Here is a 230,686-nt window from a genome sequence, read left to right on the forward strand (position 1 = left end):
CTTCTCCTGTGTTTCCTAATCTTTTTTTTCTATTAACCACGCCACTTCCCTGAACAATTCTTTTACATGTTTAAAGGTCCTTCTATGAATCTTACATGGGCCAAATGTTTTCAGTCTCTCTAGATGAAGTCTTGTAGCATAACCTTTATGATTTTTAAACCCATAGTTTGGATATTTTTTGTCCATTTTTATCATTAAGCGATCTCTGAAGGTCTTGGCCAGAATAGATGCTGCGGAAATCTGAGGAATGATATCATCCCCTTTTTTTACACACAAAACTTTTGCTCCAATCAAATTGGGGGCATGTATTCCATCTATATATACAATGTCAGGTTTAATAGACAGTTTGGAAAAAGACCTTTCCATGGCTAGCAGCGATGCCCTTAAAATATTCAGGACATCTATTTCCTCTGGGGTTGCAAGACCAATGGCCCATGATATAGCTATTTTTTTTATTTGTGTCTCTAATAAATATCTTTTTTTTGGAGATATTTTTTTTGAATCTCTAAGACCTGGGAGAGTATAATTTTGCGGCAAGATAACACTTGCAGCTACAACGGGACCGGCCAAACATCCACGACCGGCCTCGTCTATGCCTGCAACTATTTGATGTTTTTTTTCATTCACCTATTATTAATAAATATCCCTTGATTTAATCCTGGCAGCTTTACCTTTTCTATCCCTTAGATAGTAAATTCTAGATTGACGCACCTTACCGCGATCAACCACCTCAATCCTTTCAATTGAAGGAGAATGAATTGGAAAAGTGCGCTCAACACCAATTCCAGAAGAAACCTTACGAACTGTGAAGGTCCTGTTAGTTCCACTACCCCTTACCCTTATAACAGTACCTTTAAACACCTGAATCCTCTCTTTTTCACCTTCAATTAACCTGATATGAACATTGACTGTGTCACCAGCTCTAAATTCTGGAATATCATATCTCATATGGTCTTGTTCAATTTTTTTGATGATATGGTCCATCTCCTTTTCTCCTTAAAAAATTTGTTTTTTCCAAGACAGATTTATCTATCCCATTTTTTTTTTTGAGTCAACCAATAGAGCTGACCTCCATAAAATTAATTATTTTAATCAATACAAAAGATTACTTTTTGGGAAAAAATAAGCCTGTTATCTACTAATCAAACCCCTTTTTCCTTTAACTGTAAGCAAAGTTAAGGGCAGATCTTTATAATATAATTGTAAGTACTTAAAATTGGTTGAAATAGTGACGCTCTTTCCAGATATAAGACCTTTTATCTCATCTATCTCATTAAAGACTAATTTGTTTTTCGCCTCATTTGCAAAGACTTTCCACAACCTATTATTCGGTATAAATAAGCCTTTTTTTAATTTTCCAACAAAAGATCCCTCAATATAAATCTCCTTGCAAAATAATTGTTTTTTAAAGAAGACCTTGTTCTCTTTTAAATAAAAAATACCTCCTGGGAATCTAAACAAGCTAAGGCCAGCTTGTTTAAGCATATTTTCTATTTTTTCCTTGTCTAATAATTTTAAATTATTATCTTGTTTCAGTTTATCTCCATGAGATTCATTATTTGAATTCTCTTTATAGAGACAGGCCACAAAAAAACTCTGGGAATAAAATTTGTGTCCCTTAATTGCTAAAGTCCCGGCCGATTTCTCAGCAAAATACTCAAAATCATCAATTTTATCAATAGCTTTTATTTTAAATCCTAGCTCATTTACTGCCCATTTTATCTGATCTTCATTTTCAGCCCTATTAGTAGTACATGTTGAATATACTAATTTTCCGCCAGGTTTGAGGAGGCGAAATGCCTTTGTTAAAAGTTCTCTTTGAAGTTTGATTAGTGGATCAATTTTTTTGCCATACCACAATCTCTTTACCTTGGGATTTTTATCTTGTGTGCCCCATCCACTACAAGGCACATCTAATAAAATGTAGGGAAACTTTATGTATTCAGGGAATTTTTCTCCAGGATAGCAAGTAAAACACACATTAAAAAGATTCAATCTCTCTATATTCTTTTTGAGGGTTAAGTATCTTTTTTTATTGGGTTCGTTTGCCACTACAATACCATTTTCTCCAACAAGCTCGCTTAAAATCGCACTTTTACCCCCTGGGCTAGCACAAAGGTCCAAGACAGTACTTCCTTTTGAAGGATTTAATATTAAAGGCGGAAGCATAGAAGCCAAATCTTGAATGTATATCTGACCAAAATTATTTAAAATGGAATTGCCCAATTTCTTATTATTAGAAACACAGAACCTGGCTTTCGGATAAAAGGAAACAGACTCGATATAAAAACCTTCTTTATTTAAAATTTCCTCTACTGTGGAGATATATCTATCTTCCACAGTTATCCTGAAGCCACTCATCTCATCATTTAACAATCTTAAATCATTGCAAATGTGACAACTCTTCACATTGTCTAAACTTTAGGGAAAGAAAATAGTCTCATTTCATTAGAATACATATATTGCAGGTTCTAGACATCTTAAAGTTTTTAAACATGTTCTTTGAGAAACTCTTCTACTTTTTCATATGCCTCGCTGTCCGTGTACTGCACTGGGGGGTGTTTAAAGAAGTAAGAACACGGACCTAAGAGAGGTCCACCTATATTCCTGTCCAGGGCTATTTTGGCACATCTAATCGCATCTATTACCACCCCTGCAGAATTTGGAGAATCTTCAACAGACAACCTGAGTTCAATATTCATTGGTACATCACCAAATAGTCTACCTTCCATGCGAATAAAACAGATTTTGTTGTCTTTTAGCCATGGTATATAGTCACTTGGACCGATGTGAATATTTTCATCATCAAGCCTTTTTGCCGCAACAGCCTGTACAGCCTCTGTTTTTGAGATTTTTTTGGATTGCAGCCTCTCCCTGTTTAGCATGTTTAAAAAGTCGGTATTTCCACCCATATTTAGTTGATAGGTTTTCTCCAATTTGACGCCTCTTTTTTTAAAGAGATCTGTGAGGGTCCTGTGAACAATAGTTGCACCTACTTGAGATTTTATATCATCTCCAAGGATGGGTATGTTTTTTTCTTTAAAACGGCCTGCCCATTTTTCATTGCTGGCAATAAACACTGGTATATTATTTATAAACGCCACTTTGGCTTCAAGGGCACATTCTGCATAAAATTTCGTTGCCTCTTCTGAACCAACAGGAAGGTAATTTAAAAACACATCTACATTTCTCTCTTTTAAGATTGAAACAATATCTTCTTTTTCCAATTCCTTTTCATCTGATAGTAAGAAGGTATACTTATCTTCATAATTTTTCATGTGCTCAGACAATCCGTCCAGGACCTTACCCATCTCAACCTTTACATCCTGTTTAGGAATTTCCTCAAAAAAAACCTTGGTGCAATTTGGCAGTTGAAATATTGCTTCGGATATATCTCTGCCAACTTTTCTTTTATCAATATCAAAAGCAGCTACCACTTTGATGTGCTCAGGTCTATATCCGTCCATCTCTTGGTGCATAAGACCAATGGCATCTGCTAATCTTTGTGCATCACTGTAATAATATATCCCCTGTATTAGAGAACAGGCACAATTTCCAAGTCCTGCAATAGCAATATTTATACACTTTTCACTCGCCATTTCCCATCCTCCAGTAGGTTTCATCTTAAAAAAACTTAAATGAGCACCCACCACATATTTTTATGATTGAAGTAACTGCGCAAGACTATAATAGGACTTAATTACTAAAGTCAATTGTTTGAATGGTATTTTTCAATCATATTTAATATACCCTTTTTCCAGCCAACTGGCCCTTCTCCATTTACTCTGATCAAACCAGGCAAGTCGATATTAGCAAATCCCCCTCCTTTTTTTTCAACTAGTAAAGGAATATCTACTTCTTTTAACAGAGGAAAATCATTTTCACTGTCACCACACCCAATTGTTATGACCTCTTCGTTGTACCATTTTCTATAAAGCCTTTTAAGTAAATTGACGCATATACCCTTGGATGCCTTTTTATCTATAATATGAAAAAATCTTCCACCAAAAGTACATTTGAGTCCGTATCTTGCAAGGTGCTTTTTTAAGTGAGGTATAAATTTTTCTTCTATTACTATGGTCTCGTCAAAATCCCTTTGTTTTGCATCTCTGGCATCATCCAAAAAAAGTCCTGTAAGCTCTGCAACCTCTTCAGCACTAAGATCACCAAATCCTGTAAAGGGTAAATTTGTATGAGATCTTATTTTTTGTAAAATAGCTCTTATTTCTTTATAACCTTTACCAATACAAATAAGTATATAATCTTTTGTTTTTTTTATCAAATACTGATTATCAATTATTTTTTCCACAGAAAAATTAAAATATTTATATGGGATATAAATCCCACCTCCATTTTCTACAATAAATGGATCTCTTATTCCTAGTTTGTCTCTTATTTTTTCCTGTTCTAATTTTGTCTTTGCTGAAGCAAATACAATTGGAATCTTGAGCTCTTTTATCCGGGGTATAATATTTAAAAGAGGGTCCATTGAAAAAGTAGTTAAATCCATTATTGTACCATCTATATCAGTAAATATTACGAGTTTTGGCATAACAATTATTTTATAATAAATTTATCTATGTTTTCTCCTATATTTTCCTTAAATTTTTCAAAATCAATTTCCCTTGGTGCTTTAATGAGCTTAGGTCTTGGGGGTTCTTCTCCAAGTTTTAATAGTCCTTGTTTTTGAAGCTCTTCTAATATTAAATTTTTGGTCTCTTCTGGACAGACATCGCTGTGATATATTGCCCCTAAAGATGCCAGCAGCATGTTGTTTATGTGTTCCTGTCCCTTATTTTCATGTAAATGGGGGTTTCTAGTCTCAATTTGTAGAATTTCAATGCCTTTAAAGCCGTTTTTATGGTTGCCTAAATGGGGAATATCTCCATATTCTTCAAATAATGATAAGAGTTCCTGTGGTTCGATTGCATATCCAGAAGCATAAGGGATAGATTCAGCCAGACTGAGTGCCATTGCATGTTCTCCTGCATTTCCTGTCTTTATTACATCTGTTTCAAATCCACTTACAAAGGATATAAGCGAATTTAAACACCTATTTGTTATTTCTGATACTCTACCCCATTTTTTAAAATAGAGTCCTTGTTCATGTATTTTTGGCTTATATCTCCAAAGTATTCTCACCATACATTGTTCATATTTGGCAATGCGAAGACCTGCTGCATATGCCCTTGCATATTCCAGGACAGTGCCTGGAAAATAATTATCTGCATCTATAAATCCCAAATAGTTTTTATTAAAAAATTTTGTTAGTAAAATACCAATTATCATTCCCTCGGCTTTGCCATCTCGGACTATGCCTTCCTCATCCAATAAATCATCATATCCTGCTTCCTGGAGGGCCCTGCATATAATTGGATCCTTTTGATGTATTATTACTGCTCGTCTTTTGGAAAACTCACAAAATTGTTGCAAAGTTTCTTTTTCAAGTTCGAATCTATTTATTGGACTTATGTCACTATTTGATACAATAATTTTTAAAGATTCGTGTGGTACCCCGCTTATGCAATTTTCAAATAACCTGAGTTTCTCATTTTTTGTTGGAATAACAATAGCCATCTGTTTCTCCATCTCATGAATAATAGCCTCACTGATTTTTAAAACACCCCTTGCTTCCTCTGCGTCTTGATCTTCTAGACCAGAATCAAGCTCAATAATTTTTTGAACGTCTCTTAAAAGCACAGCTCCCAGTCTTTCTGTATACCTAAATGTTTCTATTCTCATTATATTAATCCCCCTACTAAATTATAAATAAATTTATTTAAACATTAAAAGTATAATATATTTTGCATTAATAATATAAGTAGTCTATTTAAGTTTCCATAAAATGGTTAAAAACTCATCCCACTGTGTATCAAGGGCAAATAGAAGTTCATTATATTGCTGTTGATAATATTTCCAATCTGATAACGAATATATAATGGGATCAGGAAGCCAAATACTCAATCCATGGGCATTAGAAACGCTACCGCCGGTATTCTGAGAAAAAATAATAACGCTTGTTAAAGCATCTATTACATTAAGTGCACAATTTTTATATGTTGAAAGATTCGATTTTATTAAATAACATAAATGATAGAGGTCTACATAAGAGTCATCATACCTATTTATACCATATGAATATCCATCATCAAATCGCTGGACATTGTTTAATATGGCAGTTTTAAGAGAATTTTTAAGTATTCCATTAGTATCATTTTTTAAACCTTCTATTAAATTAACTGCAAGTTCATTTACTCTATCTTTTAAAACATCTATTTGCGATGTATCAATAGTTGAAAGTGTCGCCTCGTCTGATGAGTTATAATAATTAATATAAAGTTCTACTATTTTTTTAGATAGATCTCGACTATTAATTGTGTCAACATTTTCTATAAGATATTTTAATATATCTTCATAAGGCCATCCCTCAAATGGTTCAGTATTTTCAGAACCTACAACAAAATCACTACTATCTTTAATCTCATATACAATCTCTAGCATATTCATTAAGCATGCATCAAATCCTATGATATCAATTTTCTTGTTAATTTTTTCTTGTAACGATATCAGGGAGTTAGCCAGCTCTGGAATACTCATAGAAGTGCTATTAGATGTTTCATCCCAAAAAATGTTTCGCCTAATTATAGATTTTCTTTTAAAGCCCTTTCCATGATCCCACAAGATTACAAGATAATGATCAGCCATATATTTGTCTGTAGACCAACATAAAAAATCACTTAACGTATTGGGATCTGCCATATTTAGCTCTCCAAGATCACTTAATAATTCCAATTCATCAGGCTTTATAAAATATCTTTTTACAGTGTCTGACTTTGTATCTACTTGAACTATTATACTAACATCATTTGTGGAACCCACTCTACTTATATCATTTAAATCATCTCTGACCTCATGAGAAAGGCTATTATCTCCATCCATATATATTATAACACTCCATTTTGATTTCAAGATAAAATTAGGAATATATTTTTTATTAAAATTTCCACTATCATTGTGTGCATAGAAAATAATATAATATTGTCCGCAATATAAATCCAATAATTCTTCATATGAATGAGTTTGAGTCTCTAAAGTAAAATTACCATTGGCGTTTTTCGTATTAATCTGTGCTAATAAAACATCATTATCATCTATGCTCTCATCCGTGGAAATATATATATCCATATAATATTCACTATTTATATCATCATCCCTTAAAACTTCCCAAGTAAATTGTATAGATTGAGGATTTGATTTTGAAATAATATAAGGAGTTACATTATATTTTGAGATAGTAATAGTGGATGATATCTTATTATAGTCTCCACTACTATTTCCACCACTACCTCCACCACTACAAGAAAATGTAAAAAAAATAGTTATAAAAGAGGCTGTTTTAAAAAATGACCACCAAATTTTGATCATGGATTTATAAACTCCTATATTAGGAATAAGTTATTTCTTTTCAAAAAGCAAACACATAATACAGCAATCACCAATTCTCGGTGAGGGACAAATTAGATCATTTTAGATGTTTTATCTCCTTCTTTCAGATTCAAAAAACTACCCTCTATTAAAAATTTAAGAAAATTTGATATAAAATACCACTTCTCTTTGGTAAAATATCCTCTTATAATCTCTTTTTGGACGCACTACTCCCTCAAACTTATTTCCATAAATTCAAAAAATATTCTCTCAAAACACTTTTTACTATGGGGGAGAGTAAAAAAAGTTCAGATATTCCTCCCAACTCTCAAATACCAAAATCCGAAATGTCACCCGCAAATGATTCCAGTATTCCTTCCGTGAACTAAATTTCTCTCTACATTTCTGATATAATAGATCTGTTAATTCTAATATCTGATGTACAAAAAATGCTAATAGATTTAAAAGAAAAAAATTATTGATAAATTCTTCTTACCATGACCAAAATTATGTTCTAAGTGATAACCTTGATTCTTTAATGTATTAAACGTCTCATTCTCTATCTTCCATCTAGATCTTCCACCCCTTACTAAATGCTCTATATTATCTCTACTAAGGGATATATCTGTTATCCAACTATTGCGATAATTAATTTTCTCTTCTCCTATAATCTTATATTCAAAATAATTTACCAAAGTTGTATCAAAGCCATTTAATTGTACATCATTTATCCATTCATATACATGCTTACGTCCTTTCTTATCCTTATATTCCACTCTCGGAACATTCCCCATTCTCTTTTGTTTCGATACCCATTCTATCAACAACTTATGATCCTTCAGCTTGGCTACTAGAATATAACTCATATTTTTACTTTAAGCTCCCCAATAAATGGCTGCTTTGAATAAAGACTATCTCCCAACTCTTATAATCCCTAATTTCGGATGATCTCGTCTATCCTTTTGCCTGCATTTATCTCACAATCCTGCTTGTCTGTCCCAATCTGAATTCCTTACTGGCTCAGGTGCTAAAACTATTACCTCTCTAAGGAATTATTTAAACTTTAATACAATTTTTCCCTAAACCTTCAATATCGTCCTTTTTCCCATACTTTGCAAAAAATAAATATCATTTTTTTGTGTTACCCCTTAAATACTAACTCCACAAACTCACCAAAAATTGCGGAGGAGGAGCATGCACCCTATTTTCTCTGTATCAAATACCATTTATCAACCAATCCTTTTTCTAATAAAAATTTTCCAATTTGTTTATCTCCCACAACTTTGATTTCGTACCAACCACTTTTTACAATAAGCAAAGGTATTCCTCCAAATCCTTGATAAACAAAATATTTCCTTGACTCATCAAGCTTTCTTTTAACTTCTTCTAATGGCTCAATCTCTTTTATTTTCTTTGCTAAAATGAATTTTATTATGGTTCCAAAGGGATCTTTTATTAAATTAGGGTCCTTCAATATATGAGAAATCCTAATTATATCCCCCTTTGAGCTTCCTAAAAAGTGAATCCTCCATTCAATATTATTAAAGGTCTTTTGCTTGGCTAAGTTATATATCACGTCTAAACAGTGAATGCAATGTAAACTAACAAACAAATCAGCACGATAATCCGGTCTATTTTTTGCTTTAACATGGACCATTACGCTGGAACTCAGGTCAGGAGGTTTAATTGTAGTTATATCAAATTTTAAAAGATTTAAAGCAATAAAACTGGATATCCAGATACCCAATCCAAACAATATAAAATTCTTTTTATTTACATAAATAGAAAATAATGTAAGTATTAAAACAAGAGAAAAAGCAAATGCAATACACAAAATACAAAAAGTGTGCATTTTATATAAATAACCTATTAATACTCCATCAAAGGACAATGCAGATAAAATAGATAAATACAAAAGATTTTTAAATATAATTAGATTTTTTTTAATATAAATAAAAAATAATATAAATAAAGAGGCTAAAAAAATGATTCCAGCTATTTGAAATATATTCTTCCCACCAATTACGTATGTTTCTGCAACTTTACATGCATTAGTCGGGCAAATACTTTTACCATGCATGATAAAAATAATATCTGCCATTAAAATTATCATCCATAATAGACAAAATAAAAGAAAAGAATATATTACAAATTTTTTAGAAGCCATGTCCTTGTGTATCCTCCTTAATCAAAGGGTTCAAGTCTCTATAAAAACCAATTTCAATATTTATTTTATTTTCCATAAGAGATTTTCGTAAATATCTTTTTTAAAGTCATATATACAAATCCCAATAGGACTGCTACTGCAATAATTGATGCACCAGATGATAAGTTTAAACTAAAAGATAGTATCATACCCAAAATACAGGAAATCAAACTCAATAAAAAGGACATTAACATCATTGATTTCATGGTCTTTGCTGAATATGAAGATAAATATGGTGGTATAGACAAAAGTGCTATAACCAAGATAATACCTACAACTTGTATAAGTATAACTACTGCGATTGCGATAAGTATAATCATCATTAAATAAAGTAGAGACACATTAATTCCTCTAGTTGCTGCAAATTCATAATCAAATGATATGGCCTCAAATTTATGATAATTTAATAATACAATAAGCAGTGTCAAAATTGTGAGGAAAAACATAAATAAAATATTTTTATTAGATACAATTAATATGCTTCCAAATAAATAGCTCATTATATCGCCATGATATCCAGGGGTTAGGTCAAGCAGTATTATTCCAAAAGCCATACCGCCTGTCCATAGAAGACCAATAACACTGTCTGATTTTTCTCTCTGTTTATTTGTGAGAAGGGCCATAATTAAGGACATACCTAGGGTAAATATCAATAGAGTTGCCAGGATATTTTTATTTAAAAAAATTCCAAGTCCTATGCCTCCATAGGCAGCATGGGCTATTCCCCCAGCCATAAAGGTAAGCCTGTTAGAATAGACCAAGGTCCCAACAATTCCACATACAATACTTGTTAAAATAGAAATAATTAGTGCATTTTTTAGTAGTTCTATTGTTGCTAGGGACATAGTCACTCCTTTTTTGTGAGCACAGGCAATTCTCCTTCCATATAATAAGGAGCCACAGGACAAGAATGATTTAAATGTTCACCAATGATTAAAGAGAGCATCTCCTGATTAAAACCAACAACTGGAGACATAATCAACCTTTTGTTGACACATGCAATTTTATTTATTTTTGTCACGCTGAGGCTCAAATCATGGCTTACCATAACAAGGGTTATGTCTGAATTTAATTTTTCTAAAAAATCATAGAGGCAAAACTTTGCCTTGGGATCTATATTTGAAGTAGGTTCATCTAATATTAAAAGCTCTGGGTCTGATACAAGCGCCCTTGCAAGATAAACCCTTTGCAATTGTCCACCTGATAGATCTTTAATTGGATAATTTTTGTATTTTAACATATCAACTATATCCAGCACCTCTTCAGCCTTTTGTTTTTCTCTTTTAGAAAACCAAAAACCCCAGCTTTTTTTTGTAATCAACCCCATTAAAACCAGATCAATTACCTTTATTGGAAAATCCTCCTTAAATTGGGTCTGAGGAAGGTACCCAATTGGTCTGCCCTTTTTTTTAAAATTATATAAAATCTTTCCCTTATTTGGCTTAAGTAAGCCAAGTATCAATTTTAATAGAGTGGTCTTTCCTCCACCATTTGGACCAAAAATAGCTAAAAAATCTCCATGATGTATTGAAAGGTTAATATTTTCTAATGCCCAATCACCACCATAGGTATAATATACGTTTTTAAGTTCAACTATTACATTTTTATCCATCTATTTTGTCCCTCTGATTAAACTTTCAGATATCTTTATACCCACAGTCCTTAAATTATCTATCCAGTTATAGGCAAGTGGGTCTATTTCTTCTATCCTACCATTTATTTTTGATGCTATAATCTTTGCAATTCTCTTTGAAAATTGAGGTTGTACAAATACCACTTTTATTTGTTTCTTCCTTGCAAAAGAGATCAGAGATAATATCTCCCTAAAAGAAGGCTCTTTTCCCTCTAATTCAATTGGCACCTGTATTAGACCAAAATCCCTTGCAAAATATCCCCATGAAGGATGAAACACCAAAAAATATCTCGTCTTTACGTTGCTAAATAGAACTATTAAATCGCTCTCTAGCTTATCTATTTGTTTTATAAAGTCAAAATAATTGTGGAGATAATAATTTTTATTTTTCCTATCCTTTTGAATAAAAAAATCTCTAATTTCAAGTAAAATAAATCTAACATATGTTGGAGAGAGCCATATATGTGGATCTAAAAAATCTTTTGATGTGTATATTTTATTAAATTTAGTATCCTTATATCTATTAGCCATTGGTATTCTTTTTACATCTTTATAAAGTTCTATAATCTTTAAATTGGGATTCATATTTTTAATTTTTTTGGTCCATATTTTCTCAAAAGGAACTCCTATGTTAAAATAAACCTCAGACTTTTTTATATATATAATATCTTTTGGTTTTGGATCATATGTTGTTGGATTTGTTCCAGGAGGGATTAATACGTGTGCATTAACATATTCTCTTCCAATTTTATCAACAAAAAATTTAACAGGTAGTATACTTACAATGCAATTTATCTTTGCATAGCAAACATTAGAAATAAATACAAAAAAACAAAAAAAATAACATATTTTTTTCATAACACTATCCTTTACTTTTAAAAAATTTACCCTGATACAATTCATTTTTTTCCATAAAATCAAATATAGCATTAACATTTTTTTGTTTTTCCAGTGCCCACATTGGTGCCACTAATTCATTTTTATGTGGATCTCCTGTGATTCTTTGAATAACAAGTGAATCTGGCAAATAAGAAATAAAATGTGATACAATTTCTACATATTCTTCCCTTGTAAGAGGCCTATACTTCCCTTGCATATACATTTTTTCCAGGGGAGTATCCTTTATAATATAAAGTAAGTGAATCTTTATACCCTGTATATCCAGTTTAGCCAAAAATTTTGCAGTTTCCAGCATCTCATCCCTTGTCTCGTAGGGCAAACCCAAAATAACATGGACACATATATTGAGCCCTCGCTTTCTAGTTCGATTAACAGCATCCAGAAAGTCTTCTACACTATGGCCTCTATTTATTATCTCAAGGGTCTTATTTTGTGCAGATTGAAGACCATATTCCAGCCACACCAGATAGTTTTTACTGACATCTTTAAGATAATCTAACACCTCATCTTCTACACAATCAGGCCTGGTTCCAATACAAATTCCAACAATATCTTCTATGGATAGGGCTTCCATATATAATTTCTTTAATTTTTCAATAGGTCCATAGGTATTTGAGTAGGATTGGAAATAAGCCAAAAATTTTTTTGCCTTATATCTTTTTTTCAAATAACTCTTAGCCCGCTCAATTTGCTCAGATACAGACAATTTTTCCCCCAGCCCTGTGCCAGATCCCCTTTTGTTACAATAAATACATCCTCCATAGCCCTTAGTCCCATCCCTGTTTGGGCATGTCAAATTTGCATCTATAGTGATCTTTTGCACCCTGCATCCAAAAATATTTCGCAAATAGGTATTAAAGTCGTAAATTCTTTTTCGTGTCAATTTATATGTTCCCTAATTTTTTAAAATTCTTATAATTGTCAAAATCTGGACAAGTTCTCTTTAAATTATTATAAAAGTTTACTGTATCTGCTAAGGATTAAAAATAGACACAAAAGTTCAAAGGGTCAACCAATATGAGTTCAAGTTACGATGTAATAGTTGTTGGTGCTGGACATGCTGGTTGTGAAGCTGCACTGGCATCAGCCAGGATGGGGTGCTCTACTCTGCTCATCTCAATATATCTTGACACAGTTGCCCATATGCCCTGCTCACCTTCTATTGGTGGAATTGCCAAAGGGCACTTAGTGCGGGAGATAGATGCACTTGGCGGGGAAATGGCAAAGATTGCAGATAGAACCGCCCTTCAATTTAAAAGACTAAACACAAGAAAAGGTCCTGCAGTAAGAGGCACGAGAACCCAAAATGACAAGATAAGATATCGCACATATATGAAACATGTAGTGGAAAAGACAGAAAATCTAGAACTAAAACAGGCACGAGTTGAATCCCTTTTAATAGAAGATGGTAAGCTATGCGGAATTGTAGATGAAATTGGTGTAACCTACCTTGCAAAGGCAGTGGTTCTTGCAACAGGAACATTTTTACACGGCCTAATACACATTGGCCCAACTAAAATCCCAGCTGGAAGGGCTGGGGAATTTCCATCTATTAAACTTGCAGAGCAATTAAAGGATATTGGCTTTGAGCTTGGCAGGATGAAGACAGGGACTCCTGCAAGGATCCATAGGAGATCAATAGATTTTTCCTGTTTTGAAAAACAACTGGGAGATGAAAATCCCTATCCTTTTTCTCTGTTTACTGAAAAAATAGATTTTAATCCAGTTCCCTGTTATTTTGGCAAGACATCAAAAAAGTGTCACCAAATAATTAAAGATAATATTCATCTGTCTCCTCTATACAATGGCTCAATAAAAGGGGTGTCTGCAAGATATTGCCCTTCTTTAGAAGACAAGATAATGAAATTTCCCGACAAAGAGGCGCATAATATAATCTTAGAACCAGAAGGTTTAGATACAGAAGAGATCTATGCAAGTGGCACAGGAAATTCCCTTCCTTATGAAATTCAAGAAAAATTAATAAGATCTATTCCAGGTCTAGAAGAGGCTGAGATAATGCGGTGTGCCTATGCAATAGAATATGACTTTGTTCAACCTACCCAATTAAGACATACTTTAGAGACCAAACTAATAAAGGGTCTATTTTTAGCTGGCCAGATAAATGGCACATCAGGATATGAAGAGGCAGCTGCCCAGGGCCTGTTAGCAGGGATCAATGCAGCCCTTTATGTGCAGAAAAGACCACCATTTGTCTTAGACAGGTCCCAGGCATATATAGGAGTGCTTGTAGATGATCTGGTGTTAAAAGGGGTAAGTGAACCATATAGAATGTTGACTTCCAGGGCAGAATACAGGCTTATTTTAAGAGAAGACAACGCAGATTTAAGGTTGTTGGAATTTGGATATAAACTGGGATTGCATTCTAAAGATACTTATAAAGACCTTTTAGAGAGAAAAAAACAAATCCAGGATGAGATAAAGAGATTAAAGAGGCAGAGGGTATATCCTGTTCCTGAAATAAATGAGACCTTAAAATCTATTGGAACATCTCCAATAGCCAGTCCTACGCCTTTAGACAAAATATTAAAAAGGCCAGAGGTAGACTACTCTATAATTAACAAAATATCCCCTCCGCCTAAAAAGCTTCATCCACGGGTAATTGAGGAGGTAGAAATAGAGTGTAAATACGAGGGATATTTAAAAAGACAGGAATCCGAGATAAGAAAATTTAGAGAACTTGAATACATAAAAATCCCTGAAGGGATAAATTATTATGAAATTCCAGGTCTATCAAATGAAATTAAGGAAAAACTCACAAAATTCCAGCCAACAAATTTGTCGCAAGCATCCAGGATTTCAGGTATGACTCCAGCAGCCCTCTCCATCCTCAGAATATATCTAAAAAAACAATTAAATTAGAATAAGGAGGGATAGGATCATGGCAGAAATTTTTTTAGATGAATTTGACAACTTTGAGGTAGCCCTGAAAAAATTCAAGGCAAAGACCGAACAGGAAGGCATTTATTCTGAGTTAAAAAAGAGGTCTTTTTATGAAAAACCCAGTGAAAGAAGAAAGAGAAAGGCTCAAATGGCTCAAAAAAGACTTCTCAGAAGGATGAAAAGGCTTCAACAAAAGGGACTCATCTAGGAGATTTGAGATAAAAAAATTAAGGATCCTGCAATATCTTTTGCAGGATCCTGTTAAGGTATGATTACTCTTTTTTTGGCCGCCATTCAGTTACATTTTAAATTCCTATACCACTAAAACAAACCAGTTACACTACCAACTCACAATAACACAAACCAACATGCAGTTTTCGGAACTTTAGTTTGTTAAATACTATGGACAAAAAGACTTAAGCGAAATCACTAAAACAAGCATACAACAACTTAGTTTAATAGATGAATTTATAAAAGATAAACTGACTCTCCTTAAATCAAAAGAGAAAACAATAAAAAATAAGCTTTCAGAGCTTATTAAAGAAATTCATAAATTAGAAAAAACCGAAGAAAAAGTAGAGGAATAGAGTATTATTCGCCTGGCACCTTTCGCTGTTTCTTTTAAAACGTGTCCAACTTTTTTGGGAGCAAGATATTCCCCCTTTTCTTTTTTTTATTAATAAGTCTATATTAAGGTATATTTTTTGCTATAAGAAAAAAAATTTATAAAAATAACATAATTCATAGTAGGAGGATGCCATGAAAAAATTTTTAATGATTTTTTGGGGCGTGATATTTTCTTTGGGTTTATCTAATAATATTAACGCATTAACAATAAATTATAATGATTTTCAAGACTTATCCCAATTTACTTTAAATGGTGCCACTGGTTCAATTAGTAATCCTGTATATTTTAATGGGGCATATGTATTAAGACTTACTAATAATTATGATCAAAGAGGAAGTGCTTTTCTAACAAATTCAATTACCATTAGTAGCGATTATTCATTTAGTACATTTTTTTCATTTCAAATAACTCATAGTGCACGTAAGTATAGTTGGATAGAAAAAGGAGCTGATGGGTTAACTTTTACTATTCAAACTAATAGTGCCAATGTTGGAGGAGGTGGAGGCTCACTTGGATATGGAGGAATACAGAATAGCCTTGCAATTGAATATGATACATATTACAATTATTGGAAAGATCCTAATGGAAATCACATTGGAATTGATTTAAATGGTAATATTCAATCTAAAGCTACAAAAAATATATTTCCAGACTTTAACAACGGGCAAATATGGTACACATGGATAGATTACAACGGAACCACTGATACATTAGAAGTAAGAATCTCTCAAGAAAATACACGTCCTAATGATCCTGATTTGTCTTATTTAGTAGATCTTGGTACAATATTTGGTACAAATGTAGCGTATGTGGGTTTTACATCGGGCACAGGTGATAGTATGGGATGGCATGATATTAGGGAGTGGATTTTTGTAGATAATTATAGTCCTATAAATAATGTGCCTGAGCCATGTACATTACTATTAATAGGAAGTGGACTAATAGGGGTAATAGGCATTAGAAAAAGAATGAAAAATAATAATACTTCTCCCCTTAAGTTTTAAGGCTTAAGGGGAAATGAAAGATTTTTCATTTAAATATGAAATTTGTTTCATAATAAAAATAGATACACACATTTATAATTCTTGAAAAAATGAAATATTTTGAAGTGAAAAATATATATTACCTAAAATTTGCAACATAAAGCAATATTTTACTTGATAAGATGGTGAATTAATGGTATAAAGTGTTTCTAATACGAAGTATTAGGAGGCACTGATTTTATGCGTAGATTTCATGTTAAATTCACTGAAAAAAATCTTACAGGCAACGCAGGACTGGTATTGCTGGGCCTGTTTGCTGACAAACTGAAGCTTCCCAAGATGCTTGAGCAACACATTACTATTAAGCGGGGAGCTACCGCACAGTATAAGGTTTCCGACATTATCATGATTTTGATGATGGCAGTGTTAGCCGGGGCTAAGCATATGAGCCATGTATTTATCCTAAGATCTGATTTAGCATTGAGGTCGCTTTTTAAATGGGAAAGGTTTCCTGACTATACTACCATAAATCGGGTTTTTAAGTTGTTTAATCCCCGACATTGCAATGAACTCTCCGATGTAGAAACAAAAGTGCGCAAAAAGGTTTGGGGTAAAAAATGGTTTAGCCGCATCACTTTAGATTTGGACTCTACAGTGCGTGGGGTGTATGGGAAACAGGAAGGTGCCGAGAAGGGTTACAACCCCAAGAAGCCAGGACAAAGGGGATATCATTCGCTACTTTGCTTTATTGCTGAGACGCGGGAATGTCTTCACAACTGGTTTAGAGCCGGAGATGCTTATTCAGCCAATGGTTGTGTAGAGTTTATGCAAGAGTGCTTTGCCAAGCTTCCAAGGAGAGTCTGGAAAATTATTGTACGTGCAGATTCCGCCTTTTTTAATGGAGAACTTTTAGACTACTTAGAAGAGGCTCATGCTTTGTACTTAATCAAGGTTAAGATGCGAGGACTCACTCAGCTTTTAGAAGCTCAGAAATGGCACAAGGTTAAAAATAGACCTGGCTATGAGAAGACCGAATTCACATACAAATGTGAAAGGTGGAAGCACCCCCGCCGGTTTGTGGCCGTACGTCAAGTAATAGAGAGCAAATTTAGTTGCTTTTTTTTCAGCGTTACAAAGACTGAGTATGATTATTTTTGTTATGTAACAAATATGAACCTGAGTCCCTGGGACGTCCACAGGTATTATTGCCAACGGGGGGCCAGTGAAAACTGGATTGAGTGGTGTAAGGGACAGATGGCCTCTGGAAGCATTTTGACACAGGATTTTTGGGCCAACTCCGCCATATTCCAGACCTGTATTCTGGCTTACAATCTACTGGTTTGGATGATGTGGCTCAACGATGAAGATGGTTTTAGAGAAGAGCCCAACACAATCCGCATGTTTCTAATCCATGTTCCAGCTCGGCTGATGCATGCGGGACGACAATGGTTCCTTCGATTATCGAGGGATTATTTTTTCAAAGAACGTTGGATAAAGATAGAAAATTCCATCCGGTCATTACAATTTGCTTAATCTTTTTTTTGAGAGTATCCTCCAAAATAGGATTTTGCGTAAGTCCATGTGCAGTGGTGTGCCTTTACACACCCGTAAAGAGTGCCACTGACCGCAGCTTCTACCTGAAAAAGCCTTCCAAGTCACAATGAGGGAGACATATCCTTTAACATAACAGCTCCATATCTAGGTATCTCTGTCCAGAACAATCAGTTGCTTACGATTGAACTGTAATTGCAGATTTTAGGTATATTTATTTCCCACACAAGATCAGAAGGATTTTGGAGGAAAACTAATGATACTAAAAAAATAAGAAGGTCCCAGGCAAATAATGAAAAATTAATAGAGAACACTGAATTATTTTAAGATTTTTTTGTAAAAATAATATGCTCTTTTAAAAAACGTGAAATGGCGCCAGGCAAAAAATAAACGTTCCTTAAAAAATCTTTTAGACAGATCAAAAAATGGATGAAATTGAAAAGCGAAAAAGTGTCAAGCAAATAAAGAGTGAACAGTGAACAGAAAAATTTCCATCTCAGGTAAGAAGATCAAACAAAACTCCCCTTGCCATCTTTTCAAAGGTGTTTTAACAAAAAATTTATGGACAAAAAGTATATTCAAAATCCCCATGATACCTTTGTTAAGGAAGTCTTTTCTCATAAAGAACAGGCTGAAGATTTCTTAAAGAATTATCTGCCCCAAGATATTTGCAGATTAATTGATTTTGATTCCCTTACCATGGTCAAGGATTCCTTTGTAGATGAAGATTTAAAAGAACATTTTTCGGATCTTTTGTATGAAGTTCAGCTAAGCTCCAGGCCTGGTTTTATTTATTTGCTTTTTGAGCACAAAAGCACTCCCGAAAGATTTACTGGTCTACAACTTTTGCGTTATATGGTGAAGATCTGGGACCTTTATCTTAAACAGAGCCATGAGTCTATACTTCCAGTTATTATTCCTCTTGTGATTTATAATGGATATAGGAGATGGACGATAAAAACAAATTTTTCATATCTTTTTGGAGAGATAGAAAAGGAGCTAAATAAATATATACCTGAGTTTAATTACTTACTTTATGACTTGTCTACTCTATCAGATGAAGAGATCAAGGGGAGAGTGATATTAAAAGCCACTTTAATGGCACTAAAATATCTTACAACACCTGAACCAGGCAAACATCTAAAAGGAATTTTTAGTCTTTTTAAAGAACTTAGTGAGAGCAATACACCTCTTCAATATTTAGAAACACTTTTACGTTACATAGCGAGTGCTAGTGATAAAATAGAAGAAAAAGATATAACAGAAGCAATAAAACAAATAGGAAAGGAGGCTAATATTATGCCAACTCTTGCAGAAAAATGGATAGAACAAGGCCGAATAGAAGGACGGAAACAAGGAGAACAGCAAGGGATGATTAAAGGCATGGTCTTAGATGCTCAAGAAATGGTTCTTGAGGCCTTGATGGAGAGGTTTGGACTTATTAAACCAGATTTGTCTGTTAAAATTAAGGGAATAGTTAACAGAGAGGTTTTAAAAAGTCTGCTTAAACTCGCTATTAGAGTAGACTCCATACAGGAATTTGAGGAGAAATTAAAACAACTTAAATTATAAGAGCAAGGTTTTATAGAATGAACAGTGAACAGAATAAAATTTCCATTTCAAGCTAGAGGGGACGGCAGATATAGTCCACTTCCTATTACTAACAAAAAGGTGCCAGGTGAATAATCCAGCTACAACATCTATCAATGCTTGAGGATTGCCTCAGAAATCTTTAAGATATAAACTTTTAATATGCGAAAAGTACTTGAAGGGTTAATAATGTTCTCTTCTAAAATTCTGTTAAAAGGTCAGAAGCATGATTTTTTGTTCTCCATGGGAGGGGGCATATTCTTTATTTTTCTTGACCAAAATTCCTGAATCCTCACTTGCAATTTTAGTTTCAACTGAAAAATGGGCATCAAATGTGGTGAAGACCAAAAATGGAAAGTAAGGCTCATTGAAGAAGAATTTTTAAAAAGGATGTTTAAAGTAAGAGATTTATAATTTTTTTAAGGGAGATTATAATGGAACTAATACTTGATATCAAACAATTAGGACCTGTTAAGGATTCTCAGGTTATCTGGCGTCCTCTTACGGTATTTATTGGTCCCAATAATACTGGAAAGACTTATACTGCATATCTGATACATGGCATTTTGACCACCATTCCTTTTAATTTTGGTTTAGAGGAAAAAAAAAATAAAAGAATTGTTCTATAAGGGAAAAATAAGACTGAGCTTTGAAACTATAAAAAAGAAATGGATAAAAGCCTGGCAAAAACAAATCAAAGATTATTTAATTCCTACATTTTGGGAACAATATTTTGCTATAGAAAATTCAACGCCTATAATAAAAATAATAGGATTCCAGCCAGAAATATTAAAAGAAGTTAAAGTTAAAGAAAGCCTTGGAATTGGGTCCCCTTCCTTTGAAGTAGGAAGGTTTATTGTAGGAAAGCTTGAATATACGGCGTCTTTAGTCAAAGAGGAAGAATTTTTGTATATATCTATATTGGACCAAGAAAAATACTTTCTTGAAAATGAAATATCCAATCAAAATATAGAAGAAGAAATAAAATATATAAATTTTCAGGTTCCATTTTGTAGAGCTTTTGCCAAGCTTTTGGGACTTCCTTTACAACACCTTGTAATTCCAGCAGAAAGAACGGCATTCCTTTTTTATAAACAGTGGTTCGTCATAAAAGATAGAATAAGAGAAATTTTTAGAAAATTGCAAGTATCTAAAATACGGCAAAAAGAACCTTTAGGAATTGATAAAAATATTCTTGATATAGAGTTGGAAAGAATGCTTTCCTCTGTATTAGAAGACGTTAGCTTTCCTAAAATATTTGAAGATTTTCTCTCTTTTCTTTTATTAATAGAAAGGAAAAAAACAACCAAGGTATATGAAAAAGTAATTTCTCTATTAGAAAAAAAATTATTAAAAGGAAAAATTTTAATTCAAAATGAGAACTTCTGGTTTGATTATGGGCAAGGTAATGTAGAAATATCTGGTGCAAGCTCTGGTGTTAAGGCTTTGCTACCTCTGGAAAAATTTTTAAAAATATCCCAAAAGGGAGCCTTTTTAGTAATAGACGAACCAGAGATGCATCTCCATCCTGAAGCGCAGGTAATTCTGGCTATAGCCATTGCTATGGCTGTTAATCTTGGACTACGAGTTTTATTAACTACTCATAGTCCCTATATTCTTGATACCTTCAATTTCCTTGCCTGGGCACATCAAATCAGGGAAAAAATAAAGAAAATAGGTAATTCTTCATTAGAAGAAAAGTTTAAAAAAATTCTTGAGACATCTCCTTTTGACGTGCCTGAAGAAGCCTTAATAGATCCTGCTCACCTCTCAACTTATTTTTTCCAAAATGATGGTCGTATAGAAGATATCAAAAAAATTTCTCAAGAAACTTTAGAAGTGGATATTGATTGGACGACTTTTTCGCAAATTTCAGAATCCTTATGGGAAATATTGGAAATTCTTGGGGAACTAAAAGATGAAATTCTTGAAAAAGAGCAGTGATATAGGAATTTACCGTTTACTTCAATGTCTAATAAAAGAAAATAGCATTAAAGAAAGTGGTATCACTATTTCTTTTGAAGAAAGGGATCTTACAGATGAAGAAATATTATTAATAATTAATATAGACATTGATAAAAATCATTTAAAATGTTTAAAACAATTTGTTGCGTTAGATAAAGGTATAGCTATTCCAGATTTGCTCTTACTATATGCAATTTATAATAATGGAAATATATTGACCAAATTTTTTATAGTAGATTTAGGTCCACATAAAGAATCTGAATTAACAAAAAAGGAACAGGGAGCCTGTATTTTATTTGAGAAACTAGATATTCAAATTAAAAAATTTAAATTTTTCAATGTAATTAAAGGATCTTCTCACGGGAAGCATAAAAAATATAGAGCTATTAGACCAGGTGATTTATTAAAAGAAATTAGAAAACCTGGCTAATAAAAACTTTGAAAATTGTGGCCTATAGGTAATGTTCTGCTTCACGCTGAAGAAGGACATATAACAAAGGGAAACGTAAATACTAAAAAAGGATTGTTTTGAGAACCTGGCTAAGACGTTAGTTATTAATTTTTCAGCTGAGGGCAATAGATAGTAAAAGATTAAAAAATAAGTTGAGGTACTAAAATTGGGTCTCAATTATACCATTTACGCCCCTTAAGAGTATATTGGAGATAAAGAGGAGAACTAAATGAGTACTTTTATAACCAATAGTTCAGAAAAATCTCTAAAAAAGCGTTTAACCACCATAATTGAGCTCAGTGACGAGTTAAAATTTTTAGTGGGATTTTTTTATTTTTCTGGCATAGAAGAGTTTTACATTCCCATTAAAGAGCTTGAAGAGAAAAATTCTTTAAAAAAAGGCCACATAAAAATCTTAGTGGGATTAAATGTAGATAAATCTATCCATGGAATATATGAATATGCAAAGACTTCAAAATTGTTTTCAGTAGAAAGAGTAAAAAAGGAATTTTTCTATTCCATTAAAAAGGCCCTTACTTCTAAAGAAATAGACAATGAAGATTTTTATGAGCAGGCAAAATTTTTTATAAAATTACTTGAAGAGGAAAAATTGATTATAAAAAAGACCAAGGAACCAAACCATGCTAAATTATATCTTTTTAAGTTAAACAATAACCTACACAAAGTAATTCCCTCTCTTTTTATCACAGGTAGTAGCAATTTAACCAAGGCTGGACTTAAATCCCAGCAAGAATTTAATGTGGAAATTAAAGACTATGGCTTTAAAGAAGCAGAGGCCTATTTTGATCGATTATGGACACAGGCCATATCCTTTGAAAAAGGAGATGTTCAGGAAATAATACACTTAATTAAAGAGGAAACCATACTCAAAGAGATAACCCCTTATACTGCTTATGTGTATCTTTTGAAAACTTATGTGGATCTTCATCGTTCCCCTACCCCCCTTTATGAAATAAAAAGTTTAATGAAAGACAAAGGCTATTATCCTTATACATATCAATTGGAAGCAGTGTCCCAGGCACTGGCTACTTTATCTATCCATAATGGAGTTCTATTTGCTGATGTAGTAGGTCTTGGAAAAACAGTTATTGCCTGTCTTACTGCCAAAGCTCTTGGAAAAAGAGGATTGGTTTTATGTCCTCCCCATCTTGTAGGGGATGAAAATAAAGAATCAGGGTGGAAAAAATACTTAGAAGATTTTAAGCTTTATGAGTGGGAAGTCAGATCCATTGGGAAATTGGAGGATGCGCTGAAATTTGTCCGAAAAACAGATGATATTGAGGTTATTATAATAGATGAAGCCCATCGCTTTAGAAATGAAAACACAGCAGGTTATCACTATCTTAAAGAAATTTGTCGTGGTAAACAGGTTATTCTCCTTACAGCTACTCCATTTAACAATCGTCCAAGAGATATCTATTCTTTATTAAAACTTTTTACTATCCCTAAAAAATCAACTATTGTGCTTGATGAAGACCTTGAAAGTCGTTTTAGACAATATGAATCCCTTTTTAGTAAACTGGGATATATAAAAAACTATGGTTACTCCTCTGATCAGAAAAAAAGAAAAAGAGCTCAGCGTTATTACAAGGAGATTTTTTATGAAAACAAAATTGATTTAAATAAAGTGCAGAAAAGGACTCAGGAACTTGCCCATGAAATTAGAACTATTATTGAGCCCGTAGTTATAAGACGAAACAGGCTTGACCTAAAATACTATCCTGAAACAATCTCTCTTCCTCACATAAAAGACCCTGTAGAATGGTTCTTTGAATTAACTAAAGAACAATTAGAGTTTTATGATGAAGTAATAGAAATTTTTGCACCTTTTGAAGGAAATTCCTCAAAACAATTTACTGGCGCAATTTATTTCCCTGCAAGATATGAAAAAGGCCATTTACAACAATTTTCAGATCTGGATGATACCAAACTGAGTCCTGAAGAAAATTTTATTTTAGTGTATCAGAGAAATTTATATGATTTTATGAGAAGACTACTTGTAAAAAGATTTGAAAGCAGTTTTGGCGCTTTTAAAAAAAGTGTAACCCGTTTTAAAGAACTTCACATGGTTGCCTTTGAATTTGCTAAAAAGACCAATAAATTTATTTTAGATAGAAAACTTATGGAAGAATTAGTAACCGAGGATGAAGATCCTATTTTAGATCGCCTCAAAGAATACGAAGAAACACTCAAGAGTGAAAAGGTTAATTCCAGATTTTATAAGGTCTATGATATAGAAAAATTTAAAGACCGGGATTTGTTTTTTGAACATCTAAAAAGGGACATTAAGCTCTTTGAAAACCTGGATGCAAAGATAAATGAGCTTGGGCTGGACAAAAATGACCCAAAAGCAGATTGTTTAATTAGGGGCATAAAAAATTTTTTAAAGGAAAAGAGAAAAGTTGTAATTTTTACTGAATATGTGGACACTGCATATCACTTAAAACCTATTCTGGAAGCAAAATTTGGAAACCGTGTCCTCAGTGCATTTGGCAATTTAACCAAAAATACCATTTCTGCAATTTATAAAAATTTTGATGGACAATACTTAGAACAGGAAAACAAATATGATATCCTACTCACAACAGATAAGCTCTCAGAGGGTTTTAATCTCAATCGAGCAGGTGTTGTAATCAATTACGATATACCGTGGAATCCAGTTCGGGTCATCCAGAGAGTGGGCAGAATCAATCGTATAGGCAAAAAAATCTATGATGATATATACATAGTCAATTTCTTCCCAACAGAAACAGGTGCAGACATAGTAAGGTCAAAGGAGATTGCACAAAACAAAATGTTTATGATTCACAATGTGCTTGGTGAAGATGCAAAAATATTTGATCCTTCTGAAGAGCCTCAGGCCTCTGAGCTTTACCGCAGACTTAATAAATTTGTAGAAGATACAGAAGAAAGTTTTTATTCTAAAATAAAAAAAGAACTTGATACTATATTAGATACATATCCTGAAATTCAAAAAGAGTTGCAGGATATTCCCTGCAGGATAAAAGTGGCAAAACATGGCCAAGAGAATGAATTATTAGTTTTTATTAAAAAACAAGATGATATATTCGTAGCCCATCATCCATATAATGAAAAACTCCCACGTATCACAACCTTTGAAAAAGTATATGAAAATATTAAAACAGATCCTCATGCTCCACGAGTTGAATTAAGTGAAAACTTCTGGAAAAGTTATAATCTTATATTAGACAAACATTTTTCAAAAGATTATATAAAAACCGGTAGAAAATTGAGAAACAAAGCATATAATCTTCTGCAAAATATTTTAAAGATAGATGACAAAACTTTAGTTCCTCATAGAAGATTTATATCAGATTTAATAGAGGATTTAAGAAGTTTTAGTACCCTGTCTGAATACACAATTTCTAAAATTGTATCATGGGAGAAAAATTTAAATAATATTACTAAACTTGCTAATGAGATACAAGAACTTAAAACTGAATTAGGAGAAGACTTTCTTGATAAAGTGCAATCTATAACAAAATCAGAAGATGAAGAAATTATTATCGCTATAGAAAATTGTAAGATTAATTAGTTGACTTTTATTTGAAAAAGATAAAGCAGTTTTAAAATTTCCGAGAGAATTATAAAAAATGTTTTGATTTATTTTTTGAAATTAAATAATCTTGGCAACAAAAAATTATAAAGGAGTTTGATTTGTGAACTCAATCCTAGAAGATACAATAGAAAATCTAGTAAAAAATTTTAATCCAGAGACATTGCAGGAGATTTTTTATCTTAAGGCTGGAGACAGATGGGAACAAAATCCAGACTACCTTCCCCAATTTGAGGATGATTTTTTTGTTGAGATCAAAAAGGTTGGCGATTTAAGATTGTTGGATGATTCTTATGTTGGTGTTTATACCATTTTGATTGAAAAGGAGCTTACAGAAAGAACCAGCAAAAAAAGGCAATTTGAGCTTGGGAAAAGGATATTAGAAGAGAGTTTTGTAGATGCTGGTTTTTTTGTTTTTTATGATAAAGAGGGTAATTTCAGATTTTCTTTTATTTTTTCTAGTTATTCTGGTGTTAAACGAAAATATCCAGAAAAAGGATATACAAGATTTACCTACTATATTTCCAGAGAAAAACCATATCGAACCTTTAGAAAGGCTCTTTTTGAAGCTAAGTTTGACACTATTGAAGACATCAAATCTGCTTTCAGCACCCAACCTCTCACCAAAGAGTTTTATACTGAAATTCAAAACTGGTACGCCTGGGCATTAAAACATGCGTGGTTTCCAGAAGGAACTAATGAAGAAAATCTCATTAGGCTTCTCACCAGACTTATTTTTGTTTGGTTTTTAAAAGAGAGGAAAGAAAAGGAAAAACTGATTCCAGAGGAAATCTTTGATCCTGAAAAACTAAAAAACATTGTAAAAAATTTTGGTCAAGGTGACTATTATTACAATGTAATCCTTCAAAATCTTTTTTTTGCAACTCTTAATAAAGATTCCACGGAAAGAGCTTTTGCAAAAGATGAAGGTTACCTTAAAAACAGAACAAATTATGGAGTTAAAAATCTGTTTAGATATGAGAAATTTCTTTTAATACCTGACACAGAATTTATAAAAATTTTTGAAAAAGTGCCTTTTATAAATGGCGGTCTTTTTGAGTGCCTTGATAAAGATGATAGAGGCGAACAGGCAATAGACGGTTTTTCCAGAAGAGAAGAAATAAGGGCTAAGCTCCCTGATTTTTTGTTTTTTTCAGAAGAAAAACAAAAAGACTTATCCCATTTTTATAATGATAGAAAACAAAGAAAAGTCAGAGGACTTATAGATATTCTTAAAAATTACAATTTTACTGCAGATGAAAACAGTCCTATTGATGTGGAAGTATCTCTTGATCCTGAACTCTTAGGTCATATTTTTGAAAATCTACTTGCCTGCTATAATCCTGAAACTTCTTCCACTGCTCGTAAAGCCACTGGCTCTTATTATACTCCAAAAGAAATTGTAGATTTTATGGTAGAAGAATCCCTTGTTGAATGCCTGAAAACCAAAACAGGCATAGAGGAGCAAAAACTCAGAAATCTTTTTTCCTATGAAGAGAGAACAGATCTTTCTCTTCAGGAAAAAGAAAGACTTGTAAATGTGATAGCCAACCTGAAAATTATTGATCCTTCGGTGGGTTCTGGTGCCTTCCCTATGGGGGTGCTCCATAAATTGGTGCATGTATTAAGCAAGATTGATCCTAAAAACAAGCTCTGGCATGAGCTTCAGTATAAAAAGGCACTTCATGAAGTTGAAGAAATTTTAAAGATAAAAGACAAAGAGGAAAGAGAAAAACTTTTAAAAGAAATTAATGATAACTTTGACGATACAATTAATTATCCAGATTATGCAAGGAAACTTTATCTCATTGAAAATTCAATTTTTGGCGTAGATATTCAACCCATAGCAATTCAGATTTGCAAACTCAGATTTTTTCTGTCCTTGCTTATAGATCAAAAAATTAAACCTAAAGAGAAAAATTACGGTATTAAGCCCCTCCCCCATCTTGAGACAAAATTTGTAGCTGCAAATACTTTGATAGGATTAGAACAGCCAAGGACTATCGTTCATCCACCAAAAAAATCAGGAAAGTTCCTGAAAAAGAGAACATACACTGTTCCTGGACTTGAAGATAAGACCACTTTTCTTAAAAAAGAATTAAAAAAGCTATATAAAAGATTATTTCAAATAAAAACACGTACAGAAAAAATTAGACTTCAAAATAAAGCTAAGAAAATAAGATTGGAGTTAAAAGATCGTCTCCCTGAAATGGGTTTGCCTCATAAATCAGCTGGTAAAATAGCCTCATTTGACATCTTTGATCAAACTGCCACTGCTGATTGGTTTGACCCAGAGTGGATGTTTGGGGTGGAGGATGGATTTGATATTGTGATTGGAAATCCGCCGTATATTTCTACAAAAGGAATAGATAAAAAATTTAAAACAACTTTAGTACAATATTACAGTTTTGCAGATGATAGCTATAATCATTTTTATTTCAAAGGGATAGAATTATTGAAAGAAAAAGGAATACTTACATACATTACATCTAAAACTTTTTGGACAATTCAAACTAAAAGAAATTTGAGGGAATTATTACTTAAGAACAAAATTATCCTTATTTTTGATACTTCTAATCCTTTTGAATCATCAATGGTGGATACTTGTGTGATAATTGTACAAAAAGAAATACCTGGAGAAGAATACATAATTACTTTTTTAGATGGTAAAAAGGATTTAAAAAATCCAGAAAAATATAAAGTAAAACAAAAAGTTTTTAAAGAAGCTCCTAATTTAGTCTTTTTTGTACCAACTTCATATAACATGCAAATTTATAAAAAATTTGGAAAAAAAGTAAAAGAGCTGCTTGATAAGTGGTGGGATAAAATAAGCACTAGTAAAAATATTGAAAAGTATAAAAAAGAATTGGAAGAGTACCGGAAATCTTTGAAACCTGGAGATATTACATTACTTGGGCTTATTACTGAAGGCGGACAAGGATTAGCAACTGGGAATAATGGAAAGTATATAGGGGTATTAGAAGACACCAAATGGGCTGAAAAGGTAAGAAAAGAAAGACCAAAAAAATCGTGGCGTTTTATTCAAAACAAAAGACCTAAAGAGTTAAATCATTTAAAGAGCAAACAGGAAGTTAAATCCTTTTTAGACAGCTTATCAGAAAAAGAAATAAGGGAATTATTTGATACCCTTAAAGAAAAATATGGGAGAGATATTTTTGGACAGGGCTGGCTTTATAGAATTGTAAGTAAAGATGAAATTGCAAATGTAGATAAATTAACCGAGGATGAAAAGTTTAACGGAATAGAAGGAGAACGAACTTTTGTCCCTTATGACAAAGGAGACAAAGAAGGTAACCGCTGGTATGCTCCGACTCCTTATTATATAGATTGGAATAAAGAAAATGTGAAATTTTTAAAAGAAAATTCAGGCAAGAAAGGAATAGGTATGCCGGTGGTTAGAAATCAGCAATTTTATTTTCGGGAAGGATTTTGCTGGAATAATGTCTTATCGGATGAAAAAATTAAATGTAGACTAAAAGAAAAGTCTGTACATTCAACTGAAGCAATGACTTTTATTTCTACCTAAAATTTGCATCATAAGATAATGTTTAGCTTGACAATATAGTGAATTAATGGTATAAAGTGTTTCAAATAGGAAGTATGAAGGAGGCACTGATTCTATGCGTAGATTCCATGTTAAGTTCACTGAAAAAAATCTTACGGGCAACGCCGGACTGGTATTGCTGGGCCTGTTTGCTGACAAACTGAAGCTTCCCAAGATGCTTGAGCAACACATTACTATTAAGCGGGGAGCTACCGCACAGTATAAGGTTTCCGACATTATCATGATTTTGATGATGGCAGTGTTAGCCGGGGCTAAGCATATGAGCCATGTATTTATCCTAAAATCTGATTTAGCATTGAGGTCGCTTTTTAAATGGGAAAGGTTTCCTGACTATACTACCATAAATCGGGTTTTTAAGTTGTTTAATCCCCGACATTGCAATGAGCTCTCCGATGTAGAAACAAAAGTGCGCAAAAAGGTTTGGGGTAAAAAATGGTTTAGCCGCATCACTTTAGATTTGGACTCTACAGTGCGTGGGGTGTATGGGAAACAGGAAGGTGCCGAGAAGGGTTACAACCCCAAGAAGCCAGGACAAAGGGGATATCATCCGCTACTTTGCTTTATTGCTGAGACGCGGGAATGTCTTCACAACTGGTTTAGAGCCGGAGATGCTTATTCAGCCAATGGTTGTGTAGAGTTTATGCAAGAGTGCTTTGCCAAGCTTCCAAGGAGAGTCTGGAAAATTATTGTACGTGCAGATTCCGCCTTTTTTAATGGAGAACTTTTAGACTACTTAGAAGAGGCTCATGCTTTGTACTTAATCAAGGTTAAGATGCGAGGACTCACTCAGCTTTTAGAAACTCAGAAATGGCACAAGGTTAAAAATAGACCTGGCTATGAGAAGACCGAATTCACATACAAATGTGAAAGGTGGAAGCACCCCCGCCGGTTTGTGGCCGTACGTCAAGTAATAGAGAGCAAATTTAGTTGCTTTTTTTTCAGCGTTACAAAGACTGAGTATGATTATTTTTGTTATGTAACAAATATGAACCTGAGTCCCTGGGACGTCCACAGGTATTATTGCCAACGGGGGGCCAGTGAAAACTGGATTGAGTGGTGTAAGGGACAGATGGCCTCTGGAAGCATTTTGACACAGGATTTTTGGGCCAACTCCGCCATATTCCAGACCTGTATTCTGGCTTACAATCTACTGGTTTGGATGATGTGGCTCAACGATGAAGATGGTTTTAGAGAAGAGCCCAACACAATCCGCATGTTTCTAATCCATGTTCCAGCTCGGCTGATGCATGCGGGACGACAATGGTTCCTTCGATTATCGAGGGATTATTTTTTCAAAGAACGTTGGATAAAGATAGAAAATTCCATCCGGTCATTACAATTTGCTTAATCTTTTTTTGAGAGTATCCTCCAAAATAGGATTTTGCGTAAGTCCATGTGCAGTGGTGTGCCTTTACACACCCGTAAAGAGTGCCACTGACCGCAGCTTCTACCTGAAAAAGCCTTCCAAGTCACAATGAGGGAGACATATCCTTTAACATAACAGCTCCATATCTAGGTATCTCTGTCCAGAACAATCAGTTGCTTACGATTGAACTGTAATTGCAGATTTTAGGTTCTACTATTTCAAAAAAAGCAAGTAATAAATATTTAGTTTGTTTAATGAATTCTACATTTTTTGGAAAATATCGAATAGAATTTATAAATGTTTCTCATCATCTAACAACTGGTGACGCAAAAGAGTTTCCAATTATCATTCCTACAACAGAGCAATTAAAAGAATTTGAAGCAATATTTGATCGTGCTTACAACATCCAAAAACATAAATTTGAAGGAAAGATTACTGAGGAAGAAGCAGAAAAACAACTTGAACAAATCCAAAAAGAATTAGACGAAAAAGTAGAAAAAATGTATATGGGATAAATACAATAAGGAGGCAACACAATGAAGGAAGATTTTTATAAAAAGCGATTTTTTAAAGAAGAATTTCCAGAAGTTACTATTCCTGAAGAGTCACGAGCAGCTTCAAAAAGAGACAGAGATAGAATTTTATTTTCCAGAGCTTTTAGAAGATTAAGTTTTAAAACACAAGTAGTTGTTTCTTATGGAAAAGTTACTAATGACCACATCCGTAGCCGCCTTACCCATTCTCTTGAAGTAATGCAGATAGCTGAAGCTATGACAGATCATATTAATAAAACTCTGAAGATTGGAGTTGACAATTCGTGTGTAGCAGCGATTGCTTTAGGACACGATTTAGGACATTCTCCATATGGACATATTGGGGAACAATTTTTTTCTAAATTTTTATTTGGGAGAAAATTTAAAGAAAAATTTAAGAAAATTCGGCATTCTTTTCAAAGTTTAAAAGTATGTTGTTTTTTAGAAAAACATTATAAACCAGATTTTTATGGTTTGAATTTAACTATTTCGGTGTTAGACGGTATTTTAAAACATTTTAATCTAAGTGATTTAGAGCTAAAGTTATATAAGTTAATACCTAAAATTTGCATCATAAGATAATGTTTAGCTTGACAATATAGTGAATTAATGGTATAAAGTGTTTCAAATAGGAAGTATTAGGAGGCACTGATTCTATGCGTAGATTCCATGTTAAGTTCACTGAAAAAAATCTTACGGGCAACGCCGGACTGGTATTGCTGGGCCTGTTTGCTGACAAACTGAAGCTTCCCAAGATGCTTGAGCAACACATTACTATTAAGCGGGGAGCTACCGCACAGTATAAGGTTTCCGACATTATCATGATTTTGATGATGGCAGTGTTAGCTGGGGCTAAGCATATGAGCCATGTATTTATCCTAAGATCTGATTTAGCATTGAGGTCGCTTTTTAAATGGGAAAGGTTTCCTGACTATACTACCATAAATCGGGTTTTTAAGTTGTTTAATCCCCGACATTGCAATGAGCTCTCCGATGTAGAAACAAAAGTGCGCAAAAAGGTTTGGGGTAAAAAATGGTTTAGCCGCATCACTTTAGATTTGGACTCTACAGTGCGTGGGGTGTATGGGAAACAGGAAGGTGCCGAGAAGGGTTACAACCCCAAGAAGCCAGGACAAAGGGGATATCATCCGCTCCTTTGCTTTATTGCTGAGACGCGGGAATGTCTTCACAACTGGTTTAGAGCCGGAGATGCTTATTCAGCCAATGGTTGTGTAGAGTTTATGCAAGAGTGCTTTGCCAAGCTTCCAAGGAGAGTCTGGAAAATTATTGTACGTGCAGATTCCGCCTTTTTTAATGGAGAACTTTTAGACTACTTAGAAGAGGCTCATGCTTTGTACTTAATCAAGGTTAAGATGCGAGGACTCACTCAGCTTTTAGAAGCTCAGAAATGGCACAAGGTTAAAAATAGACCTGGCTATGAGAAGACCGAATTCACATACAAATGTGAAAGGTGGAAGCACCCCCGCCGGTTTGTGGCCGTACGTCAAGTAATAGAGAGCAAATTTAGTTGCTTTTTTTTCAGCGTTACAAAGACTGAGTATGATTATTTTTGTTATGTAACAAATATGAACCTGAGTCCCTGGGACGTCCACAGGTATTATTGCCAACGGGGGGCCAGTGAAAACTGGATTGAGTGGTGTAAGGGACAGATGGCCTCTGGAAGCATTTTGACACAGGATTTTTGGGCCAACTCCGCCATATTCCAGACCTGTATTCTGGCTTACAATCTACTGGTTTGGATGATGTGGCTCAACGATGAAGATGGTTTTAGAGAAGAGCCCAACACAATCCGCATGTTTCTAATCCATGTTCCAGCTCGGCTGATGCATGCGGGACGACAATGGTTCCTTCGATTATCGAGGGATTATTTTTTCAAAGAACGTTGGATAAAGATAGAAAATTCCATCCGGTCATTACAATTTGCTTAATCTTTTTTTGAGAGTATCCTCCAAAATAGGATTTTGCGTAAGTCCATGTGCAGTGGTGTGCCTTTACACACCCGTAAAGAGTGCCACTGACCGCAGCTTCTACCTGAAAAAGCCTTCCAAGTCACAATGAGGGAGACATATCCTTTAACATAACAGCTCCATATCTAGGTATCTCTGTCCAGAACAATCAGTTGCTTACGATTGAACTGTAATTGCAGATTTTAGGTAATATTTGATGCTTATATTATAGTTATCCGCACAATTTCATATAATATAATATGGGGTGCCCTTTAAAAATTTTTCTATCCAACTTTTAGCAAAACTTAGTTTTTTACATAACCTATTCCATGCTTCTGATATAACCTCCTTCATCTCTTTTATATCTTTTACAAAAACTAATGAAAGCACTCTTTTTATACTTTTCCAGATATACTCAATAGGATTTAACTCTGGTGAATAAGGGGGAAGATAGACTAGATAAATATCTAACTCAGATGCCTTCTCTCTTACTACTTTACTCTTATGGGATGAAAAATTATCTATTATTGCTACTATCGCTTTATATTTCTTATTTACTTCTCTTATCTTTTCTAAAAACTTAGCTATTGATAAGCCTTTTGAATCTTCTAAAAATGATTTTACACTTTCTCCTTTTATAGCATAAAAACCTATTGTGTTTGTCTTGAACTTTGTTGTATTTTTTATAATTCTTGTCTTCTCAAAACTCCATACCCTTACTGTATTGGCGGTGTTCTGCGGACTTGTTTCATCTATAAAACCTATTGCTATCTCCTCTTCTTTAAATCCTTTCTCCTTTAACAGAGAAAAAGTAAGTTGAAGTTGATTCTCTAATATCTTCTCTCCATCTTTTGGTTTCCTATAATCCATCGGATATGGTTTAGAAAAATGCATCTTAAGCTTATCTCTCAATATCCTTACTACATGGTCTTGGGAGTATTCTATATCAAAAGTATCTTTTATCAATGCCCTTACTTCTTTTGTAGTCCAATAAGCTCTCTTTTTAAGTAATTCCTTAAGCTTTTTTAAATCTTCCTCTGATAGCCTACTTGGCCTTCCTCCCCCTTTTCCTCTTCCTTTACCTTTTATCCCTTTATAACCCTCTTGGTTCCATTCCCTTATCCATAAGTATCCTGTCGATTGGGCTATCCCACAACCGCTACACGCCTTTTCAAAATCTATCCCTTCTCTTATAAGATTTAGAAAAATAAGTTTTACCAAAATATTGTCTTTCTTCTCACCCTTTAATTTTTCCTTTAGCTCTTCTGCATTTTTAACCTTAATACGTTCCCCTTTCATAAATATTCATTATATCAAATCGTTCCTATTATATCAAGTTCTGAAGGATACTATAATGTTTTTTGTAATAGACCTGTTAATTCTTGTGAAATTGAAAATATATTTAAAACTAATCAGCCCTTAACACCAGAAGGACTTATTGTAGCAATTGCAGATGAAATTGCTCAATTATGTCACGACATTGAAGATTTGCGTAGAATAGAAAGTTTTAATTATGTAAAAGATTTTTATAAACGATTGGTACAACTTTGTGAAGAATATTTGCCAAATATAGAATTATACCGCAAAAAACATGTATCTAATTTATATCAACGCATAAAAAGCCTCATTGAAAAATCAAAAGATATTAATCAAATTGAGCGACTTTATGTGAAACTACTTATAATTTTATCTTTTACTTTAATAGAAAAAATATTTCTTTTTGTAAATGATAAAAGTTTAGAAGATATTCCTGTTTATTTAGGAAAATTTACAAATTTACAAGAAGTAAGTGGATTAGATAATAATGCTAAAAAACTTGCTACTTTTTTTGAAGAATTATTTAAATATTATAACAAGTTATTGTTTGACTCTCCTAATGTGGCCAAGTGGGATATTAAAGGAAATGAATTAATTGAAGAACTCTGCGAAAAACTATTTTCAATTTTTAAAATTCAAAATAATGAAGAACCAAATCTTTCTATTTTTCCTAAAGAACAACAGGAAGATTTGTTAAAATCATATGAAGCTGGTAATTATTTAATAAATAATGAAGAGTTTAAAAAGTTTTTAAAACAAGAGGGGCTTTATCCTGATCAAAATTCTAATAAAAAAGATGAGAATATTATCAAAGATTTACCTATAAAGTTTATAATTTGGGACTATGTTGCAGGAATGACAGATAGTTATATTATAAGAGAATTTGAATCTATTACTTTTAAAAGGGTGGCTTTTGATTAGATCTAAGACTTACGGTTAAAATATAAAAGCAAACAAAATGCAAAGTAATAATTATCAAATTTGCAAGAAAACGAAAAAGTGCCAAACAAATAAAGAGTGAACAGTGATCAGTGAACAGTGAACAGAATAAAATTTCCCTCTCAAGTAAGAATATCAAACAAAACTCCCCTTGCCATCCTTATAAAAGGTGTTTTATAAAAAATGTATGGACAAAAGGTATATTCAAAATCCCCATGATGCATTTGTTAAGGAAGTCTTTTCTCATAAAGAGCAGGCTGAAGATTTCCTAAAAAATTATCTGCCTCATGATATTTGTAGATTAATTGATTTTGATTCCCTTAACATTGTCAAGGATTCCTTTGTAGATGAAGAATTAAAAGAACATTTTTCGGATCTTTTGTATGAAGTTCAGCTAAGTTCCAGGCCTGGTTTTATTTATTTGCTTTTTGAGCACAAAAGCACTCCACAAAGATTTACTGGTCTACAACTATTGCGTTACATGGTGAAGATCTGGGCCCTTTATCTTAAACAACACCATGAGCCTATTCTTCCTGTTATTATCCCTCTTGTAATTTATAATGGACATAGAAGATGGACGATAAAAACAAATTTTTCATATCTTTTTGGAGAAATAGAAACAGAGCTAAATAAATATATACCTGAATTTAATTACTTACTTTATGATCTGTCCACTCTATCAGATGAAGAGATCAAGGGAAGAGTAATATTAAAAGCCACTTTAATGGCATTAAAATATCTTACAACACCTGAACCTGGCAAACATCTAAAAGGAATTTTTAGTCTTTTTAAAGAGCTTGGTGAGAGCAATACACCTCTTCAATATCTAGAAACACTTTTACGTTACATAGCGAGTGCTAGTGATAAAATAGAAGAAAAAGACATAACAGAAGCAATAAAACAAATAGGAAAGGAGGCAGATATTATGCCAACTCTTGCAGAAAAATGGATAGAACAAGGCCGAATAGAAGGACGGAAACAAGGAGAACAGCAAGGGATGATTAAAGGCATGGTCTTAGATGCTCAAGAAATGGTTCTTGAGGCCTTGATGGAGAGGTTTGGACTTATTAAACCAGATTTGTCTGTTAAAATTAAGGGAATAGTTAACAGAGAGGTTTTAAAAAGTCTGCATAAACTGGCCATTAGAGTGGATTCTTTATCTGAATTTGAGGAAAAATTAAACCAACTTGACAAGTGTTAGGTTCTAAGTTCTAAATTTTTGATACGTTAAACGTTGAGTTTAGAATATTGAATGTTTTAATCGTTATTTGCATATCCAATTGATGAGTTAATGGGTATATGAGTGTATGTGTAAATGAGTAAATAGATGGATGGGTGGAGGCTTACCCAATTAACTCATTAACAAAAATAAAATGTACATTTTGAATGTCTCCTTTTCACTCTTGCCATCCTTATAAAAGGTGTTTTATTAAAAAATTATGGACAAAAAATACATCCAAAATCCACATGATGCCTTTGTTAAAGAAGTCTTTTCTCATAAGGAGCAGGCTGAAGATTTTTTAAGAAATTATCTACCTCAAGATATTTGCAAATTAATTGATTTTGATTCCCTTGCCCTTGTCAAAGATTCCTTTGTAGATGAAGAATTAAAAGAACATTTTTCTGATTTACTCTATGAAGTTCAGCTAAGCTCCAGGCCTGCTTTTATTTATTTGCTTTTTGAACACAAAAGCACTCCACAAAGATTTACTGGTCTACAACTATTGCGTTACATGGTGAAGATCTGGGATCTTTATCTTAAACAGAGCCATGAGCCGATTCTTCCTGTTATTATCCCTCTTGTAATTTATAATGGACATAGGAGATGGACGATAAAAACAAATTTTTCCTATCTTTTTGGAGAAATAGAAACAGAGCTAAATAAATATATACCTGAATTTAATTACTTACTTTATGATCTGTCCACTCTATCAGATGAAGAGATCAAGGGAAGAGTAATATTAAAAGCCACTTTAATGGCATTAAAATATCTTACAACACCTGAACCTGGCAAACATCTAAAAGGAATTTTTAGTCTTTTTAAAGACCTTGGTGAGAGCAATACACCTCTTCAATATCTAGAAACACTTCTCTCCTATATAGCCAGTGCTAGTGATAAAATAGAAGAAAAAGACATAACAGAAGCAATAAAACAAATAGGAAAGGAGGCAGATATTATGCCAACTCTTGCAGAAAAATGGATAGAACAAGGACGTATGGAAGGCATGATCCTGGATGCCCAGGAAATGGTCATGGAGGCTCTGATAGAGAGATTTGGACACCTTGACCCAAAATTGTCTGTTAAAATTAGAGGTATTGTCAACAGGGATGTTTTAAAGACCTTGCATAAACTGGCTATTAGAGTAGGCTCCATACAGGAATTTGAGGAGAAATTAAAACAACTTAAATTGTAAGAGCAAGGTGTTATAGGGTAATCAGTGAACAGTGAACAGAATAAAATTTCCCTCTCAAGTAAGAAGATTAAACAAAACTCCCCTTGCCATCTTTTCAAAGGTGTTTTATCAAAAAATTTATGGACAAAAAGTATATTCAAAATCCCCATGATGCCTTTGTAAAGGAAGTCTTTTCTCATAAAGAGCAGGCTGAAGATTTTTTGAAAAATTATCTGCCCCAAGATATTTGCAGATTAATTGATTTTGATTCCCTTAACATTGTCAAGGATTCCTTTGTAGATGAAGATTTAAAAGAACATTTTTCTGATTTACTCTATGAAGTTCAGCTAAGCTCCAGGCCTGGTTTTATTTATTTGCTTTTTGAGCACAAAAGCACTCCCGAAAGATTTACTGGTCTACAACTTCTGCGTTATATGGTGAAGATCTGGGACCTTTATCTTAAACAGAGCCATGAGTCTATACTTCCAGTTATTATTCCTCTTGTGATTTATAATGGATATAGGAGATGGACGATAAAAACAAATTTTTCATATCTTTTTGGAGAGATAGAAAAGGAGCTAAATAAATATATACCTGAGTTTAATTACTTACTTTATGACTTGTCTACTCTATCAGATGAAGAGATCAAGGGGAGAGTGATATTAAAAGCCACTTTAATGGCACTAAAATATCTTACAACACCTGAACCAGGCAAATATCTAAAAGGAATTTTTAGTCTTTTTAAAGAACTTGGTGAGAGTAATACACCTCTTCAATACTTAGAAACACTTTTACGTTACATAGCGAGTGCTAGTGATAAAATAGAAGAAAAAGACATAACAGAAGCAATAAAACAAATAGGAAAGGAGGCAGATATTATGCCAACTCTTGCAGAAAAATGGATAGAACAAGGACGTATAGAAGGCATGATCCTGGCCCAGGAAATGGTCATAGACGCATTGATAGAGAGATTTGGACTCCTTGACCCAAAATTGTCTGTTAAAATTAGAGGTATTGTTAACAGGGATGTTTTAAAGACCTTGCATAAACTGGCTATTAAAGTAGACTCCCTACAGGAATTTGAGGAGAAATTAAAACAACTTAAATTGTAAGAGCAAGGTGTTATAGAGTGAACAGAAAAATTTCCACCTCAGGTAAGAAGATCAAACAAAACTCCCCTTGCCATCTTTTCAAAGGTGTTTTAACAAAAAATTTATGGACAAAAAGTATATTCAAAATCCCCATGATACCTTTGTTAAGGAAGTCTTTTCTCATAAAGAACAGGCTGAAGATTTCTTAAAGAATTATCTGCCCCAAGATATTTGCAGATTAATTGATTTTGATTCCCTTACCATGGTCAAGGATTCCTTTGTAGATGAAGAATTAAAAGAACATTTTTCGGATCTTTTGTATGAAGTTCAGCTAAGCTCCAGGCCTGGTTTTATTTATTTGCTTTTTGAGCACAAAAGCACTCCCGAAAGATTTACTGGTCTACAACTTTTGCGTTATATGGTGAAGATCTGGGACCTTTATCTTAAACAGAGCCATGAGTCTATACTTCCAGTTATTATTCCTCTTGTGATTTATAATGGATATAGGAGATGGACGATAAAAACAAATTTTTCATATCTTTTTGGAGAGATAGAAAAGGAGCTAAATAAATATATACCTGAGTTTAATTACTTACTTTATGACTTGTCTACTCTATCAGATGAAGAGATCAAGGGGAGAGTGATATTAAAAGCCACTTTAATGGCACTAAAATATCTTACAACACCTGAACCAGGCAAATATCTAAAAGGAATTTTTAGTCTTTTTAAAGAACTTGGTGAGAGCAATACACCTCTTCAATATTTAGAAACACTTCTCTCCTATATAGCCAGTGCTAGTGATAAAATAGAAGAAAAAGATATAACAGAAGCAATAAGACAAATAGGAAAGGAGGCTAACATTATGCCAACTCTTGTAGAAAAATGGATAGAACAAGGACGAATAGAAGGGCGTATAGAAGGACAGAAGGAAGGACGCATGGAAGGTATGATTCTGGCCCAGGAAATGGTTATAGACGCACTGATAGAGAGATTTGGACTCCTTGACCCAAAATTGTCTGTTAAAATTAGTGGTATTGCGAACAGGGATATTTTAAAGACCCTCCATAAACTGGCTATTAGAGTACGCTCCATACAGGAATTTGAGGAAAAATTAAAACAACTTAAATTGTAAGAGCAAGGCATTATAGAGTGAACAGTGAACAGAAAAATTTCCACCTCAAGTTAGAGGGGACGGCAGATATTGTTCCAATCCTATAAGTTATTATTCGCCCCTTGCACTCCTGAAGAGATTGACAAAGCCTTTTGTTGACGATACCCGCCTGGTTAAAGTGGATTTTATAGAGACCTTTGATTACCTTTTGGGATTAAGAGTACACACAGTTGCCGTGAAGATCATACATGGAAAGTCAGGCTCATTGAAGAAGAGTTTTTAAAAAGGATGTTTGAAGTAAGAGATGTACAGAATAGGCGGATAAAACATGTCTATAAGTACAGAAGAATTAATGTCTATGATAGATTATTTACCAATAGATATAAAAACACAATTAGTTGAAAGGATTTTGACCAGTTTACAGCCTATCCAAAAAGATATAGATGCTTTCTGGGCAGAAGAAGCTGAAAAAAGGATTAATGAAATAAAAGAAAAAAAAGTTAAGTTAATAGAAGCTGAAGAAGTATTTAACGAGATAAAAAAAATCATTGGCCAATGAGAGTATTGGAATAAGTGCCAGACAAATAATGAATCCTATTTAGCAGTTGCAGAGCTGGCGAAAAATAAATTAGAAAGGGCAAGGAGTGTCTAAAGATTTAATTAAAGAGGTTAGCCATGATAGAAACAATTGAACTGAAGAATTTTAAAAATTTTTCAAAAATTAATTTGAATAAAATGAAACAAATTAATTTAGTTGTAGGGAAAAATAATGTGGGTAAAACAAATCTTCTGGAAGCTTTATTTATTGGAAGCAATCCCACTAACCTATCTTTATTTATCTCAACATTAACTAATAGATTAAAAGTATGAGAGTGTTTACATTTAGATAGAAATATAATATAAGTTATCCCAACCAAAATAATGGGAGGGAGAAAATGGTTGTATGCAAGCATTGTAATTCAACGCAAGTCGTCAAAAATGGTTTTGTTCGTAAAAAACAGCGGTATCTCTGCAAGAACTGTTCACGAACTTTTGTGATAGGAGATGCAAGGAGAAAAGAATCTCTGAAAGTAAAAAAAGCTCTTGCAGTTATTCTTTATTCTCTTGGTAAAGCATCATTTGGCTTTTTAGCTAAATTATTTGGAGTTTCTCGTTCATTGACTTACCGATGGATAAAAGAGGAAGCCGAATCACTTCCAGAACCAGTTATATCTAATGAGATAAAAGAAATAGAATTTGATGAGATGTGGCATTTTATCCAGTCAAAAAAAACAAAATATGGATTATCAAGGCGTTGGATCGTAGCAGAGGGCGAACTATTGCCTGGGTTATTGGCAATCGTGATGCTTCAACCTTCAGACGGTTATACAAAAAACTTGAACAATTGAAGGACTGTGTTTTTTATACAGATGATTGGGAAGCTTTTAAGAAGGTATTGCCGCGAGAGCGCCATATAATAGGAAAAAGAGGAACAGTAACAATAGAAAGAGATAATAGCAATACAAGACATCATCTTGGACGAATGACACGTAGGACGAAAGTTGTATCTAAAAAGGAAGAAATGGTTCATGCATCAATGAAATTATGGCATGCATTAACTGATCCTGAAATTTTTGCCCAATATCAGCAAAGATTTTTATCTATCTTTAGGTGAACACTCTCAAACCTTTCTCCTGCTATTATTGAAGAAAAGTTTATTCCTCGCCAGGATCCTCCTTCGGAGAAGGTTTCTATTTTAAGTATATTAATATCTCCAAATCATCTCATAAATATTACTAACATTTTAAGTAAATTACTCAAAAAAGGACTTAGAAATCAGATTTTATCTGTTTTTAAAAAGATATTTAATCAAAAAATAGAAAATATATTTTTTGAATCTGCACCTTCAGTGATATATATAGAAACTGAGAATAAGGTTTTACCACTTTCTTTTTATGGGGAAGGAACGTTAAGAGTTTTTTATATATGGATGCTTGCATTGGATTTGTATTATAAATCTTCTTTATCTGAAAATTTATCACGGGTTATTTTAATTGACGAAATAGAAAATGGATTGCATTATTCCGCTAAATCCTTGTTATGGGATCTAATTTTCAAAATTGCTGAAGAATTTAATATTCAATTTTTCATTACTACTCATGATGAAGAGTTTTTTTGTTCGTTATTTGAACTAAAAGATGTAGAAAAATATAAAGAACTTTTTCAGCTTATTAGATTAAGAAAAGACCAAACAGCAGCTTATTACGATTTTGAAATGTTAAAACTCATAGCAAAAGAGCGAAAAGAAGCTTTGAAAGAAATATGGGAAATTAGAGGCTAAAGATGAAAATTGAAAAAGAATATGTGATTTTTGTTGAAGGTGTGGATGATAAAGCTTTTTTTGAAAAACTTTTGGAAAATGTATTCAATATTCAAATTATTGATGTAAAAGGAAAATCCAATTTTAAAACGATACTAAAAATAGCAAGTCAGGAAGATGAGTTTAAAAAAGTAAAAAAAAATTCTCATTATAAGCGATGCTGATGAATCTTACAAAACAACTTATCAATCTTTATCTCAAATGCTCAAAGAAATTTTTAATGACCTGCCAGGAGATATTCTACATGGATATAGAGGAAAATATGGAATTTTAATTTTACCGCCATCAGAAGAGCAGGGTTCTTTAGAGGACTTATTATTCAGATTAATAGAATCTGATATTCAAAAAGAAATTGTAGAATTTGTGGAAAAAATGGAAAGAATTTGGAAAAAATACAAGAAAAAGAAATTTAAAAAGGCAAAATATAAAATTCATTGTTACATAGGTTTTCAGTGCAATGATAAACTTTATTTAAAACTTTCATCAGCTATAAAAAATTGTGGGGCTTTTAATATTGGTTTTACAAATTTTTTAGATTTAAAAACAGAAATTATGACATTTTTTGAATTATAAATACGAAATGCCTTTTATAAACTTGACCCACCTAGGCGACAAGTAGCTTCAACTTAAAAAACAGAAAATGCAAAATCTCCTTAAAATCTCCCCACATGACGAGGCACTTTATAGGGAAATAATGCTTTCCCTTGGATATCCAAAAAATAAAGTAAATTTTTTAGAACTTGCTTTGATTTTGCCTTATTCAGAAATAAAAGATTTGAAAAATGAAAAAATTATAGAAAAGGCCCTTTTATACAGGGCAGGTTTAAAGGATGTCTCCGCCGTATTTTTCTTTCAGCTCATCGGGCACAACAAAGTCTTCAAACCCTGTATCCACAAGTATATTTTTATCACCACCCTTGAGATAAAATATCATAATGGGAATCCAAATGCGCTCTCCATAAAACTTTAGATAAGTCATCATTCCCTGATCAGTTTCCTTTGCCCCTACGACCAAGGGATAAATTGTAGAGGTAGTCATGACATCTCTCTTTGGCTCTGTTCAGACATTTTAGAGATCTGAGCCTTTAAAAATTACAATTAACATTTCTCATTATAGGGAGTGCTACAATGCGTCTCAATTATTGACATGAATTCCCCTCTATTATAGAAAAAGCATAATCAAGTTTTGAACAAATATTTCAATTATGAAGTTTTTAAAAGGAAAATCTTTATCTCAAAGAATAACGATTCTATTTCTGATAATTTTGCTCATGATTCTTCCATTAGCTTATCTTTCCAATTATTTTTTAGTTAACTATTATTCCAAAAAGATTTTAAAGGCTGATGGAATAATTCGTTCAAAGTATATTTTAAATTGTCTTTCTAACAAAGTTAATTACCTATTAAAAATAGCAAAAGACTGGGGCAAGTGGGATGATACTTATAATTTTTTGAAAACAAAAAATCCAGAATATATAAAATCTAACTTTGGAGGGCCAACTTTAGAAGATCTAAAACTGAACTTCTTCTTATTTTTTGATAAATCAAATAACTTCTTTTTTGGAAGGGGATACGACAAAGAGAAGGGTTTAGAATACACTTTAGAGGAAATTCCTCCACAATTAAAATCTTTCTTTAAGCGAGTTTTATCTTCTGGGAAAAAAACAGGTTATTTTAGATTAAATAAAGTTGTTTATTTGTATGCCCTTTACCCTGTTTTGATGTCCAGTGGACAAGGTCCAGCTGTTGGAAAAGTCCTTGTTGCAAAGCAATTTTCTATTAGTAATATAGCCAGAAGCTTTCCAGAAATGAAATTTTTTCTCTCCTTTAAAAAGCCTGGAGAAAAAGCTTTGAAGTCAAAGGTTTTTACCACACCTTTAGGTAATGTTTCTGTTTATGTAAAAAAACTCAGCGGGAAGGTCCTATTAGATCTGGTATTTTCAAATGAATCCTTTTTTGTTTTAAATTGCTCTTTTACATCTCTTATCCTTAAACTCACAACTTTTGCTATTTATGCTACTACTTTTATTAACATTTTAGGAGCAGCAGTTTTTCTAATTCTTATCTATCTAACTATAAAGTCTATATGGGTAAAAAAGATAGAAGAGCTTTCTTCTGTTATATCAAAAATTGATCTACAGAAGAATTCTAAGATAACCCTTCCTGAAGTTGAAGATAAAGAACTTATAGTCTTAAATAATGTTATAACCAGGCTTTTTGAAGAATTAAAGTACGAAAGAGACCTGTTTTTTAACTTATTTAACATCGTAAATGCTGGTATAATCATTCATAACTTTAACAAGTACCATCTGGTAAATGATTACTTTTTAAAATTAACAGGATATTCAAAAGAAGAAATTTATAGCATGATGATTGATGATGTCTTCCATCCTGAAGAAAAAGAAAAATTGAAAAAAATAAGGATTGAGTTTGAAAAGGGGAAGAAAAAAGCCTCAACTTATGAGTCAAAATTTTTGACCAAAGAAGGAGACATTCGTTATGTGATTATAAGGTCGATAAATTTAGATTACAGAGGCCAAAAAATGAGATTGGCTTCAATAACAGATATAACTCATTTAAAAGAGGCAGAATCAAAGATAAAAAAACTGGCTTATTTTGATGAGTTAACAGGGCTTTATAACAAAAACTATCTTATTGAACTGTTGAACGAGTTTTCTACAAAACCTGATTTGCCAAATAAAGTTGCTTTGATATTGCTTGATCTGAAAAGCTTTTCTTTGTTGAATTTTTATTGGGGACATGAATTTGGTAATGCAATATTAAAAGAGGTTGGAGGCATTATAAAGTCCCTTTTGAGAAAAGAAGATTTTGCTTTTAGACTGGAGATAGACAAATTTGGAATTTTTATATGTGAAGATTTATCTTTAAAGGAATATTTTAAAATCTCTTCTAGGTTTAAACAAGGACTTACTCAAAAGATAAAAGTAAAAGGGAGGGTGGTGGAGTTGGGATGTCATGTTGGTGGGTCAATATATCCTGATGTTACAGACAAAATTTCCAAGCTTTTGGAACACAGTGAAATGGCTTTAAGTGTAGCAAAAAGAGAAAAGCTTGATGAATGTGTGGTATTTGATAAAACAATAGAAGAAAAGATAAAGAAAAGAGTAAGTTTGGAGGAGCTTCTTAAGTCTGCGATTGAAAAAGAAGAGTTTTCTGTTAACTATCAGCCTGTATTCAGAGTGGATGATCTTAAATTAGTTCAATTTGAAGCACTTATCAGGTGGTATTGCTCTAAATTAAACAAATTTATACCTCCTTCTGAGTTTATCCCGATAGCAGAAGATAGTGGACTTATAATAAACATTACGAGATTTGTTATCAAAAAGGTGTGTGAACAGATAAGTCTTTGGAATAGCATAACAGGTCGAGATGATTTTAAAGTGGCTGTAAATATATCTGCACTTGATTTTAAAAGCCCGGATTTTTTGAATTCTTTAAAAGAAGCTGTTATTTTTCATAAGATAAAGCCTCATCAGTTAGAATTAGAAATTACTGAAAGGATTTTGATGGAAAACAACGAATTTTCTTTAAAGATGCTTCAGGATATAAAGTTTATGGGCTTTTCTATTGCTATTGATGATTTTGGAACAGGATATTCTTCTCTAGCATATTTATCTCAATTTCCAATTGATGTGCTTAAAATTGATCTTTCCTTTGTGCAAAAAATTGGCAAATCAAGACAGGATGAGATCATTATAGAAACCATCATAAATCTTGGACACAGTCTGAACCTAAAAGTTCTTGCAGAAGGAGTTGAGACAGAAGAACAGTTAGAGTTTCTAAAAGCCAAAGGGTGTGATTATATTCAGGGATATTATTTAGGAAAACCCATGTCTCCTTCAGAAATAACAGAAGATTACTTTGTAAAAAACAATGGGCTAAAACTCCATCTTTGAGATCCGTTTGAAAATTGAACTATTTCCTAAAACCTGGACTCCAAAGTACTCGAATTTAATTCACATTATATAATCGCTACTGCAGGCCTTCCTTATCTTTCACAAATCCCCCTCTGCTCTTATCCTATCCCTCTGCGAAAAAAAAGCGAAAAGGTGCCAGGCAGATAAAGAATGAACCGTGATCAGTGAACAGTGAACAAAAAAATTTTCAACTCAAGTAAGAAGATCAAACAAAACTCCCCTTGCCATCTTTTCAAAGGTGTTTTATCAAAAAATTTATGGACAAAAAGTATTTTCGAGAGTGTTCACCTAAAGATAGATAAAAATCTTTGCTGATATTGGGCAAAAATTTCAGGATCAGTTAATGCATGCCATAATTTCATTGATGCATGAACCATTTCTTCCTTTTTAGATACAACTTTCGTCCTACGTGTCATTCGTCCAAGATGATGTCTTGTATTGCTATTATCTCTTTCTATTGTCACTGTTCCTCTTTTTCCTATTATATGGCGCTCTCGCGGCAATACCTTCTTAAAAGCTTCCCAATCATCTGTATAAAAAACACAGTCCTTCAATTGTTCAAGTTTTTTGTATAACCGTCTGAAGGTTGAAGCATCACGATTGCCAATAACCCAGGCAATAGTTCGCCCTCTGCTACGATCCAACGCCTTGATAATCCATATTTTGTTTTTTTTGACTGGATAAAATGCCACATCTCATCAAATTCTATTTCTTTTATCTCATTAGATATAACTGGTTCTGGAAGTGATTCGGCTTCCTCTTTTATCCATCGGTAAGTCAATGAACGAGAAACTCCAAATAATTTAGCTAAAAAGCCAAATGATGCTTTACCAAGAGAATAAAGAATAACTGCAAGAGCTTTTTTTACTTTCAGAGATTCTTTTCTCCTTGCATCTCCTATCACAAAAGTTCGTGAACAGTTCTTGCAGAGATACCGCTGTTTTTTACGAACAAAACCATTTTTGACGACTTGCGTTGAATTACAATGCTTGCATACAACCATTTTCTCCCTCCCATTATTTTGGTTGGGATAACTTATATTATATTTCTATCTAAATGTAAACACTCTCGTATTTTCAAAATCCCCATGATGCATTTGTTAAGGAAGTCTTTTCTCATAAAGAGCAGGCTGAACGAGCGAAAATGCCAGGCAGATAAAGAGTGAACAGTATATAAGCGGAAATGTGCCAGAAGAATAATACTCTTCTTTGAAAATTATGGGGTTTGAAGTATGATGTATTCGGATATAAAGCGAAAAAGTGCCAGGCAAATAAAGAGTGAGCAGTGATCAGTGAACAGAAAAATTTCCCTCTCAAGTAAGAAGATCAAACAAAACTCCCCTTGCCATCTTTTCAAAGGTGTTTTATCAAAAAATTTATGGACAAAAGGTATATTCAAAATCCCCATGATGCATTTGTTAAGGAAGTCTTTTCTCATAAAGAGCAGGCTGAAGATTTTTTAAGAAATTATCTACCTCAAGATATTTGCAGATTAATTGATTTTGATTCCCTTAGTCTTGTCAAGGATTCCTTTGTAGATGAAGAATTAAAAGAACATTTTTCTGATCTTTTGTATGAAGTCCAGCTAAGCTCCAGACCTGGTTTTATTTATTTGCTTTTTGAGCACAAAAGCACTCCACAAAGATTTACTGGTCTACAACTTTTGCGTTATATGGTGAAGATCTGGGACCTTTATCTTAAACAACACCATGAGCCTATCCTTCCAGTTATTATTCCTCTTGTGATTTATAATGGACATAGGAGATGGATGATTAAAACAAATTTTTCCTATCTTTTTGGAGAAATAGAAACAGAGCTAAATAAATATATACCTGAATTTAATTATTTACTTTATGACTTGTCTACTCTATCAGATGAAGAGATCAAGGGGAGAGTGATATTAAAAGCCACTTTAATGGCACTAAAATATCTTACAACACCTGAACCAGGGAAACATCTAAAGCGAATTTTTAGTCTTTTTAAAGACCTTGGTGAGAGCAATACACCTCTTCAATATTTAGAAACACTTCTCTCCTATATAGCCAGTGCTAGTGATAAAATAGAAGAAAAAGATATAACAGAAGCAATAAAGCAAATAAAAAAGGAGGCAGACATTATGCCAACACTTGCAGAAAAATGGATAGAACAAGGCCGTATCGAAGGGCTATTAGAGGGGCAGAAACAAGGAGAAGAGCAAGGGATGATTAAAGGCATGGTCTTAGATGCTCAAGAAATGGTTCTCGAGGCCTTGATAGAGAGATTTGGACTCCTTGAACCAGAATTGTCTGTTAAAATTAGAAGTATTGCGGACAGGGATGTTTTAAAGACTCTGCATAAACTGGCTATTAGAGTAGACTCCATACAGGAATTTGAGGAAAAATTAAAACAACTTAAATTGTAAGAGCAGGTATTATAGAGTGAACAGTGAACAGAAAAATTTCCACCTCAAGTTAGAGGGGACGGCAGATATGGTTCCATTCCTATAAGTTATTATTCGCCCCTTGCACTCCTGAAGAGATTGACAAAGCCTTCTGTTGACGATACCCGCCTGGTTAAAGTGGATTTTATAGAGACCTTTGATTACCTTTTGGGATTAAGAGTACACACAGGGGATCAGATACGTGGGGTACGAATAATTACTGAAATCAGGAGAATAAGTATGGCAAAAAAAGTTATGGATTTTGAAGGCGAAGATACCTTAGATGCGGGCAAAGAATTGGAGAAAGGTAAAAATATTTATCCAACAGATGTAAAAGTTAATAAAGATACATATTCAGTTTATGAGTTAAAAAGACAATATGAACAAAGAAAAACTCTAATTTTAGATCCAGAATTTCAAAGAGAGGATGTATGGACTAAAAAGCAAAAGTCAGAACTAATAGAATCTATTATAATGGGTATACCTCTCCCTGTAATGTATTTTGCTGAAGATAAAGAAGGGAATTTACATGTAGTTGATGGTAAACAGAGGATTACAGCTTTATTTGAGTATTTAAATAATACATTTTCAATAACTTCTGCACCTATCCTTTTATTTTTAAAAGGCAAAAAATTTAAAGATCTGGAGCCACAATACCAGGCAAGATTGGAAGATTATCAAATTACTATATATGTGATAAAACCACAAACTCCAGAAAGGGTTAGACTTGATATATTTGATAGAATAAATAGAGGAGGTACAGTTTTAAATAAGCAGGAAATGAGAAATGCTTTATATCAGGGAAAATCAACCATCCTATTAAAAGAATTAGCAGAAGTGGAATATTTTAAAAAAGCTACTGGTTATTCTATTAGTTCAAAAAGAATGAAAGATAGATATTTAATTCTTCGGTTTATTTCTTTTTATTTATGGAAAAAAGGAAAAATCAATTACGAATATAAGAGCGATATTGACGATTTTTTAAAGGAAGTGATGGAACAAATAAACGAAATGCAAAATAATAAAATTGAAGAAATAAAAAAAATATTTATTCAAGCAATGAAAAATTCCTACGAAATTTTAGGGGAAAATGCTTTTAGGATACCCAGCAGTGGCAGAAAAAGACCAATAAATATGGCATTATTTGAGAGTTTGAGTTATCTAATGAGTCATGCGTGTGTAAAAGAAAAAGAAGAGATTGTAAAAGAAAAAATAAAAAATCTTTTTAAAGATAAAGATTTCTTACATGCCCTAACAGAAAAAGTTGATAGTACACCAAGTGTAAAAATACGTTTTTCTAAAATGGATACAATTTTGGAGGAGATATGCTAAAAAGACTTATTATTAAAAATTTTAAGTGCTTGTTTGAAGAAGATATGGAATTTAGAAATTTAACTATCTTAACCGGGGAAAATTCCAGTGGAAAGTCTTCTGTCATACAAGCGATATTATTTTTAGGACATAATCCTGCAATTTCGACTCCTTTCGCTCATGAAATTCTACAATATCTTCACTCTTTGGGGAACATAACTGAATTAACAAACAAATTACAGAATGCCAAGGAATTCTGTTTAAAAGCAGAATTTGATAATGATGAAGAAATAGATGTTACATTTTCCCAAGAAGAAGAGAAACTAGCACAGCATATTGAAAAGTTTAAGTTTCCTAACCAATTATCCTATGGCTATAATCTGTTTTACCTAAATGCAGATAGAGTAAGACCTCAAAAACAAAATCCTTTAATTGATATAAAAAATTTTGGAATTTATGGACAATATGTTCCGAGTTATTTTGAGATACATAAAAGAAAGCCAATAGAGAAAGAACTTATTAAAGATTCTTCAAGTTATACCTTGGAAACACAAGTAAATTATTGGTTAAAAAGAATCATAGGGTTCAACTTAGAATTTTATACAGAAAAAATATCTTCTAACTTAGTACAATCTTTTTACAAAACTGAAGAAGGATTTGAATTTTCTCCTGAAAATATCGGTATTGGTGTAAGTTATCTAGTAGCTATTTTGATAGCGTGTTTATCAGCAAAAAAGGATAATATTATCCTCATAGAAAATCCAGAAATTCATCTTCATCCAAAATCCCAGGCGATGTTGGGTGAATTTTTTGCCTTTATTGCTTCTAAAGGTATTCAACTTGTTATAGAAACTCATAATGACCACATTCTTAATAGAATAAGGTATGAAGTTTTCAAAGAAACTCTCTCTTCTAACGATGTAATTTTATTTTATAAAGGTCTTAAAGATAAATGTTTTGAAAAAATCGAAATAACACAGGGAGGTTTTTTTAAAAGAGAAAGTGGTGATTCGGGTTTTCCTGAAGGTTTTTATGATGCAACTCTAAAAGAGATATACGAAATAAATAGGGGGAAATAGAGTGAGTTACCTGGCTTTAAGTAATGAACTCGTCAGGCATTATTGGGAATATAGGTATGGTAATTCTTTTGATAAAGAAAAAATAAGAAAACTTTTTAAATATATTCATCCATTCCTGGTTTCTGAAAACCAATTAAATCAATTACCAATTCATTCAAGCGACATAGGTATTATAAGCAAACAAATAGGAAGTGATCCTTTAATGTCCCCTGTTGGAAAAATTTCTGAAGAAGACTTGGTGAAAATGACTCGGCTAAAACTTATGCTTACAGGCAGAGATGAAAATAAGCCTTTTGTTACGGTTAATATAATATCAGATGAAATAAAAACTAATTTTACCGCCACATATAAGGCTAATCATTGTAGAAAAAAAGCTAGAGAACATATTAAAGCTCTTTTGGAAGACGCAAAACATATAAGGATTGTTGATAAATATTTGGCAAGGGATAGATGCTGGGCTAAATGTAAGAAAATTTTTGAGCAAATTTTTCCTAAAAAGAACATAAAAATAACTATATTAACTACTTGTGGTGAAAGGAATTCAGAAAAAAGTATTTCTGGAGAGAAAAAAAGAGAATTGCAAGAATTACACTCTGAATGGACAGTAAAGGGACCACCATTTAATGATTCTCAATACCACGATAGATATATAGAAACAGATAAAGTGAGAATTATTTTAAGTAGTGGAGTTGAAAATTTAGCAGATGATGGCAAGGATTTAACTTATGTGGTAGAGGTTAAAGAAAGAGGAGGGTAACAAAATTTTACATTATATCAAGAAAATAAAGAAAATATATTTTCCCTTCATGAGAAGAGTTTTTTAAAAAGGATGTTTGAAGTAAGAGATGTATAAAATCAGTAAAGGGGAACCTTTATGCAATTGGAAAGCATAACTATAAAGATACCTAAAACTGCGGTTAAAGATCTTCAAGATAAAGAAATTCTTTTTTTTCTGTTGGATAAAGCTCTTACTAAAGTTGAATTTTATCGCTCAAAATGCAAACAATTTGAAGAAAAATACAGGAAAACTTTAGATGAATTTAAAAAAGAGTTAGAAAGCAAAGAAGAAAATTTTGAATGGTGGGACGATTTTATTTTATGGGAAGGATATGAAATAGCCTATAAGGAATGGAAACGTAAATACGAGGATATAAAGCTTGTTTTACAAAATAATTAAGTATCTAAATAAAGAAATACTCCTGCTGTTTCAGAAATTAAACTAATTGAAAAAGCGGAAATGTGCCAGAAGAATAATACTCTTCTTTGAAAATTATGGGGTTTGAAGTATGATGTATTCGGATATTGTTGAAATTATCAAAATAGGAGAAGGTTATACAATTGAATTTAAAGAAAAAATAAGTGATTCCATTGCAAAAGATATTTGTGCTTTTGCCAATTCTTCTGGTGGTAAGATAATACTTGGTGTTAGGGATAAAACAGGTGAAATTGTTGGTTTTAAATTAACAAACAACATAAAATCAAAAATACAAAATTATGCAAGAAATCTTGAACCATCATTAATTGTTAATGTTGAACAAATAAAAAATTTAACAGTTATTTATGTTCCTGAAGGGAAAGAAAAACCATATTTTGTAAATGGCAGATGTTATTTAAGACAGGGAGCAAATTCTCAACAACTTTCAAGGGACGAAATAAGAAATTTTTTCCAAAAAACCAACCTGATAAGATTTGATAGAAAGTTAAATCATGAATTTAATTTAATTGAAGACTTTAATGATAAAGCATTTAGTGGATTTGTGGAAAATGCCAGAATTGATAAAAGTCTTGGCATAGAACATATTTAAAAAACCTTAACTTACTTGAAGATGGTGTGCTAACCAACGCAGGTGTCTTGTTTTTTGCAAAATCAATTAGAAAATTTTTTCTAAATTCAGTTATAACTGCTGTTTTGTATCAAGGCTATGAAAGAATTGACATCCTTGATAGACAGGATTTTGAGGAGGATTTTATAACAAATCTTGCTGGAATAATAAAATTTTTATTAAGAAATTTAAGAGTAAAATCCATAATCAAAGGTTTAAAACGCTATGATATTCCAGAATTTTCAGAAGAAGTTTTAAGAGAAATTGTTTTAAATGCAATGGTACATAGAGACTATTTCAGTGAGGGGAGAATTTTAATAGAGATTTTCAAAGATAGGGTTGAAGTATCAAATCCTGGTGGATTGCTGTTTGAAAAAGAACTTCTTGGGAAAAAAAGCATAACAAGAAATCCTCTTCTGGCTGATCTTGTTTATAGAATGGGATTGGTTGAAAAGATTGGCTCTGGTATTAACAAAATTAGGCGTATTCTTGGCGATAATGTTATATTTGAAGATGAAGGAGATGGTTTTAGAGTGACTTTAAAAAGGGAAACAATAGAAAATGTCCCAGAAAATGTCCCAGAAAATGTCCCAGAAAGTAGACCAGATAACATAATAAGATTGATGAAAAATAATCCTAAAATCACAATTAAAGAAATTTCAAGAATTTTAAAAGTTAATGAAAAGACAATAAAAAGGGATATTAAAAAGTTAAAAGAGGACAGAAAGATTAAGAGAGTAGGCCCTGATAAGGGCGGATATTGGGAGGTTGTGGAGTGAGGACTGAGTTTAAACATAACATTATAGTTATCCGCACAATTTCATATAATATGGGGTGCCCTTTAAAAATTTTTCTATCCAACTTTTAGCAAAACTTAGTTTTTTACATAACCTATTCCCTGCTTCTGATATAACCTCCTTCATCTCTTTTACCCGACTTTGATAGTTAAAAAGTTTAAAAATCAATTATATTAGCATGTTATAATTTTAAAAATGAGGGAATTTTACCTACAAACCTTTAGAGTGATGGAAAGAGATATTTTTTCATTTCCTCTTCAGACATTATGTGTTTCATATTTTTTATTTTAAAAATTTCAAACATCTTACTTGCCAATTTATTATGTTTGGTTTTGAGATAATATTTCTTACCATTTATGTCTGTTTCTATTGCATTTATCTCTTTTAAAGCATTTATTATACCAGCTGAAGTAATTACCATGTCCTGAGTTTTTTTATTGTATTTTAATCTATGTTCTATATGTTTTAATAAAAAATAGGCTAAAAACGAGACTATAATATGACCTTTTATCCTTTTAGGAGTGTAATGATAAATAGGCCTTATATTCAAATCAGTCTTTAATTCTCTAAAAGCACTTTCAACGTTATATATTTGCTTATGGATTTTTATCACTTTTAGTGCTGGCATATTAACATCTGAACACGCCAAAGTATAATATCCGTCATATTTTTTATCTTCTTCTATTTTCTTTAAATTTAATCTATATCTAACTTTGCCACCATCACAATATTTTTCTATATATTTTTCTTTACCTTTTATTTTATTTTTTTGAAGCTTTTTTATAACTTTATTAATTAATTTATCTCTTTCTTTTTTGTCTTTTAATGTCCTTTTATCTGAATATGTAGCTACTATTTTATGATTTAATTCAATCTCTTGATAACTTTTTGAAGTCTTTACCTTTCTTTTTTCTAGGACCTCAAATTCCTTATATGCATAGACTCCTTCTTTCTCATTATATGTTATAACTTCATATCCTTCTTTATCTAATATTTTATCTTGGATTTTAGTATTTTTGAACTTATATCCTACTATATATTCATATCCCCTTTTTTTAATCTCCTTTAAATTCAAAGAATTACTTATACCCCTATCGGCAACTACGATTATTTTTTCTAATTTATACTTCTTTTTTAGCCTATCAAGACTGTCCAACAACGTCTTACTTTCTGCTTTATTTCCTTCATATATATCAAAACTTATAGGAAATCCATCAGAATCTATCAATAATGAGAGAACTATCTGAACTTCATTATTTTTATGATCTTTACTTAAACCATATTTCCTTAATTCATCTTCTTTTTTACTCTCAAAATATAATGTAGTTACATCAAAAAAACATACTTTTAATTCCCTATCTATTAATTTTAAACTCCTGTGAAATAAATATTCTTCTAATTCCTCTTTGCATTCTTCTAACATATCTAAAGTTTTGTATAAATCCTGAAGAGATAATTCTTCATTAAGATATAAAAACATATCTTTATTATTAAAATACCCTAACTTAGATAACTCGCTTACTAACAATCTGTTTATCACCAAAGTAAAAACCGTTTTTACAAAATCAAAAGCAACTCTTCTTTTTTTTAATAGACTCGAAAAAAAATTACCCAATTTATATTTATTCCAGATTTCTTTAATAATAATATAAGAATAATTTTTAATACAAGCCTCTTGAGTGTTAATTTTATCAATAGAAGTAAAAACATTTTGGGCATAGAGTTCGAACAATTTTTCAAAAGCAGGAAACATAAGATGGAGCTTGTCGGCCCTACCGAGATTAGCCACGGTTTTATGTCTAACTTTATTATCTTCAGTTCTATAAGAATAAACAATGCGAACATATTCATAGCCTTTGACCTTAGAAACTTTAAGGAACATACTCCCCCCTTTAGTTAGACTGCATAGATATGTTAATAAATTCTTTATTTTTAGTCAATAAAAAAGTATTAATATTGTAAAGTTAGGACTACAAAATTTTTTGATAAAAAATATATGTAACTGATCTGATTAAACTTTTATAAAAAAATACCCCCAAATTCCACTAATTTCCTACTCTAACTGTCAAAGTCGGGAGATTAAGAGAGTAGGCCCTGATAAGGGCGGATATTGGGAGGTTGTGGAGTGAGGACTGAGTTTAAACATAACATTATAGTTATCCGCACAATTTCATATAATATGGGGTGCCCTTTAAAAATTTTTCTATCCAACTTTTAGCAAAACTTAGTTTTTTACATAACCTATTCCCTGCTTCTGATATAACCTCCTTCATCTCTTTTATATCTTTTACAAAAACTAATGAAAGCACTCTTTTTATACTTTTCCAGATATACTCAATAGGATTTAACTCTGGTGAATAAGGGGGAAGATAGACTAGATAAATATCTAACTCAGATGCCTTCTCTCTTACTACTTTACTCTTATGGGATGAAAAATTATCTATTATTGCTACTATCGCTTTATATCTCTTATTTACTTCTCTTATCTTTTCTAAAAACTTAGCTATTGATAAGCCTTTTGAATCTTCTAAAAATGATTTTACACTTTCTCCTTTTATAGCATAAAAACCTATTGTGTTTGTCTTGAACTTTGTTGTATTTTTTATAATTCTTGTCTTCTCAAAACTCCATACCCTTACTGTATTGGCGGTGTTCTGCGGACTTGTTTCATCTATAAAACCTATTGCTATCTCCTCTTCTTTAAATCCTTTCTCCTTTAACAGAGAAAAAGTAAGTTGAAGTTGATTCTCTAATATCTTCTCTCCATCTTTTGGTTTCCTATAATCCATCGGATATGGTTTAGAAAAATGCATCTTAAGCTTATCTCTCAATATCCTTACTACATGGTCTTGGGAGTATTCTATATCAAAAGTATCTTTTATCAATGCCCTTACTTCTTTTGTAGTCCAATAAGCTCTCTTTTTAAGTAATTCCTTAAGCTTTTTTAAATCTTCCTCTGATAGCCTACTTGGCCTTCCTCCCCCTTTTCCTCTTCCTTTACCTTTTATCCCTTTATAACCCTCTTGGTTCCATTCCCTTATCCATAAGTATCCTGTCGATTGGGCTATCCCACAACCGCTACACGCCTTTTCAAAATCTATCCCTTCTCTTATAAGATTTAGAAAAATAAGTTTTACCAAAATATTGTCTTTCTTCTCACCCTTTAATTTTTCCTTTAGCTCTTCTGCATTTTTAACCTTAATACGTTCCCCTTTCATAAATATTCATTATATCAAATCGTTCCTATTATATCAAGTTCTGAAGGATACTATAAAAGTAATCCTTTCTCGTTTTCTCCTTCTTTACATAAAATTAACCTCTCACTTCTTCTATGTCAAACTCACCGAAAAGCCTGATACGTCAAAATACTCAAAATTAGCTGGCCCGCAATCTTTCCATTGAATATTTAACTTGTCAACCCTCTAACCCAATAAACTCACAATCCCAAATGTGCATTATTTGCATGTCCCTTTTATCAATTCCAAACACTTTGGAGAGTATTTTCATATATACTTTTAAACCATCTCCTATTAATAAAATTTTTTACACAAAATTATTGCCACAACCTTCCCCTTACACTAAATCAACAAGGTGAATTTGGTCTTTTAATAATTTCTTTATTGTAATTAACTGAAATTCTTGGTCTCTACGAAATCTTTTTACATTTTCTATCATTGTTGCTTCGTGAGCAATAGAACATATTATTATTAAATCAGATTTTAAAACAGATAAATCTTCAACAGGACGTATCAATACTCCTGAAAAATGATGTCCTTGTAAATTTTTATTTCCATCCACTATTGTAATATGAAAATGAAAATAATTCTTTAAACACTTTAATAAAATTTGGCCATAGCCTTTATAACCATATAAAGTAACTGTTTCTATTTTTTTCAATTTTAACTGTTCAATCTCCTTAGAAAAAGATTGTGCTAGGGATTTAAGGTCCATAAATTGAATGCCAAATTTCAAATTAGTGTTGTATTTATTTGAAAGTTTTTTCAAATAATTAATAATAGTTCTTTCTTTTACTTCTGAAATAGGACTGTAATTTAATGGCATGAAAATTAGTTCAAAAAAATTGGTTATAGATAATTTATATTTATTAACCATATTGTCAAACCATTTTTCCGCATTTTTCCAAGTAAACTCAATTTTTTTCTTTATTAAATAAGAGAATTCTTCACTAGGACATATTAAAGCATATCTATATTTTTTTCTTCCACGAACTATGCCCCATTTATCTAATTTAGTATATCTCATTAATTCTAAGAAATTTGCAGGATTATCATTATAGATATAATAAACATTAAAATAAGCATCTTGAATAGAATAAATTTCTACATCAGGGACCTTAACAATAGTAACGACATGTGTAAGACCTATAGAAGTTAAACCAAAATTGTATGTAGTAGCCTTTAATTCAAAAAGATTATAGACTTGTGTCAAAAACCAAGCAGTTCCTCCACAAAGAGAACCTGTTTTAAAATTTTTATAGAGTGTTGCCGTTATATCTGCACGATCAATCTCTATTACCTCAACGTCGGGAAGGCTGAACTTATCTCTCACTTTTTTTGAAGCAATACAACTATGCTCGTAACACCATTCTCTCAAATTACATACAAAATCAAAATATTTTTTTTTATAATAAGCTTTTTTAATTTCCTTATTTTCAAGTATTAGTTCCTTTAATTCAAAAGTATTTTTTTTCATAAAAAAGTTGCTCCTTAAAATGTCTCGCTTACGTTGTTATATGACTCTATATTTCATCCTCAACATTTTTATATTCAAAGTCATATACAGCTTATTACAATCCCCCAAACAAGAGCTAGTTCATGAAGAAATTTTTTAACTTCTTTATTAACCGAGTAATAATAAAAGTTTTTTTCCTATCTTTAGCGCTACTTTTCGTTGAAGATTGTATATTTAACAGCAAAAGTTAGGCATTATTTGCCTCGCCCTGGCCGGCCCCATTTTTTTAATTTTTTCTAAAATGTAACTTCATATTTCAAAATTATCTATATCTATAACTTTGTCATCATTGTATTCATGTAACAGTTTGTTTACCTCATCTTTATCTAAATGTCGTAACACCCATAGAGCCATATCTATAGCTCTGGGAGTCCAGCTAGTTACTATTCCATCAATCTGTTCTAGATCTTCATCAATAAAAATAATTTGAATTTCAAGCGCTTTACATACTTCTATAAACCATTGGGGTAACTTTAAGGTGCCTCCTCTTCTAAAGTAAAGTCTTTTTACTCGGTACTTGTCCTTTTTGATTTAACAACCAACCTAACAACTTAAGAAGGGAACTTTCAAATTTTTGCTGATTACTAGCAAAAATCTCAATACAATATTCTCCCATCTTATTCATTCTAATCACACGAAAACAATTAATAATTATTGTATTATTTAAACTACTAGATATTTTTCTTAAAATCTTTGTTAATCTTACAGCATCATCTAAGTTTAAGTTATTTGGATTAATATTCTGCAATGAACTGCTTATATTTTGTAAGGCAATAACCAGGAATTGATCTAATGTGCCAAAATATTTGGGAAATATTAAACTTAATAAGCCTGTAGCACCACCTACTCCTATTCCCTTAATTTTAAGTACAGTTGCAATAGATTCTCGGATTTCTAAAGGATCTATAACAAGAATCTCTTTTTTAATTTTATCTAGTGAAGTCTTATTATTAAAATAAGCACTTTCAAACTGTTTCGTTAAATAGCTTCTAATTTTTCCATTTGTATATTTCCATAAAAAATATTTATTTAACAAAAAATCATACCATTCACATGGAGACATTGCCTTTAAGTCATCAAGACAAATTCTAAACAACTCTAATTCTAATGGAATATTTTTTGAGGAACGTAATTCCAATATCTTTTCAATAAATTTTGCCAAAAATACTGATTTTTTACTAACATAGTCTCTCTCTCCTAACGTTTAAGGTCACTTGCCGACATAAGCACACCGATATATATCTTTACGGTGTCCAATCCTAATAATCTCAATTACCAATATTTCATTTTTAACAGAATATACAATTCTACTTTAATACGATAAAATATTCACAACCTTGTAACTTTCTAGTCCCAAAAGGATAAGGATTTAGTGATAAGTCTTCTACTGCTGGAATATCATTTTTGTTGAGTTTCTTTAGTTCTTTTCTGGCTGAGTGCTTCCATTCTATTTTATACAAGACTTTCCTCTCTTAATTCTTTCAATAGGTCCTCATGTGAGATGGTTGGTTCTTCTCGTCTTTCAGCAACTATAGCTAAATCTTCTAAATCTTCAAGCAATTCAATAAATTCAGAAAAAGGTATAATAACTGATGTTTTTTTGCCATTTTCATCAATATATATTGAAGTTTTAATTTCTCTACATTTATCATTTTTTTCTCCTATTTCATTTATTTAACAGTTTATTAAAAGTGATCCTTTCTCCTTTTCTCTTTCTCTTACTAAAACTAACCTCTCACTTCTTCTCTGTCAAACTCACCGAAGAGCCTGATGCGTCAAAATACTCAAAATTAGCTGCCCCCAATCTCTTCATTGAATATTTAACTTGTCAACCCTCTAACCCAATAAACTCAACAAACTCACAACCCCAAATGTGCATTATTTGAATGTCACCTTTTTCTTCTTTTTTCTCTTGTTCCTGAATTTTCCACTTAAATTTTTCTTTTTTATATAATTATCACGTCCTTTAATCCTATAGTTTTTATTTTCTCTAAAATAGAAATCCTATAAACCTGCTGAGCTGCTATAATAATAACTTCTGGTTTTAACTTTAATAATTCCTCAGGTCTAAATATGGGAAAACCATCACATTTTTTTCCCCAATGTTCTTTCCATGAACTAACAAAACCAATAAATTTGATTTTATCCTAACCCAAGTTTGTCACTTTTTTTTGTAAGATATTGTAATTATTGAATTCAATCATCTTTTTCTTCACTACAAATTTATCAATTAATTTTTAAAATGCTAGATAAAGGCTTTAAAGGAAGTTCCAGGGCATTATATATCTCCAGTTGAAAAGATTCTAATTCTGTTATTTGTCTCAGATGGATTGTTTTACCTTCCTGGGTTATCATAGTGGTGGTTACTCTAATTATGGTACTTAACTCTCTTCTTATTGTTTCCCATAATTTTGAAATCCCTCTTTGTCTCAATCTCCTTTGAATAACACAAAGCAGATGATAAGCTAATATGGTTAAAAAAATATGACCTGTTATTCGTTTATCTATTCTATGATAGATTGGTCTTAATTTTAGTTCACTCTTTAGGCTCCTGAATGATGCTTCTACATTTGAAAGAAGATTGTAAATCTCCCATAATTCCTTATTACTTAGCTCTGTCCTGGAAGTTCTAAGTTTGTACGCTCCTGAAAATCTTACATGAAGTTTGTCTTTATCTCTTACTCTCCAGCAAATATCCACTGCTTTGCCATTCTCTTCCTTTACTTTAATCTCATAAAATTGCGACACACTGCTGTATTTCTCTTTTATTCTTCCTATCCTCTCCAGTACCTTCGGATAACTTTTGATTCCTCCTTTTCTTGTAAGAGATTGCTTGAGCCTTTGTAAATCTTTTTCCAGGCGCAGTTGAATACGATTTTTTATTGCCTCTTCCTTTTTGGCCCTACCGCTACTTTTACAATATAAAAATACCTCTTCAGGCTCTTCTACTCGGATCGCATATACTTTGCCACTATTACTCTCATGAACTATACTTTCTTCACCTGAGGGAAGTTCTTTTACTCGTCGTCTGTCTACACATATATAATCAAGTCCTTTGGCTCTGATTAGTTTTAAATTCTCTTCCGTGGCTATACCTGCATCTATAACTACTGTAAGCTTGCCTGTAAGCGATCTTGGAGAATTTATAAAAAAATCATCTAAAATCTTCTCCAGTGTTGAGGCTTCCGACACATTACCAGGAAAAATCCTGCTGGCCTTGGGAAAACCATCTTCATCAAGTATTATACCTACTGTCACTAATGGCCTATCATTTCGTTTCTCCTTAGATAGACCTCTCTTTGACAATTCTGAGCTTGTAACCTTCCCCTCAAAATATGTATTAGTCAGATCATATAAAATAAGCTGTTCTCCAAGACCAAAAAGTTCTCTTTCTCTTTTTACCACTTTCTCTTCTATAGCTTCTTTATTGGCTATCAGCTTGTCCAGAGTCCTATATAAACTGGATAGCGATACCACTTTTGCATCAATATTCATTACCTCATCAAGCCCACTTAACCGGTGAAACCATTTATGAATTTCCCTCTCACTCCCACAATTTATCAGACTCCCAACTATAAGAACTTTTGCTCTATCTATATCCTTTCTATTAAAACCTATTTCCTTTAAAATTTTTGTAATCATAAGTTTATCATATGCCCAGGCCCCTACAACTTCTGCTCCAACACATCTGACATCTTCGTTTTTTACTGAAGCAACATCAACCATCTTCCAATGAGCCTCATGTTTTGTTTTCTCCTCACTCTTTTGAAGAGCTTTTTTTCTTATTAAACCTGCAAAGCGTCTTGCAGGTTTTTCAATTTTTTCAGGGACTTTTAATAACGACAATTGTCCTTTTAATAATTCCTCAATTCTATTAGCAAGAAATTTTAACTCCTCCCTGGACAGATCCAGTTTTCCAAGGTTTAAAATAGTTTTCTGCCTGGGACCATCAGGGGTTCTGTAAGATTCTACTAATTGATGGTAGAAATAAGTTTTTCCAGATTTGGGATCGGTTTTTCTAACTTTGCGGATAAACATAGGTAAGGATTATATCAAATCGGTTTTTCTTTGTCAAGATGCGAAATATTTTTTCTACCACTACATTCAGTTTTTAAAAAATTTAATTCAATAATTCCAACAGATTATAGCATTTTGCATCACAAAATCAACCAAATTTTTTATAAAAATCTTATTATTTTGACAAACTTGGGCTAAAATCTGCAATTACAGTTCAATCGTAAGCAACTGATTGTTCTGGACAGAGATACCTAGATATGGAGCTGTTATGTTAAAGGATATGTCTCCCTCATTGTGACTTGGAAGGCTTTTTCAGGTAGAAGCTGCGGTCAGTGGCACTCTTTACGGGTGTGTAAAGGCACACCACTGCACATGGACTTACGCAAAATCCTATTTTGGAGGATACTCTCAAAAAAAGATTAAGCAAATTGTAATGACCGGATGGAATTTTCTATCTTTATCCAACGTTCTTTGAAAAAATAATCCCTCGATAATCGAAGGAACCATTGTCGTCCCGCATGCATCAGCCGAGCTGGAACATGGATTAGAAACATGCGGATTGTGTTGGGCCCTTCTCTAAAACCATCTTCATCGTTGAGCCACATCATCCAAACCAGTAGATTGTAAGCCAGAATACAGGTCTGGAATATGGCGGAGTTGGCCCAAAAATCCTGTGTCAAAATGCTTCCAGAGGCCATCTGTCCCTTACACCACTCAATCCAGTTTTCACTGGCCCCCCGTTGGCAATAATACCTGTGGACGTCCCAGGGACTCAGGTTCATATTTGTTACATAACAAAAATAATCATACTCAGTCTTTGTAACGCTGAAAAAAAAGCAACTAAATTTGCTCTCTATTACTTGACGTACGGCCACAAACCGGCGGGGGTGCTTCCACCTTTCACATTTGTATGTGAATTCGGTCTTCTCATAGCCAGGTCTATTTTTAACCTTGTGCCACTTCTGAGCTTCTAAAAGCTGAAGTGAGTCCTCGCATCTTAACCTTGATTAAGTACAAAGCATGAGCCTCTTCTAAGTAGTCTAAAAGTTCTCCATTAAAAAAGGCGGAATCTGCACGTACAATAATTTTCCAGACTCTCCTTGGAAGCTTGGCAAAGCACTCTTGCATAAACTCTACACAACCATTGGCTGAATAAGCATCTCCGGCTCTAAACCAGTTGTGAAGACATTCCCGCGTCTCAGCAATAAAGCAAAGTAGCGGATGATATCCCCTTTGTCCTGGCTTCTTGGGGTTGTAACCCTTCTCGGCACCTTCCTGTTTCCCATACACCCCACGCACTGTAGAGTCCAAATCTAAAGTGAGGCGGCTAAACCATTTTTTACCCCAAACCTTTTTGCGCACTTTTGTTTCTACATCGGAGAGCTCATTGCAATGTGGGGGATTAAACAACTTAAAAACCCGATTTATGGTAGTATAGTCAGGAAACCTTTCCCATTTAAAAAGCGACCTCAATGCTAAATCAGATCTTAGGATAAATACATGGCTCATATGCTTAGCCCCAGCTAACACTGCCATCATCAAAATCATGATAATGTCGGAAACCTTATACTGTGCGGTAGCTCCCCGCTTAATAGTAATGTGTTGCTCAAGCATCTTGGGAAGCTTCAGTTTGTCAGCAAACAGGCCCAGCAATACCAGTCCGGCGTTGCCCGTAAGATTTTTTTCAGTGAACTTAACATGGAATCTACGCATAGAATCAGTGCCTCCTTCATACTTCCTATTTGAAACACTTTATACCATTAATTCACTATATTGTCAAGCTAAACATTATCTTATGATGCAAATTTTAGGTTTTAATATATCTATAGAGTCTTTAATAATAATTTCCCAATTTTTTACTTCATTAAGTAGAGTTGGATTGTTAATTAGATCCTCCTGGTATGTATCCCTAGTAGGACTCAGAAGTAGAAATTTAGGTTCTATTTTTTTCTCAAGGCAATATAAGATATAATCTACTAAAATAGGCAAATTGGATTTCATTAATATGAATACAGAACTGATCTTCCATTTTTTATTATACTTTTGTTTCAAATTGATTAATTTATCTATGACAGAATTTATTTTTTCCCATTTTGCCCCTTTTCGTATGTATTCATAAACTTTACTAATGCCATCCATACTTATAGAAATTGATATTTTATCTTTATGAACAAAATAATCAAAAACTTTCTCAAGTACTAATCCATTAGTAGTTAAATCTAATTCAACATCTACTAAATCTTCATCTGTACATAATGCTTTCATAAATTTTATACATTCTGAAGAACATAACGGCTCCCCACCTGAAATTCTGATTGTAATTGCATGAGAAAGTATCTCTTTATTTTTCAATAAACATTCTGCAGATAACTTTTCATCAAACACATGAATATCTCTTATATCAGCCTGGTTGCACATGATACATTTTAAATTACATGAAGAATTAAAATTAAATTGATACATTAAAGGGTAACCTTCCAGTATCAATTTATTATGTTTATATTCGTCCATTATTTTTTTATAATTTTCTATCTGTCTTTTATTACAATCATCAATATTTATATTTCGGTCATCATTAAAAGCACATTTACATCGCTCACAACCTGTATCATCTAATTGCTTATTCGCAATAGCAAATCTTAATTTTTGAAAATATATATTATTCCATAAGTCTAATATGTTATAAGGTTCTTGAAACTTAAAAGGTATACCACTAAAAGCACAGCAGCCAACTTTTCCATAACCAGAACAATGTAATGACATCTCAATCCATGGACTTAAACAATGCATATTATGCCTCCATAAACCTTTAAAAAAAATCAAGCTTTATTCGCCTGGCACTGTTATATTATTTGCATGTCTCTTTTTTTTATATGAAAGTAAAGATAGAAATAATTCTCAAATGGAGTCCTCTTTGAAAAGACCTGTATGCCCAGAATGTGGAGAAGAGATTACTTTTCAAGAAGGGTGCATGTTGTGTCCTGCTTGTGGATATACTAGTATTAACCTACCACGCTGATAAGACAATCCTCAAACTCACCGAAAAATTGATGTAGCTGATAATTGCTTCACCACATCACTTTATAGCCCTTTCCAATTTACTCTCAAACTCCTCCAAAGAATTACTTCGCAGGGCCAATCTGAACAAACCCTTTATCACTTCTCTATCCTCAATTCCCTTGATTTTTCTAACTATGGCCTGCGGCACTATCTCAAACCGCTCCTCCAGGGCATTTACTAACATCTCCTGGGCATCCAACAACAATCCCTGTTGTAATCCCTGCTGCAATCCCTGCTGCATACCAGCTTCATACCTCTCCTGCCCTATTAACTCATACGCTGCTGATTCTATCATGATATCCCTCCTCCTTTGTAACAATTTTAATGCCATCTCTTCTGATACTAAACCAGCCATAATTGTCATCCCTGTCAACATATCTGCCTTGTATGCACGACTTTCTTCTCCCTTATATAGCCCCCTCTCTGCCTCTTCTACCAACTCACTGCCTCCCTTCATCAACGGCACAAAGGGATACAAACATTTAACTCCCTTTCTCAAAACCTCTTTTGCTTCCATTTCATATAATTTTACCACCTTATACCTGAAATCAACCTCATTGTCATGATAATAATCCTTTACTCCATAACATCGCCTTAATTCTATCATTATTGTCACTATCTCAAGCCCTTCTTCCAGCAAGTGACGACATCTCGTCTCCAGTGTCCTCAGTGGCAAATATTTCTTCCATGCAGTTATCAGTTCCAGTAACACCATTTTCTCTGTCCCATCTTCAAAAAGGGCCTTTAAAACAAAATCTGACCTCCTTAGCGATGCTGTTTCCGGGGGACGTACCTCTATGAGTTCAGCATCCTTCACCCTCAATCCACACAACTCTTGCAACACTGCCTTCTTACAATGCGACAATATTACCTTTGAGGCTATATCATACTGCCTCCTCAACTCCTTCTTTTCCTAAAACTAACTTTTCACCTCTTCTCTGTCAAACTCACCGAAGAGCCTGAAGCGTCAAAAACTCAAAATTAGCTGGCCCCAATCTCTTCATTGAAGTATTTAACTCATCAACCCTCTAACCCAATAAACTCACAAACCAAATGTGAATTATTTGCATCTCTCTTTTTCACTACTCAAAAATCAAGACAAATTTTTAAGTAAAGTAAAATAGATTTAATCATGTTAACTCATTTAAATCGCGTATAAAACCAATTCCATAAATAATCCAGAATGATGTCCCAAATAAAATTTATAATTTGGATTTATTGCTTTTAAGAAAAGTGGTATCTTAAAAAGATGAGGTGGCTCATGATACAAACTTATTTGAAGCTTTGGCTGTTTTTTATTTATTATTTCTCTTGCGCCTTTTAATGCCTCCAATTCACTGCCCTCTATATCCAATTTTATTAAATCGGGCAGTGCTTTGTCCTTAAAAAAGCTATCTAATGAGACAGCTTGAATTTTTGTCGTGTTTTTATTTCCAGCACCAATATAACTGCCTGAACCGCGACCGCAATTAAATGTAAGTTCTTTATTTTCGCTCCAGAGTCCCTTTTTTATTGCAACAACTCTTTTGTCTTTGCAATTATGCACAAGTTCTAAAAAATTTTCATTATCAGGCTCAAAAGAATAGATCTTTTTTATATGTGGCTCATATGTTAAAAATTCACATGCAGTATCTCCATTAAAAGCACCACCGTCAACTATTATATCCCCTTTTTCTGGTCTTACCAGAGGATGAAAATATTGTTTGTATTTAGATCGTTGTATATGTAATGGAGAAGTAGTCAAAATGTATTTTATATAAGAAGAGAAAACCATTTTGCTCTCTTTGTCTGAAAGCAAGTTGAAAACTGCACTTAATTCTTCCAAGTGATTGTTTAAAATACTAAAATTAAATAGTGGTGTTTCAAAATTTAAAATATAAATAATATCTTTTACATATTCAACATTCATATCTTCTAAAAAACGTGATATTTCATCTTCAAAAATACTTCCTATTAGCACTAAATCATTTTCACCTATATTGGATGGAGGAAATATTTTTATCCCCTCCAATACCTTACCTTGTTTATTTTTATCTATATCTACAAAATAATCAGGTTCTCTACCTAGGTCTCGAATGAATTTTAATACACCTTTCCCTCCACTAGATGCTCCCCAAATTACTATATTTTTCTCACTCGACTTTATTTTCTCTATTATTTCTTGCTTTCTTTTAGATAAATTCCAATCTTCAAAACGCTCTTTATTTAAATTTTTAATCCCTATTAAATTTAAAAAATCACAAAATTTCATAAAACCTAATCCCCTGTATGATAACTTAAAATTAAGATATCTTTTTCCAAATATACATCCAATGTCCCGCATTTACATAATCGCCATATACAGCTTCTGGAGAAGCTTGTTCTGTTTTTAATTCTAATATTTCTAAATTATCTTTTAACCATTTAGCAAAATTTTGTGCACGAGGATTTATGCATTGAGATTTACCTATACTTATTTTTAATGGATGGTTATCTGTTGGACTAAAACCTCTGATTCCAATCAAGGTGTAAGGTCCAATATTAGTAATGATGTTTTTTAAATCTTTTTCATAAAAAGATTTAGTATACCATTCATCTATCCATATGAAAATTTTTTTATTATTTTCAATATTTATTTCACTAATAATTTTAACTTGTTTTAAGGCAGGTAAAAGTTCCTTCGGCAAGTTTTTCTTTTTTCTATACCAAAAATTATTACTTACATCCCAAAGAAACAAAACAGCCTCATTATTTAAAAGGTAGTCCATAAATAATATTGTTGCTGAAGTCCCTATATGTCCTATATGATAAATTGCTTTAGGTTTATAATTCCAAATTACATGAAACAAAATTTCTATATCATATAAATTCATATCGTCTTTAAAAAGTCCAATATTATTACACTTAACAAAGAAATCTTTCCGTTCTTTAAATTTTATTTTTGAATATTTTGATGGTATCTCAAAATCTAAAAATGATTTGTCTTTAAATTCTATAGTTTTTGTAACTATTGCTATACCCGGTACTCTATTTGACTGATAATTTATTTTATTCTCTAAATCGATTAGAGTAATAGGAGGATATTTTAAAATAACCACATTCCACATATTGGATCTTTGAATTTCCTTTATTACACGATAAACTCCTTTATATTGAAGAACATCGTGAAAAATTATCCCATCAGAAAGTTTTGAACAATATTTCCAGTCTATTTTAACTGAATTATAATGATGATCTCCATCAATAAAAATCAGATCAAACTTTATTTTTTCTTTTACAAATTGAGGTAAAATATCTTGAGATCTTCCTTTTATAAATTTGATCTTTACATCTCCTGAAAAATTTTTTAATTTATCACATCTTTTATCTTCAATATCTATAGTCCAAATTTCAGTTTTTGGAGACATTTCACTAGCAAAATTTAAAGTACCTAATCCAATGGATGTACCAATTTCAAGAATCCTCGCAGGACGTAAAAGTTTCACTAATCCTTTTAAAAAAGCAAATTCTTCTATTCCTGAAGTTTCCATTTTTATTTTAGATTGGATATTTTATTTAATTGAAAAATAAAACAAGAATAGGATATTTATTAATATTTTTCTTATATACTCAATAAATTGATCAAAATTTACCTCTAACACGATTAATATATTCTTTGAAGATTATATATTTAACAGCAAAAGTTAGGCATTATTTGCCTCGCCCTGGCCGGCCCCATTTTTTTAATTTTTTCTAAATATTTATTTAACAAAAAATCATACCATTCACATGGAGACATTGCCTTTAAGTCATCAAGACAAATTCTAAACAACTCTAATTCTAATGGAATATTTTTTAGAGGAACGTAATTCCAATATCTTTTCAATAAATTTTGCCAAAAATACTGATTTTTTACTAACATAGTCTCTCTCTCCTAACGTTTAAGGTCACTTGCCGACATAAGCACACCGATATATATCTTTACGGTGTCCAATCCTAATAATCTCAATTACCAATATTTCATTTTTAACAGAATATACAATTCTACTCTAATACGATAAAATATTCACAACCTTGTAACTTTCTAATCCCAAAAGGATAAGGATTTAGTGATAAGTCTTCTACTGTTGGAATATCATTTTTGTTGAGTTTCTTTAGTTCTTTTCTGGCTGAGTGCTTCCATTCTATTTTATACAAGACTTTCCTCTCTTAATTCTTTCAATAGGTCCTCATGTGAGATGGTTGGTTCTTCTCGTCTTTCAGCAACTATAGCTAAATCTTCTAAATCTTCAAGCAATTCAATAAATTCAGAAAAAGGTATAATAACTGATGTTTTTTTGCCATTTTCATCAATATATATTGAAGTTTTAATTTCTCTACATTTATCATTTTTTTCTCCTATTTCATTTATTTAACAGTTTATTAAAAGTGATCCTTTCTCCTTTTCTCTTTCTCTTACTAAAACTAACCTCTCACTTCTTCTCTGTCAAACTCACCGAAAAGCCTGATACGTCAAAATACTCAAAATTAGCTAGCCCGCAATCTCTCCATTGAATATTTAACTCATCAACCCACTAACCCAAATGTGCATTATTTACATGTCCCCTTTTTCTTCTTTTAAATTTTTCTTTTTTATTTAATTATCACGTCCTTTAATCCTATAGTTCTTATTTTCTCTAAAATAGAAATCCTATAAACCTGCTGAGCTGCTATAATAATAACTTCTGGTTTTAACTTTAATAATTCTTCAGGTTTAAATATGGGAAAACCATCACATTTTTTTCCCCAATGTTCTTTCCATGAACTAACAAAACCAATAAATTTGATTTTATTAAAATTATCTTTTAACCATTGAGAAAGACAATATTTATAATTGCTACCTACCCCCCAAATTACTGTTTTTTTTCCATATATTAATTCTATATTAGAAAATCCTTCTCCAGAATATATCTGTCAAAGGTAAAATAAATTCCCCAGGAAAAGGCCCTTAAAATTCCCCACCTGATATGATAATCACCTCTGAAAATATTTTATTCGGAGGTGAAATAAAGATGAAGGGGGTAGCTATGTATTACACTGTAAAAACAATGCTTGAGCACGGTAAGAGTATTTCAGCTATAGCTAGAGATCTTGGCATTGACCGAAAGACTGTCCGCAAAATACGAGATAGGGTGAAAAATGGGGAAATAAAGACTCCTGTTATGAAGAGAAAAAGTAAATTAGACACTTATAAAGAAGAGATTATTGGCTATCTTGAGAAGGGGTTTTCAGGAGTATTAATTCATCAGAAACTAACAGAAAAAGGTGTAGATATTTCTTATAGCGGGGTGAAAAAATATGTGAGGAAACTAAAGGGCCCTAGAGATACTTATGTCCCTATAGTTTCCCCACCTGGTAAAGAAGCTCAAGTAGATTTTGGTTATGCTGGTTATTTTAACTATGGTGGGAAAAAGGTCAAGACCTGGATATTCTGTATGAGGCTAAGCTTTAGTAGATATGATTATTATGAATTGGTAACAAGCCAGAATGTTCCTACATTTATCAGGTGTCATATAAATGCTTTTGAATACTTTGGAGCAGTACCTCAGATAGTAAAGATAGATAATCTTAAATCTGGTGTTTTAAAGGCCAATTTTTATGAACCTGAGATCCAGCATGAATATGCTAACATGCTTTCTTATTATGGTAGCAGTCCAATTACTTGCAAAGTAAGAAGACCTGAGGAAAAAGGCAAGGTTGAATCAGCAATTAAGTATGTAAAAAATAACTTTCTAAAATCTCTTGAAACAAAAGATTTAGAAACTGCCAGGAAAAAACTCAAAGAATGGATGGAAAACACTTGTAATAAGAGGATTCACGGTACTACGAGAAAGATACCTGCAGAAGAGTTTAAGAATAAAGAAAAGCCTTGTATGATAAGTCTTCCGCCAAAGAGATATGAAACATATGTAATAGAAAACAGACGAGTTAACAGATATGGTCATGTTTCTTATAGATATAACTATTACTCAGTCCCTTATAAATATGTAGGTGAGGAAGTAACCATTAAAGCAGGTAGAGATATTTTAAAAATCTATGATAGAGAACATAATGAAATAGCAGTCCATCCAATTGATAAAGGCACTGGCAATTTTATAACAAGAGAAGAACATATACCTAAGAGGAAACAACGAAGAAGTTCAGAATATTATGAACAACAGTGTAGTCAGATAGGCATGGGTGCTGTTTCTTTTTTCAAGAATTTAAAGAGCCACAAGCCTAATGAATATCTTAGGCTTATTCAGGGTGTTCTTTCTTTACGTAGATATTACAGTGATTCCATAATAAATTCTGCATGCATTAGAGCAGATAAATTTGGTTGTTACTCTTTTAAATCAGTGAAGAAGATTTGTGAACAAGGGTTATTTGAAACTCCTGCTGAAATAGATACATCTGCTATAGGTGGCGGGTATGGTAATAATCTTAGAGATTATGATAGAAATTAGTGGGGGGCTTTCAAATGAATCAATTAAAAAAGAAAATACAAAATCTTAAACTCTCCGGTATTGTTAAGACTTTAGAATCTAGAAATAAGTATGCCATAGAAAATCAATTAAGTTATATAGATTTTCTTGAGTTATTATAGTATCCTTCAGAACTTGATATAATAGGAACGATTTGATATAATGAATATTTATGAAAGGGGAACGTATTAAGGTTAAAAATGCAGAAGAGCTAAAGGAAAAATTAAAGGGTGAGAAGAAAGACAATATTTTGGTAAAACTTATTTTTCTAAATCTTATAAGAGAAGGGATAGATTTTGAAAAGGCGTGTAGCGGTTGTGGGATAGCCCAATCGACAGGATACTTATGGATAAGGGAATGGAACCAAGAGGGTTATAAAGGGATAAAAGGTAAAGGAAGAGGAAAAGGGGGAGGAAGGCCAAGTAGGCTATCAGAGGAAGATTTAAAAAAGCTTAAGGAATTACTTAAAAAGAGAGCTTATTGGACTACAAAAGAAGTAAGGGCATTGATAAAAGATACTTTTGATATAGAATACTCACAAGACCATGTAGTAAGGATATTGAGAGATAAACTTAAGATGCATTTTTCCAAACCATATCCAGTAGATTATAGGAAACCAAAAGATGCAGAGACGATATTAGAGAATCAACTTCAACTTACTTTTTCTTTGTTAAAGGAGAAAGGATTTAAAGAAGAGGAGATAGCAATAGGTTTTATAGATGAAACGAGTCCGCAGAACACCGCCAATACAGTAAGGGTATGGAGTTTTGAGAAGACAAGAATTATAAAAAATACAACAAAGTTCAAGACAAACACAATAGGTTTTTATGCTATAAAAGGAGAAAGTGTAAAATCATTTTTAGAAGATTCAAAAGGTTTATCAATAGCTAAGTTTTTAGAAAAGATAAGAGAAGTGAATAAGAGATATAAAGCGATAGTGGCAATAATAGATAATTTTTCATCCCATAAGAGTAAAGTAGTAAGAGAAAAGGCATCTGAGTTAGATATTTATCTAGTCTATCTTCCCCCTTATTCACCAGAGCTAAATCCTATTGAGTATATCTGGAAAAGTATAAAAAGAGTGCTTTCATTAGTTTTTGTAAAAGATATAAAAGAGATGAAGGAGGTTATATCAGAAGCATGGAATAGGTTATGTAAAAAAATAAGTTTTGCTAAAAGCTGGATAGAAAAATTTTTAAAGGGCACCCCATATTATATGAAGTTGTGCGGATAACTATAATTGAAGATGAATATGCCAACAGGCGTTCAAATTCTTATAATAAAAGACTAAATAAATCCAAACTAGATACTTCCAAAACTATTGAAACCTATGATTTTACATATCAGCCAGAATTAAATAAAAAACAAATACTTGATTTGGCTTCTTGCCGTTTTATTCAGGAAAAAAAGAATATTATTTTTATGGGAAATCCTGGTGTGGGGAAAACTCATCTTGCCAATGCATTGGGAATTGAAGCCCTAAAACAGGGCTATAAAGTCTATTTTGTTCATGCTAATGATATTGTTTCAAAGCTTATGTCTGCTAGGGGCGATGGTACTTATTATGCTGTCCTAAAAGACCTGCTTAAAGTGGACCTACTCATAATTGATGAAATAGGGTTTAAGAAAATTCCTCAAAATTCTGTAGATGAATTCTTTGAAGTTATTAGAAGACGTTATGAAAATGGATCTATTATAATCACCACTAACCGCCCTTTTGAAGAATGGGCTAATATATTTGGCGATGCTGTCCTTGCATCTGCTATTGTAGATAGAATTGTCCATCATTCTCATATAATAAAAATATTAGGTAAAAGTTATAGAATGAAGGAGTTAAATAAATCTAAAAATTAGTCTAAATAGGGTGGGGAATTTTAAGGGCCCTAACATGGGGATTTTTGATTGACTTTAACAATATATCATACAAGCATTATTATCTTTTCCTGCGTGAAGAGAATTAAGTAAAATCTCTTTAAACCGTTCTAAAAAATTAGCTTGAGAAAGGAAATTTTTATTTTTTAATATATCTACAGAGTCTTTAATAATAATTTCCCAATTTTTTACTTCATTAAGCAGAGTTGGATTGTTAATTAGATCCTCCTGGTATGTATCCCTAGTAGGTCTCAGAAGTAAAAATTTAGGTTCTATCTTTCTCTCAAGGCAATATGAGATATAATCTACTAAAATAGGCAAATTGGATTTCATTAATATGAATACAGAACTGATCTTCCATTTTTTATTATACTTTTGCTTCAAATTGATTAATTTATCTATGACAGAATTTATTTTTTCCCATTTTGCCCCTTTACGTATGTATTCATAAACTTTGCCAATCCCATCCATACTTATAGAAATTGATATTTTATCTTTATGAACAAAATAATCAAAAACTTTTTCAAGTAATAATCCATTAGTAATTAAATCTAATTCAACATCTACCAAATCTTTATCAAAACATAATGCTTTCAAAAATTTTTTACATTCTGAAGAACATAATGGCTCCCCACCTGAAATTCTGATTGTAATTGCATGAGAAAGTATCTCTTTATTTTTCAATAAACATTCTGCAGATAACTTTTCATCAAACACATGAATATCTCTTATATCAGCCTGGTTGCACATGATACATTTTAAATTACATGAAGAATTAAAATTAAATTGGTACATTAATGGATAACCTTCCAATATCAATTTATTATGTTTATATTCGTCCATTATTTTTTTATAATTTTCTATCTGTCTTTTATTACAATTTTCAATATTTATATTTCGGTCATCATTAAAAGCATATCTACATCGCTCACAACCTGTATCATCTAATTGCTTATTCGCAATAGCAAATCTTAATTTTTGAAAATATATATTATACCATTTGCCTTTGGAAAAGACATATTATAAAATAAAAGGCCTCCAGTTTCAGATGAGAGGGTTAGTGATGTCTAAGAGGATGAATATAGAATGGCGAGAGGGGGAAAAGGAATTATTGGAATTGTATAAAAGAGAACAAGATGTTGAGATACGTTCTCGATTGCATGCATTTTGGCTTTTGAGGAAAGGGTATTCAGTAGCAGAGGTGAAAAAAGTTTTAGGTATCCATGAACGAACGCTTCGACGTTGGATAGCATGGTATAGGTCAGGGGGTATAGAAGAAGTGAGGCGACGAAAGAAAGGAGGGCGACAGGGGAGAGAATGCTGGTTGAGTGCAGAGCAAAAGGAGCAATTGAAAGCTAAGGCAGCAGAAGGAGTCTTTAAAACGATACAAGATGCTGTAGAGTGGGTAGCGAAAGAGTTCAAAGTCAAATACAGCTACTGGGGGATGCGATCGTTGTTTGTTCGGCTTGGTATCAAGAAGAAAGTTCCAAGGCCGAAAGCAGAAAAAGCCTGTGCCGAGGCACAAAAGGAGTGGAAAAAAGGGGGCTTGCTTCAGCTCTTAGGGAGTATGGGATAACAGGGGAGAAGAAAGTTGTATGGGCAGATGAGATGCGGATAGGGCTTCGAGGACAGGTAAGGAAAGTGTGGGCACCAAGAGGGGTAAAGGTAGAGCAAAAAGTACAAATTGATTACAAGTGGACATATCTGGCCTTAGGGGTAGATGTTATGGGAGGTGGTCTTGAGTGGTGTTGGATAGAGAGTATGAAAGGCAGCAATTCTCGGTGAGTTTGTGGAGTTAGTATTTAAGGGGTAATACAAGAAAAATGATATTTATTTTTCGCAAAGTATGGGGAAAAGGAGGATATTGAAGGTTTGGGGAAAAATTGTATTAATGTTTAAATAATTCCTTGTAATTATTATACAAAGAAGTTATAGTAGAAAAAAAATTAAGAGAGAGGAATTATTTTATGCATATAAAAAAACATTTAAGTTTTACAGCATTAAGGGAAAAATTGTCTAGTCGGGTGTTAGAGATAGAAGATAAGCGTGATCAAAGTAAGGTGAAACATAGTCTCCATGATTGTTTTATGAGTGGTTTTGCCATGATGTTTTTTCAGGATCCTTCTTTATTATCTTTTCAACGCAGGATGAAAGAGAAGCAAAATAGGAGTAATTTAGAAACAGTTTTTAAAGTAAAATCAATTCCTAAGGATAGCCAGATTAGGGAAGTTTTAGATAATAGTGATATTGATAAGTTAGAGGAAGTATTTTTAGATTATTTTAAGGCATTGCAACGAGGTAAACATTTGGAGAATTATCGATTTTGGGGAGGGAAGTATTTGATTACATTAGATGGGTCAGAGTATTTTAGTTCAGAAAAGATATGCTGTCCTGGGTGTCTTGTAAAGAGATCTAAGAGAGGTAAAGTTCGTTATTACCATCAGATTTTACAAGCAGCTTTAGTGCATCCAGACCATAGACAGGTAATTGTTTTAGCACCTGAACAAGTAAGGAATACAGATGGAACAGAGAAGCAGGATTGTGAAATAAATGCAGGGAAAAGGATATTAAATAAGATTAGACGAGCTCATCCGAAATTAGGGATTATAATAGTGGGAGATAGTCTTTATTCAAAACAGCCATTTATTCAAGAACTAAAAGATAAAAATATGAGTTATATTCTAGTAGCCAAGCCTAAGGATCATAAGTTGATGATGGAGTGGGTATCAGAACAAAAGAGAATGGGGAATGTATCGAGAATGGAATATAAGGATAAGAAAGGCCGTAAACATGTATATGAATGGATAAATGAAGTACCATTAAATGGATATGATGATACAATTTGGGTAAATTATTTTGAATATAAGATTATAGGAGAAGAGAAAGTTAATTATCGCAATAGTTGGATAACAGATATAACCCTTAGTAGAGATAATATAGAACATTTAGTAAGGGGTGGAAGATCTAGATGGAAGATAGAGAATGAGACGTTTAATACATTAAAGAATCAAGGTTATCACTTAGAACATAATTTTGGTCATGGTAAGAAGAATTTGTCAATAATTTTTTTTCTTTTAAATTTATTAGCATTTTTTGTACATCAGATATTAGAATTAACGGACCTATTATATCAGAAATGTCGAGCGAAATTTAGTTCTCGGAAAGAATACTGGAATCATTTGCGAGTGACATTTCGGATTTTGTTATTTGAGAGTTGGGAGGAATATCTGAAGTTTTTTTACTCTCCTCCATAGTAAAAAGTGTTTTGAGAGAATATTTTTTGAATTTATGGAAATAAGTTTGAGGGAGTAGTGCGTCCAAAAAGAGATTATAAGAGGATATTTTACCGAAGAGAAGTGGTATTTTATATCAAATTTTCTTAAATTTTTAATAGAGGGTAGTTTTTTGAATCTGAAAGAAGGAGATAAAACATCTAAAATGATCTAATTTGTCCCTCACCGAGAATTGCTGTATGAAAGGAGAGGATGTAGCCAAAGCAGTTCAAAGATGGCAAGATAAAAAGATAGAAGCAGTTGTATGGGACAGAGCCAGGAGCCATAATTCACAGCCTGTAAAGGAAGTAGGTTTAACTTTGATTCAACAGCCGCCTTATTCTCCAGAGCTAAACCCTGCTGAGAGAGTATTTGAAGAAGTGCGTCGCCAAGTAGAGGGAAAGATTTATTCTGACCTGGAAGCTAAAAAACGTGCTGTCGAAGAAGTGCTTAAAAACCTTGCATCGTATCCTGATAAAGTGAAAAGATTAACATGCTGGAATTGGATTATGAATGCATTTCAGTCTCTTTCAAATATGACTTTACCATGAGCAATTGGTATTATTCCATAAGTCTAATATGTTATAAGGTTCTTGAAACTTAAAAGGTCTACCACTAAAAGCACAGCAGCCAACTTTTCCATAACCAGAACAATGTAATGACATCTCAATCCATGGGCTTAAACAATGCATATTAAGTCTCCATAAACTTTATTCTATTTTTAAAAGATCAAACCAAATAAAATCTCCTTTATGAAATTCAAAATTTAAAATTACCTTAAATTTATGAGGTTCCAATCTTTTTAGTAATTTGTTTATATCGTACCATTCTATCCATGGAGCACCACCATCAGTTTTCTCTCCCCATTTATCAAATGGCATCATATCTTCCTTTATCCAACGACTTTTAGGATAAGCTAATTCTATCCATCGTCCACCATTTTTTAAATGTTCAAGGAGCTTAAGAGATTCTTGTCTTGCTATCTGAAATGGCATATTTAATAAAGAACCCTGACACCAGATTATATCATATTCATATGGCAATGAATTTATGTCGTTAAGTTCTGTTAAAATAAAAAATTTGATTTTTCGTATATGCAACAGAGAAGCCAATCGTTTTAAAACTAAAATATTTTCTTCTACAATATCAACACATGTCACATCTGCACCATGTTGGGCAAAAGTAAAAGCATCAAATCCAAGCCCAGAACCTACATCTAGTATTTTTTTTCCTTTTAATATATCTTTATATAATTCATAGTACCATCCCCTAACATCAAATGCTTTTTGACATTCTTCATAAGCACTTTTCCATATGGAAATAAGGGTATTATTATCCATCTTTATCAATTTTAAAGTATCAATTCTTTCAGTTACCCCTAATGGTACTTCATTCCATTTTTTTCTTAACAAATTGAACCAATTTATTAATGAGCTATCTATTTCTTTTTTATCCCTATCCACTCTTTAAAATTTACCTCCCTAGATATTTGTTGAGCAATTCTAGAAGCTTCTAAAAAAAGCTGTAAAAATCTTTTTTTTTCTATATCTGCATATACCACATCATTAGGTTTGGATTCGCCTATCTGCCTCCAAATTAAAATATTGTTAAGATCTAGTAATTTCAATTTTTTTAACTTTTCATAATCTTTAGAACCTGGTAAAGGAACATACCAATTAAAATGAACCATTGGAGGTCGAATATCCAAAATAAATTTTATACTTTTTTTTATATCTTCTTCGGTTTCACCAGGATATCCTAAAATCATTGATGCATGATAGGGAAATTTTAATTTATTATGAAGTAAAGCAGCTTTGTAATTATCTTCTACAGTACATTTTTTATTCATCATGGATAGAACTCTTTCGCTTCCGGATTCAAAGCCATAAAACAAAGCTCTACAGCCAGCTTCCCACATAAATATTAAAATATCTTCATCTACTTGATCAGCTCTTATATTAGCGTACCATTTAATATCTTTAAATATATTTTTTTTTAAAGCCATCTCACAAAATTCCAATAAAAGTTTTTTATTATTTCCTATACTGCTGTCTATAAAGTAAATACTATCTGTAGGAAATTTTTTTTTCATATTTTCAATTTGTTCAATTATATATTCTGAAGAAAAGTATCTAACTTTACTTAACCTTGAATAAGCACAAAAAGAACATTTATAAGGACAACCTCTTCCCAACATTATATCTAAGGTTCTTTCTGCTTTCCAAGAAAGCTTTCCTTTTGATGGGAAAGAATAAAACTTATAATCACACAATGACCAGTCAACAAAAGGTAACCCATTTAAATCTTTTATTATATCTGCTGAACTTTTACTTGATAAATTCTTACCAAAAAGCCCACCTATTGAAGAGAGATTTTCATTTTGGGCCATTTTTAAAAGTCCTAATTCTCCTTCTCCAATAAAAACATAGTCAAAATCTAATTGTTCAATAGTTAACTCTGGTTCTACTGAAGCGTGAATTCCTCCAGCAACTAAGATGGGTTTCTTGTTTAATTTCCTACTAATTTTTCGAATATAATCTACAATAGTTTTTGCTTCTACAGCTTGATATGAAAAAAAACTTATACCTATTATATCAGGATTAAACTCTGTCAATTCTTTTTTAATGTGTTTTAAGCAAATAGACAGTGAACCTTTATTGCGGACCATAATTGGCTGTAAATCTAATAGCTTAACAGGTACATTATGTTTTTTTAAAAAAGTAGTAAGAGAAACCAATCCATAAGGAGCATTTCTCCATTGAGTACTTAAATCGTTATAACTTATCTCTTTATCATGATAATTCCATGGTTGAACCAAAAGAATTCTTTTCATCTTTTTATTTTTCCATTTTTTGATTTATAATATGCAGCAAATTTTTTGTATATTTTTTTAAAAGTAATAATTGATGTGATTTCCAGTATTCAATAGAAGGAAAAGTTTTTGGTGATGAATATGGATTAATGTTTTCTTTATTTTCTTTTTTAGAATTTTCAGGAGAAGCATTAATTTTTATTGAAAGTAATGTCTTTATTCTCTGTTCATTAAAATTTCTAAGTCCTAAAAAAGAATATAATCTTTTTACAATTGTTAAGTTTAAGTTTTCTAATTTGATTATTTTATATTGACTAACTGAAATTTTTTGAAATTCTTCTATAACATAATTATTTATTGTTTTCCAATACCATAAATTTTTTTCAAAAGGTGTAATTTTAGACCATCTAGTATAAATTTCTTCTTCTTTATTTGGCAATAATTGATTTAAACATGGATTAGGATGACTTGGATCAAAAAAACCTCTTGCAAGTGCACTTCTTACAAATTCACTTGGTTCTCTAACTAGTAATATAAATTTAATTTTTTCCTTAAATATACGATACGCCAAAGGTATAACAAAACTAGCAAAAGCAGAAGATATGCCATAAATCATTTTCTTTTTCGAATAAAAATCGATTTTAGAAAAAAGAGTTTTTATATCTTGAAGATAATATGAATCATCTCGATATTTCCAAAAACGTAACATACTTTCATGACGAAAAACAGCCTCGTGTTCACATATAGATTCTTCTTCATTTGAAAACAATTTTGAGAAAAGATTAGTACCACATCTGCCAGTACCTACTATAAAAAAAGTTAAAATACTCATAATAGTTTCTAAAATTATAAAGCTTTTTAAAGATCAATCAATAAATCTTTTTCAAGAATTACTCTGTTCCATGGAATAAAACTATCATCTGAATCATATCCAGCTTTATATAAACACCCTAAATTATCAGTATTTGAAAATCGACCAATTCTAGAATTAGAGGAAATTCTTATAAATCTAAATAATTCAGAATGACGATATTGTTTTGAAAAATACTGCATATTCTGGGTTCTCTTTACTTTTTCATTTATCATTCTCTTGTAGGCTTCATTAGAATTTATGTAGTTTCTAGCCTGTCCATCTAAAATCTTTAAAAAAAATACCGGGATAGGATTTTTCTTTAAAACCAACAAGGGATACGAAGTATCTTTTAATTTTTCTTCAAACTTTGAAGATATTTTTTCAATTTTGTTAAAGCTTTCAGGACAGATAAATATCCAATTTTCATTTAACTGAACTTCTTTAAGCTTTATCTGAACATCATCGTCCTTTTCTAAAAACAAGGTGGCCATTTCAAAATCTTCTTTTGTATCAATGTCAATTGATTCTTTAAAAGTTAAAACTAATTGGTATGTTCTTTCCAGAGGTGTCAAGCCAAATTGATTCCATAACTCTGAAGGATAATTAACATTTTCTAGAGTATAAACGGAAATACCATATCTACAATATAAAGGAGGCATTCTAAAAAAACGTTTTACCCCTTTTTTTTCAGGATAAAAAAAGTCTAAAAGACAATATTGTCTTTGGGTAACGCTTTGCACTCTCCACACATACCTAGATAAAATTGCTTCATATGCTTCCAAAAGTTTTTCTTTCTTTCTAAAAGGAAAAGTAGGCAGAAAAACCCCATACCAATCAAGATCACTTCTTTGTTCTAAATAATGAAATATTACATCTCGCATTGGAGAATCATCTTGAGCTAATTCTTTTGGTCTTTTTAATATTTTTACTTCTTTCTCTGAATAATACTGTTTTACTACATCTGCAATTTCATCGCTTTCAGTGGATACTGTAATATCATAAAAGATATCTGATTCTAAAAGTACATCAATTGTCCAACATATTAAAGGTTTATCTCCTAAAATCTTAATATTTTTTTTAGGAAGTCTTTTAGAACCTATTCTAGCTGGGACTAATGCTCCTATTTTCATAATAAATTATTCTCCATTCCTAATATACTTTACAAAAATTATTCCCATATCCATTATCTGAGCTTTAATTTCCTTTATAAACATATAAGCTATAAAAAAATACAACATCAAATTTAAGATTATATTTTTCTTGCATATCCATTAATTGAAAAAATATTTCGTTTTCAAAGGTGGAGATTATAATAATACATTCTGGTTTAAACTTTATTATTTTATCAGGAGAAACTATTTCTATATTATGTATTTTATACCCCCATTTATTTTTGTCATTATCAAAAATTATGATTTTACTTGAATCATTTAAAAATCGAATGATATTTGTTATATTATTTCTTAGTCTTCCTCCTGCACCAAAAAATGCAACCTTATTATATTTTTTCAAACATTGTTTGTGTCTTTCAAACTGTTTTTCAAGATAGTTTTTCACAAAAAATTCATAATAGTCTTTTAATCTTGCTGGCTTTCCCTCTATTGGAGGGATTAATAATTCTTTTAACTGTTCAATATCTTTATATTTTTCCTTTAGTCGTTCATTATAAATATTTATTAGTTCAATAGCGCAATCATTAAGATTAAAAATTTCAAATATACATGTAAGCTTCAGTATTTTTTCTAGGGTTATTTGATAATTAGGATATTTCTCCATATATTTAATATCGCCTAAATCTCTTAAATAAAGAACATTAGCCCACATAACCTGTTCAATATCGGTTTGTGCTAGTATCTCTATTAAAAATTTGCCGGGTAGATCCTTTCTACTGTATCTATACACTTCAATATCAAACAAAGAAAAACCTCTTTGTCTTAAAAATATATCAATATTGGCAAAAGTATTTGACAAAGGATGCGTACTACCATGAAAAGGTGATTCTACATAAACCCCTAAAAATTGGTCTTTTTCAAATAATTGTTCAGCACCATATAAAACCTCTATCTCGTGTCCATCTGTATCAATTTTTAAAAAATCTAACTCCATATTGTTATCTTTAAAATATTCAGACAAGGAAATATGAATCTTGGAAAACACTAGCTCTTGAAAAGAATTATATCTATCCCACGAATTTAAGTTTAAAATCTTATTAGCATAAAATGCACTCGATCTTTTAAAGAAATCATTTTTATTTTCAGCAAATTTTTTATTTTTACACCCAACATAGGCAGCCACATATTTTATATTTGGATGATTATTCTCTTTATTCAACCTCTCGCATTCTTTTACTAAAGGATCAAAACCTACTGCTTTTAGATAATTTCCAAACACAAGCCATCTAAAATCAATTCCACCACTTGCCCCAACATCAACTAAAAAAAAGAATCTTCTTTTAAATATTCTCTCTTTACAATTTCCCTTGTAAATCTACATGGTTCCATAAAGTCACCCTTCCTTTTTTATATATTTTTCTATAGTTTGATATTCATTTTTAGGCAAACCATACTTAAATTTATATCTCTTTGCTCCTTCAAAACAAGCTAAAGAACTATCAGACAAAATATCATATGATATGTTTTGTGTTGCTGAGGCATACACTCCACAGTTAAATGCCCATTTTGCCAATTTATCAATTTTAGCGCCTGGCTTTAATGGATGAGAATATTCATGTTCTATATGAAGCATAAAATGATCTTCTGGTGGAATTAACACCCTTTTCCATCCCAAGGCCCCTGTTTTCACCACAATATATGAATCCATGGATCCTGCTGTTAATAAAAAAGGTGGAAAAGGAATCAAATGTTTTCTTCCCTCTGTGCTTCTAAAGGCAAATAAATCTATTGCTGTCCATTCTTCAGGCACAGCTTTTTCTAAAGCAGCTTTAAAATCTTCTGGAGATTCTAACTTATTAGTAAATTCCCAATTATGTCTTGGCAAACTATATAAAGTATTCATCTCAATATTTTCTTGAATCCATTTGAATATTCCTGGTCCAAGAACTATGTCTCCATTGATATATACAAAAATTTCTGTATCACAATCTAATAATATCGTTTCAAACATATTTTTAAAGCTTTTTAATGGTCCAGGAAATAAGTAGTGTCTATACCACGGAATAACAACACATTCATAGCCATTTTTGCCTGCATATTCTATTGTTTCAACTTCATCAGGCCAACACACAAATTTGACCTTTAATCCATCTACATTTTGCCACTTTATCCCATTTAAAACTGTCTCATTTTTTTCTATCCAATCATCTTTAAAAGGGCGGAAAGAAACATAAACAGTAATATCTCTTATTCCTGGAGCAATTTTCATAATTTAATTTCCTTTCATTATCTATATTTTAGAATAAAGAAATAAACCTATTTTAAAACCCTTATGGATTACAGAGCGTTCATCTAAATTCTAGTTCTTCAAGACTCGCTACATAGTGACTAATTTCCATTAAAAGGAATCTGGTCAAAATTCAATATATCCATATATTCCCAATCTCTATACGCCATGCCATATATACCTTTTTTAGTTAACAAATTCAAAATGTCTTCTTCTAATCTTATTGAACCAAATATTAACACGAGTTTTTTATCTTTATGTTCATTGAACAATTCTCTGAATCTCTTGGCTTTCTTTTCATGAAATTCTATAACATATTCAGGTCTAGGAGTAGCCTTTACTTCAAATAAAAACACACTTTTTTCACAAACTGCCACGGCATCGAATTCATCCCTCATGTTTCCCTTTTTTTTCTTTACGCGAATAGAAACCTCCTCTGGATCGCAGTTAAAATATTTTTTTAAAACAGAGGGAATCGCTGGACTTATCAGGTCTTCTACAACTGTTCCCAATTTATTAGACAATGCTCCCCACTGCTTATTTATCTGTTTAACTTCTTTTCTCATCTCATCTTTAAATACCTTCATTTCGTCTTTAAAAAATGTCATTCCATCTTTAAATACTTTCATTTCATCTTTAAAAGCACACATTTCATCTTTAAAAGCTGTCATCTCATCTTTAAAAGCACGCATTTCGTCTTTAAACTCTCGCATCTCCTCACTTAAACGCTTTATGCTAATCTGGGTATCTTGTTGAGCCAACAATACCCTGGCCATCATCATCTCTAAATCTGTAACTCTTCTTTCTAAGATTTCTTCCATATTATATTCCTCCAACTATCGTCTGTCATAAAGCTCATCCCCACAAATTTATTATAACTTTCGGATCAGAAAGCAAATTATCCCATGCTTTACTATTTAAAAAATCTTTATATGGGAGTAATATTACTACTGCATTTGCACCTTTAACACATTCTGTTATAGTATTAAAGCACTTCCATTTACCATTTATTGAAACATATGGATCATATACTCTAAGTTCTTTAATCTCTTTGCAATCTCCCAATCGCCTAGCCACCTCTAATGCTTGAGATTTTTCTGTAAGATAAGTATCTGTTTTATAAGCAAGCCCGAGTAAAGAAACTATTGGATCTTTTATTTTTGTGATTTGTTTTTTGATTTTTTTTATCACATAATCCACCTGTCTTGAATTAACCTTTATAGTAGCCTCAGAAAGAGTAGCTTCTTCTCTAACATCTTTGCAAAATTTTATAAAGGCCTGATTATCTCGTGGAAAACATGGACCGCCAAAACCAAGTCCTGGTCTTATAAATTTATCTCCTATACGTGAATCTTGGCCAATTATGTGAGTAATTTCATATGGATCAGCCCCTACCTTTTCACATATTTCTCTCAAGTTATTGGCAAAACTTATCTTCATTGTGCAAAAACAATTAATAGAAAGTTTAGCAATCTCTGCGTTTAAAACTGTAGTCCTGGCAAAAAAAGGTTTATTTTCACATGTGTTTCTATAAATATTCTCCACAATTTCTCCAGATTTGCTCTCGTTGGAGCCAATTAGCACAATATCTGGATTTAAGAAATTTTTTATTACACTTCCTATTGCTATAAATTCCGGATTATAAACATAACCAAAATCTATGCCTTGTTTTTTGTCTAGGATTCTTTCCAAATATGGAATAAGTTCTTTATCTCCTGAAGTTGGCATCACAGTACTTACTATATTTATTATAAAAAAATCTTTCCTCTCTTTTAAATACCTCCTTAAAGGATCAAAGACCTGTAAAATATATTTATTAGAAAAAGCTCCATCAGCTTTAGATGGAGTTGGAACTATTATAAAAATCACATTTGCTTTTAGTGCTACCTCTTTAATATCATGGACAAAAGATAAATAATCTTTTGTCTTAACTAAAAGATCCTTTAAGCCAGGCTCAAAAAAAAGAGGCTTATAGGTTTGTTGGAGCTTTTCCACATAATCTTTTCTGATATCTATGCCAATAACTCTATATCCTGCCTTAGCAAAACACGCAGCTGTGCAAAGTCCTAACTTACCTAATCCTATCACTCCCAGAACCATCTATTATCTCCATAAATAAATCTTGGCATTAATCTTTTTCTAAATCTTTTCTTATCTGCTCTTCTATCCAAAAATAAGTCTTTTCTAATCCGTATCTTAAAGGCAATTTAGGTTTCCAGCCCAATTTCTGATATATTAAGGAATTATCTGATGTCCTGCCTCTTACGCCCTGAGGGCCTGGAATATGCTTTAATCTTAGTTTCTTCCCAGCAATTTCCATAATCATGTATGCCAACTTATTTATGCTCACCATCTCATCAGAACCAATATTCACAGGACCTGTCCAATCAGACCTCATAAGCCTTAAAGTGCCTTCTATACATTCATCTATATACAAAAAAGAACGGGTCTGTTTTCCGTCGCCCCATATCTCTATTGTATCTCCATCTTTTGCCATAGCCACTTTTCTACAAATAGCAGCTACTGCTTTTTCCCTTCCATCATTATATGCACCTTCAGGACCAAATATATTATGATACCTGGCAATTCTCACTTCCATATTGTAATTTCTATGATATGCTAAATAGAGTCTCTCACTAAATAACTTTTCCCATCCATATTCACTATCAGGATCTGCAGGATAAGCGGAATTTTCTGAAGTTATTGGAGAATTGGGATCTTGTTGATTAAATTTTGGATAAATGCATGCAGAAGAAGAATAAAAGATTCTTTTTATATTTCGTCTGTAACATGCATCCAATACATTTAAATTTATCATTGCAGAATTATGCATAATATCTGCATCATTATCTCCTGTAAAAACATACCCAGCACCACCCATATCAGCAGCTAGTTGAAAGACTTCATCAAATTTTTGATCAATTACATATCTACAAAAATAAGGATCTCTTAAATCTCCAATAACAAAATCATCTGCTTCAGTTTCTGAAAATTGAGGATACTTTAAATCTACCCCTCTCACCCAGAAGCCTTCTTTCTTTAATCTTTTTACAAGGTGAGAACCAATAAAACCACCAGCTCCTAAAACTAATGCTTTTTTCATTTTCCCACTTTCCTGTCTAATTTTATATTCTTTTTTTCTCCTTTAAAGCCAAAAATCTTCTTGCCCTCATGGCGCACTCAACACTTTCTTTAAGCAAATTTTCGTATCCTCCATTTCTCCATGCAGCAGGTTCATTGGGATTTTTAGGATCGTGTTTTCTGACGCAATAAAGAATTTTGTTAAGGTGAAAAAAGCTAGCACCCATCATTGCGAACCGAAGGAACAAGTCATAGTCATGGGCATTTTTATATTTTACATCATAATAACCATATTTCTCATGAAGTTCCCTTTTATATAGCCTACAAACTCCAAGATGAAACCAATCAGCAAGACACCTTCTAAAAGACCAATCTGGCTTACACAAACGTTGAATAATTCTTCCTTCATCATCAACAACGAACATATCAGCATAAACTACATCTACTTCTTCTCGTTCTAATATCTCTACCATTTCAGAAATTGCATTAGGAAGTAAATAATCATCGGCAACAAGATACATACAATATTTTCCTTTTGAATTCTTAAATCCAATATTATAAGAATTAACAGCTCCAATATTTTCCTTACTTTCAAAAATCTTTATTTTTCTATTTTGTGGATACCTAAAATCATAATGTCTCACATATTGTTTATTCACATTATCAAAATAATCAAGATAACTGACCTTCTCCCTGTTTACCGCATTAATATATTCTTTTATTATTTTTGTGGTATTATCAGTAGATCCATGATTACATATAATCACCTCAATATTAGGATAATCCTGGAACATTACACTATCTAAGGCTATAGGTAGATATCTTCCCTGATTATAAGTTGGTACCACCACTGAAACTAATGGATACTTTGATCTATCCATTTCTGTTATTTACACCCATTCAAAACTCTGAATAACTATTATTCCAGCTTTCTTGGCCTTTTCCAGCACATCAGGCCGAGCAAAATGGGTTACTAAAACAGGGACTACATCCTTGCCAAATTCTTCTTTCACAACTCGCACCTTATCCCATACTTGTCCCAATTTTGACCTATCGTCCAGCTTCAATACAGCTTCTCCAACCAGATATACTTCTTTCCCATCCTGCTTGGCTTTACCAAATATATTTATTTCCTCATTATTTATATATGTCCGAATAAGACGTTCTATGGTCTCTATATTGTAATATTTTTTTAAAATAGATGGCAAATGCCTGTATGCCTCATTTTCAAGGGCATATCCAACACTTCTGGATAATCCTCCTAACTGTTCTCTGGTAATCTGAAGTCCACGAGAGAGTTTTGCTATCTCTTCTTCCGTCCTCTTCTGAGCTTCAGCCAACTCTCTTACCACTTGCTCCAATCCATCCAATCTGCTTTCGGTCTTCTTCTGGGCCTCTGTTAGTTCATTAACTCTCTCCTCCGTCCTCTTCTGAGCCTCAGCCAGCTCTCTTACCACCTGCTCCAATCTATCTAATCTGCTTTCAGTCTTCTTCTGAGCCTCTGTTAATTCATTAATTCTCTCTTCCGTCCTCTTCTGAGCTTCAGCTAGCTCTCTTACCACCTGCTCCAATCCATCTAATCTGCTTTCACTCTTCCTCTGGGCCTCAGCCAGTTCTCTTACCACTTGCTCCAGTTCGTTCATCCTGCTCTCAGTTTTCTTCTGGGCTTCTACCAGTTCTTTAACTGTCTTTCCAATGTCCCTTACTATTTCTTTTAATTCATTAAATTCTTTTTTAGTTACAGATTCTTCTCTCTGGTGTTCCAATTCTTCAAGCATTGATAAAAGAACTCGTCTCAGTTTAGGGTCGACCTCCTCTAATTCTCTTATAAAGGCTACACTAACTGGCATACCATACCCCTTTTTATTTTTTAATTTATTTGCTTTTCATTTTCATAAAATGCAATAAGATTTGCAATAACTTTTTGCTCATTCCAGAATTTTTCCATAAAACTTCGCGCTCTTTTACCATATTCTTCTCTTAAATCCCTATCATTCACCAACAATAATATATCCTCCATTAATTTATCCTTTGAAGAAACATACCATGGAAGATAATCACTTTGTGTGAATTTGTGAATATGCATTCTACACCACTCGTCTATTCCTGCAACTACACAAAGCCCCTGAGATAATCCTTCTAAACTACTTACCCCAAAATATCCTTGAAGATGGTCAAACAGAATATGGGAATACTGTTTTTGTTTAAGACATTCTTTATGAAGAGTATTTTCTATTATTATCTCTTTTATCCCCTTTATCTTTTGTTTTAATTTATTAACTACATAAATAAAAAAATCTGTATCTTTTAGTTCTCGTCTGGTAGGCGAATGACAGATTCTCACAGGAAAAGGCGGCTTATCAACAGGCATGTAAAGGGGCCCATTTAAGGGAACCAGATTGGGTTGCCATTTGGCCTCAGGCAATAGTTTTAAAAGATCAGGAGTGCTAACTAGCAGCTTTGTTCTTTTCTTTTTTTTGTATTTTTCCCTATATTTTTGAGGATTACTCCTAAAATCTGGATGGCCATGATGATGATGCACAATCATCTTTCCCTTAATATAATGTTTCACTTTAAATGGGCCGAGTTCTATCTCTTCATCTGCAGTCATGTGAAAATGAATTACATCACTATTTTTTAAAAGGGATTCTACCTCATCCCATTGTTCTTTTGTTTTTATCCAAGGGATGTGAATATCCTTTTCAAACATAAAATTATATCTTATTTCTTTTGTAATGAGTCTGCATGTATGAGATGTATATTTATTTATTGCCTTGGTGAAATTAATAGCTGTTCCTGCTGGATCATTGATAGTTATCATCAATATATTCATTCTATCTCATCCAAAAGAATAAAATCATCTTTTAAATAATCTTGATTAACTTTTTTCCCTATCACATAATCCCAATAAATAGGAGATAGCCCCGTTCCTGGAGATTTAACTGTAATGTTATTTTCACTAAGAATTTCTCCTTTTTTTATATCTCTAGAAGCTACAATACTTTTTCTAAGCTTTTTAGATGATTCATATTCCCTATCAAAGACTTTCTTTTCCTTTACTATTATTGATTTCTCAATAATCCTGATGCCTTGTACCAATTTCTTCATTTCATCAGGTGTCAATGAAACACAATGATCACTACCTGGAAGATCCTTATCAAGTGTAAAATGTTTCTCAACTACACATGCTCCATAACAAATAGAGGCAAGTGATGGATAAATACCTATTTCATGCCCAGAATAACCAACTAAACAACTGTATCTCTCCATCAATTGTTTTATAGCAGGAAGGGCTATTTCTTCATAAAGACAAGGATATGAACTATTACAATGTAGTAATACATAGTTTGAACCTCTTTTATTTAATTCAGAAACAGCTACATCAATTTCTTCTAATGAACTCATTCCTGTTGATAAAAAAATTACTTTTTTATAAGTTGCAGCTTTTCTTATAAGAGGTATATTAACTAAATCTGCTGATGGAATTTTAATTATTTCTAGTCCAATTTTAATCATTTGGTCTAAACTTATTTCATCCCACACTGATGCAAAAAACAAAATATCCATATCTTCGGCTATTTTTTTTAACTTTGCAAAATCTTCTACGCTAAGCTCAACTTTTTCTCTATGTTCTCCATAGGTTTTTCCAAAACTATTTGGTCCATCATAAGGACTGTTATACAAGTGTTTGGTAAGTAATGAATTAATATCCCTTTTTTGAAACTTTACAGCATCTACTCCTGCTTCTTTGGCCTTTTCAATTAATTTAACTGCTAGTTCAAAATTTCCCTGATGGTTGTTTCCTATTTCAGCCACAATAAAACATGGGCACTCATCCCCAATGTAATGATTATATATTTGTATTTTCTTTTTCATAGGTTAAAAATTGGAATATCCTGTTTTAATATTTTATTTAAATCTTGTCTTATTTCTTCATATTTAGCAAAAGAAGTGATTAATATTGCATCTATTTTTAAGGTATTTAACACCTGAGGAGGCATTATCACATAACCGAAAATAAGATTTCCATGTTTATCTTTATCATTGTCTACAATTGCAACAACTTTAATATCTAAATCAAAAATAGAAGACAATACAACTTCACACGTAGAAGATGCACCAAAAAAAACTAATCTTCTATATCCCAGTTCATAAATATGATGTAATTTTTCTTTTATATTCTCTTTTAAACTAGAATATATCTGGACTATCTCAGCCATATATTGACCAAGTAACTTTCTCCTTACTTCCTGTCCCTTTGGAGTAAGAACATATTTGAAACTTTTGCCATTCAATGGCTCAATCTTAATTAACTTTTTTTGTTCCAACTCTTTTAAATAAGAATTTACCCTGGCTCCACTAACAAGAACACGCTCTCCTAAATCCGCCTGACTAATATCTGGATTAGTATTCAAATTTTCCAAGATAGCAATTATTCTCGCTTCTTTAGTGGGTTTTAAAAAATTTTTATCTACCAATAACAAATCCGGTACTCCCGATTTACTTAATTTAAACCCTTAAGCCTACCTTCCACTACAGTTAATAAACTCATCAATTTTAATCTTTCAATATATGCTTGTTGAGCTTCAAGTTCCTTATGAATATTTTCTCTTATTTTTATTAACTCCTCTTTTTCTCCCAACAATAAGGACTTTGATATGTCAATCCGCCTATGGTTATCCTGAGAATTTAAACATTTTATTTCATCCAAAAAATCATTAACTAAGTTTGTAAATATTTTATCGGATAAGAATTTATTTTCTTTAGAAAAAATTGCTGCATATTTACCTGCCCTAAACCCAAAGACCAGACAAGATAAAATCATCGCCCCACCAATCCTGTTGGCTCCATGCATTCCAGAAGCACATTCACCACATGCAAATAGTCCTCTTATACTACTCATCCCATGTTCGTCAATCTTTGCACCTCCGTTTTGGGCCTGAGCAAAAGGCCGTATAAAAAAACCCCTATTTTTGTCTATTAATTTAACCCCTTTTTTTGTTATAAATTGTAGTAAAAATTTATCCAGCTTAAAATCCTGAGTCCCATATCCAATAGGACAGTGGGAATCCCGTATGTCGATTAAATTAAAATACTCAAAAGGCAATGAAATCTTCTGTTTTTCCCATTCAATTGCAAGATTTGTTTGTTTAAAATTACTGTAAGAGAAAAAATCAAGAGTAGTTGTCTTAAGCCAGAGCATCTGAATAAATCCTTCATTAACTAAGTTAACAGAAGCATCTTTTAGAACACCCATAGTGATTCCACAAAATGGATGCATCCATGAGATATTATAAGGAAATAAAGAAACAACTCCACTAGTAGCCATAACCAATGATTTGGTTTTAATTGCAAGAAATTTATTTTTCTTAATGTCAAAACAAATTAAGCCGATAATGCGTTTCTCCTTTTTATCCACAAAAATTTTCAATATACATACATCAGGAAAAAAACATACTTTGTCTTTTATACGATTAAAAAGTTTTGAGAATGCACTTTTTAAGTTTAAAATCACAACAGCACTGTTTTGTTCGGGCAAAAAACAACCTTTAAATTTTGTTAAATTACCTTTATTATCTACAATAAAATCAATCCCTAAATTCTGTATTTCAAGAAGTCTTTCTTCTGCATCTTCCATTAAAATATTTACTAATTTTCTATCAATATATCCAGGATAAGCTATTTCTATTGCCCTATTTATAAAGTTTTTCTTCTCCTTCTCTGTAAGAGGCATTTGAATTCCAACTTGCTTATTGTGATTTAAAAAAGAGGAACCAGAAAGTCCGTCTCTAAGAGATATAAGAGCAATTTTTTTTACACCTTTTACTCCAATCGCCCCAAAAGCAGCTTCAAGTCCAGAAAAACCAGTACCTGCAATTACTGTATCAAAACTCAAAATTTCTATATTATGCTTTAAATTCCATGCAGTAACGATCATGGTATAACAATTTTAAATTACACTTTTTCCCAAACAAATTTTTTAATATTTCTTCTCTTCTCATCAAACACAATTCCTATTATTATAACTTCCTTCTCTTTTCCTGAATATTTCTCAAAATATCTCTTCTCTTTTATCTGCTTTAGTGGATCTTCATCTGTTACCTTAAACTCAAATATGTAGTATTTATCCTTAAATTTTACTGTAAAATCTATCCTGCCTCTATTTGTCACATCCTCTGCTACTATCTTAAGTCCCAAACTCGCTATATATGCATAAAACACACTGGCATAATATCCTTTATACTTACTAATGTATCACACAAAAGACTCTTACCAAATCTACGAGGTCGGGATAAAAATACATACTTATGATTATTTATTAATTCCATTATGTATTTTGTCTTATCAACATATACATAATCTTCTCTTATCTCTTTAAAAGTAGATATACCTATTGGTAATTTCATATTTTGACCCTTACGCTTTATTATCAAATTCTTCACCATATTTTATATAGGCCCAGTAAAAACTCCTTCCCTGAGGCTTATATTCGCCTGTTACTGGATTGTAATATAAGTAATTCAATCTTACCAAATTTCCAAGCTCATCCATAAGTTTTATATCATCAAATGATTCTTCTACATCTTGATATACAAAATATCCTTTTTGTTTAAACAATTTTGCAATCTGCAAAAAAAGCTCCTTTTTATAATATAATTTTCTATATTCTACTATCTTTACAAAATTTGCATGAATAATCTTATTTAACTCTGTCTCAATATCCTCTGTATTAACATATCCTTTGTTTGCTTTTAATTTAAGCCTGAATAGAATCGAATCTATCTCCCAGATACTCCCACCCAGTTTATCCCAGATCAAATTTATTTGATCATGAGTAAGTTTATAATCATGTATATTATTTTCTTTATCTATGTTGCTAAGCCAATAAAATACATCTTCCTTCCCAAGATAATCTATCTCTAAAAGCTCACTTGTTTTACTCAATTTTGAATAGGTATAAATCTTTTCTATAAAATATCCATCACTGCTTGCAACTATGACATGGCATAAATGGGATTCCTTTGTCATAGCTATAAAAAAATTAAATACCTCTTTTATTAACTCCCTTTTTCCGTTTATATAAATATCTTCTAATGCCTGAAGCTCATCTATTAATATTATTGGCTTTTTGCCTTGTTGCCTTATCTTTAAAAGCTCTTTTTCCATTATTTCAAAGGCATCATACTCCAGATTTTGAAGTCCTTTGTATGTCTCTATATCCAATTTAAATATCCGAAGATTATATTGTCTCTTTTCTTTTACATCTTCCTTGGACTTACTAAAATCTATCCCAAAAAATACACTCAAAAAATCTCTGTAATTGGAAATTACATACTTACGTAAATTAAAATCCTTTATCTCATATTTTTCCTTATCCAGAGACTCTATAAATTTATAAATTAATGTGGTCTTTCCTCCACTTTTTGGCCCATATAAAAACAATATAGCATTTGGCTCTGACTCTATCCAATTTGCCAAAAACTTAAATTCCTTCTCACGATCTATAAAAGCTACTTTCTTCATTAATCAGCTCCATTCTTTAATTACTTACCAAATTCCTCACCATATTTTATATATGCCCAGTAAAAACTCTTTCCCTGAGGCTTATATTCGCCTGTGAGTGGATTATAATACAAATAATTTAATCTTACTAAATTTCCTAATTCTTCAATAAGCTTACCCTTTTCAAAATGTGAGAAATCTTTTATAGTAAATGCATTTTTTTCTTTTAAGATTTTTGCTATTGCGAGGTTCAACTCATCGTCATAGTATATACCGATATAATCTACTATCTTTACAAAATTTGCATGAATAATCTTATTTAATTCATTCAATAACTCTTTTGTATCTACTTTCCCATCTCTTGCATAAGATAACATAGTCTGAAGAATATCATCAATCTCCCATATACTTCCACCAAGTTTTTCCCAGATTAAATCTATTTGCTCATCTGTCAATCTATATTTTGTTATATTATTTTCCCTGTCTATATTCTTGAGCCAATAATAAATTGCCTCTTTATCAAGATAGTCTATTTCAATTAGCTTTGATGTCTTTGATAATTTTGAATAAGTATAAATCTTTTCTAAAAAATATCCATCACTGCTTGCAACTATAACATGGCATAAATGAGATTCCTTTGTCATTGCTATAAAAAAATTAAATACCTCTTTTATTAACTCCCTCTTCCCGTTTATAAAAATATCTTCCAATGCCTGAAGCTCATCTATTAATATTATTGGCTTCTTCCCTTTATCCCTTATCTTTAAAAGCTCTTTTTTCATTATTTCAAAGGCATCATATTCTAAATTCTGAAGACCTTTATATACCTCTACATCCAACTTAAACACACGAAGATTATATTGTCTTTTTTCTTTTACATCCTCTTTGGACTTACTAAAATCTATACCAAAAAATACACTCAAAAAATCTTTGTAATTGGAAATCACATATTCTCTTAAATTAAAATCCTTTATCTCATATTTTTCCTTATCCAGAGACTCAATAAATTTATAAATTAATGTGGTCTTTCCTCCACTTTTTGGACCATATAAAAACAATATAGCGTTTGGCTCTGAGTCTATCCAATTTGCCAAAAACTTAAATTCCTTCTCACGATCTATAAAAGCTACTTTTTTCATTAACTAACTCCCTTCTTTAGTCACTTACCAAATTCTGCACCATATTTTAGATATGCCCAGTAAAAACTCTTCCCCTGAGGCTTATATTCACCTGTTACTGGATTGTAATACAAATAATTTAATCTTACTAAATTTCCCAATTCATCCATTAGTTTTGTCTCTTCAAACTTGTTTGATAATTCGTTCAAATAAAAATATCCCTTATTAAGAAATAATTTGGCAATATCTAAAAAAAGTTCTTTCTTATAATAAAGAGGTCTATATTCTATCAATCTTATATAATTTGCATGAATAATCTTATTTAATTCATTCAATAGCTCTTTTGTATTTACTTTCCCATCTCTTGCATATGATAACATAGTCTGAAGAATATCATCAATCTCCCATATACTTCCACCAAGTTTTTCCCAGATTAAATCTATTTGCTCATCTGTCAATCTATAATTTGTTATATTATTTTCCCTGTCTATATTCTTGAGCCAATAATAAATTGCCTCTTTATCAAGATAGTCTATTTCAATTAGCTTTGATGTCTTTGATAATTTTGAATAAGTATAAATCTTTTCTATAAAATATCCATCACTACTTGCAACTATAACATGGCATAAATGAGATTCCTTTGTCATTGCTATAAAAAAATTAAATACCTCTTTTATTAACTCCCTCTTCCCGTTTATAAAAATATCTTCCAATGCCTGAAGCTCATCTATTAATATTATTGGCTTCTTCCCTTTATCCCTTATCTTTAAAAGCTCTTTTTTCATTATTTCAAAGGCATCATATTCTAAATTCTGAAGACCTTTATATACCTCTACATCCAACTTAAACACACGAAGATTATATTGTCTTTTTTCTTTTACATCCTCTTTGGACTTACTAAAATCTATACCAAAAAATACACTCAAAAAATCTTTGTAATTGGAAATCACATATTCTCTTAAATTAAAATCCTTTATCTCATATTTTTCCTTATCCAGAGACTCAATAAATTTATAAATTAATGTGGTCTTTCCTCCACTTTTTGGACCATATAAAAACAATATAGCGTTTGGCTCTGAGTCTATCCAATTTGCCAAAAACTTAAATTCCTTCTCACGATCTATAAAAGCTACTTTTTTCATTAACTAACTCCCTTCTTTAGTCACTTACCAAATTCTGCACCATATTTTAGATATGCCCAGTAAAAACTCTTCCCCTGAGGCTTATATTCACCTGTTACTGGATTGTAATACAAATAATTTAATCTTACTAAATTTCCTAATTCTTCAATAAGCTTACCCTTTTCAAAATGTGAGAAATCTTTTATAGTAAATGCATATTTTTCCTTTAAAATTTTCGCTATTGCGAAATTCAACTCATCGTCATAGTATATACCAATATAATCTACTATCTTTACAAAATTTGTATGAATTATTCTATTTAACTCTGTCTCAATATCCTCTGTATTAACATATCCATTGTTTGCTTTTAATTTAAGCCTGAATAGAATCGAATCTATCTCCCAGATACTTCCACCCAGTTTATCCCAGATCAAATTTATTTGTTCATTAGTAAGTCTAAAATCATGTATATTATTTTCTTTATCTATGTTGCTCAGCCAATAAAATACATCTTCCTTCCCCAGATAATCTATCTCCAGAAGTTCACTTGTTTTACTCAATTTTGAATAGGTATAAATCTTTTCTATAAAATATCCATCACTGCTTGCAACTATAACATGGCATAAATGGGATTCCTTTGTCATTGCTATAAAAAAATTAAATACCTCTTTTATTAACTCCCTCTTCCCGTTTATATAAATATCTTCTAATGCCTGAAGCTCATCTATTAATATTATTGGCTTCTTCCCTTTATCCCTTATCTTTAAAAGCTCTTTTTTCATTATTTCAAAGGCATCATATTCTAAATTCTGAAGACCTTTATATACCTCTACATCCAATTTAAACACACGAAGGTTATATTGTCTTTTTTCTTTTACATCCTCTTTAGATTTACTAAAATCTATCCCAAAAAATACACTCAAAAAATCTCTGTAATTGGAAATCACATATTCTCTTAAATTAAAATCCTTTATTTCATATTTTTCCTTATCCAGAGAATCTATAAATTTGTAAATTAATGTAGTCTTTCCTCCACTTTTTGGCCCATATAAAAACAATATAGCATTTGGCTCTGACTCTATCCAATTTTGTAAAAACTTAAATTCCTTCTCACGATCTATAAAAGCCACTTTTTTCATTTTTGTATCCTGACTCTTAAGTTATTTGTTTTCTCCTGATTCATAATCAATTATTATGCCTGCCTGCTTTAGGGATAGACCAGGCCCTTCATCTGCTTCAAGGACTTTTTTAAGTGGTTCAAGATGTTTTTCATATCTTTTCCATCTGGAAACAGATTTTGTATATAGGGGTTTTCTTACCTGATCATAACTTGCTGTTTTGACATCCCTCTTTGTCTTATAAAATTCAAGACACCCTTCATACCAATCTAACTCACAAAAATCCAATAACTCTTTTATCTTTTCTCTGGGCTTTTTGACCAATTCTTCATATTGGCTCTCATAAAATGTAATTGGTAACACTTCTCTCCAGTGTTGCATAATGTCAAGATATAGACGGTAGTAATGACCAAGGTCTTCTAAATTATACGCAAATGATAGTCCAGCAGCTGCAAAGTTTTGAAAGTAATTTGAAAGACATGTATCATAGGGATTTCGCCTGCAATGAATGATCTTTACTTCTGGAAATATCAGAGCCATAAGTCCCATGTAAAGGAAATTTTGTGGCATTTTATCTGTTACATGGATGAATACACCGCCACTTAGAGAATCAATGAAATCAAGGTATTCTTGGGCTGCCTTATTTAAGGTTTTTTCGTCTAATTCTAAAGCGATTTCAGGAAATGGGATATTTTCCCCCATCCAATGGGAGAGGCTTGAAGCAATTTCCCCCATCTTTGCCAGTTCTCCAGCCCCATATACATCTGGATGTGTTGCCAGGATCTGTTCTGTTAAAGATGTTCCAGAGCGAGGCATTCCTACGATAAAGATAGGCTTTTTTGTCTCGATAGTAGATCTTTTTGCTTTTTTGAAAAATTCAGTAGTAAATACTTTTTTCAAATTATGAAAATATTGTTCTTCTTTTTGAGGATTATATGTCCTTGGAACCAGATCATTGGCTTGTTTCAATTCCTTAAATGCTCGATCATAGTCTTTTAAATTATCGTAAAGCTCAGCGAGAATGAATTTTGTTGAAGAAATAAAACCCTTTGATAATCCTTTATTTTCCAAAACTTCATTTAATAAATCTATGCCTTCTTTTTCTGCATGAAATTTTTTACACAAAGTTGCTAGTAAACTCACAGCTTGGGGATTATAAGTATTTTTATGAGCAAAAAATTCTTTTACTATTTTAAAAGACTCCTCATCCTTTCCTTTTTTCTCTAAAATTGAAGCCTTTTGAAGTAAAAGTCCATCATTTTGGGGATCTAGTTTTAAGCCTTCCTCTACAACCTCAATTGCTTCATCCCATCCAGAGCATACCATCATAGCATTGGATAAAAGTTTATATAAGCCTGCCATATTAGGTGCGAGATTTAATGTTTTGCGAGCCTCTTCTTCTGCCTTACACACTACCCCTGCTAGCAGGTATGCATTTGCCAAGCGAGCTCTAAAACTTATATTGGCAGGATCTAATTCCTTCAATTTCTGTCCTATTGTAATAGCATACCATGGTCTGTTGATTTCTAAAAATACTTCCATTAAAATAAAAAGATGTTCTTTATCCCGAGGTCGTAATACATAAGCTGCCTTTGCAATTTCTTCTGCCTCATCATATCTATTAAGTTGTACTAAACAATATGCCAACTTAACAAATGGTCGCGGATCCCAATGACATAAAACAACTGCCTTATCCAAATATTCTCTAGCTTCTTCAAATCTCTGAACTTCCATTAATATGGAGCCTAAATTGTACAACACCTCAAAATCATCAGATGAGATCTCTAAGGCTTTTTTGTATGTAGAAATGGCTTTATTAAATTTCTTTAAACAGAAAAAAACAGTGCCCAGGTCCATTAAATACCTTATATTACCAGGTTCTAAATCAGCGGCAGCTTTAAGCAATTTTTCAGCTAATTCATACTGCTCCCCTTGAAGAGCCATAATACCAAGATTGTGGTAAGCTGTAGCGTTTGTGGGATCCAAATCCAATATTTTTCTATACAATTCTTCAGCCTTTTTGTAATTTCCTTCACCATGCAATTGCTCTGCTTCTTTTAAAAGAGCTTCAACTTCTTGGGACTCAACATTGGCTAAACTAATTTCCAGGACCATCTTTAACCTCCTAATCTTCTTTAAATCTTATTGTTTAATATCGCCAGCCTCAGAAGTATTGGCAATGCCACTATATTTATAAATTTTATCTTTAAATTTTTTATACATCGGTGTCTCGCCCCATCTTTGTATTAAAATCTCAACATAGGGTGCAGCTTCTAATGCTTTATTTTGTTTTAATAATGACTTTACCAAAATTTCTAGGACTTGTTTTTCCTGTATATCCAATTCATGGATCATAATATTACAAAGTTCTTCAGATCTAGAGTAAGCTCCAAGCCTATAATTTACTTCTGCAAGGGTAATTAAAACACTTGGGTCCATATTCCCCAAATTAACTGCTTTTACCAAAAATTTTCTCGCCTCTTCCAAAAAATTTTCTTCAGCAAGTAACTTTCCCAAATTTCCGTAGGCTTCTATGTATGTTGGATCCATGTCTATAGCCTTTTTAAATAGTTGCTTTGCTCTTTCAAAATCTTTTTCCAAATAATAAACAACACCCAAATTAACGTAAAATACAGGATCCTTGGAATCCAGTTTAATAGCCGACTCAATTAAGAATTTTGCAAGTTCTAATTTACCAACTTGCATAGCAAGTAATCCAAGAAGATGCGTTGCTTCAGCATTTGAAGGGTCTTGTTGCAAGATTTCTCTATAAAGGCCTTCCGCTTTGACCAAATTTCCACTTAGATGATAAGACCTTGCTGCTTCAAGTTTATCTTTTAAACTAAAAATTTTATTTTCCCCACTATTTTTCTCCATAATTTATTTCCTCCTTGTAATTTTAAATAGCCTCTAATCTCTCCCAAAAAGGCCAGTATTTCTCTAAACAATCACTTACTTCTTTATTAAGAATTTCTTCTCTGCTTTTGTCTTGACCAAATACCTCCCAATTTAAATCTCTCTTTTCAATAAAAGATTGTGTATGAGTCATAATATCATCAATATTATTTTTACCTTCATTTACGATGGCATCATAAACTAATCTATTTATGAGAGATACTGACATTGCAGTTCCAGCTTTGGGAAGTACAAAAAATTTTAACTCATTTTTATATCTTGCATCTTTAGCTACATATTTATTAAAATATTTACACTTTTCCTTAATTTTAGGAGGTTCACTCATAATTGGAATAACAATACCTTTATGTATTAACATAGCAATAATTTTCAACAATTCATTTTTTTTAACATCTTTTAATACATCAAATTTTTTTAGTTCTTCTATTGTTTTAGTTTCTATTAACTCTTCTAATAACTTACTTACTATTCCTTTATTTATATTGACCCTTCTTTCTGTATATTTTAATTCAATTTTATTAATTTCATCATCTTCCTCACCAGGTTTTATTAAAATAAATTTTACTTCATTATATAATTTGTAATTGCATATCTCTTTTGGTAAAAGGATTCCTCCCTTTATATATATATCTTTTCTAAAAGGTAAATTTAATATATAATCTTTTGATATCTCTCTCATATACATAGATCTAAGACTATTGAGTGCCTTTAATTGTGTATTGTTGAACAAAACATCGTCAAAAAACCATACAGGATCAGCCATACCTAAATATTTTAATTTAGCTTCCTGCATATAAGAACAGACCTCAGAAAAAAACAAAGGTTGCCAATCCTCATTTAAATATTCATGGACTATATAATTGATAGGCATTTCCTCTGACTTTCCTAAGGTCTTTTTTATTATTGGGGAATTAAAATATTTAGAGCCTCCTTCTTGCAACTTTTTAATTATATTTAGAACCATTTTAACCTTTTTTAAACTTATAACTTCAGGAAACAATTTAGCGAAATCTACAATTATTTTTTGAAAAGGCACTCTCATAAACCAACCACACATATCATTATAACTTACGCTTAAAAGCCCACCTGGTTTTAATTTTCTCCTGGCGAATTCAACTATTTTCATCCTATTTTCATGATTTATCCAACTAAATACTCCGTGCAAGGTTATCATATTAAATTCAGGGAACTCTTCTATCTTTTCTTCAACAATTTCTTTGAAAGAGGACTCAAAAAATTTGATGTTTTGTAATCCTAGTTTGTCTTTAAGAGAGTTTGCAAATAGAATATGATCGGGGTTAAAATCAATTCCATAAAAATTTCCCGTTGGATATAACATCGCCATGATATTTAGAGTTAGTCCTGTGCCGCATCCAAGCTCACAATAAGTAAATTCCTTTCTTAGATTTAAAGGTTCATATCCATATAAAAGACAGCAAAAATTTAAAAAATCAGGATGTTGATGGTAGTAAAAATTCGTAGTATAACTTATATCTGTAATATAGCCTTCTGTCCACGTAGATACAGGGAACATTGTGCTTCTCCTTTTTACTTATTTTTTTTCTACATTTTGTGTAACTTTTTTGTAATTTTCCCTAATTTCCTTTAAATGTGGATTTAATTCATAAGCTTTTTTAAAAAAATTTTTTGCTTTCTCAAACATACCTTTTTGCCAATAGATTACCCCAATATTATTCAATACTTCTGCATCTTCGCCATTTCTTTCTAAAAGTTTGTTAAATAATAATAAGGACTTATTCAAATCTTTATTTAAAAAGAATTTTTCTCCCAATTTTATCAAGTTCTGTCTTTTTATTTTTACTGGAAATTTTAATTTATCTTCATATAATTTTATACAATTTTCTGCCACCTTTTCTAAATTAAAATCATTTTTCACTTTGTTTCGTGCATTTTTTGACAAATAAATCTTTTTTTCTTTATTTTCTAGTATCCATTTAATTCCATATGCAAAATCTTCTACATCATAGATCTTTGCAATATATCCCTCTTTTTTATGTGTAATAACATCTCTTATAGCTCCATAATCAAAAGCAACAACAGGAAGACCACAACTCATTGCTTCCAATGTGCTGATAGATATTTCAAAACGGATAGATGGATTAACAAAGATATCTGAAGCGCTATAATACCAACACATAACTTCTTCATGAGGAACATAACCTAATGCATGAACTGGAAAAGGCATGTCTCTCCTTACTATTTCTGGGTGTGCACCTAAAAGAATCAAATAAATGCCTAAACCTTCTTTACTTAAAAATTTCAAAGCGTCCATTAGACGAAGAACATCATCTTTTCTATCTTTTAAAGAGGAACAACAAAAAATTAATATAAATTTATCAATAGGCAGATGCAGATGTTCCCTTGCTCTTTTTTTGTTTTTTCTGGTAAACTTTTTTAAAGATATACCAGGAGGAATGACTTCAATTTTGAAATCTGAACCAAATATTCCACTTTCTTGAGCTTCTTTTCTTAAAAAATTGTTAGTTGAATTAACATATAAATTTAAATTACTATATGACTCCTTTTTTATATTGAAATTTATTGTTGAGATTTCTTTTACTCCTTCTTTTAATAAAGGGCATTTTTTACATTCTTCTTTAAATTTTTCACACTTGTGTAAATGACATCCTCCTGTAAAAGGATATTTATCGTAAATAGTTAGAAAAACAGGTTTATTCATAAAGTAAATAGGAGCCATAGTTATATCCACAAGACCTGGAGACCAATGTATATGGACTATATCCGCCTGATTTATTTCTATTATTTGTTCTAAATTTATTATTGAATCAGGTAAGGAGAAAAACAATTCTCCATCAGGAGCCATTATTTGCATCTTTAACAGCTTGCTCCACTCTTCAATCATATAATTTGATATAGTCTCAGTATCAGGGACCACTTTATCTGAAATAAAAATCTTTGTCTTATCAAAGGGATCAAAGGTGATTATTTTCACACTAGGATCTCCGCTTGATTTTACTAAAGTAAATACTGTTGAATCCACTCCTTTTTTTTGTAAGGCTTTATGCAATCTATAAGCAGATATTCCCTTACTTGAAAAATCCACTGTTGAGAGATGAACTATTTTCATATATTCCTCCATGGAAGATTGATTTTTCTCATAGAGAAAATATCTGGTTTTGGATATAAAGACATTATATCCTCTTTTAAAGAAAGTTCCAAATTTTTTTCTCTTTTTTCTATAGCATCCATTAAAATCCGGGCCTTTTCACCTAAAATTCCCTTATCTTTCAATAAATTCTTTATTTTTTTCTCAGCCTTTAAAAAATTTCCTTCCTTTATATATAAAAAACCCTTTATTAAGTTTAACCATTTATCACTAATTCCCACTCTTTTTAAATAGTCTAATAGAACATAACATTTTTTCAGTTCATTCACTTTAAGATAGTCAAACGTTTGACATAAACCAATAAGATTTCTTCTATCACAGGGAAGATATTTTTTTTGATACAAATCTTCAGCAATTGAAAAAAGTTCCCTTAATTCCTGAGGGTTCTTTATATGAGATACTCCCCAAAGCATATCAGTCACTTCCATTTGTCTTGAATTTATATTATCTTGAGGTTCTTTAAAAGCTTCGAGTACATATTCCACCAAATTATAAGATAAAGGTGTTCCGTGATACACAGCGGTATCTTTTATCTGATCAGGTATTTTTACCTTTTGTTTTACTCTTTTACAAATCCAGTGGGGTCTGTTGAGGTAAACACAAAATCCTATATGAGTCCCAAAGGAAAAAGACATAGTATGAGATGATAAAAGGATAACAGTCTTTAGTCTATTTAAAAACTGCATGTCATAGACATTTCCTGCAGTTACACAGGTATATCCTTCTTTTATAAAGAGACTGTCAATATTCCGTAATACATCTCTCCATCCTAGGCAAATTAAAATATTTTCAAATTCCTTTTCAAACTCTTTTATAACTGAAATTATATATTTTACATCAAAATCTACATAAATAGACCAGCTTGAGTGGGGGGGAAAGACAAGTAAGGTTTTTCCCAATTGTTTTTTTAATCCTACTAGCTCTGAGTTTGACAGGAGCGGATCAGCATAATGAATTGATGGTCCAATTGCAAAAAGCACTTTATTGGTGAGTTGCCTTAAATATAAAAATCTATAGTCACTAAAGCAATAAATTACAGGAAGAGGCACAGAAATATCAAAACTCCACACATGATCGTATAACATGGCTGCATGTTCCAATACCCCTTTTATTTGATAATTCTTATTCAAATTAGCATATTTCTTTAGAATATGCGCATGTCCATAGCAATCGTTTGATTTATAAAGTTCCGTTGTCTTAAGTGGCTTTTCTGCTGCTAAAAACTTAATATTACCATCAACTACCTTTATCATTTCTTCTCTACCTCCTTTTGCGTTCTTTCTGCCATTTTTATGCCAAGAAAACACCATTTAATTTTTATTTCAACTTTTATCTGGTTGGCATATTTTTTGCGGTACAGCATATATCAGAAAATTTTTCCTTATAAATAAAGAGACAGCAGACAGCACACAAAACAACGTCAAACGGCAGGCTGTGGCAGCAATGCTAGCCCAGATAAATCAAAATCCTGCCATTGCCCTCCAGCTGTTGCAAACACTCTAATTCAATAAAAACAAGGAGACCCCATAAATGGCTCTTGGTTCACGCTACAATGCATATCCCAATGGAAGACCCAGTGGACTTTCCAGGCATATTGTTGATCAACTTGTCCAGGTAAAACAGCTTCAGCTCTTAACCCCAATTCAGCAGGATATTCAAAATCAGCAGGCAAGGGCAGACATCTCTTAGCTCCAAATTGGTTGAGTTATATAAGGCTGCAGATGAAATAGACACTACATCTTCTGATGAGACTGTTTTGATTGCTGATGTATTTAACTTGGCTCTTACGGAAACTACACAGTTACTGTAAATAATATTGCTAAAACCTATTATTTAATTATTGGTGTTGATGATGGAAATTCATCAAATGGAGTAATTCAAGGCTTATCCAGTCTACATGATGCTGAGTTGTTGATGTATATAATAATTTTGAACAGTTTATGGATGAGAATGCATCATATGATTTAGAAAACAAAAAAGCAGGATTCCTTTTAGGAGACTTCATTGCAAGGACTGTTCAAAATAATATAAGGTCTATTGTATCAGGCATAGTTCCTGATACATCTGATAATGCATATCAATACTATCTCAATTAGGAATTGAATTTAATGATGATGAAGAGCTCACATTAGATGAAAACATCTTAAAAAATGCCTTAAGTTCTAATTCAGATGATGTTTTAACCCTATTTACTGGAGATAATGGAGTTGCCACAATGCTAAAAAATGCTATATCTTCATATACAGATTTCTCATCAGGCATTATAACAAAGACAATTAATTCTATTAAAGACAAAATTAATGATTTAAAGGATAAATTTAGTGAAGTATAGAAAGGTGTGCAGGATTATGAAGAACAACTGGTAAAAAAATACTCTAACTTGGAAGAAATTATTAAAATACAAAGCAATTCAAGAACAATTTGATTCCTATATAGAGCAATGGAAAAACTTAAAATAAGGGTTAGTTTTAATCTATTTCAGGAAAAGCGAACCTCTGCTCTCATCTTAAGATATTTTGGAAAATCCATATGTTAAAAATCTTCTTAAACTAAACTTCTTCCATCAAAAAAATTTAAAGTCAATTTAACTACACAAGGGCTAAAGTATTCCACTTCATAGCCGAATAAATAGTCAAAGACCAAGATAAAATAAGGAAACAAAGGAGGTAAGATATGGCTCTAACAATTAATACCAATATATCATCATTAATAGCCCAAAACAGCTTAAGAGTGGCAAATGATGCCCTTGCAAAAAACCAGCTAAGGTTATCTACAGGACTTAGAATCAATTCAGCTGCTGACGATGCTGCTGGACTTTCCATCTCAAAGAGAATGACTGCTCAGATAAGGGGACTTAATCAGGCCATTAGAAATGCCTATGACGGCATCTCCATGATGCAAACTGCTGAAGGGAATATGGAAGAGATGTCTAATATACTCCAGAGGCTGAGGGAACTTGCTGTTCAGGCATCAAATGCCTTAACTGATTCTGATAGGCAAGATTTAAATCAGGAATATCAACAAAAACTAGAAGAATTAGATAGGATTGTGGATACTGCTGAATTTAATGGAATTAAACTTTTAGATGGAACAGCAGGAACCACTACCTTTCAAGTTGGACCTAATACATCTGCAGCAAATAAAATTCAGGTAAGTCTAAGCAAGAGTTTAAAGAGTACAAACATCGGAGTAACCAATGAATATGGCGGGACACTTACACTCAAAAATGGTCATGGTGCTGTTGCTATTGCTGATGGATCTTTAGGTGTAAATGGAATTCGTTTAAATGTCTCTCCATATGTCACAAGAAAACTCAATCCCAACCTTAGAAATCCAGGCAATAATTATGGTTTTTATGTAATAGAAAAGGGACATTCTAAAGATTCTGCTTACGCCATAGCCCAAGCAATAAATAATTCAAGTGCAGGGGTTACTGCACATGCAAAGACTGTTTTTACCAATAGTAAGCAATATTTGAGTGCAAAAAAGACTAAAACTCTTAACGCCACTGCAACGGGAACCTATACAGTAGTAGCCCAGGCTTATGGATATTATACATTGCGTATAAACAATTTTACAGTATTCAGTAATTACAAGGTATCTGCCAGGACCACTTTAAAAACCCATCTAGCTGCTGGTTCAAGTGCTAGAGTTACAGTCACAGCAAAAATAGGTGCATCTACAATAGCTGCAGCTATCAATAAAATGGCCAACACCCTAGGAGTAACTGCACAGGTAACAGATGGAGGAAAACTAAAACTCTATAATCCTGACGGTGGGAATATTAAAATTACAGAAAGGGCAGGAACTAAAACTGCTGGTACAGGCACTAATGTAACTACAAAAACTGCAGGTAAATATGTTGTTTATACCTACCACAATGTATTTGATGGGAATAATGGATTTTTTATAAACAATAATCTAAATAATGGATCTAAATTAATAGCTACTGCTGGACTAACTGGAGGGGCAAATGATGCATTTACTAACACCATCGGCATTCGCACCAATGTTAAAACCCCAGCTCGTATGACCAATGCTCAAGTAACAATAATTAGAGGAACAGTAACCATTACAGGTCCTTCTGCCTTTAAGTTTACAGATTATTGGGAAAACGGTGAAGGAACAACTGCTGATCCAAATCTGAAATTCTCTCAAATTATTACTTCAGCAGGAGGACTTGTAAAACAAGGAAAAGTCGATTTTACAAGGACAATTAATAAAAGTTTTAACTCTAATATTACCACAAATGCAGGTGTAACAGCGGATGGTAATGTTTATTACTTCTCCAATGCAAATCAACAGATGTTTCTGAATACCACCAACATATTAACAGTATCAAATGCACAAAAGGCCATTGATAGAATAGATCAGGCTATTAAAGATTTAAACTCCTTCAGGGCACAGATCGGTGCTACTCAAAACAGGTTTGAATCCACAATCAACAACTTAAACAACTATGTCCAGAAATTAGTAGATGCAAACTCCAGGATCCTTGATGCAGATATTGCAAAAGAGGCAGCAGAACTCACAATGAACAACATCAAGCGTCAGGCTGCATCTGCAATACTTGCACAGGCAAACCAGAATCCAGCTATTGCCCTGCAGCTATTAGGCGGAATGTAATATAAGTTATAAGGGGCCTCATCTGGCCCCTTTTTAAAAAATAGTTGACGAAAATCCCCCTTTTGTTACATCCTAATTTTTTACATTTACAAAAAACACAGGCTATCAATCCTTAGACTTAAAATTTTACAACAAGGAGTGTCTTTAAAATGGTAAAAGGTGGTGCATATGCATATCAAAAAAGCTCAATTGAGTCCGCATCCAGAGAGGATATCCTCTTAAAGCTCTATGAAGGGGGGATAAGATTTCTGCAACAGGCCCAAAAACTCTGGAAACAGGGAGAAAAGGCAAGGGCAAGAGATTGTCGCTCACGCGCTATGGCAATAATTACAGAGCTCCACGCAACCCTAGATAGGGAAAAGGGAGATAAAGAGCTGGTTCAACAACTAGAAGAACTTTACGCATTTATGATTAAAGAAATGGCTAGAATAGGAGTAGAAGACGATTTTGATGGTTTAAAAAACATTGAAGAGATAATGCAAAAATTATATGATGGCTTTAAAGAAGCAGCAAAGGAATTTAAAAAATTAAAAAAATAAGGGAGGCCTTATGAGCCTTGGGTCAATATATAATGCATACCCTAATGGAAGACCCAGTGGACTTCCCACAGATATTGTTGATCAACTGGTTCAGGTAAAAGAGCTCCAGCTCTTAACCCCTATTCAGCAGGACATTCAAAATGAGCAGGCAAGGGAAGATAATTATACATCCCTTAGCTCTAAATTGGTTGATCTATATAAGGCAGCTGATGAGATAGACACTCCATCTTCTTTTCTCACCAAAACTGCTACATCTTCTGATGAAAATATCTTGACTGCTGATCCATCTAACACGGCCCATACTGGAAACTACACAGTTACTGTAAACAATATTGCGAAAGCCCATCATTTAATAATTGGTGTTGATGATGGAAACTCATCAAATGGAGTAACTCAAGGTATATCCAATCCAGATGATGCGGACTTAATTCAGGATAATATGACTCTCTCTTTCTATCACAATGGAAAAGAATATTCTTATACTACTGATTCCCAAACAACATTAACTGAGTTAGCCAACGAGATATCAGAAGACGATAATGGAGTTTATGCTCAGGTTACAAATATTGGAACAGAAGAATCTCCTCAATATGTGTTAAGCCTTTTATCTGAAACTACAGGGTCAGGCAAAAATCAAATAACAACTGATTCAAATGGAACAACAACCGGAATAACCCTATCAGATGATTTATTTACAACAGGAGCAACAGAACAAGAGGATGCACAATCAGGAGAAGATGCTTCTCTAAATGTAGATGGAGTAGATTACACAAGGTCTTCAAATGAAATAGATGATATTATAGAAGGGGTTACAATAAACATAAAAAATACAGGCACAGCAAATATAACAGTTTCCCTTGATATAGATGATATTACAAACAGGGTTAAATCCCTTGTAGATGCCTATAATAACTTTGACCAGTTCATGGATGAGAATGCATCCTATGATTTGGAAGAGAAAAAAGCAGGTGCCCTTTTAGGAGACTCCATTGCAAGGACTGCCCAAAATAATATAAGGTCTATTGTATCAGGTATAGTTCCTGATACAGCTGATAATGCATATCAATACTTATCCCAGATAGGGATTGAATTTAATGATGATGGTCAGCTTACATTTGATGAAAACACTTTTAAAAACGCATTAAATTCTAATCCAGATGATGTCTCAGCCTTATTTACTGGAGAAAATGGAATCGCAACAAGGCTAAAAAATGCTATATCTTCATATACAGATTCTTCATCAGGCATCATAACAAAGACAATTAAATCTATTAAAGACAAGATAAATGATTTAAACGATAAATATAGTGAAGCCCAGGAAGATATTCAGGACTATGAAGAACAATTAGTTAAAAAATACGCTAATCTGGAAGAAGTGGTATTAAAATACAAGGCAATTCAAGAACAACTAGACTCATACATTGAAATGTGGAAAAACATAAAATCATTTTAAGGGGTTTTTTATGTCAAGCAATATAAAAATAGACAAAACTCCACCCATAGAATTAAAGGATAAAGAGTTTAATTCTCCAGATACAAAGCAGGTGGAAATCAAAAAGCAAAATAGAGAAAATATCAAGATAGAGAGTGATGATTTAGAAAAGGCACAGAGAACATTAGAACAAAAACTCCTAAAATCCCAGCAGGAAAATCGGATTGATCAAACTGTTTCACCTAAGGATATACTCAAAGAAAAGGGCAAAAAAGGTCTTATACAAAAATTAACAGGAGATGAACTTGAGAAGGTAAAAGAGGCCACAAACGAGGTATTAGCCCAGTTAAATATTCAATTGGATTTTGAGATAGATAAGACCCTTGGAAAGGTGATTGTAAAGGTCATAAATAAGGAAACAGGAAAGGTCATTAGACAAATTCCACCAGAAGAGATGCTAAAGATTGCCAAAAGAATGGAAGAGATGAGCGGCATCCTCATTGATAAGTGGAGTTAATTAAAAAATTTATTAAAATATCTTTCCCTCCAAGCAAGAGGCCTTTTTGTGCCTTCTTACCTTGACAGACATTTGCAAAACAATTACCCATCTACTTTCCATTTAGTATCTTCCAAAAAAGAACGGATAGCCTATTTTCTATGAAAATTGATTTTGGAGATATAAAAATTTCTATAAAAGAGCGAGTCCAGGACTTTCAGGTTCAAGAAATAGTTGATTTTCCAATCAAAAACACAGGAGATTTTGGAGTTTATATTCTTAAAAAATGGGGAGCAAATACCTGGGATGTTCTGGGAGATGTAAAAAAGAGGCTTAGAAGGAGCGCCAGAGAAATTGCATATGCAGGCCTAAAAGATAGACACGCAATAACCTCTCAATATATCACCATATATCAAGGCCCTAAAAAAGATATTAAAGGAAAAAACTATAATTTAAAATACCTTGGCCAGACAGATAGACCTATTTCACGGTCAAATCTCAAAGGAAATAGATTTAAAATAAAAATCAGGGTATCAAAAGACATTCCTGAGGATTTCTTTTTAAGACAAGTAGAATTAGTTGAAAAATACGGTATTCCAAACTATTACGATGACCAGAGGTTTTCCTCTGTTCCAAAAAATAAATTGTTTTTTGCAAAGGAACTTATCTTAAAAAGATACAAAAATGCACTTTATTCCATTTTAGTCAACTCAAGTCAAAAAGAATCTTCAAAAACAAAAAAATTCAGGGAATGTTTAAAGGAAAATTGGGGAGATTTTTCAAAGTGTCTTTCCCTTGCACCTCCGAATTGGGAAAAACAAGTTTTGAAAATACTTTCATCTGGCAAGTTATCAAATTCTAAAATAAAAAAGGCCCTTTCTATAATTGACAGAGAATTTTTATTTTTTCAATGTAATGTCTATCAATCCTATGTGTGGAACAAAGTGTTAAAAAATTTCTTAAAATCCCTTGATATACCTTTAAAAAAAGTTCCAGGTGAAATCATGGACCTATTTTTTTATAGATCTTTAAGACCACAGGCCTTTGACCAGGTTATCACAACCCAAATACCTTTACCTGGCCCAAATATTGTGTTAGAATCTAACCTCTTTGAAATTTACAGAAGGGTCTTAGAGGAGGAGGGGATAAAAGATATTGGCACATTCAGGACAAGGGTTAAGGGAGCTGTTTTTAAATCCAACCCAAGGCACGCTATTTTTATTCCAGATATATTTAAATGGGAAAAATCCACCCCTTACATCTGGCAAATTGATTTTTTCTTACAAAAAGGTTCCTATGCCACAATTTTTATAAAACGTCTTTTTTTATTCTATGAGGAGTAAAAATGACGAGAAAAGAAATAAGATTAGTCCTCGTCACAGAAACACAAAGACTCGCAACAGAACTCTCTAAAATCTTTAAACAAAATGACAATATTTCACTTTATTCAATTACTAATTCAAGTGAAATAGCCCTTGATTTTGCTGCCAGAAAGCAGGTTGATTTAATCCTCATTGACTGGAATGGAAAAAATGGAAATCCTTTTCAAGATGTTAGTTTTAAGGTCCCAATTGTGTTTATATTTCCTGAACAAATTGATGATCTTTTAAAAAATAGGGCCTTAGAACAATATGGTTATATTGTGTATCCATTTGATAACCATGCGATATTAAACACCCTACATCTCGCAATAGAAAAGTTCAACTTACAGAAAGAATTAAATATAGCCAACCGAATAAAAGCCCTTAGTATCTTCTCCGCTGGCATAGCTCATGATTTTAATAACTTACTTGCTACAATAATTGGATATACTGAGCTTTTAAAATTCAAGATTAAAAACAGGGAGGAACTTAGTCGATATGTTGATTTAATTTTAAGGGCTTCTGAGAAGGCCAAAAATTTGGTAGATAAATTAGCTCAATATAGCCGCAACTGGGAAAAAATGGAGAAACACATATTTCCATTTCATATAATTTTAAAAGAGACATTACGCATAGAAAAGTCTGATCTATTGGGAACAATATCCATAATGGAAGACATAAACAAAGAAGGCGATGAAATATATGCAGATCTATCACAGACTTATCTATTATGCCAATCTTTATTAAAGGTCTTAAAAAATATTACAATGCCTAATACTCAGTTAAAGATCTCCCTTAAAAACAAAGAGATTGAAGATTCAGGCAAGAAAATTGTGTGTCTTTTTATTGAAGCCAAAAAACAGGATTTAAAAACTGAGAAAATAAAAGAAGAATTAGGGTTAAGAGGTATTTTAAAGTTTATAAAACAACTGGATGGTAAAATTGATATTGTCAATCTGGATGATGATAAAATTAAAATAGCTATTTTTATTCCTGGAGCAAGCAATATAGGAGAAAGATAATGAAAAAAGAAATACAAGTCCCAAAAAATTTTATAAAAAACATAATTATGCAGGATCTAAAAGAAGGCAGGGTTGAAAAAATAATAACCAGGTTTCCACCAGAGCCAAATGGATATTTACATATTGGACATGCTAAAGCCATTTGTTTAAACTTTGGACTTGCAGAGGAATTTAATGGCAGGTGTCATTTAAGATTTGACGATACAAATCCAACAAAGGAAGATGATAAATTTGTTCAGGCAATAAAACAAGATGTTAGATGGCTGGGTTTTGACTGGGGAAAACATCTATATTTTGCATCTGACTATTTTGATAAATTATTTGAATTTGCAGTGGAGTTAATAAAGAAAAACAAGGCATATGTTTGTGACCTTAGCCCTGAAGAAATAAAAAAATATAGGGGAACATTAACTGAGCCTGGCATTGAAAGCCCTTATAGAAACAGAAGTATTGAAGAAAATTTAGATCTCTTTTACAGGATGAAAAATGGAGAATTTGAAGAAGGATCAAGGGTGCTTAGGGCAAAAATTGACATGAAATCTCCCAATATAAATATGCGCGATCCTGTTATCTACAGGATAATAAAAAGGCCCCACCACAGGACCAAAAATAAATGGTGCATATACCCAACCTATGACTTTGCCCATTGCCTGAGCGATGCAATTGAAAACATAACCCATTCCCTTTGTTCTCTAGAATTTGAAGACCACCGCCCTTTGTATGAGTGGTTTATAAATGAACTCATTAAAAAAGAGCCAAAACCCAAACAAATAGAATTTGCAAGGTTAAATCTCTCCTACACTGTGCTCAGCAAAAGAAAACTCATCCAGCTTGTGGAAAAAGGAATTGTAAATGGCTGGGATGATCCAAGAATGCCCACAATCGCTGGTCTTAGAAGACGTGGCTTTACCCCAAAATCCATTAGAAGGTTTTGTGAATTAATTGGAGTTGGCAAGAGTGAATCTATGGTGGATATAGGACTTTTAGAATATGCAATACGGGAAGACCTAAATAAAATAGCACCCAGACGAATGGGGGTATTGGATCCTGTTAAGGTAGTAATAGTTAACTACCCAGAAGACAAAGAAGAATATCTTGATGCTATAAACAATCCAGAAGATCTATCTCAAGGCACACGGAAAATTCCTTTTTCCAGAGAACTATTTATTGAAAGAGAAGATTTTTTAGAAGATCCCCCTAAAAAATTTTATAGGCTTGCACCAGGCAGGGAAGTGAGATTAAGATATGCATATTTTATAAAATGTGTTGACCTAAAAAAAGATAAAAATGGTAATATTAAAGAGATCTATTGCACCTACGACCCTGAGACCAGAGGGGGTAATGCCAAAGACGGCAGAAAAGTAAAGGCAACGCTGCACTGGGTATCTGCAAAACACGCATTTTCTGCTGAATTAAGGTTATATGACCGTTTATTTATAAAACCAGACCCAACTGCAGAGGAAAAAAAGGGAATTGATTTCAAAGAATATATAAATCCAGACTCTCTCAAAATTATAACCCATTGTAAGTTAGAACCTTCTCTAAAAGATGTCCAGCCAGGGGATAGGTTTCAGTTTGAAAGAAAGGGATACTTTTGCGTTGATCCAGACTCAACCTATGATAAATTAATCTTTAATTTAATCGTGCCCCTTAGAGACAGGTGGGCTAAAATGGCAAAAAAATAAGAACAGATCTTTTTCTTGAAGAAATGAGAATAGTTGTGTAGTAATATCTTACTTTAATAAATCAAAACTAACGACAAAGAAAATTTTTATATCACTATGGTGAGGAAAGATGAAGGATTTATTAACTGGCATGTCTTTTGGTATTGCTAAAGAAGGAATACCCTTTATACTATTTTTTGCTTTTTGCACCTTTATCTTTGCATTAATAGATTTTAAAATTTTGTCTATTTTATTTTTGGCAATGACCTTCTTTGTTCTGAATTTTTTTCGTGATCCAGAAAGGTATCCCCCATATGAGGAAAATGTGGTTGTGAGCCCGGCTGATGGGAGGGTAGTTGAAATAAAGAAGGTCTTGGATCCCATTAGTAATATTGAAAAATCCAGGATCTCAATTTTTATGAATATCTTTAATGTCCATGTGAATAGATCTCCTGTATCTGGTGAGATAAAAGAGATTAAATACATACCAGGAAAGTTTTTTAATGCAGAATTGGATAAATCCTCAGAAAAAAACGAGAGAAATCTAATAAATATCAAATCAGAGCAGGGAGATTTTACAGTTGTTCAGATTGCAGGACTTATTGCCAGAAGGATTGTGTGTTGGATAAAGAAAGGCGACAAAGTCCTAATTGGACAAAGGATTGGAATGATAAAATTTGGATCAAGAGTTGACCTTTATATACCTTCTGGCTATGAAATTGAAGTGCATAAGGGAGACAAGGTCATTGCTGGACAAACTATTCTGGCAAAAAAACAAGGAAAAGATTATGAAAAAAAATAAACGCACACCTATTGGTTATTACGTTATCCCAAACTTGCTCACAACAGCCAGTATGTTCACTGGATTTATAGGGATTTTATATGCTATTTCAGGTAAATTTTATCATGCAGCCATGGCAATACTTATAAGTTGCATATTTGATGGTCTTGATGGAAAAGTTGCCAGGCTCACCAGGGCAAGCTCTGATTTTGGGATACAGATGGATTCTTTGGCAGATTTAATAGCCTTTGGAGTAACGCCAGCAATTACTGTGTATCTCTGGAAATTACATTATTTTGGAAGGCTTGGGATCGCAATCTCCTTTCTTTTTCTAGGGTGTGGAGCCCTCAGACTTGCGAGATTTAATTTAATGGCCATGAGAAAAGATATATATGATCCCAAATTTTTTATGGGACTACCTATACCTGCTGCTGCCTGTTTTCTTGCAACCTTTATCCTGTTTTCAAAATGGGCGACCTTTGATAATTTATTTTCAGAAAAAACACTATCTTGCTTTTTGCTCGCATCAACTTTTTGTCTGTCCCTGCTTATGGTTAGCAATATAAAATATTATTCCTTCAAAGATTTAAGTTTGTTTAAAGCAAGGCCATTTACATCGTCTGTTTTAGTGGTACTTCTCTTTGTCCTTGTTGGTTCTGAACCTTATTTAATCACATTTTTGTTTTTTCTCTTTTATACTTTATACGGCCCAATTTATACCTATATGTACCTTCCCTTTCATAAAGATCGCCCTTTGCTTAGAGGGCTTGCAAAGCGCAAGTCCTCATAATTATAATATATGTTAGTATTTAGGAAATTGAATAAAATTAAAAAGTTAAATTGAAGCTTCCAGGGAGAAAATATATGTCTGAGAAAATATATATTTTTGATACAACCTTAAGGGATGGGGAACAATCCCCAGGCGCTACCATGAATACAGAAGAAAAGAAAAGACTTGCCAGACAATTAGATAATCTTGGTGTTGATGTAATAGAAGCTGGTTTTCCTGCTGCAAGTGAGGGGGATTTTGAGGCTGTCAAAGAAATTAGTAAGGTTATAGAAAATGCGCAAGTAGCAGCCCTTTGTAGGGCATCTAACGCAGATATTGACAGGGGATGGGAGGCAATTAAAGGTGCCAGGTATCCCAGAATCCATACATTTATTGCCACATCAGATATTCACATGCAGCACAAATTGGGAATGAGTAGGGAAGAGGTTATAGGTGCGATAAAAAAATCTGTGTCAAGGGCAAGGGAATACACCCACAATGTTGAATTTTCAGCAGAAGATGCCTCTCGCTCTGACTGGGATTTTCTGGTACAAGTAGTTGAAACTGCAATTGATGCAGGCGCTACCACAATAAATATACCAGATACAGTTGGTTATGCCCAGCCAGAAGAATTTGGGGATTTAATTAGATATCTAAAGAAAAATGTTAAAAATATAGACAATGCAATTTTAAGTGTCCATTGTCACAATGACTTAGGTCTTGCAACTGCCAACACCCTTGCTGGTATCAGGGCAGGGGCAAGACAGGTGGAAGTAACCCTGTGCGGGATTGGAGAAAGGGCAGGAAATACTGCCTTAGAAGAGGTAGTAATGGCCCTTCATGTAAGAAATTCCTATTATGGATTTGAGACCAACATAAAAAAAGAACTCCTCTATCCTGCATGTAGACTACTCTCCATGATAATCGGTATGCCCATCCCCGCATACAAAGCAATTATTGGTGGAAATGCCTTTGCCCATGAAGCTGGTATCCATCAACATGGAATATTAAAAAATAGACTCACCTACGAGATTATGACGCCAGAATCAATTGGCAGGCCACCCTCCGAACTGGTTTTGGGTAAACATTCTGGAAGACATGCCTGTAAACAACAGTTAGAAAACCTCGGTTATAAATTAACTCCAGAACAGCTAGATAAGGTATTTAAGGCAGTTAAGGACTTAGCAGATAAGAAAAAACAGATCTTTTTGGAAGACTTAGAGGCCTTAGTATTAGAGGAAATATACAGGATACCAGATAAATACAAATTAAAATATCTCTGTTCTATCTCAGGAAACATGGCCATACCCACCGCAACTTTGAAAATGGAGATTGATGGTGTAGATGAGCAGATTTCTGAATTTGGGGTTGGTCCTGTTGATGCAGTATTTAATGCAATAAGTAAGCTCATAGGAAGACAACCAAAATTGGTTAAATTTTCCATTAATGCAATTACAGGTGGAACAGATGCCCAGGGTGAAGTGACTGTAATTTTAGAAGAAGGAAATAAGACTGCCATAGGAAGGGGCTCTGATCCAGATATCATAGTGGCAAGTGCAAAGGCCTATATTAATGCATTGAATCGTCTCGCCCGAAAACAGGAGGAAAAAGTATGGGCAAAGGTTTAGTTCAAAAGATATTAGAACAACATACAGACCAAGAGGATTTTTCAGTTGGTCAGATCATACAGTGTAAGGTATCTAAGGTGCTGGCAAACGATATCACAGCGCCTCTTGCAATAAAATCTTTTGAAAAAATGGGAGCAACAAAGGTATTTGACCCTGAGAAGGTAATACTTGTGTGCGACCATTTTACTCCAAATAAGGATATAGATTCAGCAGAACAGGTGAAGATAGTCAGGGAATTTGCAAAAAAAATGGAAATTAAGTATTATTTTGAAGGCGGAGATGCTGGGGTTGAACACGCCCTGCTTCCAGAACTTGGATTAGTTGAACCTATGGATATTGTTGTTGGCGCAGACAGCCACACATGCACATATGGAGCCATTGGGGCCTTTGCAACAGGACTTGGTAGCACTGACATAGCAGCTGCAATGGTATTAGGTGAGACATGGTTTAAGGTCCCTCCAACCATATATGTAGAGCTTAAAGGTAAACTACCTGAATTTGTTCAGGGAAAAGATATAATCTTAAATCTAATTGGAAATATAGGGGTAGATGGGGCCTTATATAAGGCATTGGAATTTGGCGGGGATACATTAAAAGAACTAAATATAGAGATGCGCATGACCATCGCCAATATGGCAATAGAAGCAGGTGCAAAAGTAGGACTATTTCCCATTGATGATATTACAAAAAAATATATGGTGGAGAGGGGGAAAAATGTCCATGATTTTCTCTATCCAGACGAGGATGCCAGGTACGAAAAAAAGATAACCATTGAAGTTGACCAATTATCGCCTCAAGTTGCATGCCCCCATCTTCCTGAAAATGTAAAACCCGTTGAAGAGGTGAAGGGAGTAAAGGTTGATCAAGTAGTAATTGGTTCGTGCACAAATGGCAGGATTACTGATTTAAGAGAGGCAGCAGAAATTTTAAAGGGAAGAAAAGTAAAAAAACATGTAAGATTAATAATACTTCCTGCAACTCCAAATATTTATAAACAGGCCTTAAAAGAAGGTCTTATAGAAATTTTTCTTGATGCTGGCGCAGTTGTAGGCCCTCCAACATGTGGACCCTGTCTTGGTGGACACATGGGGATACTTGCGTCAGGGGAAGTGGCTGTTGCCACAACTAATAGAAATTTCAAAGGCAGAATGGGGAGTTTGGATAGTTTTGTATATCTATCAAACCCTTCTGTTGCAGCAGCAAGTGCTGTTTGTGGTGAAATAGTACATCCTAAAATAGTCACAGGAACTCATGATTAGAAGATTTTTAGTTTTTGATTCCTGAACATAGAACAATAAAAGAGGTAGATTATGGAATTTAGAGGCAAAGTGCATAAATTAGGCGCACACATAGATACTGATGCCATTATTCCTGCACCTTTTCTGGTTACAACAGACCCAAAGGAGCTTGGTTCTCACTGCATGGCAGGTATTGACCCAGAATGGGTCAAAAAAGTCTCAGAGGGAGACATAATAGTTGCTGGCCCTAATTTTGGTTGCGGATCATCCAGAGAACATGCTCCACTTGCCATATTGGGTGCAGGAGTATCCTTGGTGATTGCCCATAGCTTTGCTAGGATATTTTTTCGAAATAGTTTTAATATGGGACTTCCCTTGATTGAAATTGGAGATATGTGGCAAAATATTGACGAAGGCGATGAACTTAAAGTAAATCTAGTAAAAGGAGAAATTCAAAATTTAACTAAAAACCAGGTTATAAATACTCCAAAATTGCCAGATTTTATGTTAAATTTATTGAAAGTAGGTGGACTTATTGAATATGTGAAAAATAAGATAAAGGGGAATTAGAGGTGGAATTAAAGATCTGCGTCCTTCCTGGAGATGGAATAGGCAAAGAGATAGTGGCCCAGGCAGAAAAGGTATTAAAAAAAGTAGCAAAAAAATTTGACCATGAGATTTATATTGACCACGCCCTAATCGGCGGCTCTGCCATAGATGAATGCGGAGAGCCACTTCCTCAAGAAACAATAGACAAATGTCTAAAAGCAGATGCAGTCTTACTTGGAGCAGTGGGCGGACCTAAATGGGATAATGTTGACCACAATTTAAGGCCTGAAAAAGGTTTACTAGGAATCAGAAAGGCACTAGGTCTTTTTGCCAATCTTAGACCTGCAAAGGTTTATAATGAATTAAAAAACGCATCCTGCCTTAGATCAGAGATAGTTGAAAAGGGCATTGATTTAATAGTTGTAAGGGAGCTTACTGGAGGAATCTATTTTGGTGAACCAAAAGGCATTGAAATAAGAAATGGGGAGAGATTTGGATATAATACAATGGTATATTCAGAATCAGAAATCAGTCGGATAGCAAGGGTAGCCTTTGAAATTGCCAAGAAAAGAAACAAAAAGGTATGTTCTGTGGACAAGGCCAATGTTTTAGATGTATCCAGGCTCTGGAGAGAGGTAGTAGAAGATGTAGCTAAAGAATATCCAGACATTGAGCTTCAACATATGTATGTAGATAATGCAGCTATGCAGCTTGTAATAAACCCTTCTCAATTTGATGTAATTGTTACTTCAAATTTATTTGGAGATATTTTATCTGATGAAGCATCCATTATTACTGGATCTATAGGAATGCTTCCATCAGCCTCTATAAAAGATACTAATAGTCCAGGCCTATATGAGCCAATACATGGCTCAGCTCCAGATATTGCCGGCCAAAATAAGGCAAATCCTCTGGCAACGATTTTGTCTCTGGCCCTTATGTTTACTTACTCATTTTCCCTGGAAAAAGAGGCTAAATCTATTGAAAATGCTGTAAATAGAGTGCTTTCAGAGGGTTATAGGACCCAGGATATTTATACTACAGGGTGTAAGCTTGTGTCCTGTTCTGAGATAGGAGATTTAGTAGCTTCTTATATTTAGGAATTTCCTGCGATATTGATATTTTAAGGAGGAATATAATGGCAAAGCAAAAAGATAGTCAAATAGAGCCCAAAATAGATGTCAAGTTACAAGAAAAGGTCAAGACCAAAGTTGTTGCTTCTACTGAAGAATTAACAAAGAAATTGGTGCTCAGTGGAAGCGAGATTGTGCTTCTGGGGAAGCAAGGGGAATACTTGGTTGGTGGGAAAAACTATAATACTGCCATCATTAGCCAGATTGAAGGCATAAGGGCGCCGCAATTTCGCGCAATATCTGCCAAGGCATTTCATAAATTATTGGATGAAACAAACGTCAATGCAACCTTGATCAGAGAGGTTGTTGAAAGAGAATATGAGCAGGTGGACTGGAATAGCGTTGAAGTAAACAGTGATCCTGAATTTTTGAGAAAATTTGTCAGAAAGACCGCAGCAAAGGTAAAAAAACTCCAGGAAAAACAGGGACAGAGGCTTATCAAGTTAAGAAAATTTATAAACAACGTGGTTGAAGGGTTTGCCACATCTCCAGAGGGCATTGACCAGTTGAGAAAACGCTCAATACTCGTCCAGGTGGCTATATTGTCCGTGGATTTACCAGAGGAGGTAAAGGAGGCTGTTCGTCAGGCATATAGGGATATTTGCAAAGAAGTTGGAGAAGAAAATGTAAGAGTGGCTGTTAGATCCTCTGCTGCAGGTGAAGATAGTGCAAAAAAGGCATTTGCCGGGCTTCAGGACACCTACTTAAACATAACTTCTGAAGATGAGGTAATAGTGGCCTATCAATGGGACTGTGCATCCGCTTATAATCTGCGTTCAATGACATATAGAAGAGAAGCAATTCTAGATGCAGTGGACCTTGCTGAAAAAACTGGTGATGATACCATTGCTGAAAATGCAAAAAAAGAATGGGCTATTGAAAATACATCTCTATCAGTTTGTATAATGAGGATGATTAATCCAGTGATTTCTGGAACAGCTTTTTCTGCTGATACAGCCACTGGTTGCAGAGGAACTGATAGAAATGACCTGGTATCCATTGATGCAAGTTATGGTCTTGGAGAAGCAGTTGTATCTGGAATGGTAACCCCAGATAAATATTATGTTTTTCAAAGAGATGATGGGCAAGAAGTTGTTATCAGACAAATGGGTAAAAAAGACAAAAAAATTGTATACAAAGACGATGGAAGCGGAACTGTTGTTGTAAGTGTCCCAGAAGATGAGGTTTATAAGTGGTCACTTTCACTTGCCCAGGCAGAAGAAGTTGCCAGGGGTGTCAGGAAAATAAGCCAGGCCTATGGCGGAATCATAATGGACACAGAGTTTTGTATAGATGAATGGGATAGACTCTGGTTTGTTCAGGCAAGGCCTGAAACTAGATGGAATATTGAGTTTGAAAAACACCCGTATACCATCTATATGAAAAGATTGGAAGTAGACCCCAAGGCCTTAGAGCATGCTGAAGTCCTCCTTACTGGAAATGGTGCATCCAGGGGGGCAGGTAGTGGTAAGGTAAGATTCTTACGCTCTGCCCTGGAATTAAATAAGATCAATAAAGGGGATATACTGGCTGCTGAGAGGACAGACCCTGATATGGTGCCAGGGATGAGGATAGCTTCTGCAATACTTGCAAGTGCAGGTGGAGATACATCCCATGCTGCCATAACTTCCAGAGAACTAGGCATACCCTCAGTTATTGGTATAAATAAAGTTGAATCATTAAGGGCCTTAGATGGGCAGGAAGTAACTGTTGATGGTTCAAGGGGAAAGGTGTATAGGGGAGCACTTCCTCTAATAGAAGTTGGGGGAGAGGTAGATGTATCTAAACTCCCACCAACCAAGACAAAAATAGGGTTAATACTTGCAGATGTGGGACAGGCAATGTTCCTCTCCAGACTAAGATATTCTCCTGATTTTGAAGTAGGACTCCTGCGTGCCGAATTTATGCTTGGAAATATAGGTGTCCATCCAATGGCTCTTGAAGCCTATGATAATGGGACGCTTAATATTTTTGTCCAAGAAAAATTAAAAGAACTTGATAATGAACTTACAAAGATAATAAAAGAACAACTGGACAATGGAATTTTGACCTTTGATCTAAATTTAAGAAAGTATGTAGGTATAATTTCTGGCCTAACAGACAAGATAGAGGAACTCAGTGCAAAGGTTACAGCAGGAAGAGAGGAAGAGTTGGCAGTTCAAAGAAAAATAAGAGAATGCGACAGAGCATTGGATTCATATTTAGAAAATGCAACACACTATTTAAATGAAATAAAGACATCAACTGATATCAAAGAACACATTGCTTATGTAATGGGTTACTATGATAAATTACTTACCCTTGGAGATTCCCCTGAAGATAGACAAAAGAAAGAAGAAATAGAGGAGAACATCAATTTTCACTATCAAAGGATAAAAGACGACCCAGAAGTTAGACATGTAATTGAGAGGATAAAGAGGTTAAGGGAAGATGTTGCTCAAAAAGTAGGTCTTGGCCAGAGGATGGACGATGTAAGGAACTTGCCAAAGAAAATCGCTAATCACATCAAAAGCAAAGGATATAGGACAGGAAAGGAATTATATGTACAATCCCTTGCACAAGGGCTGGCCCTTTTTGCCATGGCATTTTATGGCAGGGAAATTATCTATAGGACCACAGACTTTAAAACAAATGAATATAGAAATCTCGTAGGCGGGCTTTTGTTTGAGCAGGTAGAAGACAATCCAATGTTAGGATACAGGGGTGTTTCCAGAAACCTTCACGACTGGGAAATAGAGGCCTTTAAATTGGCCAGGGGCGCCTATGGTGGTAAAAATCTGTGTTTGATGTTGCCTTTTGTAAGGACCCTGGAAGAAGCAAGGTCCATGAAAAGATATTTAGAACATGTCCACAACCTAAAAAGTGGTGAAGATGGACTAAAGATTATTCAGATGTCAGAAATCCCCAGTAATGCAATTCTAGCAAAGGAATTTATCACGGAATTTGACGGATTTTCCATTGGTTCCAACGATATGACCCAGCTGGTCCTTGGAACAGATAGGGATAATCCCAGACTTAGAAAGGTATATGATGAAGAAGATCCAGCAGTAGTATGGGCTATTTTAACTACTATTTTCACAGGGCAAAAATATGGCAAAAAAGTTGGCTTCTGCGGCCAGGGTGTGTCTAATAGTAAAATAATTAGAGGGCTTGTTTGCATTGCAGGCATAGTTTCAGCATCAGTAGTGCCTGATACATATGCCCAGACCAAATACGATGTATATGAACTTGAGCAAGAAAATATACAGTTGAAAGATCTCGGAAAATGGTTAAAGCAACAACACTTTGAAAGATTATGTAATATCCTAAAACAAGAGGGTTATGGACACATAATTAAACAAAATACTACAGCTGCTGACATACTCCAGTGGTATGAAGGAGAGATAAACAGACTTAGCAGGCAACTTTATAATAATTTGCAAACCCCAAAAGAGCAATTTTACAGAAATGAACTGGAATCCTTTAGAGATAAATTGCATAAACCAGTAATTTATGCCAATTGGGATTGGGATCAAACTGTACTGGATGCACTACACCAGGCCGGCTTTTCCTCTTTTGAAGAGCAGGAAGAGGCATTAAAAAGACAGAGAGAAAAGTATAGTCAGTAGGGGTTTGGTTGAGGGTTAATGGGTTAATGGGTTGTTAACATAAAATTAAGGAGTCGTAATTATGAAAACGAAATATGAACAATGGGATAACAAACATGTACTCTTATATGTAAGTATAGGGTTCATATTTATCTTACTTTTGTCGGTATCAATATTGATTAAAGAACCAATTGAACTTAAAAATATTGCAAGAAATTTGGCAATATCAATAGGACCGGTATGGATGTTAGGTCTACTGTATCAACACTTTCTCTTTAAAGAGATTAGAGAAGCTGCATCTGAGGCGTCGGCAGAAGCATTATTGAATCAAGCTCAACCATTGATAGATAATATTAGAAAATCAGCTCAGGAAGTCCAAACAGAAGTTGCAAACATGATGCATTTGCGTGAGTTAGGTATCGAACGTGGATTTAAAAAGAGGAAAGATGCACTACCTTTAGTATGTGAATGGTTGAGAGCAGAAAAACAGGAAATAGCATTTGTGGGAACATCACTTAGAGGACTTTTTTGGGATGAATTAGGGGATTCAGAATCAGAAGTAGGACAAGTATTAAAAGAGAGATTACAAGAAAATCCAAGAACGTGTCGCTTTAAATTCCTACTTACCCACCCTGCATTTTCTCATTTGAGACAAGACCTTGAAAGACTTCATCGGCCAGAAGATTTTCAAATCAAAATGGAAATTAGAGAATCAGTTAAGAGACTATTAAATATGGGGGCAAAACCTGAAGAAATACATTTTGTAAAAGCTACTCCAACGTGTTTTGCAATAAAAACTTCTTCCCATATGCTAATCAATCCTTATCCATTAGAGAATCAAGCCTTAGCGTCTTTCTGCCTTATTGTAGGCAATACAGAAGGACGCAATTCGATTTATTCTTCTTTTGAACAAAATCACTTCATTTTTGATAGTGCTAATTGTGAAAAACTTGGAGGTCCTGACGATGAAGACATTGATAGAGTCTTTAACCAAACGCTTGATGATGTTTTGAAAAGAAAGAGAACTGATAACTGACAGCTAACAAGTTGCTGTAGTGGATTCGCAACCCGCCTGCGCCTATGGCTTGGCGGTTGTTCGCCACTGAGCTTTGCGTTATATAGCGAAGTTTATGAAGCTAGATTTTAGGATAAGAAGAGAAAGAATGGTTAAAGAGCAGGTCATTGACAAAGGCATTAAGGACCCTGCTGTTATAGAGGCCTTGTTAAAGGTAAAAAGGCATGAATTTGTAGATGAGGCCTTGGCTGATAGGGCTTATTCAGCCGGGTCTCTGCCAATTGGATATGGCCAAACCATTTCCCAACCATATATTGTGGCAAAAATGACCGAAGCTCTTGAAGTTGCACCAGGAATGAAAGTCTTAGAAATTGGGACTGGTTCAGGATATCAGGCTGCAGTACTTGCTGAAATAGGTGCAGAAGTATATAGTGTTGAAAGGATTAAGCCCCTTTATATAAATGCCTTAAATCGAATGACCAAATTGAGATACTTTAATGTGAAACTAAAATTAGACGATGGAACATTGGGTTGGCCTGAATTTGCACCATTTGATAGAATAATTGTTACAGCTGGTGGTCCCAAACTCCCATCTATCTTACTTGAACAGCTCAAAGATCCTGGTATCTTAGTAATTCCAATTGGGAATATTCAAAGAAAGCAACGTCTCATTAAAATTATAAAAAAACAGGGTAAATATTTTAAAAAAGACCTTGGTCCTGCACAATTTGTTGAACTAGTGGGTAAACATGGGTGGATGAAAGGAGATTATAACGGGATAAATTAATGATAAGATTTTTTTCATTTTTCATCATTGTCTTTATTTTAGCATCTAGTTTTTCAAATGCAGGAACTATATATTTTTACAAGGATAAAAATGGGGTTTTACATTTTACAGACATTCCAGATAATCCCAAATACAGACCTTTTATCTCTGAATACAGCCTTATCAATAAAAATCAAATAAAAAAAATTTTAAAAAGGTATTGTCAAATATACAATGTAGATTATTACCTTGCCTATTCAATATTAAAGGTAGAATCTAATTTTAATCCCAATGCAATTTCAAAAAAAGGTGCCAAAGGCCTAATGCAGATTGTCCCAGTCACTCAAAGAGAACTAAAGATCTTCTCACCCTTTGACCCAGAGGAAAATATTGAAGGTGGAGTTAGATACATAAGAAAATTAATGGATAAGTTTGGTAGAATAGAACTAGTTATAGCTGCCTATAATGCTGGACCAAATGCAGTTATAAAATATAATGGAATTCCACCTTACAGAGAAACGAAAAATTATGTTAGAAAAGTATTAAAATTATATAAAAGCCTAAAAAAGAAAAAGAACTTTATAACCCTCTCTGAGGACGGCAATTAACAGTCCATGGAGGATATAATGCTTAATAAAGCAAACCAAATGACTTTACTTCGTATTTTGGCAATTCCCTTTATAGTGGTTCTTTTGTATTTTCCATCTAAATTTTCCTGCACCATCGCTACAATAATATTTATCCTGGCATCTGTTACAGATTTTTTAGATGGATTTTTAGCAAGAAGATATAATTTAATAAGCAATGTTGGAAAATTTCTGGATCCCTTAGCAGATAAATTGCTTATTATGTCTGCCCTTGTAATGCTCACATATTTAAGATGGGTACCTGCCTGGATATCAATTTTAATAATAGGCAGGGAAATAATGGTAACTGGTCTAAGAGCAATAGCATCAGAAAAGGGATTGGTGATAGCTGCGGATAAGTATGGAAAATTAAAAACTATATTTCAAATTATGGCGCTCAGTCCCATTATCTTCCATTACCAAATAAAGGAGTTTGACCCATCCTATTGGGGTAATATCTTGCTCTATATTGCACTTGCTTTAACTCTGTTTTCTGGTGTAAACTATACATATAAATTTTTAAAAGAAGTAAATTAAAGTTTAAAAGGGAGAATATAGATGGCACAGATTGATGCCTTTTTTAAAATGATGCATGAGGTGGGTGCATCGGATCTGCACCTATCCTCAGGGTCTCAGCCAATAATCAGACTTCACGGGGACCTGCAAAGGGTAAAATATAAAGTCCTGGAGCATGAAGAATTAAAAAAGATGCTCTATGAAATAACTCCTGAGTCAAAGGTAAAAGAATTTGAAGAGACCGGAGACATTGACTTTGCATATGAAGTCCCTAACCTGGCCAGATACAGGGCAAACTTCTTTTTACAAAGCAGGGGTATTGCTGCTGTATTTAGGGAGATACCACAAAAAATCTTGACCATTGATGAGCTGGGACTACCTCCAATCCTAAAAAATTTAACAATGCTGCCCAAGGGGCTTGTTTTAGTTACAGGTCCAACTGGAAGTGGTAAATCTACCACCCTTGCAGCTATGATCGATTATGCCAATAGAAATAGAAAAGACCACATATTGACCATTGAAGATCCAATTGAATTTGTGCATAAGCCTATTAATTGTCTTATAAATCAAAGAGAAGTTGGCAGGGACACCAGAAGTTTCAAAGCGGCCCTAAGAGGTGCATTGCGTGAAGACCCAGACATTATCCTAGTTGGTGAGATGAGAGATTTTGAGACCATAGCCCTTGCCCTGGAAGCTGCTGAAACAGGGCATCTTGTATTTGGAACATTACATACAATATCAGCATCTAAGACAATTGACAGAATTATAGAGGTCTTTCCCTCTGAGATGCAAGGCCAGATCAGGTCATCTTTAGCAGATTCCCTACGAGGGATAATTGCACAAAACCTATTTAAGAGAATAGACAAAAAGGGAAGGGTCGCTGCCCTGGAAATTTTAATAGCTACTCCAGCTGTGAGGAACTTAATTAGGGAGAACAAGATATTTCAAATCAATTCCATGATTGAAACAGGAAGGAAGTATGGAATGCAGTCTCTGGATGATGCCATTATGAAACTCCTTGAAAAAGGCATAATTGACCCTGAGCAGGCATATAATAAGGCAGTGAATAAAGAAAAATTTAGACCATTTTTATCTGAACCTCCAAAAGATTTTACAGAAGTTTAAAAAATAAAAAGCAACTCGCTGGAGATTAAAATATGTTAAGATCACAAGTAGACCATATGATAGGGCAAATTTTAGATTATGCTCCAAAAACATCGGACATAATATTCACAGTTGGTAAAAGGATCCAGGCAGAAGTGGATGGAGAACTTAGTGACATTCCAGTTAACCCAGATCCAGGAAAACTAAAGCCGTGGCAAATTGATTGCATTGTTGAATGTCTTTTAAACAGGAACATGAAGCTCTATGAAGATTTAATAAAAACAGGATCTTGTGATTTATCTTATGAACTTAGGGGGAGGTCAAGATTCAGGGTGAATGTGTTCAATCAAAAGGGCTCCCTGGCAATAGTTATGAGAAAACTCTCAATGGAACCCCCATCCATTGAACAATTAGGTCTGCCAGAAATATTCTATCAAATGGCAAAGGAAAAGTTTGGATTGATCTTGGTTACTGGTGCAACAGGGACAGGTAAATCAACTTCCCTTGCAGCTTTGATTGATTACATCAATTCTACTCAAAAAAAACATATTATTACTTTAGAAGATCCCATAGAATTTATACACCCCCACAAAAAAGCCACTATTAACCAGCGGGAGTTGGGAATAGACTTTGATACATTTGCCTCAGGCCTAAGAGCTGCCCTTCGTCAGGCACCAAAAATCATCCTTGTTGGTGAGATGAGGGACAGGGAAACTGTTGAAATAGCCCTGGAGGCTTCTGAAACTGGACATTTAGTTTTGGGCACCCTTCATACATCAGATGCTGGACAAACTGTGAACAGAATAATAGGAATGTTTGACCTTGCAGAAGAAAGGCTTATTAGGGGTCGCTTATCTGAAAGCTTAAAATATGTTGTATCTCAAAGACTTCTCCCCAAAAAACAGGGAGGACGTGTGGCTGCCTTTGAAATTATGGTAAACAATATCAGAATAAGGGATCTAATTATCAATGGTGAACAAGGAGAAAAGACCTTTTATAATGTGATAGAATCTGGTTCCACATATGGAATGATAACCTTTGATCAATATATTGCAAAACTGTTTGAAGATGACATTATAACTGAAGAAGTAGCTATGCTAAATGGCTCTGACAAGGCCAGACTTGGACAAATGATTGATAAGATCAAGGCAAAAAGAGGGGAAAAGGTCAGTGATATAGAGGGGTTAGAATTGGACTTAGAATATGAAAAAAGAATAACGGATTATAAGTAAAGGATGTTTTATGGAGATACAATGCTCAAATTGCAATAAAAAATTTAAAATACCAGATGAAAAGATTCCTAATGTGTCTAAATTTAGAGTAAAATGTCCTGGATGTGGTCATAAAATTCAAGTTGAAAGAAAACTTCACACTGAGTCTAAAGAAAGTAGTATTGATCAAGCACTTAATTTACCATCAGTTGAGCCAGAAATGCATCCTCCAGGTTCAAAGGTAGCCTTTGTATTCCTAGAGGAAAAGGAGTTCTTTGACAAACTAGAAAAAACATTAAAAGAATCAGGATATATAGTAAGCTCAGCTTCAAGTACACAAGAGGCAGTGGCAAAAATAAATCTCAACAGATATAATATGATCATAATTTCTGATTCTCCTGAGACAAAGATAATTTTTAAAGAAATAGAACTCTGGCCAGGGAATTTGAGAAGATACATAAATGTTATAGCTATAGGCACTTCAGCAAAGACATTTGATCCAAATCGAGAATTTATACTTGGGGTAAATTCCTATATTTCTACTGATGACTTTGGAAATATTGATGATTTAATCCAAGATGCAATCAAAAGACATGAAGACTTTTTAATTCCTTGGAATTTTGTCAAAAAAGATGAATAGCAAAGATATAAAAGCACGACTTTTAAAGTGGATAGATTTTATCCTTGCAACACAACCGATTTTTGCCAGGATAATAGGAAGGGAATTTTTTAAAAAGGAATATGTTTTTTTGAAAAATATTAAAAAGGATATTAACAATATAGAGATTTCTGAAAAGGAGTTTGAGAAAATAGAGTATATTGCAAAGGATTTGTGTCGAGAAATTAACAATTGTATGTTAAATTTAACAAAATTGAAATATCTGCAAAACTAAGAGGCAATAGGTTGAAGCTACTAAAAATTATTATTATCTTTCTTTTATTGGGGAATTTTTTTTTATTTTACAAAGTCACAATGTCACCAACTGGTTTTTTTAATTATCTAAAACTAAAGAACTTAAAGAAAAATTACGAAAAAAAAATTGAACTTCTTAATATACATAATATTGAGCTGAGTCAAAAAATTCAGCTTATAAAAAATAATAGGGAATTTCAGGAAAAGATAATCAGGCAAAAGCTTCACCTTGGAAGAAAAAATGAACTTATCTTTATCAGAGTAAAATAATTCCAATAGATTATTTCAGGATTAACATATGGATTTAGATGAAAGGATAAAACTATTTGAAGAGATCCTCGAGCAAGATCCCTCTTCCAAACTTTTTTTCCAGCTTGCTAAATTATATCTTGAAAAAAACAAGATAGATAAATCCATATCTACATTAAAAATGGGATTAGAAAAACATCCAGAACACATGGAGGCCCGTCTACTTTTAATAGACCTCCTTACAATAAATAATATAAACAACGAAGTCTCTTTCCATATTGAAAAAATTCAGTCTATACTCACTAAATACAGCTCTTTCTGGAAAAAATGGGCAGAATTATTATCTCAAAACAAAAATTATGATTTAGCTCTGATAATCTTTATTTTGAGCATAATATTTAAAAATGGTACTTTAGGTCCTTTAAGCGAATCCCTTTATAAATATTTAAGTGCACAGGACTTTTTAACATCCCAAAAAGAAAGACTATCTGAAAAAGAATTAATACAAGAAGAAAAGACATCCAAAGTTGAAGAGAGAGTTAAGGAAATTCAGACAATTACAAAAGATCAGACGAGTGAAGAAATAGAATTTAAAACCAAAACCATGGCCGATATATTAATGGCTCAAGGGGATTATAAAGGTGCCATTAATATTTACAGGGAACTTTTAGAAAAAGAAACTAATGAAACAAAAATAGCTGAACTCAAAAAATGCTTAAAAGAAGCTAAAGAAAAACTATCCCTTTTACCAACTGTCAGGCAACAGAAAAAAACAAAAGATAGGGCAAAAAAAAGGAAGTTTTTAAGGTCCTTAAAAAAATTGGCATCTAGATTAGAAGCACGGGCAATTTAGTCTTTCTTTAACAGGACCACATTTTTTTCTTTGTTTATAATCTTCTTTTTTGTGGTCAAATATATAAATAAATTAACAATTTAAATTAAGGAGGCTAGAAATGGACGTAAAAATAATAAGCACAGAGGAAAAACCATTGCTTGACAGGGGATATGTAATCTCTATTGTTATTAAAAATTTTAAACAAAGAAAAGATGTTGAGGTGCATCTTTTCAGGCCTAAATGGGACGTGGAAGAATATTCCCGATATGATTGGCCTGATCTAATTGGAAATCCATTGCCTGGTGCAAAACAAATCGATCCAATATCCAGTAGAAAAGTATTGCTTGAAACCTTTAATGAAGAGGAGAAGAATATAATAGTTGATTACTTAAAAAAGAGATATAAAACCAGATTAAAGGAAATCAGGATATCTATTATAAACCTTCCTATTCCACTTGGTCTTGTTGGGCTCAGTGAAATTGAGCCTCAGGGAGATATTGGGATAATTGAATTCGAAAAAATCCCAAATTACCCCTTAGACTTTCCTTTTCACGGTCTTTATAATTTGGCCAGGCATGAAAAAATAAATAATTTGCCTTAACTATATAATTAAGGCAGTACATTTCTCTAGCTCAAAAATACCCTAACGAATGGAGTTTCTCTAGCTCTTGTTCTTTTTTAGGATTTCTACCTGACCTTTCTCCTTTGGTGGCCTTATTTGTACATGGAATACAGTCAATGGATCTGTATCCCATGTCATATAAGGAACAATAAGGGAGATTATTTTTTATGTGATAGGCCCAAACATCTGATTCTTTCCAATGTACAATAGGATTTACTTGAAGGTATTGGGGCTCTTTTTTGTGCTCTAACCAACTCACATTTCTGCGAGACTCATTCTCATCGCGTCTTACACCAGTTAAAACCACTTTTATATCAAGATCACTAATTGCCTTTTTCAAAGGTTTTATTTTTAAATCTCTACAACATAAAATAACATCTTCCTTTGGATATTGTTTTAAATCCACATCTGGTTTTATAATGGTAAGATTAAAATTATATATCTTACTAAAATTCCCCATAAATTCCCTGATTTCAGGAAAGGTAAATCCTGTGTCTATAAACAGGACTTTTGGTGTTAATTTAATTTTTTTCTCCTTTAAAAATTCTAAAAATAAATGCAATACCACTGTTGAGTCCTTTCCTCCGGTCCAGCTAACATATAATTTTTCCGGACCCTGTTTTTTCAAAATTTCACTTAAATACCTGTAAGAGATCTCTATTTTTGAATCTAAATTGTCCATAAGTCCCAACCCTATTTCACTTGCTTGTTCTATGGGTCATTCTCAAAAAAATTGTCCTTATTTTTTGGTAGACGTAAAATTGGCAACAAGCTGGATGCATATTGGGTGCAAAAGTGCGCCCAATTGACCCTAAATTCTCTCATTTACTTTTTTTTAAAAATCAGGTATAAATCTCCCTCTATATGATTTTGCCGGGATAGCTCAGTGGTAGAGCAGCTGATTCGTAATCAGCAGGTCGTGGGTTCAAATCCCATTCCCGGCTTTTTACTCCTCCTCAAAGGCCTGTACTTCATAAATAAAAACATCTATATCGTCATCCATCCACCCGTTAGGAGGAAGACCTGCTTTCATTGATAAATGAGTTAAAAATTCCTTTTTTTCAGAGAGCTGTTCCCACACTTGGGGTAAGAAAGTAGCCTGATAAATTCCTTTTTTTAAAATTACTCCATGTTTATGGGGTATCAATTTGTCTAAAAGGTCCTGATATCCATTAAAATATAAGGGTGTTGGGTTTGTTAGTACTGAGACCTCTATTTTAATTTCTGGATATTCTGCCTTTGAGAGAGGAGGAAATCTGGGATCATTAAAAGCTGCATTAATAGCATTTTCTTCAACCCCTTTAATAAGGGGCAAAATAGGTTGAATGTGACCAATACATCCTCTTAGTTGACCTCTTTTGTTTAAAGTTACAAATACTCCTCTTTTTTCCTGAAATATCTCTTTATTTAAATCCTCTTCTGAAATGTCCTGATTTGATTTTCCAAACAATCTTTGTTCTATTGCCCTTCTAGCCACTTTTAGAAGTATTTTTCCCTCTTTGTCACTCAATTTTAGATGTTGGCTCATTTAAAATACCTCCAAAATAAAATTTATTAATTCTCTGTGAAATGTATCAGGATCTTTTAAATAACATGGGTGGGGACCATCTTTTATTATAACAAGTCTGGAATTTGGGATATTTTTTTCTAAAAAATGTGCATGTTTAATGGGAGCCAAGTCATCCTTTTCTCCCCACACAATCAATGTAGGCACATTAATTTCCTTTATACGGTGTGCATTCTCTTCTATTCCAACAGTACCAACCAATACCAAGGCCCTGGGAACATCTTTATATTTAAAATAAAAATTCAATGTTATTCTACCCCCCATAGAGGGCCCAAGGATGACTGGAGACTCAATATCTAACTTTTTTATAGTATTCTCCAAAACATCTATCTGTTCCATAATACAATAAGGAGAATCCCCAAAACCCGGCATATCCATTGCTACAACTCTATATCCTGCTTGGGCCAAAACTTTAATTGTCCCTAAATCCTTCCATGTCTGAGCCTTAAATTTCGCGCCATGCAATAGGACAATTGACTTTTTGCTTTCATTGTTTGCAGAGAGTGTATTTATTTTGCACTCCTCCACATCTACATATTTTTTGATTATTTCCATAAATTCCTCCTCTTTTTTCCAAGTTAATCATTTTCTTTACTTATTGAAAATTGTAATGTATATATGAAAGTTGTATTAATAAATTATAAGTATATTCATCACATTAGTCAAAGAATAAAAACAAGTGAGGTAAAATTATGGCAGATATTAAAAAGATTTTATGTGCAATTGATTTTGGTGAAATGACATCCAAGGTAATAGATTATGGTAAAACATTAGGTGGTTGTTTAAATTCAAAAATATACCTTATTTATGTTGTCCATTCTCTGGATGCCATTGAACAATTTTCAGTTCCCAAAAGTTATAGAGAAGAATACGAAAAACAGATGATAGAACAGGCCAAAGCCAGGATAGAAGATTTAAAAAAAGAATTTTTCTCTGACATGGATGTTGAATTTGTTTTAAAAATCGGAAATCCTGCCAAGGAAATTTTGAGTTTTATAGAATCTAAGAACATAGATTTGGTGGTTATTGGTGCTATAACTAAAAAAGATATGGGAGAATTTTTATTTGGTTCAGTTGGAGAAAAGATAATCAAACTATCCAAAGTTCCCGTGGTAGTGATTAAGTAATTTCAATAACTCTTTTTCTTTTTAAAACCAACTGGATTTTATATGAAAAGGAGCCTTTACCATGAGCATTTTAATAAAAGATGTATTATTAAATAATGAGACAGTTGATGTGTTTATTGATGATGGAATATTTAAGCAAATAGGAAAAGACCTTGATGTTGAGGCAGATAATGTGATTTCAGGCAAGAACAAGGCAATAATCCCTTCTTTTTTCAATGTGCATACCCACGCTGCAATGACTCTTTTAAGGGGATATGCTGACGATTTGGACCTTCACACCTGGCTTAACAAACATATTTGGCCCTTTGAGAGGAAGTTGACTCCTGATGACGTTTACATTGGCACAAAACTGGCGTGCCTTGAAATGATAAAAACTGGAACCACATTTTTTTGTGATATGTACTGGCATGTTGAGGCAATAGCTCAAGCAGTTGATGAAATGGGAATTCGTGCTGCTCTATCCTCTGCTTATGTAGATTTTGATGACCCTAAAAAAGGTGAATATTTTCAGAAAATGAATATAAAATTTTTTGATTCTCTGCCCAAAGTATCTTCAAGAATAATGTTTATTATGGGCCCCCATGCAATTTATACAGTCTCGAAAGATTCTCTTGAGTGGATCAGAGATTTTGCCGAGGAAAGAGGACTTTATGTCAATATCCATGTGGCAGAAACAAAAAAAGAAATGGAAGATTGTTTAAAAATTAGGGGTACCACCCCTGTTAAATTCCTTGACGATATTGGATTTTTAAATGAGAGGTGTATCCTTGCCCATGTAATATGGGTAAATGATGATGAAATTAATATATTAAAAAAGAGAAATGTAAAAATAGCCCATGTTCCCGCATCAAATATGAAATTAGCTTCAGGTTCTTTTAAATTTGACGAATTCATAACTAAGGAAATAATTGTTGGAATTGGAACTGATGGCTGTGCCTCAAACAACAACTTAGATATGTTAGAAGAGATGAAAATCGCAGCATTAAGAGCTAAGATGGCCTCAAATAATCCCACTTCAGGCAAAAGTGAAGATATTTTTAAATGTGCCACAAAAAACGGAGCGTTAATTTTTGGAATAGATGGTGGAGAAATAAAAGAAGGAATGGTTGCTGATTGTGTTTTAATAGATTTAAACCATCCGCAAATGATTCCATGTCATAACTTGATTTCTAATTTGGTGTATGCTGTAAATGGAGATATTGTAAATACCACTATTTGTAATGGCAAGATACTCATGCAAGATAGATATGTAAAAGATGAAGAAAAAATAATAAAAACAGCCAAAAAACAGGTAAAGGCTATACTTGATAGATTATAAAAAACATTAAAACAGCTCTGTATTAACTTCGTGGCCTCATTACAGAGTTACCTCATCCTATCACATATATTAATAGTCCAAATATAAACATAAATGTGCCTAATAAATAAAAGAAAATGCCATAATCTTTTTTTACAGTAAGAACTACATATTCTTTTGAACTCATGCCAGAGGTTATTTTAGGAGAAAAATCCCTCAGATGAAAACTATATATTTTGTATATTCCAGGAGAATTTATACCTATGGTTTTATAAATAGTATTTTTAAACCCCTCTATCTTGATCTTTGCATTGCATGAAATTGCTCTTTTGTCCCAGAAAAATAGTCTCTTTGTATGGGAATATTTAATATTTAACTCCTGCAAACTTAAACATATATTGTTAAATACACACCTTTTTATATTTGGAACTAATATTATTGTATTGGTTTTAGAAAATAAATAATTTATTAAAAATCCCAATAAAATTAAAATCACTGCATAATGCATAATATGTGGAGATAATCTGCTCAATTTATTTTTGTAGGATGTTCTAAATATAGAAATAATCTTTTGAGTTGTACATATAAACATATTAATACAAAACAAAAGTAAAAAAAATAAAAACAAGAAAAAATAACATGTATATTTCATATATGATAATCCATAGGTCTTTGCCCATTCAATTAACCCAATATTATTAATAGGTGCAAAAAGATGAGGATAATTTTTAATTAAAAAATATAAAATCCCTCCATTAATAACAATACCTACTATAAGATATACACTAAGATAGACATTTCCCATTATATCCCATAATTTTTTGATATTTTTCATGGCAAAAATCCTGGAATGGTAAATGGTCCTGTCTCAGGATATATGAAAAAGATGAAAATAATAATCATTCCCCCTAAAATTATAAAATCTTTCTGATGAAGATTAATTTTCTTTAATAAATACAAATGTAAAAAACCAATGAAATAAAACCATATAGTAATACAGGAAAATACAGATGCATCTTGTAAAACAACTGGAGAACCTGAGTTTAAATATGACCATATCTCTCCTGAAAACATGGAAATAGTCTGAAAAAATATCCCCCATTTAATCTGGTTATTTATTATTGATTGTTCAAAAATTGCATTTTTTGATGCCAGCCTTTGAAGAGAAAGAATTCCACAAAGGAGATAAAAACTAACACCTATTATTTCACAAATAAAAAACAAAAAGGCAAAAATAGTCTTTGTTTGTAAAAAGGGCAAATAAAAATCTTTTGGAAAAAAACAAAAAAGCAAAGATAAAAAACAGGAAACAGAACTAATATATAAAAGGGACACATTTTTGTGTTTGTGTTTTAGAAATAATAAACACACAAGGGAATAGGTGAGTGGAATGAATCTCGATTTCTCAAATAAAGGAACTAATGGGATGGTATGATACAAACATATAACAACAGAGAAAAAATTAAGAAATATTGCAATAAAATAAAACAAATAGCAATATCTGTTGCTTTTGAACCAAGCCCATATAAAAGTTAATGTATAAAATATAGATGCCCAATTAAATAGCAGCTTCTCCATATTAAATACCATTTTTTGCCATGTTAGAGATTTCCCTTATTAAACTGATTACATGTTTTTTTAGTTTTTTATCCTTTTTTGCCATTTTAAGAAATTTTTTTGCTAAAGTATATTTTTTTGCATAAAGTGCACAATATCCAGCCATTAAATAGGCCCTATATGGCTTGTTAGATAATTTAGCAGCCTTTACATATGCATTCATTGCTTGTTTAAATTTTTTTTGCCTATATAAAATCTCTCCTTTTAAAAAATATATCTCATATGTTTTTTTTAATTTTAGTGCCTTTTCTAAAAAATAAAGCGCCCTTTTATTATCATCCAATCTTAGGTAACATCTTGCCAGAGTCAAATAAATATCCTTATACTGCCCAGGGGATAGTTTTGCGTAAAATTTAACTGCCTCTCTTGGAATATCTAACTGCATAAATAAATCTGCAATTAATTTTTTTTCTTTTTCTGTATAGGGCTTTAAATATCCCTTAATTATAAGTCCAGCTAAAGCATCTTTATACCTATTTTCATTTAAATATATATTAATTAAATAATCCCACCATTTTATCTCAGATGGGTCATTTTCTAAAATTTGCAAAAGATATTTTCTTGCTGCACTAAATTCTTTTAATAAAATATATAACTGAATCCTTATTTCTTGATATTGCTTTTTATCTTTTATTTTTGACTCTGATAACAATATTACATAAGTTAGTGCCTCTCTATATTTTTTTAAATCCAGCAAGATATTAACATATGTCTTAATCCATTCATATTTGTTTCTATTTTTATTAATTATATTTTTTAGGACTTTATATGCCATAATTTTTTTTCCAATAAGATAATAACATAGACCTGTGTTATATAAATATTCAACATTTTTGGAAATATTATATGCTATTTTAAAATATGTGGCAGCATTTTTATAATCTTTTTCCATATAATAACATGATGCCAGCATTACATATACATCTTTATTTTTTAGATTTTTTTTTGCAAGAGGTGTTAATACTGGGATTGCCAGATTATATTTTTTTTGCATCATATATGCATTAGCAAGATAGATGAATACCTCAGGATGTACTTTTTTGTTTTTTTGTGTGTAATTTTTAAGTATATTACTTGCCTTTTTATATTCTCCTTTTTGCATATATTTATATGCTTGATTTAACAACTTTATCTCACTTAAAGACAAATCCCTGGCAAAAGATACATGGACATAAAAGAAAAGACACCATATAAATATTACTAAACACAAGAAAGATATTTTTGATCTAAATGTATAGTTCATTGTTCTAATTTATATTTTATTGTAGTTTCAACAATAACCCTTATTGGAGTTCCATCTACTGTTGGAGGTTTAAACTTCCACTTTGAAATAGCATCTATAGTGCTTCTCTCAAAGATACCTTTTGGTTTTGCCTGAATAATCTTTATATCTTTGGTATTGCCATGTTCATCCACAATAAATTGCACCTTTACCCATCCTTCAATTCCAAGCATCCTCGCCCTCATGGGATAGAGAGGCCGTAGTCTTACAACAGGCATAAGTGGGTTGTCTAATTCTTGTATGGAATAAATACCCTTTACATGGGGTGGAGGTGGCAATAAAAACTTTTCTGAAATATTTATCCCAGCGCTTTGGGGTAATTTAAAATTCACCTTAAATGGCAAAAAAGGACGAATCCTCTTTGTCACATTTTTTTGAAAATTCATTTTCACCCTCAGAGTCTTGACCTTGTGTGGTTTGTGTCTTTGAGGTGGTTTATTCATCCTGTGCTTATATCTTTTTTCCCTTACTTTTACCACATCTATTGATGGAACATATGAGGTATAACTTACCTTTTTGGGGCTGTAGGTTACCATCATACACATGAGATATATGAAAAGGAAATTTATAATAAGGGCAAGTGCAGTGGCAACAGGCCAGGAAGATTTAAATTGTTTATACATCATAGCCCTAATCTGTGGGTGTTTTAGCAGCTAGGGCAATATTTTTTGCCCCAGCCAGCTTACAGGCATCCATAACCTTTATCACTACTCCTGTTTCGCTCCTTTCATCAGCCACAATTATCACAGAACTATCAGGATTTTCAGCAAGGGCCCTTTCTACATTTGGCTCAACTGCCCTTGGATCTATCTCTCTTTTATCAAAGAAAATCCTCCCATCCTTTGTGACACCGATTAAAATATTTGCCTTTTTCTTTATCTTTGCACTTGCTGCAACTGGCCTCTTAATATCAATGCCTGTTTCTTTCACAAAAGAGGTGGTAACCAAAAAAAAGATAAGCAGGATAAAAGTCATATCAATTAAAGGGGCCATATCTACGTCTATGGTCTTTTTTTGTGCCCTTCTAGAAGCAGTAATATTTAACATCCTTCACCCCCATTAATTATTCTTCTAAGATACATCCCTGTTGTGCTAACCCTTTTTTTGAGTCTGCTTGCTCTCTGGTTTAGAAAATTGCTCATATATATACCTGGTATTGCAATAAAGAGTCCTGTTTGGGTAGTGATAAGGGCCTCTGAAATGCCGCTGGCAAGGGCCTTCGCATTGCCTGTGCCAAAGATAGCTATTGCAAAAAAGGTCTTAACCATACCAGTTGTTGTGCCTAAAAGGCCTAAAAGAGGAGCAATAGAAGCTAAAAGAGAAATGATTTCAAGATGTTTATCTAATGAATGGACTACCTTTACCACTGCTTCATCTATTATAGAAGGACTTAAATCCATTTCTTCTTTTTTCTTTAAAATCTCATACAACAAAATATCTATTATTCCGTAATTTAAAGAGGGTTTTTCTATGCCTTTAATTATAGCAATTATCTCTTTTTTACTTATATTTTTTGAATATAGTCTCTTAAAAAAGATTAATCTCTCAATTATAAGTAACCACATGATAAAGGATATACATATTAGGGGATACATCACAATCCCCCCTTTATTAATATAATCAATAATGTTTGATAATACCATTGAAATATGCATATCCTTTATTTTGCATATAATAAATTTACAAAGCTAATACAATTTTCTTCCATATCACTTATGTAGTTTTCAACTTTTCTATTTAAGATAGTATGAAAGAACATAATTGGAATTGCCACTGAAAGTCCAAGCATTGTTGTAACCAATGCCTCTGATATACCACTTGCCATAAGCTTTGGATCTGATGTGCCAAAATATGTGATCACCTGAAAGGTATTTATCATCCCTGTTACTGTTCCAAGCAGGCCAAGCAAAGGAGCAATCTTTGCAAGCATTCCAAGGGTAGATAAAAATCTTTCAAGTCTTGGAATCTCTTTTAATATTTCTTCCTGCAATATATTTTCCATCTCTTCTCTTGGCAAATTTCTATTTAAAACACCCTTTAAGATTACCTTAGGAATAGACTTAGATTTAAATTCTTTACATAATGACTCAGCATCATCCCATTTTGTCTCATTAATAAGTCTTTTTAACTTATCCATAAATTGTTCTGCATCTATATACTTTTTTCTTAAAGTATAAAACCTCTCTAATATAAGTATCAATGCAATGACTCCAATTGCCAAAATAGGCCAAACTAAAGGTCCGCCCATTAAAATATTTTCCCATAGACTCAATTTATACAAAAATTCCCTTATAGCACCGCCTTTTGATATATCCACTGGAGCTAATGGAGTTTTTCCTTCTAAATATTTCTTTATATCCCTCCTCACCAGATATGGCGCTGGCTTTGATAGGGCAAAAAATCTCTCACTATTGTCAGAATAAAGCAAAAATCCAACCTCTTTTCCTTCCCTATAAATCTGTGTAAAAGGACCTATAAACAGAATGTCTGCACTTTTTTCCATGCCTTTTCTATCAACAAACAGACCTTTTTTTAAGGTTACTTCTGAATTATTTAATACCTCCTCGAACAAAAGATCTGCCATTTCTTTCAAATCCTTCATATCTGGAAAATCTGTCTTATTTAAAATGGAACTTAGCTTTTTTTCCCTATGTCTTTTAAGTGCACTATATGGGCTCTGTTTAAGTATAGATTCTAAATCCTTTGCATTTATCCTTATTAAACCAACTAGCTCTTTAATATCAGATGTATTTTTTTCAAAAATAGATGAAAGGACCTCATTTTCTTTATCAAGCTTTTGTATCTCCTGCTTTAATGTCTTTGACTCTGATAATAATTGTTGTTTTTTATTTTTTAATTCTGCAATTTTATCAAGCAATAATTTTCTGTTGTTTTTTATAGCCTCAATGGTCTTTTTATAGTCTTGTTCTGCTGATTTTAGCTCTAACAAAGATTTTTTTAAAATATATCTTCTTTGTTTATCTATATTTTGCATATTTTGTCTGATATCCTGAGAAAAGGAATAAGAATTACAGATAAAAAATAAAATTATTGTGACTATTATTTTATTTTTCATGATAGATCTCCACCTTTCCAACAGGCAGTTTTAATAATTTAACTGGCCTTGTTTTTTGGGCTATTTGTATTGCAATTTTTATATCTGTACCTATGGATGATTTTAATGGGATCCATTTTGACTTTGAAACATCATATACTGCATATTTTTTCCCATCTGGGGACTTAAAAAACATAGCAATCCTGCCCAATCTAAATATATCTCCTGTTATTTCTTCACCATTTAAATTTATTTTTTCTCTATAAACTCCAACTGTCCTTCCATATTCTTCCTCAATAAAAAGTGCTTCCATGGTCCTTCTATATTTTTCTGAAATAGATACAGAGGGATCGTTTAATATTTTATTTAAAACAAGAAGCCTTTTTTCCCTTTCCTGTTTTAAAAATGGCAAATCCAGTTTTATAAATTCAGACAATTTTTTATAAATTCCTTTAAGATATGGCATAATTCCTTTAGATATTTCTTGTGCTTTTTTAATTTGTTTGTTTAATCTATCTATGGAATTTTCTAAATATAATTTTTGTTTTTTTAGCTCCTGATTTTGATATTCAAGCTCTTTTATTTCTTGTACAAGTAGATCATATTGTTGTGTAAGGCGATTTTTTTCTTCTATCCATTTGTCCTGTTCAATTTGTGCTTTTTTTCTTATATTAACGGCCTTTTTAACTCTATTTTCTGCCTCTTTTATAGTTTCTTTACCAAGACCACTTGACGCAATACTAATAAATATACAGAGCAAAATCAGTGTTTTATATTTCATATATCATCTCCTTAATTTAATCTCGTGCCATTGCAACAGTTTTGATTGCAAAAGCAAAAAATATTATACCAAGAATAAAAAGTATTAAATATGAATTAATATTAGGTATATCACCAAAAGCGCTTTTTCTAATTACCTTTGCTGCATGGGTAATAGGTAGGAGTTTTATAATAATCTGAGCCCATGATGGGAGTCTATCAACTGGAAAAAATGTTCCTCCTAAAAATGCCATTGGAGTGATTACAAAACTACTTAAAAATGCTTGGTCTGCATGTGATTTTACCAACATTGCCAGTGCAACAGCAATAGATGCAAATACAAAGCTATTTAAAATTATCCCGCCAATAAAATAAATATTAAAATAATTTAAATAAACTCCAAATAAATATCCAAGAACGAGAATAATAACTACACCAAGCAAAGCCCTGGTGATTGCAGCTGCCACCTCTCCCAACACATATTCAAAATCTGATATTGGAGATGCTTGAAATTCGTCAAATATTTGCCAGTAAAATCTGGCTATGTTGATCTCGCTGGAAATGCCAAAGGAATAGGTCATAGTGGACATTGCAACAAGACCAGGAATTAGAAATTCAATATAAGAATGTCCATGAACTACTATTTTATCTCCCATTGCATACCCAAAGGCAATGAGATACAAAAGAGGAGATATACTCATACTGAGTATCTGCCTTTTTATCTTTCTTTTTAAAATTAATATCTCCCGAAGATATACAGCAATAAATCCATTTAACATTGCACCTTTTTCCCTGTTAGTTTTAAAAAAGCATCCTCTAAATTTACCCTTCTAAGACTAAAACTGCCTGAGTGGCTTAAGATATACTTTTTTGCATCCTCTCTTTCTTTAAAATAAATGGTTTTTAATTTATTGTTTTCTAAAAAATCAAGTGCCCAGTTGCCTACCTTTTGTATTATTTTTTGGGGCGAATCAATTGTAACAATCCTGCCTTTATCCAGAAATGCCACCCTCTGGGCCAAAAATTCTGCCTCCTCAATGTAATGGGTGGTGAGAAAGATTGTTGTGCCCTGTTGTTGTATCTTTTTTATGATTGCCCATATCCTTCGCCTGATCTTTGCATCAAGCCCAACTGTGGGCTCATCTAAAAACAAAATAGATGGATTATGCATAAGTGCCCTGGCTATTACAATGCGCCTCTTCATACCACCAGATAATCTTTTGACCAGAGTGTTTATATGATCTAGCATCTCTACATATTCTAGAACCTGCTCTATCCTCTTTTTTCTCTCCTTTGAGCTAAGTCCATATAATCTTCCATGTATATCTAGATTTTCTTTTACGCTCAGTTCCATATCCAGATTAATGGATTGGGGCACCAGTCCAAATTGAGATTTTGCCTCCCTTGAGTGAGTGTCTATATTATAACCATTTAACCATACCTCTCCTGAACTCTTTTTTGTAAGTCCTGTAAGTATCCTGATAGTAGTGGTCTTTCCTGCTCCATTTGGACCAAGATAAGCAAATAATTCACCTTTAAAAATTTTTAGATTTATCCCATTAAGCGCAAAAATCCGGCCATATTGTTTTTTTAAATCCAAAATCTTTATAATAACCTCATTATCCATCTTCTAAAAAATATCTCCTATGCTCTAAGCTTTAATTTCAAGTTAAATTCCTGTTTCATCAAAGGGTCTTCTCCTCTTTCTATGAAAAAGGGCCATTTTACATGCAAGATCTATGTCTTTGGTTGTTACCTCATCTCTTTGTTCATATGCTGCAATGGCCATGGCTGCTTTTAATATTACTATATCTGCTCTATGTCCATCTACTGAGGCATCTATACACCTTGATATGATCTCTAGTTTCTGTTCCTTACTTACCTTGACCTTATGGTAATTAGAAATCGCCTTTTCTATTCTATCTTTGAGTTTTTGCTGCTCTATTTCCCATTTTCTTAAGAACGCTTCTGGGTCTTGTTCAAATTCAAGCCTTCTTTCCATTATTTTTAGCCTTTGTTCATGGTCTTTTATTCCTGATACCTCTACACAAAGTCCAAACCGATCCAAGAGCTGGGGTCTGAGCTCTCCTTCTTCAGGGTTCATTGTTCCAATAAGCACAAATCTTGCTGGATGGGTAAAAGATATGCCTTCCCTCTCTATTGTATTGATACCCATTGCTGCTGCATCCAGAAGAATATCTACAATATGGTCTTCTAAGAGATTTATCTCGTCCACATATAAAATTCCCCTATGGGCCTTTGCCAACAGCCCTGGCTCAAGCCGTTTTTTGCCCTTTTTTAAGGCATATTCAATATCTAAGGTGCCAACTACCCTGTCTTCTGTAACACCTAATGGGAGTTCTATCACCCTTACTTCTCTCTCTATTATCTCAGGGTCTTGACTACTTATGTCCTCACCTATGATCTTTTTTGCCTCAAAATAAAACTTCTTTTCTGTCTCAGGGCAGAAATTAAAGGGATCATCCTTAAATACCTTTATTTTTGGCAAGATTTCAACAAGGGAGCGAACAACAGTGGATTTTCCTGTGCCCTTTTCCCCTCTTATCAAGATTCCTGAAATAGAAGGATTGATCACGTTTAAAATCAAACCCAATTTCATTAGCTCCTGGCCTACTATAGCTGAAAATGGAAATAAATAATGTTTCATATTATTTCTCCTACTGCATCAACCAAATCTTGTGCACGAAGTTCATGCAATTTAAAATAATATGCTCCTAAAATATCCGCCAGTGTCCTGCCCAAACCAAGACTCATTTTACTTTCATCCTCTGTATCCACAACAATATAATCTGCCTGATAATATTTTTTTATTTTTTGTGCAACCATTAACATATCGTCTATTGGATTTTGACAATATAGAGGAATATTGGCCTTTCCATCTGTAACAATAATAATTATTGGTCTTAATGCAGGGTCTTTTATTAGCTCAATCCTCACAATATCCATTGCTTTAATAAGTGCATGGGAAAGAGGTGTCTTTCCACCTACTGGAAGTTCTTTCAATAATTTGACTGCCCTTTCAACAGAAGAGGTTGGAGGAAGCATTAACGTAGCGTTATTTCTACGGAATGATATCATTCCAATCCTATCTCTTTTTTGATATGCATTCAAAAGGAGTGACATTATAGCTCCCTTTGTTGCAATCATACGTGCCTGTGCTCCCATGGAGCCACTGGCATCAACAACAAATAGCAAAAGATTTCCTACTTTTTTTTCTCTTACCTTTTGTCTAATATCTTCTCTTGTAATAGTTATTAATACTCCAGGCTGTTTTTTTCTCATCTTTTGATAGGGTGCAGCAGCCCTAATAGTTGCATCAATAGCAATATCTTCAACCCTTTTTGCAATCCTGGCCCGAACATATCTACCCTGCTTTAAAGATGTCAGGGTCTTAGACCTTTTGCCAGAGCCTTTTCTATAGATTCTATCTTTTTTAGATGCAAAATCTCTGGTTCTAAAAACAGGGCCTATCTTATATATTTTTTCTCTATCTTCCTTGCTTTTTAAGATTTGAGACTGAGAAGCTGAGTGAGCACTATTTTCTAAATTATCAGGGCTTAAATTCTTTTTATTTGTATTATTTGGGGTCTCTTTTTTATCTGAATTATCTTGTTTATTATTTTTTGTTTTTGTGCGGGCCTTATCTTGTTTGTCTTGAGTTTTGGGAGGAGGTGCACTATTTTGTCTTCTATGACAGAGCACAAACTCTGCAACAGCATTTATATCTTTTATAGTTACTTCTCTATGACCTTTAAATGCAGCATAAGCCATTGCAGCTTCTGCCATCACTATTTCAGCTCTATGTCCTGCAACATTGTTTTCTGTGCATATCTTTACAATAATATCTTTTAATTCTTTTTTTAAAGTTATTGTCTTTAATATTTTTCTTGCTAAAATAATTTTATTTCTGAGTCTGATTTCTCTTTTTAGATATTGTTTTGTAAAACTTTGAGGATCCATCTCAAATAACACCCTTCTATCCAATATCTTGAGTCTTTTATATGGATCCTTTTCGCTTTTTACTTTTACGCAGAGTCCAAATCTATCAAGTAATTGAGGTCTTATATCTCCTTCTTCAGGATTCATAGTGCCAATTAGAAAAAATTTAGCCATTTGTTTTTTAGATATACCTTCTCTTTCCACAATATTTACGCCAGAGGAATGTGCAGACAGGATGGTCTCTATTAAATAGTCATGTAAAAGGTTTACCTCGTCTATGTATAAAATCCCTGAATTTGCCTTTGATATTAATCCTTCATAAAGCACTGGTTTTCCATATATAATAGCCTTTTCAAGGTCAATACCTCCAATGATACTTTCTACATCTGAGCTTAATGGAAGGGTATATATTTTTATTGAAGGCATAAGGCTGGATATGGACCTGACAATAGTAGATTTCCCTGTGCCCTTTTCTCCTTGAATCAATATCCCGCCTATATTTGGATTTATCAGACCAAGGATTATGGCAAGTTTCATTTCCCTTTGGCCAACAATTGCTGTAAAAGGAAAATATACACCCATAATATCACCTTTTAAAAGTAAAAATTAATTCCTATCAACCATGTTCTTGGAGGTGCAAGATAGCCATCACCATATAGATAATGTTTATTCATCAAGTTTTTTACTTCTGTAAATACTTCAACTTTGTTATTAATAAATCTATTCTTTGGTAAAGTATATCTTGCCCTGATGTTATAGATAGTGCGAGCTCCTACCCATGTTTTGTTATTTGTCCTTGTATATTGTTTGGATTCATATTTGGCATCAAAAACAACTGATAAATTATTTTTTAATTTACAATTAATTAATAAATTTATCTTGTGTTTAGGTTTTGCCACCATCCAACGTCCTGTTTTATCATCTCTTGCTTCAAGATGAGTATATCCTATATTTCCCCTAATCATTTTATATTTCCATTTAAATAACCCATCAAATCCTTTATATGTAACTGATCCAAAATTATTATATTTACCTACCCCATTATGTCCAAGAACATATACTATTCTGTTTTTGATTCTATTTTTAAAAACAGAAAAATTTAAAGAAAAATTGTCATTAATTTTATAAGAACCACTAGCACAAATATTATCAGCAGATTCTACGTCTAAAGATGGATTTGGTTCTCTTTTACTGGTTTTGTTGTATCGCTGATAAAATGACGGAGTATTATGATTTCTTGAATAAGAAATAGTGCCTAAAAATTTATTTTTCTTATATATTAATTTTATTTCTGGATCCATATAGTCTTTGAAATGAGAGTTTAATGTGCCTCTAACTCCATAGTTAATAGACAATTCCTTAATGTTAAAAATCTTGTTGTGAGAGGACATAAAACAAGACATAGAATATTCTTCATGTCTATTAAAGGTGCTTCCTTTGCCTATTGCAGATTCACCCTCTAATCCAATGATTGTATTTTTTAAATAAGGGAGTTTTATTCCTTTTGTAACTCTTGCTCCGCCCTTGGTAACATCAATAAAGGTATGTAATCTTTTTGAGCTATCTGAATATGAAGTATGTGCTTTATTTATGTATGTCATTGTCTTTAAATTATAATTAGAAAAATTTACTCCAAGCGAATGCATATAGTTCTTTTTTCTCAAATTAGGAGTAGGATATTCTACCCTGCCGCTAATACCCCTTCTTGAATTTAAAAAATCATAGGAAATGGCGATAGTAGAATTATTATGTAATCTAGAATCTATTTTTACACCTAGCCTGTATTTTTCTTTATCACTATTTGTTTGATATCCATTTGTAGAAAAATAACCACCTGTTATGTTAAATCCAATATTATGTAGATTGTGTCTTAAGTTTGTTTTAAAACTATGGGTATTAAAATTTCCTGTATAATATTTTATATTTCCTCCCAGACTTCTTTTTTTTATTGTATAGATTAAAATAACTCCTCCACTTGCATCATTTCCATAACCCACTGCACCTTGTCCTTTTATAATTTTTATCTTTTCAATATCTTCAGGTGATATAACGTCAAATTTTATACCTCCATGAGAGGATGAAGGGTCATTTAAAGGTTTATCATCTAGATATACCTTTACTTTTAATGAACCTCTAATAGAAATAAAATTCTCTCCAGCACTTATACCTGGAATCCTGTTTAAAATATCATAGACAGTTTGACCATTCATATTTTGTATATCCTTTCTATTAAGGACAATTACATCTAGGCTCGATGCCCAGATTAGGGAATATAAAGCAAAATTTAAAATTACATAAATAGAAAACAGATAAATTTTTTTTTTCATTTAATTTACACATATTTAGATAGGGCCTTGACAATTCAAGGCCACATATTCCTTTGTTTAAAATTTAGAAATAAAATTGTAAGCCTGCAGATACTGTTATTCCTGATGCAGGATAATAATAATCCTTTCCATAAGACCTATATGCATAGGCGTCATATTCTTTATCTAGTAAGTTGTCAACAGCTATAAATATATTGGCCTTTTTATATTTTAAAGTTAATTTTGTATTTACAAGCCCATAACCAGGATATTGTTTGGTATTTGCTTTATCCATTTGAAAACCTGTTTGTGCATAAAAATTTACATACCACAATAGTTCATAATCTCTTCCTTTTAATATTTTTGTATTCAAATCAATACTGAGCTTGTTATAAGGAACTTTTGTAAGCCTGTTATCTTTTACATCAACCACCTGTCCTCGTCCAACTTTTGCAAGTAAATGGTCAGTATATCTGGCATCTGTATAGGTGTAATTAACTTTGTAATTAATTCTAGATAAAAGTTCTCCAAAGAGACTAAGATCAATTCCCTTTATAGTTACTTCTGAAACATTTTGTTTACCCATATAATGTCCACTATCATCATATACTGTATCCAGCATATCATCAATACCTATCCAATACACACTTGTATCTATATTTAGATATTTTGAAAATGCATATCTTATTCCTGCTTCATACTGTGTAAAAGTCTCTGGTTTTAATGTATATTGATATTTTACAGCATAGGATGAACTGTAATAATAGTCATATATATTTGGAGCCCTGTATGCCTTACTGAAACTTACATATGTAGTTAAATTTTTCAAAATAGTGTAATTTAAACTTACCCTTGGATTTAATTTATCAAAATCAGGAGAATCATCAAAATTCTTTGTCCCTCCTTCAGAAAAATCATAGTCTGGATCTAAATCAAATTCAAAATAATCGTATCTAACCCCAGCTACAAGATTCAAATCTTTTAGTAGCTCAAATTCTTGTTGAAAAAAGAGTCCTATTTCCCTTCTTCTAAATTTGCCTGATTTTTTTGGATCAGGTTTTATATATGGAGCTCCAATCTCTTTTTGTGCTGCCTTTATCCTATCTATATGAATCTCGTCATTGTCAAAATCAAATCCAATAGAAGAAAGGGATTTTCTTTGAAATATGTCTGTTTTATAGGTAAATACAGACCTTATACCACGGACATACTCATTTAACTTTTCTTTATAAGGAGTTTTTGTTGCAAGTTTGTAATTTTCATAATTTTTGTCCCTGGTCTTATAATAAACAGTGGATCTTATATTATATTGAGGTCTATTTATATCCAGATTTATGCCTGTTATATAGTCTCGGTTGTTAGTCTCGCTATAGTCTGGAGAATGGGATCTGGATCGCCTTTCATCTTCCTTGGTTAAGGCCTTTGGAAGAAGTCGTTTTTTGTCTATTGCATTCCCAAAAAAGGAGATCTTACCAAAATCTCCCAACCAATAACCAATCTCTCCATTTAAATAATATCCATCCAATGAGGTATAATCTCTAAAGGTCTCTTGTTCTCTTTTTTTCATATTTAAATTGTAAAAAAGCTTTTTCTGGGACCCATAGAGTGTGGCTGAATATCTCTGTTCCTTATAAGAACCAACAATAGTAGATATACACCCTTGAACAGGTTTTTTGCCTTTTTTTGTTACAATATTTATAACACCCCTTGCAGAATCTCCACCATAAAGTGCTGAAAGTGGACCTTTTACCACTTCAATCCTCTCTATGTTTTCAACAGGAATAGCTTCAAAATCAGTATATGCAAATTTTCCCATATTCATGGGAATACCGTTTAAAAGCACCAGTGCTCCACCACTCATGCCAATCCTTGTGCCCCTTAAAGATAAGTGGGGCTCTATTCCCGTAGCTGAAGAATAAAATATCCCTGGGTATTTTTTTAACACTTCAGCCATTGTCTTTGCATCCATCTGAGCAATATCATTTGCAGTTATTACCATAACATTTGATGGAACCACCATTACATCGTGTTTGGTCATGGTAGATGTAACTACCATCTCATTTAACTGCGTCTTTGTTAATTCCTGTGCCCATAATTGGTTGCTTGGATTGATAAAAAACAAAGTAATAAATAAAAAGGCCAATGTTTTAACATGTGTCTTCATTTTAAAACCTCCTTTTATTTAAAAGTTATCTGTTATCAGTGTCTGTGATCTGTTTTCCACTCACACTGATCACAATCTTCCCTTATTTATCACCCTCCCAGGGGATATACACAATTTTTGCTAATACTCCTCTTACGTTTTAATCAGTTATTTCTTCTATTTCCCCTTCTATTTCCAGATAGGACTCCATTAATTCTCTGAGGGTTTCTTGTTTTGGCTTCCACATACCCCTATTTTTTGCCTCTAAGAGTTTTGAGATTATATTGTGTAGTGCGTATGGATTTTTTTCCTTCATCCAACTTTTGATCTCTTTATCCAGGGCAAGGGATCTTGCTACTTTTTCATACATCCAATCTTCCATTACATTTGCTGTTGCGTCCCATCCCAAAATCACGTCCATCATCTTGGAGATATCAGAAGCTCCTTTATAACCATGTCTTTTCATTCCTTTTATCCACTTAGGATTAGTAATCCTTGACCTGATAATGAATTTGGCCTCTTCTTCTGTAGAGCGCATCTTGATTCTATTGGGATCTGAAGAATCTCCAACATAGGAATTTGGAGGTTTGCCCCTTACACTTTTGGAAGCCACGATAAGCCCGCCAAAGTAGTTATAAAAGTCTGTGCAGGACATCATGTCATATTCCCTGGAATCTTCATTTTTTACTGCTAAATCCATGCGTGATAACACTTGTCTGAAGTTTTCTTGTTTTTTGGTCCCAAAATTATCCTTTCCATAGGAATAACTGGAATAAGAAATATAAATATTTCCAAGGTCTTGTTGTGTATTCCACTTCCCCGACTCCACAAGTTCTGCAACACCTGCCCCATAAGAGCCTGGTGCACAGCCAAATATCCTGATTGTTGCTTCTAAAAAGGCCTTTTCATCATCCATTCCCTGTTTTTTATATAATTCTATGTCCCGTAACACATTTTTCCTTAAAATGTTTTCTGATTCATCTTCTTTTAAATTTGCCACAAGTTTTACAGCCTCATCTATGAGCTCAACTAGATTGGGAAAACCATCTCTAAAAAATCCAGAAATCCTTGGGACCACATCTAATCTTGGCCTGCCTAGCTCTGATAAAGGGATTATATCCAATCCAATAACGTCCATACTTCCCCTGGCCCACACAGGTTTAACCCCTAGAAGATAGAGTATTTCTGCAATATCATCTCCGCCTGTCCTCATAACTGGTCCGCCCCACAAAATAATACCAATGGTTTCAGGATACTTGCCTGTATCCTTTAAATATCTTTTTATGAGCTCATCACCGAGTTTTTTTCCAACTTCCCATGCAGCAGGAGTTGGGATCTTACGAGGATCAACAGAATAAAAATTCCGCCCTGTTGGAAGGATATAGGCCTGACCTCTCGTTGGAGCCCCTGATGGGCCTGGTGGAACAAATCCCCCCTTTAAGGCATGGATGGTATTTTCAATCTCATTGGTGGTCTTTAAAAGAGAGGTATATAAATCGCAGATATATTCAAGCACAACGCTGAGTTTATTATTGTGCTTAGAGGATATATCCTTTAATATCTTTTGTATTTTTGTTTTATCAAAATTTTCTCTGTAGAGCCTCTTTACTATATCTATAGCCATTGCATGCACCTTTTTTAATATCTCTCTACCTGTTATTTGTTTCTCTTTATCTACTATGCTACCTTTATTTTCCAATACTTTATCATATTCATATCCCATATTTTCACATATTAGTTCCCACAGAGAAGAAACATCCCCATTTGAAAGTCTGGTAAGTTGTACAATGTATTCTACTAGTCTATCATCTTTAGGAGGGACTCCAAGTATGTGGAGTCCATCATTTATCATGTTATTTTCAAGGTCACTTAAATAGGAATGAAGTTTTTTTAAAAAGAATTCAAAATCATCTGGCACACTGGTACAATCCATATTTAAATCAGATAATATATTACACTCTTTAGCAGCCTCAAAGATCATGTTTTTTAAGACTTTGACTTTCCCACTATCCTGCACCTTGGCCAAAGAATATTCCTTTAATAGATTATCTAACTTTGCCAGATCATCATATAGACCCGCATTAGTAAAGGCTGGAGTTAAATGGTCTATTATACAACAATAAGACCTTCTCTTTGCCTGGGTTCCTTCGCTTGGATCATTTATTATGTATGGGTATATATTGGGCAAGTCCATGATTGCTATATCTGGCCAGCACTTATTGGAGAGTCCAACTGATTTTCCTGGAAGCCATTCAAGAGAGCCGTGTTTTCCCACGTGGATTACTGCATCTGCTCCAAATTCATCCCTTATCCATTTGTAATGGGCAATATAGTTGTAAGGAGGTGAGAGATAAGGGTCGTGATAGGTATTATCTATTTTCTCTAAACAACCCCTTAATGGCTGTATTGTGATAAATACATTTCCATTTTTGATACCAGGAAAAAACATTTTATTCTCCCACACAAGCAAATCCCCAGGGACATCTCCCCAATCTGCATGCAATTTGTCTTTGTTTTCTTTAGAAAGAGAGCTAATCCATTCATCAACCTTTTCACCACTTACAAAATTTTCACATCTATCTTTTAATTCCTCTGGTAAAATCCATCTTCTATCATAGGTAACTCCAGAAATTATCTCTTGTGCAAGCTCATCTCCATTTTGATAAGTTTTATCTATCCTGTATCCGACCTGTTTTAATCTATCTAAAAGGAGTTTTACAGATTCAAAACTATCAAGTCCTGCTGCACATCCTATTCTGTCATTTCTTGGAGGATAATTGTGAAATACAATGGCTAATTTTTTATCTGCATTTTGCTTTTTCTTTAGTTTTGCATAATTAAGAGCAAGGTCTATTACCTTTGTTATTCTCTCATCACATGGTTCATAAGAGGAGATAAGCGCACCTGTAATAGGATCTATAATCTTTTCCTCCCTAAATGCTACTGGAATAGTTATATATGTTCCATCAAATTCAGGTTGTGCTATTGAACAACATATATCAATTGGAGATAGTCCATTTAAACTCTCATGCCATTCTTTATAAGGGGTAAGAGACATTATTATCTGGATTACTGCACAATCTAATTTTTCATATAGGGATTTGTATTTATCAGCCAACATAGTTAGAGAAAACATCATGGGATTTAAGAGAACATCTATTATAGGTCTTCCATCTTTTATAAAATACCTTTCAACTACCTCGTCAGGGCCAATACTGTTAGATATTTTATCTTCAAATCTCTTATGAAATACAGGTATTACATTCATTCCTCTGTTTTCTATTTCATATATCAATGCATCTATCCATTTAAGTTCCTGGTTTAGCCAATATGCTTGATAAAACCATATTCCTATAGTTGGTTTTGACTTATCTATTTTTTGTTTTAAATATTCATCTAAAGATGAAACATAGCCAATATCAGGATGATATATGCCTTCACTAGGTTCTTTTTTTGGAGGATCAAATTTATTATCAATATCAAAAACAATAGATTTTAAATAATTAAATAAATTTTTAAAATTATTAGGCCCACCAAATAAGATATATTTATAAACTGTATTCCACATCTCTTGCATGAAAAAATCACTGTATTTAGACGCTATATTAATAGATGATTCATCGCCAGATACACCAAATATCAATATATATGGTAATTTATTCTTTCCCCTATATTTTGTTATTTCATCTATTATCAAGTCAAAATTAGGACAAGACTCTTTTCCACCATGAAGATTTATTATAACAAAGTGAGAGCTTTTTGCGTGTTCAATAAAATCTTTTGCATTTCTTTTATCTATTAATTGTGATTTTGCCCTAACTACAATTTCTATAGGTTCTTGTTTTTGTTTTATGCGTAAGTAAGCATTTGAAATTGAAGGAAATTCCATAGAAGTAGCAGAATAATATGCAATTTTAAGATGTTTCATAATGCACTCCTTGTGCTTTTAAAATAGCAAAATAAAGTGAACACACCAATTTTTTATTTTTTGAACCATTGTAAAAATTTCTACTTGGACAATCTCCTGGACAAAAGCTTGATATATTACAAGATGAGCAAGATTTATCTTTATTGGTAAAATTATTAAACTCATACTTTTCTATTTTATAATTACTAATATGCCCCAATAAAAACCTTTTATCTCCAGCAGTTTGAGCACAAGGGTATAAGTTTCCATCTGGAAAGATGGCAATAGATTCTCCTTGTTGGGCATGACAAAATACATGTTTTTTATTTTTTCTATATCCAGATAGCATGTCCTGTTCTCTAAAATGAAAATCTTTCGTTGCTTTGATTAAATTTATTATGCCCATAAAATCCATTATGCCTGAATATATCTCTAGTTTATCTGGAAATAAATAATCCTTATCAATAGTACGTCCTTTTTTTACAACCATATCAAGACCAATTCCTTCTATGTTTTCAAGTAAATCAATAAGAAGAGCCAATTTTTTAAGGGAACTTACATTAAGGGAAGTAAGGGTGGTTGTAATACGACACTTTATCCCATGCTTTTTTAAAAGCTCTATGCCTTTAATGGTATCTGTAAATTTACCCCTTAAGATATTATGAACCTCCCCTGGACCATCAAGACTTACTCCAACCTGGAGATTAAATTTTTTAAATATCTTAACAATAGAGCTATCTAACAATGTAGCATTTGTCTGAATTCCAATAGTAGCCATAGGAAGATGTTTTTTTATATTTTTACATGTATATTCTATTAATTCAGAATAAAGAGTAGGTTCACCACCTGTTATTTGTATATGTAGTGGTGCAGTTTTATTTGATATTAAACTTAAACCTTTATCAATAATATCCTTTGCAATTACTAACCTTTCTTGATCTCCAATATAACAATAGATGCAATTTAAATTACAATTAGTTGTTATTATAATTATTAAATATTTTATCATGTCTAACACCGTCCAAGATAGAATCTAATTCATCTAAATTATTTAAATTGATTACATATTCTGAATTTGGATTTGTCTTAGTTTGATTAAATAAAATTACTTTCTTGTTAAAATTTAAAGCTGAATTGATAATTTTTGATTTATTAAACAGAATATTAGAATTTGGAATTGGATCAATAATCATTATTGAATCCTTTATTAATTCTTTACATTTAGATATTTTTTCATCTTCTATTGGTAAAAATGGAGTTTCATCAATACATATTGCATTCATTTGTTTTGCAATAAACCAATCAATATCATTTTTATATAATATTCCTGTAGATATACAAAATCCTTTTCTTGATAAAACCCTATAAATTGGAGTCCCATAACCCATACCACCAAGCACAAATATCATTGGCTGGGATTTATTGTATTGTTGAGAAATCTCAATTGAGCCTAAAAGGGGATTAAAAGTTACACCATTAAAATTGTATAGGCGAGATACATTTTCTTTAGTTAAGATTTGTTCAGGAGTTCCTTTGGCTATTATTCTGCCATCTTTTACCAAAATAACATAATCAGAGACCTTCATTGCCAGCTCAAGCTGATGAAGGGAGGCTATTATTGTAATATTCTTTTTTGTACATAAATTTTTGAGAATGGAAATTATTTCCACTTTGTGTTTTAGATCCAGGTGTATTGTGGGCTCGTCCAGGATCATTATTTCGGGTTCTTGAGCTAGTCCCCTGGCAATATATACCTTTTGTCGCTCTCCATCACTCAACATCTCTATTGGTCTTTCTTTTAAATAAAGAGCACCAACCAATTTAAGAGCATCTTCAACTATTTTTTTATCTCTTTTTGTAAGCTTTCCCAAAATATTTGTATAGGGATATCTTCCAAGTGCTACATAGGAAAATACATCAAAAAGAGGTGGATTAGATCTTTTTGTAAAGAGAACTGAAATGAGTTTTGCCATGTTTGAAGTTTGTATTTTATTAAGAGGAGTGTTTTTTATAAAAATAGTTCCTTTAATTGGTTTTAATATCTTTGCCAGAGTTAATAATAATGTAGTTTTGCCTGCACCATTAGGACCTAATATAGAGACAAATTTTCCCTTTAATACATCAAAATCTACGTTAGATAAGACCTTTTTATTCCCATATCCTATATCTAGATCAGAGACAGAGATAACCTTTTCTTTATTTTTCATATCTCCATTTTCCTCTTAGATACAAGAGCAATTATAATAGGTGCACCAAAAATAGCAGTTACAGCACTAATTGGCACTTCTACTGGTGAAAATATGTTTCTTGCAATTAAATCAGATACTCCTGTAACTATTCCTGCAAGCAAAAACACCCCTGGAACTAAAACCCTGTTATCAGAAGTAGAAAATATAAGCCTTCCCATATGGGGTATTGCAATGCCGATAAAAGCAACTGGTCCTGCCCCAGCAGTAACCAGTCCTGATAATGCACAGGAAAAGAGCACTATTAAAAAACGGATCATCTTTACCCTTACTCCAAGGGATTTTGCATCAATATCCCCAAGTAATAATCCATTTAATGGCTTTGAAATAAGATAAGTACATATCAATATTATTAGTCCAACAAAGGTGAGTATCCTGATCTCTGACCATTTAAATCCTGAGAAACTTCCCATTTGCCATAGCACAAAACCCTTGATCCTTTCCTGTTCAGCAAATGCCATTAAAATACTGGTTATACTGTGGCATAGATAGCCTATCATCAGACCAATAATTAAAAGGGTGATGGGATTTTTTACTCTTGTTGCCACTATGAGCACTATAAACATTGTAATGTATGCACCAAAAAGGGCAGAAAGGGTGGTTAGATAAGGCGCAATTTGGGTAAAACCAAGTGTAATAGATGTTAGCATGACCAGGGCAACTACCAATGTTGCACCTGAAGAAATTCCCAGAATAAATGGACCAGCTAGGGGATTTCTGAAAAATATCTGCAAAAGTAGGCCTGATACCCCTAAAAAACCACCTCCTAACACTGCAGCAATGGTGCGTGGAATCCTTATATTCCAGAGAATAAAACCGTCAGTTGAGAAGGTGTCGTGAGAAAAAATCAAATAAAGGAGTCTTTTTTGAGTTATGGATACTGAGCCTATTGAGAGAGATAGCCATATAAATACTATGAGGATAAAAACACAACAAATGAATATAAAACCCCTGGAAGACCTTTTAAAACCAACCATATTTTTTATCCTTTATCAGGAAGTTTGGTAAAAAATTTCAGTCTATATCCTGGGAATTTTTCTGGATGAAGGATTGCTGCAATCTCTTTAATTATCTCATCTAACCTATCCATTGACTGAGAGTAATTGGGCAGAGGTGAATAAACTGCTCCTTTTGTTAGGGGTTTTATATCTTTGATTAAAGGATTTATCTTAGCCAGTGCTTCTTTAGAAGATGCACCTGTAATTGAAGTGCGATAAGTGACCAATATATCTGCCTGTCTTCCGCTGGAGAGAAACCTCTCCAGAGATATCTCCATTCAGGAACTCCCCCTAATATCGCTAAAGAGATAGTCTCCACCTGCTATTTCAACAATTTGTGCAGACCAGGAATCCCCTGGTTCAATTAACACCCTTTTTTCATAAATATCTCCCCATATTACCTTTGGCTTTGATGAAATATCTTTTAATTTTGTATTTATATCTTTTATAGTCCTCTTGACCCTCTTTACAAATTCCTCTGCTACCTCTTCTTTATTAAAGAATTGAGATAAAAATAACATAAATTTCATTCTAGTATTGAGATCCATTGCACTTTTAGTTGTTGTTACAATGCATTTAATACCCATTTCTTCTAATTTAGGTATATCTGCCAGATTCCAGGTAAACACTACTTCAGGACTTGCTTTTTTAATGAGCTCATAATCAACTGCATTGGATTCACCTACATATATAATAGATCCATTTTCAAGGCCATGTTTTACATAGTCTATTGTCCAGTAATCTTTTTTATGAGTAACTCCAACTAGAGTATTTAATACTCCAAGGCCCCTAAGAAGGGAGACATTGTATCCTGAATATGCAATAACCCTTTTAACCGGGATATATATTATTTTATCTTTGGTGTATTGTTTTGGCGCTTTTATGCCTTTTGGCACCAAGACAAATTTTCTGCCAACACCATCTGTAATTTCTTTTACTCCGTTGGATAATTTTTTTATTGAAAATTCTCCAAAGGACTCAAATGTAGAAGAATGGCATGAAAATAATAGAAATAAAATTAATACACACCACAAATATTTACTCATTGGCATAAATATCCTTAATTAAATTGTTCAGGAAAACAAAAACAACTAATTACACCAGGATCACAATTATAGATAGAGCTATTAAATAAAAAACTTCTTTAAACAATAACTGGTATCAAATTGAAAGATAGAGTTGATGAGTCATTTTGTTCCTCCTTATGCAATTTATTTTTGCATACTAAGGAGGAAGCTTCAGGCGGGTTCTCAGGAAATGGGCTTTAGCTTAAGGCAAGTGACCATTTCCGAGAACGAAGCAGTTAGCCTCGAAGCTTCGTCCTTTTTTATTATCTCTAGGCCGGTCTTCCGACTCGAGGATCATCCTACTCGCCCTGTTGAATACTTAAGGATATTCAACAGGACTCGCCCTGGTGAATAGAATTTCTTTTTTGGGATGTTTACCAGAGCGAGCTGGAGCCTTCCCCTTGGCACCTTTAACCGAACTCCTTAATTTTTGAAGATTCCTGGCCAAAAGGTGTCAAGAGTGGCGATAATTCCAGCTTTCGTCCCCTCTCACGGCTGCGGGCCAGTGCCGGATTTTCACCGGCTTCCCGTTTCACCCTGAAGTCAGGGAACCTAGAGATATTTTGTTTTTTCAAAGGAACTTATCTTTGGAATCTGACGTTGTCAACCATATTTTTTAAAACCTTAAAAAGACATGGCTTAATAGTATTTATGACTTATACTGGTTTCCTTTAAATGAGGAATTTAAAGAGAGAATATTGAGAAGTATTATCTGAGGAATAATTTGATGGGTCGCTTTTAAGATGGAGCAAGGTCGAAGGCCACAGCAAAATAGCTGTCGGTTGGTTGGTGCAATATTTTTAACCAGTATTTATGGGTATTACAATTATTTTGCCATTATTTTGTTTTTTTTAATTTTAACAAAGAAAGAGCTTGACATCAAGGCCATGAAATAATAAATTAGATTGATGAAACATTTTGTGGATACTCAAATAAAAAAAATGGACACTAAAACCAAAAATAAACCCATTACTCCCAAGATGGAGGACTATTTAGAGGCAATAGTTGGCCTGGAAGAAGAGAAAAAGGCCGTGAGGGTCAAGGATATTGCTTCTAAAATGGGAGTCAGCATGCCTACTGTCACAAGTATGCTCAAAAATCTATCAAAAATTGACCTGGTTGAATATGAAAAATATGAATATATTGAACTGACTGACAAAGGCAGGGAAATTGGAAAAGAGATTCAAAGGCGGCATATTGCCTTAAAAAAATTTTTGCATGAGATACTTGGAATTGATGCAATAGTTGCTGAAAGTGAGGCATGTAAAATGGAACACGCTGTTAGCACTTCCACACTGGATAGGTTTGTAGATTTTATGAATTTTATAAAGTCTTGTCCTAGAGCGGGAAGTAAGTGGATAGGATATTTTCATGAATATTTAAAACATGGAAAAGGCAAGGCAACCTGTGAAAAATACAGAGAATATCTAGATGATATTTACAACAAAATAAGATCAGAAATAGGGAGAGAGTAGAATATGACGAGGCTGACCAATCTTCACGCAGGCGATGAAGTTACACTTGTAGATATAGAAGGGGGAAGAGGGATTAGATCAAAACTTTTTAACCTTGGCCTGACTCCTGGAATTAGAATAAAAATAATCGCAAAAAATGGATGGGGGCCAATTGTTTTAAAAGTCAGAGATGGCAAAATTGCAATTGGCAGAGGAATGGCTGAAAAAATTTTGGTTAAGTAGACTACCTTAATAGTTTACAAGACTATTTAATACCTTTAAATTATTTTTTTCCTTTCTAAGGTCCTTTCCTTGGTGGGTTTCAATACCATAGAAGGGCAATATAGCATCCTATAAAAAGGGCATCTCTCTATTATAGGCATCTTGTAAATTAAAAGTAGCTAATTTTTATCGGGGAAAATTTCATTTCACGCTGAACCAAGACACTATGAAGAAGCACATCGGGAAAAATTGGGAAGCAAAACCATTATTATCTCTCGTCACATAGCTAATCGCTACTAGCGGATGTACCTACATTCAAAATCCTCTCGTTCCCATCGCTAAACAAAAAAACTTGCTTGACGGAGAAAAATAAAATAGTTTTGTGTGATCTCTTTATTGAATATTTTTTGCGCAATTAAATGTCATGGAAGTTTGGTTTGTGATTTCACCAATGGAGGAGCTGAGAAAAATATCACAATAATAGGAGTTTTTCTAGTGCCTGGTGGATATGATCTTCCTTTAATATCAGGAGATTCCTCTTTACATGCAAAACTGTAAGAAAATAGTGTTGTCAGATTAGAAGTAAAGAGAACGCCATAAAACAATTTCAAAAATAAGGCGCATTATGGACCAAATGAATTATATTGCAATTTTTTTTAACCAATTGATTATGCATAAAAAGGATATTATTTTATTTGTCATAACCATAGGTATTGTATTAACATTTAGGATTTTAGTGTTTTTTTTAAAGAAGAGATTTGAGTGGTCTTTCCTTTTTACCAAGATTTTGAATTATTCAATAATTTTAATTGTTATAGAGTTTTTAAAAGAAAATATTCAAGGGATATGGTTTTTAAAAATAATTTTTGTTTTAGAGACTGTTTTCATATTTTTGATTGTAAAATTATTTATAATAGATTTGTATATAAATGAATATTTATTGCTAAGAAAAAAAAAGAAAATTAGTTATATTATAATTGATATTATAAAATTTTCAATTATATTATTGTTTATAATGGTTTTTTTAAGAAATGTATTTAATGTTGATTTAATTACAATATTAACTCCATCTGCTATTATGACTGCTATAATTGGTCTTTCTATGAAAGATACTATTGGCAACTTGATATCCGGAATAGTTATACAAATTGAAAAACCTTTTGATCAGGGAGATTGGATTCAGGTTGGTGATTTAATTGGTAAGGTTGAGGAAATAAATTGGAGGTATACAAAGATTAAGACCATTTTAAACATGTATGTAATAATTCCAAACAATACTATATCTTCTGAAAATATAATCAACTATAGTAAGCCATCTGAAGAGTTAGAAGTACAAATAACCATAGGTGTTAGTTATGATGTGCCTCCTGTTAAAGTAAAAAGGGCTCTCTATGATATTTTAAATACAAATAGATTTGTTGAACAACATATGGAAAAAAAAGTGTTATTGATGGAATATGGATCATCTTCTATTAATTATAAAATTATTTTTGGTGTGAGAAATTATTATGAAAAAAGATTGGCAATAGATGAAATATACAGCTCAATCTGGTATCAATTCAAAAATTTTGATATAGAAATTCCTTTTCCAATCAGGACTGTTATTATGAGAAAACAGAAATCAAAACAGGTTGATTCCGAAGTTCTTTCAGTTTTAAAAGCCAATGAGCTATTTCACAATGCCAGAAATGAGGTTCTTAAATTTTTAGCTATGTATGCCAATTTACTTAAATTTAGTCTAGGAGATAGGGTAATTAACGAAGGCGATGTTGGAGATACAATGTATATTATTATTAGTGGTGAATTTGAAGTTAGGAGACAAGATAAAGTAGTTGCAAAACTCAGAGTAGGGGACTTCTTCGGGGAAGTGGCTTTAATATCTGACCAAAAGAGAAATGCTACCGTTGTTTGTACTCAGGACGGAGAGGTATTAGAGATAGATAGAATGTTGTTTAAATTAGTATTAGAAAAAGATTATGTTTTACGAAATGAAGTATATAAAAAATTCAAGGAGAGGGTTTTCAAAGAAGTAAAAAAACAAAAACACAGTTCCAGAGATGAAAAAATAGGGCTATTTGAGAACTTAAAAAAATTGTGTGGATTCTACAACTAAAGGGGAAAAAAGTGATTTTTATAAAAATAATATTATTTTTATTGTGGTGCTTAAATTTTTTCAGCCTTCCTGGAAACTGGCTCATGCTGATGGTATTATTTTTATTTGATATCTTTAGTACTACCTTTTCTCCACCTATCTCATGGTGGGTTACAGTGATTTTGCTTTGTGTTTTAGGTGAAATTATAGAATTTATTGGACAATTTGTTATAGGAAAAAAGTATGGCCTTACTTCTAAAGGCAACCTAGGATCATTTATTGGGGCAATTGGCGGCGCCATTTTAGGCGCCCCTTTTTTACTTGGGTTAGGGGCACTAATTGGAGGAATACTTGGTGCTTATGCAGGTAGCCTTGTTTTTGAACTTGCCAGCGGAAAAAGCTTCTCTGCATCAAAACAGGCAGCTTATGGCGCTATGTTCGGGAAAATTTTGGGAATTATAGCTAAAATGAGTGCTGGAATTGGAATTATTCTTTTAACATAATTTGTTAAACACATACATTAACCGCAATAATTATTTTGAATTGAGTTAAGGAAGTATTCCATGCAAAAAAGCAAAGATGCGGCTCTTATTAAGAGCAGCAAAATGATGTTGGTATTTTTTTGTGTCTTTATTTCTCCTTTTAACAAATTTGACACATGCACGTTGTAATAAAAGGATCTTTATTTCAGATTTGCCAAAATGCATAAACCTTGCCTTAAAAAATAGTCCTATGTTAAAGGAAAAAACCTTTGATATAAAGGCGCGGGACAAATCTATCTCCATAGCAAAATCAGACTTTTTCCCCCATAAAAAAGTTATCGAATCATGGGCATGAAAAAATTTGTAGTTATTGCCCTGGTGCCTCATTATCTTTTGGAAGAGTTACCTTTGTTATAGCAGGATCACTTTTTAATTTATCTTTATCTATTGCTATAATCCTATAGATATAAACACTTTCACCTGTTAATTCATAGTCTTCGTATTTTGTTTGTGTAGGCGGCAGTGTAGCAACTTTTTTACAATATCCATTGTTCTTACAACGATAGATTACATAGTTGTTTATATCATGTTCTGGATTACTATTCCAGATTAGAACAATTTTATTAGTTTTTACAATTGCTTTAAATTCCCTAACTGAGGTTGGTCTTGGTTTGGTGGTTGCTTTGACAACTTTGGAAATAGGACCTTCTTTATTATAAAGATTAAAACTGGCAATCGCGTAGTAATATGTTTTGCCGTCTTGAAGCGGTTCCAATAAGCTACCTTTGTCTATATAAGAATTTTTTGTATACCCTTTTAATTTTGTTATTTCAGTTAATTGGTTAGGAGTGGTGCCCCGATAAATTATATATCCTCCAATATCTTTATCATTAATAGGATTCCATCTCAATAGAACTGATTTTACCATTCCACTGATTGCGATTATGTTTGTGGGCGGTAAGGGTAAGTCTTTAGTTTTTCCTCTTACTATGTTAGACGGTCCAGTTTCACCTTTGGTGTCATAAGCAGTTAAATAATATTCATAGGTAAGACCATCTTCAAGACTATTTTTATCAGAATAGGTACAAATAGAATTGTCTCGAATGCTAGCTATTTTATGCCACTTTTCATCTTGAATTCTACGATAGAGGTAATAACCTTGTACGTTATCTATCTTCTGCCACTTTAGATCTATTCTGCGTAAAAGATTATCCTTATCTAAAGCAAGCACAGGTGGGGGTATGGTTGTTATTTTTATTGGAGTTGAACATGGACTTTCTTTTTGTGAGGTTACACTAGTTAAACAATATTCATAAGTTGTATTATCCTGAAGTCCTGTATCTTCAGCATAAAGACTCAATTCTGATGGAGAATTAAATTCAGCAGGTATTTCTTGAACTTTTATCCAATTTTCTTTTTTGCGATAAAGAATATATTTTTTTACTTCAAAACCTTCTTGAACATTAAGTAATGATGGAATAAATTTTAAATAGATTCGTTTCACAAATCCCTTTGCTTCCAGAATTATAGGAGGAAAAGGAATCTTTTCACCACAATTTTGCACCTCTACTATTGGTTTTAATTTCACAACTTGACCATTATAAAGCAAGGCTGCTACCATATAATAAATATGTCCCTTTAAAATTTGATGGTCTTCAAAGATGTTTTTGTTGGTCTTTCCTACAAATTGCCATGGACCATTTTTACATTCTGCACGGTAAATATTAAATTGGGAAATGGGATCCTCTGGATCAAAATCCCACGTCAATATGATATAATCTTTTTTACAAGTTGCTTTTAAATTTTTAATCTCTATTTTTAATTCTTGGTTTTGAATATGTACTCCATGCTGATTGTCTTTGACAACTGATTGGTCAGCATAAAGCACTTGTTCTATGTTTTTTGCTAATTGTGATATTTTATTGAAAATATCCTCCCTTCCTGTAAAACTTAATGTCCATATTTTTATGATCTTTTTATGAGGAACATTTAACAGAAAAAATTTGGCCCTGATTTGTGAATCTTGTTTTGAAACTTGTCCTGTAAAAACATAATTTACCCCTAAAACCTCTCCAGCTTCTAATGCTTGTTTTGGATTATCACTTTGAACAAATCCTCGTTGTAAAAGGATCTCTTCCATTTCTCTGCGAGGCATGATCTGTATAATACTTTTTCTAGTAAAAACCGAAACCAAATCATAGAGTATTTCCCCTGCATAATCAATGGCATCAATGCTAGTAGGTCTTAAATTAAAAACAGCTATAAGTGGCTTAGTTGCCCAACTTAAATTACTTACACAAAGGAAAAACAAAAGAACCCATGATACCCTTAAGGATTTAAACATTAAACTACTCTCCCAATGGAATTTGGTACATGTAAAATATCTGTTCAACCTTTTCTAAAGCATCTTTTATAATAGGAGAATTGGCAACACTTTTTAAACGTTCGTCAAATAATGCATCAATAAATTTTACTGCTGCTTGAAGATTTTGTTTGCGCTTGAGCAGATTTTCTCCTTCCTGGAAATATTTTTTTTCCAAGTTGCGAAGCGGTTTTAACACTTCCCGACCAAGTTCTGCTACTACTTCCAATGTCAAATTCTGCAAAATTTCTGTATTAGTTGGTAGTTCAAGGGGGTCGTATTTTATATGGGCCTCAGGAATTCCAGCATTGGTTTCGTCTTCAAATATACATTTACGTTTAATGGTCTTGACCTGGATATTTTCTCCAGTAGCAATATCTATAATTTTGAATGATATCTCTACAAAACCAACCTTTTTCTGTTCGCCAACTTCATATTGCTTTTCAACATATTCTGGCACAACTATTTTAGCAGGAGGTGCCTCGACAAGTTCTTGTTTTGTCGGCTTAGGATGCTTTGCTTTCCAGTTAAGATAATCTATATTGTCCTGTATCTTTGTTCCTACCTGATAACGGACTGTTTTTTTACTCTTTGACATTATAGATTCAACTTTAAATAAAAGCACACTGCCCATGATAGCTATATCTATTCCGTACATTTGTCCCACTTTCTTGGCTGTTTCAGTAGAAACTATTCCAATTTGTTCTAATTTCATTTCTTCTAAAATGGAGTTAAGATTTTCCCGTTCCATGATTTTTATGTCACCGCTGGCGTTATTAAATAGAAAAGTAATTAGCTTATTAGCAATAATAACTCCTGCATCCCTATTATTAGACGGACTGCGAAAATCAAACACAGCAATAGATTTTTGTACTCGTTTAGAGATATGCTTTCCCATTTCCTGAATAAGAGAAGATATTTTGGGGTATTCAGGAAAAATTTGTTTTACTTTAGTATACCAATACCACGCCAGTTCATATTGTTCCTGACTTTTAAAGTGATCTCCGATAAATTTTAGTCTAGCAGCAAGTGATTGTTTTAAAGAATTAAGTTTATAATCATTTTTATCTTCTATATACTTTTGAGCCATCATGTATGAATCTACAGCTTTGAGGAGCCAACCACTTTTAATATTTTCCTTGGCCTTTCGAATATGGTACTCACCAGCTTTGAGTTTAACCTGGCCAAGGAGTTGTTTTAAATCTTTATCTGTTGGGTCATATTCCAATGCGGTCTCATATAGTTCTACAGCCTTATCCCAGTTTTGAGCAATTACTTCTTCTCTAGCACGGCTAAGAAAATATTCTTTATTGTCATTGTGTCTGGCCTGTTCTAAAAGCTTATGTGCTACTCTATTTTGAGGATCTAATGCAAGTGTTTTACGCAAAAAGAAGATCGCTTGTTTGAATTTCTCCTTATCAAAAAAAATCTGAGCCTGAGTTAAATAGAATTTTGCTCCTTCTCTGGTACACTGAGTTAGCAGTGTGGCTGAGTCTTCGTAATTGGGAAATTTACTTTGAAGCTGAGAAAGGAGAAAATAGGCTTTATCCCATTTGTTTTCCCTTATAGCTTGTTGGGCATGGGAATAAATTTGTTTCACTTCTGTTAAAAATTTATTCTCTTTAACCTTGATTTCATTTTTAAGAGCAATCACATCACGTGCTTGAGGATCTATCTCTTCTGCCCTTGCAAGTTTATATTTAGCTTTATTAATTTTATTTAAGGTTATTGGCTCACTGGAATTTAGTATGGCTTTTGCTTCTGTGATGTATTTGGTTATCAATTCTTTTTTGAGCTCGGTGAGCGCTTGCTGATATGTTTTGTTTTTTGGTTCCTTTGCTAAGGCCTCTTTATAATAAGCCATGGCCTCTTTATATTTACCCGCATCCTGCAACTGTCGACCCAATTCATAATATTTTTTCCCTACAGCACAGGCGGATAAAACTACTGCTAGAGCAACTATAATAATCTTTGAAAAAAATCTTTTGCTCATAAAACTGTTTCCTCTTTATAACAATTGATGTTAATTTTCTCTTTTTGCAACGATTTTATTTAACCTTATGACCATTTTATTATTTTCAATTTGTTCAACTAAAAAAGAAAAGCATTTATGTTGAAAATAAGACATTGACATTTCACTGAGTAAGAATTTAGGCCAACCTTTATATTTTACTACATATATTCCTGTTTTGTGTCTAAACTTCAAAAGTTGAACACATTGAATTCCTGTAATCTCATTTTCCATAATCCTGCATATGTGTCTAGCTTCATTGTAGTTATGTAGCCTGTGAATTACCAATGTAATTTTTCTTAGACCGTATAATTCCTGCTTCCAAACAGATAAGAGTTTTTGACGGAGAGTTTTCCATATTTTGGAAACGCACATCTGGGTTCCTTGTTCCATTACTTGTAACCTATTTTCTCCTGGTATAGAGGCTGTGGCACTTGCTGTTGCGAGAATTCTGTTTTCAGAAGGTCGGATAATAGATGCAGTGCAACTAAGTTCATTTAAAGTAATAAAAATATCTTTATACTGGGTACTTGTTGTAGAAATTTCACCGCTCAAATCAATGATTAGCTCAGGAGATGGAGAATTTGATTTTGCTGGCGATGCAAGCAGAATAAAACCAGCTTGTTGCAAACGATCTGCCAGGTAAGCCTTAATTTTAAGAATAGCTTGGATACAATCTGATGGCACAGATGGATTTATTTGGATAAACACTCTGGGATTATTTTGAAGACGAAGAATGTCTTGAAAATGTTTAATATCATTTATAAGAGAATTAAGTTCTACTTCGGCCTCAATTGTTATTTCATAAGTTCCAAGTTTAGTCTTTTTTTCTTTTAAAATCTTCAAATTTTTTAAATAACCTCTTGATCTGCTAAAGATTTGATCTTGAACCAATCTAGCATTTTCAACTAATGAGATAGAATCTATATAAGTACCTGCTACCTGCTCAATAGCGGCCCGTTTAGCCTGGTCCAAAGCCTTTTCTCTGGCAATTAATTCTCTGCCAGGTTCATAAAAACTAAAACCTTTGGCTATTACCTTTTTTCCAGCAAAACAAAGGGTTCCATAGAAAATAAAAAAAAGTATGAACAAGATATATGAGATGATATAATGATACAATTTTTTATTTTTCATAGTAAATAATATTGTTAAACATGTTACCATGTAAGGCTAAAGTTGTAAACTTAAATAAAAACAATAAAATTGCACTTTTATATATTCATTATAAAACTTTTAGAACAATGTCAATAGGGTACCAGTCACTTCAGCAAATTATGAAAAAGCAATTGGTCTGGAAAGGATGTCCCCACTTTGGACAGCTGCTGGTTTTGGCCTCCTTGTGGGGACAGTAATGACTATGGTTATAACCCCTGTGACATATTCTCTGTTAAACGATTTTGGTAGGTTTTAAAAGGAGAATCTAAAACATTTCATCTCTTGCATCTTCTATAGTTTTATCAATAGCCTGTTTTAACTCAGGAGGAAGGCCCATGATGTCTACATTCAAAAATCCCCTAACAATTGTAGATGTAGCCTCGTCTTCATCTAGTCCCCTGGCCATTAAGTATTCTATTTCCTCCTGGGCGACCTTTCCAACTGCTGCTTCATGGGAAAGTTCCACTCCAGTTACTCTCCCCTCTAACTCAGGAATTGCATGAATTATTCCATCTTTTAAAATTAAGCCCTTACATTCAAGATGCCCCTTTGCAGGGACAGCATTTCCCTGTATGTATCCAGGCGCAACTATAGTTCCTCCTGTAGTAATGCTCCTGGATACAATCTCAGCCTTTGTCTCTGGAGCATTTAGTATCATTTTTGTCCCTGCATTAATGTATGTACCAGGAGGTGCAACAATTACGGAACTAGAAGTAGCTACAGCACCTCTTCCATTTAAATAAATAGTGGGATAAAGCTGAACACTTTTTACAGGTTTGAGTAAAATATAATTATTAACAAAAACACCATCTTGTTCAATAGTACATACTGACCTTGGCCTTACATGTACATTTGAGCTCCAATTATGGATCATTGTAAATGTCAATTTTGCGCCTTTTTTTATGAAAATCTCTGAAATACCTAAATGAAGTGCTGAATTTACATCGTGAGCCACAGAACACCCAGTAATTATGTGAAGTTCAGAATCCTCTTCAACAATAATAATGTTATGCACATTTTGTCCTACCTTGTCTCTTTTAATAAAAAGACAAGACTGCACTGGATTTTGAACTTTAACTCCTTTTTTAGTCCTTATAAAATATCCGCCGTGCAGTTTTTCATATACGGCCTTTGTATATTCATCTTTATCAGGATCAATTAACTTCCAATAATAATCTTTTAGTCCCTGGTATTTTTCAAGGGCTTCTTTTATGTCTAAAACTTCTACTCCTTTGTCACAGGTTTTACAAAGGGCCTTTGAATGGTTCACATGCAAAAAACTACCACTCCTTTGTCTTTCTTCTAAATCAATACCTGCCATAACTAGATTTTCTCTGTCCTTTTCATCTATTTTTCTCAGATCATCAAGCACTACATTCTCATAACCATCAAAGACAAATTCTTCCAAATTAAGATCTTCTTGGTTTTTTATATCAGACATTTTACACACTCCTTATATCCGTATTTTCTTATGTGTTCCAGAATATCCCTTGGCCTTGCTTCACAGCATAATACTCCATTATACATAACCATTCCACGATCAGCATTAATATATTCTAAAATATACCCAGTATGTGTTATTATAAGACCCGATATTTCTTTTTCTTGTTTTAATTTTTTCATAGAAGTACCAGGAACCGGGGTTAATTTTTGCCCTAAAAGTTCTTTAACTACATCACCAATCAAGGCCATATTCTCTAAATCCACACCAGATTCAGGCTCATCAAATAGCAGTAATTTTGGCTTCTGTGCCATTAGCTGAAGTAGCTCGGATCTTTTGATTTCTCCTCCTGAAAAACCAAGATTTATATCCCTATCCAAAAAATCCTCCATATTTACTTTCTTTGCAAGGGACTCAATATCTACTTCTTTATCCCTTGCGCACAGCTTAACAAGATCCCTAGTCTTTAAACCATTAATAGTAGGAGGACGTTGAAAAGACATACCTATGCCAAGTCTGGCTCTTTCATAAGTAGGTATGTGAGTTATATCATGACCTCTAAATATTATTCTGCCCTTTGTTACTTTGTAATTAGAAAAACCCATAATAGTCATAAGCAAGGTTGTCTTTCCTGAACCATTTGGTCCGAACAAAATAAATGTCTCGTTTTTGTTAATCGAGAGATTAACCCCTTTTAAAACCTCATTCCCTCCTACTTCTACGTGTAGGTCCTCTATTTGTAACATACAATCCTCCAAAGATTTTGTTGATAACACACATAATTATGTTTCTAACTCTTTAAGCAGGTTTGTATCTTCAGTTATCTTTGCCAAAAATCTTTGTCAAGATTTAAAAAAATGGTAAAAGGGGGATGGGATTGATTTAGGATAAAATAGTCAACCCGCTGGGGCGGGCAGGCCGCCCCAGGGAAATTGCAAGAGTACTAACAGAAAAGGGTTCTATTCATTTTTTAATCGTTGAATCAGGTTATATAGTTCATGTGAAATTCTATTTAGATCATTGACTGCCTGTTCTGACTGATTCATAGCCTCGGCTGTTTCCTGACTAATGCTAGAGACTCTTGAAACTGTTTCATTTATTTGAGATGTCAAATCTAAAAATTCTTCCATGGTATTTGCAACCTCCAGTACCTCATTGGCAAGTTTTTCTATAAATTCCACTACTTCCTTTAATCTTTTTCCTGAGTCGTCGGCGATTTCATTGATGTGATCAATTACATCTGCTGAATTATTGGTTAATTCTATGTTTTGATTTACACTTATTTTTATTTTTTTAATAAATTCACCCACTTCTCCAGTAGCAGTCATAGTTTTTTCGGCAAGCTTTCTCACCTCATCTGCCACAACAGCAAATCCTTTGCCTGCTTCACCAGCCCTTGCTGCTTCTATGGCTGCATTTAGGGCAAGTAGATTGGTCTGATCTGCAATGTCCCTGATTACTTCGGTAATTTGATCTATACCCTCTGCCTGTTTACCTAACTCTTCCATTGTGGTACGCTGAGAATTTGAATTTTCATATAAAAAGGATATCTTATCAATTAACTCTTTGACCATTTTTTCTCCCTGATCAGCCTTCTCTTTTGTCTCTTCAGCTAGTTGAACAAGTTTATCTAAATTTTGTTTCTTATCCTGGATGGAAATATTCATGTCTTCCATTGAAGCACTGACTTGAGACATCATTTCTTCTTGTTCTCTCGTTCCCTTTGCAGTCTCCTCTATCTGGGCGGACATCTCTTCAGAAGCTGATGAGAGTACTTCTACTATTTCATGTAATTGTTCTGCAGCTTCCCTCATTCCTTCTGTTTTTGATCGTTCAGCTCGATCCCTGGCCTTCTCAGCTTCTTGTTGAGCCTCTTTTGCTTTCCTGGATTCTAATTGAGCCTCTTTCTCTTTCTCTTTTGAAGTCTTAAATAATTTCTTTAAATTCTTAATCATATCTCTTAATGATCCATCCAATAAATAACCTATCTCCTCTCTTGTAATTATTTTTATATCTACATCCAGGTTACCTTTTGCCACTTCGTCTGCAACTTTAATAACTTCTTCTATCCCCTGTATGATTAATTTAGTAAGCATCAGTGCTGATGCTATACCAAAAACAGATGCTGCCAGGAAAAATAAAATTCCTTTTTTAAGGAAAAAGATATACGCTTCATGGAGAGTATGTGAATGATGAATAGCTGCAAGTCCAACAGTAATAATTCCTATACCTCCACCAAAAAATAACAATATACAGGCCTTAAGCAGTCTAAATTTCAATCCTGGTGCCCTATATATTTTTGATAATGGAATATCTGATGTCCACATCTCCCAATTTGCTGCTAATGCAAGATCAAAAGGAGGCCAGAATATTAAAAGCAAAGATATTGCTATTAACATGCTTATCAAATATTCCATCTTGTCAATAAATGGACATCCGAAAATAGCAAAATTTGGTCCAATTAGTGCTAAAAATATGACAAAATAAAAATACCAAGAAGATAAACTAGCTGCTCGCTTCTGAGCAATAATTAAATCTTGCTTATCCATGGTCTGACGATAAGTCTCCACATCTTTTATGTGTTTCCACAAGGTGTAATAAGAAGCAGGCAAAAATGAAATTAGAAATAGTATTACAGAAGGTCTCAACATTATCATAACTAATTCATGTAAACTCCATATCTTTAGATAACAATTTAAAAAAAACCACACACCTATTACAATAACACATTGTCCAAACCACAAAAAATATAACTTTTGTTTCATTTTACCCCCCTATAGGCTGATGTTTTGGTTTATTTCATATCAATTACTCAGTGTAGTTTAAGACCCCCCCAATTAATCTAATCTATAAATCTCTTTTTCATATTCAATTAAGTCTTCAGCTTTTAAAAAAAATTCTTCTTCTATTTGAAGTCCATTAAGAATTTTTTCTATAACTTCATTTTTTTGTTCAGGAAATTTATATCCCTCGTAACTCTGAGAAAGAAGAGGGATATATCCGAATCCCTGTATTTTAAAACTTGGATTTCTCATGTGGTCAAAACATAACTTACCAGAAAAATTCAATTCAGACACAAAAATTTCCAGTTCTTTAAGCAAGAGATGCGGAGACAAAATCTTAAATTTACCTTTTTTCCAATCTTCATACATAGGGGTTCCAATACGAGGGACAAAAGGCCTAGATCTTATAAAATGCGGATTAATTTTACTAAGTACATTAGCACTATTTTTTGCGTGTTGCAAACTCTTCTCTTCTCCCCCAAGGCCAGGCATAATATATTCAGACAGTTCATAACCTGCCTTTATAGCCTTTATCCCAGCTTCTATGTGATCTTTAGAAGTAGCCCCTTTTTTAACCATCTTTAACACCTCATCGTCTCCAGATTCAAGACCAATATGTAATCTTGTTAGGCCAGCATCATGTATTTCTTTTAGTTCTTTTGCTGATTTTTTTTGAACACTTCTACTCCTAGCATATGTTGTGATTCTTTTTATATCGGGAAAGGTCTTTTTTAAATATTTTAAGGCTTCTACTAAATCTTTTGTTCTCATTATCATATTATCTGCGTCTTGAATAAAAACACTTTCTTTGTTGGAGTTTTCCCATTTATATATCATGATTAATTTGCTTATTTGCTCGGTATCCTCCAATAAATTTAAAACATAATTTAATACTCTTTTATTGAGCTTTCCTCCAAATCCCAGTTTAAAAGAAATACTCTTTAAACTATCACAAATAGTTTTAATATTATCTATATCCCCTTTTATTTCCTCTACTGGTCTATATTCAAATTTTTTTCTTCTATAAGGACTTCCAAAACAAAATCTACACAAATTCCACGGACAATTTCTCGTGAATCTCAAAAGTAAAGAATCGCTCCCTCCCTCAGAGGGGGGTCGAATTGGACCTACGTCAAAAGAAATGCTTTTTAATAGTTTGATCTCCTGGTCTATCATTATGATGCAAATTCCTTTTATTTAAAAAATTACTTAATTTAACGGAGTTACAAATTGTCCTGTAAAAAAAATTTAACATAGAACTAGATATTAAATCAAGTTTTTTCAATTTATCTTTAACATATGGAGTTTTAAAGTTTTTTTAATATTAAAGAATTTATTTTAAGAATTTTAATGAAACTTAAAGTTTTATTTAAGGAATAAAACAGCAAGTCTCAATGAGTTTGTGGAGTTAAGACTTATTGGGTGTACAAAAAAAATGACATTTATTTTTCCCAAAGTATGGGAAAGAGAACATTGATGATTGTTAAAGTTTAGGGGAAAATTATATTAATGAGTAAATAATTCCTTGTAATTATTACACAAAGAGGTTATATTAAAAGTAAAGGAATAAAAAAATTGTCTAAGCGGTTGTTTAGCATTTTTGAATCTAAAATAAAGATTAAAAACATTTAAATTGATTTAATTTGGTCCTCACCGAGATTTATCATAAGCTAATTATTTCTATTGACTATACATAAAGCTCAAGATTATCTCTTAGTTTCACCCCTATTTTTAGCTCTTGTTAAAAATATTTATTCTTGGGAGGGTATATATGAAGGAATTTACAATTGCCCTTGCTGGTAACCCAAATTCTGGAAAGACTACACTTTTTAATCTCTTAACTGGTGCAAGACAACATGTTGGGAATTATCCTGGTATTACAGTTGAGAAAAGGGAAGGGTATATAAAATCCGGGAATGTGAAATTAAGGATTATAGATTTACCTGGGACATACTCTCTTACTGCATATTCTCAAGAAGAGCTAGTTGCTAGAAATTTTATTGTGAATGAAAAACCATCTTTGGTGGTAGATGTTATTGACGCTACGAATTTAGAAAGACACATGTATTTGGCCGTACAATTTATGGAGCTTGGGGCACCATTACTTTTGGTCTTGAATATGATGGATGAGGTAGGGAAAAAGGGGATGGAAATAGATATTGATAAATTGTCTTCCCTTTTACAGTGTCCTGTGGTGCCAATGGTGGCAAAAAAGGGTATAGGTAAGGATAAGTTAATAGAAAGGATGATTGATTGTTCAATCCAGAAAAGGGATTGGACGCCCCTTACTATTTCTTATGGGCCAGACTTGGATCCTGTAATTGAAGAAATTTCAACCATTGTAGAAGAAAACAAATTTTTAACTGAAAAATATCCTTCCAGGTGGATAGCTATAAAGTATTTAGAAGAAGATGAAGATATAGTATCTCAAGGTGATGCCCTGGATTTAGATGTGTCCAATAGATTAAAGTCACTTGTTGAAAAAGTATCAACTCATTGTGAAAAAACCTTAAATACTGTTCCAGAGGCAATAGTTGCTGACTATAGATATGGTTATATTCACTCTTTATTAAAAGGAGTAATAAAATACCGTTTTGATCCTGATAGATTGGATATTTCAGATAAAATAGACAGGATTTTAACTAACAAATTTATTGGTCCACTTGTTATGTTTATTGTTTTATATTTAATGTTTAAGATGACCTTTTTGTTTGGTGAATATCCACTTGCTTTGATTCAAGATTTTTTTGGATTTTTATCTACCATGGCCTCTAACTATTTACCACCTGGATTTTTAAAATCTCTGGTAATTTCAGGAATTATAGATGGAGTAGGAGGGGTCATGAGTTTTGTCCCCTTAATTATGATCATGTTTTTTATCCTGGCATTTTTAGAGGACAGTGGTTATATGGCCAGGATGGCCTATATGCTGGATAGGGTTTTAAGAATTTTTGGCCTCCATGGATATTCAGTTATGCCTTTTATAATCTCTGGTGGTATCCCAGGTGGATGTGCAGTTCCAGGTATTATGGCCACAAGGACATTGAGAGGCCCAAAAGAAAAAATAGCCACTATCTTAACAGCGCCTTTTTTTTCCTGTGGAGCAAAGGTGCCAGTCTTCTTATTACTGGCAGGAGCATTTTTCCCAAAAACTGGTGATAAGCTCATGTTTTTTTTGACTATTTTTTCCTGGTTGTGGGCGCTTCTTATAGCAAAATTATTTAGAATCACTGTAATACGTGGAGAATCCACTCCATTTGTTATGGAGCTACCACCTTATAGGTTACCAACCTTGAAGGGGCTTGTTATTCATACATGGGAGAGGGTATGGCAGTATTTAAGAAAGGCTGGGACAGTTATTTTGTTGATTTCCATAATTATATGGGCAGGTATGAGCTTTCCAACCCCTCCAAAAAATTTAATTATCCCCTTAGACAAAAAAATAACTTCTTTAAAACTCAAGCTATCAAAGACCAAGCATGATAAAATTGAGGCAAAACAAATTCAGGAGAAGATTCAAAGGTTAATTGCTGAGAAAAAAAAGATAGCACTTACACATTCATTTGCTGGACGGTTAGGATTATTCGTAGAGGACATCACAAAGATTGCTGGGTTTGATTGGAAGAGTAATATAGCACTAATAGGTGGAATAGCTGCAAAAGAAGTAATAGTGTCCACCTTGGGAACTGCATATTCTTTAGGAGAAGTGGATGTGGAGAATTCAACATCCTTGTCTGAAAGAATAGCTAATGATCCAGATTGGAACAACATAAAAGCCTTAAGTTTTATGATATTTGTACTAATTTATGCCCCATGTTTTGTGTCAGTTGTTACAATTGCCCAGGAATCCAATTGGAAATGGGCAATTTTTAGTGTATTTTTTAATACATTTACTGCATTTTTTATCTCTGTGCTAATTTATCAATTAGGAATTAGATTATTTTAAGGTTGACTTTTTAGTAAATTTCTATTAATATAATTAAGTGTTAAGGAGTTATATCTCCTAACATCTCGGAACACGGTGAAAATCCGTGGCGGTCCCGCCGCTGTGATCGGGGAGGTTGTTCCACCTAGTGACCAGATAATATATCTGGTCAGGTCACTCTCAAGGTCCACCTTGGGGGGAAGGCCGTGGGACAAACTGATGATCCGAGAGCCAGAAGACCTGTTAGGAGATGGAAAATGCGGAGTCCTGATGGTAAAGGGACCCGGGAAAACGTTATTTTTAGTTTTCCTGGGTTCCTTTTTTATTTTAAGGTTCCGTAACCTATGGGTTTTTGGTTAGTGGTCCACAGCAAAAATAATAAAAAAGGGAGGTATGAGTTATGAAAAAAAATGTAATATCTTATCGTCGCAGGTGCAAAAAAATAGGTAAAAATACAGGTCTTTCCCATTACATCCTTTTGACCCCTAAGGCCAAGAAATAGGTAAAATATAACATGAATAAAACAACATATGTAAATACCGGTTATGGTCCCAGGTTTTCTGTATTGGAAATTGGATTAGATGATAAAGTGGCAGTTGTTGAAGGTGATAGCGGGTTTTGGGCAATAGTGGATGCACCAGAGCTTCCATCTGTTCTTAATGGAAAACTCACAGAGGATTTCCTCGAAAAAGAGAAAGAGTTTAAGGAGGAAATGGAACTCCTCAGATTTAAGCTGCCTCCCTCTGCTGTTTATTTTAATCCCACTGATAGATGTAATTTTGATTGCACTTATTGTTATCTTCCAAGGGAAAGAAGGAAAAATGGAATTTCCATGAGTGCTGAAGAGGTTTGTTCCAATCTTGAAAAGCTGCTTTTATTTTTTAGAGAGATACTTGGTGATGAGGCAAAGCCACAGGTGATATTCCATGGTGCTGAACCAATGATGGTAAAAGATGCTGTTTTTGAGGGAATATCCAGATATAAAGATGACTTTCTCTTTGGTATCCAGACCAATGGTACCCTTCTCACAGACGAGGACCTGGAATTTATAAAGAAAAATCAGGTGGGTCTTGGTATATCCTTGGATGCTCCTGTGGAGGAAATTGCTGATACCACCAGAAAGAGCTGGTCTGGAAAAGGCGGTTTTAAAAAAGTAGTTGAAGTCATAGAAAAACTCTCAGATTATCCAGCATATAATGTGATTACTACAGTGACAAAATATAACGTGTCTGTTTTAAAAGACCTTATAAAGTTCTACTATGATCTAAAAGTTCCTGTTATAATGCTAAATCCTGTGCGTTGCACTCAACAAGGAGGAAGACTCTCTAAGCCAGATGACATGGTGTTTTTAAAAGAGATTATAGAAGCATTAGATTTAACCTATGAGCTATATGGGTCCCATGGAAGAAAACTTGTAGTGGCCAACTTTGCCAACATCATGGCAGGGATCCTGGGACCAACCGGTAGAAGGCTTATGTGCGATATATCTCCATGTGGTGGTGGGAGGTGCTTTTTTGCCTTGGCTGCCAATGGGGATATCTTCCCTTGCAGTGAGTTTATAGGCATCCCAGAATTTAAGGCAGGAAATATTAATGAAGAACCATTGTCTGAAATAATGAAAAAAGATCAAATCAAGATGGTGACTAGTAGAATGGTTGAAAATATAGACCCCTGTAAATCTTGTGCTGTTAGACATTTTTGCGGTGCTCCATGTCCAGCTGAGGTGTACATGCTAAATGGGGACCTCAATACAGTTGCGCCATTTTGCAATTTCTATGAAGGATTAATTAGATATGCCTTTAAAGTTATAGCTGAGGGAAAAGAAAACAGTTATATGTGGGATGGCTGGGAAGAAGAAACTGAATGTACTTATAACTTTGCTTAAAAAAATATGCTGTGGACCACTAACTAACGACTCATAGATATTATAAAAACAAGAAATAAAAAAAGCCATGGTCTTGTTCATTGGTGACCATGGCTTTTTAAGTTTTTATTGATTTTCAATTTCGAGATTGGCAATCATTTGATTTAATTGTTGAATCATCGTGGTGAGTTGTTCAGTAGATATTGAAGTTCTTTCCATGATCTCTTTTGTCTCCTGAGAAATCTTGTTTACTTCTTCTGTTGATTTGGTGATCTCTTCAGAAGCTGCTGATTGCTGCTCTGCAGCAGTTGCAATGGAACGGATCTGATCCATGGAGTCTCTTGAGAGTTTGACCATTTCATCTAAAAGTTTTTTTGCCTCATGACTTAACTCCATATTTTGTTCAATGGCCTCCGCTACCTCCCTTGTGCTCATCATGTTTGTTCTGGCACTATTTTGAATTGTATGGATATATTCTTCTACATTTTTGGTAGCAGCCATGGTCTTTTCAGCCAATTTTCTCACCTCATCTGCAACAACAGCAAAACCCTTTCCAGCTTCTCCTGCCCTTGCAGCCTCAATTGCAGCATTTAATGCAAGCAGGTTTGTTTGATCAGCGATGTCTGAGATAGTGTTGATGATTTCACCAATGCCTTCTGCCTGTTTTTCCATCTCCTCCATATGGATTTGGAGGGCCTTGGACTTTTTCTGGACCTCAGTTAAAAGGGAAATGGCTTTGTCCAGGGCATTTGTTCCCTCCTGTGCCTTTTGAGCAGTATTTTCAGCAGCTTCAGCTGCCTGAGCTGCATTTTTTGAAACTTCTAAAACAGTAGAATTCATCTCATCCATTGCAGTTGCTACTTCTTCAGTTCTTCCTCGTAACTCTTCCATGGAAGCATTCACTGCATTTATTTGAGAACTGAGATCCTCACTTGTTGCACTTAATTGTTCAGATAATTCTTTTGCATGTATAGCAGTTTTTTTAAGTATTTCAGCCTGGTGTAAAGTTCTTTTCTGTTCTGTTTTTAGGTCACTTAAATTTAAAAAAACTGCAAAGGAACCTATTAAATTGCCCTGAGGGTCATAAAGTGGCGCAGCATTAATGTCTCCATAGATTTCTCCTCCTTTTCTTCCTCTTACCTCTCTTCTTACTCCAGTTATTTTTTTCTCTTCTTTATAAGCCTTTCCTGTAACAGTAGGACGGTTGGGCTCTCCATAAAAGAATTCTGATACATCCCATCCTACATAGTCTTCAGGCTTTCCATCAAGTTCTACCATATCAATGATTTCCTGATTTACATAAATTACTCTATTATCTGCATCAGCAATAAGTAGAGGAATGGGCATATTATCAATCACACCCTCTTTATAGATAAATCTGTCATAAAGGGTTTTTAGATAAATTGATATTTCTTCACCTATTTTTCTAAGCCCAGGATCTTTTATATGGAAAAAATTTAATTCAAAGGAATTATTTATCATACTGTCTCTAATTGCGTCTATTAATGTGTCTATAGAACGTGAAGATCTGTAAATAAGTATTTGAGAACTAATAATCGCAATTAGAAAAATTCCTCCTTCAACAAATAGGTTATTTAAAAAAATTCTGGACATTAAAAATATCCAAAAACATATCACAAGGATAAGTAATATTTGATTAGATAGTTTTTTCATAATACACCCCCCCTGTTATAAGTAATTAAGAGATTAACTTAAAAGATGTTAAACATGGTTAATATTTCATGTCAAGCAGTATGACAATCAATTTAACGGTAATGATTTCCAAAATTAAGGAAAAATTATAGTATTCTCCAAAATTTGGGGTAATAAAGTTTAATGAGAGAGAAATATTTGAAGAGGTAAATAATAGATCAAGGCGTAAGCAAGAAGGCAATAAAATTAAAGTTTATTTATCCATTTAATAGTTGAAGTAGAGTTTGGGGAAAGCAAAACCAATGGGATACTCAAGTGTTAAAGGAAAGGGTCTGAAAAGGCGAACACAATGTAAATTTATGAGGATAACTATCATTTTTACTTCTACAATTTCAATTTGCAAAAAAAGTAAATATTTGCTAATTATTTTAGGCAAAGGGTATAAAAAATTTCAAAAATAGTGTGGGGGAGTGGTTATGTCAGAGGAAAGAATGGAACAAGTTAAGTCAGAATATATTAAAAAAGGTCCAATGCCCAAGGTTGACTTTATCACCTTTATTATGTCCCTTAGCTCATCAGCTTTAGCCCATTTGGGAGAAGTTCCGGATCCTGTTACAGGAAAAAAAGAAGTAGATTTAGAGCTGGCCAGACATACAATAGACGTTTTATCTATGTTAGAAGAAAAGACCAGGGGAAATTTGACCAGAGAAGAAGGGGAATTCATTAAGAATATTTTGTTTGAACTTAAAATGAAGTATGTTCAACGTGCATAAATGCATAAATAAGATATTTGGGAGATTATACCTATGACTATTTTTGTTGGAATAATAGGAGCACTGGGATATACGGGCACAGAGCTTATTAGAATTATTTCTAATCATCCAGAATTTGAACTTAAATTTGCCACCTCCAGGCGTGAATGTGGTAAAAAATTGAGGGATATCTTTGGCCATCTTATGGATACGAGGGAAGGAGAGATTGAAATAAGCCATCCAGATAAATGTAGAGATATTGATGTGGATCTGGTTTTCTTAGCGGTTCCCCACAAAACGGCCATGGACTTTGCACCTATTTTTTTAGATAAAGGCATTAAAGTCGTTGATCTTAGTGCAGACTTTCGTTTTTCAGATCCAAATATCTATGAAGAGTGGTATCAAACTAAACACCTTCATAAAAATCTCTTAAATAAGGCAGTGTATGGTTTAATTGAAATCTATAGAGAGGAGATAAAAAATGCTCAATTGGTTGCAAATCCAGGGTGCTATCCAACTTCTATTATTTTAGGTCTATATCCAGCGCTAAAAAATGACTTAATCAATCCCTCGCCAATTTTAATTGATAGTAAATCTGGCACAAGTGGTGCTGGTAGATCTCCAAAATTGGGTGTTATTTTTAGTGAAGTGTATGATAATTTCAGGCCCTATAATGTGGCTGGGGGCCATAGACATACACCAGAAATTGAGGAGCAGCTAAGCAAGATCGCAAATACAAATATATATGTGTCATTTAATCCACATTTGCTGCCTATTCAAAGGGGAATAATCTCTACTATATATGTTACCCTGAAGAACAACATAAGTTTTGATAAATTATATAAAACATATTATGGATTTGCCTCGGAAAATAGATGGATAAGATTATATCCCAGAGACAGATTAGTAGAGACCAGGTTTGTAAGAGGTACCATGTATTGCGATATTTCCCTCTGTTTTGACAAAAAAACAAATACAACCATAATAATATCCTGCATTGATAATATTTGTAGAGGAGCATCAGGACAGGCTGTGGCAAATGCAAATCTTATGTTTGGCCTTCAGGAAGATACAGGGTTGGAAAATTTAGCTGTAATTCCTTAAATCGGATTGAAAATCATGAAAGATAAGAAAATCTCACAAGAAATCTTTATTGCCAGACAGCCTATTTTTGATAGAAAATTGCGTATTTACGGGTATGAACTTTTATATCGCGATGCAGTTATGGAATCTGCCAATGTAACAAATGGAGACGTGGCCACCTCTAAAGTCATCATAGAGGGATTTAGTCTTGCCCAGAAGGGTATAAATAAAAAAACATATTTTTTTATTAACTTTCCCTATAAATCCTTGACATCTGGTATTGCAGAAATATTACCTAAAGAGTCAATAGTAGTAGAAATATTAGAAGATGTGATAATTGATAGAAATGTTTTAAAGGCATGCATTGATTTAAAGAAAAAGGGATATGTTTTAGCATTGGATGATTTTATAGGTCATGTAACAAATAAGAAATTATTTAAACTAATTGATATAGTAAAAATAGATATTGTAGATATGGAAGTTGAAAGAATTAAAAAATTAATATTGCTAGTAAAGAATTTAAATCCTTTATTAAAAATTGTTGTAGAAAAAGTAGAAGATAGGAATACATTTAATATAACAAAAAAAATGGGTGCTGATTTATTTCAGGGTTATTTTTTTAAAAAACCTGAAATAGTAAAAAGTAAATCTATATCACCAACAACTATAAGTAAATTAAAACTGCTTGCTTTTTTCTCAAAAAAAAATAAAGATATAGATGAATTAGAAAATACAATAAAAACAGATCTTTCTTTAACTTATAAACTTCTTCAATACATAAATTCTCCTGCTATAGGACTTGCCACTAAAATCAGAAAAATAAGACATGCAATTAATTTACTTGGTTATAATAATGTTGTAAAATGGTGTAGGATATTTTTACTCGGCACAATAAATTCTTCTGAGAGAGGCATTGAAATTATTCGACAGTCTACAATTCGCGGGTACTTTTTAATGGGATTATTAGATTTTATAGAAACAGATCATACAGAAGATGAATTATTTATGCTTGGTTTATTCTCCCTTTTAGATGCTTTATTAGATCAGTCAATGGAAGATATTCTTGCTTTATTGCCCCTAGATGATTCTATTAAAGATACTTTGCTTGGTAAAAATACCCCACTTCTCCCTTATCTGAAACTTATAGAAAAGCAGGAAAAGGGTGATTGGAGGGGGCTCATGAATATATTAAAGGAACTCAAAATACCTTTAGATCTTGTAAGTTCTGTGTATGCCAATGCCTTGGCAGAGACAGATAACTTATTCAAAATTAATTTTTAATCAAACCCAATTAAAATAAATTTACAGGTTCAATTGTTATGGTTACAAAAAATAAAATATTGCAGTCTATTTTTTTCTCTTTTATTTCAATCATTATTTTTCTTCTATCTATCAACTTTACTCTAAAGATATTTTTGCCTCAGATAACATCAATAATTAATAAAACTGGCAAAAATTTTATTTCTTACCACAAGATAGATTTAAAACTCTTTCCCTATCCAGGGCTACGACTGACTAATTTAAAAATAAAAAAGGAAAAAGTAGTTGATCTTAAGTTCAAGACAATTGATGTATTTCTCAATTTTTTAGGTGTAACATCTCATGATTTTCTTGGGATAAAGGCTAATTCTGGCACTATTTTTGTCTATGGGCTGACTTTTCCCCAAAAAAAGCAAAATAAACCCTTTTCAATTCCAAAGGTGCCTGTGGAATTTATAGACCTATCAAATGTTAATATTAATATTCAGTTAAATGGGAAAGTTCTTACATTTCAGAAGACCTATACAACTATTTTTTTTAAAAATGAAGGTATCCTCATAGAATCTAAAGGAGCGTCAAATTTAACAAAAAGTTTTAATATAAAAGTAGGTATTTCTAGGTCCAAAAAAAAGATAAAAGCTAAGTTTAGTCAGCTTAATATAAATAAAATAATAAAAATATTACCTCAAAAGCATCGCCAATTTAAAGACATATCAGGATTAATTAACACCAACCTGGACATTGAGATAGGAGATCAACAAATAACAGCAAAGGTTGATATATTTTCCAAAGAACTTGTTATAGGGAAAAAGATTGAAGGTATAGACTTAAAATTTGTTGCATTAATAGATTCCAAAACACATTTAAATAAAGTTATTATTAAAAAATTTTATACCAATTATCCATATATAGAATTAACAGGACAGGGAGAAATATCTGCGAATAAAACAAATATTCAAATAACAGGGCATAAAATAGACATAACTGATGTAAGAAAAGTGTACAAAAAATTTCCTCTCAAAAATAATATTGTAAATACTGTTTTTTCAATTGTAAAAACCGGTGTGTTGTTTAATAGCTCATTTAGTTTATCCACTTTAGATCATAAAACCAAATGGAAACTAGAAGGGGAGTGTGCAGATACAGATGTTTTAATACCTGGTGTTGAACTTCCCTTACAAAAGATTACTGGGAAAATAAAAATCAAAAATAATGTCCTAATGTGTAGAGAGATAAAAGGATTTTATAGAAAATCAATTATACAAAATGGATATTTAGACCTTGGTTTAAATAAAAATCTGATTCCCTTTTTAATTAATGCTGAAGTTTACTTTGATTTAAAGGACTTACAACCTCTTTTAAAAAAACTTAAAGTATCTGATAAAATTATTCATGAAATAGAAAAAATAAATATAAAGTCAGGGAATTGTAATATATTTTTTACTTTAAATAAAAAATTAAAGGACTATGAGTGGAAAGTAATTGCCAAAAAAATTGAATTAAATGGAAGATTGCTTAATATGCCTCTAATATTTACCAGTGAATTTTTTTCTATCACAAAAGATAATCTTAATATAAAGAATGGAAATATTAATTTGAGAAGATCTAGACTCAAAAATATAAATTTAAAAGTAGATTTATCTTCTAAGAAATTAAATTTATCATTAAATAATTCAAAAATAAATATAAAAGAAATCAAAAATGTCTTTAAATATTTTTTTTATTTTAATGATAAATTTAATTTTAAAGGGAATCTATTTTTAACCATGGCTAAAATTGACTATAATTACAATTTAAACAAGTTAGAACATTATCTTTTTTTAGGAAAAATTCTTGATTTTAGAATAAAAGGCCTAAATCTAAAAAACAATCTCCCTGGAAAAATAAATGTTTCAATAGGAGGCGGTAAATTTTTTATATCTCCAGAAAATTTAAAATTCACATCCCTTACCATTAATACTCTAAGATCAAAAATTGAGTTAAATTCTCTAAAAATATTGGGTAATATTAAAAAACCTGTGTCAATAAAAGTAGTCTTTTCTGGGAATATGTCTAAAAAGATCCAAAAAATTTTAAAGACTCTTGTTCCTTATTTAAAACCAGTAAAAACAACTGATAGTTTTTATGTTAAAAAAATGAAATTCTCGATGTCTCAAAAGGCTATTGAAGTTGAGGGAGATGTTATATTAAACAATGTTTCTATTAATTTAAAATTAACAAAAAAACAGGAAAAATTGGCAACAGATGTAGATTTAAAATATAACAACACAAAATGTAATATTTTATTTAATAGACAAAATGAGATTTTTTATATTAGTTTTAAAGGAAGATTAACACACTATATATTAAATAGATTACTTGAAAAAAATCTTTATTTGAAAGATAAAATATATGGTGATTTTAATTTAAGTTTTTCCTTAAATCCCTTTTATATAATTAATTCAAGTGGATATTTAAATATAAATTCAATTGATATAGATCCTGATCTAAAATTATTAGTAATGCAATTAAGTACGAATTCTTCCAATAACACAATTATAATAAAAGATACTTTGATTGATTTATTTAATGACAAAATAAATTTGTTTGGAGATATACTTTTATTAAAGGACCATACTAACCTAGCTATTACGTTAACATCTACTGAATTACATCTTGATCCTTTAATTAAAAAATTTAAGCAAAAAAAGCATAACACTAAGTCTCAATTAAAATTAACAGGAAATATTAATTTTCAAATTAGAAATGTTTTTTATAAAAACCGGATTGTTAAAGATATTTATGGTAAAATAGTAATAAACAATGGTTTTAAAGAATTAAGAATATCTAGGTCTCTTTTCTGTGGTTTACCAATAAATCTCTTTTTTAAAAAGGATAAAGAAGAAAAAAAATTAGATATATGTATGGAGTCGTTGAATTTTCCCATCAAAGATACTTTAAATTGTCTATTATGTGAAAAAAAGAAGTTGATTACAGGAACATCAAAAATAAAGGTTTCTCTTCATTCCAATTTAAATAATAATTTTATTAAGACTCTTAATGGAGATTTTTTCTTTGAATCAAAGGAGGGTAGGATCTTTAAACTTACATTAATATCTCAGATCCTAAGTATTATAAATTCAACAGAGATATTTGTAGGCAAGGTTCCGGATTTAGAAAAAAAAGGGTTTAAATATAATGACTTACAGGCCAAAGGTATTGTCAAAAATGGTTGTTTAATTTTTAAAAACTCTTATTTAAATGCGACAAATATGGAGCTTGCCTTTCATGGAAAGATTGACCTAATTACCAAAAAGGTAAATTTAATTATACTATTTGCCCCTTTAAAGACAATAGATAGAATTGTAAAAAAAATTCCTATATTACGGCATATAACCGGGGGAAATTTAGTTGTAGTCCCTTTTCAAGCTAAGGGAACTATAGATAAACCAATAATAATTCCCTTATCTCCAAAGGCTGTTGGTACTGAAGCTATTAATATATTAAAAAACACTCTAAAATTACCATTTACTTTGTTTCAACCAATCCTAGGCACAGGGAAATAACAAGATAAGGAGAGTTGATGGAAAAAGATTTTTTTGAACCTTTACCTAAAAATGCAAAGTGTACACGCTGTAAAAAACAGGCGATTATAAGACTTCCTTCACATAATGCAAAATTTTGTAGAGACTGTTTTATTCATTTTTTTGAAACTGCTGTAAAAAGGGCCATGAAAAAAATAGGGGTTTCTAAAAATACTCCCATTATGGTTGCTGTTTCTGGAGGAAAGGACTCTTTGGTCCTTTGGGAAATCTTAAATCGACTGGGATATAAAACAAAGGGTGTTCACATATATCTTGGAATAGGTGAATTTTCAGAAAAATCCCTTGATGCTATTAAAAATTTCGCTGACCAGAGAAATCTTGAGTGGGTCAAATATGACTTGAGAGATTTTATAGGTCATAGTATGGTTGATATCCACAAAAAAATCAAAAGAAAAACCTGCTCCTTTTGTGGAAAATTAAAAAGACAACTTCTAGACATGGCCACTATAACTGAAGGGTTTGGTGTGATTGCTACAGGTCACAATTTAGACGATGAAGCTGGCCGTCTTCTTGGAAATTTACTTGGAAAACGTCTTCATTATGTAAATAAGATGTATCCATATTTACCTTCTCCACATCCTAAAATCCCTGCAAAGATAAAGCCTTTATATAGACTGGATATAAAAGAAATCCTGATTTATGCAGAATTAAATTCAATAAAGCCTCTGGATATTGACTGTCCTTTGTCTAAAGGTGCAACTTCCAGGAAATTTAAAATGGCACTTGATCTTTTAGAGAAGGAGATGCCAGGTATAAAGAGAAATTTTTTATTTAGTTATATTGACAGCAACAAGCCAATAAGTACATTTGATAAGTATAATGAATGCAAGATTTGCGGATATCCCACTTACCTTGAACTCTGTAATCTATGTAATATAAAAGAACTGCTTCAATCATGAAACACCCATCTAATATTATTGAGGAAATAATAAATAAAAAAGGTGGCAGGGAAAAATTTGCATTAATTCGTCTTTGGAAAAATTGGGAAGAGGTTTTGGGAAAAAACTTATCACAACTTGCACGGCCTATAGGTACAAAAGGAAAGACAGTGATAATAGGAGTGGAAGATAGCATCCTGATGCAAGAATTATCTTTTTATTCTCCAGAAATTTTAAAAAGAATTAATCAATTTTTAGGAAAGGAATTATTTGACAAAATTATATATAAATTGTTAGAAGACAAAACTTGCCTTGTTGACATTGTTTTAAAAAAAGAGACCAAAAAAAGAAGAAGTAAAATTCTCATTCCAGAAAATGTTGGTCATTTAAAGGAAACTATTCCTCAAGAAAGTCCAGTATATAAGGCCTATATAAAATACTTAGAGTGTATTGAGAAAATAAAAAAACAACAGGAGGAGTATTATAATGAGTGAGGAAATTAGCCTGGAGTCCTTGCAATTAAAAAAACCTTTAGAAAAAATGACTGCAAAGGAATTAAGACAGCTTGCAATCGAAAAGATACCCCAAATTGTTGGGGCATCTGGTATGCAAAAACAGGAACTTTTGGCAAAAATCAAAGAAGTTCTTGGGATTGAAGAAGAAGGGACTGTTTCACCTTATAAGGAACAGATTTCAGAGATTAAAAGAGAAATAAAAAGGCTCAGGCAAGCGAAATTACAAATACCAAGGAAAAATAGAAAAGAAAGAGACAAGATAAGAAGACAAATTAAGAAACTTAGAAGAAAGACTAGAATTTTAGCCAGTGCTCGTTAAAAAATTGTTAAAAAAGAGTATTTGACAAAAAATGGTGAATATCTTTAAAAAATGCTTGACAAAAGAAAGAGATAGATATAATTAAGAATATCCTTTTCAGTGGGGGATCGTCTAGTGGCAGGACGCTGGGTTCTGGCCCCAGTAGCCGGGGTTCGAATCCCTGTCCCCCAGTTTTAGAATGTCCCCATCGTCTAGCCCGGTCTAGGACACCGGCCTTTCACGCCGGCGACAGGGGTTCAAATCCCCTTGGGGACGTTAAATAATTTCAATTACTTATGTGATTCCAACCCTCTCCAAAATAGCCCTAGGTTGGAAAAAAGGTTGGAAACTTTTTAAAGGGTCTCTATCAATCGAGACCCTTTATCAGGACTTTCCCCTTTTTTAGGTCAAAACACAATAAAGAAACAGTAATATCAAGATGTTATCTGGATATTTTTTGTAAGACCCCACCTTTTATTTTGTAGCCAAATACAGAAAGTATTTCAGCCTGGAGAGGAGTTGGTTCCTCTATTATCCTTATAGGCTTACTTTTTCCTGAATGCCAACAAAGGCAACTATGTAAGGATCTCATTGATTCCATTATTTTATCAATACTGACCATAATCCCTGCTTTTTTTATCCATAAACTTAATAACTGAAGATAAGTTAAGGCTATTATACAACATAATATGTGACAACGAATTTTACTGTCTGTCCAATGGTATATGGGACGCATATTCCCAAACTCTTTAGCCTTACTTTGCCTAAAGGCCTTCTCTACCTGGTAGCGGTCAAGATACGCCTTTACTATCTCTTCTGTGGACCAATCATGATGGTCAGTAATTATAATATTTTTACCAAATCTGGATATATATTTGCTTATCTGATGGTTATTTTTTCTAAATCTCATTTTTAGCTGATTATTCTCAACAAAAAAATCTAAATCATAAAGATTTTTAGGCAAATACAAGGACTCACATATATCTTTATAACGCTTTTTTATTTGGTTAGAGTCCCTGAAGTTCCTTTTATTCTCTCTTACTTTAGTCCGTATTTCAAAAAGATGATTTTGAAGGCGCTTCAATTTTTTTTCAAAATTATAGCGCTGCTTAGAAGCTGTTATGGGGTTATATGTGACTATTACTGTACGATCCCTACCCCAAAACTCTCCTCTAGTCCTGTAGGCCAATATCTGGTCCTCTTCTAATAATCTTTTGTTTTTAGAAAAGGATAAAGGAGTAAAAAGACTAAGATCTTTTGAAATCAGATGCTCTGCAAAATGTGGAGAATAACTAGTAATAAAATGTATACCCGCTTTTTTATCAATTTGTGCAATATTAGCCTCAGAATTCATGCCTTTATCAAATACAATTGTTAATTCTTTGTCTGAAAAAGACAAACTATTAAGGGCAGAAAAAATATCTTTTAAAATTCTATTAAAAAGCCTTGAATCATGGCAGTTACCCTCATACTTCCTGTAAAAAAATGGTATCTCGCTCCCCCTAGAAACCAAAAGAGCCAGACCTATTTGACGAAGCCAATCTTTACCTTCTTTGTTTTTGCCTCTTACCGCTAATTCTGATGGAGTCTTACTGTCCATATACATGTAGTAATTAGTGGTATCAAAAAACAATCTGAATTAATGGGTTCAATTTCGTTTATTTTTTCAAAAAATAATTTAGATATTTTCTCTATATCTTCTTTAGTAACCCTATCCCACTTCTTCCAATAATTTCTCGAACTTAGGGCAGATATATCTAGAGGACGGATTAAGTGTATAGCTGTCTTTTTATACCACTTACAAAGTGCTTCTTTTGATTTAGAGTGAATCATTCTATTAAAAACAGCATACACAAAGTACTCTTCTATAGAAGGTCCTTTCCGCTTTTTATCTTGAGATATAACAAAATCAATAATTTCAACCAGCCTAACTTTACTTTCCACTAAATTAGCCAAAAACAAAGAACCAAATTCCTGGACCTGGATTTTGTCAATACCAGCTTTCTCTTTATTTAAAACCATGCTTAAGATTTTTTCTACAGACCCCAAATAAATTTGGTTTACCACCTTTGGCTTGCCATCCACCCTAGCCATTTCCCTAATGTAATAATAAGTTTTTCCTTTCTTTACCTTCATATGTAAATGTACCATGCCATCTTCTTATCAAGAGGGTCTTACATTATCAACGATATGTTTTACTTTGCTATATTTTATAAAGAATAATTTAATTTTATATTTAAAATTAGTAGGGTCTTATAGAAAATTTGTCTATAACTAATTAAATTTATTGATTAATTAACAAAATTTTCTTTAAAAAAAGAAAGTCCTGTTTAAATCAAACAAAATAAAAATGCAGCAGCTTGCTGCACAAATTTTTTATCAGGATAAGCATCAACAAAGGCACGCATATATTTCAAATTTCGGGCAGAGAACCCTTTCATATCCGGGAACTCTTTGCGCAGATCATGAGCCAGCCTATCAATCACCTTTGCTCCCCAGCCTTCCTTTTTCTGACGCTGTAAAATCATCTGGCCAATTTCCCAGTAAAGCAAAATAAGTTCCCGATTGACTGATAAGGTTGCTTTAAGCCGCGCCTCTTGGACACGCCTTTTCAAACTAGCCAGAAATTCTGAATAACCTTCTGGCAGAACTGGCTTTTTAGATTTCAACTTACTTCCCCCTGAACAAAAATTTAGGAATTATACTTTAAATAATCAAGAAGAAAAACTTTCTGTTTCATTTGTTTACTTTCTGTTTTAAGAGTTAAACGTTCGCTAAGTAGTGCATTTATAAGTTTCCAATCTTCATATTTAAGCACTTCAGGAACATTTGTTTTCAAATACTTTTCCACTGCTTCTTTAAAATCTTCTGGACATCGTGGATCATCAGGGTCAAACACTAAAAAAGCAAAAACAACAGCACGACAAGCAGCAAGAGGCCTTCTGGCTCACCACAGATGTAATGTTGAAATATGTCCATGCCGAAGACTTTTATCCCGCACGCTTTCAGCCGATATTTCCCTGACAGGCAAAGCAACTTCAATAAGGCAGGGACACGTGTTGTTTATAGTGGTCTCCTTTTTGATAATTGGGTATTATTGTATTGCTAGTATCACATGCTAATAAAAAAGTTGGATTTTTTCTACATATTTTTTCAAATATACAAACACAGGAAATGAAAAGCGAAAAAGTGCCAAGCAAATAAAGTGAACAGTGATCAGAAAAATTTCCACATCAAGTAAGAGGAGCAAACAAAAGTCCCCTTGCCATCCTTTAAAAGGTGTTTTATCAAAAAATTTATGGAGAAAAAATACATCCAAAATCCACATGATGTGTTTGTTAAGGAAGTCTTTTCTCATAAAGAACAGGCTGAAGATCTCTTAAAAAATTATTTTCCCCAAGATATTTGTAGATTAATTGATTTTGATTCCCTTGCCCTTGTCAAAGATTCCTTTATGGATTGAAGACAAAATAATGGGATCAGATCATTGTCCAATTGGTCTTGAAATAGAATAAAAAATGTTGTTGTATACACTTAGATGAATAAAAGATATATCTTATCAGCAGATATTGGTGGAACCCACAGCAGATTTGGGTTATTTGAATTTCAAGGTAATGATGATTTAATCATACTAGATAAAATATGGCTTGACACAAAAAAAGCAAATTCTTTTGAAGAATTAATATTACAATTAAAAAACACAGCTTTTAAAAAAGCATTGGATATATGTGACATCACAGTTATTGCAGTAGCAGGCCCAGTAATTGATAACTTATTTTCATCACCACCTAATATTAAATGGGACATAGATTTAAAAACAGTAGTGAGTAAAGGGATATTAAAAAATTCATATCTTATAAATGACTTTGTTGCCCAGGCATATTCAATTTTAACTCCTGCTGGAAGGGATGCAACAAAACTATGTGGTCCAAATCCTAAAGATACCACTATTATAAGCATAATTGGAGCTGGAACAGGACTTGGGAAAGCAATGCTTATACAAAAAGATTCCCATGTTTTTGCATTGCCATCTGAAGGGGGACACTCCTATTTTCCATGTATTACCAGGAAAGAATATGAATTTTTGGAGTTTTGCAGAAAAAAAACAGGTCTTTTGCAAATAACAGAAGATATTGTGGTATCAGGTAGGGGAATTGAATTAATACACTATTTTTTAACAAATGAGTATTTGTCATCAGAGGAAATAACTAAAAATTTCAAAAAATATGATAAAACCCTTGCATGGATAGCCCGATTTTATGGTAGGGTTTGCAGGGATTTTGCTTTAAATACCTTGTGTTTTGGAGGGCTCTATATCTCTGGTGGGCTTACGGCTAGAAATTCAGAGATAATCTATCAGCCTTGTTTTATTGAAGAATTTTTCGCATCTGAAAAAATGAACCATATTCTCAAACAAATCCCCATCTATCACATCAAAAATCAAGATATAGGGCTTTGGGGCGCTGCTTTTTATGGGATGCAAAAACTACCCATTTACCCGTTTCTTAATACATCATAAACGAGTACCTAATTGCATAAATTAGAGATATTGTTTTTGATTTGACTGCCATTGACGTCTCTTTTTCTCCAAACAAATGGATAGGCGTCATTTTTATTATATGCTTTTATATAAGCTTCAATTGCTTTACCTAATTCTTCGCAACTGGAAAAGCTGGAATAAGGAATTTGTCAAGAAGAAACAGTATCAATCTTAGTATTTTTAGCATAAAAATAATAATATCAGTGAGTTATTCTCAAAAAAATGCACACCCATTAAAAGTCTTGAATATCCCCTGTTTTTGGACTAATAAAAAATATTTATGGCAAATGAACTAAAAAAAATACTGGTGGTCACTAAACAAAACCATGCAAATGCTAATTACCTTGCAAAGGACATAAGCAAGTGGTTAGAAGCAAACCACTTTAACGTCCATGTAATAACTACTTCTAATTTGATCTCAAATTTAGCAAACCAGGAAAATTGGGATTTGGTGATTGTTTTAGGAGGAGACGGGACATTACTTTTTGTTGCAAGGTCCCTTTTGACAAAAAAAATTCCCTTTTTGGGAATAAATTTTGGAAAAGTAGGATTTTTGGCAGAAATATCCCCACATGAGTGGAAAAAGGTTTTATCCGAAATTTTGATCCACCGAAAATTTTTGAGTTCAAAGAGGATAGCTTTAAAATATGAAGTAATAAGGGATGATGAAATTTTTATTTCAGGATGTTCCATAAATGATGTGGTTATTTCACGAGAGGGCCTGGCAAGGCTTTTAGAACTTAAATTGAAATTTTCAGATTATAAAGGGAATTTTAAGTTTCGAGCAGATGGCGTCATAATATCCACACCTAATGGATCTACGGGGTACTGCGCAGCTGCTGGTGGAAGTTTGATATTTCCAGAATTAAATGTCCTGGAAATTTGTCCTGTATGCCCATTTCTGACCAGATTAAAACCCCTTGTAGTACCTGATAAAGAGGTCATCTCTATTGAAATAGGAGGTACACAAAAAGGTGTGTCCCTTACAATTGACGGCCAAGAAGGCTGTTTCCTTTCCCCAAAAGATATAGTAAAAATATCCAGACATGAGTATGAAATAGAATTTTTATTACCTCAAAATAGTTCTTACATTAAGAAGTTAATATCCAAAGGCTATATTTGAAGGTTATGAAAAAGGTAGGTGTGATATTTATTTTTTGTCTTTTGGGCCTGATTGGATGTCATCCAAAAGTTCCTGAAAAGAAAATTTGTTATAAAAAGGTCTCTGAATTTGAAAAAAGAAAGATAGTGAGAGACCTTGATTTAAAAAAACAGGGGCTATGTTCCTGGGAAAGTTTACAATCTCCCCTCAAAAAAACACTTAAGTATCTCCAGAAAAGAAAATTTAACAAAATATATTTGTCAGATATTACAATATCAAAGGAAAAACTCATTCAAAGTGTTGAACATTTGCTAGATGTCTTACCTCTCTTAGACAAAGACCCTTATATACTTGTACGGGATTTTGATTTTTATGAGCTTAATCCCAGGACATTTTTTACTGGATATTTTGAGATGGATATTGAAGCATCTTTAAAAAAAGATGAAATTTACAAATATCCTATTTATAGTGTGCCCTGTGATTTAAAAAAAGCCGATCTTGGCAAATTTCACCCCAGATGGAAAGGGCAAACTTTAATTTATAGACTAAAAAAAGATTCAATTGCCCCATATTATACAAGAGAAGAGATTGACCGAGACGGAGCAATTCTAGATAAGGCTAAAGTTATTGCCTGGGCAAAAAGTCCTGTTGATGTATTTTTTTTACAAATTCAAGGCTCAGGAAGATTGATTTTACCAGAGGGAACATTTAAATATATTGGCTATGCAGGAAAAAATGGAAGACAATATGTATCTTTAGGTAAATATATGATTGATAAGGGATTGATTAAACCTGAAAAGGCAACTTTAGACGGCATAATTAATTATTTGAACTCACATCCAGAGCTTTTGCCCGATATCCTCTTTGTAAATCCAAGTTATGTGTTTTTCAGAGTATTAAAAGACGGACCAGTAGGAGCCATTGGAGTGAAGTTGACTCCAATGGTATCCCTGGCAACAGATCCAAAAATAATTCCTCTGGGTGCAATAGGGATTTATCAAGTTGCTTTGCCTAATAAAGAAAATAAAAAGCAGTTTAAGGGAATTTTTATGGCACAGGATGTTGGAGGGGCAATAACAAATAATCATGTTGATCTTTTTTTTGGTTTTGGGGAAAATGCCAGAAAAATGGCAGGTTCTATGTCTCAATATGGAAAGATTTATTTGCTTATTAAAAAATAGATAATTCAGGAGGAATTATGTCACAATATGAAGCGGTTATTGGACTTGAGGTGCATGCTCAGTTAAAGACCAAATCCAAGCTATTTTGCAGTTGTCCAACCACTTTTGGCGAACCACCTAACCAAAATACATGTCCTGTGTGCGCTGCTATGCCAGGTGCTTTGCCTGTTGTTAATAAAAAAGCCGTTGAATACGCAACAAAAATGGCTCTGGCTGTAAATTGCAAAATAAATAAAAACTCTGTCTTTGCCAGAAAAAATTATTTTTATCCAGACCTCCCAAAAGGATATCAAATATCCCAGTATGAAGAACCCCTTGCAGTTGATGGATATGTGGATATTAGAAGGAATAACGGGACAAAAAGAGTTCGCATAGTGAGAATACATATGGAAGATGATGCAGGAAAATCCATACACATTCCTGGTGAAAATAAAACTTTGATTGACTTAAATAGAACAGGCGTTCCATTAATAGAAATAGTATCAGCTCCAGATATAAACAGCCCTGAAGAAGCGGTTTTGTATTTAAAGGAACTTCGCTCTATTTTAGTCTATTTAGATATATGTGATGGCAATATGCAGGAAGGTAGTTTTAGGTGTGATGCCAATGTCTCTATTAGACCCAAAGGTGAAAAGAGCCTGGGCACAAGGACTGAACTAAAAAACATGAATTCATTTAGACATGTTCAAAAGGCCCTGGAATATGAAATAAGACGTCAGATAGACCTTGTAGAAGACGGTGAAAAGGTGATTCAAGAAACAAGGCTCTATGATGAGTCAAAGGGTATTACAAGGCCTATGCGCGGTAAGGAAGAAGCCCATGACTATAGATATTTCCCAGACCCAGACCTTGTGACTGTTATGATTTCTGACAAAGATATAAATGAGTGGAAAAAGGAAATACCAGAGCTGCCTTCAGAAAAATTGGACAGATTTGTTGAAGAATATGGATTATCCAAAATAGAGGCAGACCTTATAGTATCTGATAAATACCTTGCAGATTATTTTGAACAAGTAGTTAAATTATATAAAAATCCTAAAGAAGTTTATAACTGGTTCCAGACAGACCTTTTACGAGAACTCAATGAAAAAAAATTGAGTCCAAAAGACATTCCCTTATCCTCAGTGAATTTTGCAACACTCTTAAACCTGGTTAGGGACGGAAAAATAAGTCTTAAAATAGCAAAAGATATATTCCCTGATATCTTTGTAAAAAATTTAAATCCAGGAAAATATGTGGAAGAAAAAGGGCTTATCCAGATATCTGACGACTCTGAACTGGAAAAAATAGTGGATCAAGTACTTTCAGAAAATCCAAAGGAAGTGGAGGCTTATAAAAAAGGAAAAAAGAAACTTATGAGCTTTTTTATGGGACAGGTTATGAAAAAAACCAGGGGTAAGGCCAATCCAAAGGTGGTATCAGAGTTATTTGCAAAAAAACTAAATAATTAAATTTAAGGATATTTGTTATGAAACGTCATATAAAATTTTCAGAAGAGGAAAATGTCCTCATATTACTGGATCAGCGTTATTTGCCAACAAAAGAAGAGTGGTTTGTATGCAAAAATTTACAAGAGGTAATATTTGCAATAAAAAATATGGTAATCAGGGGTGCCCCTGCCATTGGCGTTGTGGCTGCCTATGGCTGTTATTTAGGTACACTGAATTTAGATCCAGATGATCCTGAATGGAGAGAGTTCCTAAAAAGGAAACTAATAGAATTAGAGGATGCCAGACCAACTGCTGTAAATCTCAGGTATGTTGTTCAAATAATGAGAGATATCTGGGAGAAAGATGAAGATATTGGCCTGGATGAGCTTAGATGGATTTGGTTAAAAAAGGCAAAAGAGATCCACAACGAAGATATAATGATTAATAAGGCCATTGGAAAGTATGGGCTTGAGTTGATTAAGGACAAAAAGTGTATAATGACCCACTGCAATGCTGGTGCACTTGCAACTGGTGGATATGGTACTGCTCTGGGGGTGATAAGGGCTGCCAAATCTGCAAATCTGGATATAGAAGTCATAGCAAATGAGACCAGGCCATTTTTACAGGGTGCCCGTTTAACAGCCTATGAGCTCCACCATGACGATATAAAAGTCAAAGTGATATGTGATAATTCAGCAGGCTATTTAATGTCTCAAAATATGGTAGATGCAGTGATTGTCGGGGCTGATAGGATTGTTGCAAATGGAGATACTGCCAATAAAATAGGAACATATTCACTGGCAATCCTGGCAAAATATCACAATATACCCTTTTATGTAGCTGCACCAACCTCCACCTTTGATTTGACCTTAAAAAATGGGAAAGAAATTCCAATAGAAAAAAGGCCTGCAAAGGAGGTCACACATATTGGTGGGACGAAAATTGTACCTGATGGAGTAGAAGTATATAATTTTGCCTTTGATGTTACGCCAGGTAATTTAATAACAGCCTTTATCTGTGAAAAAGGGGTTATCTATCCTCCATATGAAAAAAATATTCCTGCGATGATTTTGGAGAGTTAAATGCTGCCTGTAGTTGCCATAATTGGCAGGACCAATGTGGGAAAATCTACTCTCTTTAATAGGCTCCTTAAGTCAAATAAAGCCATTACCCACGACAGAGAGGGTGTTACCCGTGATAGGATATATGGAGAAGTTAAGTATACAAAAAAGCCCTTTGCCCTTTTTGATACAGGAGGCCTGAGCTTTAATTTTGAAGATGAAATAGACAAATCCATATTTGACCAAGTGGAAGAGGCTATAGAGGATGCTTGTTTGATTTTATTTCTGGTTGATGGAAAAGCTGGATTAACTCCTTTAGATGAAGAAATAGCTGAATTTGTAAGGAGGGCAAAAAAGCCAGTGCTTCTTGTAGTAAATAAAATAGACGGCAAAGAGCAGGCAGATACACTTGTGTCTGATTTTCATGCACTTGGTTTTGAACTAATACCAATCTCTGCTGCCCATGGATATAATGTGCCTAATTTAATTGAGAAGATAGAGGAAATTATACCTGAGCCAACAGTTGAGCCTGAAGTTTCTGGGCTTAGAATTGCGCTAATTGGACGTCCTAATGTGGGTAAATCATCAATAATAAATGCCTTTGTTGGAGAAAAGCGTCTTATTGAATCACCTATTGCTGGAACTACCCGGGACAGTATTGATGTGGTCTTAAAAAAAGACGGTGCCCAATATATTTTTGTGGATACTGCAGGGGTGAGGCGAAAGAGTAAGATCAAAGATCCACTGGAAAAATTTAGTGTACTCAGGGCACTTAGTGCAAGTAAAAGGGCTAATATAACAGTATTGGTGGTTGAGGCCACATCTAAATTGACTCATCAGGATAAGACCCTAATACATTTTTTACAAAGAGAAAACATACCAATGATTCTTGCAGTAAATAAAATAGATATGATCCCCAGGGCAAGGTTAGAAGCAGTTAGAACCTATTTTAAGGACCAGCTTAAGTTTTGTCCCTATGTGCCGATTGTTTTCACCTCAACTGTGGATCGGCGGGGGCTTGGTGGGATATTGGTCCTGGCTGAAAAATTATGGGCAGAGACAAATAAGAGGGTCACCACAGGTGAGTTAAATCGCGGCCTTGAACTCGCAATAAAAAGACACCAGCCTCCAGTGGTTAAGAACAAACGTCCAAAATTTTATTACTTGACACAGGTGGATATCACTCCTCCTACTTTTGTATTTTTTATGAACGATCATACCTTAATCAAAGCTCCCTATAAAAGGTATCTGGAGAATCAAATTAGAAAGATTTTTGGTTTTAACATGGCTCCCATAAAGTTGATTTTTAGGACATCAAGGGATAAACGTGAGAACAAAAAAAGTTAAGGAGTAAGGGTTTATGGTAGACAAGGTAAAATTTATCTGGTTTGATGGAGAATTTGTTCCATGGGATGAGGCAAAAGTTCACGTGTTGACCCATGCCCTGCATTATGGCACTGGGGTTTTTGAAGGGATCAGAAGTTATAAATGCACAGATGGCACCTCTGCAGTATTTCGTTTAAAGGAGCACGTGAGAAGGCTTTTTGATTCTGCAAAGATTTTAAGTATTAAAATTCCTTATACTGAACAAGAGATTTGTGATGCCATAATTAATACGCTAAAGAAGAACAACTTACCAGAAGGCTATATAAGGCCACTGGTATTTATTGGTGATGGAGCCATGGGGGTACATCCTTCAACTAATCCAATAAGGGTAATTATAGCTGTTTGGCCCTGGGGTGCTTATCTGGGTGAAGAGGGACTGGAAAAGGGAATAAGGGTTAAGACATCTTCTTTTACCAGACACCATGTAAATGTAATGATGACCAAGGCAAAGATATGTGGTAATTATGTAAATTCTGTGCTGGCAAAGATGGAGGCAGTGTCAAATGGCTATGATGAGGCATTGATGTTAGATGTGGATGGCTATGTTGCAGAGGCTTCTGGCGAAAACCTTTTTATTGTAAGGGACAGCAAGATCAAGACCTCTCCCCTAGGACCAGTCCTGCCTGGCCTGACCAGGGACTGTATTACTACAATTGCCAAAGATATGGGATATGAGGTTACAGAACAGAGATTTACAAGGGATGAGCTCTATATTGCTGATGAAGCCTTTTTTACAGGAACTGCTGCAGAACTAACCCCAATCAGAGAAGTGGATGGAAGAATTATTGGCGCAGGGAAGAGAGGACCAATTACAAAACTCTTTCAACAGGAATTTTTTAAAATAGTCAGGGGTGAAAATCTAAAATATGCAGGATGGCTTACTCACTACGAGATATAGTCTTTGAATATTATTTTTTTTAAAATAGAGTCTTGAGGTACACAAATTTGGGAGCATCAATAGATTTAGTTGATGCTCCCAAATTTTATCTCTATAAATTTATGAACAGAACAAAACATTTAACAACATATTATCGTCCCAAAAGATTTTCTGAGTTAAAGGGACAGGATCACATAAAGCGAGTGCTTTCCCAATGTGCAAAACAAGGCACTATAGGAAAGGCCTATTTGTTCAGTGGCACAAGGGGGGTTGGCAAGACCACTGTGGCAAGGATATTTGCAAAGGCAATAAATTGTAGACAAGCCCCAACTGATGAACCTTGTAATAGGTGTGATATATGCAGGGAAATAACCAATGGTACATCTTTAGATGTATTGGAGATTGATGGGGCATCTCATACTGGGGTTGATAATGTGAGAAAACTCATTGAAGATATCTCTCTCTTGCCTGTTAAGTGTAAATATCGTGTGGTAATAATTGACGAAGTCCATATGCTATCTAAATCAGCCTTTAACGCCCTTTTAAAGACCTTGGAAGAACCTCCCGCACATGTTGTATTTATTCTCGCAACCACTGAGGTAAACAAGATCCCGTCAACTATTATTAGCAGGTGTCAGCACTTTATTTTCAAAAAATTAACAACCCAGCAACTTGTTGAACACTTAAAAGATATATTGGACAGAGAAAAAATTTCCTATGATCCCGAGGCTTTATTATTGGTGGCCCAGAGAGGAGAGGGGAGTGTAAGGGATTCTATGTCCATATTGTCTCAACTCGTGGCTGTTAGCAGGGGTAAGATATCTGCTGATCTGGTGAGAGAACTCTTAGGTATAGCTCCATCACAAGCCAAGATAGAGATTTTAGAATCTATTTTAAAGAAAGACATAAGATCCATTGTGTTGCAAATAAGGTCGCTTTTGGACCAGGGAATTGATATCCCATTCTTTTTGCAAGAGGTAATTACCCTGTTTAGAGACCTTTTTTTACTGAAAACTACTGGAACTAATTTCACTGACGCACTGGAGTCTCATACAGAAATTGATAAAATGAAAGACCTGGCTAAAAATTTTTCCCTTGCCCAAATACATGCAGCATGGCAATTGTTGTTAGAGGGGAGGATTAATCTAAATAAAATTCAGGAACCAGCTTTATTCTTAGAGCTTTTATTTGTAAATCTAGCCTATCTTACCGAACTCACCCCTATATCTGAAGTGGATTTTGATAATGTAAATTTTAAAGCTGAATCTCACAGAAGTGATGAAGTTGACAAAAACATTCCAAAGCAGGACATCTCACAAAAAGGCAAACCTTTAGATATAAGTTCAAGATTACCTCAAACTCCAAAGACATGGAAAGGTTTTATTGAATTTTTAAAAAACAAAGACAGTGATAGAAAATTGCCACACATGCAGGCGGTAAGTGGAATAATCAAAGAAAATAAATTAATCATAAATTGTACAGCTTACTGGCTTGATAGATTAAAATCCTCACCAGGGGTTTATCAATTTTTTAAAGATTTGGTTTTTGAATATTTTGGGAACATAGAAATTCTCTTTAAAGAGAAAAAAATACATTCTAAGAATTCCCTGTTAGAGAAGGTAAAAAATGAGCCAGTAATACAAAAAATACTGGATGAATTTAAAGGTAGTATAATTGATGTAAAATTAAAGGAAAAACAACAAGACCAGGAGGAAATATGAACATACAGGAGCTTATGAGACAGGCACAGCTTTTACAAAAAAAGATATTAGATGCACAGGAAGAAATAAAAAACAAAGTAGTAGAGGCCACTGCTGGGGGTGGAATTGTAAAGGTGGTAGCAAATGGTGCCCAGGAGATAGTTAGTGTTGAGATAGACTCAAGTGTTGTTGATCCAAATGATACCACAATGCTTCAGGACCTAATTGTGGCAGCTACCAATGAGGCCCTTAGAAAATCTAAAGAAATGAAGGAAGAGGAAATATCTAAGCTCACAGGAGGTTTAAAATTCCCAGGTTTGGGAATGATGTGATTTTTAATAGGACCTGCGATGTTTGAATCACTACCAGAGCCTTTAAAAAAAGTAGTTGAGCATTTTGCATCCCTGCCAGGACTTGGACCTAAATCTGCCATGAGGATTGGTTTACATCTTTTGGAAATTCCAAAAGAAAAGGTGCAGTCCTTTGGTAGGGACCTTTTTGAATTAAGAGATAACCTTAAGATTTGTGAAAGTTGCGGCGCCTATTGCAATAATAGTCCTTGTGAGATTTGTTCAGACCCAACTAGAGATACATCCCTTCTCTGTATTGTTCCAGATTGGGACGGCTTGATGCTTATTGAGAAAACCAAATTATTTAAAGGAACTTATCTGGTCTTAGGAGGATTAATTTCTCCTTTAGATGGAAAGATGTCTTCTAATTTAAGGTTACAACTTTTAAAAAAACGACTGAATTCTGGTAAAATAAAAGAAGTTATCCTAGCCCTGGGGTCTACCAGGGAAGCAGAAATGACCGAGAGTTTCTTATTAGACTTTATTTCTCAAGGCAAATTTAATGTGTCCATAACCCGACTTGCCCAGGGCATTCCTGTTGGATGTGATTTAAAATATGTTGATGGAGAAACCCTAAAGCAATCTTTATGTTATAGACAAAAATTATAATGGATACTTTAAAAGGTGAAGTTGTTTCAGTAGTTTATACAGATCCTGAATCACATTTTACTGTGGCCAGAGTAAAATCAAAACAAGAGCCAGGGCTTATTACTGTGGTGGGAAATATTGGTGCCATTGCCCCTGGCACTGAGCTCTTTCTTGAAGGGAACTGGAAATTTCATCCTAAATTTGGTAGGCAATTTAATATAGTAACCTGTGTGCAAAACCTCCCAGCAACTATTGTTGGCATTAAAAGATACTTAAGTTCTGGTCTGGTTAAGGGCATTGGTCCTGTTCTAGCTGAAAGGATGATTAAACACTTTGGGACTAATGCATTAAAGATATTAGATGAGTCACCAGACAAATTACTTGAAGTACCCGGGATTGGTAAAAAGACCCTTGAAAAGATTGTGTCTTCCTGGGATGAGCAAAAAGAAATAAGAAACCTTATCTTATTTCTGCAAGAACACTCTATTCCACCCTCTTTTGCAGTTAGAATATACAGGACATATGGGAAGGATTCCCTGAAGGTTATAAGAGAAAGACCTTATGATCTGGCCTATGATGTTAAGGGTATTGGTTTTAAAAGCGCAGATAAGATAGCCTTGAAATTGGGTTTTTCAGAACATTCTATAGAAAGAGTTGAAGCAGCAATTGTTTATATGTTATTTGCTTTGAGTGAAAAAGGGCATGTATTTTATCCAAAGGAGGGGCTCATCTCTCAGGTTATGAAATTACTCAACCTGGAAGATAGGGAATTAGTGGAAGATGCAATAAGGTTGCTTTTGGAAAAAAAGAGAATATACATTGAGGATATTGATGAGAACATAAAAGACGCAGTATATTTAAGACATTTTTATAAATGGGAGGTTGAGATTGCATCTAGGTTAAAAGGTATGATGAGTTGCACAACTCATCAAGCAGAGGATTACGAAAAGATAAGTGATTATATAAATGATTTTGAAAAAAAATATAACATTTTCCTTTCTAAGGAGCAAAGAGAGGCCATACTTGGTGCCTGTTTAAATCAGATTTTTATTATAACTGGTGGCCCTGGCACTGGTAAGACTACTATAACACGATTTATTGGCCATATTTTAAAAAAAATAGGTCTAAAAATAAAGCTAGCTGCCCCAACTGGTAGGGCGGCAAAGAGACTTCAAGAAGCAACAGGTCTTTTTGCCTCAACAATTCATCGCATGCTTGGTTTTGGCCCAGGAGGTGAATTTCAATATAGAGAGGATAAGAAAATAAAAATCAACGCATTGATCCTTGACGAAGTTTCTATGGTGGATTGCCATTTATTCGTGAATTTACTCAGGGCCCTTCCCCTGACCTGTAAGCTCATATTAATAGGAGACATTAATCAACTTCCATCTGTAGGGCCTGGAAATGTGCTCAAAGATTTAATTGAATCCCAGGTAATTCCCACAAAAGGGCTCTCAAAGATATATAGGCAGGCAAAAAAATCTATGATCGTAGTAAATGCCCACAGGATAAATCAGGGAAAATTTCCCATTAGGAGTAAAAAAGAGCCACCTGAGGCGGATTTTTTCTGGGTAGAGGAGGAAGATCCTAAAAAAGTTCAACAATTAATAATCTATATGGTGAGTGAGAGGATACCCAAGGTTTATGGATTTGATCCCATGAAAGATATCCAGGTACTCACTCCTATGCATAAAGGGGACATTGGAACTACAGCCTTAAACAAACTCTTGCAAGATACCCTGAATTCTTCAAACAGGGCCAAAAAATACGCCCTAAAGGGTTTTAGACTTGGCGATAGAGTTATACAAACAAAAAATAATTATGAAAAAGAGGTGTTTAATGGAGATTTAGGGATTATAAGAGAGGTGGATCTGGAATCTGGAGAGCTCATGATAGATTTTGATGGGCGGGATATTTTATATCATCAATCAGAGCTGGACGAGATATCCCTGGCCTATTGCATCAGTATCCATAAATCTCAGGGAAGTGAATATCCTGTTGTTCTTTTCCCTGTTATGGTACAACACTACATTATGCTTCACAAAAATCTTGTGTACACAGCCCTGACCAGGGCAAAGAAATTGGCCATGATTTTTGGAAGTAGAAAGGCAATGGCTATAGCCCTAAAGGATTTAAATAAAGAACACAGATATACTAATTTAAAAAATCGGCTAAGAGATGCAACAATATGTTAAAAAATAACAACACTGTCAATGGGTTTATAAAGAGTTTTGTGTTGACATATAAAATTAGGGGTATTATCTTAAATGTCTGGGGGGTGAATATTTTAGGTAGCGAGAGTGGCGGAACTGGTAGACGCACTGGACTTAGGATCCAGTGGCCAGATTTTGGCCGTGGGAGTTCGAGTCTCCCCTCTCGCATGTTTTTTAAGACTTTTCAGAGGTGGTCTCTGAAAGGTCTTTTTTTATATTTTTTTTATTTAGGAGGAGTTAGTGCATGGAATATAATGTTGAAGAATTATCTCCTGTAAAGAGAAAGGTAGAGGTAAAGGTTCCTGCAGAAGAAGTAAATGCTGCTATAAACGCTGCAGTAGCCCTGTTTAAGAAAGACCTTAAATTGTCAGGTTTCAGAAAGGGAAAGGTTCCCTCATACATTGTAGAAAGCAGGTTTAAGGATGATATATACAAGCAGGCGGAAATAGACCTGTTAAATGTGCATTTTAATGAGATTTTAGGTGAACTCAATGTGCAACCTGTTTCAGAATTAGATCTTGACACTAAAGAATTTAAGAGGGATCTGGATTACAGTTATTCATTTACCTTTGAAATCAGGCCAAAGATAGATTTGCCAGAATATCATGGACTCAAGGTTAAACAAAAAAAGGTAGTAATAAAGGATGAACACATAGATCGTGCCATTGAAAATTTGAGGGACCAATATGCCAAATATGAAATCGTTAAAGAAGATAGGCCACCACAAAAGGGTGATAAGGTTGTGGTGAGCTTTAAGCTGTATGAAGGAGACAAATTCCTTAAAGATGTGAGCGAGGACTTTTTTGAATTTTTCTACGATGTAGGGGAGGCCCTTAAAGATTTTGAGAAGTTAATAGCAGACCTTGTGCCTGGTGGAAAAAATCAAGGTGAGATTACATTTCCTGAAGATTTTTTGGATAAGTCTTTGGCAGGGAAAAAAATCAGGGTAGAAGTTGAACTGCATTCAATAAAAGAGAAGGTGCTGCCTGAACTGAATGAGGAATTTTTGGCGAGATTTGGTATTAATTCCATAGAAGAGTTCAGAGAAATTATGGCCAAAAATCTAAAGGAAGATTTTGAAAATATTGAAAAGTCTATAGCACAAAAAAAACTTTTAGATCAAATTGTAGAGCAAGTAGATGTTACTTTGCCCGAGTCAATGGTGGAAAGGCGGCTTAGAAGCATAATTGCAAGAGAGAAAGAAATATTGGAAAGACAAGGGAAAAATCCTGAAATACTTGGCACTGAAGAAGAACTGGAAAAAAAATACAGGCCAGAAGCTGAAGCAATTGTCAAGGCCCAATTGGTATTACTTGAAATAGCAGATAGGGAAGAACTTACAGTTACAAATGAAGAAGTTGAACAAAAGATTGCCATAACAGCAATTCAAATGGGGATAGAGCCACAAATATTACGGGAATTTTATGTTAAAAATAACATGATGTATGCCTTGAGAGATAGTCTCTTAGCAGACAAGGCCATGGAAAAGGTTTATGAATATGCTGAAATAGAGTTTGAAGAAGATAGTGAAGAAAAAGAGGATAGTGAAGTTAATGACCAATCTGAAAATAAAGAAGTAGAGGATGAATCTGCTAAAAGTGAAGACGAATAGTTATTAAGATATTAATCCATCCTGCCCAATAAAAATCCTGTCTACAAAAGGGGAAAGAAATATCTTTCCCCTTCGTTTAATAACTATTTTAAATTTTTCATATTTCAAGAATAGGAAAAAGGAAAAGAATATAGTTGTTTTTTTTATATACTTAAGGCAAAATAAAAAAAATATTTATATATGAGGAGGTAAAAATGAATATTCCAATTGTAATTGAGACTACTGGAAGGGGTGAAAGAGCGTACGATATATATTCACGGTTACTTAAAGATAGAATTATTTTGATGGGAGTTCCAATTGATGAGCACGTGGCAAATTTAATATGTGCACAATTATTATTTTTGGAATCTGAGGATCCATCTAAAGAAATCAATTTTTATATAAATTCTCCAGGGGGGTCAGTGACCGCAGGTTTGGCTATCTACGACACTATGCAATATATCTCATCTCCTGTGGCCACTTTGTGCATGGGTCAAGCTGCAAGTATGGCCGCTGTGTTGCTTGCCGCTGGAGAACCTGGAATGAGATATGCGTTACCTCATAGTAGAATTCTCCTACATCAACCAATGGGTGGATTTCAAGGACAGGCCTCTGACATTGACATCCAGGCTAAAGAGATTATTAGATTAAAAGGAATTTTAAATGAAATACTGGCAAAACATACGGGAAATGACATAAAAAAGATAGAACAGGATACTGACAGGGATTACTTTATGGGAGCTGAAGAAGCCTTATCCTATGGGGTTATTGATAAGATTTTAACAAGAAGAGCCTGATTTTTGGTCTGACTATTGAAATAAAAAATTAAATATGGTAAAAAGATTTTTAAAAGAAATCTTTAATTATTAAATCCATAGACTGAAAGATTAAATATTCGCTTTTGGTCTTAAAAAATTAACCGGGAAGGTGTATCATGGAAAAAAATACAAAACAAAACAAAAGTGAAGGATTTAAGTGTTCTTTTTGTGGAAGGAGTCAGGATCAGGTTCAGAGACTGATTGCTGGACCTGATGTATTTATTTGTGACGAATGTATATCCCTGTGTAATGAAATCCTTATTCAGGACAGGATGAGTGAGGAAACAATAGAGGATGGTAATCTAATTCCTCCCAGTGAAATAAAGAGGATTTTGGACGATTATGTAATAGGTCAAGAACTGCCTAAAAAGATTCTTTCTGTAGCTGTTTATAACCACTACAAAAGGATTTATTACCAAGAAAGTGTCTCAAATATAGATGTCCAAATAGACAAAAGTAACATTTTGTTGCTTGGTCCAACAGGTACAGGCAAGACATTGCTCGCAAGGACCCTTGCAAATATTTTAAAAGTTCCATTTGTTATAGCTGATGCTACAACACTTACAGAAGCAGGGTATGTAGGCGAAGATGTTGAGAATATTTTAGTGCAACTTTTGCAAAATGCAGAATATGATGTTGATGCAGCTGCCAGGGGAATTGTGTATATTGATGAAATAGATAAGATTGCCAAAAAGTCAGAAAGTGCCTCAATTACAAGAGATGTCTCAGGAGAAGGTGTGCAACAGGCATTGCTGAAAATAATTGAAGGTACAATGGCAAATATTCCACCTAAGGGTGGAAGAAAACATCCTCAACAGGAATATATCCGATTGGACACAACTAACATCCTTTTTATCATGGGCGGTGCCTTTATTGGTCTGGATAAGATCATTGAAAGAAGGGTTCAGGGAAAATCAATGGGATTTGGTGCAAATATTTCTCCAAAAAGGGAGAAGAAGATAGGCGAAATTTTAAGGGAATGTCAGCCAGAGGATTTGATAAAGTTTGGTTTGATCCCTGAGTTTGTTGGAAGGATTCCTGTTGTTGCGGCGTTAGATGAATTAGAAGAACAAGACTTAATCCGAATTTTAACAGAACCTAAAAATGCCCTTGTAAAGCAATATAAAAAGATGTTTGAATTAGAAGGAGTTAAACTCACTTTTACTCAAGGAGCCTTAAAGGCAATTGCAAAGAAGGCCATGGAAAGACGGACAGGGGCAAGGGGACTCAGGAATATAATGGAATCTGTTATGATGGATATTATGTATAAGCTTCCTTCTATGAAAGGAGTAAAAGAATGTATTATAAACACCTCTGTAATTGAAGATGGTAAAGAACCTCTTATTTTTTATGAGAGAAACAAAGAAATAAAAACTGCTTAAAAAGGATAAATTTTCCCATGAGGAGGGATTTACTTAATGAGTAATATAGTACATGAGTTAGATAAAGAAATAAAATACAGCGAACTACCACTTATGACCTTAAGAGAAGTTGTGATATTTCCGGGTGCAATCATGCCACTGTATGTTGGCAGGACTAGTTCTATAAAAGCAGTGGAAAAATCTCTGACTGATTTTGAAAGACGGATCTTTCTGGTAACTCAGAAAAACCCAGAGATTGAAATTCCAAAAAAAGAGGATCTATATGAAGTTGGAACAGTTTCAAGGATACTTCAACTCTTAAGACTTCCAGATGGAACCATAAAGGTGCTTTTTGAAGGGATAAAAAGGGCCAGATGGTCAGGTGAAGATCCCTTGTTTGACGAAAGTGGTAAATTCCCAATAGTACACATTGATGTCCTGGAAGACAAAGAATCTAATACATATGAAATCGAGACTCTAATTAGACTCACTAAAGAGGCTTTAGAGACGTTTGTGAAATCCTCACGAAGAATCTCTAAAGATGCGTTAAAGGTTATTCTAGATGCCAAAGATGCGGGCAAATTGGCTGATGCAATTATTCCCCATTTAAGGGTTGGCTTTGAAAAAAAACAAGAAATATTGGAGGAACTAGATCCAGTTAAGAGGTTAGAGTTAGTTTATGGCTTTTTAGTTGGGGAAATTGAATATCTAGAAATTGAGGCCAAGATAAATGACAGGGTGAGACAACAAATAGAAGTGAACCAGAAGAATTACTATTTAAATGAGCAATTAAAGGCAATTCACAAAGAAATGGGGTGGGAAGAGGATCCATTTGAAGAAGTAGAAGCTCTAGTCAAACAGTTAGAAGAAAAGAACATGCCTGAAGAGGCAAAAGAAAAAGCCATGGCTGAGATAAAAAAGCTCAAACAAATTCCTCCTTCTTCTGCAGAATATACTGTTGTCAGGAATTACGTTGATTGTATTTTGGATCTGCCATGGGATGAAATCAAGACAACTGAGATCAATATAGAAGAGGCTGCAAAGATACTGGATGAAGATCATTATGGACTTGAAAAACCAAAAGAGAGAATTTTAGAATATTTAGCAGTTCAAAAATTAGTGGACAAGGTAAAAGGCCCTATCTTGTGTTTTGTTGGTCCTCCAGGGGTTGGAAAGACTTCTCTGGCCAGGTCAATAGCCAGGGCAATGGATAGGGACTTTGTTAGAATATCTCTTGGAGGAGTAAGAGACGAAGCCGAGATCAGAGGGCACAGGAGAACTTATGTTGGTGCCTTGCCTGGAAAAATAATACTATCTTTGAGAAAGAAAAAATACAATAACCCTGTGATGTGTCTGGATGAAGTGGATAAAATGTCAACAGATTTTAGAGGTGATCCATCAGCAGCCTTGCTAGAGGTTTTAGATCCAGAACAAAATTATGCTTTTAATGACCACTATCTGGATTTAAATTATGACCTATCAAATATCTTTTTTATAACAACTGCAAATACATTACAGACGATTCCCTGGGCACTTAGAGATAGAATGGAGATAATCCATCTCCCTGGTTATCTGGAAGATGAAAAGGTGAAGATTGCTAAATATTTTTTGATCCCAAAACAAATGGAGAGGCATGGTATAAAAGACAAAAATATAACATTTTCTGATGGTGCGGTTATTGAAATCATCAGGAGATATACAAGGGAAGCTGGAGTGAGAAATTTAGAGAGAGAAATCGCATCTGTTTGTAGAAAGGTGGCCAAAAGGTTAGTGAAAGGTAAAAATTTAGAGAAAAAAATTACAGTAACCAAGGCTTCAATTCCAACATATCTTGGTGTGCCGAAATTTAGACATGGGGAAAAAGAAGAAAATGCCCAGGTTGGATTGGCCACTGGACTCGCATGGACTGAATTGGGCGGGGAACTTTTGATGATAGAAGTGGCAATTATGGATGGTACTGGAAAGATAGAAATAACAGGAAAGATTGGGGAAGTGATGCAGGAATCTGCAAAGGCTGCATTAAGCTATGTGAGGACTCGGTCTGAATTACTTGGGCTAAAGCGAGACTTTTATAAAGAAATTGATATTCATATCCATGTGCCTGAAGGTGCAACTCCAAAAGATGGTCCATCAGCAGGTATAACCATGGCAACAGCCCTTGTTTCAGCCCTGCTTAATATTCCAGTTAATAATGATGTTGCAATGACTGGAGAAATAACCCTCCGTGGCAGGATTTTACCAATAGGCGGACTTAGAGAAAAATTGCTTGCAGCACACAGGGGTATGGTTCCAAAGGTAATTATCCCTAAGGAAAACAGTAAGGATTTAAAGGAAGTGCCAAATACTATCTTAAAGGACCTGGAGATAATAGAAGTGGAACATATGGACGAGGTTCTGCCAATTGCACTAAAGGATATAAAACCTAAAGATGTTTTCAGGGCTGCAAAGGATATAATTCCAATTGCTTATAGACTTAGAAAAGATGAAGTGGCTCACAAAACCCAGTAAAAGCAAAAGATAAAGGATTTATTCACAGCCAAAAATATCCAAAAATTTGGTCTTAAAAGAAGAAAACTTTTTTTCTTTAATGGCTAGGCGCGCCTCTTTTACTAGGTTTAAATAAAATGTTAAATTGTGTATAGTATTTAACCTGTATGAGAGCAATTCCCTGGTTGTGTATAAATGTCTTAAATAGGCCTTGGTATAATTTTTACAGGTATAGCAATTGCAATTTGCATCTAAGGGGGATTCGTCTTTTTTAAATTCTTTTTTCTTTATATTAATTTTACCAGTTGAGGTATAAAGGGTACCATTTCTCGCATTTCTTGTTGGAAGCACACAATCAAACATATCTATTCCAAGCTCAATTGCATTGATAATATCTACAGGTTTGCCAACGCCCATAAGATATCTGGGTTTATTCCAGGGAAGGAGAGGGGTTGTGGTTTTTAATATCTCAAACATTAACTCCTTGGGCTCTCCAACGCTTAGACCCCCTATTGCATAGCCGTCAAAGGGAATTTCAGTTATTTGTGTTGCACTTTGCTTTCTTAAATCTGGGAAAAATCCTCCCTGGATTATTCCAAAGAGGAGTTGAGTGGAGTCTTTTCTTGCTAAATATGCCCTGTTAGCCCACTTTGTAATAAGTTCTAATGATTTTTTTGTGTAATTGTAGTCAGCTCCGTAAGGCACACATTCATCTAAGACCATCATTATATCTGAGCCTAGATTTTCCTGAATTTTGATCACATTTTCTGGAGTAAACAGGTGTTTTGAGCCATCTATATGGGATCTAAAAACCACTCCATCTTCTGTAATTTCCCTTAGGGCTGATAAGCTAAATACCTGAAATCCGCCACTATCTGTGAGAATAGGTCTGTGCCAATTCATAAATTTATGAAGGCCGCCCAACTCCTTTATTAATTTATCTCCAGGTCTAAGATAGAGGTGGTAGGTATTTGAGAGGATTATCTCTGCACCAATTGAATATAGATCGTGGGATGATAATGCCTTAACAGAGGCTCTAGTTCCAACTGGCATAAATATTGGTGTATTTACCAGGCCGTGTCTGGTTTTTAATACTCCTGCCCTAGCATTTCCATCTGTGTGTAAGATTTCAAAATTATAACCCATTAATTTACCTCAAGTTAAAATCACAAAAAAGGCCGAAACTTGTTAAGTTTCGGCCTTTTTTTCAATGCATCAGCTTATAATTTATCCACAACTGCTACACGATGCACAACCACTATTTTGTTGAGATGATAATTTAGATAAAACTCTAAATCCCCATGGACTGCCATCAATCTCTATTGGTGCCACTGATTGTAAAAGACCCTTGTCAATTATAAATGTATAAGGCTCAAAAACAAACACTTCATCATTTTCCCTTTGCTCGTCCAGAGCAAGATTTAATTGAGCTCCTCCTCAACCAGGTGCTAAATACACTCTGATGGCTGGTACTTCCTTTTTGTTTTCAAAGTGCTGATCCAATAATTCTCTTGCCCCTTCTGTTAATGTTAGCATACATTCCTCCTGATTTAGTTCTCTTCAAAATTTGGTAGAAAAATTTAATAATACTCTGTAACATCACGGGGAAGCTAAGCCATAAAATTACTTTTGTCAATTAAATAAAATAATGACCTAAATTTTAAATTAATCGGATATCCAAATGATGCTGCCCTGTCTCCCGCAAATCTTCTCTCTTCTGTATGAATAAAAATACTTTTCCATGCAATAGGTACAAAAGTCCAGTCTGAAAATATTTTTTTCTACCAGGCCTGCTTCTCTTAATTGATCATGGGAGATTTTCCATAGGTTTAATCTTTTTGTTATTGGATCAAAATATTTTCTAAATTTTTCTGGAAATTCCTTATCAAAGTTAACGAATTCACTGTGAACAGGACACAAACTTGGGCCTCTTACTGCATAAACCTGGGCAGGTTTTAGATTATAATGATTGCAAAAGATTTCTATCCACTGCTTGATAAATTCGCCTCTATTTGCACGCCAACCAACGTGAAATCCACCAATAGCGCTACCTTTTTTATCGCATATAAGTATTGGCTGGCAATCTGCTGTCTTTATTATAAGTGCTAATTCTTTTTTGGATGTAATAAGTGCATCCCCTGGTATTGGAAACTCATCTGGATTTTTTAAGTTATCCAAACATACAAGTCTGTTTCCATGTACTTGTTTTAGCTCTATTAATTTATTTATTTTAAGCTGTTTTTTTATTGCCTCTCTGTTTTTTTTCACTAAAGTGATATTGTCTCCAACTTCAAAAGAGAGATTGGCAGAGTGAAATTTTCCTCCACTATATCCACCCACTCTTGTAGTAAAAACACATTTTACTTTTGAAACTTCAGGAAATTTAAAAGGAATAATTTGTATCATAGTTATTATTATTTACATAGACTTCATTTAATTAATTCAAGTCTTAAAAGGTTTAGAGCAAGATATGCAAAAAAAATCTTATTTTTTTCTCTACTTCCCAAATCAAAGGTGTATCTTTTTGAGATTAAATTATTATTAAAGCTTATGGCCAGACATATTGTACCAATTGGTTTTTCATTACTTCCACCTGTTGGGCCTGCAATCCCTGTAGTTGCAAGTCCTATATGGGTATTTAACTTTTCCTTTATGCACTTTGCCATAAATTTTGCTGTTTCTTCGTGTACTGCACCAAATCTATTTATAATATCTTCTGGAACGCCTAAAATCTTTATCTTTGCTTCATTTGAATAAGTTATTGCTCCTAACATAAAATAATTTGAACTACCAGAGACCTGAGTAAGTAGGTGCGAGATAAGTCCGCCAGTGCAACTTTCAGCAACAGATATTGTGAGTTTTTGAGCAATTAAATTTTTACTCACTTCTTCTATTAAACTAAATCCATTTGTACTTACAATTATATCATTAAAAGAGTGTTTTAACTCAGCAATTAACTCATCACATGTTTTTTTATGAGGGTATCTGGGAAGGATTTCCAGAATTACTTCTGGGAATTTGTCTATTTTTTTAATAGTAATTTCATTACATTTTTTTATAGTAGTTATTAATAAGTCGTATTTAACTGCATCATATGGAAAAATATTAATTTTTGACATGGCTATATCCCCAGGATTGTTTTAGATGTTGTAAAGAATATAAAAAGACCTGTTATATCCACAACAGTGGTTAGGGCAGGACTTGCTATTACAGCAGGGTCTTTTTTGAACTTTGCGGCCAACAATGGAAGAACAGCTCCTATAAGGGTAGATGTAATCACCTGCAATGCCAGGGCAACACTTACAGCTAATCCTATTTTTGACAGGGGAATATGATGGGTTGGACTGGTGAGGGCATAAAAATAGACTCTGGCAAGAGCTACAATAGCAAGTATTACGCCGAGTAGTAGGGATACTTTAAATTCCTTAAACAAAACCTTTAAAAAATCTTTTGGGGTTATTTCTCCCAATGCAAGGGCCCTGATAACTAAAGTGGCAGATTGGCTTCCTGTATTTCCACCAGTATCAGCTAACATTGGCATAAATGTGGCCAGAATGGTAAATTGCATAATCACGTGCTCAAATCTTTCAACCACAAAGCCAGATACAAAACCTAGAAGTGCCAAAAAAATAAGCCAGCCACATCTGTTTTTAAAGTGTTCAATAACTGGTGTTTTCATATAAGCTGCTGCCTCATGTTCACCAGTAATAGCCATTAATTTTTCCATGTCCTCAGTGTGTTCCTGTGTAATTATATCCATTGCATCGTCGTAGGTAATAATCCCCACAAGGGTATTATTTCCATTTACAACAGGAATTGCTATGAGGTCATATTTTTGAATCTTTCTTGCAACCTCTTCCTGGTCATCTAACACGTGGGCATAGATTAGATCTTTATTCATAATATCCCTAACCAAGGTCTCTGGTTTTGCAAGTATTAGGTCCTTTAACGAAACAAAGCCAAGGAGGCGTCTTTCCTTATCAACTACATAACAATAATAAATAGTCTCTTTATCTGGTGCTTCTCTTCTGAGTCTCTCAATAGCCTCCTTTGCTGTAATATCTGGTGGCAAAGTGGCATAATCAGAGGTCATTACTGACCCTGCAGTGCCTTCAGGGTAAGATGAGAGTTTTCTTATATCTTCCCTTTCTGCCTGTGCAATTGCAGGTAAAAGATTTTCTCTTAGATCTTCTGGGAGTTTTTTTAACAGATCAACCCTATCGTCAGGAGACATCTCAGATATTAATTGGGCAAGTTCATGCCGTGAAAGCTTTTGTGTCAATTTAATTTGAAGATCTAAATCAAGGTGACTGAATATTTCAGCTTTAAGATCAGGATCTAAAATTTTTAATATATTCCAGATCTCTTCAGGAGATAGAGGGGAAATAAATTCAGCAACTAAACCAGGGTGGGTACTATTACAAAATTCTTTTAATGTTTCAGTATCATTTTTTGAGAGAAATTCCTTGATTTCTGGCACTAAAAGAGGATTTTTGGTCATGGTCCACCTCCAGGCAACCCAGGACCTATCCCCAGGCCCTGGAGATGATACCATCCACTATTTTATATCACATCCGTGAAGGCCTGGTGATATGTCCTGTTAATATTTTTTGTTTAGTTTGGAAAACCCATCGACTGTCAGGATCAACCATTCTTTTCCCTCCCCAAGGGTCAGTGTAACAAAAATCTAATTTATTATAGGTCAAAAATAAAAAAAAATCAAGCGTTGTACTGGTCACACTCCAATTCTCGATTGGATAATGTCAGTACCCACAAGTCAAAAAAGTAAAACAATACCTAGCAGGGCATAAAAATATTCATTTATTCTATCTGCTCCTTATTCTCCCACCTACAATCCAGTAGAAAACTTTTTGGAGAAGGACAAAAACGAATCTCCCCACTTTTTCAAAGTCTATCCCTTTTCCTATAAAATTAAAAAAATCAGTTAAAAAAGAGGGGCCAATTGTTTAATGATATTATTTGATTAATGATTACCTTGCACTTGCTATGGCAATACTCATGATCTCATTGGGATCTAAGATCAAAATAACCCTACCATCTCCAAGGATAGTTGCTCCAGCAAATCCATGAATATCCCCAAGGTATTCGCCCATTGACTTAATGACTATTTCCTGTCGATGAAGGAGCCTGTCCACAATTAAGCCTAGCTTTCTTTCATTTACAGAAATTATAACCAGAGGTAGAGTATCTCTTTCTTCACCACTTCCATTTGTTATTCCAAGCACATCACCTAGTTCCACTAGCCCAACTACTTCTCCCCTCAGAGTAGTTGTTTTTCTCCTGTTTACTTCATAAATTTTAGAGGAATCTATCTTTGTGGTCTCTGAAACTGCATCCAAAGGAATTGCATATGTGTTATTTCCCACCTCAACCAAAAGGGCCTCAATAATGGCAAGGGTAAGGGGCAAAGACAATGTAAATTTAGTTCCCTTCCCAACTTCGCTATGGACAAACACATTGCCATTCAAACTTTTTATGTTGTTTCTGACAACATCCATGCCAACGCCTCTGCCTGATACATCAGTTACCTTTTCTGCGGTGGAAAAACCAGGGGCAAAGATCAATTCTATTGCCTCGCGATCATCCATTTTTTCAGCCTCTTCTGGTGTTATTAATCCCTTTTCTATTGCCTTTTTCTTTACCTTTTCTGGATCAATCCCTCTACCATCATCTTCTACCTCTATCATAACAGAATTTCCTTCATGAAATGCCCTGAGCCAGACCTTACCAACTTCAGACTTTCCTGCAGCTATTCTCTCTTCTGGTGTCTCCTGTCCATGATCTACTGCATTTCTAATAAGATGTAATATTGGGTCACCGATTAACTCAACCAGGCTCTTATCCAGCTCTGTATCTTCTCCCTCGATTATTAAATCAATCTTTTTTCCACTTTTTCTGCTTAAGTCTCTCACCAGTCTGGGAAATCTGGAAAATACTGTGCGGATTGGAATCATCCTAACCTGCATAATGGTATCCTGCAGATCGTCAGAAATCCTGCCAAGGGCATCTGTGGTCTCATAAAAATCCTGTATCATTTCAGAAATATCTCTATTTTCTTCCAGTTGCCGTGTGAGCATTACAAATCTGTTTCTATTTATAATAAGTTCTCCAATTAAATTCATAAGGTGGTCCAATTTTTCATGATCCACCCTGATGGTGGAAGAAGTCTTTATTTTTTGTGTATTTTGGTCCTTTTTTGCTGTTGTTTGTCCCTTTTTTGCAACCTTACTCTTTTGAACCTCCTCCTTTATTTCCTCTACTTCTTTGCTCTCCTTAACCTCTTCTGTTTTTTCCTTTTTTTCTTCTTTTTGAGCTACCACCTTTTGTGCTTGTGATCCTTTCAGCTTCTCAATCTCTTTATTTATCATCTCTTCTAAGATCTCAGTCTCTTGAGATAGGATAGACAAAAGCGTATCAAAGCCCCCTTCCATATTCCTTCCCTGGTCAACTAAAACAGCTGTCTGAGATGCGTATTTAGCACATTCTTCTAAATCCATATATTCACAAGCATTTTTAAGAGAATTTAGGGCCCGATATAGTCCATCAATATAATCCCTATTTTCAGGTTCTTTTTCTAACGTAGTTAAGGCCAATTTTATGTTATCAAATTGTTGTCTTACTGTTTCAATAAAAATAACAAGATCCTCATCATCTACCTGAATATCTTCTTTAGACGCTTCCTCTTCTTTTGATGTAGTCTCTGTTTCAGCTTTTTCCTCTACACCAGAACCGGTTAACCGGAAAATGGCATTTTCCAGTTCCTGGGGAAGTCCTTTTAAATCTGGAGGTGTTACCAATCCTGTTTCCTGGTCTATTGCTTCCACCATTTCCTCTAACAAATCCAGTGTTTTTAATAGTAGATCTAAAATATCGGTAGGAATTTTTGCCTTATTTTGTCTGAAATAATTAAGTAAACTCTCTGCCTTGTGGGTTAAATCATAAAATTCCTTATACCCTATAAGCCCACTATTACCTTTTAAATTATGGAAATATCGAAAAATATCTTGAATAATTTCTTCACTTCTCTCAGGCACCCTTTCAATATCCACCATAAGTTTATTTAAATTTTCTATGTTGTCTTCAACTTCTTCCAGAAAATCACTCAGGTGTTCAGGACTATTAATTGTAAGCAGATATCCTTTGTCTTCTCCTTTAGCTCCTTTTTCAGAGACCTCTGATTCTGCAGGTGACGAGGTAGGTGTTTCACTCTTTAAGAGATTTTCAATTGTCTCAATAATTGATTCAATTTCAACATCCCCTTCCTCACCGGTCTCCTCTAAATTATCCAGCATCTGCCTTAATGCATCAGTAGCCACCAGAATCACATCCATAATTTCAGGGGTGTTTTTTAAGTTCCCCTTTCTCATTTCATCTAAAATATTTTCTGCCTTATGGGCTAATTTATTCATCTTTTGTAAATTGAGAAACCCCGATGCCCCTTTTAGGGAATGCATTGGCCTGAAGATCTCATCTATCAAACTGAGATCATCTGGATTTTTCTCCAGTTCTAGTAAATTTGGTTCTATTGTTTCCAGGTGTTCCCTTGACTCAGTTATAAAGTCCATCAAGACTTCTTGATCAGTCATAACTCATATCCCCTACAATTTTATTTCTTTTTTCCAAGTAGCATATTTATATTTTTTAAGAGCTTATTTGGCTGTGCTGGTTTTACCATGTAAATATCTGCCCCTACTTCCAGACCTGCTTGGATATCTTTGTCTTCGCCCTCAGTGCTTAAAATTATAATAGGAAGATTTCTAAAGGCTTCTTGTTCCCTTATATTTTTTATAAAGGTAAGCCCATCCATCCGAGGCATATTGATGTCACTAACAACCAGCACAATTTCAGGATGAGAATAGAGTTTTTCAAGGCCCTCAAGACCATCCTCCGCGGTGATAACCTTAAATCCGGCCTTTTTTATTACAAATGAAACAAGATTTCTTACTGTCTTAGAATCATCAACAATCAAAATTGCTTTTTTTTCTGCCATAATAATATATCCCTTATTCACTGATTTTAAATCTACAAACCTAAATATGATCAATTTAAAAACTTTGATTTTTTTACAAGCCTTCTATGGAAAATAAAACATACTTTATTATCCCATTACTATTTCAACCAATTTATTTATATCTATAATACCTATTAACTTATTGTCTTTTTTAATTAATCCCATAACAATACCACTGACACCCAATTGTGACTCAATATTCCATTCAAGATCTTTTTGAGCTACTTTGTGCATTGTAGTTATTCTCTCAACTAAAACGCCCATTCTAAAATTCCTAAAATTACAAATAACTATAAATTTATACTCATCAATATTTTTAAATTCATCGCAAATCAGTGGATACACGTCAAGCAAAGGCACAATATTATTTCTCAAATTAATTACTCCAACCACATAAGGTGGAGAAGATGGTAAATTGGTATAACTCACCATTTTTATGACTTCCTGAACATGATTTATTGGAAAGGCTATTTCTCTGTCTCCTATCCCAAAACCAACAAGTTGAACTACTTCAAGGGATTTAATATCTTGTTCTATTTGTTCTGATGGATGAGTTATTTTCTGACCTTCTACATCAATTACAGAAGGGACCTTTTCACCAAGATATTTTTTTATAAATTCCAGTTCATATGAACTATAACTTCCCTTTTTATCCGCCTCTTCTGGTAATATCACATGTTCTTTTAGATATTGTTCTGGAGTCTTTCTATCCATTATATTATTTCCTCATATTTTCTATTTCCTTTGCAAGTTGTAAATATTGTTTTGCCCCTCTACTCTTTGGATAAAGATTATAGATAAGTTCACCTTTAGCACTAGCCTCTCTAAACTTTGTATCAATAGAGATTATGGTCTTAAAAAATTTATCTTTTAAATTTTGTCTAAGTACTTCTACCACCCGTCTACAAGCACCAACCCTTTGATCAAACATTGTAGCAAGGACCTTATATTGTATAAAATTAGGTAATACTTTATTTAACATCCTAATGGTATCAAAAGTGAGTTTTAAACCATGTAATGCCAAAAATTCTGCTTGTATAGGTATAACCGTTAATGTTGATGCAACCAATGCATTAATAAGGATAATACCAAAGTTTGGCGGACAATCTAAAATAATATATTCGTATTTATCTTTTAATCTGGCTATTGCATTTTTCAAAATAAGTCCTTTACCTGGTTTTTCTTTTAATTCGGACTCCACCATGGAAAGCTTTATAGACCCTGGTATAAAATCAAAAAGATGCCTTTTATCCTTTTTTATTACAGAATTCAAAAACTCCAGATCAACTTTCTCTCTTAAAAACAATTCCAATATACTTACACTTAAGTTCTCAGGATAATAGGCCAGATGAATTGTGGCCGAAGCATGAGGATCTAGATCCATTACAAGCGTCTTTTTTCCCAAAATCACTAAAGCTGCACCTAGATTAAGGGCTGTTGTAGTCTTTCCAACACCACCCTTTTGAGTAGCAATAGCCAAAACATTTGTTAAAGATTGTGCCATTTATCTTTTGAGTTCCCTCATAAGAAGGTTGTATAGGGCCTTCCAGTCATCTTCATAAATATTTAAAAATTTTATTCCTACCTTATAACTTCCCCCTGTGACTTCCACTCGAACTACTTCACCTACTGCAACTAAAGATTGATTTACTGAGCTTTCAAAGACTTTAAAAAAACTCGGATGGTATTTATTCAATCCTGGAACATATAAAGTCAGCTGGACCTTATCACCCACATTTAATCTTCTTGGTATATCCAGCAAAAGCCCACCTGGACTTATGTTCAAACATTTTGTCTTAATAATCCGTTGACTCTTTAAAGGATACTCAAATTTTCTCACCTCTACCCCAAGTTCTTTATTCAACCTCTGAAATTCTCTTCTATCTTTCATTTCTTCCACTTGAACCCCCCTTTTTATAAACAATTGAACCAGGATAATATTTTGGAATAAAAGCTCTAGAGAGATTGTGTAGAGATTCCGAATGCCCCAAGAACAAATAACCGCCTTCTTCTAAATTATCATAAATATAATTTATAACCTTTTTCTTGGCTGCATCGTCAAAATAAATAATAACATTTCTACAAAAAACTACATGGGATTTATCAATCTGTTTTATTTGTAGACCATCTACCAGATTTATCTGTTTAAATTCAACCAGTTGTTGTACCGCCTTTTTTACTTTATATCTCCCTTCTGAAATCTTTTCAAAATATTTTATCTTAATAGACTCAGGGGTTGTCCTAAGGGAATATTCACCATAAATCCCCCTTTTTGCCGCCTTAATAACATCACTGGAAATATCATTAGCAGTTATCTTAATATTCCATTTAGTAAGCTGCTGTTTAAACACCTCATGGAGAATGATAGAAATTGTGTAGGGTTCTTCACCTGTGGAACATCCAGCAGACCATATCCTCAGTCTTTTAGATGTGCTTTGACGTTCAATAATCTCAGGCAAAATTATTTCTTGAAAAACTTTTAATTGGGGTGAATTTCTAAAAAAACTGGGCTCATTTGTGGTAATAACAGAATATAGCTTTTCCAGCTCTTTCCTTCTCTCAGGGTCATATTTCAAAAAATAATAATATTCAGAAAATGAGTTTAATCCCCTTTTTTTGAGCCTGTTTCTAAGCCTTGTCTCAAGAAGATATTTCCTGTTATCTGCTATATAAATTCCCGTCTGATTATAAATAAAATCCCTTAAAAGTTTAAATTCCTCATCAGTGATTTTATAATCTTTCCGAAGAGTTGTGGTCTTAGTCAAAAACGCCATATTTATTATATCCTCATTTTTTAGATAGCATCCTTTCAAGCGTATCTTGCACTTCGGGATCTTGTTCCCTTTTTAAAAGATCTACAAATATTTTGGTAACCTGCTTACCACCTATGTTATCAAGGGCCTCTAAGGTCTTTATTTTCAACAAATTATTTTCACTTTGAAGTAGAGGCTCTAACAAAGATAGATCTACACCCTCTTTTATCTTGCCAAGGATTTCAACTGCTCGTATCTGCACCCAAACATCTGGGTCCTTAAGCATAGGTGTGACTACATCTTTTACTTTATCCTTTAATTTAATCTCAGAAAGGACATCAAGCGCAGCTAATCTTACATCCCTGGACTCATCTTTTAACATTGGTGAAATAGATTTTATAATTTCCTCGTCAGTTTCAGCACATTGGGCATAGGCCTCAACCGCTATTTTTCGCACATCATCCACATCATCTTTAAAGGCATCTTTTATAAGAGGCAAAAATCTTCTATCCCCTAAACAGCCAAAGGCATATATAGCCATAAATCTCTTAGTAGGGTCTTCATTGTGAGCCATATTCATAAATTCTTGTTTTATCGATTCAGATCCAATGGATATTGCAGTCTCTAAAGCAACTTCTTTTACATCATCGAATTTATGGTCTAGAAATTTAATAATCTCCTGTTCCACCTCCTTACTTTGATACTTTTCTCCCAAAAATTTGAGTCCACATTTTATAACCTTACCATCTTGATGCTCTCTTAATATCCTTAAAAAGAAGTCTTTTAAGATCGGATGTTCCTTTTCACTAAGTGCAACAGCAATTTCTCTTTGATAATCCCTGTCCAGTTTCCAAAATAGATGAGTTAAGGTTTTATAAGCGCTTTCATCATCCATTTGACAAAGAAGCCTGATTGCAAATCTCACCCTTTTCTCTTCCTTGCAATAGGCTCCTTCAATTAAGTTCTTTGAAACACCAATTTCTTTTAGAATAGATTCCACCTCTTCTAATAATTCAACATCTTTTTCCTCATCTAAGGTCAATCCATATTCAAATATTGCATTTGCTGCCTCTTCCCCTTTTATAAATGAAAGACCTTTTAGTGCAGCTCGCTGTACATCTCTGTCCTCGTCTGATAGGGCTTCGAGTAAATAGTGTTTAAATTTTTCCCTTTGATCATCATCTAAAAGTTCTAAGGTCCTATGTCCAAGTAGATTAACCAATCCCTGAATTACCTTATTTCTTAAAGGCAAGTTATCTGTATTTAACTTATTTATTAAAATAGGGACTATTCTTACTTTTCCCATCTCTGCCAGGGCATCTATTATAACAGCATCAATTAAATCAGAGCCTTTGCCTAAATAATCAATAAGTATCTCTGCTGATGACTCACTTCCTATCTTTTTTAGGGCCTCTATAGCAGAAAATTTTACCCATTCTTCGTCCTCTAGTGCCTTCTCAAGACACGAAACTGATTCAAGAAAACCAAGCTTTCCTAAACTGACAGCAGCCTGGGATCTTACATTTGGATCAGGATCACTTAAAAGTATCTCACACAAAGCACGAGCAGCCAGCACGCTTTTGGTATGTCCCAAAATGTCCACCACAAATATTCTGATGTCTGGGTCTTTTTCATAAAGAAGGTCTAAAAGAATATCCAATCCCTGAGATGCAATATCACGCAATATATCTACTGCCACATTTCTAATATCAGGTCTGTCTTCCCAAAGAAGGGGAATTAGTGCTTCAACTGCCTCCTCACCCCCCAATTTTCTGATAGATAATTCTGCTGCCTCCTGGACCCCAATATCCTTATGTTTCAACAAGTCAACCAGATAGGGGATACCCTCAACGCATCCATCTTCCCCTAACCTAAAACACATCTCCCTTATTATAGAGGGGTCCTCTGAACTTAATCTTTCAATATAATTTTTACAATCTTTTCTCATGGCTTCTTACTTATTTTTTTATAGATACAGGTTTTTAATTATTGCTTCTGCCATATCATCAATGTCTACTATCTCATCTGCAAGATTAGCCTCAACTATAGCCCTTGGCATCCCGTACACAACACAAGTCTTCTCGCTCTGGGCTATGGCCCTTCCACCCCTTTTTTTAAGGGCCTCTATGCCCTTTAAACCATCATTACCCATGCCTGTTAAAATTACCCCAAGTCCTCTCTTTCCAACACCAAGGGCAATTGAATGCATTAATTCATTAACTGATGGTTTATATAAGGCATCTTTAGGTTCTTTACTCACCTCTAACTCAATCCTGCTCACCTTTTGAACCATTCTCAAATGATAACCCCCTCTTGCAACATATGCAACACCACTTTTCACAACCTCACCATTCTCTGCCTCTTTAACAGAGAGCTTACAAATCTCATCGAGCCTTTTGGCAAAAGGACCTGTAAATGGTTCAGGCATATGTTGGGCAATTAAGATTGGAGCAGGAAAGTCAGCCGGAAGCTTAGTTAGGACCTGCTGAACAGCCATTGGGCCTCCTGTTGACACCCCAATACCAACCAGATCCCTTGTTTGAACTTTACCTTTAAATTTGGTTGTATCAACGCTCTTTTCTGGTATTTTCTTTCGCTTTACCTTTAATTTACCTTTTTTCTTGGCAACACTCTTTACCTTATCCTGCAACTCTTTTTCTATTTTTACTATTTCCAAAGAAACCTTTGAAAGCTGTTTTGGTATATAATCAACTGCTCCCAACTCTAAGGCCTTAAAGGTCGCCTCTGCTCCTTCCTGGGTTAAAGAACTCACCATTATAACTGGTCGTGGACTCTCCATCATAATATGTCTTAATGCAGTTAAACCGTCCATTCTAGGCATTTCAATATCAAGAGTGACCACATCAGGATCGAGGGTCTTAATTTTTTCAAGGGCATCCTCACCATCCCTCGCAGTCCCCACAACCTCTATCATGGGATCCTTCTCAAGCATTCCACTAATTGCCTTTCTCATAAAAGCAGAATCATCAACTACTAATACCTTTACCCTATCCATATCAGCTCCTCAAAATATATATTAGATCTTTTTCTCCTGTTTTAAAACTCTGAGCCAATAATCCACTAATTCCTCATCCCACTGTCTACCAGCCCCTTCTTCTAGAATAGAAGCAGCTTTTGAAGGTGGCATAGCCTTTCTGTAAGCTCTATCAGAAGTCATTGCATCATATGCATCTACTACGCTTATTAGCCTGGCCAAAAATGGTATTTTTTCTCCTTTTAACCCATCAGGATATCCTTTCCCATCCACCCTTTCATGGTGATGATATATAATAGGCATTATATCTTTTAAGGTTTCAACTTGAGATAAAATCTCCCTGCCTATAACAGGATGTTTCTTCATAATTTCAAATTCTTCATTAGCTAATTTCCCTCGCTTATTCAAAATATTATCAGGAATACCTATTTTCCCTACATCATGGACTATACCAGCCCAGTACAATTTGTCCAATTCATCTGAAGTAAGACCTAATTTCCTCCCCAATTTTGCTCCATAATAAGCAACTTGGTCAGAATGTCCCTTGGTATATGAATCCTTTGCTTCCACCGCCTTTGCCAGGGACCTAATTATCTCCCTATTCATTTCCAAAACCCGTCCATATAACTGGACATTTTCTAAAATAGCAGCTGTTTGGGAACAAAATACATTAAGGAGCTTGAGATCATCAAAATTAAATTCAAAAGAACCCAAACTTCTAATTAGACAAACTGCTCCAATAACTCCTGATTTACTGATTAAAGGAGAGATCATAAGCTGCTTAGAAATATCTGAGAACATTTCTTTTATCTTAAAATCTATATCTTCTATTTTTCCAGGAATGAATAAAAGACTTCTACCACCTTTATAACTTAAATACTCGGCTAAACCTTTTATTTTTTTTAGCAATGTAAGTTCTTTTTTAAATGTACCTCTTACTCTAATTGGACTATACTTATTATTATCCTTTAAAATAATAACTGTACCTTCTGGAGAAAATGTCCTTTCAACATGAAATAAAAATTCATTTAAAAGTGCACTTAACTCCAGCTTGGCATTTAAATCTTTATTTAATTTTAATATCTGAACTAGTTTATTTAAGCGCTCTCTTTGTTTCTTTTCCTGTCTTCGCTCCATTGCACTGTCAATCTTAACTAGAAGATGATTTAAATAAAAAGGCTTGGGAATATAGTCGAATGCCCCTTTTTTCATCACTTCCACGGCAGTCTCTATGGTTCCAAAACCAGTCATAACAATAAGTTCTACATCTAAATTATATCTGTTAATATAATCTATGAGAGCCATTCCATCCATCTCAGGCATATTTAAGTCTGAGAGCACTATATCAATATCTTTCTCATTTTCTAAACATTGTGTGGCTTCTATTCCATTTTTTGCCTCTAACACTTCATATCCATGCTCAACTAATGCCTCTCTACAAATTTCCCTTAAACTTTCCTCATCATCAACCACAAGAATTTTGCCTTTACTACTCATTCATCGCACTCCCTATTTGTTTGAGAAAAAATATCTCTATAAATTGAGTTAATCTATTGAGTTAATAAAAATTCCAAACAAATAAAAAATAAATGACATATTAAAAATAATGGAAATAATTTAATGTTTTTTTTCAGTAAGTTCAAGTGAAAATGTAGATTTAAACCAAAAACCATTTAAAATGCATCACTATCAAAAGAAACGGCCACATTGACTATTTTAAAGCGCGCATCTCAATTTAAATACTCTTTTTAGCATTATTAAACCTTTTTGCACTTTCTATTTATCAACTTGAGTATTAGAATGGTTAATCCTCAAGCATTGACAGAGACCACTTGAAATTTATGTAAATAAAACCTATCTACATACTTTATGCACACATTATATCTTTTGCATTTCCTTCGATGTGGTATGCTTTTCCCAATACTTCCTTTGTATTGTGAACACCTTCACTTTTCTCCTGCTTTGATTGGAATAATCGTGAGTGCCCAAAGCATTTTGTCAATACCTCTGGCAATCCCATTGGGGCGAATCATGGACAGAATTTCACCAATTATTGGAGTTAAAGTAGGATTTTTATTAAATTGTATATCTTCTGTTCTGCTTTTGGGCTTTAAAAATTTTTTTGGTGTAATCTCCTCCCAACTAATAGCTGGATTGGGATTCCTGTTAATTGTAGTTGGCGCCCAAACTACCATATCTTCTACAATGGATTATTATAAAAAGGCAAAGGGTTTTGCACAATTGTCGCTATTTGGTTCAATTGGACAGGTATTTGGTCCTTTTTTAGGAGGTCTTATTGTAACTCATTTTAATTTTTCTCTAGTATTTTTAATCACTTTACTTATAAGTCTGCCAGGACTATTTATCAAAACTCCCAAAAAAAGAAGCAAAGATATAATACAAAAAGACAAAAGTAATATATCTTTAATTAAAGACATCTCTGATTTTTTAAAAGAACCCAATCTGATTATAATACTTCTATTTACCTCAATAGCTGTATTTATCACATCTTTAAGAAATTCGTTTCTGCCAATTTTTTTAAAAAATAATAGTTATAATGCAGACACAATAGGTATACTTATATCCATTTTTTCAATTACAATGTCAATTGTAAGAATTTTCATAGCCAGAATTTTTAAAACTATTCAATTAAATAAATTAATGTATTTAACCTTGTTTTTATTCTTTATTGGTCTGTCTATCATTCCCTTAACAGACAATTTGATTGTCATAACTATTGGAATTTCATTGTGGGGAGGCGGATTCGGTATATCTCAACCACTTAGTATGTTGCTTATGTCAGAAAATATACAAAGGGAAAAATCAGGACTTGGGATGGGTCTTAGGTTTACTGCTATAAATTTATCTACATCTCTAGCTCCTATTGTATTTGGATTAATAACTGAATATATTGAAATAAGTTATAATTTCTACTTTTGTTCAATTATTTGTTTGATATTCATAGGAATTTTATATCTGAAGGATGTGAGAGAAAAATCTAAATGATATTAAATTCCCTTTAAAATCTAAGTCAAACTTAAACTAATTTAAAAACAGTCTCCTAATATCCTGTCAATGATTATTGACACCGCGGACCTAACAGATAGGTGTCTATATCTGTCAAAAGGCCTAAGGGGACGTAGGATTCCATCTGCCATTTTCATCACCCTTTTTGAAAGTCCATGTCCTGTTCCAAAGAGTAAAAAAACTGGTCTTTGTTCCAGGATTTCTCTTAGATTAGAAAAATTAAGGTCTCCCTCATCCCTTGCACTGGTAGTTACAATATAGGGCCTTTGTCCTGTTAATTTGCATATATTATCTACTGCATCTTCAATTGAATCACTTATTCTCACTATTTTAAGTGCTATTTCCCTATCTGGATTTGCACCCTTTCCAGGACCATCTATCCAGTGATGAATAAGTCTACTGGCCAGGTCCTTTTGATCTTCAATTGGAGTTATTAAATAGTATTTACTAATTGAATAGGTCTTACACACACGGGCAATATCATGGATATCCAGATTGGTTAAGGATACAGCACATTCTTTTCCATCTTTATTAAGTACAGGAAAATGCACAAGTCCCACATATAGATTTCTTCCTAAAAATTTAAATTTATATTCCCTTAAGTATTTATAATCTTCAGGGCATAAATTAGCGGATTGCAATAAATCAGGCCTATTTTTAAATGTCTCAATCAAGGACATCTCTCTCCGCCACTTCTCAATCTCCTTATGATTTCCAGACAAAAGCACATCAGGAACCTTAAATCCCATATATTCTGCGGGTCTTGTATAGTGTGGGTATTCAATCAAGTTGGAGGAAAAGCTCTCATATTCTGTAGATTCTGATTTACTCATAAAATCTGGGATTAGACGGGCAATTGCCTCAATCATTGAGAGGCAAGCAGCTTCCCCGCCATTTAGCACAAAGTCACCTATTGAAATTCTCTCAATATCAAAAATCTCTTCAATTCTCTCGTCAATTCCTTCATATCTTCCGCAAATAAATGTGATTTTGCTTAATTTACTG

At 33.3% G+C, this 230,686-nt stretch carries 208 protein-coding genes, 4 tRNA genes, 4 pseudogenes and 2 riboswitches (2 of these 218 running past the window's edge); of the genes and pseudogenes, 106 read left to right on the forward strand and 110 right to left on the reverse strand.

The window, feature by feature from the left end:
• From ACYQ1E_RS01640 to mnmL, 14 genes are all read right to left on the reverse strand, one after another.
• Positions 1–40 carry the 5' end (the start) of a YraN family protein gene (locus tag ACYQ1E_RS01640; protein WP_459874935.1) on the reverse strand. 365 nt of this gene lie to the left of the window's left edge, so 40 of the gene's 405 nt are visible here — the first part of the coding sequence; the start codon lies at positions 38–40; its stop codon lies beyond the left edge, outside the window.
• Entirely contained in the window at positions 16–627 is a 612-nt protein-coding gene (gene rnhB, locus ACYQ1E_RS01645; RefSeq protein WP_459874936.1) for a ribonuclease HII, read from the reverse strand. Before rnhB ends, ACYQ1E_RS01640 begins: the two co-directional genes overlap by 25 nt.
• Positions 628–633: 6 nt before the next feature.
• Positions 634–984, reverse strand: coding sequence for a 50S ribosomal protein L19 (gene rplS, locus ACYQ1E_RS01650; protein ID WP_459874937.1), 351 nt, complete (start codon positions 982–984; stop codon positions 634–636).
• A gap of 147 nt (positions 985–1,131) precedes the next feature.
• Positions 1,132–2,361, reverse strand: a complete 1,230-nt coding sequence (locus ACYQ1E_RS01655) for an RsmB/NOP family class I SAM-dependent RNA methyltransferase (protein ID WP_459874938.1) — start codon at positions 2,359–2,361, stop codon at positions 1,132–1,134.
• Between the two features lie 128 nt (positions 2,362–2,489).
• Entirely contained in the window at positions 2,490–3,599 is a 1,110-nt protein-coding gene (locus tag ACYQ1E_RS01660; RefSeq protein WP_459874939.1) for an inositol-3-phosphate synthase, read from the reverse strand.
• A gap of 110 nt (positions 3,600–3,709) precedes the next feature.
• Positions 3,710–4,552, reverse strand: a complete 843-nt coding sequence (locus tag ACYQ1E_RS01665) for an HAD-IIB family hydrolase (protein WP_459874940.1) — start codon at positions 4,550–4,552, stop codon at positions 3,710–3,712.
• 5 nt (positions 4,553–4,557) lie between these two features.
• A complete protein-coding gene (gene mpgS, locus ACYQ1E_RS01670) occupies positions 4,558–5,742 on the reverse strand; it encodes a mannosyl-3-phosphoglycerate synthase (RefSeq protein WP_459874941.1) in 1,185 nt (394 codons plus the stop codon).
• An 84-nt stretch (positions 5,743–5,826) separates the two neighbouring features.
• Complete coding sequence (locus tag ACYQ1E_RS01675; RefSeq protein ID WP_459874942.1) at positions 5,827–7,425, reverse strand: clostripain-related cysteine peptidase; 1,599 nt, start codon at positions 7,423–7,425, stop codon at positions 5,827–5,829.
• A gap of 461 nt (positions 7,426–7,886) precedes the next feature.
• Entirely contained in the window at positions 7,887–8,291 is a 405-nt protein-coding gene (locus ACYQ1E_RS01680) for a hypothetical protein (protein WP_459874943.1), read from the reverse strand.
• 335 nt (positions 8,292–8,626) lie between these two features.
• The gene (locus ACYQ1E_RS01685; RefSeq protein WP_459874944.1) at positions 8,627–9,592 is read right to left on the reverse strand and encodes a hypothetical protein; all 966 of its coding nucleotides are present in this window, start codon (positions 9,590–9,592) and stop codon (positions 8,627–8,629) included.
• Positions 9,593–9,657: 65 nt separating this feature from the next.
• Positions 9,658–10,476 carry a metal ABC transporter permease gene (locus ACYQ1E_RS01690; RefSeq protein ID WP_459874945.1) on the reverse strand — a complete coding sequence of 273 codons (819 nt, stop codon included), beginning with the start codon at positions 10,474–10,476 and terminating at the stop codon, positions 9,658–9,660.
• A 2-nt stretch (positions 10,477–10,478) separates the two neighbouring features.
• Positions 10,479–11,243: a metal ABC transporter ATP-binding protein gene (locus ACYQ1E_RS01695; RefSeq protein WP_459874946.1), complete on the reverse strand. Its 765-nt coding sequence runs from the start codon at positions 11,241–11,243 to the stop codon at positions 10,479–10,481.
• Complete coding sequence (locus ACYQ1E_RS01700; RefSeq protein ID WP_459874947.1) at positions 11,244–12,122, reverse strand: metal ABC transporter solute-binding protein, Zn/Mn family; 879 nt, start codon at positions 12,120–12,122, stop codon at positions 11,244–11,246.
• A 4-nt stretch (positions 12,123–12,126) separates the two neighbouring features.
• Positions 12,127–13,047, reverse strand: a complete 921-nt coding sequence (gene mnmL / locus ACYQ1E_RS01705; RefSeq protein WP_459874948.1) for a tRNA modification radical SAM protein MnmL/YtqA — start codon at positions 13,045–13,047, stop codon at positions 12,127–12,129.
• Between the two features lie 134 nt (positions 13,048–13,181).
• On the opposite strand from mnmL, the gene mnmG reads away from it, so the two are divergent.
• The 15 genes from mnmG (at position 13,182) to ACYQ1E_RS01780 (ending at position 33,265) form a co-directional block, all read left to right on the forward strand.
• Positions 13,182–15,044 (forward strand): tRNA uridine-5-carboxymethylaminomethyl(34) synthesis enzyme MnmG, encoded by a 1,863-nt coding sequence (mnmG, locus tag ACYQ1E_RS01710; protein ID WP_459874949.1) that lies wholly within the window; start codon positions 13,182–13,184, stop codon positions 15,042–15,044.
• A gap of 19 nt (positions 15,045–15,063) precedes the next feature.
• The gene (rpsU, locus tag ACYQ1E_RS01715; RefSeq protein ID WP_459874950.1) at positions 15,064–15,273 is read left to right on the forward strand and encodes a 30S ribosomal protein S21; all 210 of its coding nucleotides are present in this window, start codon (positions 15,064–15,066) and stop codon (positions 15,271–15,273) included.
• 551 nt (positions 15,274–15,824) lie between these two features.
• Entirely contained in the window at positions 15,825–16,697 is an 873-nt protein-coding gene (locus tag ACYQ1E_RS01720) for a lectin-like domain-containing protein (RefSeq protein WP_459874951.1), read from the forward strand.
• A 219-nt stretch (positions 16,698–16,916) separates the two neighbouring features.
• A complete protein-coding gene (locus tag ACYQ1E_RS01725) occupies positions 16,917–18,209 on the forward strand; it encodes an IS1380 family transposase (RefSeq protein ID WP_459874952.1) in 1,293 nt (430 codons plus the stop codon).
• 579 nt (positions 18,210–18,788) lie between these two features.
• Positions 18,789–19,799, forward strand: coding sequence for an Rpn family recombination-promoting nuclease/putative transposase (locus ACYQ1E_RS01730; protein ID WP_459874953.1), 1,011 nt, complete (start codon positions 18,789–18,791; stop codon positions 19,797–19,799).
• A 244-nt stretch (positions 19,800–20,043) separates the two neighbouring features.
• The gene (locus ACYQ1E_RS01735; RefSeq protein WP_459874954.1) at positions 20,044–20,178 is read left to right on the forward strand and encodes a hypothetical protein; all 135 of its coding nucleotides are present in this window, start codon (positions 20,044–20,046) and stop codon (positions 20,176–20,178) included.
• Positions 20,179–20,251: 73 nt separating this feature from the next.
• Positions 20,252–20,446 (forward strand): hypothetical protein, encoded by a 195-nt coding sequence (locus ACYQ1E_RS01740; protein ID WP_459874955.1) that lies wholly within the window; start codon positions 20,252–20,254, stop codon positions 20,444–20,446.
• Complete coding sequence (locus tag ACYQ1E_RS01745) at positions 20,436–21,761, forward strand: AAA family ATPase (RefSeq protein WP_459874956.1); 1,326 nt, start codon at positions 20,436–20,438, stop codon at positions 21,759–21,761. Before ACYQ1E_RS01740 ends, ACYQ1E_RS01745 begins: the two co-directional genes overlap by 11 nt.
• Entirely contained in the window at positions 21,736–22,212 is a 477-nt protein-coding gene (locus ACYQ1E_RS01750; protein WP_459874957.1) for a hypothetical protein, read from the forward strand. Before ACYQ1E_RS01745 ends, ACYQ1E_RS01750 begins: the two co-directional genes overlap by 26 nt.
• Positions 22,213–22,462: 250 nt before the next feature.
• Complete coding sequence (locus ACYQ1E_RS01755) at positions 22,463–25,810, forward strand: helicase-related protein (RefSeq protein ID WP_459874958.1); 3,348 nt, start codon at positions 22,463–22,465, stop codon at positions 25,808–25,810.
• A 124-nt stretch (positions 25,811–25,934) separates the two neighbouring features.
• Positions 25,935–29,378 carry an Eco57I restriction-modification methylase domain-containing protein gene (locus ACYQ1E_RS01760; RefSeq protein ID WP_459874959.1) on the forward strand — a complete coding sequence of 1,148 codons (3,444 nt, stop codon included), beginning with the start codon at positions 25,935–25,937 and terminating at the stop codon, positions 29,376–29,378.
• A gap of 94 nt (positions 29,379–29,472) precedes the next feature.
• Positions 29,473–30,765, forward strand: a complete 1,293-nt coding sequence (locus tag ACYQ1E_RS01765) for an IS1380 family transposase (protein WP_459874960.1) — start codon at positions 29,473–29,475, stop codon at positions 30,763–30,765.
• 212 nt (positions 30,766–30,977) lie between these two features.
• Positions 30,978–31,298 carry a restriction endonuclease subunit S domain-containing protein gene (locus tag ACYQ1E_RS01770; protein ID WP_459874961.1) on the forward strand — a complete coding sequence of 107 codons (321 nt, stop codon included), beginning with the start codon at positions 30,978–30,980 and terminating at the stop codon, positions 31,296–31,298.
• A 21-nt stretch (positions 31,299–31,319) separates the two neighbouring features.
• The gene (locus tag ACYQ1E_RS01775; protein WP_459874962.1) at positions 31,320–31,898 is read left to right on the forward strand and encodes an HD domain-containing protein; all 579 of its coding nucleotides are present in this window, start codon (positions 31,320–31,322) and stop codon (positions 31,896–31,898) included.
• Positions 31,899–31,972: 74 nt separating this feature from the next.
• Complete coding sequence (locus ACYQ1E_RS01780; RefSeq protein ID WP_459874805.1) at positions 31,973–33,265, forward strand: IS1380 family transposase; 1,293 nt, start codon at positions 31,973–31,975, stop codon at positions 33,263–33,265.
• Between the two features lie 264 nt (positions 33,266–33,529).
• Here ACYQ1E_RS01780 and ACYQ1E_RS01785 read toward each other — a convergent pair whose 3' ends face one another.
• On the reverse strand, positions 33,530–34,582 hold the full coding sequence (locus tag ACYQ1E_RS01785) for an IS630 family transposase (protein ID WP_459874963.1): 1,053 nt from the start codon (positions 34,580–34,582) through the stop codon (positions 33,530–33,532).
• Positions 34,583–34,771: 189 nt separating this feature from the next.
• Here ACYQ1E_RS01785 and ACYQ1E_RS01790 point away from each other — a divergent pair, with 189 nt between their 5' ends.
• The 12 genes from ACYQ1E_RS01790 to ACYQ1E_RS01845 all read left to right on the forward strand — a co-directional run bounded on the left by ACYQ1E_RS01790 (position 34,772) and on the right by ACYQ1E_RS01845 (position 43,066).
• On the forward strand, positions 34,772–35,521 hold the full coding sequence (locus tag ACYQ1E_RS01790; RefSeq protein WP_459874964.1) for a hypothetical protein: 750 nt from the start codon (positions 34,772–34,774) through the stop codon (positions 35,519–35,521).
• 205 nt (positions 35,522–35,726) lie between these two features.
• Positions 35,727–36,740: an Rpn family recombination-promoting nuclease/putative transposase gene (locus ACYQ1E_RS01795; protein WP_459874965.1), complete on the forward strand. Its 1,014-nt coding sequence runs from the start codon at positions 35,727–35,729 to the stop codon at positions 36,738–36,740.
• Between the two features lie 238 nt (positions 36,741–36,978).
• Entirely contained in the window at positions 36,979–37,953 is a 975-nt protein-coding gene (locus ACYQ1E_RS01800) for an Rpn family recombination-promoting nuclease/putative transposase (RefSeq protein ID WP_459874966.1), read from the forward strand.
• Positions 37,954–38,072: 119 nt separating this feature from the next.
• Positions 38,073–39,044, forward strand: coding sequence for an Rpn family recombination-promoting nuclease/putative transposase (locus tag ACYQ1E_RS01805; protein ID WP_459874967.1), 972 nt, complete (start codon positions 38,073–38,075; stop codon positions 39,042–39,044).
• Positions 39,045–39,147: 103 nt separating this feature from the next.
• Positions 39,148–40,155: an Rpn family recombination-promoting nuclease/putative transposase gene (locus ACYQ1E_RS01810; protein ID WP_459874968.1), complete on the forward strand. Its 1,008-nt coding sequence runs from the start codon at positions 39,148–39,150 to the stop codon at positions 40,153–40,155.
• Between the two features lie 307 nt (positions 40,156–40,462).
• Positions 40,463–40,693: an addiction module protein gene (locus ACYQ1E_RS01815; protein WP_459874969.1), complete on the forward strand. Its 231-nt coding sequence runs from the start codon at positions 40,463–40,465 to the stop codon at positions 40,691–40,693.
• Between the two features lie 116 nt (positions 40,694–40,809).
• A complete protein-coding gene (locus ACYQ1E_RS01820; protein ID WP_459874970.1) occupies positions 40,810–41,004 on the forward strand; it encodes an AAA family ATPase in 195 nt (64 codons plus the stop codon).
• Positions 41,005–41,069: 65 nt separating this feature from the next.
• Positions 41,070–41,522, forward strand: a complete 453-nt coding sequence (locus tag ACYQ1E_RS01825; protein ID WP_459874971.1) for an IS1/IS1595 family N-terminal zinc-binding domain-containing protein — start codon at positions 41,070–41,072, stop codon at positions 41,520–41,522.
• The gene (locus ACYQ1E_RS01830) at positions 41,429–41,788 is read left to right on the forward strand and encodes an IS1 family transposase (protein ID WP_459874973.1); all 360 of its coding nucleotides are present in this window, start codon (positions 41,429–41,431) and stop codon (positions 41,786–41,788) included. Before ACYQ1E_RS01825 ends, ACYQ1E_RS01830 begins: the two co-directional genes overlap by 94 nt.
• A 117-nt stretch (positions 41,789–41,905) precedes the next feature.
• Positions 41,906–42,454, forward strand: a complete 549-nt coding sequence (locus tag ACYQ1E_RS01835) for an AAA family ATPase (RefSeq protein WP_488193115.1) — start codon at positions 41,906–41,908, stop codon at positions 42,452–42,454.
• A gap of 2 nt (positions 42,455–42,456) precedes the next feature.
• The gene (locus tag ACYQ1E_RS01840; RefSeq protein WP_459874975.1) at positions 42,457–42,657 is read left to right on the forward strand and encodes a TOPRIM nucleotidyl transferase/hydrolase domain-containing protein; all 201 of its coding nucleotides are present in this window, start codon (positions 42,457–42,459) and stop codon (positions 42,655–42,657) included.
• Positions 42,644–43,066, forward strand: coding sequence for a DUF3226 domain-containing protein (locus tag ACYQ1E_RS01845; protein ID WP_459878435.1), 423 nt, complete (start codon positions 42,644–42,646; stop codon positions 43,064–43,066). The genes ACYQ1E_RS01840 and ACYQ1E_RS01845 overlap by 14 nt, the downstream gene beginning before the upstream one ends.
• Before the next feature lie 250 nt (positions 43,067–43,316).
• Here ACYQ1E_RS01845 and ACYQ1E_RS01850 read toward each other — a convergent pair whose 3' ends face one another.
• Positions 43,317–43,532: an MBL fold metallo-hydrolase gene (locus ACYQ1E_RS01850; RefSeq protein ID WP_459874976.1), complete on the reverse strand. Its 216-nt coding sequence runs from the start codon at positions 43,530–43,532 to the stop codon at positions 43,317–43,319.
• A 232-nt stretch (positions 43,533–43,764) separates the two neighbouring features.
• Between ACYQ1E_RS01850 and ACYQ1E_RS01855 the strand changes: the two genes are divergently transcribed.
• Positions 43,765–46,410: an EAL domain-containing protein gene (locus ACYQ1E_RS01855; RefSeq protein ID WP_459874977.1), complete on the forward strand. Its 2,646-nt coding sequence runs from the start codon at positions 43,765–43,767 to the stop codon at positions 46,408–46,410.
• Between the two features lie 305 nt (positions 46,411–46,715).
• Here the strand turns inward: ACYQ1E_RS01855 and ACYQ1E_RS01860 are convergent, their stop codons facing one another.
• Positions 46,716–47,075, reverse strand: coding sequence for an IS1 family transposase (locus ACYQ1E_RS01860; protein WP_459874973.1), 360 nt, complete (start codon positions 47,073–47,075; stop codon positions 46,716–46,718).
• On the reverse strand, positions 46,982–47,434 hold the full coding sequence (locus ACYQ1E_RS01865; protein WP_459874971.1) for an IS1/IS1595 family N-terminal zinc-binding domain-containing protein: 453 nt from the start codon (positions 47,432–47,434) through the stop codon (positions 46,982–46,984). The genes ACYQ1E_RS01860 and ACYQ1E_RS01865 overlap by 94 nt, the downstream gene beginning before the upstream one ends.
• A gap of 374 nt (positions 47,435–47,808) precedes the next feature.
• Between ACYQ1E_RS01865 and ACYQ1E_RS01870 the strand changes: the two genes are divergently transcribed.
• From ACYQ1E_RS01870 to ACYQ1E_RS01900, 7 genes are all read left to right on the forward strand, one after another.
• Positions 47,809–48,831 (forward strand): Rpn family recombination-promoting nuclease/putative transposase, encoded by a 1,023-nt coding sequence (locus ACYQ1E_RS01870; RefSeq protein WP_459874978.1) that lies wholly within the window; start codon positions 47,809–47,811, stop codon positions 48,829–48,831.
• 258 nt (positions 48,832–49,089) lie between these two features.
• Positions 49,090–50,181: a DUF262 domain-containing protein gene (locus ACYQ1E_RS01875; protein WP_459874979.1), complete on the forward strand. Its 1,092-nt coding sequence runs from the start codon at positions 49,090–49,092 to the stop codon at positions 50,179–50,181.
• The gene (locus ACYQ1E_RS01880) at positions 50,175–51,239 is read left to right on the forward strand and encodes an AAA family ATPase (protein ID WP_459874980.1); all 1,065 of its coding nucleotides are present in this window, start codon (positions 50,175–50,177) and stop codon (positions 51,237–51,239) included. Before ACYQ1E_RS01875 ends, ACYQ1E_RS01880 begins: the two co-directional genes overlap by 7 nt.
• Position 51,240: 1 nt before the next feature.
• On the forward strand, positions 51,241–51,996 hold the full coding sequence (locus ACYQ1E_RS01885) for a hypothetical protein (protein WP_459874981.1): 756 nt from the start codon (positions 51,241–51,243) through the stop codon (positions 51,994–51,996).
• Between the two features lie 117 nt (positions 51,997–52,113).
• Positions 52,114–52,416, forward strand: a complete 303-nt coding sequence (locus ACYQ1E_RS01890; protein ID WP_459874982.1) for a hypothetical protein — start codon at positions 52,114–52,116, stop codon at positions 52,414–52,416.
• Positions 52,417–52,525: 109 nt separating this feature from the next.
• Positions 52,526–53,044, forward strand: a complete 519-nt coding sequence (locus ACYQ1E_RS01895) for an AlbA family DNA-binding domain-containing protein (protein WP_459874983.1) — start codon at positions 52,526–52,528, stop codon at positions 53,042–53,044.
• A 47-nt stretch (positions 53,045–53,091) separates the two neighbouring features.
• Positions 53,092–53,841, forward strand: a complete 750-nt coding sequence (locus ACYQ1E_RS01900; protein ID WP_459874984.1) for an ATP-binding protein — start codon at positions 53,092–53,094, stop codon at positions 53,839–53,841.
• Between the two features lie 238 nt (positions 53,842–54,079).
• Here the strand turns inward: ACYQ1E_RS01900 and ACYQ1E_RS01905 are convergent, their stop codons facing one another.
• The 15 genes and pseudogenes from ACYQ1E_RS01905 to ACYQ1E_RS16285 all read right to left on the reverse strand — a co-directional run bounded on the left by ACYQ1E_RS01905 (position 54,080) and on the right by ACYQ1E_RS16285 (position 70,596).
• Positions 54,080–55,741, reverse strand: a complete 1,662-nt coding sequence (locus ACYQ1E_RS01905; protein WP_459874985.1) for an IS1634 family transposase — start codon at positions 55,739–55,741, stop codon at positions 54,080–54,082.
• Between the two features lie 274 nt (positions 55,742–56,015).
• Positions 56,016–57,077 (reverse strand): IS630 family transposase, encoded by a 1,062-nt coding sequence (locus tag ACYQ1E_RS01910; RefSeq protein ID WP_459874986.1) that lies wholly within the window; start codon positions 57,075–57,077, stop codon positions 56,016–56,018.
• Positions 57,078–57,432: 355 nt separating this feature from the next.
• The gene (locus tag ACYQ1E_RS01915; RefSeq protein WP_459874987.1) at positions 57,433–58,572 is read right to left on the reverse strand and encodes a hypothetical protein; all 1,140 of its coding nucleotides are present in this window, start codon (positions 58,570–58,572) and stop codon (positions 57,433–57,435) included.
• A 529-nt stretch (positions 58,573–59,101) separates the two neighbouring features.
• Positions 59,102–59,773: a hypothetical protein gene (locus tag ACYQ1E_RS01920; RefSeq protein ID WP_459874988.1), complete on the reverse strand. Its 672-nt coding sequence runs from the start codon at positions 59,771–59,773 to the stop codon at positions 59,102–59,104.
• Positions 59,774–59,918: 145 nt separating this feature from the next.
• The gene (locus tag ACYQ1E_RS01925) at positions 59,919–60,071 is read right to left on the reverse strand and encodes a type II toxin-antitoxin system RelE family toxin (protein ID WP_459874989.1); all 153 of its coding nucleotides are present in this window, start codon (positions 60,069–60,071) and stop codon (positions 59,919–59,921) included.
• A gap of 486 nt (positions 60,072–60,557) precedes the next feature.
• Positions 60,558–60,752, reverse strand: a complete 195-nt coding sequence (locus tag ACYQ1E_RS16280) for a hypothetical protein (RefSeq protein ID WP_488193116.1) — start codon at positions 60,750–60,752, stop codon at positions 60,558–60,560.
• Between the two features lie 85 nt (positions 60,753–60,837).
• The gene (locus tag ACYQ1E_RS01935) at positions 60,838–62,649 is read right to left on the reverse strand and encodes an IS1634 family transposase (RefSeq protein WP_459874990.1); all 1,812 of its coding nucleotides are present in this window, start codon (positions 62,647–62,649) and stop codon (positions 60,838–60,840) included.
• A 398-nt stretch (positions 62,650–63,047) separates the two neighbouring features.
• Positions 63,048–64,341, reverse strand: a pseudogene (locus ACYQ1E_RS01940) (IS1380 family transposase).
• A 75-nt stretch (positions 64,342–64,416) separates the two neighbouring features.
• On the reverse strand, positions 64,417–65,418 hold the full coding sequence (locus ACYQ1E_RS01945) for a radical SAM protein (RefSeq protein ID WP_459874991.1): 1,002 nt from the start codon (positions 65,416–65,418) through the stop codon (positions 64,417–64,419).
• A 286-nt stretch (positions 65,419–65,704) separates the two neighbouring features.
• Positions 65,705–66,589 carry a hypothetical protein gene (locus ACYQ1E_RS01950; RefSeq protein WP_459874992.1) on the reverse strand — a complete coding sequence of 295 codons (885 nt, stop codon included), beginning with the start codon at positions 66,587–66,589 and terminating at the stop codon, positions 65,705–65,707.
• A 243-nt stretch (positions 66,590–66,832) separates the two neighbouring features.
• Positions 66,833–67,939 carry an FkbM family methyltransferase gene (locus ACYQ1E_RS01955; RefSeq protein ID WP_459874993.1) on the reverse strand — a complete coding sequence of 369 codons (1,107 nt, stop codon included), beginning with the start codon at positions 67,937–67,939 and terminating at the stop codon, positions 66,833–66,835.
• A 31-nt stretch (positions 67,940–67,970) separates the two neighbouring features.
• Complete coding sequence (locus ACYQ1E_RS01960; RefSeq protein WP_459874994.1) at positions 67,971–69,197, reverse strand: O-methyltransferase; 1,227 nt, start codon at positions 69,195–69,197, stop codon at positions 67,971–67,973.
• A 140-nt stretch (positions 69,198–69,337) separates the two neighbouring features.
• Positions 69,338–69,568: a hypothetical protein gene (locus ACYQ1E_RS01965; RefSeq protein WP_459874995.1), complete on the reverse strand. Its 231-nt coding sequence runs from the start codon at positions 69,566–69,568 to the stop codon at positions 69,338–69,340.
• A 122-nt stretch (positions 69,569–69,690) separates the two neighbouring features.
• Positions 69,691–69,843 (reverse strand): type II toxin-antitoxin system RelE family toxin, encoded by a 153-nt coding sequence (locus ACYQ1E_RS01970; RefSeq protein ID WP_459874996.1) that lies wholly within the window; start codon positions 69,841–69,843, stop codon positions 69,691–69,693.
• A 435-nt stretch (positions 69,844–70,278) separates the two neighbouring features.
• The gene (locus tag ACYQ1E_RS16285) at positions 70,279–70,596 is read right to left on the reverse strand and encodes a hypothetical protein (protein ID WP_488193117.1); all 318 of its coding nucleotides are present in this window, start codon (positions 70,594–70,596) and stop codon (positions 70,279–70,281) included.
• Positions 70,597–70,697: 101 nt separating this feature from the next.
• On the opposite strand from ACYQ1E_RS16285, the gene istA reads away from it, so the two are divergent.
• The 3 genes from istA to istB all read left to right on the forward strand — a co-directional run bounded on the left by istA (position 70,698) and on the right by istB (position 74,003).
• Positions 70,698–72,131: an IS21 family transposase gene (gene istA / locus ACYQ1E_RS01980; protein WP_459874997.1), complete on the forward strand. Its 1,434-nt coding sequence runs from the start codon at positions 70,698–70,700 to the stop codon at positions 72,129–72,131.
• Positions 72,132–72,321: 190 nt separating this feature from the next.
• The gene (locus ACYQ1E_RS01985; protein WP_459874998.1) at positions 72,322–73,383 is read left to right on the forward strand and encodes an IS630 family transposase; all 1,062 of its coding nucleotides are present in this window, start codon (positions 72,322–72,324) and stop codon (positions 73,381–73,383) included.
• Entirely contained in the window at positions 73,374–74,003 is a 630-nt protein-coding gene (gene istB / locus ACYQ1E_RS01990; RefSeq protein WP_459874999.1) for an IS21-like element helper ATPase IstB, read from the forward strand. The genes ACYQ1E_RS01985 and istB overlap by 10 nt, the downstream gene beginning before the upstream one ends.
• 54 nt (positions 74,004–74,057) lie before the next feature.
• Here istB and ACYQ1E_RS01995 read toward each other — a convergent pair whose 3' ends face one another.
• Positions 74,058–74,864, reverse strand: coding sequence for a radical SAM protein (locus tag ACYQ1E_RS01995; RefSeq protein WP_459875000.1), 807 nt, complete (start codon positions 74,862–74,864; stop codon positions 74,058–74,060).
• Positions 74,865–75,084: 220 nt separating this feature from the next.
• Here ACYQ1E_RS01995 and ACYQ1E_RS02000 point away from each other — a divergent pair, with 220 nt between their 5' ends.
• From ACYQ1E_RS02000 to ACYQ1E_RS02015, 4 genes are all read left to right on the forward strand, one after another.
• Complete coding sequence (locus tag ACYQ1E_RS02000; RefSeq protein WP_459875001.1) at positions 75,085–75,597, forward strand: helix-turn-helix domain-containing protein; 513 nt, start codon at positions 75,085–75,087, stop codon at positions 75,595–75,597.
• Entirely contained in the window at positions 75,552–75,806 is a 255-nt protein-coding gene (locus ACYQ1E_RS02005; protein WP_459875002.1) for a hypothetical protein, read from the forward strand. The genes ACYQ1E_RS02000 and ACYQ1E_RS02005 overlap by 46 nt, the downstream gene beginning before the upstream one ends.
• 182 nt (positions 75,807–75,988) lie before the next feature.
• Positions 75,989–77,275 (forward strand): transposase, encoded by a 1,287-nt coding sequence (locus ACYQ1E_RS02010; RefSeq protein ID WP_459875003.1) that lies wholly within the window; start codon positions 75,989–75,991, stop codon positions 77,273–77,275.
• A 218-nt stretch (positions 77,276–77,493) separates the two neighbouring features.
• The gene (locus tag ACYQ1E_RS02015) at positions 77,494–77,844 is read left to right on the forward strand and encodes a transposase (protein ID WP_459875004.1); all 351 of its coding nucleotides are present in this window, start codon (positions 77,494–77,496) and stop codon (positions 77,842–77,844) included.
• A gap of 159 nt (positions 77,845–78,003) precedes the next feature.
• Here ACYQ1E_RS02015 and ACYQ1E_RS02020 read toward each other — a convergent pair whose 3' ends face one another.
• From ACYQ1E_RS02020 to ACYQ1E_RS02145, 26 genes are all read right to left on the reverse strand, one after another.
• Positions 78,004–78,756 carry a class I SAM-dependent methyltransferase gene (locus ACYQ1E_RS02020; protein ID WP_459875005.1) on the reverse strand — a complete coding sequence of 251 codons (753 nt, stop codon included), beginning with the start codon at positions 78,754–78,756 and terminating at the stop codon, positions 78,004–78,006.
• The gene (locus tag ACYQ1E_RS02025; protein ID WP_459875007.1) at positions 78,732–80,126 is read right to left on the reverse strand and encodes a B12-binding domain-containing radical SAM protein; all 1,395 of its coding nucleotides are present in this window, start codon (positions 80,124–80,126) and stop codon (positions 78,732–78,734) included. The genes ACYQ1E_RS02020 and ACYQ1E_RS02025 overlap by 25 nt, the downstream gene beginning before the upstream one ends.
• 4 nt (positions 80,127–80,130) lie before the next feature.
• Positions 80,131–80,937, reverse strand: a complete 807-nt coding sequence (locus ACYQ1E_RS02030) for a hypothetical protein (protein ID WP_459875008.1) — start codon at positions 80,935–80,937, stop codon at positions 80,131–80,133.
• Positions 80,938–80,963: 26 nt separating this feature from the next.
• Entirely contained in the window at positions 80,964–82,088 is a 1,125-nt protein-coding gene (locus ACYQ1E_RS02035; RefSeq protein ID WP_459875009.1) for an acylneuraminate cytidylyltransferase family protein, read from the reverse strand.
• 64 nt (positions 82,089–82,152) lie between these two features.
• The gene (locus ACYQ1E_RS02040) at positions 82,153–83,445 is read right to left on the reverse strand and encodes an FkbM family methyltransferase (protein WP_459878440.1); all 1,293 of its coding nucleotides are present in this window, start codon (positions 83,443–83,445) and stop codon (positions 82,153–82,155) included.
• Between the two features lie 18 nt (positions 83,446–83,463).
• Positions 83,464–84,339, reverse strand: coding sequence for a hypothetical protein (locus tag ACYQ1E_RS02045; RefSeq protein WP_459875010.1), 876 nt, complete (start codon positions 84,337–84,339; stop codon positions 83,464–83,466).
• A 119-nt stretch (positions 84,340–84,458) separates the two neighbouring features.
• On the reverse strand, positions 84,459–85,178 hold the full coding sequence (locus ACYQ1E_RS02050; RefSeq protein WP_459875011.1) for a hypothetical protein: 720 nt from the start codon (positions 85,176–85,178) through the stop codon (positions 84,459–84,461).
• Between the two features lie 34 nt (positions 85,179–85,212).
• Entirely contained in the window at positions 85,213–86,457 is a 1,245-nt protein-coding gene (locus ACYQ1E_RS02055; protein WP_459875012.1) for a nucleotide sugar dehydrogenase, read from the reverse strand.
• Positions 86,458–86,485: 28 nt separating this feature from the next.
• Positions 86,486–87,460, reverse strand: coding sequence for an NAD-dependent epimerase/dehydratase family protein (locus ACYQ1E_RS02060; RefSeq protein WP_459875013.1), 975 nt, complete (start codon positions 87,458–87,460; stop codon positions 86,486–86,488).
• 22 nt (positions 87,461–87,482) lie between these two features.
• On the reverse strand, positions 87,483–88,319 hold the full coding sequence (locus ACYQ1E_RS02065; RefSeq protein ID WP_459875014.1) for a glycosyltransferase: 837 nt from the start codon (positions 88,317–88,319) through the stop codon (positions 87,483–87,485).
• 9 nt (positions 88,320–88,328) lie between these two features.
• The gene (locus ACYQ1E_RS02070; protein WP_459875015.1) at positions 88,329–89,288 is read right to left on the reverse strand and encodes a DUF8196 domain-containing protein; all 960 of its coding nucleotides are present in this window, start codon (positions 89,286–89,288) and stop codon (positions 88,329–88,331) included.
• 20 nt (positions 89,289–89,308) lie between these two features.
• Positions 89,309–90,271 carry a glycosyltransferase gene (locus ACYQ1E_RS02075; protein WP_459875017.1) on the reverse strand — a complete coding sequence of 321 codons (963 nt, stop codon included), beginning with the start codon at positions 90,269–90,271 and terminating at the stop codon, positions 89,309–89,311.
• Complete coding sequence (locus tag ACYQ1E_RS02080; protein WP_459875018.1) at positions 90,268–91,254, reverse strand: N-acetylneuraminate synthase family protein; 987 nt, start codon at positions 91,252–91,254, stop codon at positions 90,268–90,270. The genes ACYQ1E_RS02075 and ACYQ1E_RS02080 overlap by 4 nt, the downstream gene beginning before the upstream one ends.
• Before the next feature lie 56 nt (positions 91,255–91,310).
• A complete protein-coding gene (locus ACYQ1E_RS02085; protein WP_459875019.1) occupies positions 91,311–91,922 on the reverse strand; it encodes a winged helix-turn-helix transcriptional regulator in 612 nt (203 codons plus the stop codon).
• A 20-nt stretch (positions 91,923–91,942) separates the two neighbouring features.
• A complete protein-coding gene (locus ACYQ1E_RS02090; RefSeq protein WP_459875020.1) occupies positions 91,943–93,376 on the reverse strand; it encodes an FAD-binding protein in 1,434 nt (477 codons plus the stop codon).
• 17 nt (positions 93,377–93,393) lie between these two features.
• Entirely contained in the window at positions 93,394–93,660 is a 267-nt protein-coding gene (locus ACYQ1E_RS02095; protein ID WP_459875021.1) for a PD-(D/E)XK nuclease domain-containing protein, read from the reverse strand.
• Positions 93,642–93,845, reverse strand: coding sequence for an AAA family ATPase (locus ACYQ1E_RS02100; protein ID WP_459875023.1), 204 nt, complete (start codon positions 93,843–93,845; stop codon positions 93,642–93,644). Before ACYQ1E_RS02100 ends, ACYQ1E_RS02095 begins: the two co-directional genes overlap by 19 nt.
• 10 nt (positions 93,846–93,855) lie before the next feature.
• Positions 93,856–94,962, reverse strand: coding sequence for an ATP-binding protein (locus ACYQ1E_RS02105; protein WP_459875024.1), 1,107 nt, complete (start codon positions 94,960–94,962; stop codon positions 93,856–93,858).
• Between the two features lie 20 nt (positions 94,963–94,982).
• Positions 94,983–96,080, reverse strand: coding sequence for an ATP-binding protein (locus ACYQ1E_RS02110; protein ID WP_459875026.1), 1,098 nt, complete (start codon positions 96,078–96,080; stop codon positions 94,983–94,985).
• 20 nt (positions 96,081–96,100) lie between these two features.
• On the reverse strand, positions 96,101–97,201 hold the full coding sequence (locus ACYQ1E_RS02115; RefSeq protein ID WP_459875028.1) for an ATP-binding protein: 1,101 nt from the start codon (positions 97,199–97,201) through the stop codon (positions 96,101–96,103).
• A gap of 20 nt (positions 97,202–97,221) precedes the next feature.
• Positions 97,222–98,319 (reverse strand): ATP-binding protein, encoded by a 1,098-nt coding sequence (locus ACYQ1E_RS02120; protein WP_459875029.1) that lies wholly within the window; start codon positions 98,317–98,319, stop codon positions 97,222–97,224.
• Between the two features lie 21 nt (positions 98,320–98,340).
• The gene (locus ACYQ1E_RS02125) at positions 98,341–100,413 is read right to left on the reverse strand and encodes a tetratricopeptide repeat-containing sulfotransferase family protein (protein ID WP_459875030.1); all 2,073 of its coding nucleotides are present in this window, start codon (positions 100,411–100,413) and stop codon (positions 98,341–98,343) included.
• Between the two features lie 27 nt (positions 100,414–100,440).
• Positions 100,441–101,175, reverse strand: coding sequence for a tetratricopeptide repeat protein (locus ACYQ1E_RS02130; RefSeq protein ID WP_459875032.1), 735 nt, complete (start codon positions 101,173–101,175; stop codon positions 100,441–100,443).
• Positions 101,176–101,197: 22 nt separating this feature from the next.
• Positions 101,198–102,748, reverse strand: coding sequence for a methyltransferase regulatory domain-containing protein (locus tag ACYQ1E_RS02135; protein ID WP_459875033.1), 1,551 nt, complete (start codon positions 102,746–102,748; stop codon positions 101,198–101,200).
• 18 nt (positions 102,749–102,766) lie between these two features.
• Positions 102,767–104,323 carry a glycosyltransferase gene (locus ACYQ1E_RS02140; RefSeq protein WP_459875034.1) on the reverse strand — a complete coding sequence of 519 codons (1,557 nt, stop codon included), beginning with the start codon at positions 104,321–104,323 and terminating at the stop codon, positions 102,767–102,769.
• Positions 104,320–105,615 carry a hypothetical protein gene (locus ACYQ1E_RS02145; protein WP_459875035.1) on the reverse strand — a complete coding sequence of 432 codons (1,296 nt, stop codon included), beginning with the start codon at positions 105,613–105,615 and terminating at the stop codon, positions 104,320–104,322. The genes ACYQ1E_RS02140 and ACYQ1E_RS02145 overlap by 4 nt, the downstream gene beginning before the upstream one ends.
• Before the next feature lie 277 nt (positions 105,616–105,892).
• Here ACYQ1E_RS02145 and ACYQ1E_RS02150 point away from each other — a divergent pair, with 277 nt between their 5' ends.
• The 28 genes from ACYQ1E_RS02150 to ACYQ1E_RS02285 all read left to right on the forward strand — a co-directional run bounded on the left by ACYQ1E_RS02150 (position 105,893) and on the right by ACYQ1E_RS02285 (position 133,023).
• Positions 105,893–106,051 (forward strand): hypothetical protein, encoded by a 159-nt coding sequence (locus ACYQ1E_RS02150; protein WP_459875036.1) that lies wholly within the window; start codon positions 105,893–105,895, stop codon positions 106,049–106,051.
• A 251-nt stretch (positions 106,052–106,302) separates the two neighbouring features.
• Positions 106,303–106,458 carry a hypothetical protein gene (locus ACYQ1E_RS02155; protein WP_459875037.1) on the forward strand — a complete coding sequence of 52 codons (156 nt, stop codon included), beginning with the start codon at positions 106,303–106,305 and terminating at the stop codon, positions 106,456–106,458.
• Between the two features lie 2 nt (positions 106,459–106,460).
• Positions 106,461–106,694, forward strand: a complete 234-nt coding sequence (gene fliD, locus ACYQ1E_RS02160; protein ID WP_459878443.1) for a flagellar filament capping protein FliD — start codon at positions 106,461–106,463, stop codon at positions 106,692–106,694.
• Between the two features lie 341 nt (positions 106,695–107,035).
• Entirely contained in the window at positions 107,036–108,988 is a 1,953-nt protein-coding gene (locus ACYQ1E_RS02165; protein WP_459875038.1) for a flagellin N-terminal helical domain-containing protein, read from the forward strand.
• Between the two features lie 149 nt (positions 108,989–109,137).
• On the forward strand, positions 109,138–109,527 hold the full coding sequence (fliS, locus tag ACYQ1E_RS02170) for a flagellar export chaperone FliS (RefSeq protein ID WP_459875039.1): 390 nt from the start codon (positions 109,138–109,140) through the stop codon (positions 109,525–109,527).
• A 10-nt stretch (positions 109,528–109,537) separates the two neighbouring features.
• Positions 109,538–110,980, forward strand: a complete 1,443-nt coding sequence (fliD, locus tag ACYQ1E_RS02175) for a flagellar filament capping protein FliD (RefSeq protein WP_459875040.1) — start codon at positions 109,538–109,540, stop codon at positions 110,978–110,980.
• A gap of 10 nt (positions 110,981–110,990) precedes the next feature.
• Positions 110,991–111,476, forward strand: coding sequence for a flagellar protein FlaG (locus ACYQ1E_RS02180; RefSeq protein ID WP_459875041.1), 486 nt, complete (start codon positions 110,991–110,993; stop codon positions 111,474–111,476).
• 140 nt (positions 111,477–111,616) lie between these two features.
• On the forward strand, positions 111,617–112,798 hold the full coding sequence (gene truD, locus ACYQ1E_RS02185) for a tRNA pseudouridine(13) synthase TruD (RefSeq protein ID WP_459875042.1): 1,182 nt from the start codon (positions 111,617–111,619) through the stop codon (positions 112,796–112,798).
• Between the two features lie 2 nt (positions 112,799–112,800).
• A complete protein-coding gene (locus ACYQ1E_RS02190) occupies positions 112,801–113,838 on the forward strand; it encodes a histidine kinase dimerization/phospho-acceptor domain-containing protein (RefSeq protein ID WP_459875043.1) in 1,038 nt (345 codons plus the stop codon).
• Entirely contained in the window at positions 113,838–115,523 is a 1,686-nt protein-coding gene (locus ACYQ1E_RS02195) for a glutamine--tRNA ligase/YqeY domain fusion protein (protein ID WP_459875044.1), read from the forward strand. The genes ACYQ1E_RS02190 and ACYQ1E_RS02195 overlap by 1 nt, the downstream gene beginning before the upstream one ends.
• A gap of 109 nt (positions 115,524–115,632) precedes the next feature.
• Complete coding sequence (locus tag ACYQ1E_RS02200) at positions 115,633–116,304, forward strand: phosphatidylserine decarboxylase family protein (RefSeq protein WP_459875045.1); 672 nt, start codon at positions 115,633–115,635, stop codon at positions 116,302–116,304.
• Entirely contained in the window at positions 116,291–117,073 is a 783-nt protein-coding gene (gene pssA / locus ACYQ1E_RS02205; protein ID WP_459875046.1) for a CDP-diacylglycerol--serine O-phosphatidyltransferase, read from the forward strand. Before ACYQ1E_RS02200 ends, pssA begins: the two co-directional genes overlap by 14 nt.
• Before the next feature lie 74 nt (positions 117,074–117,147).
• Positions 117,148–118,680, forward strand: coding sequence for a 2-isopropylmalate synthase (locus tag ACYQ1E_RS02210; protein ID WP_459875047.1), 1,533 nt, complete (start codon positions 117,148–117,150; stop codon positions 118,678–118,680).
• Positions 118,665–119,939, forward strand: coding sequence for a 3-isopropylmalate dehydratase large subunit (gene leuC, locus ACYQ1E_RS02215; protein ID WP_459875048.1), 1,275 nt, complete (start codon positions 118,665–118,667; stop codon positions 119,937–119,939). The genes ACYQ1E_RS02210 and leuC overlap by 16 nt, the downstream gene beginning before the upstream one ends.
• Positions 119,940–119,990: 51 nt before the next feature.
• Positions 119,991–120,488 carry a 3-isopropylmalate dehydratase small subunit gene (locus ACYQ1E_RS02220; RefSeq protein ID WP_459875049.1) on the forward strand — a complete coding sequence of 166 codons (498 nt, stop codon included), beginning with the start codon at positions 119,991–119,993 and terminating at the stop codon, positions 120,486–120,488.
• 2 nt (positions 120,489–120,490) lie between these two features.
• Positions 120,491–121,567: a 3-isopropylmalate dehydrogenase gene (leuB, locus tag ACYQ1E_RS02225; RefSeq protein ID WP_459875050.1), complete on the forward strand. Its 1,077-nt coding sequence runs from the start codon at positions 120,491–120,493 to the stop codon at positions 121,565–121,567.
• Positions 121,568–121,605: 38 nt separating this feature from the next.
• A complete protein-coding gene (locus tag ACYQ1E_RS02230) occupies positions 121,606–125,208 on the forward strand; it encodes a PEP/pyruvate-binding domain-containing protein (protein WP_459875052.1) in 3,603 nt (1,200 codons plus the stop codon).
• Between the two features lie 61 nt (positions 125,209–125,269).
• The gene (locus ACYQ1E_RS02235) at positions 125,270–126,223 is read left to right on the forward strand and encodes a hypothetical protein (protein WP_459875053.1); all 954 of its coding nucleotides are present in this window, start codon (positions 125,270–125,272) and stop codon (positions 126,221–126,223) included.
• 94 nt (positions 126,224–126,317) lie between these two features.
• The gene (locus ACYQ1E_RS02240; RefSeq protein ID WP_459875054.1) at positions 126,318–126,989 is read left to right on the forward strand and encodes a protein-L-isoaspartate(D-aspartate) O-methyltransferase; all 672 of its coding nucleotides are present in this window, start codon (positions 126,318–126,320) and stop codon (positions 126,987–126,989) included.
• Positions 126,989–127,576 (forward strand): lytic transglycosylase domain-containing protein, encoded by a 588-nt coding sequence (locus tag ACYQ1E_RS02245; protein WP_459875055.1) that lies wholly within the window; start codon positions 126,989–126,991, stop codon positions 127,574–127,576. The genes ACYQ1E_RS02240 and ACYQ1E_RS02245 overlap by 1 nt, the downstream gene beginning before the upstream one ends.
• A gap of 18 nt (positions 127,577–127,594) precedes the next feature.
• Complete coding sequence (gene pgsA / locus ACYQ1E_RS02250; RefSeq protein ID WP_459875056.1) at positions 127,595–128,131, forward strand: CDP-diacylglycerol--glycerol-3-phosphate 3-phosphatidyltransferase; 537 nt, start codon at positions 127,595–127,597, stop codon at positions 128,129–128,131.
• 21 nt (positions 128,132–128,152) lie between these two features.
• Complete coding sequence (locus ACYQ1E_RS02255; RefSeq protein ID WP_459875057.1) at positions 128,153–129,235, forward strand: type IV pilus twitching motility protein PilT; 1,083 nt, start codon at positions 128,153–128,155, stop codon at positions 129,233–129,235.
• 32 nt (positions 129,236–129,267) lie between these two features.
• Complete coding sequence (locus ACYQ1E_RS02260) at positions 129,268–130,446, forward strand: type IV pilus twitching motility protein PilT (RefSeq protein WP_459875058.1); 1,179 nt, start codon at positions 129,268–129,270, stop codon at positions 130,444–130,446.
• 10 nt (positions 130,447–130,456) lie between these two features.
• The gene (locus ACYQ1E_RS02265; protein WP_459875059.1) at positions 130,457–131,065 is read left to right on the forward strand and encodes a zinc-ribbon domain-containing protein; all 609 of its coding nucleotides are present in this window, start codon (positions 130,457–130,459) and stop codon (positions 131,063–131,065) included.
• Entirely contained in the window at positions 131,058–131,318 is a 261-nt protein-coding gene (locus ACYQ1E_RS02270; RefSeq protein WP_459875060.1) for a hypothetical protein, read from the forward strand. Before ACYQ1E_RS02265 ends, ACYQ1E_RS02270 begins: the two co-directional genes overlap by 8 nt.
• 11 nt (positions 131,319–131,329) lie before the next feature.
• Positions 131,330–131,608 (forward strand): septum formation initiator family protein, encoded by a 279-nt coding sequence (locus tag ACYQ1E_RS02275; protein ID WP_459875061.1) that lies wholly within the window; start codon positions 131,330–131,332, stop codon positions 131,606–131,608.
• A gap of 28 nt (positions 131,609–131,636) precedes the next feature.
• On the forward strand, positions 131,637–132,440 hold the full coding sequence (locus ACYQ1E_RS02280; RefSeq protein WP_459875062.1) for a tetratricopeptide repeat protein: 804 nt from the start codon (positions 131,637–131,639) through the stop codon (positions 132,438–132,440).
• A gap of 100 nt (positions 132,441–132,540) precedes the next feature.
• Positions 132,541–133,023: a hypothetical protein gene (locus ACYQ1E_RS02285; RefSeq protein WP_459875063.1), complete on the forward strand. Its 483-nt coding sequence runs from the start codon at positions 132,541–132,543 to the stop codon at positions 133,021–133,023.
• A gap of 31 nt (positions 133,024–133,054) precedes the next feature.
• Here ACYQ1E_RS02285 and ACYQ1E_RS02290 read toward each other — a convergent pair whose 3' ends face one another.
• A complete protein-coding gene (locus ACYQ1E_RS02290; protein ID WP_459875064.1) occupies positions 133,055–133,726 on the reverse strand; it encodes a phosphoadenosine phosphosulfate reductase family protein in 672 nt (223 codons plus the stop codon).
• 190 nt (positions 133,727–133,916) lie between these two features.
• On the opposite strand from ACYQ1E_RS02290, the gene ACYQ1E_RS02295 reads away from it, so the two are divergent.
• Positions 133,917–133,988, forward strand: a tRNA-Thr gene (locus ACYQ1E_RS02295).
• A 2-nt stretch (positions 133,989–133,990) separates the two neighbouring features.
• Here the strand turns inward: ACYQ1E_RS02295 and amrA are convergent.
• Entirely contained in the window at positions 133,991–134,572 is a 582-nt protein-coding gene (gene amrA, locus ACYQ1E_RS02300) for an AmmeMemoRadiSam system protein A (protein ID WP_459875065.1), read from the reverse strand.
• Positions 134,573–135,166: an alpha/beta fold hydrolase gene (locus tag ACYQ1E_RS02305; protein WP_459875066.1), complete on the reverse strand. Its 594-nt coding sequence runs from the start codon at positions 135,164–135,166 to the stop codon at positions 134,573–134,575.
• A 137-nt stretch (positions 135,167–135,303) separates the two neighbouring features.
• On the opposite strand from ACYQ1E_RS02305, the gene ACYQ1E_RS02310 reads away from it, so the two are divergent.
• Together ACYQ1E_RS02310 and ACYQ1E_RS02315 are read left to right on the forward strand one after the other, a co-directional pair.
• Positions 135,304–135,738, forward strand: coding sequence for a universal stress protein (locus ACYQ1E_RS02310; protein WP_459875067.1), 435 nt, complete (start codon positions 135,304–135,306; stop codon positions 135,736–135,738).
• Between the two features lie 61 nt (positions 135,739–135,799).
• Positions 135,800–137,056, forward strand: a complete 1,257-nt coding sequence (locus tag ACYQ1E_RS02315; RefSeq protein ID WP_459875068.1) for an amidohydrolase — start codon at positions 135,800–135,802, stop codon at positions 137,054–137,056.
• Positions 137,057–137,108: 52 nt separating this feature from the next.
• On the opposite strand, the gene ACYQ1E_RS02320 is transcribed toward ACYQ1E_RS02315, so the two are convergent.
• The 20 genes from ACYQ1E_RS02320 to ACYQ1E_RS02415 form a co-directional block, all read right to left on the reverse strand.
• Positions 137,109–137,870, reverse strand: a complete 762-nt coding sequence (locus tag ACYQ1E_RS02320; protein WP_459875069.1) for a hypothetical protein — start codon at positions 137,868–137,870, stop codon at positions 137,109–137,111.
• A complete protein-coding gene (locus ACYQ1E_RS02325; protein ID WP_459875070.1) occupies positions 137,867–138,295 on the reverse strand; it encodes a hypothetical protein in 429 nt (142 codons plus the stop codon). The genes ACYQ1E_RS02320 and ACYQ1E_RS02325 overlap by 4 nt, the downstream gene beginning before the upstream one ends.
• Before the next feature lie 319 nt (positions 138,296–138,614).
• Positions 138,615–139,895 carry a tetratricopeptide repeat protein gene (locus ACYQ1E_RS02330; protein WP_459875071.1) on the reverse strand — a complete coding sequence of 427 codons (1,281 nt, stop codon included), beginning with the start codon at positions 139,893–139,895 and terminating at the stop codon, positions 138,615–138,617.
• The gene (locus ACYQ1E_RS02335) at positions 139,892–140,557 is read right to left on the reverse strand and encodes an energy transducer TonB (RefSeq protein ID WP_459875072.1); all 666 of its coding nucleotides are present in this window, start codon (positions 140,555–140,557) and stop codon (positions 139,892–139,894) included. Before ACYQ1E_RS02335 ends, ACYQ1E_RS02330 begins: the two co-directional genes overlap by 4 nt.
• A gap of 7 nt (positions 140,558–140,564) precedes the next feature.
• Positions 140,565–140,981 carry an ExbD/TolR family protein gene (locus tag ACYQ1E_RS02340; RefSeq protein WP_459875073.1) on the reverse strand — a complete coding sequence of 139 codons (417 nt, stop codon included), beginning with the start codon at positions 140,979–140,981 and terminating at the stop codon, positions 140,565–140,567.
• Entirely contained in the window at positions 140,975–141,529 is a 555-nt protein-coding gene (locus tag ACYQ1E_RS02345; RefSeq protein WP_459875074.1) for a MotA/TolQ/ExbB proton channel family protein, read from the reverse strand. Before ACYQ1E_RS02345 ends, ACYQ1E_RS02340 begins: the two co-directional genes overlap by 7 nt.
• 65 nt (positions 141,530–141,594) lie before the next feature.
• On the reverse strand, positions 141,595–143,010 hold the full coding sequence (locus ACYQ1E_RS02350) for a MotA/TolQ/ExbB proton channel family protein (RefSeq protein WP_459875075.1): 1,416 nt from the start codon (positions 143,008–143,010) through the stop codon (positions 141,595–141,597).
• Positions 143,000–143,770, reverse strand: coding sequence for a DUF3450 domain-containing protein (locus tag ACYQ1E_RS02355; protein ID WP_459875076.1), 771 nt, complete (start codon positions 143,768–143,770; stop codon positions 143,000–143,002). Before ACYQ1E_RS02355 ends, ACYQ1E_RS02350 begins: the two co-directional genes overlap by 11 nt.
• A 16-nt stretch (positions 143,771–143,786) precedes the next feature.
• On the reverse strand, positions 143,787–144,527 hold the full coding sequence (locus ACYQ1E_RS02360) for an ABC transporter permease (RefSeq protein ID WP_459875077.1): 741 nt from the start codon (positions 144,525–144,527) through the stop codon (positions 143,787–143,789).
• Complete coding sequence (locus tag ACYQ1E_RS02365) at positions 144,521–145,375, reverse strand: ABC transporter ATP-binding protein (protein WP_459875078.1); 855 nt, start codon at positions 145,373–145,375, stop codon at positions 144,521–144,523. Before ACYQ1E_RS02365 ends, ACYQ1E_RS02360 begins: the two co-directional genes overlap by 7 nt.
• 42 nt (positions 145,376–145,417) lie before the next feature.
• Entirely contained in the window at positions 145,418–146,416 is a 999-nt protein-coding gene (locus ACYQ1E_RS02370; RefSeq protein WP_459875079.1) for a magnesium chelatase ATPase subunit I, read from the reverse strand.
• Positions 146,413–148,290 carry a VWA domain-containing protein gene (locus ACYQ1E_RS02375; RefSeq protein ID WP_459875080.1) on the reverse strand — a complete coding sequence of 626 codons (1,878 nt, stop codon included), beginning with the start codon at positions 148,288–148,290 and terminating at the stop codon, positions 146,413–146,415. Before ACYQ1E_RS02375 ends, ACYQ1E_RS02370 begins: the two co-directional genes overlap by 4 nt.
• Before the next feature lie 11 nt (positions 148,291–148,301).
• Positions 148,302–150,035: a TonB-dependent receptor plug domain-containing protein gene (locus ACYQ1E_RS02380; protein ID WP_459875081.1), complete on the reverse strand. Its 1,734-nt coding sequence runs from the start codon at positions 150,033–150,035 to the stop codon at positions 148,302–148,304.
• A gap of 64 nt (positions 150,036–150,099) precedes the next feature.
• On the reverse strand, positions 150,100–152,178 hold the full coding sequence (locus tag ACYQ1E_RS02385) for a TonB-dependent receptor (RefSeq protein ID WP_459875082.1): 2,079 nt from the start codon (positions 152,176–152,178) through the stop codon (positions 150,100–150,102).
• 139 nt (positions 152,179–152,317) lie between these two features.
• Positions 152,318–156,085, reverse strand: coding sequence for a cobaltochelatase subunit CobN (cobN, locus tag ACYQ1E_RS02390; protein WP_459875083.1), 3,768 nt, complete (start codon positions 156,083–156,085; stop codon positions 152,318–152,320).
• Positions 156,072–157,073, reverse strand: coding sequence for a radical SAM protein (locus ACYQ1E_RS02395; protein WP_459875084.1), 1,002 nt, complete (start codon positions 157,071–157,073; stop codon positions 156,072–156,074). The genes cobN and ACYQ1E_RS02395 overlap by 14 nt, the downstream gene beginning before the upstream one ends.
• Entirely contained in the window at positions 157,039–158,271 is a 1,233-nt protein-coding gene (locus tag ACYQ1E_RS02400) for an ABC transporter ATP-binding protein (protein ID WP_459875085.1), read from the reverse strand. The genes ACYQ1E_RS02395 and ACYQ1E_RS02400 overlap by 35 nt, the downstream gene beginning before the upstream one ends.
• On the reverse strand, positions 158,268–159,287 hold the full coding sequence (locus tag ACYQ1E_RS02405) for a FecCD family ABC transporter permease (RefSeq protein ID WP_459875086.1): 1,020 nt from the start codon (positions 159,285–159,287) through the stop codon (positions 158,268–158,270). Before ACYQ1E_RS02405 ends, ACYQ1E_RS02400 begins: the two co-directional genes overlap by 4 nt.
• A 5-nt stretch (positions 159,288–159,292) precedes the next feature.
• Positions 159,293–159,586, reverse strand: a complete 294-nt coding sequence (locus tag ACYQ1E_RS02410) for a substrate-binding domain-containing protein (RefSeq protein WP_459875087.1) — start codon at positions 159,584–159,586, stop codon at positions 159,293–159,295.
• A complete protein-coding gene (locus ACYQ1E_RS02415) occupies positions 159,587–160,354 on the reverse strand; it encodes an ABC transporter substrate-binding protein (protein WP_459875088.1) in 768 nt (255 codons plus the stop codon). It lies immediately after the preceding gene.
• A 276-nt stretch (positions 160,355–160,630) separates the two neighbouring features.
• A riboswitch (cobalamin riboswitch) is annotated at positions 160,631–160,946 on the reverse strand.
• Between the two features lie 370 nt (positions 160,947–161,316).
• Here ACYQ1E_RS02415 and ACYQ1E_RS02420 point away from each other — a divergent pair.
• From ACYQ1E_RS02420 to ACYQ1E_RS02435, 4 genes are all read left to right on the forward strand, one after another.
• A complete protein-coding gene (locus tag ACYQ1E_RS02420) occupies positions 161,317–161,850 on the forward strand; it encodes a metal-dependent transcriptional regulator (RefSeq protein ID WP_459875089.1) in 534 nt (177 codons plus the stop codon).
• A gap of 3 nt (positions 161,851–161,853) precedes the next feature.
• Entirely contained in the window at positions 161,854–162,072 is a 219-nt protein-coding gene (locus ACYQ1E_RS02425) for a FeoA family protein (RefSeq protein WP_459875090.1), read from the forward strand.
• Between the two features lie 604 nt (positions 162,073–162,676).
• Entirely contained in the window at positions 162,677–164,164 is a 1,488-nt protein-coding gene (locus ACYQ1E_RS02430; RefSeq protein ID WP_459875091.1) for a mechanosensitive ion channel domain-containing protein, read from the forward strand.
• A gap of 11 nt (positions 164,165–164,175) precedes the next feature.
• Positions 164,176–164,646: a DUF456 domain-containing protein gene (locus ACYQ1E_RS02435; RefSeq protein WP_459875092.1), complete on the forward strand. Its 471-nt coding sequence runs from the start codon at positions 164,176–164,178 to the stop codon at positions 164,644–164,646.
• 346 nt (positions 164,647–164,992) lie between these two features.
• Here the strand turns inward: ACYQ1E_RS02435 and ACYQ1E_RS02440 are convergent, their stop codons facing one another.
• From ACYQ1E_RS02440 to ACYQ1E_RS02470, 7 genes are all read right to left on the reverse strand, one after another.
• On the reverse strand, positions 164,993–166,969 hold the full coding sequence (locus tag ACYQ1E_RS02440) for a hypothetical protein (RefSeq protein WP_459875093.1): 1,977 nt from the start codon (positions 166,967–166,969) through the stop codon (positions 164,993–164,995).
• A gap of 4 nt (positions 166,970–166,973) precedes the next feature.
• Positions 166,974–168,980 (reverse strand): tetratricopeptide repeat protein, encoded by a 2,007-nt coding sequence (locus ACYQ1E_RS02445; protein ID WP_459875094.1) that lies wholly within the window; start codon positions 168,978–168,980, stop codon positions 166,974–166,976.
• Positions 168,981–169,010: 30 nt separating this feature from the next.
• Positions 169,011–170,132 (reverse strand): hypothetical protein, encoded by a 1,122-nt coding sequence (locus tag ACYQ1E_RS02450; protein WP_459875095.1) that lies wholly within the window; start codon positions 170,130–170,132, stop codon positions 169,011–169,013.
• Positions 170,133–170,418: 286 nt separating this feature from the next.
• Complete coding sequence (locus ACYQ1E_RS02455) at positions 170,419–171,594, reverse strand: SufB/SufD family protein (protein WP_459875096.1); 1,176 nt, start codon at positions 171,592–171,594, stop codon at positions 170,419–170,421.
• Positions 171,582–172,340, reverse strand: a complete 759-nt coding sequence (locus ACYQ1E_RS02460; RefSeq protein WP_459875097.1) for an ABC transporter ATP-binding protein — start codon at positions 172,338–172,340, stop codon at positions 171,582–171,584. Before ACYQ1E_RS02460 ends, ACYQ1E_RS02455 begins: the two co-directional genes overlap by 13 nt.
• 213 nt (positions 172,341–172,553) lie before the next feature.
• Entirely contained in the window at positions 172,554–174,359 is a 1,806-nt protein-coding gene (locus tag ACYQ1E_RS02465; RefSeq protein WP_459875098.1) for a methyl-accepting chemotaxis protein, read from the reverse strand.
• A gap of 72 nt (positions 174,360–174,431) precedes the next feature.
• Positions 174,432–175,460: a radical SAM protein gene (locus ACYQ1E_RS02470; protein WP_459875099.1), complete on the reverse strand. Its 1,029-nt coding sequence runs from the start codon at positions 175,458–175,460 to the stop codon at positions 174,432–174,434.
• 688 nt (positions 175,461–176,148) lie between these two features.
• On the opposite strand from ACYQ1E_RS02470, the gene feoB reads away from it, so the two are divergent.
• Together feoB and cbpB are read left to right on the forward strand one after the other, a co-directional pair.
• Positions 176,149–178,323 (forward strand): ferrous iron transport protein B, encoded by a 2,175-nt coding sequence (feoB, locus tag ACYQ1E_RS02475; protein WP_459875100.1) that lies wholly within the window; start codon positions 176,149–176,151, stop codon positions 178,321–178,323.
• Positions 178,324–178,331: 8 nt separating this feature from the next.
• A riboswitch (cobalamin riboswitch) is annotated at positions 178,332–178,564 on the forward strand.
• 252 nt (positions 178,565–178,816) lie between these two features.
• The gene (cbpB, locus tag ACYQ1E_RS02480; RefSeq protein WP_459875101.1) at positions 178,817–180,187 is read left to right on the forward strand and encodes a peptide-modifying radical SAM enzyme CbpB; all 1,371 of its coding nucleotides are present in this window, start codon (positions 178,817–178,819) and stop codon (positions 180,185–180,187) included.
• Positions 180,188–180,292: 105 nt separating this feature from the next.
• On the opposite strand, the gene ACYQ1E_RS02485 is transcribed toward cbpB, so the two are convergent.
• Positions 180,293–181,840, reverse strand: coding sequence for a methyl-accepting chemotaxis protein (locus ACYQ1E_RS02485; protein ID WP_459875102.1), 1,548 nt, complete (start codon positions 181,838–181,840; stop codon positions 180,293–180,295).
• Between the two features lie 455 nt (positions 181,841–182,295).
• On the opposite strand from ACYQ1E_RS02485, the gene ACYQ1E_RS02490 reads away from it, so the two are divergent.
• From ACYQ1E_RS02490 to ACYQ1E_RS02530, 9 genes are all read left to right on the forward strand, one after another.
• On the forward strand, positions 182,296–182,592 hold the full coding sequence (locus ACYQ1E_RS02490) for a DUF1844 domain-containing protein (RefSeq protein ID WP_459875103.1): 297 nt from the start codon (positions 182,296–182,298) through the stop codon (positions 182,590–182,592).
• Between the two features lie 33 nt (positions 182,593–182,625).
• Positions 182,626–183,675: an N-acetyl-gamma-glutamyl-phosphate reductase gene (argC, locus tag ACYQ1E_RS02495; protein WP_459875104.1), complete on the forward strand. Its 1,050-nt coding sequence runs from the start codon at positions 182,626–182,628 to the stop codon at positions 183,673–183,675.
• A gap of 15 nt (positions 183,676–183,690) precedes the next feature.
• Positions 183,691–184,935: an EAL and HDOD domain-containing protein gene (locus tag ACYQ1E_RS02500; protein WP_459875105.1), complete on the forward strand. Its 1,245-nt coding sequence runs from the start codon at positions 183,691–183,693 to the stop codon at positions 184,933–184,935.
• 38 nt (positions 184,936–184,973) lie between these two features.
• Complete coding sequence (locus ACYQ1E_RS02505) at positions 184,974–188,459, forward strand: hypothetical protein (RefSeq protein ID WP_459875106.1); 3,486 nt, start codon at positions 184,974–184,976, stop codon at positions 188,457–188,459.
• 17 nt (positions 188,460–188,476) lie between these two features.
• Positions 188,477–189,397 carry a PP-loop family protein gene (locus ACYQ1E_RS02510; RefSeq protein ID WP_459875107.1) on the forward strand — a complete coding sequence of 307 codons (921 nt, stop codon included), beginning with the start codon at positions 188,477–188,479 and terminating at the stop codon, positions 189,395–189,397.
• The gene (locus tag ACYQ1E_RS02515) at positions 189,394–189,870 is read left to right on the forward strand and encodes a DciA family protein (RefSeq protein ID WP_459875108.1); all 477 of its coding nucleotides are present in this window, start codon (positions 189,394–189,396) and stop codon (positions 189,868–189,870) included. The genes ACYQ1E_RS02510 and ACYQ1E_RS02515 overlap by 4 nt, the downstream gene beginning before the upstream one ends.
• A complete protein-coding gene (locus ACYQ1E_RS02520) occupies positions 189,863–190,210 on the forward strand; it encodes a hypothetical protein (RefSeq protein ID WP_459875109.1) in 348 nt (115 codons plus the stop codon). The genes ACYQ1E_RS02515 and ACYQ1E_RS02520 overlap by 8 nt, the downstream gene beginning before the upstream one ends.
• A 100-nt stretch (positions 190,211–190,310) precedes the next feature.
• Positions 190,311–190,381 (forward strand) — tRNA-Gln (locus ACYQ1E_RS02525).
• Between the two features lie 9 nt (positions 190,382–190,390).
• A tRNA-Glu gene (locus ACYQ1E_RS02530) sits at positions 190,391–190,465 on the forward strand.
• A gap of 166 nt (positions 190,466–190,631) precedes the next feature.
• Here ACYQ1E_RS02530 and ACYQ1E_RS02535 read toward each other — a convergent pair.
• The 3 genes and pseudogenes from ACYQ1E_RS02535 to ACYQ1E_RS02545 all read right to left on the reverse strand — a co-directional run bounded on the left by ACYQ1E_RS02535 (position 190,632) and on the right by ACYQ1E_RS02545 (position 193,220).
• Positions 190,632–192,340 (reverse strand): annotated as a pseudogene (locus ACYQ1E_RS02535) (IS1634 family transposase).
• 179 nt (positions 192,341–192,519) lie between these two features.
• Complete coding sequence (locus ACYQ1E_RS02540) at positions 192,520–192,858, reverse strand: DUF1016 N-terminal domain-containing protein (RefSeq protein ID WP_459875110.1); 339 nt, start codon at positions 192,856–192,858, stop codon at positions 192,520–192,522.
• 23 nt (positions 192,859–192,881) lie between these two features.
• A pseudogene (locus ACYQ1E_RS02545) lies at positions 192,882–193,220 on the reverse strand (DUF1156 domain-containing protein).
• A gap of 267 nt (positions 193,221–193,487) precedes the next feature.
• Between ACYQ1E_RS02545 and ACYQ1E_RS02550 the strand changes: the two are divergent.
• Together ACYQ1E_RS02550 and ACYQ1E_RS02555 are read left to right on the forward strand one after the other, a co-directional pair.
• Complete coding sequence (locus ACYQ1E_RS02550) at positions 193,488–193,652, forward strand: Rpn family recombination-promoting nuclease/putative transposase (RefSeq protein WP_459875111.1); 165 nt, start codon at positions 193,488–193,490, stop codon at positions 193,650–193,652.
• A gap of 75 nt (positions 193,653–193,727) precedes the next feature.
• Positions 193,728–194,708 carry a glucokinase gene (locus ACYQ1E_RS02555; RefSeq protein ID WP_459875112.1) on the forward strand — a complete coding sequence of 327 codons (981 nt, stop codon included), beginning with the start codon at positions 193,728–193,730 and terminating at the stop codon, positions 194,706–194,708.
• Positions 194,709–194,716: 8 nt separating this feature from the next.
• On the opposite strand, the pseudogene ACYQ1E_RS02560 reads toward ACYQ1E_RS02555, so the two are convergent.
• Positions 194,717–194,866, reverse strand: a pseudogene (locus tag ACYQ1E_RS02560) (IS630 family transposase); the annotation flags it as partial.
• Positions 194,867–195,009: 143 nt separating this feature from the next.
• On the opposite strand from ACYQ1E_RS02560, the gene ACYQ1E_RS02565 reads away from it, so the two are divergent.
• The 15 genes from ACYQ1E_RS02565 to lon all read left to right on the forward strand — a co-directional run bounded on the left by ACYQ1E_RS02565 (position 195,010) and on the right by lon (position 212,895).
• Positions 195,010–195,852, forward strand: a complete 843-nt coding sequence (locus tag ACYQ1E_RS02565) for an NAD(+)/NADH kinase (protein ID WP_459875113.1) — start codon at positions 195,010–195,012, stop codon at positions 195,850–195,852.
• Positions 195,853–195,857: 5 nt separating this feature from the next.
• Positions 195,858–197,012, forward strand: coding sequence for a murein transglycosylase A (gene mltA, locus ACYQ1E_RS02570; protein ID WP_459875114.1), 1,155 nt, complete (start codon positions 195,858–195,860; stop codon positions 197,010–197,012).
• Positions 197,013–197,029: 17 nt separating this feature from the next.
• On the forward strand, positions 197,030–198,463 hold the full coding sequence (gatB, locus tag ACYQ1E_RS02575) for an Asp-tRNA(Asn)/Glu-tRNA(Gln) amidotransferase subunit GatB (protein WP_459875115.1): 1,434 nt from the start codon (positions 197,030–197,032) through the stop codon (positions 198,461–198,463).
• Between the two features lie 17 nt (positions 198,464–198,480).
• Positions 198,481–199,524, forward strand: a complete 1,044-nt coding sequence (gene mtnA / locus ACYQ1E_RS02580; protein WP_459875116.1) for an S-methyl-5-thioribose-1-phosphate isomerase — start codon at positions 198,481–198,483, stop codon at positions 199,522–199,524.
• Positions 199,525–200,850 carry a ribosome biogenesis GTPase Der gene (gene der / locus ACYQ1E_RS02585; protein WP_459875117.1) on the forward strand — a complete coding sequence of 442 codons (1,326 nt, stop codon included), beginning with the start codon at positions 199,525–199,527 and terminating at the stop codon, positions 200,848–200,850.
• 13 nt (positions 200,851–200,863) lie between these two features.
• On the forward strand, positions 200,864–201,787 hold the full coding sequence (locus tag ACYQ1E_RS02590) for a branched-chain amino acid transaminase (RefSeq protein WP_459875118.1): 924 nt from the start codon (positions 200,864–200,866) through the stop codon (positions 201,785–201,787).
• Positions 201,788–201,834: 47 nt separating this feature from the next.
• Positions 201,835–203,487: a DNA polymerase III subunit gamma/tau gene (gene dnaX, locus ACYQ1E_RS02595; RefSeq protein ID WP_459875119.1), complete on the forward strand. Its 1,653-nt coding sequence runs from the start codon at positions 201,835–201,837 to the stop codon at positions 203,485–203,487.
• Positions 203,484–203,798, forward strand: coding sequence for a YbaB/EbfC family nucleoid-associated protein (locus ACYQ1E_RS02600; protein WP_459875121.1), 315 nt, complete (start codon positions 203,484–203,486; stop codon positions 203,796–203,798). Before dnaX ends, ACYQ1E_RS02600 begins: the two co-directional genes overlap by 4 nt.
• An 18-nt stretch (positions 203,799–203,816) precedes the next feature.
• Positions 203,817–204,425 (forward strand): recombination mediator RecR, encoded by a 609-nt coding sequence (gene recR / locus ACYQ1E_RS02605; RefSeq protein ID WP_459875122.1) that lies wholly within the window; start codon positions 203,817–203,819, stop codon positions 204,423–204,425.
• Positions 204,425–206,599: an SF1B family DNA helicase RecD2 gene (gene recD2, locus ACYQ1E_RS02610; protein WP_459875123.1), complete on the forward strand. Its 2,175-nt coding sequence runs from the start codon at positions 204,425–204,427 to the stop codon at positions 206,597–206,599. Before recR ends, recD2 begins: the two co-directional genes overlap by 1 nt.
• 99 nt (positions 206,600–206,698) lie before the next feature.
• A tRNA-Leu gene (locus ACYQ1E_RS02615) sits at positions 206,699–206,785 on the forward strand.
• A 76-nt stretch (positions 206,786–206,861) separates the two neighbouring features.
• Positions 206,862–208,229, forward strand: coding sequence for a trigger factor (gene tig / locus ACYQ1E_RS02620; RefSeq protein ID WP_459875124.1), 1,368 nt, complete (start codon positions 206,862–206,864; stop codon positions 208,227–208,229).
• A gap of 194 nt (positions 208,230–208,423) precedes the next feature.
• A complete protein-coding gene (gene clpP, locus ACYQ1E_RS02625) occupies positions 208,424–209,005 on the forward strand; it encodes an ATP-dependent Clp endopeptidase proteolytic subunit ClpP (protein ID WP_459875125.1) in 582 nt (193 codons plus the stop codon).
• A gap of 137 nt (positions 209,006–209,142) precedes the next feature.
• Positions 209,143–210,408 carry an ATP-dependent Clp protease ATP-binding subunit ClpX gene (gene clpX / locus ACYQ1E_RS02630; protein WP_459875126.1) on the forward strand — a complete coding sequence of 422 codons (1,266 nt, stop codon included), beginning with the start codon at positions 209,143–209,145 and terminating at the stop codon, positions 210,406–210,408.
• 36 nt (positions 210,409–210,444) lie between these two features.
• The gene (gene lon, locus ACYQ1E_RS02635) at positions 210,445–212,895 is read left to right on the forward strand and encodes an endopeptidase La (protein ID WP_459875127.1); all 2,451 of its coding nucleotides are present in this window, start codon (positions 210,445–210,447) and stop codon (positions 212,893–212,895) included.
• A gap of 18 nt (positions 212,896–212,913) precedes the next feature.
• Here lon and tgt read toward each other — a convergent pair whose 3' ends face one another.
• The 14 genes from tgt to ACYQ1E_RS02705 form a co-directional block, all read right to left on the reverse strand.
• Positions 212,914–214,020 (reverse strand): tRNA guanosine(34) transglycosylase Tgt, encoded by a 1,107-nt coding sequence (tgt, locus tag ACYQ1E_RS02640; RefSeq protein WP_459875128.1) that lies wholly within the window; start codon positions 214,018–214,020, stop codon positions 212,914–212,916.
• An 81-nt stretch (positions 214,021–214,101) separates the two neighbouring features.
• Positions 214,102–214,260: a hypothetical protein gene (locus ACYQ1E_RS02645; protein WP_459875129.1), complete on the reverse strand. Its 159-nt coding sequence runs from the start codon at positions 214,258–214,260 to the stop codon at positions 214,102–214,104.
• 279 nt (positions 214,261–214,539) lie between these two features.
• Entirely contained in the window at positions 214,540–215,280 is a 741-nt protein-coding gene (locus tag ACYQ1E_RS02650) for a purine nucleoside phosphorylase YfiH/LACC1 family protein (protein WP_459875130.1), read from the reverse strand.
• Between the two features lie 23 nt (positions 215,281–215,303).
• The gene (locus tag ACYQ1E_RS02655) at positions 215,304–215,993 is read right to left on the reverse strand and encodes a CinA family protein (protein ID WP_459875131.1); all 690 of its coding nucleotides are present in this window, start codon (positions 215,991–215,993) and stop codon (positions 215,304–215,306) included.
• A 2-nt stretch (positions 215,994–215,995) separates the two neighbouring features.
• Complete coding sequence (mgtE, locus tag ACYQ1E_RS02660) at positions 215,996–217,375, reverse strand: magnesium transporter (protein ID WP_459875132.1); 1,380 nt, start codon at positions 217,373–217,375, stop codon at positions 215,996–215,998.
• 490 nt (positions 217,376–217,865) lie between these two features.
• The gene (locus ACYQ1E_RS02665) at positions 217,866–220,481 is read right to left on the reverse strand and encodes an Hpt domain-containing protein (protein WP_459875133.1); all 2,616 of its coding nucleotides are present in this window, start codon (positions 220,479–220,481) and stop codon (positions 217,866–217,868) included.
• Between the two features lie 20 nt (positions 220,482–220,501).
• A complete protein-coding gene (locus ACYQ1E_RS02670; RefSeq protein WP_459875134.1) occupies positions 220,502–220,885 on the reverse strand; it encodes a response regulator in 384 nt (127 codons plus the stop codon).
• Between the two features lie 108 nt (positions 220,886–220,993).
• Complete coding sequence (locus ACYQ1E_RS02675) at positions 220,994–221,620, reverse strand: chemotaxis protein CheW (RefSeq protein ID WP_459875136.1); 627 nt, start codon at positions 221,618–221,620, stop codon at positions 220,994–220,996.
• 4 nt (positions 221,621–221,624) lie between these two features.
• The gene (locus ACYQ1E_RS02680; protein ID WP_459875138.1) at positions 221,625–222,410 is read right to left on the reverse strand and encodes a ParA family protein; all 786 of its coding nucleotides are present in this window, start codon (positions 222,408–222,410) and stop codon (positions 221,625–221,627) included.
• The gene (locus ACYQ1E_RS02685) at positions 222,411–222,797 is read right to left on the reverse strand and encodes a PilZ domain-containing protein (protein WP_459878446.1); all 387 of its coding nucleotides are present in this window, start codon (positions 222,795–222,797) and stop codon (positions 222,411–222,413) included.
• Complete coding sequence (locus ACYQ1E_RS02690) at positions 222,787–223,680, reverse strand: CheR family methyltransferase (protein WP_459875139.1); 894 nt, start codon at positions 223,678–223,680, stop codon at positions 222,787–222,789. Before ACYQ1E_RS02690 ends, ACYQ1E_RS02685 begins: the two co-directional genes overlap by 11 nt.
• A gap of 13 nt (positions 223,681–223,693) precedes the next feature.
• Complete coding sequence (locus tag ACYQ1E_RS02695) at positions 223,694–225,607, reverse strand: HEAT repeat domain-containing protein (RefSeq protein ID WP_459875140.1); 1,914 nt, start codon at positions 225,605–225,607, stop codon at positions 223,694–223,696.
• 18 nt (positions 225,608–225,625) lie between these two features.
• Positions 225,626–226,675 (reverse strand): protein-glutamate methylesterase/protein-glutamine glutaminase, encoded by a 1,050-nt coding sequence (locus ACYQ1E_RS02700; protein WP_459875141.1) that lies wholly within the window; start codon positions 226,673–226,675, stop codon positions 225,626–225,628.
• Positions 226,676–226,696: 21 nt separating this feature from the next.
• Positions 226,697–228,151 (reverse strand): HD domain-containing phosphohydrolase, encoded by a 1,455-nt coding sequence (locus ACYQ1E_RS02705; protein ID WP_459875142.1) that lies wholly within the window; start codon positions 228,149–228,151, stop codon positions 226,697–226,699.
• 372 nt (positions 228,152–228,523) lie between these two features.
• On the opposite strand from ACYQ1E_RS02705, the gene ACYQ1E_RS02710 reads away from it, so the two are divergent.
• A complete protein-coding gene (locus ACYQ1E_RS02710; RefSeq protein WP_459875143.1) occupies positions 228,524–229,660 on the forward strand; it encodes an MFS transporter in 1,137 nt (378 codons plus the stop codon).
• Between the two features lie 41 nt (positions 229,661–229,701).
• On the opposite strand, the gene trmD is transcribed toward ACYQ1E_RS02710, so the two are convergent.
• A protein-coding gene (gene trmD / locus ACYQ1E_RS02715; protein WP_459875144.1) for a tRNA (guanosine(37)-N1)-methyltransferase TrmD crosses the window boundary here: on the reverse strand, positions 229,702–230,686 show its 3' portion. It continues 293 nt past the right edge of the window; 985 of the gene's 1,278 nt are visible here — the last part of the coding sequence; its start codon lies beyond the right edge, outside the window; its stop codon occupies positions 229,702–229,704.

It is taken from the genome of Desulfothermus naphthae (genome assembly GCF_054657475.1).

Bases quoted from the DNA above. Each gene is read 5' to 3' on its own strand.
- ACYQ1E_RS02145 (WP_459875035.1), bottom strand. From the start codon at position 105,615: ATGATAAAGGTAGTTGATGGTAATATTAAGTTTTTAGCAGCAGAAAAG.
- ACYQ1E_RS02370 (WP_459875079.1), bottom strand. From the start codon at position 146,416: ATGAAACATTATTTATTTCCATTTTCAGCTATAGTAGGCCAGGAGCTA.
- ACYQ1E_RS01665 (WP_459874940.1), bottom strand. From the start codon at position 4,552: ATGCCAAAACTCGTAATATTTACTGATATAGATGGTACAATAATGGAT.
- ACYQ1E_RS02330 (WP_459875071.1), bottom strand. From the start codon at position 139,895: ATGAACTATACATTTAGATCAAAAATATCTTTCTTGTGTTTAGTAATA.
- ACYQ1E_RS01865 (WP_459874971.1), bottom strand. From the start codon at position 47,434: ATGGTTGTATGCAAGCATTGTAATTCAACGCAAGTCGTCAAAAATGGT.
- ACYQ1E_RS02510 (WP_459875107.1), top strand. From the start codon at position 188,477: ATGGAAAAAGATTTTTTTGAACCTTTACCTAAAAATGCAAAGTGTACA.
- ACYQ1E_RS01870 (WP_459874978.1), top strand. From the start codon at position 47,809: ATGGACAAAAGGTATATTCAAAATCCCCATGATGCATTTGTTAAGGAA.
- ACYQ1E_RS02070 (WP_459875015.1), bottom strand. From the start codon at position 89,288: ATGCCAGTTAGTGTAGCCTTTATAAGAGAATTAGAGGAGGTCGACCCT.
- ACYQ1E_RS01880 (WP_459874980.1), top strand. From the start codon at position 50,175: ATGCTAAAAAGACTTATTATTAAAAATTTTAAGTGCTTGTTTGAAGAA.
- ACYQ1E_RS01820 (WP_459874970.1), top strand. From the start codon at position 40,810: ATGATAGAAACAATTGAACTGAAGAATTTTAAAAATTTTTCAAAAATT.
- ACYQ1E_RS02030 (WP_459875008.1), bottom strand. From the start codon at position 80,937: ATGAGTATTTTAACTTTTTTTATAGTAGGTACTGGCAGATGTGGTACT.
- ACYQ1E_RS02290 (WP_459875064.1), bottom strand. From the start codon at position 133,726: ATGGACAATTTAGATTCAAAAATAGAGATCTCTTACAGGTATTTAAGT.
- ACYQ1E_RS02180 (WP_459875041.1), top strand. From the start codon at position 110,991: ATGTCAAGCAATATAAAAATAGACAAAACTCCACCCATAGAATTAAAG.
- argC (WP_459875104.1), top strand. From the start codon at position 182,626: ATGACTATTTTTGTTGGAATAATAGGAGCACTGGGATATACGGGCACA.
- ACYQ1E_RS02135 (WP_459875033.1), bottom strand. From the start codon at position 102,748: ATGTTCCCTGTATCTACGTGGACAGAAGGCTATATTACAGATATAAGT.
- ACYQ1E_RS02000 (WP_459875001.1), top strand. From the start codon at position 75,085: ATGTCTAAGAGGATGAATATAGAATGGCGAGAGGGGGAAAAGGAATTA.
- tgt (WP_459875128.1), bottom strand. From the start codon at position 214,020: ATGGGTTATAATTTTGAAATCTTACACACAGATGGAAATGCTAGGGCA.
- ACYQ1E_RS02670 (WP_459875134.1), bottom strand. From the start codon at position 220,885: ATGGCAGAAAAAAAAGCAATTTTGATTGTTGATGATTCTAAGACAGTA.
- ACYQ1E_RS02050 (WP_459875011.1), bottom strand. From the start codon at position 85,178: ATGGAAGAAATCTTAGAAAGAAGAGTTACAGATTTAGAGATGATGATG.
- ACYQ1E_RS02240 (WP_459875054.1), top strand. From the start codon at position 126,318: ATGAAGCTAGATTTTAGGATAAGAAGAGAAAGAATGGTTAAAGAGCAG.
- ACYQ1E_RS02410 (WP_459875087.1), bottom strand. From the start codon at position 159,586: ATGGAGATATCTCTGGAGAGGTTTCTCTCCAGCGGAAGACAGGCAGAT.
- ACYQ1E_RS01800 (WP_459874966.1), top strand. From the start codon at position 36,979: ATGGACAAAAAATACATCCAAAATCCACATGATGCCTTTGTTAAAGAA.
- ACYQ1E_RS02385 (WP_459875082.1), bottom strand. From the start codon at position 152,178: ATGAAGACACATGTTAAAACATTGGCCTTTTTATTTATTACTTTGTTT.
- ACYQ1E_RS02425 (WP_459875090.1), top strand. From the start codon at position 161,854: ATGACGAGGCTGACCAATCTTCACGCAGGCGATGAAGTTACACTTGTA.
- istA (WP_459874997.1), top strand. From the start codon at position 70,698: ATGAAGGGGGTAGCTATGTATTACACTGTAAAAACAATGCTTGAGCAC.
- mnmG (WP_459874949.1), top strand. From the start codon at position 13,182: ATGAGTTCAAGTTACGATGTAATAGTTGTTGGTGCTGGACATGCTGGT.
- ACYQ1E_RS02115 (WP_459875028.1), bottom strand. From the start codon at position 97,201: ATGAAAAAAGTAGCTTTTATAGATCGTGAGAAGGAATTTAAGTTTTTG.
- ACYQ1E_RS02380 (WP_459875081.1), bottom strand. From the start codon at position 150,035: ATGAAAAAAAAAATTTATCTGTTTTCTATTTATGTAATTTTAAATTTT.
- ACYQ1E_RS02375 (WP_459875080.1), bottom strand. From the start codon at position 148,290: ATGGGTGTATATTTTCCTTTTACAGCAATTGTTGGCCAAAGGGAAATG.
- ACYQ1E_RS01780 (WP_459874805.1), top strand. From the start codon at position 31,973: ATGCGTAGATTCCATGTTAAGTTCACTGAAAAAAATCTTACGGGCAAC.
- ACYQ1E_RS02190 (WP_459875043.1), top strand. From the start codon at position 112,801: ATGACGAGAAAAGAAATAAGATTAGTCCTCGTCACAGAAACACAAAGA.
- ACYQ1E_RS01985 (WP_459874998.1), top strand. From the start codon at position 72,322: ATGAAAGGGGAACGTATTAAGGTTAAAAATGCAGAAGAGCTAAAGGAA.
- cbpB (WP_459875101.1), top strand. From the start codon at position 178,817: ATGAATAAAACAACATATGTAAATACCGGTTATGGTCCCAGGTTTTCT.
- tig (WP_459875124.1), top strand. From the start codon at position 206,862: ATGGAATATAATGTTGAAGAATTATCTCCTGTAAAGAGAAAGGTAGAG.
- ACYQ1E_RS02120 (WP_459875029.1), bottom strand. From the start codon at position 98,319: ATGAAAAAAGTGGCTTTTATAGATCGTGAGAAGGAATTTAAGTTTTTA.
- ACYQ1E_RS02125 (WP_459875030.1), bottom strand. From the start codon at position 100,413: ATGGTCCTGGAAATTAGTTTAGCCAATGTTGAGTCCCAAGAAGTTGAA.
- ACYQ1E_RS02140 (WP_459875034.1), bottom strand. From the start codon at position 104,323: ATGAAAATAGTTCATCTCTCAACAGTGGATTTTTCAAGTAAGGGAATA.
- ACYQ1E_RS01765 (WP_459874960.1), top strand. From the start codon at position 29,473: ATGCGTAGATTCCATGTTAAGTTCACTGAAAAAAATCTTACGGGCAAC.
- ACYQ1E_RS02440 (WP_459875093.1), bottom strand. From the start codon at position 166,969: ATGTTTAAATCCTTAAGGGTATCATGGGTTCTTTTGTTTTTCCTTTGT.
- ACYQ1E_RS02600 (WP_459875121.1), top strand. From the start codon at position 203,484: ATGAACATACAGGAGCTTATGAGACAGGCACAGCTTTTACAAAAAAAG.
- ACYQ1E_RS01755 (WP_459874958.1), top strand. From the start codon at position 22,463: ATGAGTACTTTTATAACCAATAGTTCAGAAAAATCTCTAAAAAAGCGT.
- ACYQ1E_RS02015 (WP_459875004.1), top strand. From the start codon at position 77,494: ATGAAAGGAGAGGATGTAGCCAAAGCAGTTCAAAGATGGCAAGATAAA.
- ACYQ1E_RS02550 (WP_459875111.1), top strand. From the start codon at position 193,488: ATGGAGAAAAAATACATCCAAAATCCACATGATGTGTTTGTTAAGGAA.
- lon (WP_459875127.1), top strand. From the start codon at position 210,445: ATGAGTAATATAGTACATGAGTTAGATAAAGAAATAAAATACAGCGAA.
- ACYQ1E_RS02355 (WP_459875076.1), bottom strand. From the start codon at position 143,770: ATGAAATATAAAACACTGATTTTGCTCTGTATATTTATTAGTATTGCG.
- clpX (WP_459875126.1), top strand. From the start codon at position 209,143: ATGGAAAAAAATACAAAACAAAACAAAAGTGAAGGATTTAAGTGTTCT.
- ACYQ1E_RS02210 (WP_459875047.1), top strand. From the start codon at position 117,148: ATGTCTGAGAAAATATATATTTTTGATACAACCTTAAGGGATGGGGAA.
- ACYQ1E_RS02100 (WP_459875023.1), bottom strand. From the start codon at position 93,845: ATGAAATTACCAATAGGTATATCTACTTTTAAAGAGATAAGAGAAGAT.
- ACYQ1E_RS02345 (WP_459875074.1), bottom strand. From the start codon at position 141,529: ATGTATCCCCTAATATGTATATCCTTTATCATGTGGTTACTTATAATT.
- pgsA (WP_459875056.1), top strand. From the start codon at position 127,595: ATGCTTAATAAAGCAAACCAAATGACTTTACTTCGTATTTTGGCAATT.
- mltA (WP_459875114.1), top strand. From the start codon at position 195,858: ATGAAAAAGGTAGGTGTGATATTTATTTTTTGTCTTTTGGGCCTGATT.
- ACYQ1E_RS02555 (WP_459875112.1), top strand. From the start codon at position 193,728: ATGAATAAAAGATATATCTTATCAGCAGATATTGGTGGAACCCACAGC.
- ACYQ1E_RS01680 (WP_459874943.1), bottom strand. From the start codon at position 8,291: ATGAGTTATATTCTAGTAGCCAAGCTGAAGGATCATAAGTTGTTGATA.
- ACYQ1E_RS01905 (WP_459874985.1), bottom strand. From the start codon at position 55,741: ATGTTCCTTAAAGTTTCTAAGGTCAAAGGCTATGAATATGTTCGCATT.
- ACYQ1E_RS02315 (WP_459875068.1), top strand. From the start codon at position 135,800: ATGAGCATTTTAATAAAAGATGTATTATTAAATAATGAGACAGTTGAT.
- ACYQ1E_RS02685 (WP_459878446.1), bottom strand. From the start codon at position 222,797: ATGAAAGATAGAAGAGAATTTCAGAGGTTGAATAAAGAACTTGGGGTA.
- ACYQ1E_RS01915 (WP_459874987.1), bottom strand. From the start codon at position 58,572: ATGAAAAAAAATACTTTTGAATTAAAGGAACTAATACTTGAAAATAAG.
- ACYQ1E_RS02065 (WP_459875014.1), bottom strand. From the start codon at position 88,319: ATGGATAGATCAAAGTATCCATTAGTTTCAGTGGTGGTACCAACTTAT.
- ACYQ1E_RS02650 (WP_459875130.1), bottom strand. From the start codon at position 215,280: ATGATACAAATTATTCCTTTTAAATTTCCTGAAGTTTCAAAAGTAAAA.
- ACYQ1E_RS01945 (WP_459874991.1), bottom strand. From the start codon at position 65,418: ATGCATTGTTTAAGTCCATGGATTGAGATGTCATTACATTGTTCTGGT.
- ACYQ1E_RS02060 (WP_459875013.1), bottom strand. From the start codon at position 87,460: ATGAAAAAAGCATTAGTTTTAGGAGCTGGTGGTTTTATTGGTTCTCAC.
- ACYQ1E_RS01855 (WP_459874977.1), top strand. From the start codon at position 43,765: ATGATTCTTCCATTAGCTTATCTTTCCAATTATTTTTTAGTTAACTAT.
- ACYQ1E_RS02505 (WP_459875106.1), top strand. From the start codon at position 184,974: ATGGTTACAAAAAATAAAATATTGCAGTCTATTTTTTTCTCTTTTATT.
- ACYQ1E_RS02705 (WP_459875142.1), bottom strand. From the start codon at position 228,151: ATGAGTAGTAAAGGCAAAATTCTTGTGGTTGATGATGAGGAAAGTTTA.
- ACYQ1E_RS01810 (WP_459874968.1), top strand. From the start codon at position 39,148: ATGGACAAAAAGTATATTCAAAATCCCCATGATACCTTTGTTAAGGAA.
- ACYQ1E_RS02235 (WP_459875053.1), top strand. From the start codon at position 125,270: ATGAAAACGAAATATGAACAATGGGATAACAAACATGTACTCTTATAT.
- ACYQ1E_RS02260 (WP_459875058.1), top strand. From the start codon at position 129,268: ATGTTAAGATCACAAGTAGACCATATGATAGGGCAAATTTTAGATTAT.
- ACYQ1E_RS01775 (WP_459874962.1), top strand. From the start codon at position 31,320: ATGAAGGAAGATTTTTATAAAAAGCGATTTTTTAAAGAAGAATTTCCA.
- ACYQ1E_RS01960 (WP_459874994.1), bottom strand. From the start codon at position 69,197: ATGGAAACTTCAGGAATAGAAGAATTTGCTTTTTTAAAAGGATTAGTG.
- ACYQ1E_RS01750 (WP_459874957.1), top strand. From the start codon at position 21,736: ATGAAATTCTTGAAAAAGAGCAGTGATATAGGAATTTACCGTTTACTT.
- ACYQ1E_RS02340 (WP_459875073.1), bottom strand. From the start codon at position 140,981: ATGTTAAATATTACTGCTTCTAGAAGGGCACAAAAAAAGACCATAGAC.
- ACYQ1E_RS01795 (WP_459874965.1), top strand. From the start codon at position 35,727: ATGGACAAAAGGTATATTCAAAATCCCCATGATGCATTTGTTAAGGAA.
- ACYQ1E_RS01785 (WP_459874963.1), bottom strand. From the start codon at position 34,582: ATGAAAGGGGAACGTATTAAGGTTAAAAATGCAGAAGAGCTAAAGGAA.
- ACYQ1E_RS02075 (WP_459875017.1), bottom strand. From the start codon at position 90,271: ATGAATATATTGATGATAACTATCAATGATCCAGCAGGAACAGCTATT.
- clpP (WP_459875125.1), top strand. From the start codon at position 208,424: ATGAATATTCCAATTGTAATTGAGACTACTGGAAGGGGTGAAAGAGCG.
- ACYQ1E_RS02465 (WP_459875098.1), bottom strand. From the start codon at position 174,359: ATGAAACAAAAGTTATATTTTTTGTGGTTTGGACAATGTGTTATTGTA.
- ACYQ1E_RS02420 (WP_459875089.1), top strand. From the start codon at position 161,317: ATGGACACTAAAACCAAAAATAAACCCATTACTCCCAAGATGGAGGAC.
- ACYQ1E_RS02310 (WP_459875067.1), top strand. From the start codon at position 135,304: ATGGCAGATATTAAAAAGATTTTATGTGCAATTGATTTTGGTGAAATG.
- ACYQ1E_RS02445 (WP_459875094.1), bottom strand. From the start codon at position 168,980: ATGAGCAAAAGATTTTTTTCAAAGATTATTATAGTTGCTCTAGCAGTA.
- ACYQ1E_RS01895 (WP_459874983.1), top strand. From the start codon at position 52,526: ATGATGTATTCGGATATTGTTGAAATTATCAAAATAGGAGAAGGTTAT.
- ACYQ1E_RS02675 (WP_459875136.1), bottom strand. From the start codon at position 221,620: ATGGATAGAAAGACTCCAGAACAATATCTAAAAGAACATGTGATATTA.
- ACYQ1E_RS02590 (WP_459875118.1), top strand. From the start codon at position 200,864: ATGGTAGACAAGGTAAAATTTATCTGGTTTGATGGAGAATTTGTTCCA.
- ACYQ1E_RS02280 (WP_459875062.1), top strand. From the start codon at position 131,637: ATGGATTTAGATGAAAGGATAAAACTATTTGAAGAGATCCTCGAGCAA.
- ACYQ1E_RS02055 (WP_459875012.1), bottom strand. From the start codon at position 86,457: ATGGTTCTGGGAGTGATAGGATTAGGTAAGTTAGGACTTTGCACAGCT.
- ACYQ1E_RS02255 (WP_459875057.1), top strand. From the start codon at position 128,153: ATGGCACAGATTGATGCCTTTTTTAAAATGATGCATGAGGTGGGTGCA.
- rplS (WP_459874937.1), bottom strand. From the start codon at position 984: ATGGACCATATCATCAAAAAAATTGAACAAGACCATATGAGATATGAT.
- ACYQ1E_RS01725 (WP_459874952.1), top strand. From the start codon at position 16,917: ATGCGTAGATTTCATGTTAAATTCACTGAAAAAAATCTTACAGGCAAC.
- ACYQ1E_RS02320 (WP_459875069.1), bottom strand. From the start codon at position 137,870: ATGAAAAATATCAAAAAATTATGGGATATAATGGGAAATGTCTATCTT.
- pssA (WP_459875046.1), top strand. From the start codon at position 116,291: ATGAAAAAAAATAAACGCACACCTATTGGTTATTACGTTATCCCAAAC.
- ACYQ1E_RS02305 (WP_459875066.1), bottom strand. From the start codon at position 135,166: ATGGAAATAATCAAAAAATATGTAGATGTGGAGGAGTGCAAAATAAAT.
- der (WP_459875117.1), top strand. From the start codon at position 199,525: ATGCTGCCTGTAGTTGCCATAATTGGCAGGACCAATGTGGGAAAATCT.
- ACYQ1E_RS01840 (WP_459874975.1), top strand. From the start codon at position 42,457: ATGAAAATTGAAAAAGAATATGTGATTTTTGTTGAAGGTGTGGATGAT.
- ACYQ1E_RS02695 (WP_459875140.1), bottom strand. From the start codon at position 225,607: ATGAGAAAAGATTGTAAAAATTATATTGAAAGATTAAGTTCAGAGGAC.
- ACYQ1E_RS02700 (WP_459875141.1), bottom strand. From the start codon at position 226,675: ATGGATAGGGTAAAGGTATTAGTAGTTGATGATTCTGCTTTTATGAGA.
- ACYQ1E_RS01720 (WP_459874951.1), top strand. From the start codon at position 15,825: ATGAAAAAATTTTTAATGATTTTTTGGGGCGTGATATTTTCTTTGGGT.
- ACYQ1E_RS01655 (WP_459874938.1), bottom strand. From the start codon at position 2,361: ATGAGTGGCTTCAGGATAACTGTGGAAGATAGATATATCTCCACAGTA.
- ACYQ1E_RS01740 (WP_459874955.1), top strand. From the start codon at position 20,252: ATGGAACTAATACTTGATATCAAACAATTAGGACCTGTTAAGGATTCT.
- ACYQ1E_RS01815 (WP_459874969.1), top strand. From the start codon at position 40,463: ATGTCTATAAGTACAGAAGAATTAATGTCTATGATAGATTATTTACCA.
- ACYQ1E_RS02165 (WP_459875038.1), top strand. From the start codon at position 107,036: ATGGCTCTAACAATTAATACCAATATATCATCATTAATAGCCCAAAAC.
- ACYQ1E_RS01685 (WP_459874944.1), bottom strand. From the start codon at position 9,592: ATGGCTTCTAAAAAATTTGTAATATATTCTTTTCTTTTATTTTGTCTA.
- ACYQ1E_RS02045 (WP_459875010.1), bottom strand. From the start codon at position 84,339: ATGAAAATTGCTCCAGGAATAAGAGATATTACTGTTTATGTTTCTTTC.
- ACYQ1E_RS02150 (WP_459875036.1), top strand. From the start codon at position 105,893: ATGGCTCTTGGTTCACGCTACAATGCATATCCCAATGGAAGACCCAGT.
- ACYQ1E_RS02400 (WP_459875085.1), bottom strand. From the start codon at position 158,271: ATGAAAAATAAAGAAAAGGTTATCTCTGTCTCTGATCTAGATATAGGA.
- ACYQ1E_RS02035 (WP_459875009.1), bottom strand. From the start codon at position 82,088: ATGAAAATAGGAGCATTAGTCCCAGCTAGAATAGGTTCTAAAAGACTT.
- ACYQ1E_RS02350 (WP_459875075.1), bottom strand. From the start codon at position 143,010: ATGAAAAATAAAATAATAGTCACAATAATTTTATTTTTTATCTGTAAT.
- ACYQ1E_RS02110 (WP_459875026.1), bottom strand. From the start codon at position 96,080: ATGAAAAAAGTAGCTTTTATAGATCGTGAGAAGGAATTTAAGTTTTTG.
- ACYQ1E_RS02265 (WP_459875059.1), top strand. From the start codon at position 130,457: ATGGAGATACAATGCTCAAATTGCAATAAAAAATTTAAAATACCAGAT.
- ACYQ1E_RS01805 (WP_459874967.1), top strand. From the start codon at position 38,073: ATGGACAAAAAGTATATTCAAAATCCCCATGATGCCTTTGTAAAGGAA.
- ACYQ1E_RS02155 (WP_459875037.1), top strand. From the start codon at position 106,303: ATGGATGAGAATGCATCATATGATTTAGAAAACAAAAAAGCAGGATTC.
- ACYQ1E_RS02395 (WP_459875084.1), bottom strand. From the start codon at position 157,073: ATGATAAAATATTTAATAATTATAATAACAACTAATTGTAATTTAAAT.
- ACYQ1E_RS02565 (WP_459875113.1), top strand. From the start codon at position 195,010: ATGGCAAATGAACTAAAAAAAATACTGGTGGTCACTAAACAAAACCAT.
- ACYQ1E_RS02360 (WP_459875077.1), bottom strand. From the start codon at position 144,527: ATGTTAAATGGATTTATTGCTGTATATCTTCGGGAGATATTAATTTTA.
- gatB (WP_459875115.1), top strand. From the start codon at position 197,030: ATGTCACAATATGAAGCGGTTATTGGACTTGAGGTGCATGCTCAGTTA.
- ACYQ1E_RS02195 (WP_459875044.1), top strand. From the start codon at position 113,838: ATGAAAAAAGAAATACAAGTCCCAAAAAATTTTATAAAAAACATAATT.
- ACYQ1E_RS01995 (WP_459875000.1), bottom strand. From the start codon at position 74,864: ATGGACGAATATAAACATAATAAATTGATATTGGAAGGTTATCCATTA.
- ACYQ1E_RS02500 (WP_459875105.1), top strand. From the start codon at position 183,691: ATGAAAGATAAGAAAATCTCACAAGAAATCTTTATTGCCAGACAGCCT.
- ACYQ1E_RS01700 (WP_459874947.1), bottom strand. From the start codon at position 12,122: ATGAAAAAAATATGTTATTTTTTTTGTTTTTTTGTATTTATTTCTAAT.
- ACYQ1E_RS01910 (WP_459874986.1), bottom strand. From the start codon at position 57,077: ATGAAAGGGGAACGTATTAAGGTTAAAAATGCAGAAGAGCTAAAGGAA.
- ACYQ1E_RS01935 (WP_459874990.1), bottom strand. From the start codon at position 62,649: ATGTTTATCCGCAAAGTTAGAAAAACCGATCCCAAATCTGGAAAAACT.
- ACYQ1E_RS02665 (WP_459875133.1), bottom strand. From the start codon at position 220,481: ATGACTGATCAAGAAGTCTTGATGGACTTTATAACTGAGTCAAGGGAA.
- ACYQ1E_RS02220 (WP_459875049.1), top strand. From the start codon at position 119,991: ATGGAATTTAGAGGCAAAGTGCATAAATTAGGCGCACACATAGATACT.
- leuC (WP_459875048.1), top strand. From the start codon at position 118,665: ATGGGCAAAGGTTTAGTTCAAAAGATATTAGAACAACATACAGACCAA.
- ACYQ1E_RS01695 (WP_459874946.1), bottom strand. From the start codon at position 11,243: ATGGATAAAAATGTAATAGTTGAACTTAAAAACGTATATTATACCTAT.
- fliD (WP_459875040.1), top strand. From the start codon at position 109,538: ATGAGCCTTGGGTCAATATATAATGCATACCCTAATGGAAGACCCAGT.
- recD2 (WP_459875123.1), top strand. From the start codon at position 204,425: ATGGATACTTTAAAAGGTGAAGTTGTTTCAGTAGTTTATACAGATCCT.
- ACYQ1E_RS02130 (WP_459875032.1), bottom strand. From the start codon at position 101,175: ATGGAGAAAAATAGTGGGGAAAATAAAATTTTTAGTTTAAAAGATAAA.
- ACYQ1E_RS02485 (WP_459875102.1), bottom strand. From the start codon at position 181,840: ATGAAAAAACTATCTAATCAAATATTACTTATCCTTGTGATATGTTTT.
- ACYQ1E_RS02270 (WP_459875060.1), top strand. From the start codon at position 131,058: ATGAATAGCAAAGATATAAAAGCACGACTTTTAAAGTGGATAGATTTT.
- ACYQ1E_RS02010 (WP_459875003.1), top strand. From the start codon at position 75,989: ATGCATATAAAAAAACATTTAAGTTTTACAGCATTAAGGGAAAAATTG.
- ACYQ1E_RS02710 (WP_459875143.1), top strand. From the start codon at position 228,524: ATGCACACATTATATCTTTTGCATTTCCTTCGATGTGGTATGCTTTTC.
- ACYQ1E_RS02460 (WP_459875097.1), bottom strand. From the start codon at position 172,340: ATGTTACAAATAGAGGACCTACACGTAGAAGTAGGAGGGAATGAGGTT.
- amrA (WP_459875065.1), bottom strand. From the start codon at position 134,572: ATGAGCCAACATCTAAAATTGAGTGACAAAGAGGGAAAAATACTTCTA.
- ACYQ1E_RS02655 (WP_459875131.1), bottom strand. From the start codon at position 215,993: ATGTCAAAAATTAATATTTTTCCATATGATGCAGTTAAATACGACTTA.
- ACYQ1E_RS02090 (WP_459875020.1), bottom strand. From the start codon at position 93,376: ATGATCGTTACTGCATGGAATTTAAAGCATAATATAGAAATTTTGAGT.
- rpsU (WP_459874950.1), top strand. From the start codon at position 15,064: ATGGCAGAAATTTTTTTAGATGAATTTGACAACTTTGAGGTAGCCCTG.
- ACYQ1E_RS02430 (WP_459875091.1), top strand. From the start codon at position 162,677: ATGGACCAAATGAATTATATTGCAATTTTTTTTAACCAATTGATTATG.
- ACYQ1E_RS01675 (WP_459874942.1), bottom strand. From the start codon at position 7,425: ATGATCAAAATTTGGTGGTCATTTTTTAAAACAGCCTCTTTTATAACT.
- ACYQ1E_RS01890 (WP_459874982.1), top strand. From the start codon at position 52,114: ATGCAATTGGAAAGCATAACTATAAAGATACCTAAAACTGCGGTTAAA.
- ACYQ1E_RS02365 (WP_459875078.1), bottom strand. From the start codon at position 145,375: ATGGATAATGAGGTTATTATAAAGATTTTGGATTTAAAAAAACAATAT.
- ACYQ1E_RS02405 (WP_459875086.1), bottom strand. From the start codon at position 159,287: ATGGTTGGTTTTAAAAGGTCTTCCAGGGGTTTTATATTCATTTGTTGT.
- ACYQ1E_RS02025 (WP_459875007.1), bottom strand. From the start codon at position 80,126: ATGAAAAGAATTCTTTTGGTTCAACCATGGAATTATCATGATAAAGAG.
- ACYQ1E_RS01875 (WP_459874979.1), top strand. From the start codon at position 49,090: ATGGCAAAAAAAGTTATGGATTTTGAAGGCGAAGATACCTTAGATGCG.
- ACYQ1E_RS02415 (WP_459875088.1), bottom strand. From the start codon at position 160,354: ATGAGTAAATATTTGTGGTGTGTATTAATTTTATTTCTATTATTTTCA.
- ACYQ1E_RS02245 (WP_459875055.1), top strand. From the start codon at position 126,989: ATGATAAGATTTTTTTCATTTTTCATCATTGTCTTTATTTTAGCATCT.
- truD (WP_459875042.1), top strand. From the start codon at position 111,617: ATGAAAATTGATTTTGGAGATATAAAAATTTCTATAAAAGAGCGAGTC.
- ACYQ1E_RS02450 (WP_459875095.1), bottom strand. From the start codon at position 170,132: ATGAAAAATAAAAAATTGTATCATTATATCATCTCATATATCTTGTTC.
- cobN (WP_459875083.1), bottom strand. From the start codon at position 156,085: ATGAAACATCTTAAAATTGCATATTATTCTGCTACTTCTATGGAATTT.
- ACYQ1E_RS02230 (WP_459875052.1), top strand. From the start codon at position 121,606: ATGGCAAAGCAAAAAGATAGTCAAATAGAGCCCAAAATAGATGTCAAG.
- ACYQ1E_RS02200 (WP_459875045.1), top strand. From the start codon at position 115,633: ATGAAGGATTTATTAACTGGCATGTCTTTTGGTATTGCTAAAGAAGGA.
- ACYQ1E_RS02680 (WP_459875138.1), bottom strand. From the start codon at position 222,410: ATGGCACAATCTTTAACAAATGTTTTGGCTATTGCTACTCAAAAGGGT.
- ACYQ1E_RS01965 (WP_459874995.1), bottom strand. From the start codon at position 69,568: ATGTTAGTAAAAAATCAGTATTTTTGGCAAAATTTATTGAAAAGATAT.
- ACYQ1E_RS01955 (WP_459874993.1), bottom strand. From the start codon at position 67,939: ATGAAATTTTGTGATTTTTTAAATTTAATAGGGATTAAAAATTTAAAT.
- ACYQ1E_RS01730 (WP_459874953.1), top strand. From the start codon at position 18,789: ATGGACAAAAAGTATATTCAAAATCCCCATGATACCTTTGTTAAGGAA.
- ACYQ1E_RS01825 (WP_459874971.1), top strand. From the start codon at position 41,070: ATGGTTGTATGCAAGCATTGTAATTCAACGCAAGTCGTCAAAAATGGT.
- mgtE (WP_459875132.1), bottom strand. From the start codon at position 217,375: ATGACCAAAAATCCTCTTTTAGTGCCAGAAATCAAGGAATTTCTCTCA.
- ACYQ1E_RS02105 (WP_459875024.1), bottom strand. From the start codon at position 94,962: ATGAAGAAAGTAGCTTTTATAGATCGTGAGAAGGAATTTAAGTTTTTG.
- ACYQ1E_RS02285 (WP_459875063.1), top strand. From the start codon at position 132,541: ATGGACGTAAAAATAATAAGCACAGAGGAAAAACCATTGCTTGACAGG.
- ACYQ1E_RS02335 (WP_459875072.1), bottom strand. From the start codon at position 140,557: ATGTATAAACAATTTAAATCTTCCTGGCCTGTTGCCACTGCACTTGCC.
- ACYQ1E_RS01850 (WP_459874976.1), bottom strand. From the start codon at position 43,532: ATGACTACCTCTACAATTTATCCCTTGGTCGTAGGGGCAAAGGAAACT.
- recR (WP_459875122.1), top strand. From the start codon at position 203,817: ATGTTTGAATCACTACCAGAGCCTTTAAAAAAAGTAGTTGAGCATTTT.
- fliS (WP_459875039.1), top strand. From the start codon at position 109,138: ATGGTAAAAGGTGGTGCATATGCATATCAAAAAAGCTCAATTGAGTCC.
- mpgS (WP_459874941.1), bottom strand. From the start codon at position 5,742: ATGAGAATAGAAACATTTAGGTATACAGAAAGACTGGGAGCTGTGCTT.
- ACYQ1E_RS01690 (WP_459874945.1), bottom strand. From the start codon at position 10,476: ATGTCCCTAGCAACAATAGAACTACTAAAAAATGCACTAATTATTTCT.
- ACYQ1E_RS02515 (WP_459875108.1), top strand. From the start codon at position 189,394: ATGAAACACCCATCTAATATTATTGAGGAAATAATAAATAAAAAAGGT.
- ACYQ1E_RS01735 (WP_459874954.1), top strand. From the start codon at position 20,044: ATGATTTTTTGTTCTCCATGGGAGGGGGCATATTCTTTATTTTTCTTG.
- mtnA (WP_459875116.1), top strand. From the start codon at position 198,481: ATGAAACGTCATATAAAATTTTCAGAAGAGGAAAATGTCCTCATATTA.
- ACYQ1E_RS02690 (WP_459875139.1), bottom strand. From the start codon at position 223,680: ATGGCGTTTTTGACTAAGACCACAACTCTTCGGAAAGATTATAAAATC.
- ACYQ1E_RS01660 (WP_459874939.1), bottom strand. From the start codon at position 3,599: ATGGCGAGTGAAAAGTGTATAAATATTGCTATTGCAGGACTTGGAAAT.
- ACYQ1E_RS02520 (WP_459875109.1), top strand. From the start codon at position 189,863: ATGAGTGAGGAAATTAGCCTGGAGTCCTTGCAATTAAAAAAACCTTTA.
- ACYQ1E_RS02490 (WP_459875103.1), top strand. From the start codon at position 182,296: ATGTCAGAGGAAAGAATGGAACAAGTTAAGTCAGAATATATTAAAAAA.
- ACYQ1E_RS02455 (WP_459875096.1), bottom strand. From the start codon at position 171,594: ATGTCTGATATAAAAAACCAAGAAGATCTTAATTTGGAAGAATTTGTC.
- feoB (WP_459875100.1), top strand. From the start codon at position 176,149: ATGAAGGAATTTACAATTGCCCTTGCTGGTAACCCAAATTCTGGAAAG.